This window comes from Burkholderia sp. NLJ2, from assembly GCF_049487195.1.
In the GTDB taxonomy this organism is placed as follows: domain Bacteria; phylum Pseudomonadota; class Gammaproteobacteria; order Burkholderiales; family Burkholderiaceae; genus Burkholderia; species Burkholderia pyrrocinia.
In genome coordinates this window covers 2784535-3009727 of record NZ_CP137808.1, presented here as the reverse complement: position 1 = coordinate 3009727, position 225193 = coordinate 2784535, and the positions used below count along the sequence as shown (strand labels likewise).

At 67.9% G+C, this 225193-nt stretch carries 213 protein-coding genes, 2 tRNA genes, 1 other RNA gene, 1 pseudogene and 1 riboswitch (2 of these 218 running past the window's edge); of the genes and pseudogenes, 118 read left to right on the top strand and 99 right to left on the bottom strand.

The annotated features are described in order from the left end of the window. Positions 1-389: the end of a LysR family transcriptional regulator gene (locus R9B84_RS13875; RefSeq protein WP_423758366.1), read on the top strand. Its footprint begins 586 nt before the window's first position; only the last 389 of its 975 coding nucleotides appear in the window; its start codon lies beyond the left edge, outside the window; its stop codon occupies positions 387-389. A 270-nt stretch (positions 390-659) separates the two neighbouring features. Here R9B84_RS13875 and R9B84_RS13870 read toward each other — a convergent pair. The 4 genes from R9B84_RS13870 to R9B84_RS13855 form a co-directional block, all read right to left on the bottom strand. Further along, positions 660-736: transfer RNA gene (locus R9B84_RS13870), tRNA-Met, on the bottom strand. Positions 737-892: 156 nt separating this feature from the next. Then, a complete protein-coding gene (locus R9B84_RS13865) occupies positions 893-2551 on the bottom strand; it encodes an MFS transporter (RefSeq protein ID WP_423758365.1) in 1659 nt (552 codons plus the stop codon). Positions 2552-2777: 226 nt separating this feature from the next. Next, positions 2778-4325, bottom strand: a complete 1548-nt coding sequence (locus tag R9B84_RS13860; RefSeq protein WP_423758364.1) for a sensor histidine kinase N-terminal domain-containing protein — start codon at positions 4323-4325, stop codon at positions 2778-2780. Positions 4326-4342: 17 nt separating this feature from the next. After that, the gene (locus tag R9B84_RS13855; protein WP_423758363.1) at positions 4343-5071 is read right to left on the bottom strand and encodes a response regulator; all 729 of its coding nucleotides are present in this window, start codon (positions 5069-5071) and stop codon (positions 4343-4345) included. A 190-nt stretch (positions 5072-5261) separates the two neighbouring features. Between R9B84_RS13855 and recA the strand changes: the two genes are divergently transcribed. The 9 genes from recA to R9B84_RS13810 all read left to right on the top strand — a co-directional run bounded on the left by recA (position 5262) and on the right by R9B84_RS13810 (position 14414). After that, on the top strand, positions 5262-6332 hold the full coding sequence (gene recA, locus R9B84_RS13850; RefSeq protein WP_047898939.1) for a recombinase RecA: 1071 nt from the start codon (positions 5262-5264) through the stop codon (positions 6330-6332). Beyond that, a complete protein-coding gene (gene recX / locus R9B84_RS13845; RefSeq protein WP_423758362.1) occupies positions 6332-7201 on the top strand; it encodes a recombination regulator RecX in 870 nt (289 codons plus the stop codon). The genes recA and recX overlap by 1 nt, the downstream gene beginning before the upstream one ends. Before the next feature lie 144 nt (positions 7202-7345). Continuing rightward, complete coding sequence (locus R9B84_RS13840; RefSeq protein WP_423758361.1) at positions 7346-7954, top strand: DUF2889 domain-containing protein; 609 nt, start codon at positions 7346-7348, stop codon at positions 7952-7954. Between the two features lie 68 nt (positions 7955-8022). Further along, the gene (sucC, locus tag R9B84_RS13835) at positions 8023-9189 is read left to right on the top strand and encodes an ADP-forming succinate--CoA ligase subunit beta (protein ID WP_096471695.1); all 1167 of its coding nucleotides are present in this window, start codon (positions 8023-8025) and stop codon (positions 9187-9189) included. Positions 9190-9253: 64 nt separating this feature from the next. Beyond that, complete coding sequence (gene sucD, locus R9B84_RS13830) at positions 9254-10135, top strand: succinate--CoA ligase subunit alpha (protein WP_034178933.1); 882 nt, start codon at positions 9254-9256, stop codon at positions 10133-10135. 157 nt (positions 10136-10292) lie between these two features. After that, positions 10293-10997: a TerC family protein gene (locus tag R9B84_RS13825; RefSeq protein WP_423760003.1), complete on the top strand. Its 705-nt coding sequence runs from the start codon at positions 10293-10295 to the stop codon at positions 10995-10997. A gap of 97 nt (positions 10998-11094) precedes the next feature. Continuing rightward, positions 11095-11691 (top strand): pilin, encoded by a 597-nt coding sequence (locus tag R9B84_RS13820; RefSeq protein ID WP_423758360.1) that lies wholly within the window; start codon positions 11095-11097, stop codon positions 11689-11691. A 153-nt stretch (positions 11692-11844) separates the two neighbouring features. After that, the gene (locus tag R9B84_RS13815; RefSeq protein ID WP_423758359.1) at positions 11845-13623 is read left to right on the top strand and encodes a PglL family O-oligosaccharyltransferase; all 1779 of its coding nucleotides are present in this window, start codon (positions 11845-11847) and stop codon (positions 13621-13623) included. Positions 13624-14063: 440 nt separating this feature from the next. Further along, positions 14064-14414, top strand: coding sequence for a TonB family protein (locus R9B84_RS13810; protein WP_069747142.1), 351 nt, complete (start codon positions 14064-14066; stop codon positions 14412-14414). Positions 14415-14535: 121 nt separating this feature from the next. On the opposite strand, the gene R9B84_RS13805 is transcribed toward R9B84_RS13810, so the two are convergent. Then, entirely contained in the window at positions 14536-15762 is a 1227-nt protein-coding gene (locus R9B84_RS13805; RefSeq protein WP_423758358.1) for a hypothetical protein, read from the bottom strand. Between the two features lie 98 nt (positions 15763-15860). Continuing rightward, positions 15861-16349 carry a cyclic pyranopterin monophosphate synthase MoaC gene (moaC, locus tag R9B84_RS13800; RefSeq protein ID WP_174419830.1) on the bottom strand — a complete coding sequence of 163 codons (489 nt, stop codon included), beginning with the start codon at positions 16347-16349 and terminating at the stop codon, positions 15861-15863. A gap of 178 nt (positions 16350-16527) precedes the next feature. Between moaC and R9B84_RS13795 the strand changes: the two genes are divergently transcribed. Beyond that, positions 16528-18222, top strand: a complete 1695-nt coding sequence (locus R9B84_RS13795; protein ID WP_423758357.1) for a M48 family metalloprotease — start codon at positions 16528-16530, stop codon at positions 18220-18222. A 39-nt stretch (positions 18223-18261) separates the two neighbouring features. On the opposite strand, the gene R9B84_RS13790 is transcribed toward R9B84_RS13795, so the two are convergent. The 6 genes from R9B84_RS13790 to R9B84_RS13765 form a co-directional block, all read right to left on the bottom strand. Next, complete coding sequence (locus R9B84_RS13790) at positions 18262-18849, bottom strand: DUF2946 family protein (RefSeq protein ID WP_423758356.1); 588 nt, start codon at positions 18847-18849, stop codon at positions 18262-18264. Then, entirely contained in the window at positions 18842-19879 is a 1038-nt protein-coding gene (locus R9B84_RS13785) for a hydrolase (protein ID WP_423758355.1), read from the bottom strand. The genes R9B84_RS13790 and R9B84_RS13785 overlap by 8 nt, the downstream gene beginning before the upstream one ends. A 34-nt stretch (positions 19880-19913) precedes the next feature. Beyond that, on the bottom strand, positions 19914-20360 hold the full coding sequence (locus tag R9B84_RS13780; RefSeq protein WP_034178922.1) for a nuclear transport factor 2 family protein: 447 nt from the start codon (positions 20358-20360) through the stop codon (positions 19914-19916). 115 nt (positions 20361-20475) lie between these two features. Then, complete coding sequence (waaF, locus tag R9B84_RS13775) at positions 20476-21513, bottom strand: lipopolysaccharide heptosyltransferase II (RefSeq protein WP_047898928.1); 1038 nt, start codon at positions 21511-21513, stop codon at positions 20476-20478. Between the two features lie 139 nt (positions 21514-21652). Continuing rightward, positions 21653-21847 carry a zinc-finger domain-containing protein gene (locus R9B84_RS13770; RefSeq protein ID WP_006749970.1) on the bottom strand — a complete coding sequence of 65 codons (195 nt, stop codon included), beginning with the start codon at positions 21845-21847 and terminating at the stop codon, positions 21653-21655. Positions 21848-21897: 50 nt separating this feature from the next. After that, the gene (locus R9B84_RS13765) at positions 21898-22821 is read right to left on the bottom strand and encodes a branched-chain amino acid transaminase (RefSeq protein ID WP_423758354.1); all 924 of its coding nucleotides are present in this window, start codon (positions 22819-22821) and stop codon (positions 21898-21900) included. 194 nt (positions 22822-23015) lie between these two features. On the opposite strand from R9B84_RS13765, the gene R9B84_RS13760 reads away from it, so the two are divergent. From R9B84_RS13760 to R9B84_RS13750, 3 genes are all read left to right on the top strand, one after another. After that, positions 23016-23771, top strand: coding sequence for an AzlC family ABC transporter permease (locus R9B84_RS13760; protein WP_423758353.1), 756 nt, complete (start codon positions 23016-23018; stop codon positions 23769-23771). Beyond that, the gene (locus tag R9B84_RS13755; protein ID WP_065499287.1) at positions 23768-24091 is read left to right on the top strand and encodes an AzlD domain-containing protein; all 324 of its coding nucleotides are present in this window, start codon (positions 23768-23770) and stop codon (positions 24089-24091) included. The genes R9B84_RS13760 and R9B84_RS13755 overlap by 4 nt, the downstream gene beginning before the upstream one ends. A 280-nt stretch (positions 24092-24371) precedes the next feature. Next, entirely contained in the window at positions 24372-25568 is a 1197-nt protein-coding gene (locus tag R9B84_RS13750; protein WP_069257480.1) for a phosphoglycerate kinase, read from the top strand. 157 nt (positions 25569-25725) lie between these two features. Here R9B84_RS13750 and R9B84_RS13745 read toward each other — a convergent pair whose 3' ends face one another. Continuing rightward, on the bottom strand, positions 25726-25854 hold the full coding sequence (locus tag R9B84_RS13745) for a hypothetical protein (protein ID WP_261309823.1): 129 nt from the start codon (positions 25852-25854) through the stop codon (positions 25726-25728). Between R9B84_RS13745 and pyk the strand changes: the two genes are divergently transcribed. The 6 genes from pyk (at position 25853) to R9B84_RS13715 (ending at position 32880) form a co-directional block, all read left to right on the top strand. Continuing rightward, entirely contained in the window at positions 25853-27289 is a 1437-nt protein-coding gene (gene pyk / locus R9B84_RS13740; protein ID WP_423758352.1) for a pyruvate kinase, read from the top strand. The two genes, R9B84_RS13745 and pyk, sit on opposite strands and share 2 nt — an antisense overlap. 318 nt (positions 27290-27607) lie before the next feature. Next, positions 27608-28672, top strand: a complete 1065-nt coding sequence (gene fba / locus R9B84_RS13735) for a class II fructose-bisphosphate aldolase (protein WP_047898922.1) — start codon at positions 27608-27610, stop codon at positions 28670-28672. A 229-nt stretch (positions 28673-28901) separates the two neighbouring features. After that, positions 28902-29792, top strand: coding sequence for a phosphoribosylaminoimidazolesuccinocarboxamide synthase (locus R9B84_RS13730; protein WP_423758351.1), 891 nt, complete (start codon positions 28902-28904; stop codon positions 29790-29792). Between the two features lie 249 nt (positions 29793-30041). Continuing rightward, positions 30042-30563: a 5-(carboxyamino)imidazole ribonucleotide mutase gene (gene purE, locus R9B84_RS13725; RefSeq protein WP_006413303.1), complete on the top strand. Its 522-nt coding sequence runs from the start codon at positions 30042-30044 to the stop codon at positions 30561-30563. Positions 30564-30643: 80 nt separating this feature from the next. Then, on the top strand, positions 30644-31840 hold the full coding sequence (locus R9B84_RS13720) for a 5-(carboxyamino)imidazole ribonucleotide synthase (RefSeq protein WP_423758350.1): 1197 nt from the start codon (positions 30644-30646) through the stop codon (positions 31838-31840). Between the two features lie 11 nt (positions 31841-31851). Continuing rightward, the gene (locus R9B84_RS13715) at positions 31852-32880 is read left to right on the top strand and encodes an L-threonylcarbamoyladenylate synthase (protein ID WP_423758349.1); all 1029 of its coding nucleotides are present in this window, start codon (positions 31852-31854) and stop codon (positions 32878-32880) included. A 191-nt stretch (positions 32881-33071) separates the two neighbouring features. On the opposite strand, the gene R9B84_RS13710 is transcribed toward R9B84_RS13715, so the two are convergent. From R9B84_RS13710 to dacB, 3 genes are all read right to left on the bottom strand, one after another. Continuing rightward, complete coding sequence (locus R9B84_RS13710) at positions 33072-34208, bottom strand: SGNH/GDSL hydrolase family protein (RefSeq protein WP_423758348.1); 1137 nt, start codon at positions 34206-34208, stop codon at positions 33072-33074. A gap of 94 nt (positions 34209-34302) precedes the next feature. After that, on the bottom strand, positions 34303-35217 hold the full coding sequence (locus R9B84_RS13705; protein ID WP_423758347.1) for a sterol desaturase family protein: 915 nt from the start codon (positions 35215-35217) through the stop codon (positions 34303-34305). A 389-nt stretch (positions 35218-35606) separates the two neighbouring features. Next, positions 35607-37139 carry a D-alanyl-D-alanine carboxypeptidase/D-alanyl-D-alanine endopeptidase gene (gene dacB, locus R9B84_RS13700; protein ID WP_423758346.1) on the bottom strand — a complete coding sequence of 511 codons (1533 nt, stop codon included), beginning with the start codon at positions 37137-37139 and terminating at the stop codon, positions 35607-35609. Between the two features lie 201 nt (positions 37140-37340). Here dacB and R9B84_RS13695 point away from each other — a divergent pair, with 201 nt between their 5' ends. From R9B84_RS13695 to R9B84_RS13670, 6 genes are all read left to right on the top strand, one after another. Then, positions 37341-38003 (top strand): response regulator, encoded by a 663-nt coding sequence (locus R9B84_RS13695; protein ID WP_047898916.1) that lies wholly within the window; start codon positions 37341-37343, stop codon positions 38001-38003. A gap of 3 nt (positions 38004-38006) precedes the next feature. Next, the gene (locus R9B84_RS13690) at positions 38007-39353 is read left to right on the top strand and encodes an ATP-binding protein (RefSeq protein WP_423758345.1); all 1347 of its coding nucleotides are present in this window, start codon (positions 38007-38009) and stop codon (positions 39351-39353) included. Between the two features lie 111 nt (positions 39354-39464). Further along, positions 39465-40949: a DegQ family serine endoprotease gene (locus tag R9B84_RS13685; protein WP_423758344.1), complete on the top strand. Its 1485-nt coding sequence runs from the start codon at positions 39465-39467 to the stop codon at positions 40947-40949. A gap of 104 nt (positions 40950-41053) precedes the next feature. Continuing rightward, positions 41054-41491 carry a carboxypeptidase-like regulatory domain-containing protein gene (locus tag R9B84_RS13680; protein ID WP_423758343.1) on the top strand — a complete coding sequence of 146 codons (438 nt, stop codon included), beginning with the start codon at positions 41054-41056 and terminating at the stop codon, positions 41489-41491. A 136-nt stretch (positions 41492-41627) separates the two neighbouring features. Further along, entirely contained in the window at positions 41628-41987 is a 360-nt protein-coding gene (locus R9B84_RS13675) for a DUF427 domain-containing protein (protein ID WP_423758342.1), read from the top strand. 28 nt (positions 41988-42015) lie between these two features. Beyond that, the gene (locus R9B84_RS13670) at positions 42016-42723 is read left to right on the top strand and encodes a CoxG family protein (protein WP_423758341.1); all 708 of its coding nucleotides are present in this window, start codon (positions 42016-42018) and stop codon (positions 42721-42723) included. Positions 42724-42787: 64 nt separating this feature from the next. On the opposite strand, the gene R9B84_RS13665 is transcribed toward R9B84_RS13670, so the two are convergent. Beyond that, positions 42788-43795 (bottom strand): helix-turn-helix domain-containing protein, encoded by a 1008-nt coding sequence (locus tag R9B84_RS13665; RefSeq protein ID WP_423758340.1) that lies wholly within the window; start codon positions 43793-43795, stop codon positions 42788-42790. Between the two features lie 151 nt (positions 43796-43946). Between R9B84_RS13665 and R9B84_RS13660 the strand changes: the two genes are divergently transcribed. Next, positions 43947-44612 (top strand): cysteine hydrolase family protein, encoded by a 666-nt coding sequence (locus R9B84_RS13660; protein WP_423758339.1) that lies wholly within the window; start codon positions 43947-43949, stop codon positions 44610-44612. 104 nt (positions 44613-44716) lie between these two features. Here R9B84_RS13660 and R9B84_RS13655 read toward each other — a convergent pair whose 3' ends face one another. Continuing rightward, a complete protein-coding gene (locus R9B84_RS13655) occupies positions 44717-45358 on the bottom strand; it encodes a TetR family transcriptional regulator (protein WP_096471649.1) in 642 nt (213 codons plus the stop codon). Positions 45359-45757: 399 nt separating this feature from the next. On the opposite strand from R9B84_RS13655, the gene R9B84_RS13650 reads away from it, so the two are divergent. Genes R9B84_RS13650 through R9B84_RS13640 form a run of 3 tightly spaced genes read left to right on the top strand, consistent with a single transcriptional unit; the run spans position 45758 to position 51774 of the window. Then, entirely contained in the window at positions 45758-47035 is a 1278-nt protein-coding gene (locus R9B84_RS13650) for an efflux RND transporter periplasmic adaptor subunit (protein ID WP_423758338.1), read from the top strand. Between the two features lie 15 nt (positions 47036-47050). Further along, positions 47051-50251: an efflux RND transporter permease BpeB gene (bpeB, locus tag R9B84_RS13645; RefSeq protein ID WP_423758337.1), complete on the top strand. Its 3201-nt coding sequence runs from the start codon at positions 47051-47053 to the stop codon at positions 50249-50251. Next, positions 50251-51774: an efflux transporter outer membrane subunit gene (locus R9B84_RS13640; protein WP_423758336.1), complete on the top strand. Its 1524-nt coding sequence runs from the start codon at positions 50251-50253 to the stop codon at positions 51772-51774. Before bpeB ends, R9B84_RS13640 begins: the two co-directional genes overlap by 1 nt. A gap of 352 nt (positions 51775-52126) precedes the next feature. On the opposite strand, the gene R9B84_RS13635 is transcribed toward R9B84_RS13640, so the two are convergent. Next, entirely contained in the window at positions 52127-53503 is a 1377-nt protein-coding gene (locus tag R9B84_RS13635; RefSeq protein ID WP_423758335.1) for a nucleobase:cation symporter-2 family protein, read from the bottom strand. Between the two features lie 449 nt (positions 53504-53952). On the opposite strand from R9B84_RS13635, the gene R9B84_RS13630 reads away from it, so the two are divergent. The 3 genes from R9B84_RS13630 to fghA all read left to right on the top strand — a co-directional run bounded on the left by R9B84_RS13630 (position 53953) and on the right by fghA (position 57758). Further along, positions 53953-55464, top strand: coding sequence for a xylulokinase (locus R9B84_RS13630; protein ID WP_423758334.1), 1512 nt, complete (start codon positions 53953-53955; stop codon positions 55462-55464). A 322-nt stretch (positions 55465-55786) separates the two neighbouring features. Further along, complete coding sequence (locus R9B84_RS13625) at positions 55787-56893, top strand: S-(hydroxymethyl)glutathione dehydrogenase/class III alcohol dehydrogenase (protein WP_006483756.1); 1107 nt, start codon at positions 55787-55789, stop codon at positions 56891-56893. Positions 56894-56909: 16 nt separating this feature from the next. Next, on the top strand, positions 56910-57758 hold the full coding sequence (fghA, locus tag R9B84_RS13620; protein ID WP_423758333.1) for an S-formylglutathione hydrolase: 849 nt from the start codon (positions 56910-56912) through the stop codon (positions 57756-57758). 128 nt (positions 57759-57886) lie between these two features. On the opposite strand, the gene R9B84_RS13615 is transcribed toward fghA, so the two are convergent. From R9B84_RS13615 to R9B84_RS13600, 4 genes are read right to left on the bottom strand one after another with little or no spacing between them, the layout of a single operon-like run. Further along, entirely contained in the window at positions 57887-58669 is a 783-nt protein-coding gene (locus tag R9B84_RS13615) for a metal ABC transporter permease (protein ID WP_096471641.1), read from the bottom strand. Continuing rightward, positions 58662-59549: an ABC transporter ATP-binding protein gene (locus R9B84_RS13610; protein WP_047898900.1), complete on the bottom strand. Its 888-nt coding sequence runs from the start codon at positions 59547-59549 to the stop codon at positions 58662-58664. Before R9B84_RS13610 ends, R9B84_RS13615 begins: the two co-directional genes overlap by 8 nt. A gap of 14 nt (positions 59550-59563) precedes the next feature. Next, positions 59564-60478, bottom strand: coding sequence for a metal ABC transporter solute-binding protein (locus R9B84_RS13605; protein ID WP_423758332.1), 915 nt, complete (start codon positions 60476-60478; stop codon positions 59564-59566). Between the two features lie 47 nt (positions 60479-60525). Continuing rightward, positions 60526-60987, bottom strand: a complete 462-nt coding sequence (locus R9B84_RS13600) for a Fur family transcriptional regulator (RefSeq protein ID WP_011546084.1) — start codon at positions 60985-60987, stop codon at positions 60526-60528. A gap of 328 nt (positions 60988-61315) precedes the next feature. Here R9B84_RS13600 and R9B84_RS13595 point away from each other — a divergent pair, with 328 nt between their 5' ends. The 8 genes from R9B84_RS13595 to R9B84_RS13560 all read left to right on the top strand — a co-directional run bounded on the left by R9B84_RS13595 (position 61316) and on the right by R9B84_RS13560 (position 69650). After that, a complete protein-coding gene (locus tag R9B84_RS13595) occupies positions 61316-62092 on the top strand; it encodes an L-iditol 2-dehydrogenase (protein WP_423758331.1) in 777 nt (258 codons plus the stop codon). Between the two features lie 96 nt (positions 62093-62188). Next, complete coding sequence (locus R9B84_RS13590; protein ID WP_423758330.1) at positions 62189-63145, top strand: sugar kinase; 957 nt, start codon at positions 62189-62191, stop codon at positions 63143-63145. Next, entirely contained in the window at positions 63133-64494 is a 1362-nt protein-coding gene (locus tag R9B84_RS13585) for a D-tagatose-bisphosphate aldolase, class II, non-catalytic subunit (RefSeq protein WP_423758329.1), read from the top strand. Before R9B84_RS13590 ends, R9B84_RS13585 begins: the two co-directional genes overlap by 13 nt. 61 nt (positions 64495-64555) lie before the next feature. Beyond that, on the top strand, positions 64556-65881 hold the full coding sequence (locus R9B84_RS13580) for an ABC transporter substrate-binding protein (protein ID WP_423758328.1): 1326 nt from the start codon (positions 64556-64558) through the stop codon (positions 65879-65881). Positions 65882-65995: 114 nt separating this feature from the next. Next, entirely contained in the window at positions 65996-66943 is a 948-nt protein-coding gene (locus R9B84_RS13575) for a carbohydrate ABC transporter permease (RefSeq protein ID WP_047898895.1), read from the top strand. Next, positions 66940-67791 carry a carbohydrate ABC transporter permease gene (locus R9B84_RS13570; RefSeq protein ID WP_423758327.1) on the top strand — a complete coding sequence of 284 codons (852 nt, stop codon included), beginning with the start codon at positions 66940-66942 and terminating at the stop codon, positions 67789-67791. The genes R9B84_RS13575 and R9B84_RS13570 overlap by 4 nt, the downstream gene beginning before the upstream one ends. Next, positions 67788-68486: an HAD family hydrolase gene (locus R9B84_RS13565; protein WP_423758326.1), complete on the top strand. Its 699-nt coding sequence runs from the start codon at positions 67788-67790 to the stop codon at positions 68484-68486. The genes R9B84_RS13570 and R9B84_RS13565 overlap by 4 nt, the downstream gene beginning before the upstream one ends. Before the next feature lie 54 nt (positions 68487-68540). Beyond that, positions 68541-69650, top strand: coding sequence for an ABC transporter ATP-binding protein (locus R9B84_RS13560; RefSeq protein WP_423758325.1), 1110 nt, complete (start codon positions 68541-68543; stop codon positions 69648-69650). A 13-nt stretch (positions 69651-69663) separates the two neighbouring features. Here R9B84_RS13560 and R9B84_RS13555 read toward each other — a convergent pair whose 3' ends face one another. After that, on the bottom strand, positions 69664-70548 hold the full coding sequence (locus tag R9B84_RS13555; protein WP_423758324.1) for a LysR family transcriptional regulator: 885 nt from the start codon (positions 70546-70548) through the stop codon (positions 69664-69666). A gap of 114 nt (positions 70549-70662) precedes the next feature. On the opposite strand from R9B84_RS13555, the gene R9B84_RS13550 reads away from it, so the two are divergent. Next, on the top strand, positions 70663-71859 hold the full coding sequence (locus R9B84_RS13550; RefSeq protein ID WP_423758323.1) for a serine hydrolase domain-containing protein: 1197 nt from the start codon (positions 70663-70665) through the stop codon (positions 71857-71859). Continuing rightward, positions 71856-73067: an MFS transporter gene (locus R9B84_RS13545; RefSeq protein WP_423758322.1), complete on the top strand. Its 1212-nt coding sequence runs from the start codon at positions 71856-71858 to the stop codon at positions 73065-73067. Before R9B84_RS13550 ends, R9B84_RS13545 begins: the two co-directional genes overlap by 4 nt. 75 nt (positions 73068-73142) lie before the next feature. Here the strand turns inward: R9B84_RS13545 and R9B84_RS13540 are convergent, their stop codons facing one another. From R9B84_RS13540 to R9B84_RS13525, 4 genes are all read right to left on the bottom strand, one after another. Next, positions 73143-74099 carry a sugar-binding transcriptional regulator gene (locus R9B84_RS13540; protein ID WP_423758321.1) on the bottom strand — a complete coding sequence of 319 codons (957 nt, stop codon included), beginning with the start codon at positions 74097-74099 and terminating at the stop codon, positions 73143-73145. Positions 74100-74222: 123 nt separating this feature from the next. After that, complete coding sequence (gene xylB / locus R9B84_RS13535; protein ID WP_423758320.1) at positions 74223-75704, bottom strand: xylulokinase; 1482 nt, start codon at positions 75702-75704, stop codon at positions 74223-74225. 104 nt (positions 75705-75808) lie between these two features. Continuing rightward, entirely contained in the window at positions 75809-77203 is a 1395-nt protein-coding gene (gene dalD, locus R9B84_RS13530) for a D-arabinitol 4-dehydrogenase (protein WP_423758319.1), read from the bottom strand. Positions 77204-77396: 193 nt separating this feature from the next. Then, the gene (locus tag R9B84_RS13525) at positions 77397-78308 is read right to left on the bottom strand and encodes a LysR family transcriptional regulator (RefSeq protein WP_423758318.1); all 912 of its coding nucleotides are present in this window, start codon (positions 78306-78308) and stop codon (positions 77397-77399) included. A 99-nt stretch (positions 78309-78407) separates the two neighbouring features. Here R9B84_RS13525 and mdlC point away from each other — a divergent pair, with 99 nt between their 5' ends. From mdlC to R9B84_RS13505, 4 genes are all read left to right on the top strand, one after another. Next, positions 78408-80015 carry a benzoylformate decarboxylase gene (mdlC, locus tag R9B84_RS13520; RefSeq protein WP_423758317.1) on the top strand — a complete coding sequence of 536 codons (1608 nt, stop codon included), beginning with the start codon at positions 78408-78410 and terminating at the stop codon, positions 80013-80015. 29 nt (positions 80016-80044) lie between these two features. Further along, positions 80045-81496 (top strand): aldehyde dehydrogenase, encoded by a 1452-nt coding sequence (locus tag R9B84_RS13515; protein ID WP_423758316.1) that lies wholly within the window; start codon positions 80045-80047, stop codon positions 81494-81496. Between the two features lie 14 nt (positions 81497-81510). Further along, entirely contained in the window at positions 81511-82455 is a 945-nt protein-coding gene (locus R9B84_RS13510) for a ketopantoate reductase family protein (protein ID WP_423758315.1), read from the top strand. 266 nt (positions 82456-82721) lie between these two features. After that, positions 82722-84119 (top strand): MFS transporter, encoded by a 1398-nt coding sequence (locus R9B84_RS13505; protein WP_423758314.1) that lies wholly within the window; start codon positions 82722-82724, stop codon positions 84117-84119. A gap of 21 nt (positions 84120-84140) precedes the next feature. On the opposite strand, the gene kynA is transcribed toward R9B84_RS13505, so the two are convergent. The 3 genes from kynA to kynB all read right to left on the bottom strand — a co-directional run bounded on the left by kynA (position 84141) and on the right by kynB (position 87080). Then, a complete protein-coding gene (gene kynA, locus R9B84_RS13500; RefSeq protein WP_423760002.1) occupies positions 84141-85067 on the bottom strand; it encodes a tryptophan 2,3-dioxygenase in 927 nt (308 codons plus the stop codon). A gap of 92 nt (positions 85068-85159) precedes the next feature. Then, positions 85160-86413, bottom strand: coding sequence for a kynureninase (gene kynU / locus R9B84_RS13495; protein WP_423758313.1), 1254 nt, complete (start codon positions 86411-86413; stop codon positions 85160-85162). Positions 86414-86438: 25 nt separating this feature from the next. Next, positions 86439-87080, bottom strand: coding sequence for an arylformamidase (kynB, locus tag R9B84_RS13490; RefSeq protein ID WP_423758312.1), 642 nt, complete (start codon positions 87078-87080; stop codon positions 86439-86441). A gap of 130 nt (positions 87081-87210) precedes the next feature. Between kynB and R9B84_RS13485 the strand changes: the two genes are divergently transcribed. After that, positions 87211-87711 (top strand): Lrp/AsnC family transcriptional regulator, encoded by a 501-nt coding sequence (locus tag R9B84_RS13485; protein ID WP_006477992.1) that lies wholly within the window; start codon positions 87211-87213, stop codon positions 87709-87711. Here R9B84_RS13485 and R9B84_RS13480 read toward each other — a convergent pair. The 3 genes from R9B84_RS13480 to R9B84_RS13470 form a co-directional block, all read right to left on the bottom strand. Beyond that, positions 87698-88207 carry a flavin reductase family protein gene (locus tag R9B84_RS13480; protein WP_423758311.1) on the bottom strand — a complete coding sequence of 170 codons (510 nt, stop codon included), beginning with the start codon at positions 88205-88207 and terminating at the stop codon, positions 87698-87700. The genes R9B84_RS13485 and R9B84_RS13480 overlap by 14 nt on opposite strands. A 325-nt stretch (positions 88208-88532) precedes the next feature. Further along, complete coding sequence (locus R9B84_RS13475; RefSeq protein ID WP_423758310.1) at positions 88533-89198, bottom strand: hypothetical protein; 666 nt, start codon at positions 89196-89198, stop codon at positions 88533-88535. Beyond that, entirely contained in the window at positions 89195-90601 is a 1407-nt protein-coding gene (locus tag R9B84_RS13470; RefSeq protein WP_423758309.1) for a selenium-binding protein SBP56-related protein, read from the bottom strand. Before R9B84_RS13470 ends, R9B84_RS13475 begins: the two co-directional genes overlap by 4 nt. A 579-nt stretch (positions 90602-91180) precedes the next feature. Here R9B84_RS13470 and msrA point away from each other — a divergent pair. Further along, positions 91181-91741: a peptide-methionine (S)-S-oxide reductase MsrA gene (msrA, locus tag R9B84_RS13465; protein WP_423758308.1), complete on the top strand. Its 561-nt coding sequence runs from the start codon at positions 91181-91183 to the stop codon at positions 91739-91741. Between the two features lie 24 nt (positions 91742-91765). Here the strand turns inward: msrA and R9B84_RS13460 are convergent, their stop codons facing one another. From R9B84_RS13460 to pdxH, 3 genes are all read right to left on the bottom strand, one after another. Then, entirely contained in the window at positions 91766-93064 is a 1299-nt protein-coding gene (locus R9B84_RS13460) for a DUF72 domain-containing protein (RefSeq protein ID WP_423758307.1), read from the bottom strand. Positions 93065-93087: 23 nt separating this feature from the next. Next, positions 93088-94308 carry a class I SAM-dependent methyltransferase gene (locus tag R9B84_RS13455; RefSeq protein ID WP_423758306.1) on the bottom strand — a complete coding sequence of 407 codons (1221 nt, stop codon included), beginning with the start codon at positions 94306-94308 and terminating at the stop codon, positions 93088-93090. Positions 94309-94428: 120 nt separating this feature from the next. Next, on the bottom strand, positions 94429-95073 hold the full coding sequence (gene pdxH, locus R9B84_RS13450) for a pyridoxamine 5'-phosphate oxidase (RefSeq protein WP_047898875.1): 645 nt from the start codon (positions 95071-95073) through the stop codon (positions 94429-94431). A 128-nt stretch (positions 95074-95201) separates the two neighbouring features. Between pdxH and tcdA the strand changes: the two genes are divergently transcribed. Beyond that, positions 95202-96059 carry a tRNA cyclic N6-threonylcarbamoyladenosine(37) synthase TcdA gene (gene tcdA, locus R9B84_RS13445; RefSeq protein WP_065499336.1) on the top strand — a complete coding sequence of 286 codons (858 nt, stop codon included), beginning with the start codon at positions 95202-95204 and terminating at the stop codon, positions 96057-96059. Between the two features lie 98 nt (positions 96060-96157). Here tcdA and trxA read toward each other — a convergent pair whose 3' ends face one another. Together trxA and R9B84_RS13435 are read right to left on the bottom strand one after the other, a co-directional pair. Beyond that, a complete protein-coding gene (trxA, locus tag R9B84_RS13440; RefSeq protein ID WP_423758305.1) occupies positions 96158-97006 on the bottom strand; it encodes a thioredoxin in 849 nt (282 codons plus the stop codon). A 52-nt stretch (positions 97007-97058) separates the two neighbouring features. Next, positions 97059-97940 carry a pirin family protein gene (locus R9B84_RS13435; protein WP_423758304.1) on the bottom strand — a complete coding sequence of 294 codons (882 nt, stop codon included), beginning with the start codon at positions 97938-97940 and terminating at the stop codon, positions 97059-97061. A gap of 248 nt (positions 97941-98188) precedes the next feature. Here R9B84_RS13435 and R9B84_RS13430 point away from each other — a divergent pair, with 248 nt between their 5' ends. Further along, the gene (locus R9B84_RS13430; RefSeq protein ID WP_423760001.1) at positions 98189-99067 is read left to right on the top strand and encodes an EamA family transporter; all 879 of its coding nucleotides are present in this window, start codon (positions 98189-98191) and stop codon (positions 99065-99067) included. A 54-nt stretch (positions 99068-99121) separates the two neighbouring features. Here R9B84_RS13430 and R9B84_RS13425 read toward each other — a convergent pair whose 3' ends face one another. Both R9B84_RS13425 and tsaE read right to left on the bottom strand, forming a co-directional pair. Continuing rightward, complete coding sequence (locus R9B84_RS13425; protein WP_423758303.1) at positions 99122-100648, bottom strand: N-acetylmuramoyl-L-alanine amidase; 1527 nt, start codon at positions 100646-100648, stop codon at positions 99122-99124. Then, the gene (tsaE, locus tag R9B84_RS13420; protein WP_423758302.1) at positions 100630-101181 is read right to left on the bottom strand and encodes a tRNA (adenosine(37)-N6)-threonylcarbamoyltransferase complex ATPase subunit type 1 TsaE; all 552 of its coding nucleotides are present in this window, start codon (positions 101179-101181) and stop codon (positions 100630-100632) included. Before tsaE ends, R9B84_RS13425 begins: the two co-directional genes overlap by 19 nt. 17 nt (positions 101182-101198) lie before the next feature. Between tsaE and queG the strand changes: the two genes are divergently transcribed. The 3 genes from queG (at position 101199) to xerD (ending at position 103916) form a co-directional block, all read left to right on the top strand. Further along, positions 101199-102434 (top strand): tRNA epoxyqueuosine(34) reductase QueG, encoded by a 1236-nt coding sequence (gene queG / locus R9B84_RS13415; protein WP_423758301.1) that lies wholly within the window; start codon positions 101199-101201, stop codon positions 102432-102434. Positions 102435-102498: 64 nt separating this feature from the next. Beyond that, positions 102499-102966 (top strand): methylated-DNA--[protein]-cysteine S-methyltransferase, encoded by a 468-nt coding sequence (locus tag R9B84_RS13410; protein WP_338638465.1) that lies wholly within the window; start codon positions 102499-102501, stop codon positions 102964-102966. Then, positions 102966-103916: a site-specific tyrosine recombinase XerD gene (gene xerD / locus R9B84_RS13405; protein WP_423758300.1), complete on the top strand. Its 951-nt coding sequence runs from the start codon at positions 102966-102968 to the stop codon at positions 103914-103916. Before R9B84_RS13410 ends, xerD begins: the two co-directional genes overlap by 1 nt. A gap of 61 nt (positions 103917-103977) precedes the next feature. Here xerD and R9B84_RS13400 read toward each other — a convergent pair whose 3' ends face one another. Next, positions 103978-105540, bottom strand: coding sequence for a class I adenylate-forming enzyme family protein (locus tag R9B84_RS13400; protein WP_423758299.1), 1563 nt, complete (start codon positions 105538-105540; stop codon positions 103978-103980). A 240-nt stretch (positions 105541-105780) separates the two neighbouring features. Here R9B84_RS13400 and ybaK point away from each other — a divergent pair, with 240 nt between their 5' ends. Both ybaK and plsY read left to right on the top strand, forming a co-directional pair. Beyond that, on the top strand, positions 105781-106272 hold the full coding sequence (gene ybaK, locus R9B84_RS13395) for a Cys-tRNA(Pro) deacylase (protein WP_048245167.1): 492 nt from the start codon (positions 105781-105783) through the stop codon (positions 106270-106272). A gap of 108 nt (positions 106273-106380) precedes the next feature. Continuing rightward, complete coding sequence (gene plsY / locus R9B84_RS13390) at positions 106381-107019, top strand: glycerol-3-phosphate 1-O-acyltransferase PlsY (protein ID WP_048245165.1); 639 nt, start codon at positions 106381-106383, stop codon at positions 107017-107019. A 72-nt stretch (positions 107020-107091) separates the two neighbouring features. On the opposite strand, the gene R9B84_RS13385 is transcribed toward plsY, so the two are convergent. Continuing rightward, positions 107092-107577, bottom strand: a complete 486-nt coding sequence (locus tag R9B84_RS13385; protein WP_423758298.1) for a YajQ family cyclic di-GMP-binding protein — start codon at positions 107575-107577, stop codon at positions 107092-107094. A 137-nt stretch (positions 107578-107714) separates the two neighbouring features. Here R9B84_RS13385 and murB point away from each other — a divergent pair, with 137 nt between their 5' ends. The 3 genes from murB (at position 107715) to R9B84_RS13370 (ending at position 110462) form a co-directional block, all read left to right on the top strand. Further along, on the top strand, positions 107715-108764 hold the full coding sequence (gene murB, locus R9B84_RS13380) for a UDP-N-acetylmuramate dehydrogenase (RefSeq protein ID WP_423758297.1): 1050 nt from the start codon (positions 107715-107717) through the stop codon (positions 108762-108764). Between the two features lie 244 nt (positions 108765-109008). After that, entirely contained in the window at positions 109009-109383 is a 375-nt protein-coding gene (locus R9B84_RS13375; protein WP_423760000.1) for an ArsR/SmtB family transcription factor, read from the top strand. After that, positions 109380-110462: an SRPBCC domain-containing protein gene (locus tag R9B84_RS13370; RefSeq protein WP_423758296.1), complete on the top strand. Its 1083-nt coding sequence runs from the start codon at positions 109380-109382 to the stop codon at positions 110460-110462. The genes R9B84_RS13375 and R9B84_RS13370 overlap by 4 nt, the downstream gene beginning before the upstream one ends. Before the next feature lie 102 nt (positions 110463-110564). Here the strand turns inward: R9B84_RS13370 and argF are convergent, their stop codons facing one another. Then, positions 110565-111494 (bottom strand): ornithine carbamoyltransferase, encoded by a 930-nt coding sequence (argF, locus tag R9B84_RS13365; protein ID WP_047898860.1) that lies wholly within the window; start codon positions 111492-111494, stop codon positions 110565-110567. Positions 111495-111906: 412 nt separating this feature from the next. Here argF and R9B84_RS13360 point away from each other — a divergent pair, with 412 nt between their 5' ends. Next, on the top strand, positions 111907-112227 hold the full coding sequence (locus R9B84_RS13360; RefSeq protein ID WP_423758295.1) for a DUF3579 domain-containing protein: 321 nt from the start codon (positions 111907-111909) through the stop codon (positions 112225-112227). 149 nt (positions 112228-112376) lie between these two features. Here the strand turns inward: R9B84_RS13360 and rpsT are convergent, their stop codons facing one another. Next, entirely contained in the window at positions 112377-112649 is a 273-nt protein-coding gene (gene rpsT, locus R9B84_RS13355) for a 30S ribosomal protein S20 (protein ID WP_047898858.1), read from the bottom strand. A gap of 304 nt (positions 112650-112953) precedes the next feature. Between rpsT and murJ the strand changes: the two genes are divergently transcribed. Both murJ and R9B84_RS13345 read left to right on the top strand, forming a co-directional pair. Then, positions 112954-114504, top strand: coding sequence for a murein biosynthesis integral membrane protein MurJ (murJ, locus tag R9B84_RS13350; protein WP_423758294.1), 1551 nt, complete (start codon positions 112954-112956; stop codon positions 114502-114504). Positions 114505-114512: 8 nt separating this feature from the next. Further along, positions 114513-115355 (top strand): SirB1 family protein, encoded by an 843-nt coding sequence (locus R9B84_RS13345; protein ID WP_423758293.1) that lies wholly within the window; start codon positions 114513-114515, stop codon positions 115353-115355. Positions 115356-115421: 66 nt separating this feature from the next. Here the strand turns inward: R9B84_RS13345 and R9B84_RS13340 are convergent, their stop codons facing one another. The 5 genes from R9B84_RS13340 to lpxK form a co-directional block, all read right to left on the bottom strand. After that, positions 115422-116180 (bottom strand): SDR family NAD(P)-dependent oxidoreductase, encoded by a 759-nt coding sequence (locus tag R9B84_RS13340; protein ID WP_423758292.1) that lies wholly within the window; start codon positions 116178-116180, stop codon positions 115422-115424. Between the two features lie 345 nt (positions 116181-116525). Next, positions 116526-117188 carry an adenylate kinase gene (gene adk / locus R9B84_RS13335; protein ID WP_065499351.1) on the bottom strand — a complete coding sequence of 221 codons (663 nt, stop codon included), beginning with the start codon at positions 117186-117188 and terminating at the stop codon, positions 116526-116528. A gap of 207 nt (positions 117189-117395) precedes the next feature. Next, positions 117396-118187 carry a 3-deoxy-manno-octulosonate cytidylyltransferase gene (gene kdsB, locus R9B84_RS13330; RefSeq protein ID WP_423758291.1) on the bottom strand — a complete coding sequence of 264 codons (792 nt, stop codon included), beginning with the start codon at positions 118185-118187 and terminating at the stop codon, positions 117396-117398. Positions 118188-118312: 125 nt separating this feature from the next. Then, positions 118313-118507 carry a Trm112 family protein gene (locus tag R9B84_RS13325; RefSeq protein ID WP_010090898.1) on the bottom strand — a complete coding sequence of 65 codons (195 nt, stop codon included), beginning with the start codon at positions 118505-118507 and terminating at the stop codon, positions 118313-118315. Continuing rightward, the gene (gene lpxK, locus R9B84_RS13320) at positions 118488-119516 is read right to left on the bottom strand and encodes a tetraacyldisaccharide 4'-kinase (RefSeq protein ID WP_423758290.1); all 1029 of its coding nucleotides are present in this window, start codon (positions 119514-119516) and stop codon (positions 118488-118490) included. The genes R9B84_RS13325 and lpxK overlap by 20 nt, the downstream gene beginning before the upstream one ends. A gap of 450 nt (positions 119517-119966) precedes the next feature. Between lpxK and xseA the strand changes: the two genes are divergently transcribed. Both xseA and sodB read left to right on the top strand, forming a co-directional pair. Further along, complete coding sequence (gene xseA, locus R9B84_RS13315; RefSeq protein WP_423758289.1) at positions 119967-121349, top strand: exodeoxyribonuclease VII large subunit; 1383 nt, start codon at positions 119967-119969, stop codon at positions 121347-121349. Between the two features lie 225 nt (positions 121350-121574). Then, positions 121575-122153 carry a superoxide dismutase gene (gene sodB, locus R9B84_RS13310; RefSeq protein WP_226221126.1) on the top strand — a complete coding sequence of 193 codons (579 nt, stop codon included), beginning with the start codon at positions 121575-121577 and terminating at the stop codon, positions 122151-122153. A gap of 145 nt (positions 122154-122298) precedes the next feature. On the opposite strand, the gene R9B84_RS13305 is transcribed toward sodB, so the two are convergent. After that, a complete protein-coding gene (locus tag R9B84_RS13305; protein ID WP_423758288.1) occupies positions 122299-123006 on the bottom strand; it encodes a Crp/Fnr family transcriptional regulator in 708 nt (235 codons plus the stop codon). A gap of 81 nt (positions 123007-123087) precedes the next feature. Between R9B84_RS13305 and R9B84_RS13300 the strand changes: the two genes are divergently transcribed. The 3 genes from R9B84_RS13300 (at position 123088) to R9B84_RS13290 (ending at position 125359) form a co-directional block, all read left to right on the top strand. Continuing rightward, positions 123088-123612, top strand: coding sequence for a DUF962 domain-containing protein (locus R9B84_RS13300; protein ID WP_423758287.1), 525 nt, complete (start codon positions 123088-123090; stop codon positions 123610-123612). Then, positions 123605-124651 (top strand): 2-dehydropantoate 2-reductase, encoded by a 1047-nt coding sequence (locus tag R9B84_RS13295; RefSeq protein WP_423758286.1) that lies wholly within the window; start codon positions 123605-123607, stop codon positions 124649-124651. The genes R9B84_RS13300 and R9B84_RS13295 overlap by 8 nt, the downstream gene beginning before the upstream one ends. A 105-nt stretch (positions 124652-124756) precedes the next feature. Further along, positions 124757-125359, top strand: coding sequence for a class I SAM-dependent methyltransferase (locus R9B84_RS13290; RefSeq protein ID WP_423758285.1), 603 nt, complete (start codon positions 124757-124759; stop codon positions 125357-125359). Positions 125360-125378: 19 nt separating this feature from the next. On the opposite strand, the gene R9B84_RS13285 is transcribed toward R9B84_RS13290, so the two are convergent. Then, the gene (locus tag R9B84_RS13285) at positions 125379-126653 is read right to left on the bottom strand and encodes an EAL domain-containing protein (RefSeq protein ID WP_423758284.1); all 1275 of its coding nucleotides are present in this window, start codon (positions 126651-126653) and stop codon (positions 125379-125381) included. Positions 126654-126845: 192 nt separating this feature from the next. Then, positions 126846-128282 carry a multidrug transporter subunit MdtD gene (gene mdtD / locus R9B84_RS13280; protein ID WP_423758283.1) on the bottom strand — a complete coding sequence of 479 codons (1437 nt, stop codon included), beginning with the start codon at positions 128280-128282 and terminating at the stop codon, positions 126846-126848. Positions 128283-128500: 218 nt separating this feature from the next. Between mdtD and R9B84_RS13275 the strand changes: the two genes are divergently transcribed. After that, positions 128501-128824, top strand: a complete 324-nt coding sequence (locus R9B84_RS13275) for a DUF2917 domain-containing protein (protein ID WP_423758282.1) — start codon at positions 128501-128503, stop codon at positions 128822-128824. On the opposite strand, the gene R9B84_RS13270 is transcribed toward R9B84_RS13275, so the two are convergent. Next, a complete protein-coding gene (locus R9B84_RS13270; RefSeq protein ID WP_423758281.1) occupies positions 128797-130029 on the bottom strand; it encodes a citrate/2-methylcitrate synthase in 1233 nt (410 codons plus the stop codon). The two genes, R9B84_RS13275 and R9B84_RS13270, sit on opposite strands and share 28 nt — an antisense overlap. Positions 130030-130177: 148 nt before the next feature. On the opposite strand from R9B84_RS13270, the gene R9B84_RS13265 reads away from it, so the two are divergent. Continuing rightward, complete coding sequence (locus R9B84_RS13265) at positions 130178-131569, top strand: CoA transferase (RefSeq protein ID WP_423758280.1); 1392 nt, start codon at positions 130178-130180, stop codon at positions 131567-131569. 21 nt (positions 131570-131590) lie between these two features. Here the strand turns inward: R9B84_RS13265 and R9B84_RS13260 are convergent, their stop codons facing one another. Beyond that, positions 131591-132337, bottom strand: coding sequence for a GntR family transcriptional regulator (locus tag R9B84_RS13260; protein WP_047898842.1), 747 nt, complete (start codon positions 132335-132337; stop codon positions 131591-131593). A 166-nt stretch (positions 132338-132503) separates the two neighbouring features. Between R9B84_RS13260 and R9B84_RS13255 the strand changes: the two genes are divergently transcribed. Continuing rightward, positions 132504-133349, top strand: coding sequence for an aldo/keto reductase (locus tag R9B84_RS13255; protein ID WP_423758279.1), 846 nt, complete (start codon positions 132504-132506; stop codon positions 133347-133349). A 27-nt stretch (positions 133350-133376) separates the two neighbouring features. Here the strand turns inward: R9B84_RS13255 and R9B84_RS13250 are convergent, their stop codons facing one another. The 7 genes from R9B84_RS13250 to R9B84_RS13220 form a co-directional block, all read right to left on the bottom strand. Beyond that, positions 133377-135284: a hypothetical protein gene (locus R9B84_RS13250; protein WP_423759999.1), complete on the bottom strand. Its 1908-nt coding sequence runs from the start codon at positions 135282-135284 to the stop codon at positions 133377-133379. A 289-nt stretch (positions 135285-135573) separates the two neighbouring features. Continuing rightward, positions 135574-136584 carry a HoxN/HupN/NixA family nickel/cobalt transporter gene (locus R9B84_RS13245; protein ID WP_423758278.1) on the bottom strand — a complete coding sequence of 337 codons (1011 nt, stop codon included), beginning with the start codon at positions 136582-136584 and terminating at the stop codon, positions 135574-135576. A gap of 158 nt (positions 136585-136742) precedes the next feature. Next, positions 136743-138854, bottom strand: a complete 2112-nt coding sequence (fusA, locus tag R9B84_RS13240; protein ID WP_423758277.1) for an elongation factor G — start codon at positions 138852-138854, stop codon at positions 136743-136745. 218 nt (positions 138855-139072) lie between these two features. Continuing rightward, positions 139073-139573 (bottom strand): DUF192 domain-containing protein, encoded by a 501-nt coding sequence (locus R9B84_RS13235; RefSeq protein ID WP_423758276.1) that lies wholly within the window; start codon positions 139571-139573, stop codon positions 139073-139075. A 160-nt stretch (positions 139574-139733) separates the two neighbouring features. Beyond that, a complete protein-coding gene (locus R9B84_RS13230) occupies positions 139734-139952 on the bottom strand; it encodes a hypothetical protein (protein ID WP_072444916.1) in 219 nt (72 codons plus the stop codon). Between the two features lie 280 nt (positions 139953-140232). Continuing rightward, positions 140233-140811 carry a pseudouridine synthase gene (locus tag R9B84_RS13225; RefSeq protein ID WP_034178831.1) on the bottom strand — a complete coding sequence of 193 codons (579 nt, stop codon included), beginning with the start codon at positions 140809-140811 and terminating at the stop codon, positions 140233-140235. 65 nt (positions 140812-140876) lie between these two features. Next, positions 140877-141089: a hypothetical protein gene (locus R9B84_RS13220; RefSeq protein WP_034178830.1), complete on the bottom strand. Its 213-nt coding sequence runs from the start codon at positions 141087-141089 to the stop codon at positions 140877-140879. On the opposite strand from R9B84_RS13220, the gene icd reads away from it, so the two are divergent. Both icd and R9B84_RS13210 read left to right on the top strand, forming a co-directional pair. Next, the gene (icd, locus tag R9B84_RS13215) at positions 141088-142344 is read left to right on the top strand and encodes an NADP-dependent isocitrate dehydrogenase (RefSeq protein WP_034178829.1); all 1257 of its coding nucleotides are present in this window, start codon (positions 141088-141090) and stop codon (positions 142342-142344) included. The two genes, R9B84_RS13220 and icd, sit on opposite strands and share 2 nt — an antisense overlap. Before the next feature lie 282 nt (positions 142345-142626). Further along, a complete protein-coding gene (locus R9B84_RS13210; RefSeq protein WP_423758275.1) occupies positions 142627-144855 on the top strand; it encodes an NADP-dependent isocitrate dehydrogenase in 2229 nt (742 codons plus the stop codon). A 123-nt stretch (positions 144856-144978) separates the two neighbouring features. On the opposite strand, the gene R9B84_RS13205 is transcribed toward R9B84_RS13210, so the two are convergent. Beyond that, on the bottom strand, positions 144979-145203 hold the full coding sequence (locus R9B84_RS13205; protein ID WP_047898835.1) for a hypothetical protein: 225 nt from the start codon (positions 145201-145203) through the stop codon (positions 144979-144981). A gap of 671 nt (positions 145204-145874) precedes the next feature. Here R9B84_RS13205 and R9B84_RS13200 point away from each other — a divergent pair. Next, positions 145875-147482, top strand: coding sequence for a multicopper oxidase family protein (locus R9B84_RS13200; protein WP_423758274.1), 1608 nt, complete (start codon positions 145875-145877; stop codon positions 147480-147482). A 181-nt stretch (positions 147483-147663) separates the two neighbouring features. Here the strand turns inward: R9B84_RS13200 and R9B84_RS13195 are convergent, their stop codons facing one another. After that, positions 147664-147867 carry a cold-shock protein gene (locus tag R9B84_RS13195; protein ID WP_006478030.1) on the bottom strand — a complete coding sequence of 68 codons (204 nt, stop codon included), beginning with the start codon at positions 147865-147867 and terminating at the stop codon, positions 147664-147666. 544 nt (positions 147868-148411) lie between these two features. On the opposite strand from R9B84_RS13195, the gene clpS reads away from it, so the two are divergent. The 4 genes from clpS to R9B84_RS13175 all read left to right on the top strand — a co-directional run bounded on the left by clpS (position 148412) and on the right by R9B84_RS13175 (position 153435). Then, positions 148412-148726, top strand: a complete 315-nt coding sequence (gene clpS / locus R9B84_RS13190; RefSeq protein ID WP_006398529.1) for an ATP-dependent Clp protease adapter ClpS — start codon at positions 148412-148414, stop codon at positions 148724-148726. Further along, entirely contained in the window at positions 148723-151023 is a 2301-nt protein-coding gene (clpA, locus tag R9B84_RS13185) for an ATP-dependent Clp protease ATP-binding subunit ClpA (RefSeq protein WP_034178825.1), read from the top strand. The genes clpS and clpA overlap by 4 nt, the downstream gene beginning before the upstream one ends. Before the next feature lie 103 nt (positions 151024-151126). Then, positions 151127-152506, top strand: coding sequence for an amino acid permease (locus tag R9B84_RS13180; protein ID WP_423758273.1), 1380 nt, complete (start codon positions 151127-151129; stop codon positions 152504-152506). Between the two features lie 158 nt (positions 152507-152664). Further along, positions 152665-153435: a hypothetical protein gene (locus tag R9B84_RS13175; protein WP_423758272.1), complete on the top strand. Its 771-nt coding sequence runs from the start codon at positions 152665-152667 to the stop codon at positions 153433-153435. Positions 153436-153489: 54 nt separating this feature from the next. Here the strand turns inward: R9B84_RS13175 and dut are convergent, their stop codons facing one another. From dut to R9B84_RS13150, 5 genes are all read right to left on the bottom strand, one after another. Then, entirely contained in the window at positions 153490-153936 is a 447-nt protein-coding gene (dut, locus tag R9B84_RS13170) for a dUTP diphosphatase (protein WP_065499366.1), read from the bottom strand. Positions 153937-153991: 55 nt separating this feature from the next. Continuing rightward, positions 153992-155203, bottom strand: a complete 1212-nt coding sequence (gene coaBC / locus R9B84_RS13165) for a bifunctional phosphopantothenoylcysteine decarboxylase/phosphopantothenate--cysteine ligase CoaBC (RefSeq protein WP_423758271.1) — start codon at positions 155201-155203, stop codon at positions 153992-153994. Between the two features lie 67 nt (positions 155204-155270). Then, entirely contained in the window at positions 155271-155771 is a 501-nt protein-coding gene (gene lspA / locus R9B84_RS13160; RefSeq protein WP_047898830.1) for a signal peptidase II, read from the bottom strand. Between the two features lie 2 nt (positions 155772-155773). Beyond that, positions 155774-158611 carry an isoleucine--tRNA ligase gene (gene ileS / locus R9B84_RS13155; RefSeq protein WP_423758270.1) on the bottom strand — a complete coding sequence of 946 codons (2838 nt, stop codon included), beginning with the start codon at positions 158609-158611 and terminating at the stop codon, positions 155774-155776. A 101-nt stretch (positions 158612-158712) separates the two neighbouring features. Next, entirely contained in the window at positions 158713-159705 is a 993-nt protein-coding gene (locus tag R9B84_RS13150) for a bifunctional riboflavin kinase/FAD synthetase (protein ID WP_423758269.1), read from the bottom strand. A 122-nt stretch (positions 159706-159827) separates the two neighbouring features. Here R9B84_RS13150 and purN point away from each other — a divergent pair, with 122 nt between their 5' ends. From purN to nadC, 6 genes are all read left to right on the top strand, one after another. Beyond that, on the top strand, positions 159828-160490 hold the full coding sequence (gene purN / locus R9B84_RS13145) for a phosphoribosylglycinamide formyltransferase (protein WP_423758268.1): 663 nt from the start codon (positions 159828-159830) through the stop codon (positions 160488-160490). Next, entirely contained in the window at positions 160487-161749 is a 1263-nt protein-coding gene (locus tag R9B84_RS13140) for an RsmB/NOP family class I SAM-dependent RNA methyltransferase (protein ID WP_343493587.1), read from the top strand. Before purN ends, R9B84_RS13140 begins: the two co-directional genes overlap by 4 nt. An 18-nt stretch (positions 161750-161767) precedes the next feature. After that, positions 161768-163195 carry a mechanosensitive ion channel family protein gene (locus tag R9B84_RS13135; RefSeq protein ID WP_423758267.1) on the top strand — a complete coding sequence of 476 codons (1428 nt, stop codon included), beginning with the start codon at positions 161768-161770 and terminating at the stop codon, positions 163193-163195. A gap of 225 nt (positions 163196-163420) precedes the next feature. Next, positions 163421-164617, top strand: a complete 1197-nt coding sequence (locus R9B84_RS13130) for a DesA family fatty acid desaturase (RefSeq protein WP_423758266.1) — start codon at positions 163421-163423, stop codon at positions 164615-164617. Between the two features lie 307 nt (positions 164618-164924). Then, positions 164925-166061: a quinolinate synthase NadA gene (nadA, locus tag R9B84_RS13125; protein WP_047901043.1), complete on the top strand. Its 1137-nt coding sequence runs from the start codon at positions 164925-164927 to the stop codon at positions 166059-166061. Next, positions 166058-167074, top strand: a complete 1017-nt coding sequence (nadC, locus tag R9B84_RS13120; protein ID WP_423758265.1) for a carboxylating nicotinate-nucleotide diphosphorylase — start codon at positions 166058-166060, stop codon at positions 167072-167074. The genes nadA and nadC overlap by 4 nt, the downstream gene beginning before the upstream one ends. Before the next feature lie 92 nt (positions 167075-167166). Here nadC and nadB read toward each other — a convergent pair whose 3' ends face one another. From nadB to radC, 4 genes are all read right to left on the bottom strand, one after another. Beyond that, positions 167167-168753: an L-aspartate oxidase gene (nadB, locus tag R9B84_RS13115; RefSeq protein WP_047898822.1), complete on the bottom strand. Its 1587-nt coding sequence runs from the start codon at positions 168751-168753 to the stop codon at positions 167167-167169. A gap of 160 nt (positions 168754-168913) precedes the next feature. Beyond that, entirely contained in the window at positions 168914-169081 is a 168-nt protein-coding gene (gene rpmG, locus R9B84_RS13110; RefSeq protein WP_006478046.1) for a 50S ribosomal protein L33, read from the bottom strand. 17 nt (positions 169082-169098) lie between these two features. Next, positions 169099-169332: a 50S ribosomal protein L28 gene (gene rpmB / locus R9B84_RS13105; protein ID WP_004186391.1), complete on the bottom strand. Its 234-nt coding sequence runs from the start codon at positions 169330-169332 to the stop codon at positions 169099-169101. Between the two features lie 237 nt (positions 169333-169569). Continuing rightward, positions 169570-170343, bottom strand: a complete 774-nt coding sequence (gene radC, locus R9B84_RS13100) for a RadC family protein (protein WP_423758264.1) — start codon at positions 170341-170343, stop codon at positions 169570-169572. Here radC and R9B84_RS13095 point away from each other — a divergent pair. The 9 genes from R9B84_RS13095 to R9B84_RS13055 all read left to right on the top strand — a co-directional run bounded on the left by R9B84_RS13095 (position 170342) and on the right by R9B84_RS13055 (position 177728). Further along, positions 170342-170467 carry a hypothetical protein gene (locus R9B84_RS13095; RefSeq protein ID WP_261309824.1) on the top strand — a complete coding sequence of 42 codons (126 nt, stop codon included), beginning with the start codon at positions 170342-170344 and terminating at the stop codon, positions 170465-170467. The two genes, radC and R9B84_RS13095, sit on opposite strands and share 2 nt — an antisense overlap. A gap of 11 nt (positions 170468-170478) precedes the next feature. Further along, positions 170479-170934, top strand: coding sequence for an FKBP-type peptidyl-prolyl cis-trans isomerase (locus tag R9B84_RS13090; RefSeq protein ID WP_047898820.1), 456 nt, complete (start codon positions 170479-170481; stop codon positions 170932-170934). A 2-nt stretch (positions 170935-170936) separates the two neighbouring features. Continuing rightward, entirely contained in the window at positions 170937-171917 is a 981-nt protein-coding gene (gene ispH, locus R9B84_RS13085; RefSeq protein WP_034178810.1) for a 4-hydroxy-3-methylbut-2-enyl diphosphate reductase, read from the top strand. 269 nt (positions 171918-172186) lie between these two features. Then, entirely contained in the window at positions 172187-172873 is a 687-nt protein-coding gene (locus tag R9B84_RS13080; RefSeq protein ID WP_423758263.1) for an amino acid-binding protein, read from the top strand. Between the two features lie 213 nt (positions 172874-173086). Next, complete coding sequence (locus tag R9B84_RS13075; protein WP_423758262.1) at positions 173087-174037, top strand: branched-chain amino acid ABC transporter permease; 951 nt, start codon at positions 173087-173089, stop codon at positions 174035-174037. Positions 174038-174055: 18 nt separating this feature from the next. Further along, on the top strand, positions 174056-175225 hold the full coding sequence (locus R9B84_RS13070) for an ABC transporter permease subunit (protein ID WP_423758261.1): 1170 nt from the start codon (positions 174056-174058) through the stop codon (positions 175223-175225). A gap of 23 nt (positions 175226-175248) precedes the next feature. Next, entirely contained in the window at positions 175249-176025 is a 777-nt protein-coding gene (locus tag R9B84_RS13065; RefSeq protein WP_048250308.1) for an ABC transporter ATP-binding protein, read from the top strand. Further along, the gene (locus R9B84_RS13060; protein ID WP_423758260.1) at positions 176025-176741 is read left to right on the top strand and encodes an ABC transporter ATP-binding protein; all 717 of its coding nucleotides are present in this window, start codon (positions 176025-176027) and stop codon (positions 176739-176741) included. The genes R9B84_RS13065 and R9B84_RS13060 overlap by 1 nt, the downstream gene beginning before the upstream one ends. A 315-nt stretch (positions 176742-177056) precedes the next feature. After that, a complete protein-coding gene (locus R9B84_RS13055; protein ID WP_423758259.1) occupies positions 177057-177728 on the top strand; it encodes a DUF2278 family protein in 672 nt (223 codons plus the stop codon). A gap of 24 nt (positions 177729-177752) precedes the next feature. Here the strand turns inward: R9B84_RS13055 and R9B84_RS13050 are convergent, their stop codons facing one another. From R9B84_RS13050 to R9B84_RS13040, 3 genes are all read right to left on the bottom strand, one after another. Beyond that, entirely contained in the window at positions 177753-178208 is a 456-nt protein-coding gene (locus R9B84_RS13050) for a GNAT family acetyltransferase (protein ID WP_423758258.1), read from the bottom strand. Positions 178209-178221: 13 nt separating this feature from the next. Further along, complete coding sequence (locus tag R9B84_RS13045) at positions 178222-179406, bottom strand: acetylornithine transaminase (RefSeq protein ID WP_423758257.1); 1185 nt, start codon at positions 179404-179406, stop codon at positions 178222-178224. A gap of 292 nt (positions 179407-179698) precedes the next feature. After that, on the bottom strand, positions 179699-180730 hold the full coding sequence (locus tag R9B84_RS13040; RefSeq protein WP_423758256.1) for a CDP-6-deoxy-delta-3,4-glucoseen reductase: 1032 nt from the start codon (positions 180728-180730) through the stop codon (positions 179699-179701). A gap of 107 nt (positions 180731-180837) precedes the next feature. Here R9B84_RS13040 and R9B84_RS13035 point away from each other — a divergent pair, with 107 nt between their 5' ends. Continuing rightward, on the top strand, positions 180838-181875 hold the full coding sequence (locus tag R9B84_RS13035) for an NAD-dependent epimerase/dehydratase family protein (protein WP_423758255.1): 1038 nt from the start codon (positions 180838-180840) through the stop codon (positions 181873-181875). On the opposite strand, the gene R9B84_RS13030 is transcribed toward R9B84_RS13035, so the two are convergent. Further along, complete coding sequence (locus tag R9B84_RS13030; RefSeq protein ID WP_423758254.1) at positions 181858-182046, bottom strand: hypothetical protein; 189 nt, start codon at positions 182044-182046, stop codon at positions 181858-181860. The two genes, R9B84_RS13035 and R9B84_RS13030, sit on opposite strands and share 18 nt — an antisense overlap. A gap of 224 nt (positions 182047-182270) precedes the next feature. Between R9B84_RS13030 and R9B84_RS13025 the strand changes: the two genes are divergently transcribed. Beyond that, entirely contained in the window at positions 182271-183458 is a 1188-nt protein-coding gene (locus tag R9B84_RS13025) for an RNA-guided endonuclease InsQ/TnpB family protein (RefSeq protein ID WP_423758253.1), read from the top strand. A 48-nt stretch (positions 183459-183506) separates the two neighbouring features. Here R9B84_RS13025 and R9B84_RS13020 read toward each other — a convergent pair whose 3' ends face one another. Further along, entirely contained in the window at positions 183507-184229 is a 723-nt protein-coding gene (locus tag R9B84_RS13020) for a 16S rRNA pseudouridine(516) synthase (protein ID WP_423758252.1), read from the bottom strand. A gap of 111 nt (positions 184230-184340) precedes the next feature. Between R9B84_RS13020 and copC the strand changes: the two genes are divergently transcribed. From copC to R9B84_RS13000, 4 genes and pseudogenes are all read left to right on the top strand, one after another. Further along, positions 184341-184715: a copper homeostasis periplasmic binding protein CopC gene (gene copC, locus R9B84_RS13015; RefSeq protein WP_423758251.1), complete on the top strand. Its 375-nt coding sequence runs from the start codon at positions 184341-184343 to the stop codon at positions 184713-184715. 65 nt (positions 184716-184780) lie between these two features. Then, positions 184781-185281: a DinB family protein gene (locus tag R9B84_RS13010; RefSeq protein ID WP_423758250.1), complete on the top strand. Its 501-nt coding sequence runs from the start codon at positions 184781-184783 to the stop codon at positions 185279-185281. A gap of 179 nt (positions 185282-185460) precedes the next feature. Further along, complete coding sequence (locus tag R9B84_RS13005) at positions 185461-186234, top strand: SDR family oxidoreductase (RefSeq protein WP_006478064.1); 774 nt, start codon at positions 185461-185463, stop codon at positions 186232-186234. A gap of 187 nt (positions 186235-186421) precedes the next feature. After that, a pseudogene (locus R9B84_RS13000) lies at positions 186422-187353 on the top strand (LysR family transcriptional regulator). A gap of 40 nt (positions 187354-187393) precedes the next feature. Here R9B84_RS13000 and R9B84_RS12995 read toward each other — a convergent pair. Then, the gene (locus tag R9B84_RS12995) at positions 187394-188290 is read right to left on the bottom strand and encodes a LysR family transcriptional regulator (protein WP_423758249.1); all 897 of its coding nucleotides are present in this window, start codon (positions 188288-188290) and stop codon (positions 187394-187396) included. Positions 188291-188396: 106 nt separating this feature from the next. Between R9B84_RS12995 and R9B84_RS12990 the strand changes: the two genes are divergently transcribed. Beyond that, positions 188397-189287: an alpha/beta fold hydrolase gene (locus tag R9B84_RS12990; RefSeq protein WP_423758248.1), complete on the top strand. Its 891-nt coding sequence runs from the start codon at positions 188397-188399 to the stop codon at positions 189285-189287. A gap of 30 nt (positions 189288-189317) precedes the next feature. Here R9B84_RS12990 and R9B84_RS12985 read toward each other — a convergent pair whose 3' ends face one another. Together R9B84_RS12985 and R9B84_RS12980 are read right to left on the bottom strand one after the other, a co-directional pair. After that, positions 189318-190217 carry an SDR family oxidoreductase gene (locus R9B84_RS12985; RefSeq protein ID WP_423758247.1) on the bottom strand — a complete coding sequence of 300 codons (900 nt, stop codon included), beginning with the start codon at positions 190215-190217 and terminating at the stop codon, positions 189318-189320. Between the two features lie 47 nt (positions 190218-190264). Further along, the gene (locus tag R9B84_RS12980; protein WP_423758246.1) at positions 190265-191002 is read right to left on the bottom strand and encodes an SDR family oxidoreductase; all 738 of its coding nucleotides are present in this window, start codon (positions 191000-191002) and stop codon (positions 190265-190267) included. Between the two features lie 117 nt (positions 191003-191119). Here R9B84_RS12980 and R9B84_RS12975 point away from each other — a divergent pair, with 117 nt between their 5' ends. Then, positions 191120-192022, top strand: a complete 903-nt coding sequence (locus R9B84_RS12975) for a LysR family transcriptional regulator (protein WP_423758245.1) — start codon at positions 191120-191122, stop codon at positions 192020-192022. 28 nt (positions 192023-192050) lie between these two features. On the opposite strand, the gene R9B84_RS12970 is transcribed toward R9B84_RS12975, so the two are convergent. From R9B84_RS12970 to R9B84_RS12955, 4 genes are all read right to left on the bottom strand, one after another. After that, a complete protein-coding gene (locus R9B84_RS12970; protein ID WP_186451691.1) occupies positions 192051-192218 on the bottom strand; it encodes a hypothetical protein in 168 nt (55 codons plus the stop codon). Positions 192219-192369: 151 nt separating this feature from the next. After that, positions 192370-192454 (bottom strand) — tRNA-Leu (locus R9B84_RS12965). Between the two features lie 95 nt (positions 192455-192549). Beyond that, complete coding sequence (locus R9B84_RS12960; protein ID WP_423758244.1) at positions 192550-193707, bottom strand: ABC transporter substrate-binding protein; 1158 nt, start codon at positions 193705-193707, stop codon at positions 192550-192552. 168 nt (positions 193708-193875) lie between these two features. Then, positions 193876-194817: a CysB family HTH-type transcriptional regulator gene (locus R9B84_RS12955; RefSeq protein ID WP_047898798.1), complete on the bottom strand. Its 942-nt coding sequence runs from the start codon at positions 194815-194817 to the stop codon at positions 193876-193878. A 219-nt stretch (positions 194818-195036) separates the two neighbouring features. On the opposite strand from R9B84_RS12955, the gene R9B84_RS12950 reads away from it, so the two are divergent. From R9B84_RS12950 to cobA, 6 genes are all read left to right on the top strand, one after another. Continuing rightward, the gene (locus tag R9B84_RS12950; protein ID WP_423758243.1) at positions 195037-196716 is read left to right on the top strand and encodes a nitrite/sulfite reductase; all 1680 of its coding nucleotides are present in this window, start codon (positions 195037-195039) and stop codon (positions 196714-196716) included. 25 nt (positions 196717-196741) lie between these two features. Further along, positions 196742-197299 (top strand): DUF934 domain-containing protein, encoded by a 558-nt coding sequence (locus tag R9B84_RS12945; protein ID WP_423758242.1) that lies wholly within the window; start codon positions 196742-196744, stop codon positions 197297-197299. Then, the gene (locus R9B84_RS12940) at positions 197296-198045 is read left to right on the top strand and encodes a phosphoadenylyl-sulfate reductase (RefSeq protein WP_423758241.1); all 750 of its coding nucleotides are present in this window, start codon (positions 197296-197298) and stop codon (positions 198043-198045) included. Before R9B84_RS12945 ends, R9B84_RS12940 begins: the two co-directional genes overlap by 4 nt. A gap of 76 nt (positions 198046-198121) precedes the next feature. Continuing rightward, on the top strand, positions 198122-199084 hold the full coding sequence (gene cysD, locus R9B84_RS12935; RefSeq protein WP_423758240.1) for a sulfate adenylyltransferase subunit CysD: 963 nt from the start codon (positions 198122-198124) through the stop codon (positions 199082-199084). A gap of 22 nt (positions 199085-199106) precedes the next feature. After that, positions 199107-200423, top strand: a complete 1317-nt coding sequence (locus tag R9B84_RS12930; RefSeq protein ID WP_423758239.1) for a sulfate adenylyltransferase subunit 1 — start codon at positions 199107-199109, stop codon at positions 200421-200423. Positions 200424-200493: 70 nt separating this feature from the next. Then, on the top strand, positions 200494-201243 hold the full coding sequence (gene cobA / locus R9B84_RS12925; RefSeq protein ID WP_047898792.1) for a uroporphyrinogen-III C-methyltransferase: 750 nt from the start codon (positions 200494-200496) through the stop codon (positions 201241-201243). A 78-nt stretch (positions 201244-201321) separates the two neighbouring features. Here the strand turns inward: cobA and R9B84_RS12920 are convergent, their stop codons facing one another. Genes R9B84_RS12920 through lptF form a run of 3 tightly spaced genes read right to left on the bottom strand, consistent with a single transcriptional unit; the run spans position 201322 to position 203979 of the window. Continuing rightward, entirely contained in the window at positions 201322-201705 is a 384-nt protein-coding gene (locus R9B84_RS12920; RefSeq protein WP_423758238.1) for a sirohydrochlorin chelatase, read from the bottom strand. A gap of 27 nt (positions 201706-201732) precedes the next feature. Next, the gene (gene lptG / locus R9B84_RS12915) at positions 201733-202881 is read right to left on the bottom strand and encodes an LPS export ABC transporter permease LptG (protein ID WP_423758237.1); all 1149 of its coding nucleotides are present in this window, start codon (positions 202879-202881) and stop codon (positions 201733-201735) included. A 3-nt stretch (positions 202882-202884) separates the two neighbouring features. Then, on the bottom strand, positions 202885-203979 hold the full coding sequence (lptF, locus tag R9B84_RS12910) for an LPS export ABC transporter permease LptF (protein WP_423758236.1): 1095 nt from the start codon (positions 203977-203979) through the stop codon (positions 202885-202887). A gap of 122 nt (positions 203980-204101) precedes the next feature. Between lptF and R9B84_RS12905 the strand changes: the two genes are divergently transcribed. The 3 genes from R9B84_RS12905 to R9B84_RS12895 are packed head-to-tail and all read left to right on the top strand — an operon-like array spanning position 204102 to position 206827. Then, positions 204102-205613: a leucyl aminopeptidase gene (locus R9B84_RS12905; RefSeq protein ID WP_423758235.1), complete on the top strand. Its 1512-nt coding sequence runs from the start codon at positions 204102-204104 to the stop codon at positions 205611-205613. 34 nt (positions 205614-205647) lie between these two features. After that, positions 205648-206064, top strand: a complete 417-nt coding sequence (locus tag R9B84_RS12900) for a DNA polymerase III subunit chi (protein ID WP_047898787.1) — start codon at positions 205648-205650, stop codon at positions 206062-206064. 25 nt (positions 206065-206089) lie between these two features. After that, a complete protein-coding gene (locus R9B84_RS12895; RefSeq protein ID WP_423758234.1) occupies positions 206090-206827 on the top strand; it encodes a DUF2486 family protein in 738 nt (245 codons plus the stop codon). A 144-nt stretch (positions 206828-206971) separates the two neighbouring features. Here R9B84_RS12895 and R9B84_RS12890 read toward each other — a convergent pair whose 3' ends face one another. Together R9B84_RS12890 and ilvD are read right to left on the bottom strand one after the other, a co-directional pair. Then, the gene (locus R9B84_RS12890) at positions 206972-207298 is read right to left on the bottom strand and encodes a c-type cytochrome (RefSeq protein WP_423758233.1); all 327 of its coding nucleotides are present in this window, start codon (positions 207296-207298) and stop codon (positions 206972-206974) included. Between the two features lie 127 nt (positions 207299-207425). Next, positions 207426-209099 (bottom strand): dihydroxy-acid dehydratase, encoded by a 1674-nt coding sequence (gene ilvD / locus R9B84_RS12885; RefSeq protein ID WP_338638435.1) that lies wholly within the window; start codon positions 209097-209099, stop codon positions 207426-207428. A gap of 135 nt (positions 209100-209234) precedes the next feature. Between ilvD and R9B84_RS12880 the strand changes: the two genes are divergently transcribed. Then, complete coding sequence (locus tag R9B84_RS12880) at positions 209235-210149, top strand: LysR substrate-binding domain-containing protein (RefSeq protein ID WP_423758232.1); 915 nt, start codon at positions 209235-209237, stop codon at positions 210147-210149. Between the two features lie 89 nt (positions 210150-210238). Beyond that, positions 210239-211129, top strand: coding sequence for a prolipoprotein diacylglyceryl transferase (gene lgt / locus R9B84_RS12875; RefSeq protein WP_423758231.1), 891 nt, complete (start codon positions 210239-210241; stop codon positions 211127-211129). A gap of 111 nt (positions 211130-211240) precedes the next feature. Here lgt and R9B84_RS12870 read toward each other — a convergent pair whose 3' ends face one another. The 5 genes from R9B84_RS12870 to R9B84_RS12850 form a co-directional block, all read right to left on the bottom strand. Next, positions 211241-211981 carry an SIMPL domain-containing protein gene (locus R9B84_RS12870; protein WP_423758230.1) on the bottom strand — a complete coding sequence of 247 codons (741 nt, stop codon included), beginning with the start codon at positions 211979-211981 and terminating at the stop codon, positions 211241-211243. Between the two features lie 192 nt (positions 211982-212173). After that, positions 212174-212635 (bottom strand): EVE domain-containing protein, encoded by a 462-nt coding sequence (locus tag R9B84_RS12865; protein ID WP_423758229.1) that lies wholly within the window; start codon positions 212633-212635, stop codon positions 212174-212176. Between the two features lie 71 nt (positions 212636-212706). After that, a non-coding RNA gene (gene ssrS, locus R9B84_RS12860) (6S RNA) lies at positions 212707-212888 on the bottom strand. A gap of 81 nt (positions 212889-212969) precedes the next feature. After that, complete coding sequence (locus R9B84_RS12855) at positions 212970-213284, bottom strand: cell division protein ZapA (protein WP_011352906.1); 315 nt, start codon at positions 213282-213284, stop codon at positions 212970-212972. Further along, entirely contained in the window at positions 213281-213631 is a 351-nt protein-coding gene (locus tag R9B84_RS12850) for an ATPase (RefSeq protein ID WP_006478092.1), read from the bottom strand. The genes R9B84_RS12855 and R9B84_RS12850 overlap by 4 nt, the downstream gene beginning before the upstream one ends. Before the next feature lie 154 nt (positions 213632-213785). After that, positions 213786-214039: riboswitch (cobalamin riboswitch) on the top strand. 64 nt (positions 214040-214103) lie between these two features. Here R9B84_RS12850 and R9B84_RS12845 point away from each other — a divergent pair. From R9B84_RS12845 to cobC, 6 genes are read left to right on the top strand one after another with little or no spacing between them, the layout of a single operon-like run. Continuing rightward, entirely contained in the window at positions 214104-216020 is a 1917-nt protein-coding gene (locus R9B84_RS12845; protein WP_423758228.1) for a TonB-dependent receptor domain-containing protein, read from the top strand. Between the two features lie 39 nt (positions 216021-216059). Continuing rightward, positions 216060-217058, top strand: coding sequence for a FecCD family ABC transporter permease (locus R9B84_RS12840; protein ID WP_423758227.1), 999 nt, complete (start codon positions 216060-216062; stop codon positions 217056-217058). Then, entirely contained in the window at positions 217055-217876 is an 822-nt protein-coding gene (locus R9B84_RS12835) for an ABC transporter ATP-binding protein (protein WP_423758226.1), read from the top strand. Before R9B84_RS12840 ends, R9B84_RS12835 begins: the two co-directional genes overlap by 4 nt. Positions 217877-217928: 52 nt before the next feature. After that, the gene (cobT, locus tag R9B84_RS12830) at positions 217929-218984 is read left to right on the top strand and encodes a nicotinate-nucleotide--dimethylbenzimidazole phosphoribosyltransferase (protein WP_423758225.1); all 1056 of its coding nucleotides are present in this window, start codon (positions 217929-217931) and stop codon (positions 218982-218984) included. Further along, positions 218974-219747 (top strand): adenosylcobinamide-GDP ribazoletransferase, encoded by a 774-nt coding sequence (locus R9B84_RS12825; RefSeq protein ID WP_423758224.1) that lies wholly within the window; start codon positions 218974-218976, stop codon positions 219745-219747. The genes cobT and R9B84_RS12825 overlap by 11 nt, the downstream gene beginning before the upstream one ends. Next, positions 219732-220316 carry an alpha-ribazole phosphatase gene (gene cobC / locus R9B84_RS12820; protein ID WP_423758223.1) on the top strand — a complete coding sequence of 195 codons (585 nt, stop codon included), beginning with the start codon at positions 219732-219734 and terminating at the stop codon, positions 220314-220316. The genes R9B84_RS12825 and cobC overlap by 16 nt, the downstream gene beginning before the upstream one ends. 104 nt (positions 220317-220420) lie before the next feature. Here the strand turns inward: cobC and R9B84_RS12815 are convergent, their stop codons facing one another. From R9B84_RS12815 to cobU, 4 genes are read right to left on the bottom strand one after another with little or no spacing between them, the layout of a single operon-like run. Then, positions 220421-221338, bottom strand: a complete 918-nt coding sequence (locus R9B84_RS12815) for a cobalamin-binding protein (RefSeq protein ID WP_423758222.1) — start codon at positions 221336-221338, stop codon at positions 220421-220423. After that, entirely contained in the window at positions 221335-222354 is a 1020-nt protein-coding gene (gene cobD / locus R9B84_RS12810; protein ID WP_423758221.1) for a threonine-phosphate decarboxylase CobD, read from the bottom strand. Before cobD ends, R9B84_RS12815 begins: the two co-directional genes overlap by 4 nt. Continuing rightward, positions 222347-223291 (bottom strand): adenosylcobinamide-phosphate synthase CbiB, encoded by a 945-nt coding sequence (gene cbiB, locus R9B84_RS12805; RefSeq protein WP_423758220.1) that lies wholly within the window; start codon positions 223289-223291, stop codon positions 222347-222349. Before cbiB ends, cobD begins: the two co-directional genes overlap by 8 nt. Next, positions 223285-223839, bottom strand: a complete 555-nt coding sequence (gene cobU / locus R9B84_RS12800) for a bifunctional adenosylcobinamide kinase/adenosylcobinamide-phosphate guanylyltransferase (RefSeq protein WP_423758219.1) — start codon at positions 223837-223839, stop codon at positions 223285-223287. The genes cbiB and cobU overlap by 7 nt, the downstream gene beginning before the upstream one ends. Before the next feature lie 74 nt (positions 223840-223913). On the opposite strand from cobU, the gene R9B84_RS12795 reads away from it, so the two are divergent. Next, positions 223914-225193, top strand: partial view of a cobyric acid synthase gene (locus R9B84_RS12795; RefSeq protein ID WP_423758218.1) — the 5' portion only. Its footprint extends 223 nt past the window's final position; only the first 1280 of its 1503 coding nucleotides appear in the window; its start codon is at positions 223914-223916; its stop codon lies off the right edge, out of view.

Genomic DNA, 225193 nt, shown 5'->3' with positions numbered 1-225193 from the left:
ACGGCGCGCGTGCAATTCCGTGGGTGTTCATGATCGACGGCAAGCCGGTCGAGGTACGGATGAGCGGTGACGTCACGGTCAACGATTCGGATGCCTACGTGACGTGCGGGCTCGAAGGGTTCGGGATGATCCAGCCGACGCTGTTCATGGTGCTGCCGAACCTGCTCGACGGGTCGCTGGTCGAGGTGCTGCCCGACTGCAATCCGAAGCCGAAGCCGATCTCGATCGTCTATCCGCACAACCGGCATTTGTCGCAGAAGGTGCGCGTGTTCGCCGACTGGATCGCGGAGGTGTTCGAGTCGACACCGGCGCTGGAGGGCGGCGAGAACTGGCGCGGCAAGGTGCTTGCGCATGCGGCGAAGCTGGAGAGAGGGTCGGTGGCGGCGTGATGGGGCGGTGCGGCCTGGTTGTCGGCTGCGCCGGTTTCATAGGAATCATCAAACGCCGTCGATTGTTTTGCCTTACGGCAGAAGCGCTGTGAATTCCATGCCCGGCATTTCCAGGGTTTCGCTGTCTTCGACTCGCCGCAGGTTTTCGATTCATGGGAATCGCTGAGGGACGTCGTACGATGCCGACCGCGACCGGGAGCGTTTTGCGGAGAGAAGTACTTTGAGGCGCAAAGAAAAAGGGCCCAGCTTGCGCTGGGCCCTTTTTGCATTTGGTGGCGAATCAGGGATTCGAACCCCGGACCTGCGGATTATGATTCCGTCGCTCTAACCGACTGAGCTAATTCGCCGAAGAAATAAATTATGCCGATGAGGCTTCTGGCTGTCAACACCTTTTTTCATCTTCCGTGAAAAAAGTTGCCGGCAGCCCGAGCCGGCCTCGTCGCGGAGCCGGTTGCCAGTCACCGGGGCAAGCCCGGTGACCGCCGCCAGCCCGCGCCTTGACCTCAATCCTGCGCGTAGATGTTCGAGTCCTTCGTCTCCTTGACGAACAGCAGGCCGATCACGAACGTGGCCAGCGCGATGATGATCGGATACCAGAGCCCCGAATAGATGTTGCCCTTCGCCGCGACGATCGCGAACGCGGTTGCCGGCAGGAAGCCGCCGAACCAGCCGTTGCCGATGTGATACGGCAGCGACATCGACGTATAGCGGATCCGCGTCGGGAACATCTCGACCAGCATCGCGGCGATCGGCCCGTAGACCATCGTCACGTAGATCACGAGGATCGTCAGGATCACGATCGTCATCGGCCAGTTGAGCTGCGCGGGGTCGGCCTTCGCCGGATAGCCCGCCGACTTCAGCGTGGTCGCGAGCGTCTTGTCGAACGCCGCCCCCTTCGCCTTTGCGTCAGCCCCCTTGGCGTCGTACGCGTCGATCACGGTGTCGCCCACCTTGATCTGCGCGGTCGTGCCGGCCGGCGCCGCGACGTTCTCGTAGTTCAGGCCGGCCTTCGCGAGCGCGCTCTTCGCGATGTCGCACGAGTCGGTGAACTTCGACGTGCCGACCGGGTTGAACTGGAACGAGCAGGTGGCCGGATCGGCGACGACGGTGATCGGCGCCTTCTGCGTGGCGATCTCGAGCTGCGGGTTCGCGTAGTGCGTGAGCGCCTTGAACAGCGGGAAGTAGGTCAGCGCCGCGATCAGGCAGCCCGCGAGGATGATCGGCTTGCGGCCGATCTTGTCCGACAGCGAACCGAAGAACAGGAAGAACGGCGTGCCGATCAGGAGCGCGATCGCGATCAGGATGTTCGCGCTTGCACCGTCGACCTTCAGCGTCTGCGTGAGGAAGAACAGCGCGTAGAACTGGCCCGTGTACCACACGACGGCCTGGCCGGCCGTCAGGCCGACGAGCGCGATGATCACGATCTTCAGGTTCTTCCACTGGCCGAACGCTTCGGTCAGCGGTGCCTTCGACGTCTTGCCTTCCGCCTTGATGCGCAGGAACACCGGCGATTCGTTCAACTGCAGCCGGATCCACACCGACACCGCGAGCAGTGCGATCGATGCGACGAACGGAATGCGCCAGCCCCAGCTGCCGAACGCTTCCTCGCCGATGAACGTGCGCACGCCGAGGATCACGAGCAGCGACAGGAACAGCCCGAGCGTCGCGGTCGTCTGGATCCACGCGGTGTAGAAGCCGCGACGGTTCGCCGGCGCATGCTCGGCGACGTAGGTCGCCGCACCGCCGTACTCGCCGCCGAGCGCGAGGCCCTGCAACAGCCGCATCGCGATGAAGATCACGGGCGCGGCGATGCCGATCGACGCGTAGCCGGGCAGGAACCCGACCACGAACGTCGAGATGCCCATGATCACGATCGTCACGAGGAACGTGTGCTTGCGTCCCACCATGTCGCCGAGCCGGCCGAACACGATCGCGCCGAACGGTCGAACCGCGAAGCCGGCCGCGAAGCCGAGCAGCGTGAAGATGAATGCGGCGGTCGGATTGACGCCGGAGAAGAAGCTCTTGCTGATGTAGGCCGCGAGTGACCCGGCCAGGTAAAAGTCGTACCACTCGAACACGGTCCCGAGCGACGACGCGAAGATCACCTTCTTTTCTTCGCCCGTCATCGGCGCGTGCGAAATTTGCCCGCCTAACGTTGCCATGAATCGTCTCCAAGTCCCTTGATATAGATATGCGGCCGCCTTGGGTGGGCGGGCCTGTCGACGATTATTGGCACGGAAACTTACGGCGCACTGACTTGCGCGGATAAAACGACTGCGTGTTAACCCGCGACGAATCGGGAGCTTCGCGCGTCGATTGTGGCGCGAACGTCCGGCAAACCGCCGGTTTCGGCGCGATTGCGGCGCGTTGCTGCGGTGCGCGTCAGGGTTAATCCGGGGCGGCTTCCGCCAGCGGCAGGCTGATGCGCACGAGCGTGCCGGCGAGGCGGGGCGCCTGCTGGTAGACGTGATCGTCGAGCGTCAGCGTGCCGCCGTGCTGCGTGGCGATTTCGCGCACGATCGCGAGCCCGAGGCCGCTGCCGTCGCCTTCGCGGCCGAGGATCCGGTAGAAGCGCTCGACGACGCGCTCGCGCTCGGCGGTCGGGATGCCGGGGCCCGTGTCCTCGACTTCGAGATGCACGAGCCGCGCCGCGGGCTCGGCATGCACGCGCACGGTGATGCGGCCGCCTGCCGGCGTGTAGCGGATCGCGTTGTCGATCAGGTTGCCGAGCATCTCGCGCAGCATCACCGGATTGCCGTCGACGTCGAGCGGCGCGTCGTCCGGCGGGCCTTCGTAACCGAGATCCATCCGCTTCGCGAGCGCGGCCTGCACCCAGTCGCGCACCGCGCGCCGCGCGAGCGCGGCGATCTCGACCGGCTCGAACGTGAGCCCGCTCGCGCGGTTCTCGGCGCGCGCGAGCGCAAGCAGTTGCGTGACGAGCCGCGCGGCCTGCTCGGAGCTCGTCGCGATCTGCTCGAGCGAGCGCTGCACGTCGGGCGGGACGGGGTGGCGCAGCGCGAACTCGGCCTGCGTGCGCAGGCCCGCGAGCGGCGTCTTCATCTGGTGCGCGGCGTCGGCGATGAAGCGCTTTTGCAGCGCCATGTTCTGTTCGAGACGCGCGAGCAGGTCGTTGAACGACGTGACGAGCGGTTCGATCTCGGGCGGCGCGCGCTGCGCCTCGACGGGCGACAGGTCGTCGGGCCGCCGCGCGCGGATGTGCGCCTGCAGCGCGTTGAGCGGCGCGAGCCCGCGCGACAGCCCGAACCAGACGAGCAGGATCGCGAGCGGCAGGATCACGAACTGCGGCAGGATCACGCCCTTGATGATGTCGTTCGCGAGCGCGTTGCGCTTGTCGAGCGTCTCGCCGACCTGCACGAGCACGGGCTGCACGCCGCTCGCTTGCGGCAGCGCGACCGTCGTATACGCGACGCGCACGTCGTTGCCGCGCAGCAGGTCGTCGCGAAACACGACGACGCCCGGCGGCGGGCGGTCCTCGTCGCGCGGCAGCGGCATGTCGGCTTCGCCCGCGACCAGCTCGCCGCGCGTGCCGAGCACCTGGAAGTAAACGCTGTCGACGTTGTCCGCGCGCAGGAAGTCGCGCGCCTGCTCCGGCAGCGTCAGCTCGGCGACACCGTTGACCGGGTGGATCTGCCGTGCGAGCACGTATGCGTTGGTTTCAAGCGTGCGGTCGAACGGGCTGTTCGCGATCGTTTTCGCGACGAGATAGGTGACGGCGATGCTCATCGGCCACAGCAGCAGCAGCGGCGCGAGCATCCAGTCGAGGATTTCGCCGAACAGCGAGCGCGGGCGCGGGGCCTCGGCCGCATCGGTTTCGTCGGGCGGTGCGAACGGGTTCTCGTAGCGCGCGTCGCGCGCCTCGTCGGCGGCCGACGACGGCGCGCCGGTCGGGTGGCGGGAATGGGCCGGCGTGGCCATCGCGGCGACGCCCGGCTTCAGCGCAGCGGCGTGCCGGCCACCGCGGGCTGGGGCGCTGTCGTGTCGGCCGGCGCGGCGGGCGCGACCTTTTCCAGGCAATAGCCGAGGCCGCGCACGGTCGAGATCCGCACGCCGCTCGGTTCGATCTTCTTGCGCAGCCGGTGCACGTAGACTTCGATCGCGTTGTTGCTGACTTCCTCGCCCCATTCGCACAGATGGTCGACGAGCTGCTCCTTCGACACGAGCCGGCCGATCCGCTGCAGCAGCACCTCGAGCAGGCCGAGCTCGCGCGCGGAGAGATCGAGCACGCGTTCGTTCGCATACGCGATGCGGCCGACCTGGTCGAACGCGAGCGAGCCGTGCCGCACGACGGTCGGGCCGCCGCCCGCGCCGCGCCGGGTCAGCGCACGCACGCGCGCCTCGAGCTCGTTGAGCGCGAACGGCTTGGCCATGTAATCGTCCGCACCGAGGTCGAGCCCCTTCACGCGCTCGTCGACGCTGTCGGCGGCGGTCAGGATCAGCACGGGGAGGTTGGAATTGCGGGCGCGCAGGCGCTTGAGCACGTCGAGCCCGGACATTTTCGGCAGCCCGAGATCGAGGATCAGCAGGTCGAATGACTGCATCGACAGTGCGGTATCGGCGTCGACGCCGCTCTTCACGTGGTCGGCCGCATAGCCCGATTGGCGGAGTGACCGGGTGAGGCCGTCCGCGAGTATGCTGTCGTCTTCGGCGATGAGAATTCGCATGTTGCTGACCGATGGCCGGCAGGGCGTTCACGCCGGCGCGGCTGTCTCCGAAGTTATTTGTGTATAACGCAGCCCGCATTGCGGGCTTGCATAAAACACTGTTTTTTTATACAGTGTCTGCATTCGTGGGCGGCGCTTGAAAGCGGGCGCGCCTTTAACAGACGCTGCTCATCATAGCAAAGGACGATTCATGGAAGAAAGCAAGAAGGGCTCCGGGATGACCGCCGAGAAGAGCAAGGCGCTGGCGGCCGCACTCGCGCAGATCGAGAAGCAGTTCGGCAAAGGGTCGATCATGCGGATGGGCGACGGCGAGGCGGCCGAGGACATCCAGGTCGTCTCCACGGGTTCGCTGGGGCTCGACATCGCGCTCGGCGTCGGCGGCCTGCCGCGCGGCCGGGTGGTCGAGATCTACGGTCCGGAATCGTCCGGTAAAACCACGCTCACGCTGCAGGTGATCGCCGAGCTGCAGAAGATCGGCGGCACGGCCGCGTTCATCGATGCCGAGCACGCGCTCGACGTCCAGTACGCGTCGAAGCTCGGCGTGAACGTGCCGGAGCTGCTGATCTCGCAGCCGGACACCGGCGAGCAGGCGCTGGAAATCACCGATGCGCTGGTGCGCTCGGGCTCGGTCGACATGATCGTCATCGACTCGGTCGCGGCGCTCGTGCCGAAGGCCGAAATCGAAGGCGAGATGGGCGATTCGCTGCCGGGTCTGCAGGCCCGCCTGATGTCGCAGGCGCTGCGCAAGCTCACCGGCACGATCAAGCGCACGAACTGCCTGGTGATCTTCATCAACCAGATTCGTATGAAGATTGGTGTGATGTTCGGCAACCCGGAAACCACGACGGGCGGCAACGCGCTGAAGTTCTATGCGTCGGTGCGTCTCGACATCCGCCGGATCGGCTCGATCAAGAAGAACGACGAGGTGATCGGCAACGAAACCCGCGTGAAGGTCGTCAAGAACAAGGTATCGCCGCCGTTCCGCGAAGCGATCTTCGACATCCTGTATGGCGAGGGCATTTCGCGTCAGGGCGAGATCATCGATCTCGGCGTGCAGGCGAAGATCGTCGACAAGGCGGGCGCCTGGTACAGCTACAACGGCGAGAAGATCGGCCAAGGCAAGGACAACGCGCGTGAATTCCTGCGCGAGAATCCGGAAATCGCGCGCGAGATCGAGAACCGCATCCGCGAATCGCTCGGCGTCGTCGCAATGCCCGATGGTGCAGGCAACGAAGCCGAGGCGGTGGACGAAGAAGAGTGATGGTCGGGCGCCGAGGTCAGGCTGGCGAGCCGGAGGAGAGCGACGCGCCGGAAACGGCGGATCGCTCCGGCCGGCGAGCCGGATCCTCGGGCGCCGATCGGCGGGTCGCCGGCAGCAACGCCGCGAACCGCACCGCGACGAGGGCATCCGACGATGCCCTCGTTTCGTTTGAGATTGCCGCGCCGGACGATCCGTTCGACGACGATGAATCGTTCGACGCGCACGACCGGTCCCGCCGTCGCGTGTCCGGTGTCAGCTTCCCGGGCGATCGCGCATCCGATGCGTCGGCGCCTGCGACGGAAGATGTCTATACGCGCAGCAGCCAGCATCCGCGCCGCACGCGCCGTGCGGCGGGCGGTGCTTCAAGCGCTGCTTCCGGCAACGATCCGGGCGCCGGCGAACGCAAGTCGTCGAAGCCGCCGCGTTCGTTGAAAGGCCGCGCGCTCGGTTATCTGTCGAGGCGTGAATACAGCCGCACGGAACTCGCGCGCAAGCTCGCGCCGTATGTCGGCGAAGACGAGTCCGTCGAACCGGTGCTCGATGCGCTGGAGAAGGATGGCTGGCTGTCCGACGCGCGCTTTGCCGAGAGCCTCGTGCATCGTCGTGCGTCGCGCGTCGGTGTCGCACGCATCGTCAGCGAGCTGAAGCGCCATGCGGTCGGCGACGTCCTCGTCGAGGAAGTGAACGCGCAGTTGCACGAGACCGAATGGGTGCGCGCGCAGGCTGTCTGGCGCAAGAAGTTCGGTGCACTGCCGCAAACACCGGCCGAGCGTGCGAAGCAGGCGCGCTTTCTCGCCGCGCGCGGCTTCTCGAGCGCGACCATCGTGAAGTTGCTGAAGGTCGGCGACGATTTCCCGATCGACGATTGATCGCTCCGAGCGCGCGTGGCGCGCGATTTTGCTGCAACGCAACCGCTTCCGGACAGGCGGGAATACCCGCCGTCGCGTCAAACTGTCTCAAATACCCAATATGCTAAAATCCTTTGGTTTTCCTCTTCGGCCTCAACCTCCAGCATGCCGCTATCCGAGCCCGTGCCCCGTCAGTTGCGACATCGACGCGCAATCCGAGCGGAAGCTTACGAGCGCGGCGACGGCTTGTGGGACATCGAAGCCTGCCTGACCGACCACAAGCCGCGCGATGTCGCGCTTGCGTCGGGCATCCGGCCCCAAGGCCTGCCGATCCACGAACTCTGGCTGCGCGTGACTATCGATCGTGAACTCAATGTCGTCGACGCCGAAGCGTCTTCGGAATGGGTGCCCTATCCCGGTCAGTGTCAATCCGCCCCTCCCGCCTATCGGGCCCTCATCGGGCTCAATCTCTTCCGCCACTTCCGCCGCGATGCGAACCGACTTTTGTCCGGTGTCGCAGGCTGCTCCCATCTCACCGAACTGTGCGCCGTGCTGCCGACGGCAGCGATCCAGGCGTTCGCCGGTGACGTGTGGAACGTGCGCGAGGAGGGGGGCGAAGGGCCGGATCAGGACGGCGTGCACGACGAACCGCCTTTCCAGCTCGGCCGCTGCCGTGCGCTGCGGTTCGACGGCGAGGTCGTGCGGCAGTACTACCCGCGCTGGTATGGCGCGGAGCGGCCGAACGTGCCCGGTGAAGGCAGCACGAAGGAATGAACGGAAATCATTCGAAGAAGCGTCTTAAGCGACTTTTCATCCAACTCTCAGACTGAAGGGAATCACGCATGAAGATTCACGAGTACCAGGGTAAGGAAATCCTGCGGAAATTCGGAGTCGCGGTACCGCGCGGCAAGCCGGCGTTCTCGGTTGACGAGGCCGTCAAGGTGGCGGAAGAGCTGGGCGGCCCGGTGTGGGTCGTGAAGGCTCAGATTCACGCGGGTGGCCGTGGCAAGGGCGGCGGCGTGAAGGTGGCGAAGTCGATCGAGCAAGTTCGCGAATACGCGAACCAGATCCTCGGCATGCAGCTCGTCACGCACCAGACCGGTCCGGAAGGCCAGAAGGTCAACCGTCTGATGGTCGAAGAAGGCGCCGACATCAAGCAGGAACTGTATGTCAGCCTCGTCGTTGATCGCGTGACGCAAAAGATCGTTCTGATGGGTTCGAGCGAAGGCGGCATGGACATCGAAGAAGTTGCCGAAAAGCACCCGGAACTGATCCACAAGGTCATCGTCGAGCCGTCGACCGGCCTGCTCGACGCCCAGGCCGACGACCTCGCCGCGAAGATCGGCGTGCCGGCTGCTTCGATTCCGCAAGCGCGTGCCATCCTGCAAGGCCTGTACAAGGCATTCTGGGAAACCGACGCGTCGCTGGCTGAAATCAACCCGCTGAACGTCTCCGGCGACGGCAAGGTCATCGCACTCGACGCGAAGTTCAACTTCGACTCGAACGCGCTGTTCCGTCATCCGGAAATCGTCGCGTACCGCGATCTGGACGAAGAAGATCCGGCTGAAATCGAAGCGTCGAAGTTCGACCTCGCGTACATCTCGCTCGACGGCAACATCGGCTGTCTCGTGAACGGCGCAGGCCTGGCGATGGCGACGATGGACACCATCAAGCTGTTCGGCGGCGAACCGGCGAACTTCCTGGACGTCGGCGGAGGAGCTACGACCGAGAAGGTCACGGAAGCGTTCAAGCTGATGCTGAAGAACCCGGATCTGAAGGCGATCCTCGTGAACATCTTCGGCGGCATCATGCGCTGCGACGTGATCGCGGAAGGCGTGATCGCCGGTTCGAAGGCCGTGAACCTGAAGGTGCCGCTCGTCGTGCGCATGAAGGGCACGAACGAGGACCTCGGCAAGAAGATGCTGGCCGACTCGGGCCTGCCGATCATCTCGGCGGACAGCATGGAAGAAGCCGCGCAGAAGGTCGTCACGGCTGCCGAAGGCAAGTAACGCTATCGAATACGCATGGCGGCGCGGCAGATACGCGACGCCAATCGAACAGAGGTCAAAATACATGTCGATTCTGATCAACAAGGACACGAAGGTCATCACGCAGGGCATCACCGGCAAAACCGGTCAGTTCCATACGCGCGCCTGCCGTGAATATGCAAACGGCCGCGAAGCATTCGTCGCGGGCGTGAACCCGAAGAAGGCCGGCGAAGATTTCGAAGGCATTCCGATCTACGCGAGCGTCAAGGAAGCGAAGGAAGAAACCGGCGCGACCGTGTCGGTCATCTACGTTCCGCCGGCAGGCGCTGCCGCTGCGATCTGGGAAGCGGTCGAAGCCGATCTGGATCTCGCGATCTGCATCACGGAAGGCATCCCCGTCCGCGACATGATCGAAGTGAAGGACCGCATGCGCCGCGAAGGCCGCAAGACGCTGCTGCTCGGGCCGAACTGCCCGGGCACGATCACGCCGGACGAACTGAAGATCGGCATCATGCCGGGTCACATCCACCGCAAGGGCCGCATCGGCGTCGTGTCGCGTTCGGGCACGCTGACGTATGAAGCCGTTGCGCAGCTGACGGCACTCGGCCTCGGCCAGTCGTCGGCAGTCGGTATTGGCGGCGACCCGATCAACGGTCTGAAGCACATCGACGTGATGAAGATGTTCAACGACGATCCGGATACGGATGCGGTCGTGATGATCGGCGAAATCGGCGGTCCGGACGAAGCCAATGCGGCCGAGTGGATCAAGGCCAACATGAAGAAGCCGGTCGTCGGCTTCATCGCGGGTGTCACGGCGCCTCCGGGCAAGCGCATGGGCCACGCCGGCGCGCTGATCTCGGGCGGTGCGGATACGGCCGAAGCGAAGCTGGAAATCATGGAAGCGTGCGGCATCACCGTCACGCGCAACCCGTCGGAAATGGGCCGCCTGCTGAAGGCAGCGCTGTAATATTTCCGCCTGGGTTCGTCCTGCAGAAAACGCCGGCTTTGCCGGCGTTTTTTGTTATGCTCGCGCAATGAATTCGTAAGCACCGGGCATGCGCTACGCATGTGCCGGCGACGAACCGGGCCGCCCGCCGGGTGGCCATATCCTGCACCTCACCCCCATGCTCGAATTCCTGACGTCGCTGCACTGGGGCGCCGTTCTCCAGATCGTCATCATCGATATCCTGCTCGGCGGCGACAATGCGGTCGTGATCGCGCTCGCCTGCCGCAACCTGCCGGCGAACCAGCGGCTGCGCGGCGTCGTCTGGGGCACCGCGGGGGCGATCCTGCTGCGCGTCGCGCTGATCACGTTCGCGGTCGCGCTGCTCGACGTGCCATTCCTGAAGATCGGCGGCGGGCTGCTGCTGCTGTGGATCGGCGTCAAGCTGATGGCGCCGGCCGCCGACGCGCACGACCACATCAAGCCGGCCGACCGGCTGTGGGACGCCGTGAAGACGATCGTGATCGCCGATGCGGTGATGAGCCTCGACAACGTGATCGCGATCGCCGGCGCGGCCGAGCAGGCCGACCCGTCGCACCGGATGGCGCTCGTGATCTTCGGGCTCGTCGTCAGCGTGCCGATCATCGTGTGGGGCAGCACGCTGGTGCTGAAGCTGCTCGACCGCTTCCCCATCGTCGTCACGCTCGGCGCCGCGCTGCTCGGCTGGATCGCGGGCGGGTTGATCGTGAACGACCCGGTCGGCGATCGCTGGCCGGTGCTCGATACGCCACCCGCGATCTACGGCGCGAGCATGGCCGGCGCACTGTTCGTCGTGGCGGCCGGTTACGCGCTCAGACGGCGCCACGGCGCACCGCGCGCGCACTGACGTTGGCCGTCCGGCCGACTGCCGGAATCGCGACCCGCTGGCTACGATCGAGACGCCTGCCTTTACCGGCAGGCGTTTTTCGTTTCCGGAGCCTGCCATGTTCGAAGCCTTTTCCGTTTCCCTGTTCCGTCGCGTTGCCGCCGATCTGCGGCGCGCGAACCGGCCGTCGCCGCGCTGGCGGCCGGCCGGCTTCACGCTGATCGAGCTGATGATCGTCCTGGCGATCGTCGGCGTCGTCGCTGCCTATGCGATTCCCGCGTACCAGGATTACCTCGCGCGTTCGCGCGTCGGCGAGGGGCTCGCGCTCGCGTCGTCCGCGCGGCTCGCGGTTGCCGACAACGCGGCGAGCGGCGCGAGCCTCGACGGCGGCTACAGCCCGCCGGCCGCGACCCGCAACGTCGAATCGGTTGCCATCGACGGCGAGACCGGCCAGATTTCGGTTGCGTTCACGACCCGCGTCGCCGCGGCCGGCACGAATACGCTGGTGCTCGTGCCATCCGCGCCCGACAAGGCCGACGCACCCACCGCGCGCGTGGCGCTCAAAAAAGGCGCGATGCAAGCCGGCGCGATCGCATGGGAGTGCTTTGCCGCCGGCAAGGATGCGTCGTCGCTGCCGGCGCCGGGGGCCGGGCCGCTGCCGGGCACCGCCGCGACGCTGCCCGCGAAATATGCGCCAGCGGAGTGCCGCGCATAGCGCCGGCGGAGGAGGAGGGCGGCGCGCGCGGCACGCCGGCCGCCGCTTTGGCCGGCCGGGCCGGTCCCGCGGCGCCGGGTGGCCGCGCGACGGCCCCGCACAGAGGGGGGAAAGTTTTGTATAGTGCGCCGGTTGCTGACATCCGGTTCGCTCATGCCTTCTACTTTTTCCCGTTCGTTGTCGCTCGTTGCGCTGGCTGTCGCCCTGATCGTGCCGTATGCGATCACGAATCACACGTATCCGATCCCGACCTTCTATTCCGAGTTTTCCGCGCTGGTGCTGTATCTGCTGGTGGGGCTGTCGGTCGTCCTGCTCGCGCGGACGGGCCGTGCGGCCGAGCCGTTTGCCGCGCCGGCCGCGTTCGTCGTGCCGCTGGGGTTCGCCGTGGTGCTGATCGCGCAGGTTGCGCTGATGCAGCTCAAGGTACCGTCGATGAACTGGCTGGCGGTCGGTTATCTTGCCGCTGCGCTGGTCGCGATGCAGGCCGGCTACGCGCTCGCGCGCGACGGGTTGGCCGAAATCGTCTCGCGGATGATGGCCGGTGCGCTGCTCGTCGGCGGCGTGTTCGCGGTCGGAACGCAGATCGTGCAGTTGTTCCACCTCGAGTCGGCGGTATCGCCGTTCGTCGTGATGTACAACGTTGCGGCCGATCGCCGCCCGTACGGCAACATGGCGCAGGCGAACCATCTGGCCACCTACATCGCGTTCGCGCTCGCCGGCGCGCTGTATCTCGTGCAGACGCGCAGGCTCGCGGTATGGGCGTGGTTCGTGCTGTCGATCGTGCTGTCGGTCGGTCTCGCGCTGACGGTGTCGCGCGGGCCGTGGCTGCAGGTTGCGGTGATGGTCGTCGCGGGCTTCTGGATGGCGTGGCTCGAATCGCGCCGCGCGCCGGGCAATACGCGTGCGTGGCTGATGCCGGTCGTGCTCGCGGTCGCGTTCATCGCGGTGAACGTCGCGGTGCGCTGGGCCAACGTGCACTATCACCTGAATCTCGCGGAATCGGCGGCCGACCGGATGCGCGACGCGGGGCAGATCGCGCCGCGCCTCGCCCTGTGGAAGTACGGGCTCGCGATGTTCCGCGAACATCCGCTGCTCGGCGTCGGCTGGGGCGAATTCCCGTCGCACCAGTTTGCGCTCGTGCGCACGATGGGTGGCGTCGAGATCGCGAACAACTCGCACGACATCTTCATCGACCTGCTCGCGAAGTCCGGTCTCGCCGGCCTTGGCGTGCTCGTCGTCACGCTCGTGATGTGGTTCGTGCGTGCGCTGCGCGCGCCGCAGTCGAGCACGCGCGTGTTCGGCTTCGCGCTGATCGGCATCCTGCTGATGCATGCGCTCGTCGAGTATCCGCAGCAGTACATGTTCTTCCTGCTGCCGGCGATGTTCGTGATCGGGTTGCTCGACGTGAAGCCGCTGCGCATCCTGCCGGGTCGCGCGGCGTTCGGGCTGTTCGCGGTGCTGTCGTTCGGCGGCGTGCTGGCGGCGGTGCCCGTGCTGCGCGACTACCAGCGCGCGGAAGTGCTGTATTACGGCAACGACCCGGCCGCGCAGTATCGCGACGCGCCGTCGCTGCTGTTCGGCGCGTGGGGCGATTACGGCGCGGCGACGCTGCTGACGATTTCGCCGGAAGACCTGCCGGCCAAGCTCGTCGCCCATGAGCGCGCGATCGCGCTGCTGCCCGGCGAGACGGTGCTGCGCCGCTATGCGGCGCTGCAGGCGCTGGCGGGCCGCGAAGCCGACGCGCTCGATACCGTCGCGCGCCTGCATGTGTTCGCGAAGGAGCTGAAGGACTGGCCGCAGCAACTGGCCCTGCTGTACAAGCTGTGCGACCAGCAGCCGGCGCTGAAGGCGTTCAAGGCGGCCGTCGTCGCGAAGTACGGCGAAGTGCCGGCCGATGCGGCCGACGACTCGGACGACGACGACTCGGATTAAGACGCGCAGCGGCCGCCGGAACGCGGAATTCCGGCGTTTGCCGCGCGACGGGGTTAGCCGTCGCGCAGATCGGCCCTGCGTGAACCGCGTGAATTCGGCCGGGCGTCGATTACCTCATGAATCGAGCGGATTCCGGCCAAAGGCGCGTCGATTCGCGTCAATCATTGTCAAATCGGCGCCGCTGGCCGGGTGGCGCGTGCACAATGCGCGCAAGCGCTCGTCTGCCGGCCCGCGCCGGGCTCGGGACCGACGCTTGCCGCACCCCGGCTCGCCGGGAAGCCCGCCAGGCAGGATCGCGGCCGAGCATCGATCGGCCGTGCGGCCGTAACGGGGCGCCGGTCCGATGGCCGCGGCGCAGTGCGACGCGCGTGATGCGGAGGCGAGGTCTTCCGGTGCACGGCGCGTTGGTCCAGAACCGTGCTGAAGAACGATATTCGACCATGGCTATTCGCTCGACCTACCTGATCCTGCCCGCCGTCGCGATGCTGTTTTCCGGCTGCGCGATGCTGTCGTCGTCGCAGGAAAGCAAGCTGACCTGCCACATTCCGCGTGCCGTCTATCCGGACACCGCGAAGCCGCTCACGCGTCCGGCGACCGTGCTCGTGCGCGCGCTGATGACGACGTCCGGCGAAGCGCAGAACGTCACCGTGACGACGAGCAGCCGCAATGCGGCGGCCGATCGCGCGGCCGTCGACGCGATGACGCACGCGACCTGCGTGCAGACGGGCGCGACCGCGAATCCATTCCTGCTGACCCAACCGTTCGTGTTCGAGCCGCGACGCGGCGAGTGATGCGCGGATGGCGCGCCCTGCGCGCCGTTTTCCGGCCGGTTTTGTCTCCGTCGGGCCGCACCGTTTAGCGCGGCCGTCGAAAGTCGATACGCGCGGTCATTGCGCCGCGCGTGCCCGACGTTCAGTGCTGCGGCATCAGGTTCGCGCCGCGGCAGGCCTGTTCGGCCGAATTGCGCAGCCCGAGCATCGTGAATCCGTTGCGCTCCTGGCGAATCAGCGCATAGCGCCGCGCGACGGTTTCCCCGCTCTTGCCCGTCAGATCCAGTTCGACCTGAAAGCGGTCCTTGCTGTCCGAGCAGCCGCGCACGGGGCCGTACGCGAAGCCGGTGTCGGGCGCCTTGCTTTCCGCGTTGTAAGCCTGCCGGGCTTTCAGCGCGGCAGCGGCGGCGGCGGGCTCGCTCCATTCGCGCGCAAGCGCATCGTCCACCTTCAGCCATTCGTCGACGAAATCGCGGCCGTTGAGCGCCGCGGGCTGCACGCGTTGCACGGTGTCGCCGTCGACGCGGTAGCGAAAGATGCCCGGCCGAGTCATGACTTCGCTGTCGAGCGAGCCGACCGTCGCGCGCAGTTCGAAGCCGTCGGGGCGCACCTTGAAGCGGATCGCGTCGTCGTCGATCACGTAGCCGTGTTCGGTATGGAACAGCGTGCGTTGCGCGGTCGGGCCGTTTGCCGGTGCGAGGACGTCCGCGCCGAACCGGCTCCAGCGCGACGAGCACCACGGCGTGCCGTGCACGACCGCGACCTGCCCGCCGGGCAGCGCCGAGAACCAGAAGCCGCCGCCGTAGGCGCCGCCGATGTCCTTGTAATCGTCGGCCTGCCAGCGCAGCACGCGCCGCCAGCCGCCGTTTTCCCATGCATACGCGGTGAGCAGGTTGTCGTCGCCGCACGCGATGTCGAAGCCGGCGCGCACGAAGAGAAGCGGGCGGGACGTGCCGCCGCGTTCGACGTCGACGTCCGGATTGCGGCCGAACGCCGATTCGCCGGTTTTCAGCGAGGCCGATCGGGTCGATTGGGCAGATTGAGCCGGCACGCCGAGCGCGGCCGCGAGCGTGCGTTTCAGAGCAGCCGGTTCGACGTGTTCGTCGCTGCACGCGAGCCGCGCGTCGATCGCGCCGACGAGCGCCTGCTTGTACGCACGAAGCGCGTCGCGCAGCGGCGGCGAGATATCGACGTTGCCGCCACCGTCGCCTTGCGGATTGCGGACCTGTTGCACGCGGTGCTGTGCGTCGATTGCAGCGCGTGCGGCGGTGTCGGCGGCGGGGCACGCGCCGGCGGCCGATGCGACGGCCGGCAGCAGGGAAAGCGCGCACAGCAGCGGCGCGGCGTACTTCAGCGTGGTGTTCGTCATCGATGACTTGTTGTTCTGATTCTCTATCGTTCGAACGGGGAATCGTTACGGCCGACGATTCTCCGTGATCTGCGCGCCAGGGCACAGCGGCGGGCGTTTCAACCCGCGACGTCTTCCGCCTTCCAGTCCCCCGACTTCCCGCCGCGCTTTTCCCGCACGCTCACGTCGGTGATCACCATCCCGCGATCGACGGCCTTGCACATGTCGTAGACGGTCAGCAGCCCGACCTGCACGGCGGTCAGTGCTTCCATCTCGACGCCGGTCCGGCCGAACGTCTCGACCTGCACGACGCAGTGCACGCCCGGCAGCGCATCGTCGAGTTCGAAGTCGACGGCCACGCGCGTCAGCGCAAGCGGGTGGCACAGCGGAATGAGGTCGGCGGTGCGCTTCGCGCCCTGGATGGCCGCGATGCGCGCGACGCCGAGCACGTCGCCTTTCTTTGCCTTGCCGTCGCGGATCAGCGCGAACGTGGCCGGCAGCATCCGGATCGTGCCGCGCGCGATCGCGATGCGCCGGGTTTCCTGCTTGCCGCCGACGTCGACCATGTGCGCATGGCCGGCGGCATCGAAATGGGTGAGTCCTGACATGTCATGCTCCGTCTCAACGGGCGCTTATCATAGCAGTGGCATTCGCGTCGCCGGGGGCGCAGATGACGCATGCGCGGCACGAGACAGTCGCGCCGCCGCCGGTACAATGACCCGAATATTCAGACCAAACGCCGCGATGCGCGCCCGGCGCGCGGGACGGCGTCGTTTTCATCCTGCCATGCGTGTCAAACAGTTGCTTGCCGTGTCGCTGTCGGTCGCGCTCGCGTTGCCGCCGAGCGGCCATGCGCAGAGCGCGTCCGCGCCACCGCTCGAGCCGGCGGCCGGCGATTCCCCGTCGATTTCCACCGTGCCGTCCGGCATCGCGACCGGCGTGTTCGGTACGTACGGCGGCGCGGAGAGCCGGTTTGCGGGCACGGGCGGCGTGTCGGCGCCGGCCGCGAGCCTGCGCGCGCCGTTGCGCGCACTCGAGCTGCCCGACCTCGGCGACGGCTCCGGCGGTTCGTTGACGCCGCGGGCCGAGCGCCGGCTCGGCGAGCGCGTGATGCGCGAAGTGCGGCGCGACCCCGGCTATCTCGACGACTGGCTCGTGCGCGACTACCTGAACGCGATGGCGGCGCGCCTCGCGGCCGCGGCGGCCGCGCGCTATATCGGCGGCTACATGCCGGACTTCGACCTGTTCCCGGTGCGCGATTCGCAGATCAACGCATTCTCGATGCCGGGCGGTTTCATCGGGATCAACAGCGGGCTCGTCGTGACGACGCAGACGGAATCGGAGCTCGCGTCGGTGGTCGGCCACGAGATGGGCCACGTGCTGCAGCGGCACATCGCGCGGATGATCGGCGCGAGCGAGAAGACCGGCTACACGGCGCTCGCGACGATGCTGCTCGGCGTGCTGGCCGGCGTGCTCGCGAGAAGCGGCGATCTCGGCAGCGCGATCGCGGTGGGCGGGCAGGCGTATGCGGTCGACAACCAGCTGCGCTTCTCGCGTTCGGCCGAGCGCGAGGCCGATCGCGTCGGCTTCCAGTTGCTCGCCGGCGCGGGCTACGACCCGTACGGGATGCCGGGCTTCTTCGAGCGGCTCGACCGCGCGTCGATGGGCGATGCGGGCGTGCCGGCCTATGCGCGCACGCACCCACTGACCGGCGAGCGGATCGCCGACATGGAGGATCGCGCGCGTCGCGCGCCGTACCGGCAGCCGCGCCAGTCGGCGGAATACGGATTCGTGCGCGCGCGGCTGCGCGTCCTGCAGAACCGTGCGCCCACCGACATCTCGGCCGAGGCGCGCAGGATGCAGCTCGAGATCGACGATCGCACGGCGCCGAACGTCGCGGCGAACTGGTACGGCATCGCGCTCGCGAACACGCTGCTCGGCCAGTACGACGCGGCGGACAAGGCGCTCGCATCGGCGCACGGCGCGTTCGATGCGCGCGAGCGGCGCGAGGGCGACCCGGCGACCAGTTCGCCGAGCCTCGACGTGCTGGCCGCCGACATCGCGCGGCGTGCGGGCCGGACCGACGATGCGGTGCGGCTCGCGGCGCTCGCGCAGCGGCGCTGGCCGGCGTCGCACGCGGCGATCGTCGCGCACCTGCAGGCGCTGATCGCCGCGGGCCGCTTCACCGATGCGCAGGCGCTCGCACGCGCGCAGGCGAAGGCGGATCCCGAGCAGCCGGACTGGTGGGACTACCTCGCGAAGGCGAGCGACGGCAAAGGCGACGTGCTCGCGCGGCGCCGCGCGCTCGCCGAGAAATTCGCACTCGACGGCGCGTGGCCGTCGGCGATCCGTCAGCTGAAGGAAGCGCGCGACGCGAAGGACGTGTCGTTCTACGAGCAGTCGATCATCGGCGCGCGGTTGCTGGAATTCGAGGCGCGTTACAAGGAAGAGCGCGAGGACGACAAGAACGGCCGCGGTTAGCGGCCGGCGCCCGGCGAACGCGGGAAGGGCGGCTGTGGGTCAGTTGCCGCTGCCGGCCACGTCGCGTGCCTGTCGTGCCGGACTCACGACGTAGCCGAACCGCGCGGGCACGTCCGCGCACACGATGTGGCCGAGCGGCAGCGCGCGGCCGTCGCGCCAGCGCAGCACGGGCGGCGCGGCGTCGAAGTCCGCGTGATCGGCGAACAGCCCGAGGTCGTGATCGTGCAGCGCCGCGATGCGCGGCGGCGTGCCCGCATCGCGAAACAGCACGCCGCCTCCATCGTCGAGCCAGGCTTCGTCCGGTTCGAACGCCGAGCCTGTCTGGTCGGCGAGCGTGAGCTGCCCGTCACGCTCGGCGAGCCGGACGACCCACGGCGTATAGGCGAGCTCGACGTACACGCGCTGCGGCCCGTTCTGGAAGAACCACTGGCCCTGCGCGTCGCATGCGTAGTTGCGGCCGATGAACGCGTTCAGCGCCTCATGCCGGACCGGCGAACCGAGCTCGCCGGCCGCCTGCGCCGCGTCGTCGCGCAGCCGCCATTCGCCGCGCCGGTCGAGCAGCAGCCAGCCGGTGCAGTGCGGCACGTTCGGCCATTTGGCGAGCGCCTGCCTGACGATGTCATCCATGGTCGACGAATTTCGAGCAATAGCCGAACACCCGCGCCGACAGCCAGTCGAGGCGGCCGGGGAACGGCCCGGTCATGAATCCCGCGTGCCCGCCGGCCGCGGGCTGGTCGAGCTCGACGGCCGGCGATACGTCGGCCGGGCCCGGTAGCGCCGATTCGGGCAGGAACGGGTCGTTGCGGGCGTTGAGGATCAACGTGGGCACGTCGATCGCGGGCAGCAGCGGCCGCGTCGTCGCCTTCGTCCAGTAGTCGTCGGCGTCCGCGAAACCGTGCAGCGGCGCGGTCACGGCCTCGTCGAAGTCGCGCATCGTCACGGCCTCCAGCATCGCGTCGCGGTCGAACAACCCCGGATACTGGTCGAGCTTCGCGAGCGCCTTGCGCTTGAGCGTCTTCAGGAAGCTGCGCGTATAGATCATCGCGAACCCCTGCGACAGCGCGCGGCCGCCCGCATGCACGTCGATCGGCGTCGAGATCGCGGCGGCCGCCCGCAGGATCGACGTGTCGCTGCGATGCTCGCCGAGCCAGCGCAGCAGCACGTTGCCGCCGAGCGACACGCCGGCCGCGACCAGCGGCCCGCGATGCTGCGCGGCGAGCCGGCGCAGGATCCAGTCGACCTCGGCGCTGTCGGCGAGATGGTAGAAACGCGGCTGGCGGTTGATCTCGCCGCTGCAACTGCGAAAGTGCGGCACGACGGCGTGCCAGCCCTTCGCGCGTGCGGCGGCCATCATCGCGAGCGCATAGTGCGAGCCGGAGCTGCCTTCAAGGCCATGGAACAGCACGAACAGCGGCGCATCGGGCGGCGGCGCGGCGCTGTCGAGATACGCGACCCAGTCGAGATCGATGAAGTCGTGATCGGGGGTTTCCCATCGCTCGCGCCGGTATGCGACGGCCGGTCGTCGCGCGAACAGCGCGGGCACGATGGTTTGCGCATGGCTGTTCGGCAGCCAGCGTGGCGCGTGATAGCGCAGTGTGTCGTCGTCCGGGGCCGGAGCCCCGGCGAGCGGCGAGGTGGGCGGAGAAGCCGTACTCATGATCGCCCCGCGTATGCGTTGCTTCGTCTTTTCGTCAGTGCAGCGGGCCCTGCCCGTGACGGATCTTCGCGGCGAACTGCCCGGCCGCTTGTTCGGGAATCGGGCTCGCGTGGATGTGCGCGATGCGCCACTCGCCGCGTTCGTGAATCATCACGTACGTCGCGAAAACCATGTCGGGTTCGGCCGTCAGGTCGGCCTGCTGATGCGCTTCGGCGATCGTGTAGACGACCGTGCCGAGGCTGTCGTAGACGCGGATGTCGAGCGGTTCGATCGTTACCGGGCGCGTCGCGAGCCGGTTGGCGAGCCCGCTGCGGATCTGGTCGAGGCCGTGCAGATGCTCGCCGTCCGCCCATACGCAGCTGGCGAAATCCTCGTCGATCCACAACGCCAGCAGCGCGTCGAGATTGGCATCGGCGACGGCCTGGTAGTAGGCGTTCAGCGTATCGGCAGCGGCTTCGAAGAGGCGGGCAAAACGTGGCATCGGGGTTGTCTCTCGCGCGCGTCGCGCGCCGTATTCAGCACGGCGGCCCGGAGGGGGCCGCCGCACACCGGTGAATCGGATTGCCCGGCGCGTCGTGCGACGCTGCCGGCCAGGGTCAGCGTTGCCCGACGAGCATGCCGCGCAAATCGCCGAATACCTGCTCGGGACCGAGTTCGCGCAGGCACTTCAGGTGGCCGAGCGGGCACTCGCGCTCGAAGCAGGGACTGCATTCGAGATGCAGCCATTGTACCTTCGCCAGGTCCGACAGCGGAGGGGTGTGGCGCGGATCGGTCGATCCGTACAGCGCGACGAGCGGCCGGCGCAGCGCGGCGGCGACGTGCATCAGCCCCGAATCGTTGGTGACGACCGCGTTCGCGCGCGCGATCAGCGCGCACGCCTCGGACAGCGACGTCTGCCCGCACAGGTTGCGCACGTTCGGCGCGTGGTCGGCGATCGCCTGCGCGGCCGCGGCGTCCTTCTGCGAGCCGAGCGCGACGATCTGCGTGTACGGGAACGACTGGTGCACGATCGTCGCGAGCGTCGCGAAGTGCTCGGGCGGCCAGCGCTTGGCCGGGCCGTATTCGGCGCCCGGGCAGAACACGACGAGCGGCTTGCGCGTATCGAGATTGAAGCGCGCGGACACGCGCGCCGTCTCGTTCAGGTCGGCGTCGAGGCGCGGTGCGGGCAGCGTCTTCATCGATTCGGGCAGCTTCGCGCCCGGCGCGTACGCGAGCGCCGCGTAGTGCGTCGTCATCGGCGGCCGCTCGCCCGACTTGGTCGGATTCGCGTGCCGCACGTTCAACAGCCCGTAGCGGTGCTCGCCCGTGTAGCCGATCCGCAGCGGGATGTTCGCGAGCCACGGGATCACCGCGGACTTCAGCGAATTCGGCAGCACGTACGCCGCGTCGTAGCCGACGTCGCGCAGGTCGCTCGCGAGCTGCCAGCGGCGCAGCAACTGCAGCTTGCCGTGCGCGAGATCGGTCGCGTAGACATCGTGGATCTCGGGCATCCGCTCGAGCACCGGCGCGACCCACGAGGGTGCGACGGCATCGATCGCGATGCGGGGATGGAGCTTCTTCAGCAGCGCAAAAAGCGGCTGCGCCATCAATGCGTCACCGATCCAGTTCGGTGCGATAACCAGCGCTCGACGCATCAGGTGGACTTCCGATGTCGTAATGAAGCACGGCGCGCGGGCGCCGCGTTCGGGTTGCCAGAATGGGGAAGGGCGGCGCGCCGGGCATCCGGCTGCGCCGCCTCGCGAGTGGCGGGCCCGCGGGCCCGGCCGCCCGGGCTCAGTGGCCCTTGACGACCTCGCCGTCGCGCAGCTTGTAGCGCGTGCCGCAGTACGGGCAGCGTGCCTCGCCGTGCGAGACGTCGATGAAGACGCGCGGGTGCGCGCTCCAGCGCGCCATGGCCGGGTTCGGGCAGTAGGCGGGAAGATCCTTGGCCGTCAGCTCGACCAGCGGCATTTCCTTGATTTCACTCATGAGACTTTCTCTTATCACTCTTTTGTGGGGCGGTCGGTGGCGCGGCGCGCTCAGACCTTCGTCAGCCAGTGCGCGTACTTCGCGTTCTTGCCGGACACGATATCGAAAAACGCCGACTGGAGCTGTTCCGTAACGGGGCCGCGCGCGCCGCTGCCGATCGTGCGGTTGTCGAGCTCGCGGATCGGCGTGACTTCGGCGGCCGTGCCGGTGAAGAACGCTTCGTCGGCCGTATAGACCTCGTCGCGCGTGATGCGCTTCTCGATCACCTCGATGCCGGCGTCCTTCGCGAGCGTGATGACGGTGTCGCGCGTGATGCCGTCGAGGCACGACGCCAGGTCGGGCGTGTACAGCTTGCCGTTGTTCACGAGGAAGAAGTTCTCGCCGGAGCCTTCCGACACGTAGCCGTCGACGTCCAGCAGCAGCGCTTCGTCGTAGCCGTCGGCCGTCGCTTCCTGGTTCGCCAGGATCGAGTTCACGTACCAGCCCGACGCCTTCGCACGCACCATCGACACGTTCACGTGGTGGCGCGTGAACGACGACGTCTTCACGCGGATGCCCTTCGCGAGGCCTTCCTCGCCGAGGTACGCGCCCCACGGCCATGCGGCGATCGCGACGTGGATCGTGTTGCCCTTCGCCGACACGCCGAGCTTTTCCGAGCCGACCCAGATGATCGGGCGCAGGTAGCACGACTCGAGCTTGTTCTCGCGCACGACTTCGAGTTGCGCGGCTTCGAGCGTTTCCCGGTCGAACGGCACGTCCATCTGGAAGATCTTCGCCGAATTCAGCAGACGTTTCGTGTGCTCGCGCAGGCGGAAGATCGCGGTGCTGCCATCGGCCGTCTTGTACGCGCGCACGCCCTCGAAGACGCCCATGCCGTAGTGCAGCGTATGGGTCAGGACGTGGATCTTGGCGTCGCGCCAGTCGATCAGCTTGCCGTCCATCCAGATCTTGCCGTCGCGGTCGGCCATTGACATAGGATTCTCCTGGGATGCGGTTGTGTGCAGCGTTGAGCCGGAAAGACGGTTATTTTAGCGTCATTTGGCGACGATCCGGTCGGCCGGCACAGGGGCGGCGCTATAATCGCCCGGTACCGATTCCAATAACGATGGGGCGTACCGGCAGGAGGCGCCGGCGTCCCGACGAACCGCCCGCTGCGGCCCGCTTTCCCATGCTCGCTCGATTGTCCGCCACCGACCGCTTCGCGCTGATCCAGGGCGCGCGCGACTATTCCCCGACACTGATGGCGATCCTGTCCTGGGGGCTCGTCACCGGCATCGCGATGAGCAAGTCGGTCATGACGCTCGGGCAGGCGAGCGCGATGTCGCTGCTCGTCTACGCGGGCTCGTCGCAGCTCGCGGTACTGCCGCTCCTCGCCGCGAAGCTGCCGATCTGGACCGTGCTGCTCACGGCCGCGATGGTCAACACGCGCTTCGTGATCTTCAGTGCCGGGCTGGCTCCCCATTTTTCCTACCTGCCGCTGTGGCGGCGCCTCGCGATCGGCTATTTCAACGGCGACGTGATCTACCTGCTGTTCCAGAAACAGGGCTTCGCGAACGGCCACGTGCCGGGCAAGGAAGCGTATTTCTGGGGGATGGCGCTCGCGAGCTGGCTGTCGTGGCAGGTGTCGTCGCTCGCCGGCATCCTGCTCGCGAGCTTCTTTCCCGCGAGCTGGGGGCTGGAACTGGCCGGCACGCTCGCGCTGATCCCGATCATGGTGTCGGCGGTCGCGAACCGCTCGACGCTCGCGGCCGTCGCGGTCGCGGGCATCGTGTCGCTCGTCGCGTTCGACCTGCCGTACCGGCTCGCGCTGCCGCTCGCGGTGCTCGCCGCGCTCGCGGCCGGCAGCATGGCCGATTTCTTCGTCGAACGGGCCGACTGGCGGCGCATCCGCACCGAAACCGTGCACGAAAAGGAAATCGAATGAGCGCGACGGAGATCTGGATCGTCATCATCGGGATGACGATCGTCACGGCCGTCACGCGCGCGCTGTTCCTGATCGGCGGCGAGCGCACCGTGCTGCCCGAACGCGTGCAGCGCGCGCTGCGCTACGCGCCGGCGGCCGCGCTCGTCGCCGTCGTGCTGCCCGACGTGCTCGAAACGCCGGCCGGGCTGTCGTTCGCGCTGTCCAACCATCCGTTCTACGCGGCGCTCGCCGGCCTCGGCTGGTTTTTGTGGCGGCGCAGCATGCTCGGCACGATCGTCGTCGGGATGCTCGTGTTCACCGCGCTGCGCGTGATCTTCTGATGGGCCGCCGTTCCGGCCCGCCGGGCGCCGGCCGCGCGCGCGCGTGCATTGCTGCGTTGCGGCAATGTGTCCGTTGCCGCGCGCGATCCCAAATAGGCGGAATTCGCCGCCGCACGGGTCAGTCTGCCGGGTGGATCGGCTAGAATGCCCGTTCGAGATTTTTTACCCGTGCGCGTCATGCGAACCGCCAGCCACGGCCGCATCCGGCGCCCTTTCGCGGCAGCCCGCGCACGTCCAGCGTGAACCCCCTTTCCCCATCCACTACTTCAATCTGTTCAACATGAGCCAAGTCAAGCGTCTTACCGACCTGATCGCCGCCGGCCAGCTCGCCGGCAAGCGGGTGTTCATCCGCGCCGACCTGAACGTCCCGCAGGACGACCAGGGCAACATCACCGAAGACACGCGCGTGCGCGCGTCCGTGCCGGCCATCCAGGCCGCGCTCGACGCCGGCGCGGCCGTGATGGTCACGTCGCACCTCGGCCGTCCGACTGAAGGCGAATTCAAGCCGGAAGACTCGCTCGCGCCGGTCGCGAAGCGTCTCGCCGAGCTGCTCGGCCGCGACGTGCCGCTCGTGTCGAACTGGGTCGAGAACGGCGTGAACGTCGCGCCGGGCCAGGTCGTGCTGCTCGAGAACTGCCGCGTGAACAAGGGCGAGAAGAAGAATTCGGACGAGCTCGCGCAGAAGATGGCGAAGCTCTGCGACGTGTACGTGAACGACGCATTCGGCACCGCGCACCGCGCGGAAGCGACCACGCACGGGATCGCGAAGTACGCGCCGGTCGCGTGCGCGGGCCCGCTGCTGGCGGCCGAACTCGACGCGCTCGGCAAGGCGCTCGGCAACCCGGCGCGCCCGCTGGTGGCGATCGTCGCCGGCTCGAAGGTGTCGACCAAGCTGACGATCCTGAAGTCGCTGGCCGGCAAGGTCGACCAGCTGATCGTCGGCGGCGGCATCGCGAACACGTTCATGCTCGCGGCCGGTCTGTCGATCGGCAAGTCGCTCGCGGAAGCCGACCTCGTCAACGAGGCGAAGGCGATCATCGACGAAGCGCGCGAGCGCGGCGCGTCGGTGCCGATCCCGACCGACGTCGTGACGGCCAAGGAATTCTCGCCGACGGCCGCGGCCACGGTGAAGCAGGTCGCCGACATCGAAGCGGACGACATGATCCTCGACATCGGCCCCGATACGGCCAAGGCGCTCGCGAGCCAGCTCGAGAAGGCCGGCACGATCGTGTGGAACGGCCCGGTCGGCGTGTTCGAGTTCGACCAGTTCGGCAACGGCACCAAGACGCTCGCCGAAGCGATCGCCAAATCGTCCGCGTTCTCGATCGCTGGCGGCGGCGACACGCTCGCGGCCATCGCGAAGTACGGCATCCACGACCAGGTCAGCTACATCTCGACGGGCGGCGGCGCCTTCCTCGAGTTCCTCGAGGGGAAGAAGCTGCCGGCGGTGGAAGTGCTCGAAACGCGGGCGGCCTGAGCGTGGCGGCGCGCGCAGGGGTGACGAAGGCCGCGCGCTCCGCGAAAGCGGAGCAGCCGGCCGGCGCGGGCAAGCGCAAACGCGCGCCCGCGCGGGCGAACTCCACCCCGCGCGCACCGGCGGCCGCCGGCGACGCGGCCGTGCAGCACCACGAGATTCAGAACAAAGCGATGCCGGGCGCAAGCACCGGCACGCCCCCCGGAACGGCCGCCGCTGGGCCCGCCGTGTCCGGCTCTCGCAGCGTTTCACCCAGCGCATCCACCTTGATCCAGATGAGGAGTTTCATGCAGCGCGCCACCAAGATAGTCGCCACGATCGGCCCGGCTTCCAGTTCGCCGGAGATTCTGCTGCAGATGATGCAGGCGGGCCTCGACGTCGTGCGGCTCAATTTTTCGCACGGCACGGCCGACGATCACCGCCAGCGCGCCGAGATGGTGCGCGAGGCCGCCCGCAAGGTTGGCCGCGAGATCGCGATCATGGCCGACCTCCAGGGCCCGAAGATCCGCGTCGGCAAGTTCGAGAACGGCAAGACCTCGCTCGAGCCGGGCCAGGCCTTCATCCTCGACGCGGGCTGCGAACTGGGTAACGACGAACGCGTCGGCCTCGACTATAAGGAGCTGCCGCGCGACCTGAAGCCGGGCGACCTGCTGCTGCTGAACGACGGCCTGATCGTGCTGACCGTCGAGCGCGTGCTCGGCGACGAGATCCACACGATCGTCAAGGTGGGCGGCGAGCTGTCGAACAACAAGGGGATCAACCGCCAGGGCGGCGGCCTGTCGGCGCCCGCACTGACCGCGAAGGACATGGAAGACATCCGCACCGCGATGTCGCTCGGCGCGGATCTGGTGGCGGTGTCGTTCCCGAAGAACGCGACCGACATGGAAATGGCGCGCCAGCTCGCGAACATCGCGGGCGCGCCGTACGGCATCAAGCCGAAGATGATCGCGAAGATCGAGCGCGCGGAAGCGATTCCGGCGCTGCAGAGCATTCTCGATGCGTCCGACGGCATCATGGTCGCGCGCGGCGACCTCGCGGTGGAAGTGGGCAACGCGGCCGTGCCGGCGCTGCAGAAGCGGATGATCCGGATGGCGCGCGAGTCGAACAAGCTCGTGATCACCGCGACGCAGATGATGGAATCGATGATCCATGCGCCCGTGCCGACCCGCGCGGAAGTGTCGGACGTCGCGAACGCCGTGCTGGACGGCACCGACGCGGTGATGCTGTCGGCCGAGACGGCCGCCGGCAAGTACCCGGTCGTCACGATCGAGACGATGGCGGCCGTGTGCGTCGAAGCGGAAAAATCGGAACACGTCGAGCTGGACAAGGATTTCCTCGACCGCACGTTCACGCGGATCGACCAGTCGATCGCGATGGGCGCGCTGTTCACCGCGTACCACCTGGGCGCGAAGGCGATCGTCGCGCTGACCGAATCGGGCGCGACCGCGCTGTGGATGTCGCGCCACTACACGCACGTGCCGATCTTCGCGCTGACGCCGCGCGTCGGCAGCGAGCGCACGATGGCGCTTTACCGCAACGTGACGCCGCTGCACGTCGACTTCAACAGCGACCGCGACAGCGCGCTGCAGGTGGCGCTCGAGACGATCGTCAAGCGCGGCTACGTCGCGCACGGCGACATGGTCGTGCTGACCGTCGGCGAACCGATGGGGCAGGCGGGCGGCACCAACACGCTGAAGATCGTGCGGGTCGGCGAGCACTACTGAGTCGGGCGTTCGCCGAGCGCCAGGCCGGCCCGCGGGCCGGCGGTCCGGGTCGATCGAATTCGATCCGTCACCGTTTCTCACGCGAAAGCCGCGCGGGGTCGAAGCCCCGCGCGGCTTTTTTTCTCTTTTTTGCCCGCATTGTGCCGTGCGAACGTAACAAATTGCGAGTGGGCGCCACCGGGCGGTCGGAATCGGAGGCGCTTCGCGATAAAATGCCGCTATTCGACGCTCAGCCGTGCCGCGCCACCCCGGTTCGAACGGGGGCGAGTGCCGCGCCGGCGTCAGGGCGCACCGGTTTTCATTCCAAGGAGTTCCACAATGCCTCTCGTATCAATGCGTCAATTGCTGGACCACGCGGCAGAGCACGGTTACGGCCTGCCGGCCTTCAACGTGAACAACCTGGAGCAGGTCCAGGCGATCATGGCGGCAGCGGACCAGGTCGGCGCGCCCGTGATCATGCAGGCATCGGCCGGCGCGCGTAAGTACGCGGGCGAGCCGTTCCTGCGCCACCTGATCGAAGCGGCAGTCGAGTCGTACCCGCACATCCCGGTCGTGATGCATCAGGATCACGGCCAGTCGCCGGCGGTCTGCATGGGCGCGATCCGCAGCGGCTTCACGAGCGTGATGATGGACGGTTCGCTCGAAGCCGACGGCAAGACGGTCGCGTCGTACGAGTACAACGTCGACGTGTCGCGCAAGGTCGTCGAGATGGCGCACTCGATCGGCGTGACGGTCGAAGCCGAACTCGGTGTGCTCGGCTCGCTCGAGACGATGAAGGGCGACAAGGAAGACGGCCACGGCGCGGAAGGCACGATGACCCGCGAGCAGCTGCTGACGGATCCGGAGCAGGCGGCCGACTTCGTGAAGCTCACGCAGTGCGATGCGCTCGCGATCGCGATCGGCACGTCGCACGGCGCGTACAAGTTCTCGAAGAAGCCGACGGGCGACATCCTGTCGATCCAGCGCATCAAGGAAATCCACGCGCGCATCCCGAACACGCACCTCGTGATGCACGGTTCGTCGTCGGTGCCGCAGGAACTGCTGGCCGAGATCCGCGAATTCGGCGGCGACATGAAGGAAACCTACGGCGTGCCGGTCGAGGAAATCCAGGAAGGCATCAAGCACGGCGTGCGCAAGATCAACATCGACACCGACCTGCGTCTCGCGATCACCGGCGCGATCCGTCGTTACCTGTTCGAGAACCCGGGCAAGTTCGATCCGCGCGACTACCTGAAGCCCGCGCGCGAAGCCGCGAAGCAGGTCTGCGTCGACCGCTACCTCGCGTTCGGCTGCGAAGGCCAGGCCGGCAAGATCAAGCCGGTGTCGCTCGACAAGATCGCCGAACAGTACAAGTCTGGCGCGCTCGCGCAGGTCGTGCGCTGAGACTGTAGTACGATTGCCCCGCCCGATTCTGTCGTTTGGCAGGGGCGGGCCGCCAGGCCGGACCTGATCCGGCCCCAGGCAGCCGTTCCGTCCGGCCGAACAAGGGCCGGCCGGCAACCGCCCGGGCGTTGTCCGGCCGGTTCGCCGACGTATTGCAAGACCGCCGTTCCCGCCTGCCGCGGGGAACGGCGTTTCCCTTTTTGTTTGGCTCCTTATCTGCGAAAAGACGATGTCTACCCTTTACGAATCCACGCTCCGCTCGCTGCCGCTCCTCGGTCGCGGCAAGGTCCGCGATAACTACGCGGTCGGCAACGACAAGCTCCTGATCGTCACGACCGACCGTCTGTCGGCATTCGACGTGGTGATGGGCGAGCCGATTCCGAACAAGGGCCGCGTGCTGAACCAGATGGCGAACTTCTGGTTCGACAAGCTCGCGCACATCGTGCCGAACCACCTGACGGGCGACGCGCCGGAAGCGGTCGTCGCGGCCGACGAGGTCGAGCAGGTGACGGGCCGCGGCGTGGTCGTCAAGCGCCTCGAGCCGATCATGATCGAAGCGGTCGTGCGCGGCTACCTGGCCGGCAGCGGCTGGAAGGAATACCAGGCGTCGGGCGCCGTGTGCGGCGTGCAGCTGCCGGAAGGCCTGCAGAACGCGCAGAAGCTGCCCGAGCCGATCTTCACGCCGGCCGCGAAGGCCGAGATGGGCGAGCACGACGAGAACATCACGTTCGAGGAAACCGAGCGCCGCATCGGCACCGAGCTGGCCGCGACGATCCGCGACATCTCGATCAAGCTGTACAAGGAAGCGGCCGACTACGCGGCGACGCGCGGCATCATCATCGCCGATACGAAGTTCGAATTCGGCCTCGACAACCACGGCAAGCTGTACCTGATGGACGAAGTGCTGACGGCCGATTCGTCGCGCTTCTGGCCGGCCGACCAGTACGAAGTCGGCACGAACCCGCCGTCGTTCGACAAGCAGTTCGTGCGCGACTGGCTCGAGGCGCAGCCGTGGGGCAAGACGGCGCCGGCGCCGGCGCTGCCGGCCGATGTCGTCGAAAAGACGGCCGCGAAGTACCAGGAAGCGCTCGAGCGCATTACGGGCCAGTCGCTCGCCTGAGCGAGCTTTGCATGGGACCGGAGTAAGTGCTGAAGCGCCAACTCCGGTCGACCGCCGTGGGCTGGAGTAAGCGCTGAAGCGCCAACTCCAGCCAGCCACGGCATGGGACCGGAGTAAGTGCTAAAGCACTAACTCCGGTCGACCGCCGTGGGGCTGGAGTAAGCGCTGAAGCGCCAACTCCAGCCAGCCACGGCATGGGACCGGAGTAAGTGCTAAAGCACTAACTCCGGTCGACAGGAAACTGACGAAATGAGTGAAGTCCAGACTGCCCACACGCACAGCGCGCCGCTCGTCGGCGTGCTGATGGGTTCGAGTTCCGACTGGGACGTGATGAAGCACGCGGTAGCGATCCTGCAGGAATTCGGCGTGCCGTACGAAGCGAAGGTCGTGTCCGCGCACCGGATGCCCGACGAGATGTTCGACTACGCGGAGAAGGCGCGCGAGCGCGGGCTGCGCGCGATCATCGCGGGCGCCGGCGGCGCCGCGCACCTGCCCGGCATGCTGGCCGCGAAAACCACGGTGCCGGTGCTCGGCGTGCCGGTCGCGAGCAAGTACCTGAAGGGCGTCGATTCGCTGCACTCGATCGTGCAGATGCCGAAGGGCGTGCCCGTCGCGACGTTCGCGATCGGCGAGGCCGGTGCCGCGAATGCCGCGCTGTTCGCGGTGTCGATCCTGTCCGGCACGTCGGTCGACTACGCGAACCGGCTCGCCGCGTTCCGCGTGCGCCAGAACGAAGCCGCGCACGCGATGGTGCTGCCGCCGCTGGAATGACGGCGCACCGGCGGCCGCGCGTCGCGGCTGCCTGACCTCCCCACTGCGACGGGCAGCGCCCGCCGCGACCGACCACTGACATGACCGCAACTCCTGATTCCGTTTCCCCGATCCTGCCCGGCGCGTGGCTGGGCATGGTCGGCGGTGGCCAGCTCGGCCGCATGTTCTGCTTTGCCGCCCAGGCGATGGGCTATCGCGTCGCCGTGCTCGATCCCGATCCGACGAGCCCCGCCGGCGCGGTCGCCGACCGCCACCTGCGCGCGGCCTATGACGACGAAGCCGCGCTCGCCGAGCTGGCCGACCTGTGCGACGCGGTGTCGACGGAGTTCGAGAACGTGCCGGCCGCGAGCCTCGATTTCCTCGCGCGCACGACGTTCGTCGCGCCGGCCGGCCGCTGCGTCGCGGTCGCGCAGGACCGGATCGCGGAGAAGCGCTTCATCGAGGCGTCGGGCGTGCCCGTCGCGCCGCACGTCGTGATCGAATCGTCGGGCGCGCTCGCCGCACTCGACGATGCCGCGCTCGACGCGGTGCTGCCGGGCATCCTGAAGACGGCACGCCTCGGCTACGACGGCAAGGGCCAGGTGCGCGTGCGCACCGCGCAGGAAGCGCGCGACGCGCATGCGGCGCTCGGCGGCGTGCCGTGCGTGCTCGAGAAGCGCCTGCCGCTGAAATACGAAGTGTCGGCGCTGATCGCGCGCGGCGCGGACGGCCGCTCGGCCGCATTCCCGCTCGCGCAGAACGCGCACCACAACGGCATCCTTGCGCTGACGGTCGTGCCCGCGCCGGCCGCCGATGCCGCGCGCGTCGAAGAGGCGCAGCAGGCGGCCGTGCGGATCGCCGATACGCTCGGCTACGTCGGCGTGCTGTGCGTCGAATTCTTCGTGCTGGAAGACGGCTCGTTCGTCGCGAACGAGATGGCGCCGCGCCCGCACAACTCCGGCCACTACACGGTCGATGCGTGCGCAACGAGCCAGTTCGAGCAGCAGGTGCGCGCGATGACGCGCATGCCGCTCGGCAACCCGCGCCAGCATTCGCCGGCCGCGATGCTGAACATCCTCGGCGACGTGTGGTTCCCGAACGGCGCGGCGGCCGATGCCGTCACGCCGCCGTGGGACACGGTCGCGGCGATGCCGACTGCGCACCTGCATCTGTACGGCAAGGAAGACGCGCGTGTCGGCCGCAAGATGGGCCACGTGAACTTCACGGCCCAGACGCGCGACGAAGCCGTCGCCGCGGCCACCGCGTGCGCGCAGCTGCTGCGCGTGCCGCTCGACTGAGGCGCCAGCCGATGTCGATCGATCTCCCGAACTCCGTGACGCCCGCGCAGATCGACGCGGCCGCCACGCTGCTCGACGCGGGGCAACTGGTCGCGTTCCCGACCGAAACCGTCTACGGGCTCGGCGGCGACGCGGCGAATCCCGAGGCCGTCGCGCGCATCTACGCGGCGAAGGGGCGGCCCGCGAACCATCCGGTGATCGTGCACCTGCCGCCGGGCGGCGATCCCGGCTACTGGGCCGACGTGCTGCCCGCCGATGCGCAGGCGCTGATCGATGCGTTCTGGCCGGGCCCGCTGACGCTGATCCTGAAGCGCCACGCGCGCATTCCGGACGCCGTGAGCGGCGGGCAGGATTCGGTCGGGCTGCGCTGCCCGTCGCATCCGGTCGCGCAGGCGCTGCTGGCCGCGTTCAGCACGCGGCGCGGCGGGCACGGCGGCGTTGCCGCGCCGTCCGCGAACCGGTTCGGCCATGTGAGCCCGACGACCGCACAGCACGTGCGCGACGAATTCGGCGACACCGTGCACGTGCTCGACGGCGGCGCATCGGAAGTCGGTATCGAATCGACGATCCTCGACCTGTCGCGCGGTTTCCCCGCGCTGCTGCGCCCGGGCCACGTGACGCCGCAGCAGATCGCCGACGTGCTCGGTCGTGCGCCGCGGCTGCCGGACGGCAGCGACGCGACCGCGCCACGCGCGTCGGGCACGCTGAAGGCGCATTACGCGCCGCGCACGCCGCTCGCGCTGCTGCCGTTCGATGCACTCGAGCTGTTGCTCGCGGCCGCGCAAACCGACGGCGAGCGCGTCGCGCTCGTCGCACGCGCGTCGCGCGCGGGACGCTGGGCGCAGGCCGACGGCGTTCATTTCATCGCGGCGCCGGAAGATCCGCAGGCCTACGCACGCGACCTGTACGGGATGCTGCGTGCGCTCGACCGCGCGCAGGTCGCGCGCATTCTCGTCGAGAAGCTGCCCGAGACCGTCGAATGGATTGCCGTCAACGATCGCCTCGGCCGTGCGGCGGCCGCGTTCGAAGCGCAGGGGTGAGCGCGGCAGCGACGCACGTGCCGACGCCGTAGGTCGCTCGCCGACGAGCATGCATTGTGCGACGCGTCGGGATCGGAAAAACAAACGCCCGACCGGTGAACCCGGTCGGGCGTTTTCGCTTGTGTTCGCGTTCGCAGGCGCGAAGCATCCGCGGTCCGGTCCGCGGCAGCTGCGCGGACCGGACGCGGTGCTTACTTGCCGACGCCGGTCGCCGCGATCTGCTTCTCGACGAACTGTGCGGTCAGCTGGCCCATGTGCGTCGACGGGTGGACCGTGTCGGCGAACATGTAGGTCTGGTCCGCGTTCGCGGCCGTGTAGGTCTGCGGCGAGCAGAACAGCGACGAGCCGAATGCGCTCGGCATCGGCGCGCCGAACGCCTTCGCCGCGTTGACCATCGCCTGCAGGTTGCACGCGGTGCCGGTGTTCGACACCGTGAAGCCGTTCGCCTGGAAATTGGCCGTGATGCCGTCCTGCCACGTGAAAACGTCCATCAGCACGTACTTGGTCGTGTCGACCTTGAGCGCCTGCAGCGTCCCGACGAGTGTCTGGTTGAACAGCCCCGACAGCTGCGTGAACGCCGCCTGCGTGCCGCCTGCCACTGCCAGCGGCGTGCCGCCGATGTCCGGCATGTTCGACACGAACACGTGCGTGCCGCCTGCCGCGACGATCTGCTGGACGATGCCTGCGTACTGCTGCGCGGCGAGCCCGATCGCCTGGGCCGCCGCGAGCTGCGCGGCGGGCGTGTTGCCTTGCGCCTGCGCGACCGCCGCCTGATAGAAGATGTCGTTCGCACCGCCGTTGAGCAGCACGATCTGGCCCGCGTTGAAGCTGCCGTGCTGTGTCAGGTACTGCTTGACCTGGTCGGCGATCGGCGTCGTCGTCGCCTGCGCGTAGTCGGAATTCGGCACGCTCGCGTCCGCGTGGCCGATACCCGGCTGCAGCGTGACGCGCGCGCCGCCCTGCGCGTAGCCGAGGCCGCCCGTCGCCTGCAGCGGGATGCCGAAGCCGCCCTGGTTCGCGGGCTGCAGCGTGTCGCCGTAGTAGGTCGCGACGAGCTGCGGCCAGACCTGCCCCGGGTTGGTCGTGAAGCGGCCGCCGCCGAAGCCGAGCTTGATCTGCGAATAGGTGCCGGCGTCGGACAGGCTGTCGCCGAACGATACGATCTGCATCTTCACGCCCGACGGCGGCGTGTTCGACGCGCTGTTGTTGTTGTCGTCGCCGCCGCCGCACGCGGCGAGCAGCGCGAGCGCGGCGCCCGCGATCGCGACCTGCGCGGTGCGCAGCAGGCGTTGCCGGGTATGCGACGGGAATTGTTGTTGTGACTGCATCGTTCGATCTCCTCGTAGATATGGCCTGATGTGTTTCTCATCTGCCGCGTGCCTGCTCGGAACCGGGCTGCGCGGCGGCCGTTGGCTGAAACGGTTATTGGTCACGCGCAGCCGCAAGCGGCACGGTGCGCGGATCCTGGTTCGCGGCCTCGTCGATCTGCGCATGATAAGCGCTCGCCCACTCGGGCGGGCCGAAAATCGCGCGCAGCTTGTTGCGCCATCCGTCGACGCGCAACGCGTCGGCCGCCATCGACACCCACTCGTGGAACGTCGCGACGAGCGGGTTGTTCGAGCCGAGCCGCTCGACGATCCCGTACTGCGGCGGGTCGTCCGGCGTTTCCTCGACATAGCTGCCGAACAGGCGATCCCAGATCACCAGGACGCCTGCGTAATTGCGGTCGATGTAGCGCGGGTTGCGTGCATGGTGCGCACGGTGGATCGACGGTGTGTTGAGCACGTACTCGAGCCAGCCGAGCTTGCCGATCGCCTGCGTGTGCACGAAGAACTGGAACGCGAGGTTGATCAGCACGATGCCGACGACCTGTTGCGGCGGAAAGCCGGCGAACGCGAGCGGCAGCCAGAACACCCACATGCCCGCGACGGGGTACATCAGGCTCTGGCGGAACGCGGTCGAGAAATTCATCCGCTCGGACGAGTGGTGCACGACGTGCGCGGCCCACAGCCAGCGCACGCGGTGGCTCGCGCGATGGAACACGTAGTAGAGGAAGTCCTGCGCGACGAACAGCACTGCGAACGACAGCCAGCCGTCGTGCCACGTGAACAGGCGATAGTGTTGGTAGCAGTAAGCGTAGACGGGGATCACGAAGAGCCACGCGACCTTGTCCGCGCCCTGGTGCATCAGCGCGAGCGCCGCATTGCACAGCGTGTCGCGCCACGCATAGACGTGGTCCTGCGCACGTGCGCGGGCGAGGTGCCAGGCCTCCCACGCGATGCAGAGCAGGAAGACGGGCGCCAGCGCGAGCAGAAGCAATTCGACGTCGAATCGCATGGGCGTGTCTCCTCCTTTCCCCTGCAGGCCGTGAGGCCGGGCGTGCAGCCCGTTGTAGATATCGATCAGGCCAACAGCCTACGCAATCGCCACGCGCTAGGCGAGGGGGCAGCGTAGAGGGTTCCCTCTGAGGACAGGGTTTCTACGGAAACCGTGCGGCGCGGGGCCGGGCGGTGCGGCCCCGTTTTACGGACATGGCTGGCGTGCGGTGCGTCGCGTGCCGGTGGCGGCCGTTTCAAACCGCGAAGGGCGGGATTCCGTGTGCGGGGCGGCGGCAGGCCGCACGGGCCGCCCGCCAGGGCTGCCCGATGCGCGGTGCCGCCGCGTGGCCGGCGCATGCCGACGCCGGCCGAGGGGCGGGGATGCGCCGCATCGCGGCGCGCGAGCCGTCAGTGTGCGCCCGCGTAGATCCATTCGAGCAGCGAGTCGTGCGCGGCGCGCGCGCCTTCCGCGTGATCGTTGTTGATGAAGCTGACGACGATGTAGCTCTGGCCGTCGGCGCCGGCGACGTAGCCGGCGATTGCGCGCACGTCGCGCAGCGTGCCGGTCTTGATGTGCGCGTTGCCCAGCACGCCGGCGTTGGTGAGGCGGTTCTTCATCGTGCCGTCGATGCCGGCGATCGGCAGCGAATCGACGAACGCCTGCGCGACGGGGCTCGCGTTCGCAGCTTGCAGCAGCGCGGCGAGCGACAGCGCGCTCACGTGTTCTTCGCGCGACAGCCCCGAGCCGTTTTCGAGCACGAGGTCCGGCATCGCGATCCCGTTCTTCTGCAGGAACGCCTGGATCGCGCGGCTCGACTGCTCGGGCGTCGCGGGCGGCTTGCCGCTGACCGCGCCGATCGTCAGGAACAGGTTGCGCGCCATCACGTTGTTGCTGAACTTGTTGATGTCGTAGACGATGCTGCCGAGCACCGGGCTGTGATGCACGGCGAGCGGCCGTGCGGTGGTCGGCACCTTGCCTTCGCTCACCGGCCCCGCGATCGTGCCGCCATCCTGCCGCCACAGCGCAAGGAAGCCGCGTGCGAAGAACGTCGTGTGATCGAGGATCGCGAGGTTGGTCGTGTGCGCGCCGCAACGCAGCGGATAGTCGCCGGCGAACGACGCGGTCATCATCCCGCTGCCGGCCGTCAGCGTCGGGCGCGCGGCCGCGGCGGCCGCGCTGCACGAGCCCGTGCCTTCGACCAGCTGGTTGTCGATCGACAGGTCCGCGAGCGGCGGCAGCACGTCGACGGCCACCTTGCCGTCGTCGCCCGGCGTGACCGTGAACGACACGGCCTTGAACGCGTACAGCAGCGGATCGGGGCCGACGTTGTACGGGGCGCTCGCGTCGTCGTCGAACGACGGCAGGTCGCGCGTCGATGCCGCGAAATAGCTCTTGTCGAGCACGAGGCCGCCGGCCACGCGCTTGATGCCGGCCTTGCGGATCTTGTCGACGAGATCGATGAGTTCTTCCGGCACAAGCTTCGGATCGCCGGTGCCCTTGATGTACAGGTTGCCCTGCAGCGTGCCGTCGGGGTCGACCGTGCCGTCCGTGTAGGCGGTCGTGCGCCAGCGGAAGTCGGGGCCGAGGATCGACAGGCCCGAGAAGGTCGTGACGAGCTTCATCGTCGACGCCGGCATCATCGGCCGGCTCGCATTCCACGCGATCAGCGGTTCCGGGTCGCCGACGCGCTCGACGACGACGCTCATCGCCGACGCCGGCACCTTCGCACGCTGCAGCGAGACGAGCACCGATGCCGGCAGGCCGGCTGCACGCGCGGCGGGCGACACGACGGCCGTCTTGTGCGCTTCCTTGTGGGATTTCTTGCGGGCTTGCGCGGGCGGCGCGAAGGCCAGGGCCGTGCAGGTGGCGATGACGGCGGCTGCGCGCAGGCAGGCGCGGGTGCTCGGGGCGAACCGGGCGGACAGGGTGGAAATCGGCATGGACGAATACGGGTAAGCAGGGGCTCGGGCGGCGCGTGCGTCGCGCGCAAGCGCACATTGTAGAGACAAGTGGGCAAATGCCCGCTGAAATCGCGTGTTGTGCCGCATGGCGGCATCACTTTGCCGCGGGCATGCCGCGTATGCGATTCGCGGCGCTACAATGATCGGCGTGTTTCACCCGACCCATGGATGCCTGTCCCGATGCGGATTCTGCTTGTCGAAGACGACCGAATGATTGCCGAGGGCGTGCGCAAGGCGCTGCGCTCGGACGGCTTTGCGGTCGACTGGGTGCAGGACGGCGACGCGGCGCTCACGGCGCTCGGCGGCGAGACGTACGACCTGCTGCTGCTCGACCTCGGCCTGCCGAAGCGCGACGGCATCGACGTGCTGCGCACGCTGCGCGCGCGGGGGCTGGCGCTGCCGGTGCTGATCGTCACCGCGCGCGATGCCATCGCCGATCGCGTGAAGGGCCTCGACGCGGGCGCCGACGACTACCTCGTCAAGCCGTTCGACCTCGACGAGCTGGGCGCTCGGATGCGCGCGCTGATCCGCCGCCAGGCCGGGCGCAGCGAGTCGCTGATCCGCCATGGCGCGCTGACGCTCGATCCCGCTTCGCACCAGGTGACGCTCGACGGTGCGCCCGTCGCGCTGTCCGCGCGCGAGTTCGCGCTGCTCGAGGCGCTGCTCGCGCGGCCCGGCGCGGTGCTGTCGAAGAGCCAGCTCGAGGAAAAGATGTACGGCTGGGGCGAGGAGATCGGCAGCAACACGGTCGAGGTCTACATCCACGCGCTGCGCAAGAAGCTCGGCTCGGACCTGATCCGCAACGTGCGCGGGCTCGGCTACATGGTCGTCAAGGAAAGCTGACGCGTGAGGTCGATTCGTCATCAATTGCTGATCTGGCTGCTCGCGATCGTCGTCGCGGGCGTGGGCGCTGCGGGCTGGCTCATCTATCGGCAGGCGCTCGCCGAGGCGAACGAGCTGTTCGACTACCAGCTGCAGGAAATCGCCGCGGCGCTGCCGTCCGAGCCGTTCTCGCAGGTATTCGGCTCGCGCACCAACGGCGATGAAGGCATCGTGATCCAGATCTGGAACCGCAACGGCGTGCTGATGTACTTCTCGCATCCGCGCGCGCCGATCGCGCCGCGCGCGGAGCTCGGCTTCTCGACCGAGCGCACCGATCGCGGCGAATGGCGCGTGTACGGCGCGATCGTCGGCGACAACGTCGTGCAGCTCGCGCAGCCGCTGTCGGTGCGCAACCGGCTCGCGGCGAACGTCGCGCTGCGCACGCTGTGGCCGCTGATCGTGCTGCTGCCGTTCCTCGGCGCGGCCGTGTGGGTGATCGTCGGGCGCGGGCTGGCGCCGCTCGGCCGCGTGACGCGCGCGGTCGAGGCACGCCGGCCGGAAGCGCTCGATCCGCTGCCCGACGAGCGCCTGCCGCTCGAGGTGCAGCCGCTCGTGCGGGCGCTGAACGGGCTGCTCGCGCGGCTGTCGGCCGCGCTCGACACGCAGAAGGCGTTCGTGGCCGATGCCGCGCACGAACTGCGCACGCCGCTCGCGGCCGTGCAGATCCAGGCGCAGCTCGTCGCCCGCGCGAAGGACGACGCGTCGCGCCGCGAGGCGGTCGCGGATCTCCAGGACGGCGTCACGCGCGCGACGCGCCTCGCGGAGCAGTTGCTTGCGCTCGCACGCGCCGAGCCGGACGGCGCGACGATGCGCGAACCGGTCGACCTGCAGGCGCTGCTGGCGGAATGCGTGGCCGCGCATGCGCCGCTCGCGCAGCGGCGCGACATCGATCTCGGCTTCGAGGAGACGCGTGCGGCGAGCGTCGTCGCGGACGTCGGCGCGCTGCGCGTGATGTTCGGCAACCTGCTCGACAACGCGGTGAAGTACACGCCGGACGGCGGCCGCATCGACGTGTCGCTGACCTCCGACGCGGCCGGCCGCGCGTGCGTCCAGATCGGCGACAGCGGGCCCGGCATCCCGGCCGATGAGCGCGAGCGCGTGTTCGACCGCTTCTACCGCGACAGCTCCGCGCGGGCGCGCGCCGACTTGTCGGGCAGCGGGCTCGGGCTCGCGATCGTCAAGCGCGTGGCGGCGCAGCAGGGTGCGACGGTGTCGCTCGGCGACGCGGCCGCGGGCGGCCTGCTCGTCAGCGTCGTGTTCCGCGACGCCGAGATGCCGACCGAGGCGCCGCGGCAGTCCGAATCCGTGTGAAGATCGGCGCCGGACGGGCCCTGGCAGCCGCTTAAGCCCCGATTAAGGCTGATTAAGCCTCCTTTAAGTCAGGGTCGTTACGCTGCGTCCTAACAAAGAGGAGGTCCTACGATGAACACCCGATTCCTTGCGCGCGGCGCCGTCGCGGTCGCCGTGGCGGCCGCCCTGTCGGCCGGTTACTTTGCCGGCACCCGCCGCGCCGATCCGCAGATCATCACGCCCGCACAGGCGGCCGCGCTGATGCCGGCCGAAGCGGCCGCGAAGACCGGCATCCCCGATTTCTCCGGGCTCGTCGAGACCTACGGCCCCGCGGTCGTGAACATCAGCGCGAAGCACGTCGTGAAGCAGGTGTCGCGGCGCGTGCCGCAGCCGCAACTGCCGATCGACCCGAGCGACCCGTTCTACCAGTTCTTCAAGCACTTCTACGGCCAGGTGCCGGGGATGGGCGGCGATGCGCAGCCGGACGACCAGCCGAGCGCGAGCCTCGGTTCCGGGTTCGTCGTCAGTTCCGACGGGTACATCCTCACCAATGCGCACGTGATCGACGGCGCGAACGTCGTCACGGTCAGGCTGACCGACAAGCGCGAATACAAGGCGAAGGTCGTCGGCTCGGACAAGCAGTCCGACGTCGCGGTGCTGAAGATCGACGCGAGCGGCCTGCCGACCGTGAAGATCGGCGATCCGGCGCAGAGCAAGGTCGGCCAGTGGGTCGTCGCGATCGGCTCGCCGTACGGCTTCGACAACACGGTCACGTCGGGCATCATCAGCGCGAAGTCGCGCGCGCTGCCGGACGAGAACTACACGCCGTTCATCCAGACCGACGTGCCGGTGAACCCCGGCAACTCGGGCGGCCCGCTGTTCAACCTGCGGGGCGAGGTGATCGGCATCAACTCGATGATCTATTCGCAGACGGGCGGCTTCCAGGGCCTGTCGTTCGCGATCCCGATCAACGAGGCGATCAAGGTGAAGGACGAACTCGTGAAGACGGGCCACGTGAGCCGCGGCCGCCTCGGCGTCGCCGTGCAGGGGCTGAACCAGACCCTCGCGAGCTCGTTCGGGCTGCAAAAGCCGGACGGTGCGCTCGTGAGCTCGGTCGACCCGAACGGCCCGGCCGCGAAGGCGGGCTTGCAGCCGGGCGACGTGATCCTGTCGGTCAACGGCTCGCCGGTCGCCGATTCGACGTCGCTGCCCGCGCAGATCGCGAACCTGAAGCCGGGTTCGAAGGCCGACCTGCAGATCTGGCGCGACAAGTCGAAGAAGTCGATCAGCGTGACGCTCGGCGCGATGGCCGATGCGAAACTCGCGTCGAACGACAACGGGCCGGTCGAGCAGGGCCGCCTGGGCGTCGCGGTGCGTCCGCTGTCGCCGCAGGAGCGCAGTGCCGACAACCTGTCGCACGGGCTGATCGTGCAGCAGGCCGGCGGGCCGGCCGCCAACGCGGGCATCCAGCCCGGCGACGTGATCCTCGCGGTCAACGGCCGCCCGGTCACGAGCCCCGAGCAGTTGCGCGACGCGGTGAAGGGCGCGGGCACCAGTCTTGCTCTGCTGATCCAGCGCGATAATGCACAGATCTTCGTGCCGGTCGACCTGAGCTGACCGGCGACGGCCGACGGCCGGCCAGGCCGGCCGCGGCGGGCGCCGCCGCCGTCCGATCCCGTGGTGTGGCGCCCCGTATGTGTTCCGACCCAAAGGAGAGAGCCATGCAATATCTACGCAACGTGTCCCGATTTGCCGTCGCCGTGGCGTTGGCCGCCGGCTTCGCAGCCGGCGCGACCGGCGCGTATGCGCAGTCGGACGGCTTGCCCGCCGCGGGCCAGCAGGGCGACGTCAGCTTCGTGTCCGGGGGCGTCGGGCAGGACGAATCGACGGCGTTCCAGCGCAACGAGGCGAAGTGGCCGCTGGCGCTGCGCTTCACCGGCAAGGGCGGCGAATTCCTGGCCGACGTCCATGTGCGGATCGTCGACGACAAGGGTGCCGACATGCTGAAAACCGACGCGCGCGGGCCGTACATGCTCGTGCAGGTGCGACCGGGGCGCTATACGGTGCATGCGACGTACCAGGGCAACGAAGAATCCCGCGCCGTCACGGTCGGCGCGAAGGGCGGCGCGAAAACCGCGTTCCAGTGGAGCGCACAGTGAGCCGCTGAGAGCGGCCCCGGCCCGGGGCGCGCAATCGGACGAAGTTTCGCCCATAATGAAAGCCACGGCATGCGTGCCGTGGCTTTTTTCGTTTCCTGCCACCGGCCTGCCTGCCGGGCCGCCCGAAGGAGAAACGATGTCCGATGCCGCCGATCCTCAACTTGAAATCGTGCCGAACCGCCATCGCGTGCGCGTGATCCATCACGGCATCACGTATGCCGATTCGCATGGCGTGCTGACCGTGCGCGAAACGGGGCGGCCGGACGTCCATTACCTGCCGCGCCGCGACGTCAACATGCGCAGGCTCTTGAAATCGGGCGTGACGACAGCCTGTCCGTTCAGGGGGCAGGCCGTGCATTTCGACTTGCAGACGGAAGACGGCGTGATCGAGAACGCCGCATGGAGTTACGAAGAACCGAAGGAGGCGGCGGCCGCGCTCGCGCACTACGTTGCCTTCGATGTCGCACGGATCGACAGTCTCGTCGAGACGTCCTGATGCGGCGCGCGTTCATCGGGGAGGCACCATGGAACTGAACGACACGTTACGCGTTCCGCTTGCGCTGCCTGTCGTGCGGGAAGCCTTCGAGGATCCCGCATTGCTGCGGGCGAGCTTCGACCATTGCGAATCGTTCGAGAAGCTCGCGCACGGCGAGTTCGCGCTGACGATCACGGTGCCGCTCGGCCCGCTGCGTGCGCACTACGACGTGCGAGCGCACGCGGCCGGCGAGCAGGGCGACGCGGAAGGGCAGCCGCGCCGCGTGATCAATTTCAAGGCGCGGGCCGACGGCCTCGGCGCGCTGCGCGGCCAGGTCGAACTCGTGCTGCTGCCCGATCACGATGCGAACGCCACGTGCCTCGAGTACGTGGTCTGGGCGACGGCAAGCGGGCCGCTCGCCGAATTGCCGGCGCGACAGATCGAGAATGCGTTGCGCGAGTGGACCGACGATTTCTTCCGCGAGTTCTGCGCGGTCGTGCAGGCGAAGCACGGTCTCGCGCCGAATCGCGCGAACCCGGCCGCGCAGCGGCGCCAGCATGTATTCCTGCGGCCGGCGTCGTTGATGGCCGCGACGAAGCGTCCGCTGCCGCCGCACGTTGGCGGCGCGCTGACCGGGCGTGCTGCCAGCGCGCTGCATCATCGCGGTTCCGGCACGGTGCCCGTCTGGGCATGGGTGGCGATGATCGTATTCGTCGCGCTGCTGCTTTATGCGGCACGCTGGATCAACGGCGGCTGAGCGGCAGAGCGGCTTTACACCGCCGGTTTCGCTTCACATCCGCCCGCTGCGCACGCGTCGCACATTACTGCCCCGTATCGGCACCGGCTCCGGCGCCGCGAAATTCCCTTCGATACGCAGACGGCGACGTGCCGAGCGCGCCCGCGAAATGCTGGCGCAGCGACACGCTCGACCCGTAGCCGGCCGCCTGCGCGATCGCGTCGATCGATTGTCCGGTGGTTTCCAGCAGATGCTGCGCGCGCGCGAGCCGCTCGGCCTGCAGCCACGCGGTGACGGTCGTACCGGTCGCCTGGCGGAAGTGGCGCGTGAACGTGCGCCGGCTCGTCAGCACGCGTTCGGCGAGCGAATCGACGCTGTGCGCGGCGTCGAGGTGTGCGCGCACCCAGTCGAGCAGGCCCGCGAGCCGCGCATCGCGCGGGTGCGCGGCGACGGGCTGCGGCACGTACTGGGCCTGCCCGCCCTGGCGGTGCGGCGGGATCACGAGGCGGCGCGCGATCTGGTTCGCGGCGTCCGAGCCGAAGCGCCGCCGCACGACGTGCAGGCAGCAGTCGAGCCCCGCGGCCGTGCCGGCCGACGTCATCAGGTTGCCGTCGTCGACGTACAGCACGTCGGGATCGAGTTTCACGCGCGGAAAGCGTTGCGCGAAGTCGTCGGCCCACGCCCAGTGCGTGGTGGCCGGGCGGCCGTCGAGCAGGCCGGCCGCGGCGAGCACGTATGCGCCGAGGCACAGCCCGACGAGCTGCGCGCCGCGTGCGGCGACCGCGCGCACGGCGTCGAGCAGTTCGTCGGGCGGCGCTTCGTCCGGATCGCGCCACGCCGGCACGATGACGATGTCCGCGTCGTCGAGTGCGTCGAGCCCGTACGGCGCGGTGATCGTGAAGCCGCCCGTCGTCGCGAGCGGGCCGCGCTCGGCCGAGCAGACGCGGAACTCGAACGCGGGCGACGCGGCCGCGTCGCGTTCCTTGCCGAACACGACGGACGGCACCGACAGGTGGAACGGGCTGATGCCGTCGTATGCAATCACGGCGACGACGGTCGGGACGGGTGACGCGGGTGACGCGGCAGCGGTCATGGCGGGCTCCGGAATGGCGATGGCCCGATTCTATCGAAGAATGGCTATCGGGCCACTATCTGCGGGGGCGATGCGGCCCGACAATGCATCGCATCGCGCTGCTGGCCGTCCTGTTCCGGGGCGGGGCCGCGCTTCAGGACAGGAGCCTGTCATGTCGAACACCGCCACGCATTCCACTTCCCGTTCCGCTTCCCGTCGCGCGCTGATCGTGATCGACGTCCAGAACGAATACGTGACGGGCAACCTGCCGATCGAGTATCCGCCGATCGACGTGTCGCTCGCGAACATCGGCCGCGCCATCGACGCCGCGCATGCAGCCGGCGTGCCCGTGATCATCGTCCAGCACGTCGCGCCGGCCGGCGCGCCGATCTTCGCGCCCGGCACCGACGGCGTTGCGCTGCACGCGGTCGTCGCCGGCCGGCCATACGCGCACCGGATCGAGAAGGCGCAGGCGAGTTCGTTCGCCGGGACCGATCTTGCCGCATGGCTCGACGCGCACGGGATCGACACGCTCGCGGTGGCGGGCTACATGACGCACAACTGCAATGCGTCGACGGTCTATCACGCGGCGCATGCGGGGCTGAATGTCGAGTACCTGAACGATGCGACCGGCGCGTTGCCGTACGAGAACGAAGCGGGCACGGCGAGCGCCGAAGAGATTCACCGCGCGTACACGGTGGTGTTCCAGTCGAATTTCGCGGCCGTGATGTCGACCGACGCGTGGATCGCGGGACTGGCCGGCGCGCCGATGCCCAAGCGCGATTCGGTGGCCGCGTCGAACCGGCGGGCCCGCGCGCATCGCGCGAAGGCGGCCTGAGCCGGTCGGGGAGACGGGGGCGGGCAGCGCGTTGCCGCGGCCGCTGTGCGGCCCGGCTCGACAATCGATGAAAATGAAACGGCGCGCGGGCACCCGCCGCGCCGTCAGTCGTCTTCCTTCAGCATCGCCGGGCTGTAGCGCAGCATGTCGAAGCAGCCGTCGACGAGCTTTTCCGCATGCCGCTCGGCGTCGATCTCGTCGGGCAGCATCAGCATGTCGCGCACGAAGCCGCTGACGAGCGTGTGCAGCATCAGGGTCGCGCGCCAAGTGTCGAGCCGATCGGGCAGCAGCTTCTGCCGGACGGCCACCGCGAGATCGGCGTCGATCGCATGCAGTGCCTCGCTCATTCCCGCGCGGTTGCGCTGCAGCAGCGGCTCCATGTCCGCGACGTACTCGCACTTCATGAACAGGATGCTGAACACGCGCCGCAACTGCGAGTCGCGCTGCACGCCGAGCAGGCACCAGATCAGGATCTTGCGGATCTTCTCGAGCGGATTGCCGCCCGGCGCGTCGAGCGGCATCCGCTTCAGCTCGTCGATCGGCAGAAACACGCGGTCGAACATCGCGTCGAACAGCTCGCTCTTGTTCGCGAAATGCCAGTAGATCGCGCCGCGCGTGACACCGGCGTGCTGGGCGATGTCCGCGAGCGACGTGTGCGACACGCCCTTCTCGAAGAACACGTGTTCGGCGGCATCGAGAATGCGATTGCGCGTCTCGAGCGCCTCCTCCTTGGTACGTCTGACCATGTACAGGCCTGATTGGAATCGGTCGTAGGTGAATATAGGGTCTGTAACCCTCGTCGTCGCCATGGGGACGGGCTATGCTTGCGATTGGTAATAATTCGTAAGACTGGATAGCCGCGGCGACACAAACGGGCTTTTTACATACATTCGTGAATGTATATACAATACCACCCTACGATCGAATGACCCAAGTGGCAATCAGTTAATATCCCACTCTGCTGATTCCCGCCCTAGTACCAGTCCGCAGTGCGCTGCATCCCGTCGGCATGGAGGTTTCGTGCCGACGTGCTGTATCCGGCAGTCCAGTAATTCAGGTGTTCGATCTGCGCCGCGAGGCGCATCCGTGTTGCGCTCCCGTCGGGTGCTGCACTTATTCCATTGGTTACACACAGAGGTCGCTCCATGCGCGTCGAACGGGTTCCATACCGCTTGATCACTGTCGCGGCAGCCGCGGTTTTCCTGGCTGCATGCGGAAAAAAAGAATCGGCACCGCCGCCGCAAACGCCGGAAGTCGGCGTCGTCACCGTCCAGCCGCAAGCCGTACCGATCTTCAGCGAGCTGCCGGGCCGGACCAGCGCGTTCCTCGTCGCACAGGTCCGCGCGCGGGTCGACGGCATCGTGCTGCGCCGTGAATTCACCGAAGGCACCGACGTCAAGGCCGGCCAGCGTCTCTACAAGATCGATCCGGCGCCGTATCTCGCCGCGCTGAACAGCGCGAAGGCGACGCTCGCGAAGGCGCAGGCGAACCTCGTCACGCAGAATGCGCTGGTCGCACGCTACAAGGTGCTGGTGGCCGCGAACGCGGTCAGCAAGCAGGACTACGACAACGCAGTGGCCACGCAAGGGCAGGCCGCGGCGGACGTCGCGGCCGGCAAGGCGGCGGTCGACACCGCGCAGATCAACCTCGGCTACACCGACGTGGTCTCGCCGATCACCGGCCGCGTCGGCATTTCGCAGGTGACGCCGGGCGCGTACGTGCAGGCGAGCCAGGCGACGCTGATGTCGACGGTGCAGCAGCTCGATCCGGTGTACGTGGACCTCACGCAATCGAGCCTCGAAGGCCTGAAGCTGCGCCAGGACGTGCAGAGCGGCCGCCTGAAGACGAGCGGCCCGGGCGCGGCGAAGGTGTCGCTGATCCTCGAGGACGGCAAGACCTATGCGGAGCCGGGCAAGCTGCAGTTCTCGGACGTGACGGTCGACCAGGCCACCGGCTCGGTGACGATCCGTGCGGTCTTCCCGAACCCGGGCCGCGTGCTGCTGCCGGGGATGTTCGTGCGCGCGCGCATCGAGGAAGGCGTGAACGAGAACGCATTCCTGGTGCCGCAGATCGGCGTGACGCATGACCAGAAGGGCCAGGCGATCGCGATGGTGGTGAACGCCGGCAGCAAGGTCGAGCCGCGTCCGCTGAAGACGACGGGCATGCAGGGCCAGAACTGGATCGTCGAAGGCGGTCTGGCAGCGGGCGATCAAGTGATCGTGCAGGGCGGCGCGAAGGTACGCCCGGGTGCGACCGTAAAGTCGGTGCCGGCCCAGCTCGCATCGGCGGCCGATGCCGCATCGGGCGCCGCCGCCGCAACTGCCGCACCGGCCGCCGCCGGTTCCGGTGCCGCTGCTGCTTCCGGTGCCGCCGCATCGGGCGCCGCGCCGGCGAGCGCTGCCGCTGCTTCGAGCGCGCAATAACAGGGAGCCTGTTTCATGGCAAAGTTTTTTATCGATCGCCCGATCTTTGCGTGGGTGATCGCCATCATCCTGATGCTGGCCGGGGTCGCGGCGATCTTCACGCTGCCGATCTCGCAGTATCCGACGATCGCGCCGCCATCGATCCAGATCACCGCGAACTACCCGGGCGCTTCCGCGAAGACGGTGGAAGACACGGTGACGCAGGTGATCGAGCAGCAGATGAGCGGTCTCGACAACTTCCTGTACATGTCGTCGACGAGTGACGACTCGGGCAACGCGACGATCACGCTGACCTTCGCGCCGGGCACCAACGCCGACATCGCGCAGGTCCAGGTCCAGAACAAGCTGTCGCTCGCGACGCCGGTTCTGCCGCAGGTCGTGCAGCAGCTCGGCCTGTCGGTGACGAAGTCGAGCAGCAGCTTCCTGCTGGTGCTCGCCTTCAACTCCGAAGACGGCAGCATGAACAAGTACGACCTCGCGAACTTCGTGGCGTCGCACGTGAAGGATCCGATCAGCCGGTTGAACGGCGTCGGTACCGTCACGCTGTTCGGCTCGCAGTACGCGATGCGGATCTGGCTCGACCCGACCCGCCTGACGAACTATGGCCTCACGCCGGTCGACGTCAGCTCGGCGATCACCGCGCAGAACGTGCAGATCGCGGGCGGCCAGATCGGCGGCACGCCGGCCACGCCGGGCACCGTGCTGCAGGCGACGATCACCGAATCGACGCTGCTGCAGACGCCCGAGCAGTTCGGCAACATCCTGCTGAAGGTCAACCAGGACGGCTCGCAGGTGCGCCTGAAGGACGTCGCGCAGATCGGCCTCGGCGGCGAAAACTACAACTTCGACACGAAGTACAACGGTCAGCCGACCGCGGCACTCGGTATCCAGCTCGCGACCAACGCGAACGCGCTCGCGACCGCGAAGGCCGTGCGCGCGAAGATCGACGAGCTGGCACCGTTCTTCCCGCACGGCCTCGTCGTGAAGTATCCGTACGACACGACGCCGTTCGTGAAGCTGTCGATCGAGGAAGTGGTCAAGACGCTGCTCGAAGGTATCGTGCTCGTGTTCCTCGTGATGTATCTGTTCCTGCAGAACCTGCGGGCGACGATCATCCCGACGATCGCGGTGCCGGTCGTGCTGCTCGGCACGTTCGCGATCATGTCGCTGGTGGGCTTCTCGATCAACACGCTGTCGATGTTCGGCCTCGTGCTCGCGATCGGCCTGCTGGTCGACGATGCGATCGTGGTGGTCGAGAACGTCGAGCGCGTGATGGCGGAAGAGGGCCTGTCTCCGAAGGAGGCGACCCGCAAGGCGATGGGCCAGATCACCGGCGCACTCGTCGGCGTGGCGCTCGTGCTGTCGGCGGTGTTCGTGCCGGTCGCGTTCTCCGGCGGGTCGGTCGGCGCGATCTATCGCCAGTTCTCGCTGACGATCGTGTCGGCGATGGTGCTGTCGGTGCTCGTCGCGTTGATTCTGACGCCGGCACTGTGCGCGACGATCCTGAAGCCGATCCCGCAAGGGCATCACGAAGAGAAGAAGGGCTTCTTCGGCTGGTTCAACCGCACGTTCAACAACAGCCGCGACAAGTACCACGTCGGCGTGCACCACGTGATCAAGCGTTCGGGCCGCTGGCTCATCATCTACCTGGTCGTGATCGTCGCGGTCGGCCTGCTGTTCGTGCGCCTGCCGAAGTCGTTCCTGCCCGATGAAGACCAGGGCCTGATGTTCGTGATCGTGCAGACGCCGTCGGGTTCGACGCAGGAAACGACCGCGAAGACGCTCGCGAACATTTCCGACTACCTGCTGAAGGACGAGAAGGAAATCGTCGAATCGGCGTTCACGGTCAACGGCTTCAGCTTCGCGGGTCGCGGCCAGAACTCGGGTCTCGTGTTCGTGCGCCTGAAGGACTACTCGCAGCGTCAGCATGCGAACCAGAAGGTGCAGGCGCTGATCGGCCGGATGTTCGGGCGCTACGCGGCCTACAAGGACGCGGTCGTGATCCCGTTCAACCCGCCGTCGATTCCTGAACTCGGTACGGCCGCCGGCTTCGACTTCGAGCTGACGGACAACGCCGGTCTCGGCCACGACGCGCTGATGGCCGCGCGTAACCAGCTGCTCGGGATGGCTTCGAAGGATCCGACGCTGCAGGGCGTGCGCCCGAACGGCCTGAACGACACGCCGCAGTACAAGGTCGACATCGATCGCGAGAAGGCGAATGCGCTCGGCGTGACGGCGGATGCGATCGACCAGACGTTCTCGATCGCGTGGGCGTCGAAGTACGTGAACAACTTCCTCGACACCGACGGCCGGATCAAGAAGGTCTACGTGCAGGCCGACGCACCGTTCCGGATGACGCCGGAGGACATGAACATCTGGTACGTGCGCAACGGGTCGGGCGGGATGGTGCCGTTCAGCGCGTTCGCGACCGGTCACTGGACCTACGGTTCGCCGAAGCTCGAGCGCTACAACGGCGTCTCGGCGATGGAAATCCAGGGTCAGGCCGCACCGGGCAAGTCGACGGGCCAGGCGATGACCGCGATGGAAGGGCTCGCGAAGAAGCTGCCGGTCGGTATCGGCTATTCGTGGACCGGCCTGTCGTTCCAGGAAATCCAGTCCGGTTCGCAGGCGCCGATCCTGTACGCGATCTCGATCCTCGTCGTGTTCCTGTGTCTCGCGGCGCTGTATGAAAGCTGGTCGATTCCGTTCTCGGTGATCATGGTCGTGCCGCTCGGCGTGATCGGTGCACTGCTCGCGGCGACGATGCGCGGCCTCGAGAACGACGTGTTCTTCCAGGTCGGCCTGCTGACCACCGTGGGCTTGTCCGCGAAGAACGCGATCCTGATCGTCGAGTTTGCGCGCGAGCTGCAGGAGTCGGAGAAGATGGGGCCGATCGAGGCCGCGCTGGAAGCGGCGCGCCTGCGGCTGCGTCCGATCCTGATGACGTCGCTCGCGTTCATTCTCGGCGTGATGCCGCTCGCGATCAGCAACGGCGCGGGTTCGGCGAGCCAGCACGCGATCGGTACGGGCGTGATCGGCGGGATGATCACGGCAACGTTCCTCGCGATCTTCATGATCCCGATGTTCTTCGTGAAGATCCGCGCGATCTTCAGCGGCGAGAAGGAAGACGTCGACGAGGCGCTGCGCCTGGCTCAGGAGCACTCGCACCACGAAGAGAAGCCGGGCAACGGCGACGAAGGCAACAAGGGACAGTGATGATGCAAAAACACGCTTTGACTGCAATCGCGGTCGCGCTCTTTGCCACCGGCTGCACGATGGCGCCGCATTACACGCGGCCCGACGCACCCGTCGCACAGGCGTACCCGGCCGGCGGCGTCTATGCGACGCAGCCGGGCGCTGCCGGCGCGCGCAGCGCGAACGGCCAGGCGGCGACCGCCATCGGCTGGCGCGAATTCTTCGTCGATCCGCGCCTGCAGCGGCTGATCGAGATCGCGCTGAAGAACAACCGCGACCTGCGCGTGTCGGTGCTGAACATCGAGGCGGCGCGCGCGCAGTACCAGATCACGCGCGCGGGCCTGTTCCCGACGCTCGACGGCACGGGTACGGGCAGCATCCAGCGTGTCCCGGCCGGCGTGTCGACGACGCGGCAGCCGTTGATCTCGCGCACCTACAACGTCGGGCTTTCCGCGTCGTGGGAACTCGACCTGTTCGGCCGCGTGCAGAGCCTGAAGGACCAGGCGCTCGCGCAGTACCTGTCGACCGCGTACGCGCGGCAGGCGTCGGAAATCTCGCTGGTGTCGCAGGTGGCTGACCAGTACCTGACGCTGCTGTCGACCGACGACTTGCTGAAGGTCACGGAGAACACGCTGAAGTCCGCTCAGGCGCAGTACGACCTGACGAAGCTGCAGTTCGACAACGGCACGGGCTCCGAGCTCGAGCTGCGTCAGGCGCAGACCGTCGTCGAGACGGCGCTCGCGAACCAGCAGGCGCAGGCGCGTGCGCGTGCGCAGGCGCTGAACGCGCTGGTGCTGCTGATCGGCGAGCCGCTGCCGGACGACCTGCCGCCGGGCATGCCGCTCGACGCGCAGAACCTGCTGACGGACGTGCCGGCCGGGTTGCCGTCGGACCTGCTGACGCGTCGTCCGGACGTGATGCAGGCCGAGCAGACGCTGCTGGCCGCGAACGCGAACATCGGCGCGGCACGCGCGGCGTTCTTCCCGAAGATCTCGCTGACGGCGGCGTTCGGCACCGCGAGCCCGACGCTCGGCGGCCTGTTCAAGGCCGGCACGGCAGCGTGGTCGTTTGCGCCGAGTATTGCGGTGCCGATCTTCGAGGGCGGTTCGAACATCGCCAATCTCGATCTCGCGCACGTGCAAAAGCGCATCGAGATCGCGAACTACGAGAAGGCGATCCAGTCGGCATTCCGCGAAGTGTCGGACGGGCTGGCTGCACGCGGCACGTACGACCAGCAGATCGCCGCGCTCGAGCGCAACGAGCACGCGCAGCAGCGACGCTTCGACCTGTCGGACCTGCGTTACAAGAACGGCGTCGACAGCTACCTGTCGGTGCTGACCGCGCAGACGGACCTGTACTCGGCGCAGCAGACGCTCATCAGCGCGCGCCTGGCGCGCTGGACGAGCCTGGTCGACCTGTACCGCGCACTGGGCGGCGGCTGGGTCCAGCGGGCCGGCGAGACGCCGCGCGCGCCGGACGCGCCGGTCGACTACGACAAGGCGGCTGCACCGGCGCCCGCGTCGGCAGCGGCAACCAACGGGTAAGCGCGAAGCAGGGCGGGAGCGGGCGACCGCTCCTGTCCGTCGAACCGGCGGTATGCGGAAGCGACAACGCCACGGACGAAAGTCCGTGGCTTTTTTTTTGTGCTGTCGTATCGCGTGGAATGGGGCCGCTGGCGTGGCGATGCCTGCACCGGACTTCGTCGCTCCGGTTATTCCGGTCACGCCTATCCGCGTGGCCAATCGGCCTCATGCGCCGCACTGCCGGCGGCCAGCGTTCCCGATCCAGGCACGGTCGCCCGACCCCCGCGTCATCCGACACCCGCCAAGCAAAAACGCCACGGTATGCCGTGGCGTTTTTCGTTACCGCGTTGCGCCGTCGTCCGGCGCGGCGCGATCAGTGGTGCACGTCGGCGGGACGCCCGTCGAAGTCGTGTCCGGCGCGGCGGATGTCGCAGCGCGCATCCTTTTCGCCTTTCACGCCGTTGAACACGATGTTCAGGACCACGGACGTTACCGATGCCAGCAGGATGCCGCTGTGCAGGATCGGTGCGAGTGCGGGCGGCAGCTTCGAGAAGAAGTGCGGCGACACGACCGGCACGAGGCCCATGCCGATGCTCACGGCGACGATGAACAGGTTGTGGCTGTTGTTCACGAAGTCGACCTTCGACAGCACCTTGATGCCGTTCGCGGCCACCATCCCGAACATCACGATGCCTGCGCCGCCGAGCACGAACGGCGGCACCGACGCGACGACCTGCGCCATCTTCGGGAACAGGCCGAGCATCACGAGGATCACGCCGCCCGTCGCGCACACGAACCGGCTCTTCACGCCCGTCACGCCGATCAGGCCGACGTTCTGCGAGAACGACGTATGCGGGAACGAGTTGAAGATGCCGCCGATCAGCGTGCCGAGGCCGTCGACGCGCAGGCCGCGCACCAGGCGCTCCTGGTCGACCGGACGATCGACCATGTCGCCGACCGCGAGGAACATGCCGGTCGATTCGATGAACGTGACGAACATCACGGTGACCATCGTCGCGATCGACAGCGGGTCGAAGTGCGGCCAGCCGAAGTGGAACGGCATCACGAAGCCGACCCACGGCGCGAGCGACACGCCTTCCGTGTTCACGCGGCCGATGGCGAACGCGATCGCGAAGCCGGCGACGATGCCGAGCAGCACCGAGATGTTCGCGATGAAGCCGCGGCCGAACTTGTTGATCAGCAGGATCAGCATGAGCACGAGCAGCGACAGGCCGAGATAGACGGGGCTGCCGTATTCGGGGTTGCCGACGCCGCCGGCGGCCCAGTTGATGCCGACTTCCATCAGCGACAGCCCGATCACGGCAATCACGGTGCCGACGACCACCGGCGGGAAGAACCGCAACAGCTTGCCGATCATCGGCGCCAGCACGATGCCGATGATGCCGGCGGCGATGGTCGAGCCGAAGATGTCGAGAATGCCGAGGCCGGGGTTCGTGCCGATCGCGATCATCGGGCCGACTGCCGCGAACGTGCAGCCCATGATGACGGGCAGGCGGATCCCGAAGATCCACAGGCCCAGCGTCTGGATCAGCGTGGCGATGCCGCACGAAAACAGATCGGCGCTGATCAGGAACGCGATCTGGTCTTTCGGCAGCTTGAGCGCGCCGCCAACGATAAGCGGCACGGCGACAGCGCCGGCGTACATGACGAGGACGTGTTGCAGGCCAAGCGTTACCAGCTTGCCGGTCGGCAGCACCTCATCGCACGGATGGACCGTGTTCGATTGCATCTGTCTCACTCCATGATCTTGTTTTCAGGGTGATACGAAGTTATGCGGAATGAATCCGCGCAACAAGAGCGCTGGGTACTATTCCGTTCTTTGCTGGTTCGATATGCCAATTCGGCATGAAACAGGGTGTCGATCATCGGGAAACTGCCGCAGGAGTGAGGTTCCCCGGTTTTATAGCCCTTCAAAATAGCGCCGGCCCCCGTGCCAAATATCGGCTGGTTTATGGTGTGTATCGGGAAGGGCGCATAGTGGCAAAAAGGGGTGTCGAAAAATCGCGCCGGGTTAACCCGCGAACGGCCGCTTTTGCATGCAAGGTGCAGCCCGGTGAAACCCGGCCGCCGACCGCGGCTTTCCTGCATCGCATGACGCTGCGCCGACCGCAAAAGCCGGGGCGCGCATCGCGATCCCGTTATCATCGGCATCCGTCCATACGAATTCATTCTCCCGTCATGCGCCTGCTCGGAATCGACCTCGGCACCGGCTCCGTCAAACTCGTCACGCTCGATGCCGATGGCGTCGAACGCGCGGTCGCGAGCGAACCCTATGCGTTGTCGTCGCCGCAGCCCGGCTGGGCCGAGATCGCGCCCGACGCGTGGTGGCAGGCACTCGTGCGCGCGGCCGCGCGGCTGCCGGCCGGCGAGCGCGCGCAGGTCGCGGCGATCGGCTTCTCCGGCCAGATGCATGGCGTCGTGCTGATCGACGCGGACGGGCAGCCGGTGCGGCCCGCGCTGCTGTGGCCCGACACGCGCGCGGTGCGCGAAGCGGACGCGGCCGGCTGGCCCGTCGCCGGAATGCCCGTCGCGGGAGCGCTCGCCGCCGGAGCGCCCGCCGCGGGAGTGCCCGCCACGGGAGCGCCCGCCGCTCCGAACCCGGTCGCGCCGGGCATGGCGGGCCCGCTGTTGCGCTGGCTGGCCACGCACGAACCCGACGCGCTGCGCGCCGCGCGCTGGGCCGTGCAGCCGAAGGACTGGTTGCGCATCGCGCTCGGCGGCGACGTCGCGGCCGATCCGAGCGATGCGTGCGCGACCGCGCTCGCGACGCCCGACGGTGCCTGGGATACGGCATTGATCGACGCGCTCGGCCTGCCGGCCGACCGGTTCGCGCCGGTCCTTGCGTCGACTGCGCGCTGCGGCGTGCTCGGCGCGCAGGCGGCCGCGGCGCTCGGCCTGCCTGCCGGCGTGCCGCTGGCGACGGGCGCGGCCGACACCGCATGCGCGGCGCTCGGCAGCGGGCTGGCCGCGGCCGGCGACGCGCTGCTGACGACGGGCAGCGGCGGGCAGATCGTCGTGCTCGCGGATGCGCTGCCGCCCGCGCGGCGCGGGCTGCATCGCTATCGCGCGGCGGCCGGCGGCGGTTATTACACGATGGCCGCGATGCAGAACGTCGGGCTCGCGCTCGAAGCCGTGCGCGGCTGGCTCGGCTATTCGGAATGGGCTCACGCGTATGACGATGCGTTCGCGCAGCCGGCGTCGGAACGGCTGTGCTTCCTGCCGTACCTGACCGGCGAGCGTTCGCCGTGGATGAACCCCGATGCGCGCGGCGGCTGGCTCGGCCTCGGGCTCGGCGACACGCGCGGCGCGATGATGCGTGCCGCGTTCGAAGGCGTCGCGTTCGCGTTGCGCGCGGGGCTCGATGCGATCCGCGATGCGGATCGTCGCGACCCGGTGACGACGCTGCATCTCGCGGGCGGCGGCTCGGTCGATCCGCGCTGGCGCCAGTTGCTTGCCGATGCGCTCGGTGCGTCGCTGCACGCGATCGATTGCCCGAATGCCGCGACGCGCGGCGCCGCGCTGCTCGCGGGCGTCGCGATCGGACACTGGCGCGAAGATGCGTTGCACGCGCTCGCGCCGGCTGCGTCGCCGGTCGCTGCGCCGCGCGACGATCGCCTGCTGGCCGCACGCCACGCACGCTTCGTCGATCTGTACGCGCGCACGGATGCATGGTTCACGACGGGCGTTTAAACTCGGACACTTGTTCTTTTGCGTCAGCGATGACGCATCGTGGCAAGCCGGCGACCGTTTCCCGCACGCGGTGCGCGGCGGGACCGGCCATCATGGCGAGCACGAGATGCTTTTGCCGTGTCGCGCGCGATGTCGCGCGCATGGTTTCGACCGCTTTGAACGGGGCCCGGTGCGGAGCATGGGACCGGATGCAAGGCGTGGGGCCGGAGTCGGTGCCGAAGCACCGGCTCCGGCCGACACCAGTGTTGAACACTGACCCCGGGCGACACCGGCGCTGCAGCGCCACCGCGGGGCGACCCAATTGACAGACAGGAGTGACACGATGAAAACGAAAGCCGCGATTGCATGGAAGGCGGGCGCACCGCTGACGATCGAGGAAGTCGATCTCGAAGGGCCGCGCGCCGGCGAAGTGCTGATCGAAGTGAAGGCGACGGGCATCTGCCACACCGACTACTACACGCTGTCGGGTGCCGATCCGGAAGGGATTTTCCCGGCGATCCTCGGCCATGAGGGCGCGGGCGTGGTGGTCGACGTCGGCCCCGGCGTCGGCACCGTGAGGAAGGGCGACCACGTGATTCCGCTCTACACGCCGGAATGCCGCGAGTGCAAGTTCTGCCTGTCGCGCAAGACCAACCTGTGCCAGAAGATCCGCGCGACGCAAGGCAAGGGCCTGATGCCCGACGCGACGTCGCGCTTCTCGCTCGACGGCAAGCCGCTGTTCCACTACATGGGTACGTCGACGTTCTCGAACTACATCGTCGTGCCGGAGATCGCGGTCGCGAAGGTGCGCGAGGACGCGCCGTTCGACAAGATCTGCTACATCGGCTGCGGCGTGACGACCGGCGTCGGCGCGGTCGTCTACTCGGCGAAGGTCGAGGCCGGTGCGAACGTCGTCGTGTTCGGCCTCGGCGGGATCGGCCTGAACGTGATCCAGGGCGCGAAGATGGTCGGCGCGGACAAGATCATCGGCGTCGACATCAACCCGAAGCGCGTCGAACTCGCGAAGAAGTTCGGGATGACGCACTTCATCAACCCGAACGAAGTCGAGAACGTCGTCGACCACATCGTGCAGCTGACCGACGGCGGCGCCGACTACTCGTTCGAATGCGTCGGCAACGTGAAGCTGATGCGCCAGGCGCTCGAGTGCACGCACAAGGGCTGGGGCCAGTCGTTCATCATCGGCGTTGCCGCGGCCGGCGAGGAAATCAGCACGCGTCCGTTCCAGCTCGTGACGGGCCGCGAGTGGAAGGGTTCGGCGTTCGGCGGCGCGCGCGGCCGCACCGACGTGCCGAAGATCGTCGACTGGTACATGGAAGGCAAGATCAACATCGACGACCTGATCACGCACACGCTGCCGCTCGAGCGGATCAACGAAGGTTTCGACCTGATGAAGGCCGGCGAGTCGATCCGTTCGGTCGTGTTGTACTGACCGGGAGCGCACCGTCATGCTCGAACTCGTCTCTTCGCACGCGTGCCACGGCGGCGAGCAGCGCTTCTACCGTCACGATTCGGCGGCGATCGGGCTGCCGATGAAGTTCTCGGTGTACCTGCCGCCGCAGGCCGCGCATGGCCGCGTGCCGGCGCTGTTCTACCTCGCGGGCCTCACCTGCACCGACGAGACGTTCGCGATCAAGGCCGGCGCGCAACAATACGCGGCGCAGCACGGCGTCGCGCTCGTGATGCCCGACACGAGCCCGCGCGGTGCGGGCGTGCCGGGCGAGACCGAGGCGTGGGACTTCGGGGTCGGCGCGGGCTTCTACGTCGATGCGACCGAGGCGCCGTGGTCCGCGCATTACCGGATGGAGTCCTACGTGACGGGCGAGCTGCGCGAATTCGTCGCGGCCGAGCTGCCGATCGACGGCGCGCGGCTCGGGATCTTCGGTCACTCGATGGGCGGCCACGGCGCGCTGACGCTCGCGTTGCGCCATCCCGGCCTGTACCGGTCGGTGTCGGCGTTCGCGCCGATCGCCGCGCCGACGCGCTGCCCGTGGGGCGAGAAGGCGTTCTCGGGTTATCTCGGTGACGATCGCGACACGTGGAAGGCGCACGACGCGAGCGAACTCGTCGCGCGCGCCGATGCGCCGAAGTTCGCGGACGGCATCCTGGTCGACCAGGGCCTCGCCGATCAATTCCTCGCGAACCAGCTGAATCCCGACGTGTTCGAAGCCGCGTGCGCGAAGGCCGGCCAGCCGCTGACGCTGCGCCGCCATCCTGGCTACGACCACGGGTACTACTTCATCTCGACGTTCATCGCCGATCACATCGCGCATCACGCGCGCGCGCTCGCACGATGAGCGGGAAGGGAAGCAGGTAACGCACACGGCGCTCCGCACGATCGCGGGCGCATGAAAAAAACGCCGGCGCTGCCCTCGGGCACGCCGGCGTTTTCATTGGCATCGGGCGGCGATCCGTCGAGCGGCGATCAGTGGCGCCGCAACAGGCTCGCGCCGTACACGAGCGCCGACAGCGCGGTGATCCAGAAGCTCGTCGGCCAGTCGGTGTGATAGGCGAGCGTGATACCGGCCCACGCCTCGAACAGCGCGAACAGCGCGGCGAGCAGCACGCCCGTCGACAGCCGCGTCGACACGTTCTGCGCGGCCGCGGCCGGCCCGACCAGCAGCGTGAACACGAGCAGCACGCCGACGATCTGCGTCGCCGCGGCCACGGCGAGCGCGCACACCGCGAGGAACAGCATCGACACCGTGCGCAGCGACACGCCCTTGGCTTCGGCCAGTTCGGGCTGCAGCGACGCGAACAGCAGCGGCCGCGCGATCAGCGCGAGCGCGACGAGGCTCACCGCGCCGATGCCGGCCAGCACCGCAAGCGTGTCGTGGTTGACCGCGAGCACGTTGCCGAACAGCAGTGCAGTCACCTGCGTCGCGAACGACGTGTAGAAATGCAGGAACAGCAGGCCGAAGCCGAGCGCGCCCGACAGGATCACGCCGATCGCGACGTCGCGGCCCGCGAGCCGTTCGCCGAGCGCGCCCATCCCGATCCCGGCCGCGAGCGTGAAGCCGACCATTCCCCAGATCGGCGAGATGCCGAGCAGCACCGCGCCCGTCGCGCCGGTGAAGCCGACGTGCGACAGCGCATGGCCGGCGAAGGTCTGCCCGCGCAGCACCAGGAAGTAGCCGACGATGCCCGCGAGCACCGCGACGATTCCCGACGCCGCGAAGGCGTTGATCATGAAGTCGTATTCAAACATCGTGCGAATGCCCGGGATGAGCGTGTCCGTGGTGGTGATGGCCGTGTCCGCCGCCGCCGTGCGAGTGGCCGTCGTCGTCCTCGTGTTCGTGGTCGTGCTTCTCGATCTCGACGTCGCCCGACATCACGAAGATCTTGCCGTTCACACGCATCACGTCGATCGGTGACCCGTAGAGCCGCGACAGCACGGGTTTCGTGATCACTTCGTCGACGGTGCCGAGCGCCGCGACGCCGTTGCCGAGATACAGCACGCGGTCGAGCGCGTTCAGCAGCGGGTTCAGTTCGTGCGCGGAGAACAGCACGGTGATGCCGAGCTCGCGCTGCACGTTGCGCACGAGTTCGACCACGCCGCGCTGATGGTTCGGGTCGAGGCTGATCAGCGGTTCGTCGAGCAGCAGCAGCTTCGGGCTGCCGAGCAGGCACTGCGCGAGCAGCAGGCGCTGCCGCTCGCCGCCCGACAGCTCCGACAGCGGCCGGCGCGCGAGCGACGGGCCGCCGACGAGGTCGAGCACGCGGTCGACGTCGCGGCGCGTCGCCGCGTTCGTGTGCGGCAGCCCCCAGCGGTGGCCGTCGGCGGCCATCGCGACGAAGTCGTAACCGCGCATCCGGCGGTTCGCGAGGCCGCTCCTGATCTGCGGCATGTAGCCGATCGACGCGTTGCCGCGCACGACCGGCACGCCGCCGACCGACAGCGTGCCGGCCGAGACGGGTACGAGGCCGAGCACGGCGCGCATCAGTGTCGTCTTGCCCGCACCGTTCGGCCCGAGCACGCCGACGAATTCGCCGGGTTCGATCGAGAAGCTGACGTCGCGCAGGATCGTGCGTCCGCCCAGTTCGAGCGTGACGCGATCGACTGCGAGTGCGTGGGGAGTGGCGGTCATGTCGTTACGGTCGTTTATTTCTTGCCGGCGGAAAGCGCCGTGGAGAGCGCATCGAGCTGGCCGGCCATCCATTGCTGGAAGGTCTTGCCGGCCGGCTGCGTCTCGGTGACGCTGACGCTCGGCACGCCGCCGTCGCGCGCGATCTTCAGCATGCGCTTGGTCATCGGCGCTTCGGCCTGGCTGTTGTAGATCAGCACGCGCACCTGCTTCTTGCGCAGGTCGTTCTCGAACGCGGCGACGTCCTGCGCGCTCGCCTCGGTGTCGTTCATCGTCGCGAGCTGGAAGCGCTGGTTGCGCATGTCGAGCCCGATCGCGTCGGACATGTAGCCGAACACGGGCTCGGTGGCCGTCACCGGCACGCCCTTGTACTGCGCGCGCAGTGCGGCGACCTTGTCGTCGACGGGCTTCAGCGACGCGACGAACTTCTGCAGGTTCGCGTCGTAGTCGGCCTTGTTCGCCGGGTCGGCGCGGCCGAGTTCGGCGGCGATCGCGCGCGCGGCGGCCGGCATCGTCGCCGGGTCGTACCACAGGTGCGGGTTGTCGCCGGCCTTCTTGCCGACCAGATCGGCGACGACGATCGTCGCGCGCCTGGCTTGCTTCGATGCGCCGAGCAGCTTGCCCATCCACGGATCGTAGTCGGCGCCGTTGTAGATCACGACCTGCGCGTGCTGGAGCGCGCGGGCGGTCTTCGGGCTCGCTTCGAACAGGTGCGGATCCTGGTCGGGACTGCTGAGGATGCTGGTTACCGCGACGTGGCGGCCGCCGATCTGCGACGCGACATCGCCGTAGAAATTCTCGGCGGCGACGACGTTGACGGTCGCGGCCTGCGCGAACGCGGGCGCCGCGAGCGACAGCGCGGCGGCAGCGGCGGCAAGCCAGCGGACAGGCGACAGGGCGCGCCGCGGCGCGCGCTTCAAGGCAATGGACATGGAACTCCTCGTTGAAGGGGGCGATGCATGCGCCGCGCGATGCGGCGTCAGCGCTGCGCGGGCTTGCGCTTGCAATGCCCGCACAGGCCGCTCAGCTCGACGACCTGGTGGTGGACTTCGAAACCGTGCGCGGGCTCGCTCGCGGACAACTGCTTCGCGAGGTCGCCGCCGGGAATCTCGACGGTGTCGCCGCACGAATCGCAGATCAGGAACTGGCCTTCGTGCGGTACGCCGATCTCGCAGCACGCGAAGAACGCGTTCTTCGATTCGATCCGGTGGATGAAACCGTGTTCGACAAGGAAATCCAGCGCGCGATAGACGGTCGTGGGCGGCACGCGGCCGCGCTGCGGCTCGAGTTCGGCGAGCAGGTCGTACGCGCCGATCGGGCGCTGCGCGGCCAGCACGCGTTCGTAGACCTGGCGGCGCAGCGGCGTCCACGCGAGCCCGTGCTCGGCGGCGAATGCGTCGGCCCGGGACAGCCGGGCGTCAATGGACGATGAGGTAGCCATGGCGTGAGGCAGGCAGGGAAACAGAGTATGGCGATGATATAACGTATCGTCGCGCCGTGCAGCGCGAATTCCCCTTTCCGTCCACGCTCCGTCCCCTTCACCGCCGATCCGGCCGCACCGCACCGCGCGCGCCGCGCCTTGCCGGGCGTGCGCCGCGGGCGGTCGCCATGCGCCGTTGTGCCGCAGCGCGTCATAGAAAGCCGTCACGTTGCCTTGACAGCGCGAATCGCGTATCCGATCATTCGATCAACAACAGAGCAATTGATCGGTTGGCGAGCGTTCGCTCACCTCGCGACCGTCGTACAGCAGAATGAACCGGAGACAGCCAGTGAGACTGGAACACAAGGTCGCGATCCTGACGGGCGCCGCAAGCGGCATCGGCGAGGCGGTCGCGCAACGCTATCTGGACGAGGGCGCGCGCTGCGTGCTCGTCGACGTGAAGCCGGCAGGCGGCTCGCTTGCGCGGCTCATCGAGGCGAACCCCGGCCGCGCGGTGGCCGTCACCGCGGACGTCACGCGCCGCGACGACATCGAGCGGATCGTCGCCACCGCCGTCGAGCGTTTCGGCGGCGTCGACATCCTGTTCAACAACGCGGCGCTGTTCGACATGCGCCCGATCCTCGACGAATCGTGGGATGTGTTCGACCGGCTGTTCGCGGTCAACGTGAAAGGGCTGTTCTTCCTGATGCAGGCCGTCGCGCAGCGGATGGTCGAGCAGGGGCGCGGCGGCAAGATCGTCAACATGTCGTCGCAGGCCGGCCGTCGTGGCGAGGCGCTCGTTTCGCACTACTGCGCGTCCAAGGCCGCGGTGATCAGCTACACGCAGTCGGCCGCGCTTGCGCTCGCGCCGCACCGGATCAACGTGAACGGCATTGCGCCGGGCGTCGTCGACACGCCGATGTGGGAGCAGGTCGATGCGCTGTTCGCGCGCTACGAGAACCGGCCGCTCGGCGAGAAGAAACGGCTCGTCGGTGAAGCCGTGCCGCTCGGCCGCATGGGCGTGCCGGGTGACCTGACGGGCGCCGCGCTGTTCCTCGCGTCGGCCGACGCCGATTACATCACCGCCCAGACGCTGAACGTCGACGGCGGCAACTGGATGAGCTGACGTGGCGCCGCTCGCACGCGCAACCTGCCTGACGGCCTTCGACGACGTGGCATCACTGCACGCCGTGGCCGCCGCCGAACGAGGAGGGCACGCCTGATGGCCGAGATCGTCGTCGCCGGCGAACTGCTCGCCGAATTCGTCGCCGCCGAGCGCGGCCAGGGTTTCGACACGCCGGGCCTGTTCGCCGGCCCGTTCCCGAGCGGCGCGCCCGCGATCTTTGCCGATCAGGCCGCCCGGCTCGGCGTGCGCGTCGCGTATGCGGGCTGCGTTGGCCGCGACGCGTTCGGCGACGCGATCGTCGCGCGGCTCGAACAGGACGGCGTCGATGTCGCGCGCATCCGCCGCATCGCGCGCCCGACCGGCACCGCGTTCGTCGCGTATCGCGACGACGGTTCGCGCAGCTTCGTCTTCAATCTTTCCACCAGCGCGGCCGCATGCGTCGATGCGTCCGACGTCGATACGGCGATGTTCGACGGCTGCCGTTACTTCCATGTAATGGGTTCGTCGCTGACGAGCGAATCGGCGATCGCGGCGGTCCAGCGCGGCGTGATCGAGGCCGCGCGCGCCGGTGCGAAGGTGTCGTTCGATCCGAACGTGCGCCCCGAGATGCTGAGCTTCCGCCCGATGCGCGCGGCGCTCGACCAGATGCTCGCCGCCTGCCACCTGTTCCTGCCGAGCGAAGCCGACCTGCCGTTCTTCTGCGGGCCGCAGCCGGCCGAGCGCGCGATTGCGGGCTTGCTCGCGACGCATCCGCTGCTCGAACGCGTCGTGCTGAAGCGCGGCGCGGCAGGCAGCGTCGCGTTCGACCGCGCGAGCCGTGTCGAGGCCGGCGCTTACGCGGTGGACGAAATCGACCCGACCGGCGCCGGCGACTGCTTCGGCGGCACGCTGGTCGCGAGCCTCGTCGCGGGCATGCCGATCGATGTCGCGCTGCGCCGCGCGAATGCGGCCGGCGCGATCGCGGTCACGCGGCGCGGCCCGATGGAAGGCAACAGCAGCGCGGCCGAGATCGACCGTTTCCTGACCGAACGAGGTATTGCATGTCCGGCCTGACGACCCTCGCAGAACGCCCGCGCACCGCGCACGCGGATGCCGTGCTGCGGATGATCTTCGACGCGAACCGCGCGGACGCGCAGCGCGGCATCTATTCGGTCTGCAGCGCGCACCGGCTGGTGCTGGAGGCCGCGTGCGAAGCCGCGCGCGCGGATGGCTCGCCGCTGTTGATCGAGGCGACCTGCAACCAGGTGAACCATCTCGGCGGCTATACGGGCATGACGCCCGCCGATTTCCGCCGCGACGTCGATGCGATCGCCGCGCGCTGCGGGCTCGCGCAATCGGCGCTCGTGCTCGGCGGCGATCATCTCGGCCCGAACCCGTGGCGGCATCGCCGCGCGGCCGACGCGATGCGCGAGGCCGGCGCGATGGTCGCCGCCTATGTCGACGCCGGCTTCGAAAAGATCCACCTCGATGCGAGCATGGCGTGCGCGGACGATCCGGCGCGGCTCGACGACCGCACGATCGCCGCGCGCGCGGCCGAACTGTGCGGCGTGGCGGAAGACGCGGCGTCGCGCGCCGGTGTCGCGCCTGTCTACGTGATCGGCACCGAGGTGCCGACCCCGGGCGGCGAAGTCAGCGGCAATACGGGCGATGCGAACGGCGCGGCGATCGCGCAGATCGCGGTCACGCGCAGCGACAGCATCGCGGCGACGCTCGACGCGCACCGCAGCGCATTCGCGGCGGCCGGGCTCGACGACGCGTGGACGCGCGTCGTCGCGGTCGTCGCGCAGCCGGGCGTCGACTTCGACGATCGCCATGTGCTCGACTACGACAGCGCGAAGGCGGCCTCGCTCGGCGCGAGTATCCTGCATACACCGCGCCTCGTGTTCGAGGCGCATTCGACCGATTACCAGACCGAGGGTGCGCTCGCCGCGCTCGTGCGCGACCACTTCGCGGTGCTGAAGGTCGGCCCCGCGCTGACGTTCGCGCTGCGCGAGGCGCTGTTCGCGCTGACGTTCATCGAGGATGCGCTGATCGACGACGTCGCGCAGCGCTCGCGGTTGCGCGACGTCGTCGACGCCGCGATGCGCGCGCAGCCCGAGCACTGGGCGCCGTATTACCGCGGCGACGAAACCGAGCAGCGGCTCGCGCGCCAGTTCAGCTACAGCGACCGCATTCGCTACTACTGGCTGCAGCCGGCCGTCGCGGCCGCGGTCGAGCAACTGTTCGGCAACCTCGCGCGGCAGCCGGTGCCCGAGACGCTCGTCGCGCAGTGGCTGCCGGATGTCTACGCGGCGTGCCGCGCGGGCGGGCTCGCGAAGGAGCCGCGCGCATGGGTGCGCCACCGGATACGCGACGTGATCGCGCACTATGCGCGCGCGTGCGGAATGCAGCGGCCGGCATGACGGGCCGCGAAGGAAACGACGCAAGACCGACGACACTTCGAACAATCACAGGAGACATGCCATGCAACGAAAGATGCTCGACGCCGCCACACGCTGCTTCGCCGGAGCCGCGCTCGCGACGGCCGCCTGCGCCGCGTCCGCGGGCACGCTGACGATCGCGACGCTGAACAACCCCGACATGATCGAGCTGAAGAAGCTGTCGCCGGCGTTCGAGAAGGCGAACCCCGACATCAAGCTGAACTGGGTGATCCTCGAGGAAAACGTGCTGCGCCAGCGCGCGACGACCGACATCACGACCGGCAGCGGCCAGTTCGACGTGATGGCGATCGGCACCTACGAGACGCCGCAGTGGGGCAAGCGCGGCTGGCTCGCGCCGATGACGGGCCTGCCCGCCGACTACGACCTGAACGACATCGTGAAGACCGCGCGCGACAGCCTGTCGTACAACGGCCAGCTCTATGCGCTGCCGTTCTACGTCGAAAGCTCGATGACGTTCTACCGCAAGGACCTGTTCGCGGCGAAGGGGCTGAAGATGCCCGACCAGCCGACCTACGACCAGATCGCCGAGTTCGCCGACAAGCTCACCGACAAGTCGAAGGGCACCTACGGGATCTGCCTGCGCGGCAAGGCCGGCTGGGGCGAGAACATGGCGTTCGTGTCGACGGTCGTGAACACGTTCGGCGGGCGCTGGTTCGACGAGAACTGGAACGCGCAGCTCACGTCGCCCGAATGGAAGAAGGCGATCACGTTCTACGTGAACCTGCTGAAAAAGGACGGCCCGCCGGGAGCGAGCTCGAACGGCTTCAACGAGAACCTGACGCTGACCGCGTCGGGCAAGTGCGCGATGTGGATCGACGCGACGGTCGCGGCCGGGATGCTCTATAACAAGCAGCAGTCGCAGGTCGCCGACAAGATCGGCTTCGCGCCCGCACCGGTCGCCGTCACGCCGAAGGGCTCGCACTGGCTGTGGGCGTGGGCGCTGGCCGTGCCGAAGACGTCGAAGCAGCAGGATGCCGCGCGCAAGTTCATCGCGTGGGCGACGTCGAAGCAGTACATCGAGATGGCCGGCAAGGACGAAGGCTGGGCGTCGGTGCCGCCGGGCACGCGCACGTCGACCTATCAGCGCCCCGAGTACAAGGCCGCCGCGCCGTTCTCGGACTTCGTGCTGAAGGCGATCGAGACGGCCGACCCGAACGATCCGTCGCTGAAGAAGGTGCCGTACACGGGCGTGCAGTACGTCGGGATTCCTGAATTCCAGTCGTTCGGCACGGTGGTCGGCCAGTCGATCGCGGGTGCGGTTGCGGGCCAGATGACGGTCGACCAGGCGCTCGCCGCCGGGCAGGCCGCCGCCGACCGCGCGGTGCGGCAGGCCGGCTACAAGAAGTAACGCGCCAGCAGTCGCGCGGCCCGCGCCGTGCGCCGTCGCGCACGGTGCGGGTCGACGAAGCTGAAAGGCGGGCAGGCCGTTCGCGCCCGCGCATCAACCGGAGGGACTCCGATCATGCGTCACCTGCGTCTTCCCCTGAGTCACGCGCCGTCGGTCGGCGACGCGTCGTCGCCGCCGGGCGCGCCGCGCCGCGCGCGCGGCGGCGCGAGCTGGCTCGTCTCGCCGTCCGTCGCGGTGCTGCTGCTGTGGATGTCGATCCCGCTCGCGATGACGATCTGGTATTCGTTCTCGCGCTACAACCTGCTGAACCCGGACGTGAAGGGTTTCGCGGGGCTCGACAACTACCGCTTCCTCGCGACCGATCCGTCGTTCCTGCCCGCGATCTGGCACACGCTCGTGCTGATCGGCGCGGTCCTCGCGATCACGGTGATCGGCGGCGTGCTGATGTCCGTGCTGTTCGACCGCAAGTTCTACGGGCAGGGCATCGCGCGCCTGCTCGCGATCGCGCCGTTCTTCGTGATGCCGACGGTATCCGCGCTGATCTGGAAGAACATGATCCTGCACCCGGTCTACGGGCTCGTCGCGAACGCGATGCGCGCGCTCGGGATGACGCCGATCGACTGGTTCGCCGATTACCCGCTCACCGCGGTGATCATCATCGTCGCGTGGCAGTGGCTGCCGTTCGCTTTCCTGATCCTGTTCACCGCGATCCAGTCGCTCGACCAGGAACAGAAGGAAGCCGCGCGCATCGACGGCGCGGGCCCGATCGCGATGTTCTTCTACATCACGCTGCCGCACCTGAAGCGCGCGATCGCCGTGGTCGTGATGATGGAGACGATTTTCCTGCTGTCGATCTTCGCGGAGATCTACACGACGACCGGCGGCGGCCCGGGCAACGCGACGACCAACCTGTCGTACCTGATCTACGCGCTCGGCCTGCAGCAGTTCGACGTCGGCCTCGCGTCCGCGGGCGGCATCATCGCCGTCGTGGTCGCGAACGTCGTGTCGTTCTTCCTCGTGCGGATGCTCGCGCGCAACCTGAAAGGGGAATACGAGAAATGAGCGACCTGACCTTCGAAGGCCGGCGCGTGCCGGCCGTGTTCGACCTCGTGCGGCGCGCGCTGCCCGGCGCGCTCGCGTGGCTGATCGCGTTGCTGCTGTTCTTCCCGATCTTCTGGATGGCGATCACCGCGTTCAAGACCGAGCAGCAGGCATACGCGTCGACGCTGTTGTTCATGCCGACGCTCGACAGCTTCCGCGAGGTGTTCGCGCGCAGCAACTACTTCTCGTTCGCGTGGAATTCGGTGCTGATCTCGGCGGGCGTCACGGTGATCTCGCTGCTGTTCGCGGTGCCGGCCGCGTATGCGATGGCATTCTTCCCGAACCATCGCACGCAGAAGGTGCTGCTGTGGATGCTGTCGACGAAGATGATGCCGTCGGTCGGCGTGCTCGTGCCGATCTACCTGCTGTGGAAGAACGCGGGGCTGCTCGACACGGTGTCGGGCCTCGTGATCGTCTACACGCTGATCAACCTGCCGATCGCGGTGTGGATGACCTTCACGTACTTCAACGAGATCCCGAAGGACATTCTCGAAGCCGGGCGCATCGACGGCGCATCGACGTGGCAGGAGATCGTCTACCTGCTGATGCCGATGGCGTTGCCGGGGCTTGCGTCCACCGCGCTGCTGCTCGTGATCCTGTCGTGGAACGAGGCGTTCTGGAGCATCAACCTGTCGAGCTCGAACGCGGCGCCGCTGACCGTGTTCATCGCGTCGTACTCGAGCCCCGAAGGATTGTTCTGGGCGAAGCTGTCCGCCGCTTCGCTGCTCGCGGTCGCGCCGATCCTGATCGTCGGCTGGCTGTCGCAGAAGCAGCTCGTGCGCGGGCTCACGTTCGGGGCGGTCAAGTGAGCGCGGCCGGCCAAGGTGCGAACGTGCTGATCTGCGATTGCGACGGTGTGCTGATCGACAGCGAGGCCGTCGCCGCCGACGTGATCGTGCGCGAACTCGATGCGCGCTGGCCGGGCGTCGATGCGCGGCCGGCCGTGATGCCGCTGCTCGGGCTGCGCATCGAGCGCGTGCTGGCGGGGGCGGGCGACGCTGTCGGCCGCACGCTGTCGGCCGACGACGTCGATGCGATCCGCCGTGCGGTCGAGGCGGCGGCCGTCAATGCGCCGATGGTCGACGGCATCGACGCGGCGCTCGGCGCGATTCGATTGACGACGGCCTGCGCGAGCAACAGCTACCGCGCATACGTCGAAGCGGCGCTCGCGCGCACGGGCCTCGCGCGGTTCTTCGGCGAACGGCTGTTCTGCGCGGATTCCGTCGCGCGGCCGAAGCCGGCGCCGGACGTGTATCTCGCGGCCGCGCGCACGCTCGGCGTCGCGCCCGCGCAGTGCCTCGTGGTCGAGGACAGCGTGACCGGCATCACCGCGGCGGCCGCGGCCGGCATGACCGTGCTCGGCTTCGTCGGCGGCGGGCATGCGTCGGCCGCGCAAATCGACGCGCTGCGCGGGATCGGCGCGCGTCACGTATTCGACGACATGCACGAGCTGCCCGGTTACGTCGCGCGCTGGCAGGCGACGGGCGCGGTGCTGCCGAACTAGCAACGATTGCGCGCCGCCCGAAGGCGGCGCATCACGAACGAACGGAGACAGATCATGGCAAGCGTGCTCCTGCGCAACATCGCGAAGCGCTACGACGAAACCGAAGTGCTGCGCAACGTGAACCTCGACATCGCCGACGGCGAATTCGTCGTGTTCGTCGGCCCGAGCGGCTGCGGCAAATCCACGCTGATGCGGATGATCGCGGGCCTCGAGGATATTTCGAGCGGCGACCTGCTGATCGACGGCGCGAAGGTCAACGACGTGCCGAGCGCGAAGCGCGGCATCGCGATGGTGTTCCAGTCGTATGCGCTGTACCCGCACATGACGCTGTACGACAACATGGCGTTCGGCCTCAAGCTCGCGGGCGCGAAGAAGCCCGAGATCGACCAGGCGGTGAAGAACGCGGCGAAGATCCTGCACATCGATCACCTGCTCGACCGCAAGCCGAAGCAGCTGTCGGGCGGCCAGCGGCAGCGCGTCGCGATCGGCCGCGCGATCACGCGCAAGCCGAAGGTGTTCCTGTTCGACGAGCCGTTGTCGAACCTCGACGCCGCGCTGCGCGTGAAGATGCGGCTGGAGTTCGCGCGGCTGCACGACGAGCTGAAGACGACGATGATCTACGTGACGCACGACCAGGTCGAGGCGATGACGCTCGCGGACAAGATCGTCGTGCTGTCGGGCGGCGCGGTGCAGCAGGTCGGCACGCCGAACGAGCTGTATCACGCGCCGGCGAACCAGTTCGTCGCGGGCTTCATCGGTTCGCCGAAGATGAACTTCCTGACGGGCACGGTCGAGTCGGTCGATGCGGGCGGCGTGCTCGTGCGTTTCGACAGCGGTGAGACGCAGCGCGTCGCGGTCGAAGCGGCCGGGTTGCAGCGCGGTGCCGCGGTGACCGTCGGCGTGCGGCCCGAGCACCTGCTGGTGGGCACGGCGGCTGCGGGCGTTGCCGCGCGGACGATGGCCGTCGAGTCGCTCGGCGATGCTGCATATCTGTATGCGGAGTCGGCGCTCGCGCCGGACGGGCTGATCGCGCGGATTCCGCCGCTCGATACGTATCGCACGGGCGAGGCGCTGCACGTGCACGCGCAGGCCGAGCACTGCCATCTGTTCGACGAGCACGGGCAGGCGTTCCGGCGGCTCAGCGCGCACGCGAAGGCTGCGTGACGGCCGGGATCGGTCAGAAGCGCAGGTTTGCCGCCATGAAGTCGACGAACGCGCGCAGCTTCGGCGTCGGATGGCGGCCTGACGGCCACAGCACGTAGATCGGCGTGCAACTCGCGACGTGTTCGTCGAGCACCGCGCACAGCGTGCCGTCGTCGAGCGCGTCGCGCACGAAGAACTCGGGCAGGCACGCGATGCCGAGCCCGCGCAGCGTGAAGCACAGGCGCGCTTCCGCGCTGTTGCTGACCATCGATACGGGCACCTCGGGCAGCGTGCCCGAGCGCGGCGCGCGCAGCGGCCAGGTTTCGAGCTTGCCGCTGCTCGGAAAGCGGTAGTGCAGGCAGCGGTGCAGCGCGAGATCGGCCGGTGTGCGCGGCGTGCCGTGCCGGGCGAGGTAGTCGGGCGATGCGACGAGGTGCTGGCGGAAATGGCGGAGCAGCCGCGACGACAGCCGTGAATCCGTCGGCTGGCCGGTGCGCAGCACCGCGTCGAATCCTTCCTCGACGACGTCGACGAGCCGGTCGCTGAAATCGATATCGAGTTCGATTTCCGGATACGCGGCCATGAAGTCGGCGAGCACCGGCAGCAGCAGCGTGCCGATCGTCGGCAGGCTCACGCGCAAACGCCCGCGCGGCGCTTCGGCACTGTGTGTCAGTTCCTGCTCGGCCGCGTCGATCTCGGCGATCACGCGCCGGCACCGCTCGAGAAAACGCGTGCCCTCGGCCGTCAGCGTGATGCTGCGCGTGCTGCGGTGAAACAGCCGCACGTTCAGGCGCGCCTCGAGCCGCGCGATGCGCTTGCCGATCGCCGATGCCGACAGCCCGAGCGCGCGGCCGGCCGCGACGAAACTGCGCGTTTCCGCGACCTGAACGAACACGACGAACCCGCCGAGATTTTCCATGCAAGTTTCCGATTGCGGACACCAGCGTCCGGAGTGTCCGGAACTCTAACCCGGTTTTTCTTCTCGCGTCGGCTCCCTACGATGGACGCTCGTTCATTGTCGAGAGGTCACGCCATGTCATCCCTGCCTGTCACCGCGCCCCGCGCCGAACCGGACGCCGCGCTGCGCCGCCGTCTCGACGACGCGCTCGATCGCGCACTCGCCGACGAGCGCATGGTCGGCGCGGTCGTGCTGGTCGCGCGCGACGGCGAGTTGCGCTATGCGCGCGCCGCCGGGCTCGCCGATCGCGAAGCCGGTACGCCGATGCGGGAAGACGCGCTGTTCCGGCTCGCGTCGGTCACGAAGCCGGTCGTGACGGCCGCCGCGATGCGGCTGGCCGCGGCGGGGCGCATCGCGCTCGACGAACCCGTCGCGCGCTGGTTGCCCGAATTCCGCCCGGCGCTGCCCGATGGCGCGCCCGCCGCGATCACGTTGCGTCATCTGCTGTCGCATACGGCCGGCCTCGGCTACCGCTTCCTCGAAACCGGCGGCGACGGCCCGTATGCGCGCGCCGGCGTGTCCGACGGGATGGATCGCGCGGGCATCACGCTCGCCGAGAATGTGCGGCGCATCGCCAGCGTGCCGCTGCAGTTCGCGCCCGGCACGGCGTGGGGCTATTCGCTCGCGACCGACGTGGTCGGCGCGCTGATCGAGGCGGTCGACGGCCGGCCGCTCGCCGACGCGGTGGCCGCGCTCGTCACGACACCGCTCGGGATGACCGACACGACGTTTGTCGCGCACGATGCCGCGCGCTTCGCGACGCCTTACGTGAGCACGCCGGGCGTACCGCGCCGGATGGTGGACATCGATCTCGTGCCGGTATTCGACGGCACGATCGGCATCCGCTTCGAACCGGCGCGCGCGTTCGACGGCGATGCGTGGCCGTCGGGCGGCGCGGGGATGGTCGGCACCGCGCGCGATTGCGTGACGCTGCTCGACGCGCTGCGCACCGGCCGCGATGGCTGGCTCGAACCCGCGTGGATCGACGAGATGGCGCGCATCCAGCCGGGCGCGCACGAACTGCAGGATGCGCCCGGTTTCGGCTTCGGGCTCGGCTTTTCGGTGCTGCGCGATCCGGCGGCCGCGCAGTCGCCGGAATCGGTCGGCACCTGGCGCTGGGGCGGCGCGTACGGGCATGCATGGTTCGTCGACCGCGCGGCCGGGCTGACGGTCGTCGCACTGACCAACACGCTGTACGAGGGCATGCACGGGCGGATCGTGACCGATGTGCGCGATGCGGTCTACGGCGTCGAGGTCGGGAGCGCGGCATGAGCGACTGCACATCGATTGACGACGAGGTTTCCGTCGGACCGGCGCAGGCGCGCGAGCGCCTGCCGGTCGCGAACCTGCTGGCGTTCGCGACGGCCGCCTTCATCACGATCCTCACCGAGGCATTGCCGGCCGGCCTGTTGCCGCTGATGAGCGTCGACCTGCGCGTGCCCGACGCGCTGATCGGCCAGCTCGTAACCGTCTATGCGCTCGGCTCGATCGTCGCGGCGATTCCGCTCGTCGCCGCGACGCGCGCGATGCGCCGGCGCCGCCTGCTGCTCGCGGCGCTGGCCGGCTTCGTCGTGTCGAATGCGCTGACCGCCGCGTCGCCGTACTACGCGCTCACGCTTGCCGCGCGCTTCGTCTCGGGCATGTCGGCCGGGCTGCTGTGGGCGTTGCTGGCCGGCTATGCGAGCCGGATGGTCGACGCGTCGCTGCGCGGCCGTGCGATCGCGGTCGCGATGCTCGGCGCGCCGGTCGCGATGTCGATCGGCATTCCGGCCGGCACCGCGCTGGGGGCGGTGCTCGGCTGGCGCGTCGCGTTCGCGTTGATCACGCTCGCGGCGCTCGCGCTGATCGGCTGGATCCGCTTGCGCGTGCCCGATTACCCGGGGCAGCAGGCCGGCGCGCGCGAACCGGTGCTCGGCGTGATGACGCTGCCCGGCGTGCGGCCGGTGCTGACTGTGATGTTCGCGTACGTGCTCGCGCACAACATGTTGTACACGTACGTCGCGCCGTTCCTCGCGGGCGTGCGGATGGGTGCGCAGGTCGACGTGGTGCTGTTGGTGTTCGGCATCGCATCGCTGGTCGGCATCGCGCTGACGGGCGCGTGGATCGGTGCCGCGCAACGGCGCCTGACGCTCGCCAGCATCGCGCTGTTCGCGCTCGCGGCGGCGATGCTCGGCGCCGGATCGGGGATGACGATCGTCTATGCGGGCGTCGCGCTGTGGGGGCTCGCGTTCGGCGGCGCGCCGACGCTGTTCCAGACTGCTGCCGCGAACGCGGCGGGGGAGTCGGCCGACGTCGCGCAATCGATGCTCGTGACGGTGTGGAATCTCGCGATCGCCGGTGGCGGCATCGCGGGCGGGATGCTGCTCGGCGCGACGGGCGCCGGCGCGATTCCGTGGGTGCTCGTGGCGCTGCTGGCGGCCGCGTGGATCGGCGCGTGGCGCGCGCGCCGGCATGCGTTTCCGGCGCCGCGCACGGCCTGAAGGTTCGACTGCTGCGTGGGGTATGCGGCTAGGGCCGGCGCAAGCCGGTGATTAACGTGAACAGGCCCTGAGGCGTCAGTCCGCTTTCGCGTCGAGCGCGGCGCGCGCGCAGGTCTCGTCGGTGACGAGCCCCGACAGCCAGCCGCCGCGCAGCGCGGCGATCACCGCGTCGCGTTTTTTCGGGCCGCCCGCGAACGCGATCGTCGGGCGTTTCGGCGGCGTGGCAAGCGACACGCTCGTCACGCGCGCACTGGTCGACACGTCGATCAGCTTGCCCTGCGCGTCGATCGGCACGCCGAGCAGTTCGGCCACCGCGCCGAGCGCGGTCATCTCGTCGCGTTCCTGTTCGGTAATGAAGCCGTCTTCGTACAGCGGGCAGTGCGGGCCGATGTTGCCGATCCCGACGAACGCGACGTCTGCCTTGCCCGACAGCGCGTCGACGATCCGGTACAGCCGGTGGTTGCACCACTGCGCGCGCTCGGTCGCGCTGTCCGCGAACAGCGGCGCGGGCAGCAGGAAGTGCTTGCTGCCGGTTTTCTCGGAGATGTACTGCGCGACGTCGTAGCGGTTCGACGAACCGTCGGCCGCGATCGCGCCGACCATCGACACGAGCCGGTGCTGCGGGCGGTCGATCTGCGCGATCTGCGCGACGGCGGCCTTCAGCGTCCGGCCGCTGCTGACCGCGATCACCATCGGCCGCGTCTCGCCCAGGTAGCGCTCCATCACCTGCGCGCCGGCAACCGCGAGCTTGCGGTCGATCGCGTCGGGCGCGTCGGCGTCGACGGGCACGACTTCGCACATCGCGAGGCCGTAGCGCTTCGACAGTTGCGCGCCGAGATCGAGACAGTCGGCGAGCTGGTGGTCGACGCGCACGCGGATCAGGTTCTTCTCGACCGCGAACGCGACGAGGCGCTGCGCGACCGGGCGCGACACCTGCAGCTTTTCGGCGATTTCGTTCTGCGTGTCGCCCGCGACGTAGTAGAGCCACGCGGCACGCGTGGCGAGATCGAGTTTTTCTGAGGACTTGGACACGATAGCGATTCGGTTCGGAGCTGGGGGGCCGCCCGCGGACCGGCCGGCGGGCCGCACGACGGCATCCACTGTACCGCATGTCTGGCGCGCGGCCGACGGCCGGCTGGCGCACCGCGGCGGCGCTTACGCGAGCCGCGCGCGCGACGGTTCGTACAGCGGGCGCACGTGGCGATACAGCGCGCGGAACGCGTCGAGGCGTTCGCGCAGCAGCGCATGGCGGGTGGCGTCCGGCGCGTATTCGGCGCGCACCGGCGGCTTGGTCAGCACCGTCTGCGGATCGCCGCCGACGGCCAGCCAGCCGAGCCGGGCCGCGCCGAGCGCCGCGCCCGTTTCGCCGCCGCCGATCTGGCGCGTGCGCACGTTCAGCGCATCGGCGATCAGTTGCGCCCAGAATGCGCTGCGCGCGCCGCCGCCGATCAGCGAAAGCTGGTCGGTTTCGACGCCGGCCGCATGCAGCGCGTCGAGACCGTCGGCGAGGCCGAGCGTCACGCCTTCGAGCACCGCATAGCCGAGATGCGCGCGTTCGGTCGCGTGCGTCATCCCGAAGAACACGCCTTGCGCATACGGATCGTTGTGCGGCGTGCGCTCGCCGGACAGGTAGGGCAGGAACAGCGGCGCCGTCGCGAGCGCGTCGGCGTCGAGCGCCTCGACTTCGGCGAGCAGCGCGGGCTCGTCGGTGCCTGTCAGCTTGCAGACCCAGCGCAGGCAGCTCGCGGCCGACAGCACGACGCTCATCAATTGCCAGCGATCGGGAATCGCATGGCAGAACGCATGCACGGCCGATGCGGGATTCGGCATGAAACGGTCGCCGACCACGCTCAGCACGCCCGACGTGCCGAGCGACACGAAGCCGTCGCCCGCGTGGATCGCGCCGATGCCGAGCGCGCTCGTCGCGTTGTCGCCGCCGCCGCCGGCCACCACGACGGCCTCCGACAGCCCGAGCTCGCGCGCGACATCGGCGCGCAGCGTGCCGGACGGCGCGTTGCCCTCGACGATGCGCGGCATCTGGTCGCGCGTCATCCCGCATGCGGCGAGCAGCGCGTCGGACCAGTCGCGGCGCGCGACGTCGAGCCACAGCGTGCCGGCCGCGTCCGACGGATCGGACACCTTCGCGCCGGTCAGCCGGAACCGCAGGTAGTCCTTCGGCATCAGCACGCACGCGGTCGCCGCGAACACGTCGGGTTCGTGCTTCGCGACCCACAGCAGTTTCGGCGCGGTGAAGCCCGGCATCGCGAGATTGCCGGCGAGGGCGTGGAGATCGGGCGCGCGTTCGGTGAGCAGCGCGCATTCGTCGGCGCTGCGCATGTCGTTCCACAGGATCGCGGGGCGCAGCACGCGGTCGTCGCGGCCGAGCAGCACGGCGCCGTGCATCTGGCCCGACAGGCCGATGCCGCGCACCGCCGCGAACGCTTGCGGATGCCGTTCGCGCAGCGCCGCGAGCGCGGCGAGCGTGCCTTGCCACCAGTCTTCCGGATGCTGTTCGGCCCAGCGCGGATGCGGCCGCGACACGGTAAACGGCGAGCCGGCGGTGCCGACGACCGCGCCGTCCGGGGCGAGCAGCAGCACCTTCACTTCCGAAGTGCCGAGGTCGATGCCGAGATACATGAACGATCCGTTCCGTCAGGGAGGAGCCGCTACTTTAGCCGTGCCGCATGGCATGTGCCAAGCGGGTTTGCCCGGCTGCGCGGCCGGGCGCCGGCCCGCGCGCGTCAGCGCTGCGCGAGCCATGCGTCGACGCGCGCGAGCGCGGCGCGCAGCGCCTCGAACAGCGCTGCGTTGCCGGCGAGCGAGCCCCACAGCGGGCGGCTCGCGCACAGCGCGACGACGGGGTCGTCGGCCCCGATGATCGCGCGCGCAGCGGCTTCGTCCATTACGCCGTCCTGGTACGCATACGGGAGCGTGCCGTGCGCCCAGCGTTCGAGAAAGCGCAGGAACAAGGCGGGCAGCACGGCGGTCGCGACCGGCGCGGCGCCGCGCGCGAACGATTCGACCAGCGTCGGCGCGATGAAGCCGGGGATCTTCGAGAAGCCGTCGGCCGCGACGCGCTGGTTCGTGTCGAGCACGTACGGATTGCCGAAGCGCTCGAGCACGACGTCGCGGTAGCGCGCGAGATCGAGCGGGCTCGGCGCGAGGCACGGGATCACGTCCTGCGTCACGTAATCATGCGCGAAGCGGCGGATCGCCGCGTCGTGCGTGCCTTCGTGAATGTAGGTGTAGCCCGCGAGCGTACCGGCCCACGCGATGCAGCTGTGCGTCGCGTTGAGGATGCGGATCTTCGCTTCCTCGTACGGGTGCACGTCGTCGACGAGTTCCGCGCCGGCCAGCTCCCAGCGCGGCCGGCCCGCCGCGAAGCGGTCCTCGATCACCCACTGGATGAACGATTCGCCCATCACCGGGCATGCGTCGTCGATACCGGTCGCCGCCAGCACGCGTTCGCGCACGTCGGCGGTCGGGCGCGGCGTGATGCGGTCGACCATTGCGCTCGGCGTGGCGGCGTTCGTGTCGAACCACGCGAGCAGGCCGGCTTCGCCGCGCCGTTCGAGGAATTCGCGCATCCCGGCGCGAAAGCGCGCGCCGTTGTTGCGCAGGTTGTCGCAGCTCTGCAGCGTGAGCGGGCCCGCGCCGCGTTGCATGCGTTCGGCGAGCAATGCAGCGAGCGCGCCGTACAGCGTCGTGCGCGCGCCCTGCAGGTCGGCCGCGAGATCGGCATTCGCGATGTCGAGCCGATTGTGTTCGTCGAGGTAGTAGCCGCCTTCGGTCACGGTGAACGACACGATCCGGCAGGCCGGGTCGGCGCCGGCGTCGATCAGCGCGGCGAGGTCGATCGACCAGGGCAGCACGCGCGTGATCGCGCGGATCGTCTCGTATGCGCGCTCGCCTTGCGGCGTGACGGTTTCGAGCGTGTATTCGCCGCGCTGCGCGGCGAGCGCGTCCATCGTCGCGCGCATGTCGTCGCGGATGTTGCCGACGGTCAGCGACCAGCGTTCGTCGGCCGGCACGGCCGCGTTCACGCGATGCAGATACCACGCCTGGTGCGCGCGGTGAAACGAGCCCGCGCCGATGTGCAGCAGCACGGGCGCGCGGGCGGAGGACGATTCGCTCATCCGGTGTCTCCTGTTCGTGCCAGTCTTTCCTGTCGATTAGATCATTTGCTCGTCATGTGAGCGAATGATCGTATTCGGGCGGACGAAAGTCAAGGCGGGGAGACGGCATTTCGATGGTGCGCTGCGGCGGCGTGCGGGCAGCGCGGGAAGGGCGGCGAAGGGGCGCGAACCGGCGGCCGGTCGGGAAAGGGCGTCAGCGCCCTTCGCGCGTGAGCGCGACGAGTTCGTCGAGCAGCTTGCCGGCCGGCCCCGGCAGGATGCCGTGGCGGCGCCGGAACGCGGTGAGCGTGCGCACCGCGACGACCTCCCGCACCGGCAGCGTGTCGATCGTGCCGGCGGCCTGCTCGGCGCCGTACATCGGCTCGGCCATCCAGCTCAGGAAACCGGCATGCGCGACGAGACTCTTCAACGTCGTGACCGAGCGCGTTTCGACCGCGATGTCGGGTAACGCGAGCCCGTGTGCGTCGAAGGTCGCGCGCATGTGGTCGAACGGCGCGGTGCCGCGCGGCGGGATCGCCCAGCGCGCGTGCAGCGTATCGGCAAGCGTCGGCACGTGGCCGAGCGCGCGCAGCGGATGGTGCGGCGCCGCAACGATATGGCTGCGATCCTCCCAGCGGCACTCGGGAATCGCGACGATCTCGTCGGTGTCGGGCCCGTGCGCGGACAGCGCGAGATCGATCTCGTGCTTGTTCAGCCCGTCGGCGAGGCGGTCCCACACGCCTTCGAGGATCTCGACGCGCAGGTTCGGCCAGCGGTCGAGCACGCGGCCGACCGCGACCGGCAGCACGAGGCTCGCGATGCTGCCCACGGTGCCGACCTTGATCGTGCCCTTCGCGAACCCGCGCATCGCGTCGAGCTCCTCGCGCGCATGCTCGGCCTCGTGCTGCAGCAGCGTCGCATGCGGCAGCAGCGCGTCGCCGAACGCGGTGAGCTGCACGCCCTTCGAATGGCGCTCGAACAGCGGCGCGCCGACCTGGTCCTCAAGCCGCTTCAGGATCCGGCTCAGCGCCGGTTGCGTCACATGCAGCGCGTCGGCCGCGCGGCCGAGGCTGCCGCACGCGACGATCGTCGTGAAGGCGCGCAATTGTCGGAGATCGAAAGTCATGCCGGAATGTAATGGCTTATCGCAAAAAATACAGTATCCGAGAATGGCTTGCACTTCGATACTGTGGAAACCGCCAAGCCATCGAGGAGATACCCGAGCATGTCCGGCCATCCGCCCCCATCCGCCGCATCGATCACCGTTCGCGATGCGGTCATCGACCTGCTTCGCCAGTTCGGCATCGACCGCGTGTTCGGCAATCCCGGCTCGACCGAGCTGCCGATGTTCCGCGACTTCCCGGCCGACTTCCGCTACGTGCTCGGCCTGCACGAGGCCGTCGTGGTCGGGATGGCCGACGGCCATGCGCAGGCCACCGGCAATGCGGCGGTCGTCAACCTGCATTCGGCGGCGGGCGTCGGCAACGCGATGGGCAATCTCTTTACCGCGTTCAAGAACCGCACGCCGCTGATCGTCACCGCAGGCCAGCAGGCGCGCGCGATCTTGCCGTTCGACCCGTTCCTCGGCGCGACCCAGGCCGCCGAGCTGCCGAAACCGTACGTGAAATGGAGCATCGAGCCCGCGCGTGCGCAGGACGTGCCGGCCGCGATCGCGCGTGCGTACCGCATCGCGATGCAGGAGCCGCGCGGGCCCGTGTTCGTGTCGATTCCGGTCGACGACTGGGATCAGCCGGCCGAGCTGCTGCCGCGGCGCGACGTCAGCAGCGTCGTGCGGCCCGATCCCGACGCGCTCGCGCGGCTCGGCGACGCGCTCGACGCCGCGCGGCGCCCCGCGTTCGTGGTCGGCGCGGCCGTCGATCGCGCGGGTGCGTGGGACGACGTCGTGCGGCTCGCCGAGCGGCACCGTGCGCGCGTGTACGTCGCGCCGATGTCGGGGCGCTGCAGCTTCCCCGAGGACCATCCGCTGTTCGCCGGCTTCCTGCCCGCGATCCGCGAGAAGATCGTCGCGCGGCTCGACGGGCACGACCTCGTGTTCGCGTTCGGCGCGCCCGCGTTCACCTATCACATCGAAGGCTTCGGCCCGCACGTGCCGCCCGGTGCGACGCTCGTGCAGCTCGTCGACGATCCTGGCGTTGCCGCGTGGACGCCGTCGGGCGATGCGGTCGTCGGCAACCTGCGGCTCGCGGCGCGCGACCTGCTGGCGCGGCCGGCGCCGCCCGAGCGGCCGATGCCTGCGCCGCGCCCGCCGCGCACACGCGTCGACGCGCCGGCCGGCGGCGAGCGCATGTCGGTCGCGTTCGCGCTGCAGACGCTCGCCGACGTGCGCGACGCGCAGGACATCGTCGTCGAGGAAGCGCCGAGCGCGCGGCCCGTGATGCAGGAGCACCTGCCGTTCACGCGCAGCGGCACGTTCTACACGATGGACAGCGGCGGGCTCGGCTACGGGATGCCGGCCGCCGTCGGCGTCGCGCTCGCGCAGCCGGGCCGGCGCGTGATCGGGCTGATCGGCGACGGGTCGAGCCTGTATTCGATCCAGGCACTGTGGAGCGCCGCGCAGTTGAAGTTGCCGATCACGTTCGTGATCCTGAACAACCGGCGCTACGCGGCACTGCAGGATTTCGCGCCGGTGTTCGGCTTCGGCCCCGGCGACCCCGTGCAGGGCACCGATCTGCCCGACCTGGATTTCGTCGCGCTCGGCGAAGGGATGGGCTGCCGCGGCGTGCGTGTCGCCGATGCGGCGCGCCTGCGCGACACGCTGACCGACGCGCTGCATGCCGCGACGCCGGTCGTCGTCGAAGTCGAGATTGCCTGACGCGCCACGCGCGTCTTTCCGGAGATTCCATGCAAACCGTATCGATGCTGATCGGCGGCGAACGCCGCCATTCGTCCAGCGGCGCGACCTTCGTGCGCCGCAACCCGCTCGACGGCGAAATCGCGTCCGTGGCGCCCGCGTGCACCGTCGACGATGCGCGTGCGGCGGCCGATGCGGCCGCGCGCGCGTTTCCCGAATGGGCCGCGCTCGGCCCCGGCGCACGTCGTGCGCTATTGCTGAAGGCGGCTGCCGCGCTCGAAGCGAAGCATGAGCAGTTCGTCGCCGCGATGGCGGCCGAGACGGGCGCATCCGCGCTGTGGGCCGGTTTCAACGTGCACCTTGCCGCGAGCGGGCTCGTCGAGGCCGCGTCGCTGACCACGCAGGTCGGCGGCGAACTGATTCCGTCCGACGTGCCCGGTTCGCTCGCGATGGGCGTGCGGCAGCCGGCCGGCGTCGTGCTCGGCATCGCGCCGTGGAACGCGCCGGTGATTCTCGCAACTCGCGCGCTCGCGCTGCCGCTCGCATGCGGCAACACGGTCGTGCTGAAGGGCTCGGAGCTGTGTCCCGTCACGCACGGGCTGATCGTCGAGGCGCTGCAGGAGGCCGGGTTGCCGCCGGGCGTCGTCAACTTCGTGACGAATGCGCCCGACGATGCGGGTGCCGTCGTCGATGCATTGATCGCGCATCCGGCCGTGCGCCGCGTGAATTTCACCGGCTCGACGCGCGTCGGCAGGATCGTCGCCGAAGCATGCGCGCGCCACCTGAAGCCGTCGGTGCTGGAGCTCGGCGGCAAGGCGCCGTTCGTCGTGCTCGACGATGCCGATCTCGACGCAGCGGTCGCGGCGGCCGCGTTCGGCGCGTTCGCGAATTCCGGGCAGATCTGCATGTCGACCGAGCGGATCATCGTCGACGCATCGATCGCCGATGCATTCGTCGCGAAGCTCGCCGACAAGGCCGCGTCGCTGCCGCTCGGCGATCCGCGCAAGGGCCCCGTCGTACTCGGCTCGCTGATCGACATGAAGGCCGTCGAGCGCTGCAACGCGCTGATCGACGATGCGCTCGCGCACGGCGCGACGCTGCTGTGCGGCGGCAAGGCCGACAGCACGCTGTTCCCGGCCACGCTGCTCGATCGCGTGACGCCGGCGATGCGCATCTATGCGGAGGAATCGTTCGGCCCGGTGAAGGGCATCGTGCGCGTCGACGGCGAGGCGGCTGCGATCCGCTGCGCGAACGACAACGCGTTCGGGTTGTCGTCGGCCGTGTTCAGCCGCGATGTCGCGCGTGCGCTGCGCGTCGCGGCACGCATCGAATCGGGCATTTGTCACGTGAACGGCCCGACCGTGCACGACGAGGCGCAGATGCCGTTCGGCGGCGTGAAGGACAGCGGCTTCGGCCACTTTGGCGGCAAGGCCGGCATCGCGGCGTTCACCGATCTGCGCTGGATCACCGTGCAGACCGCGCCGCGCCACTATCCGTTCTGACGAGGCCACCGACGATGAGGATCGCAATTCTGGGCGCGGGCGCGATGGGCTCGCTGTTCGGCGGGCTGCTGGCCGAAAGCGGCGAGGCCGTCACGCTGATCGACGTGAACGATGCGCATCTTGATGCGATCCGTCGCGACGGGCTGCGCATCGACGACGATCGCGGCGAACGCCGCATCCGCGTTTTGCAGGCGGTGCGGCCGGAAGCCGCGAATGCGGGCGCGGCTGCAGCGCCCGACGCATCGTTCGACCTGCTGATCGTTTTCACGAAATCGCTGCATACGCGCGCCGCGCTCGACGGCGTGCGCGCGCTGCTGACGCTGCGCACGCACGTGCTGACGCTGCAGAACGGGCTCGGCAACGTCGAGACGCTGAATGCGTTCGTGCCGCTCGACCGCATCCTGGTCGGCGTGACGACGTGGCCGGCCGATGCGGCAGGGCCCGCGCACGTTCGCTCGCACGGTGCGGGCACGATCCGCATGATGACGGCCGACGGCGCGGCACGCCCGTTCGCGACGGCCGTGGCAGACGCGCTGTCGCGCGCGGGGCTCGCATGCACGCTCGACGCCGACGTGTGGGCCGCGATCTGGGAGAAGGTCGCGTTCAACGCGGCGCTCAACACGCTGTGCGCGGCGACGGGCTGTACCGTCGACCAACTCGGCAACCATCACGACGGGCCGCGGCTCGCGCTTGCGATCGCGGCCGAGACGGCTGCCGTTGCCCGCGCGAAGGGGATCGCCGTCGACGGCGAACGCATTGCGCGCAACGTCGAACACGCCATCAGCGAGCATCGCGGCCATCGCCCGTCGATGCTGCAGGACGTGCTCGCGGGCCGCCGCACGGAAATCGACGCGATCAGCGGCAAGGTCGTCGCGGCCGCGCGCGAAGCGGGCGTCGCGGTGCCGCATACCGAGACGCTGCTCGCGCTCGTCCGGCTGATCGACGCACGGATGAACTGAGCATCAGACTGGCGGCGCTGCGTGCGCCGCGTAACGATACGAGCGCGTCGCACGCAGACGATGGCGCCGGATCGAGACGGGTTGGACAAGACACCGGAGCCGGCGCCGATGCGCTGACGCCGGCCGACCGCGCAGTACGAGATCCGGGCACGCGCCCACGCGCCAGCCCGGGCAACTGGAGACACCATGAAAGCCATCGAATGCCGTTGTCTTGCCGCGCGCCGTTCGCGCATGTTGCCGCCGACGCGCGGCGCACGGGAGGTCGCATGAGCACGCGCGACGGCGTGCCGCCGCCGTCGGTCGACATCGGCACGACGCTCGACGACGGGCCGTTCACGACGATGCAGCGCTGCGTGGTGCTGCTCGCCGCGCTCGCGATCGTGCTCGATGGTTTCGACGGCCAGTTGATCGGTTTCGCGATTCCCGTGCTGATCCGCGAATGGGGCATCACGCGCGGCGCGTTCGCGCCGGCCGTCGCGGCCGGGCTGATCGGGATGGGCATCGGCAGCGCGTGCGCGGGGATCGTCGCGGACCGCTTCGGCCGCCGCCAGGCCGTGATCGGCAGCGTGTTCCTGTTCGGCGTCGCGACCTGCGCGATCGGCTTCGCGCCCGACGTCGCGGCAATCGCGATGCTGCGCTTCTGCGCGGGGCTCGGGATCGGCGGCGCGCTGCCGACGGCCACGACGATGACGGCCGAATACACGCCCGCGCGGCGCCGCACGATGATGGTGACCGCGACGATCGTCTGCGTGCCGCTCGGCGGGATGCTGGCCGGGCTGTTCGCGCATGAGATGCTGCCGCGCTTCGGCTGGCGCGGGCTGTTCTTTGCTGGCGGCGCGCTGCCGCTCGTGCTCGGTTTCGTGCTCGTGCGCGCGCTGCCCGAATCGCCGCGTTATCTCGCGCGACGCCCCGCGCGCTGGCCGGAACTCGGCGCACTGCTCGCGCGGATGCAGCGGCCGGTCGCGCCGGGCACCGTGTTCACCGATACGAAGGACGCACGCGCACCCGGCGGCCGTGGCGGCTTCGGCACGCTGTTCGCGCGTGGCCAGGCGCGCGACACGATCGCGCTGTGGTGTGCGTTCTTCATGTGTCTGCTGGCTGTCTACGCGGCGTTCAGCTGGTTGCCGACGATGCTGTCCGCGAGCGGGCTGAGCGTGTCGGTCGCGGGTGCGGGGCTCACCGCGTACAACCTCGGCGGCGTGATCGGCGCGCTGCTGTGCGCATGGGCGATCGCGCATGCCGGGTCGCGCTGGCCGCTCGCGCTGTGCAGCATCGGCGGCGCGGCGAGCGCGGTGTGGCTGATGGGCGTCGATGCGAGCCGCCACACGAACTGGCTGATCGTCGGGCTCGGCCTGCACGGGCTGTTCGTCAACGCGGTGCAGTCGACGATGTATGCGCTTTGTGCGTACATCTACCCGACCGCAGTGCGCGCGACGGGTACCGCGAGCGCACTCGCGTTCGGCCGGCTCGGCGCGATCCTCAGCGCGTTCGCGGGCGCGATCGTGATCACGGTGGGCGGCGCGAGCGCGTACCTGACGATGCTGGCTGCGGCGATGGGCGTCGTGTGCATCGCGCTGCTCGCGGTGCGGCGGCACATTCCGCGGCTGTCGCGCGCGCAGTCGCTGCCACGTGAAGGGGAGGAGCTGGCCCGCACGTCGGGGTGACGGGCGGGCGCATCGCGTGCGTTACAGCGTGGTGCGCACGTGCCAGAGCTCGGGGAACAGCACGACGTCGAGCATCTTGCGCAGATACGGCGCGCCGCTGGTGCCGCCGGTGCCCTGCTTGAAGCCGATGATGCGTTCGACGGTCGTCACGTGACGGAAGCGCCACTGGCGGAACGCATCCTCGAGATCGACCAGTTCCTCGGCCATCTCGTACAGTTCCCAGTGCTGCTGCGGGTGACGGTACACCTCGAGCCACGCGGCTTCGACCGTTTCGTCGTGCCGCGTCGGCTGCGTCCAGTCGCGCTCGAGCCGCTCCGGTGCGATCGGGAACCCGCGCCGTGCGAGCAGGCGCACGACCTCGTCGTAGAGCGACGGCGCCTCGAGCGTCGCGCGCACCTGTTCGAGGATGTCGGGCCGGTGCGCATGCGGCTGCAGCATCTGCACGTTCTTGTTGCCGAGCAGGAATTCGAGCTGGCGATACTGGTAAGACTGGAAGCCCGACGACTGCCCGAGATACGGCCGCATCGCCGAATACTCGGACGGCGTCATCGTCGACAGCACGCTCCACGCCTGCACGAGCTGCTCGAGGATGCGCGACACGCGCGCGAGCATCTTGAATGCCGGCGGCAGCGCGTCGGCGCGCACCGCGTCGAGCGCGCCGCGCAGCTCGAACAGCGCGAGCTTCATCCACAGCTCGCTCGTCTGATGCTGGATGATGAACAGCATCTCGTTGTGATCGGGCGACAGCGGGTGCTGCGCGTCGAGGATCGAATTCAGCGACAGGTAGTCGCCGTAGCTCATCGACTTCGAGAAATCGAGCTGCGCGTTGTGCCAGCCGGCTTCACCGGCGGCATCGCCCGGCACGTGCGGCGCTTCGTGTGCCGCTTGCGCGGCGTGTGCGCCCGAGAACGGGCAGCCCGTCGGCGCGTCGTTGCCGGGTGGCTGCATATGACCAGAATTCACGACTTTCTCCAGGATTGAATGACGGGGGCGCGGCGCGTTATCCGCACGTCACTGCGGCGCGCGCCGGGCAAAGCCGGTCAGGTCACCGCGCCGCGTTCGGCGAACTCGAGCGCCTTCCACGCGTCGGTGGCCAGGATGTCGCGCAGCGTCTCGACGGCATCCCACACGTCGACGAAGCGCACATAAAGCGGCGTGAAGCCGAAGCGCAACACGTACGGCTCGCGGTAGTCGCCGATCACGCCGCGCGCGATCAGCGCCTGCATCACTTCATAGCCGTGCGGATGCTCGAAGCTCGCCTGCGAGCCGCGCTGGTGATGCGAGCGCGGCGTGACGAGCTTCAGCGACAGGCCCGCGCAGCGCGCTTCGACGAGCGCGATGAACGCGTCGGTCAGCGCGAGCGATTTGCGGCGGATCGCCTGCATGTCGGTCTGCAGGAAGATGTCGAGCCCGCATTCGACCATCGACATCGACACCATCGGCTGCGTGCCGCACAGGAAGCGCGCGATGCCCGGATCGGGCGCGAAGCCCGGCTGCATCGCGAACGGCGCGCGGTGGCCCCACCAGCCGGACAGCGGCTGCGAGAAATGCGCGTGATGGCGCTGCGGCACCCACACGAACGCGGGCGAACCGGGGCCGCCGTTCAGGTACTTGTACGTGCAGCCGACCGCGCCGTCCGCACGCGCGCCGTTCAGGTCGACCGGCACCGCGCCGGCCGAGTGCGCGAGATCCCACAGCATCAGCGCGCCTGCGTCGTGCACGAGTTGCGTGACGGCCGGCATGTCGTGCATGTAGCCGGTGCGGTAGTTCACGTGCGTGATCATCGCGACGGCCGTGTCCGCGCCGAGCGCGTCGGGCAGGTCGGCCGGATCGTCGATCAGGCGCAGTTCGTAGCCACCGCCGAGCTGCTCGATCAGCCCCTGCGCGATATACAGGTCGGTCGGGAAGTTCGAGCGTTCCGACACGATCACGCGGCGCTCGGGCGCGCGCTCGACCTGGTGGCGCAGCATCGCCGACAGCAGCTTGAACAGGTTGATCGAGATGGTGTCGGTCACGACCGTTTCGCAGGGCGCGCCGCCGATCAGCGTGGCGAGCTTGTCGCCGAGACGGCGCGGCAGCGCGAACCAGCCGGCCGTGTTCCAGCTCCGGATCAGTCCTTCGCCCCATTCGGCGCCGATCACCTGCTGCGCGCGGGCGGCCGATGCGCGCGGCTGCGCGCCGAGCGAGTTGCCGTCGAGGTAGATCACGCCGTCGGGCAGTGCGAACTGGTCGCGCAGCGGGGCGAGCGGGTCGTCGCGGTCGAGCGCGAGTGCGTCTTCACGGGTCTTGATCATGATGTGGGGTCGTAGGTCGGGGTAATCAGGAAGCACGCGTAGGCAGCGCGCGCAGCACCGCGCGCACGGGGCTCGCGTCGAGCGTCGCAAACTTCAGCGGCAGTGCGATCAGTTCGTAGTCGCCGGGCGGCACGTCGTCGAGCACGATGCCTTCGAGGATCGCCATCCGGTGCGCACGCACGCGGTGATGCGCATCCATCGTCTTCGATTCCTGCGGGTCGAGCGACGGCGTGTCGATGCCGATCAGCTTCACGCCATGCGCGGCGAGCAGGTCGATCGTTTCAGGCGCGACTGCGCAGAAATCGGGGTCCCATTGCGCGACCGGCGCTTGCGCACAGGTGCGCAGCAGCACGCGCGCCGGCACGCCGTCGAGCGCGGCCGCAACGTCGGCCGGCTGCACGACGGGCGATGCGCCGATGCAATGGATCACGCGGCACGGGCCGAGATAGGTGTCGAGCGGCACGGCGCCGATCGGCGCGCCGTCGGCGTCGTAGTGCAGCGGCGCGTCGCAGTGCGCGCCCGTATGCGGCGACAGCGTCAGGCGCGCGACGTTGACCGGCGAGCCGGCCTCCATCCGCCACACGCGTTCGACGGAAACCGGCGTATCGCCCGGCCACACGGGAGTGGCGGGGCTGACAGGCGGCGAGATGTCCCAGAGAGTGTCCATGGCATGACGAATCGGTGAATCGATGCTTCGAATGATAGGTGGACGCTCGCAGAAAGTGCTTGCGAAATAAACATGGACAATCCGCCGGATTGGCAGATAATTCGACTCAGAGGGAAAACGGGGACCATAAATGCACGCGATCACGCTCGATGCCACCGACTGCCGGATTCTGGCGGTACTGCAGGAAGAGGGCAGAATCAGCAATCTCGACCTGGCGGAACGGATTTCGCTTTCGCCATCCGCCTGCCTGCGCCGCATGCGCCTGCTCGAGGAGCAGGGCGTGATCGAGCACTATCGCGCGTGCCTGAGCCGCGAGAAGCTCGGCTTCGAGCTCGAGGCGTTCGTGCAGGTATCGATGCGCAACGAAGAGAATCAATGGCACGAGCGCTTCGCGGAAGCGCTGCGCGAATGGCCGGAGGTGGTCGGCGCGTTCGTCGTGACGGGCGAGAGCCACTATCTGCTGCGCGTGCTCGCGCACAACCTCAAGCACTATTCGGATTTCGTGCTGAACCGGCTCTACAAGGCGCCGGGCGTGATGGACATCCGTTCGAACATCGTGCTGCAGACGTTGAAGGACGAAGCCGGCGCGCCGGTCGGGCTGGCGCGCACGGGCGCGATCAAAGCGGTGTAAGGCCGTGGAAGCCGCCGCCGTGGAACACGAGCGGCGGCGTTTCGTCCGAAGCGGCGCGCACGCCGCAGCGTTCCACTTCGCCGACGAAGATCACGTGGTCGCCTTCGTCATAGCGGCTGCGGTTGTGGCATTCGAACCACGCGAGCGCGCCGTCGAGCACGGGCATCCCCGAGTTGCCGGCCATGTGCGCGATCCCTTCGAAGCGGTCGCCCTTGTAGGTCGAGAAGCGCTTGCACAGGTCGAGCTGCGACGCCGCAAGCACGTTCACCACGTAATGACTGTTGCCGCGAAACACCGGCGTCGACGCCGATTTGTGCGCGAGGCTCCACAGCACGAGCGGCGGATCGAGCGATACCGAGTTGAACGAACTGGCGGTGATGCCGATCAGTTGCCCGGACGGCGCGCGCGTCGTGATCACCGTCACGCCCGTCGCGAACTGGCCGAGCGCCTGGCGGAAGGCGGCCGCGTCGAAATCCGGCGGGTTGGCGCGGCTCATCGGGCGGCCTTCCGGAACGAAACGGGCGGGCGCGGCGCGACGCGGGTGTGACGGGCGCGGCGGACGAAAGGCGACAAGGCGGTCGGTTGGGAAGTGGTGCGCATGGCCCGATTTTAGCGGAATCGGGGCCGTCGGGCCCGGCCGGACGGTGCATTGCGGGGATAGCGTGACGTAGCGAACACTGCGGCGCGATGCCGGGATCACGATGGCACGCGGTCGGCGTGGCCGTTCTGTCGCGTTGTTGTGCGGTGCCGCAGATCCGCCAAGCTGTCGATCCGCCAACCCGCCAACCCGCCAACCCGCCGCCGACTCCCGCGCTATCGCACTAACGCGTCGCCGCCAGTCCGAGCGACAGCGCACCCGTCACGATCAGGCTGGACGCCCACACCGCATCGAGATTGAACCAGCTCCGCGACACGAACTTCAGCCCGAGATAGCGGTACACGAGCCACGCGAGCCCGCCGCCGGCGGCGATCATCGCGGCCGCATGCACGGCCGCGACGACGAGTGCCATCCCGAGATGCGCATCGACGAGCGTGGCCGCCGCGCGGTGGCCGGTATCCATGTCGAGCCCGCAAAGCCCGAGGTAGATCGGCACCAGCATCAGCCCCGCGCCGTGCGCGATCGCGACCGCGAACGACCACAGGCCGAGCCGCGCCGGCGGGATCCGCGCGAGCGAGCGCGGATGCCGGCGCCGGATCAGCAGCACGGCGCCGAAGCCGATCACGAGCGCGCTCGCGCCGATCCGGATCGCCGACTGCCACGCGAGCAGCGCGGCGAGCAGCCCGAACGGCAGCATCACCGCGAATACCGCGAGCGCATGGCCGAGCGCGAGATAGCCGAGCGCCGCGACGAGCGCGCCGCCGCGGCGCGTCATCAGCGCGTTCGACACCGCGAGCGGCCAGCCCATCGCGGGGTTGAGCCCGTGATACACGCCGCTCGCGAGCACGGCCGCCCACAGCGCGAACTGCGCGTGAAGTCCGGTGTTCAACGCTTGACCGACGGATAGCAGAACGAGTCGGTCGAGCAGTCGCCGCCTTCGAGCCGGATCTGGTGCGCGCGATAGCCGTCGGGGAACTCGACCCAGTAATCGTCGGCGAGCGTCAGCCCGCCGTCCGGCCCCGCGTGCGCGAGCACCTGCGCGGCCGGCACGCCGTCCGGATAGAACTGGTCGTCCCACGTCGAATAGAGCGAGTTGGTCCAGTACACGCGCCGGCCGTCGCGGCTGATCTCGACCATCTGCGGGCCGCCCGCGAATGCGCGGCCGTTGGTGTGCGGCGCGCGGCGCACGATGCCGCCGATCCGCACCGACCCCGCGAGCACCGGGTTATGCGGATCCGACACGTCGTACTGGCGCATCTCGCCGGTGCCCCAGCACGACACGTAGAGGAAGCGGTCGTCGAGCGACAGGTCGATGTCGGTCACGAGCGGCGGCACCGCGCCGAACGCTTTCAGCAGCGGCGGCAGTTCGTCGGCCGCGGCCGGTTCGGGCGGGATCGTCGCGGTCTTCTTCACATGGAACTTGCCGTCCTCGCGCCACCAGGTCCAGATCGAGCCTTCGAGATTCGTCGTATCGACCACGACGCCGACGAATCCGTATTCGCGCACCGGGTCGTGCGCGGGCCGCACTTCGAGCGCCATCTGGTGCTGCGCGCCGAGATCGATCGTCTGCACGTTGCGCCGTGCGCGCAGGTCCCAGAAATGCAGCCGGTGCCCGTATTTGTTCGCGAGCAGGTCCTCGGGCACGATGCCGTTCTCGAATTGCGGCGGCAGCGCCCATTCGCTCGACACCATGTAGTCGCGCGGCAGGTTCCACCAGAAATCGTAGTGCTTGTCCTGCGGGCCGCGATCGATTTCCCAGCGGCCGAGCACGTCGAAGCTTTCGCAATCCATGATGAAGATGCCGGGCGCGCCGTCGGTGCCGTCCTTGCCCGCGCCACCGAGCGTGCTCACGTAGATGCCCTCGGGGCCGCAGTGAACGGTGTGCGGCCGCGAATAACCGGTCTTCGCGAAGATCTCGTCGGGTTCGATGATCTTGTGGATGCGCGCCTGCGTCGGATGCGGCTTCGTGTCGATCACGTAGATGCGCGACGAGCGCAGGCCGGGGATGATCAGGAAGCGGCGTTCGAGGAACGCATGGCCGGTCAGCGGCGACAGCGCCGACGAACACGCATTCCAGCCGAAGTGGTGAAACTCGTCGCCGGTGTTCGGCATCGTCACCGTGTGCACGATCTTTCCGTAGGTCGACGAGCCGGGCTTCACGTCGATCACGGCAAGCGCGTCGGGTCTGGAAAAATCGGGGCTCAGCAACAACGTATAGGCAAATTCTTCCGCCGGCGCCTGCATCGCAAGCTCCGGCGAAGCGTGAAACGTCGGGTCAGGCCGCATGCTCATGGTATTGCCCTCTCGGTGGTATCGGATCACGGACGCACGGCCGTGCGATGCGGGCGTGCGGGTCGGGGTTGCCGCGCGGCGCGAATCACGCCGGCGGGAGCGATCGGCAGGCGGACGCACGCGTTGGCGACACGCGCGGCGCCGTGCATCAGATCGTGAAAGCGGGTGAAGACGATGTACCGGATCGCCGCGCCCGGAGTGACACGGGCGCGCGACATCGCGATGGTGAAGGGGAAGCGTCGGCTCGCGACGTGGCGGCGACCGGGCCCGCGACGCGGGCGATGTCTGTCAAGACGTGCATATCGATGTTCCGGCAGATGATGGGTACATCAGGGGCGGGCGTGCATCGGACGCTTTGCGTGGCCGGACGGTTTGCCGTCGCGTCACGCGTGCCTAAGTGTAGTCGAGAAACGAGCGGCCGGACGCGCGCGGCACCTGTGCGATCTGCCAGGTTCGCGCGCGAGTGAGATACTTGCCGAAGTGCCGCTGCGTCCCGTACCACGGACGCGCAGCGGCGAGACGGAACGGTGGCGCCGGCACCTGCGTGCCGGCCGCTGTCATCAACGAGGGTCTGATTTCATGGTGAACGAAATGCTTGAAACCGCGACGTTGGGAGGCGGGTGTTTCTGGTGCACGGAGGCCGTGTTTCTCGACGTCGACGGCGTGATGGCCGTCCAGTCGGGCTACGCGGGCGGGCACACGCGCAATCCCGGCTATCGCGACATATGCGAAGGCGACACGGGCCACGCGGAAGTCGTCAACGTGACGTTCGATCCCGCGCGCATCGGCTATCGCGAGATCCTCGAGATCTTCTTCGCGACGCACGATCCGACCCAGTTGAACCGGCAGGGCAACGACGCCGGCACGCAGTACCGGTCGGTCGTGTTCACGCATTCGGATGCGCAGCGCGACACTGCGCTGGACGTGATCCGCGAGCTGAAGCGCGAGCAGGTGTTCGGGCAGCCGATCGTCACGCAGGTCGTGCCGCTCGACGGCAACTACTGGCCGGCCGAGGACTATCACCAGAACTATTACGCGCGTAACCCGGGGCAGGGCTACTGCTCGGTCGTGATCGGGCCGAAGCTCGCGAAATTCCGGCAGAAATTCTCGCACCGGCTGAAGTCGCTGCGCGGCGCGTAAGCGCGTGACCGGCGGGAACCGGCCCTAAGCTGCCTCGTTGCGCCACTGCGCGCACGCGGCGGCGATCTCGCGCGCGAGCGCGATGCACGACAGCGGCGCGGAGCCTTCCGCCTTGTTGTTGATCGTGATGATCACCGGCTGCCCGGCCAGCGCATAGCGCGCGGCCAGTTCGGCGAGCGCCGAGCGGGTGGCCGGATCCTCGTCGACGAGCTTGTCGAACGGTTCGTACTTCGCTTTCGCCTGTTCGTACTTGAAGCCGCCGTGCAGGCTCCAGCGCACGATCAGCGGGCCCGGCGCGTCGCCGTCGAGCAGCGCGAGCGCGGCGGCCTGGCGCAGCGGGTCGGGCATTCGCGCGTGCAGGCCGACGCAGTAGCGCACGCCGAGCGCGGCGAGCGCGCGGATGAAGCGCGGCGTGAGCAGGCTCGCGTCGCGGATCTCGATCGCGTAGCGCGGGCCGTCGGCTTCCGGCGGCAGCGGCGGCAGCGCCGCGAAGAACGCGGCGAGCCGGTCGATCAGCGCGGCCGGTTCGGCGAGCAGATGATCGGGCAGCGGCGAGAACTGGAACACGAGCACGCCGGCCTTCCGGCCGAGCCCTTCGACGCATGGCTGCACGAATTCCCGGGTGGCGAGCTGCGCGTCGAGGAAGGTCGGGTTCGGTCCCGACGGTTCGCCGCGCCGGCCGCGCACGACCGCGTCGGTCACGGAGGCCGGCGCCTTCACGACGAAGCGGAAATCGTCGGGCACCTGCTGCGCGTAGCGCAGGTAGTCGGCGACGGACAGCGGGCCGTAGAACGACCGGTCGAGACTCACGCTCTTCAATAGCGGATGCGCGCCGTATGCCTCGAGCCCTTCGCGCGACAGTTTCGTCTGCGCGAAATCGCCGTCGTAGACGATGCCGTTCCAGCCGGGGAAGTACCACGACGACGTGCCGAGCCGGACATTCGGCGGCAGGCCGGCCGCGGCGTCGGCGACGTCCGCCGCGATCGGCGCGGGCAGCACGCCGCGCCGGCGCCGGCCTTGCTTCGGCGGCGCGGCCGGCGGAGACGGTTCGTCCCACAGCTGGCCGGACGCGGGCGGCGGTGCGTCGTCGGAAGAGCGGGAGGCTGCGCGGGCGGGCGGCGCCTGCCGCGCATCGTCATGCGGGTTCGACGTCACGCGTTCATCGGCGTTTGCAGCGGGTGTGTCGTCCGCGGGCGGCGACGCGCGTGCGGCGTCCGCCGGCACGCCGAACAGGTCGAATTGTCCGTCGGCGTGCGACCCGTCCGTGTCGTCGTGCCGCTGTCGTTCCGGCGGCGCCTTGCGCCGCGTCCTGCCGTCACCCATGCATGCCCAGCGTGAAGCGCCGCCTAGCGCGGCAGCGCGTGTTCGTACATATAGCGCCGCGACCACGGCAGCGTTTTCGCGCTGCGTCCGGCCTTGCGGCACACGATCTGGAAGATCGACACGTCGTCGTGCTCGAATGCATACGCGCAGCCGGCGAGATACACGCGCCAGATGCGGAATTTTTCATCGTCGACGAGTTTTCGCGCTTCCTCGGCCTTCGCCTCGAAGTTTTCCGCCCAGATATCGAGCGTGCGCGCATAGTGCCGCCGCAGGCTTTCGACGTCAACCGCTTCCAGCCCGCCGCGCTGCGCCGCTTCGATCGCGAGGCTGATGTGCGGCAGCTCGCCGTCCGGGAACACGTAGCGATCGATGAACTCGCCGCCGCCGAGCGCCGTTTCGCCGCTTTCCGCGTCGGTCGACGTGATCCCGTGGTTCATCGCGATGCCGTCGTCGGCGAGCAGTTCGCGCAGCCGCGAGAAGTACAGCGGCAGGTTCTTGCGGCCGACGTGCTCGAACATCCCGACGCTCGTGATGCGATCGAACTGGCCGTCGATCTCGCGGTAGTCCTGCAGGCGGATCTCGATCTTGTCTTCCAATCCCGCGGCCTTCACGCGCGCGGTTGCGAGGTCGAACTGGTTCTGCGACAGCGTTACGCCGAGACACGTCGCGCCGAACTTTTGCGCGGCGCGCAGCACGAGCGCACCCCAGCCGCAGCCGATGTCGAGCAGGCGCTGGCCCGGCTGCAACTGGATCTTCGTCAGGATATGGTCGATCTTCTTGATCTGCGCGGTGGCAAGATCTTCGTCGCCGTTCTCGAAGTACGCGCACGAGTACACCATGTTCTCGTCGAGCCACAGCTTGTAGAACTCGTTCGAGACGTCGTAGTGATACTGGATCGCCTTCCTGTCGGTGTTCTTCGTGTGGCTGAAGTAGCGCTTCACGCGCGCGAGCTTGCTCGCGCTCGTCACCGTGCTGCGCGCGAGCGAGTAGCTGATGTTGATGATGTCCGACACCTTGCCCTCGATGTCGATCTTGCCCTTCACGTACGCCTCGCCGAGATTGTCGAGGCTCGGTTCGAGCAGCAGCGGCAATGCCGACGCGCTGTTCACCTTCAGCGTGACCTGCGGCGCGCTGAAGGTGCCGAAATCGAGTTGGTCGCCGTTCCACAGCACCAGGCGTGCCGGTATGTTCGCTTTCGCCCGTACTTCGTCCGCCCACTGTGCCAGCTTCTTTTCCCAGAACATTTGGATTCTCCGTTTGTTCGTTGAATCGAATACAGCCAAGTATCTTGACGGCGCTCGCCGCTTGCGACGCGGGCGCCCGGATGCAATACGAGACACGACCGGCGTGTGCCGGCGCCGCGCTTACGGTGACAGGCGCGAGATCGTCCAGTCCGGCGACGTGTCGGCGTCGCGCGTATAGAGCAGGCGGTCGTGCAGCCGCGACGGGCGGCCCTGCCAGAACTCGATCGAGTCGGGCACGAGGCGGTAGCCGCCCCAGTGCGGCGGGCGCGGCGGATTGTCGCCGTAGCGTTCGCTGACGGCCTGTTCGCGCGCTTCGAGTGTCGCGCGGCTGTCGATCACGGCGCTCTGCTCGGACGCCCATGCGCCGATGCGCGAGCCGAGCGGGCGCGACGCGAAATAGCGGTCGCTTTCCTCGGCGCTGGTTTTCTCGATCCGGCCTTCGATGCGCACCTGGCGCTCGAGCTCGATCCAGTAGAACAGCAGCGCCGCTTGCGGATGCTCGGCGAGGTCGCGCCCCTTGCGGCTTTCGTAATTGGTAAAGAAGACGAACCCACGTTCGTCGACGCCCTTGATGAGCACGATCCGGGCCGACGGCCGGCCGTCGGCGCCGACGGTCGCGAGCGTCATCGTGTTCGGCTCGGGCAGTTGGGCGGCGAGCGCCTCCTTGAACCAGCGGTCGAACTGGACAAAGGGGTCGTGGGCGGCATCGGCTTCGTCGAGCGAAGCACGTGAATAGTTGATGCGGAGATCGGCGAGAGTCGTCATGTTATGCAAACGCTTCAATCTGGAACCATTGTAGCCAACGCGCGAGAAACGTGCGTGCACAGTGGCGCGTGCGAGCGGGGAGTTCAGGCAAAATAGAGGGCTGCTCGACTTACGTTTTCCTTGCTGCCATGTCCACCGCCGACGCTGCCCCGCCCAGTTCTTCTGATCTTACCCCGAGCCCGAAAATCCAGCTTGACGTGGATCGAGAGCGGCGTTTCGGTGGCGTCGCGCGGCTGTACGGCGCGCCGGCGGCGGCTGCTTTCGAGCGTGCGCATGTCGCGGTGATCGGGATCGGCGGCGTCGGGTCGTGGACGGCCGAGGCGCTCGCGCGCAGCGCGATCGGCACGCTGACGCTGATCGATCTCGACAACGTCGCGGAAAGCAATACGAACCGGCAGATCCATGCGCTCGACGGCAATTACGGCAAGCCGAAGGTCGACGCGATGGCCGAGCGGATCGCGCTGATCGATCCCGCGTGCCGCGTGAACCGGGTCGAGGATTTCGCCGAGCCCGACAACTTCGACGCGCTGCTCGGCGGCGGTTTCGACTACGTGATCGACGCGATCGACAGCGTGCGCACGAAAGTTGCGCTGATCGCATGGTGCGTCGCGAAGCGGCAGCCGCTCGTCACGGTCGGCGGCGCGGGCGGGCAGCTCGACCCGACGCGCATCCGCATCGACGATCTCGCGCTGACGATCCAGGATCCATTGCTGTCGAAGGTGCGCGCGCAGTTGCGCAAGCAGCACGGCTTTCCGCGCGGGCCGAAGGCACGTTTCAAGGTCAGCGCCGTGTATTCGGACGAGCCGCTGATCTATCCGGAAGCGGCCGCATGCGACATCGAGGACGGCGCGGAGCCGTCCACGGCCGCGCATGTGGCGGGGCTCAACTGTGCGGGATTCGGTTCGAGCGTGTGCGTGACCGCGAGCTTCGGTTTCGCGGCTGCCGCGCATGCGCTGCGCGCGATTGCGGCGCAGGCCGCCGGCTGAGCGGCGAAGCGCGGGCGTTGCTTCATGCTGCGGCGCGGGACACGCGCTGCCAGCAATACGGCGACCCAGCCGGGCCGTTGGGCCCGGCCGGTCGTTCGTCAGTTGAGCGCCATGCTCAGCTTGCGCCGCCATCCGGCGACGATATCGGGGCGGTCGCCCGCCAGCTCGAACACCGAGATCATCGTCTTGCGGCCCAGGTCGTCGCCGTACGCGCGGTCGCGCAGCACGATTTCCAGCAACTGCTCCAGCGCACCTTCATACGCGCGCCGCGCGATCAGGCTCTGCGCGAGGTCGAAGCGCGCGTCGAGATCGCCGGGGTTCGCTGCGATGCGTGCTTCGAGCGCGTCGGTCGGCGGCAGGTCGGCCGTTGCGTCGAGCGCATCGAAACGGGTCTTGATCGCCTGGTAGCGCGGATCGCCGCCTTCCACGATCTGCGGCGACAGCCGCTCGGCCTCGGCGCGCGCGACTTCGACCTGGTTGTTCGCGAGCAGCAGGTCGATCAGGTCGAGCCGCGCGTCGTCGAAACCGGGGTTCAGCGCGAGCGCCGCTTCGAGGTGCGTGAGCGCGTCGTCGTAGCGCGATTCGGCCATCGCGTACTGCGCGGCGCGGCGTTCGGCTTCCTCGGGCGCCGGCAGCAGCCGGTCGAGGAACGCGCGCAACTGGCCTTCGGGCAGCACGCCGACGAACTGGTCGACCGGGCGCCCGTCCGCGAACGCGATCACGTGCGGAATGCTGCGCGTCTGGAAGTGCGCGGCGAGTTCCTGGTTCTCGTCGACGTTGACCTTCACGAGCTTCCAGCGGCCTTCGTAATCGGCTTCGAGTTTTTCGAGCAGCGGGCCGAGCGTCTTGCAGGGGCCGCACCACGGCGCCCAGAAGTCGACCAGCACGGGCGTGTCCAGCGACGCCTCGATGACGTCTTTCTCGAATGTGGCAAGCGTGGTGTCCATGTCGTTCTCTTCGGTTCGAATATCGTCAGGATGGGGCCGGCGCGCCCCTTTTTCAACGCGGCTTCGACTCGGGCAGCGGAATCCACTCGGTCTCGCCCGGCACCTTGCCCATTTCCTGGCGCGTCCAGGCTTCCTTTGCGCGCGCGATCGCGTCGCGGCTGCTCGCGACGAAATTCCATTCGATGAAGCGTTCGCCGTCGATCTTGTCGCCGCCGAGCAGCATCGCGCGCGCGCCGCTGCCGCTCGTCAGCGTGACCGTCGCGCCCGGCGCGAGCACGGCCATCTGCTCGGCCGGAACCGGCGTGCCGTCGATCGCGAGATCGCCGTCGACCATGTAGACCGCGCGCTCCTCGTGCGACGCGTCGAGTTCGATGCGGCCGCCGGCCGCGAATTCGGCCGCGACATACAGCGTGCGCGAGAACGTCGTGACCGGCGAACGCAGCCCGAACGCATCGCCGGCGATCACCGTCAGCGACACGCCGTGTTCGTCGCGTTTCGGCAGCGTATCGGCCGCATGGTGCTCGAACGACGGCTCGGTGGTTTCGTGCGCGCGCGGCAGCGCGACCCAGGTCTGGATGCCGTGCACGGTGTGGCCGGTTGCGCGCTGCGCGTCGGGCGTGCGTTCGGAATGGACGATCCCGCGGCCGGCCGTCATCCAGTTCACGTCGCCCGGCACGATTTCCTGCCGCGAGCCGAGGCTGTCGCGGTGCAGGATCGCGCCATCGAACAGGTAGGTGACGGTCGCAAGCCCGATATGCGGATGCGGGCGCACGTCGAGCCCCGTGCCGGCTGGCAGCGTGGCGGGCCCCATGTGATCGAAGAAGATGAACGGGCCGACGAGGCGCGCGGCGAGCGCGGGCAGCGTGCGGCGCACCTGCAGGTTGCCGATGTCGCGCACATGCGGCTTCAGCAGGGCTTTGATCGAGGCGGTCATGGCGGGTCCTGTGGGGCGGCGGGGGATGCGGGTCATTGTACTGGCCGCACGCGATCGACGCGCATGGCCGATTCCATGCGCCCCGCACGGGTATCCGGCCCCGCGACGAATCCCCGGTAGACTGACCGGCTTCTCAAGAAAACGCCGGACTGCCCCAGGTTTTCTTGACCCCCCTCGAGGGCACTGGCGCGAAGCGACAGGGCTGGGGGCACTTGGACAACGATTCGACAATCGAGGAGACGCCGATGATGGCCCCGAAGGACTTGCTGCTCGCGCTGGTCGTGATCCTGGCGTGGGGCGTGAACTTCGTCGTGATCAAGGTCGGCCTGCACGGGATGCCGCCGATGCTGCTCGGCGCGCTGCGCTTTACGCTCGCGGCCGTGCCCGCGGTGTTCTTCGTGCGCCGGCCGCAGATTCCGTGGCGCCTGCTGGTGCTGTACGGCGCGACGATCCAGCTCGGCCAGTTCGTGTTCCTGTTTACCGGCATGTACGTCGGCATGCCGGCCGGCCTCGCATCGCTCGTGCTGCAGTCGCAGGCGTTCTTCACGCTCGTGTTCGCGATGCTGTTCCTCGGCGAGCGGCTGCGCGTGCAGAACCTGGTCGGGCTCGCGATCGCCGCGGGCGGGCTCGTCGTGATCGCGGCGCAGGGCGGCCGCGCGATGACGCTCGCGGGCTTCCTGCTGACGATCTGCTCGGCCGCGATGTGGGCGGTCGGCAACATCGTCACGAAGAAGGTCGGGAAAGCGAACCTCGTGTCGCTCGTCGTGTGGGCGAGCCTCGTGCCGCCCGTGCCGTTTTTCCTGCTGTCGCTGTGGTTCGAAGGGCCGCAGCGGATCGCGACCGCGCTCGCCGGGCTGAACGGCGCGTCGATCTTCGCGGTCGTTTATCTCGCGTTCGTCGCGACGCTGCTCGGCTACGGGCTATGGAGCCGCCTGCTGTCGCGTTACCCGGCCGCGCAGGTCGCGCAGTTCTCGCTGCTGGTGCCGATCGTCGGCCTCGCGTCGTCGGCGCTGCTGCTCGACGAGCACCTGACGCACGCGCAGTTGATCGGCACGGCGCTCGTGATGGGCGGGCTCGCGGTGAACGTGTTCGGCGGGAAACTGATGCGCCGCGTCGCGGTGTCGTGACGCGCCGGCACGCGCTGCGTGCCGGCGGCGGGGTGGGGTGGCCGGGTACGGCCGTCAGGCCATCCGGTTCTTCGCGAGCGGCGGATTCGCGGCGAAATAACGCTTGATGCCGCGGAAGATCGCGTCGGCCATCTGGTCGCGATAGCTGTCGTCGTTGAGCCGGCTCTCTTCTTCCGGGTTACTGATGAACGCGGTCTCGACGAGGATCGATGGAATGTCGGGCGCCTTCAGCACCGCGAACCCGGCCTGCTCGACCGAGCCCTTGTGCAGCTTGTTGATGCCGCCGACTTCCTTCAGCACGTAGTTGCCGTAGCGCAGCGAGTCGCGGATCTGCGCGGTCGTCGACATGTCGAACAGCGCGCGGTTCACGGCCGCGTCCGCCGTCTTGATGTTGATGCCGCCGATCAGGTCGGACGAATTTTCCTTGTTGGCCATCCAGCGCGCCGCGGCGCTCGTCGCGCCGTGGTCGGACAGCGCGAACACCGACGAGCCGCGCGCGGACGGCGTCGTGAACGCATCCGCGTGGATCGACACGAAGAGATCGGCGCCGACGCGGCGCGCCTTCTGCACGCGCACGTTCAGCGGCACGAAGAAATCGGCGTCGCGCGTCATCATCGCGCGCATGTTCGGTGCGCCGTCGATCTTCGCGCGCAGCTTCTTCGCGATGTCGAGCGCGATGTGCTTCTCGTACGTGCCGCCGCCGCCGATCGCGCCCGGATCCTCGCCGCCGTGGCCCGGATCGATCGCGACCGTCAGCAGGCGCACGGTGCCGCCCTTGCCGGATTTCGGCGCGGTGAATTTGTAGGTGTCGCCGTCGTCGTCGCTGTCGTCGCGGCGCGCGATGACGGGCGGCGGCTTGACCGCCGGCTTCGCGGGCGTCGAAGGCGTGGCCGCGGCGGGCGGCGTGTGCGGTGTGGCCGGCGTGTTCTGCGCGAAGCGCTGGAAGAACGCGTCGCTGTTGTCGTGGCCCGCGACGGGCGGCGTCGCCGGCCCGTTCAGGGCGCTCGGCGGCTGCATCTGCTGCGCGCGCGCCGTGTCGTTGAGCGCCTGTTCCTTGCGCTCAGTCTGCGCGATCAGGTCGGTCAGCGGATCGGGCGCGACGGCCGGATACAGGTCGAACACGAGCCGGTACTTGTAGGTGCCGACCGGCGGCAGCGTGAACACCTGCGGCTTCACCGAGCCTTTCAGGTCGAACACCATCCGCACGACGTGCGGCTGATACTGGCCGACGCGCACCGACTGGATCTGTGGATCGTTCGGCGCGATCTTCGATACGAGGTCGCGCAGCGCCTGGTCGAGATCGAGGCCGTTCAGGTCGACGACGAGACGGTCGGGCCCCTGCAGCAGTTGTTGGCTATTCTGCAGCGGCTGGTCGGATTCGATCGTGACGCGCGTGTAATCGCGTGCGGGCCATACGCGCACGCCGAGCACCGACGATGCGTGCGCGAGCCGCGGCGCGACGAGACCGAGCACCAGCGTCGACGCGCCCGCGCACAGGATCTGGCGGCGCCGCCAGTTATGCGTCGCGGTGGCCGCCGATTCGATCGAGCGGAACGGTTTGATCAACATCTTTCGAGACATGCCTTTCCTGAAGCGCTGTACGCCCGGACGGTGAGGGCACGGCCTTCGCCATCCACGTCGAGCGAGAAAACCAGATCGGGCACGCCGAGCAGCGCGCCCGCCTGTTGCGGCCATTCGACGAGGCAGATCGCGCTGGAATTGAAATATTCGCGAAAGCCTGCATCGGACCATTCGGCCGGATCGTTGAATCGATACAGATCGAAGTGATAGACCTCGAGTTCCCCATCGCTGCGTTCGAGCGCGTACGGCTCGACGAGCGTATAGGTCGGGCTGCGCACGCGTCCCTGGTGGCCGAGGCCGCGCAGGATCGCGCGCACGAGGCTCGTCTTGCCCGCGCCGAGATCGCCGACCAGCTGGATCTGCAGCCCGTCGAACGCGTGTGCGCGGGCGAGATCGAGGCGCGCCGCGTCGAGCGCGTGCGCGAAGCGGGTGCCGAAGGCCTCGGTCGCCGCTTCGTCGGCGAGTGCGATCACGCGCTCCGCGAACGGGGCTGGCAGCGTGATGGCATGAGGCGTATGGGACGTGGCTGGCATTCTCGTAAAATAGTGCGATGAACCGATTACCGGAACTCGCCGCATCCGACAGGCCTTCGACTCGTGCCGAAGGCGCGGCGCCGTGCGCGCTCGACGATGCGGCCTTGACTGCGCTCGCCGCTCGCATCAGGGCGTGGGGGCGCGAATTGGGTTTCGGGGCGATCGGCATCAGCGATACCGATCTCTCGGATGCCGAAGCAGGCCTTGCCGCCTGGCTGGAAGCCGGATACCACGGCGAAATGGATTATATGGCGAAACATGGGATGAAACGCGCGCGTCCGGCCGAACTTGTGGCCGGTACGCGACGCGTGATTTCCGTGCGGCTCGCCTACCTGCCGGCCGAAACGCTCGCCGCCGGCGCGCCCGACGGCGAGCCTGGCGCGCGCGCGCCGCACGACTGGCGCGCACGCGAACGGGCGCGGCTCGACGATCCGCAGGCGGCCGTCGTGTCGATCTATGCGCGCGGCCGCGACTATCACAAGGTGCTGCGCAACCGGCTGCAGACGCTCGCGGAGCGCATCGAGCACGAGATCGGCGCGTTCGGCTATCGCGTGTTCACCGATTCGGCGCCCGTGCTCGAGGTCGAGCTCGCGCAGAAAGCCGGCGTGGGCTGGCGCGGCAAGCACACGCTGCTGCTGCAGCGCGATGCCGGCTCGCTGTTCTTCCTCGGCGAGATCTACGTCGACATTCCGCTGCCGACCGATGCGCGCACTTCGCCCGACACCGCGCCCGAGACGCCTGGCGCGCATTGCGGCAGCTGCACGCGCTGCATCGACGCATGCCCGACCGGCGCGATCGTCGAGCCGTACCGCGTCGACGCGCGCCGCTGCATCTCGTACCTGACGATCGAACTGAAAGGCAGCATCCCCGAGCCGCTGCGGCCGATGATCGGCAATCGCGTGTACGGCTGCGACGACTGCCAGCTCGTGTGCCCGTGGAACAAGTTCGCGCAGGCTGCGCCCGTGGCCGATTTCGACGTGCGGCACGGCCTCGACCGCGCGACGCTCGTCGAGCTGTTTGGGTGGGATGCGGAAACGTTCGAGACGCGGATGCAGGGCAGCGCGATCCGGCGCATCGGCTACGAAAGCTGGCTGCGCAATCTCGCGGTCGGGCTCGGCAATGCGCTGCGCGCGAGCGCGGACCGGCTTGCGCCGCAGGCGCGCGATGCGATCGTCGCCGCGTTGCGCGCGCGGGCCGACGATCCGTCGCCGGTCGTGCGCGAGCATGTCGAATGGGCGCTGCGTGCCGCGTGAAGGCGGCGTAAAGTATCGTCGGCGCGCGGCGGTGCCGCGCGCATCCATCGCTCAGGAGAGGGCAATGTTCAATGCAGTCATCGACGCGCCGTTCGGCAAGGTCGGCATCCGCACGGATGCCGCGGTGGTGCGCGAGATCGTCTATCTGCCCGAATCGGTGAAGTCGGTCGATCCGGATTCGCCGCTCGCGGAGCGCGCGGTCAAGCAGATCGAACGTTATTTCGAGCGCGCGTCGGCGCGCTTCGACCTGCCGCTCGCCGAAGTCGGCAGCGCGTTCCAGCACCGCGTGTGGGACGTGATCAGCGATATCCCGCCCGGCACGGTGCTGACCTACGGCCAGGTCGCGAAGCGGATCGGCAGCGCGCCGCGCGCGGTCGGCCAGGCGTGCGGCGCGAACTACTTCCCGCTCGTGATCCCATGCCATCGCGTCGTCGCGGCCGGCGGCCTCGGCGGCTTCGCGAACCACGACGACAACGGTTATTACCAGAAGGTGAAGCGCTGGCTGCTGGCGCATGAGGGCGTGCCGTACTGATGAGCGAACCGCTGATTTCCCCCGAAGCCGACGGCGATGCCGCCGCGGCATCGCCCGCGCTGCTCGCGAGCAGCGCGTCGATCGACGTGTTCTGCGATGCGCTGTGGCTCGAGCACGGGCTCGCGCGCAACACGCTCGACGCGTACCGGCGCGATCTGGTGCTGTTTTCCCAATGGCTGGCCGCGACGCACGACGCACCGCTCGATTTGGCCGACGAGGCGATGGTGACGGGCTACATCGCCGCGCGCAGCGACGGCAAGGCGACGTCGTCGAACCGGCGGCTGTCGGTGTTCCGTCGCTATTACGGCTGGGCCGTGCGCGAGCATCGCGCGAGCGCGGACCCGACGCTGCGGATCACGTCCGCGAAACAGGCGGCCCGGTTTCCGTCGACGCTGTCCGAGGCGCAGGTCGAGGCGCTGCTCGGCGCGCCCGACATCGGTACGCCGCTCGGCCTGCGCGATCGCACGATGCTCGAACTGATGTATGCGAGCGGGCTGCGCGTGAGCGAGCTCGTGACGCTGAAGACCGTCGAGGTCGGCCTCAACGAGGGCGTCGTGCGCGTGATGGGCAAGGGTTCGAAGGAGCGGCTCGTGCCGTTCGGCGAAGTCGCGCACGGGTGGATCGAGCGTTACCTGCGCGACGCGCGGCCGGCGCTGCTCGGCGCACGCGCGGCCGACGCGCTGTTCGTGACCGCGCGCGGCGACGGGATGACGCGCCAGCAGTTCTGGAACATCATCAAGCGCCACGCGCAGCAGGCCGACGTGCGCGCGCACCTGTCGCCGCACACGCTGCGGCATGCATTCGCGACGCACCTGCTGAACCACGGCGCCGACCTGCGCGTCGTCCAACTGCTGCTCGGCCACAGCGACATCTCGACCACGCAGATCTATACGCACGTCGCGCGCGAGCGGCTGAAGACGCTGCACGCGCAGCACCATCCGCGCGGCTAACGCACGGCGGCGCGCAAATCCGGCACGGCGCGGGCTCCGCAGCGCGCGCCGGCCAGCCGGGTCAGACCAGGTCGCGCAGCTTGTGCTTCAGCACCTTGCCCGTCGATGCGGCCGGCAGTGCTTCGAGCACGCGGATGCGAGCAGGGCGTTTGTAGGGCGCCAACCGCTCCGCGCACCATGCGTGCAACGCCGCTTCGTTCGCTGCCGCGCCGGGCACCAGCTCGACGAACGCGAGCACTTCCTCGTTGCCTTCGATCGCGCGGCCGATGACGGCGGCCTGAACGACGTCCGGATGTGCGTTCAGCACCTGCTCGACTTCGACCGGATACACGTTGAAGCCGGAACGGATGATCAGTTCCTTGCTGCGGCCCGCGATCGTCACCGCACCATCCGCTTCCTGCCGCGCGAGATCGCCGGTGCTCAGCCAGCCGTCCGGCGACACGGCCGCACGCGTCGCATCCGCGTTGCGGTAGTAGCCGAGCATCACGTTCGGCCCGCGCACGCGGATCTCGCCGACTTCGCCTTGCGGCACGTCGGTGCCGTCCGGCGCGACGATCCGCATGTCGACGCCCGGAATCGGCACGCCGACCGAACTGTCGGCGCGCGGCGCGTCGAGCGGCGTTTGCGTGATCGTCGGGCTGCTTTCGGTCATCCCGTAGCCGTTGTGCAGCGGCACGCCGTACGTGCGCTCGACGCGCGCCTTCAGGTTCGCGTCGAGCGGCGAGCCGCCCGAATACGCGAAGCGCAGGCGCGGCGCGTGCCATGCGTGGCCGTGCGTGTGCAGGTGTTCGAGCAGCTTCGCGTGCATCGCGGGCACGCCCTGGAAGATTGTCACGCCTTCGTCGGCGAGCGCGACGCGCACGGCCTCCGGCGCAAAGCGCGGCGCGAGCCGCAGCGTCGCGCCCGCATACAGGCTGCCGAGGCAGACCGACGCGAGCCCGTACACGTGCGACACCGGCAGCACCGTGTAGACGACGTCGTCCGGCGACACGCGGCGCAGCGTGCTCGACGTCGCCGCGATGAACAGCAGGTTGCGGTGCGACAGCATCACGCCCTTCGGCGCGCCGGTCGTGCCGGTCGTGTAGATCAGCGCCGCGCATTGCTCGGCGCCGTCGGTGGCCACCGGTTCGGCAAGCGCGCTCGCATCGACGCGATACGACCACGCGCCGATGTCGACCGGCAGCGCGCCGGCGAGCGTTGCGCCGCGCCGCGCCGCGTGGGCACGTGCGTCGGGCGATGCATCCGTCGCGAACGCGATCAGCTTCGGACGCGCGTGTGTGGCGATCGCATCGAGTTCGCCGGCCGACAGCCGTGCGTTCGACACGAGCGCCCATGCGTCGAGGCGGGCGACCGCGAACAGCAGCACGATCTGCGCGACGCAGTTTTCCGCGACGATCATCACGCGGTCGCCGCCTTGCACGCCGAGGCTCGCGAGCCGCGCGGCGGCCGCATCGACGGCCTGCGACAACGCGCCGTACGACAGGCGCCGCGCGTCTTCGATCAGCGCCGGATGCTCGGGTGCCTGCGCGGCCCAGCGCGCGGGCACGTCGGCGATGCGGCCGGGCAGCGCGGCCAGCAGTGCTTTGACGTCGAGCGGCTCGGATGAACGGATGGTCGAGGGCATGGCGTCTCCAGAAAAGGGGCGGGCGGCGGCGTGACGATGTTTGCGAACGATCGTGCCATGACGGCGCGCGCGCCACAATCGGCCAATCGGGCAATAGCGCTTCGCGATGTCCGCAATGATGATGAGCGGAATCGTTGCGGCGATGCCGCGGGCCGCCCGGCGGAAAACGGGCCGCGAGTATACCGCCGGCGCGGCCACGCGATTGCGCGAGCGCTGGTCGTTCGCCATTAGAATGCCGCCATGAGCAAATCCAGACACGTGTCCGAAACCCCCGCGACCCAGCTGTTGCGCCGCCATGGCGTCGCGTTCGGCGAGCATCCGTACGAATACGTCGAGCACGGCGGCACCGGCGAATCGGCGCGCCAGCTCGGCGTCGACGAGCACAGCGTCGTGAAGACGCTCGTGATGGAGGACGAACACGCGAAGCCGCTGATCGTGCTGATGCACGGCGACCGCACCGTGTCGACGAAGAACCTCGCGCGGCAGATCGGCGCGAAGCGCGTCGAGCCATGCAAGCCCGACGTCGCGAACCGTCACTCGGGTTATCTCGTCGGCGGCACGTCGCCGTTCGGCACGCGCAAGACGATGCCCGTCTACGTCGAGGCGACGATCCTCGAATTGCCGACGATCTACCTGAACGGCGGCCGTCGCGGTTATCTCGTCAGCCTCGAGCCAGCGGTGCTCACGTCGCTGCTCGGCGCGCAGCCCGTGCAGTGCGCGAGCGTCGACTGAGGGTTTCACCTTCGTGGCAGGCCGTGCTCGTTCGGTAGAATGGGCGCCGTTTCGGCTTGCCGCACATAGCCTTCCCTTTACCGATACGTTGAAAGAAGAGTCCTCCGCATGCAGATCCTGCTCGCCGCCCTCGTTGCCTACCTGATCGGTTCGGTGTCGTTCGCCGTCGTCGTCAGCGGGGCGATGGGCCTGGCCGACCCGCGTTCGTACGGGTCGAAGAATCCCGGCGCGACCAACGTGCTGCGCAGCGGCAACAAGAAAGCCGCGATCCTGACGCTCGTCGGCGACGCGTTCAAGGGCTGGATCGCCGTCTGGCTCGCGCGGCACTTCGGCCTGCCCGACGTCGCGGTCGCGTGGGTGGCGATCGCCGTGTTCCTCGGCCACCTGTATCCGGTGTTCTTCCGCTTCCAGGGCGGCAAGGGCGTCGCGACCGCGGCCGGCGTGCTGCTCGCCGTGCACCCGGTGCTCGGGCTCGCGACCGCGCTGACCTGGCTGATCGTCGCGTTCTTCTCCCGCTATTCGTCGCTCGCGGCGCTGGCGGCGGCCGTGTTCGCGCCGGTGTTCGACGTGTTCCTGTTCGGCACGGGCCACAACCCGGTCGCGTGGGCCGTGCTCGCGATGAGCGTGCTGCTCATCTGGCGTCACCGCGGCAATATATCGAAGCTGCTCGCGGGGCAGGAGAGCCGGATCGGCGACAAGAAGAAGGCGGCCGCGGACGGCGGCGCGCAGGACGGCGGGAAAGCCTGACGCAGCGGCGCTTGCCGCGCGCCGGGCGCGCAGCGTGTGCGGGGCCCGGCGGGATGACGGATCGGCGGCCGATCAGTCGCGGAAGTTGTTGAAGTCGAGCGGCGTATCGGTCACGTCCTTGCGCAGCATCGCGATCACGCCCTGCAGGTCGTCGCGCTTCGTGCCCGCCACGCGCACCGCGTCGCCCTGGATGCTCGCCTGCACCTTGATCTTGCTGTCCTTCACGAGCCGCACGATCTTCTTCGCGAGGTCGCCCGTCACGCCTTTCTTCACGGTGACGATCTGCTTGACCTTGTCGCCGCCGATCTTCTCGACCTTGCCGTAGTCGAGAAAGCGCACGTCGACGTTGCGCTTGGCCAGCTTGCCGATCAGCACGTCCTTGACCTGGCCGAGCTTGAAATCGTCGTCGGCGAACAGCGTCAGCTCGCGTTCCTTCTGCTCGACGCGTGCGTCGGAGCCCTTGAAGTCGAAGCGCGTCGAAATTTCCTTGTTCGACTGCTCGATGGCGTTCTTCACTTCGATCATGTTCGCTTCGGAAACGACGTCGAACGATGGCATGGTTTTCTCCCTTGAGATGCGGGCACCCGGCTCGCGCGCGGGCACTCGCTATAATTGCGGACTGTTTGCCATTTTACCGATGCCCCTCCGTTTGCCCAAGGCCGGCCATTCGCCGCCCCGGGCCGACGTGACCGCGAATGCCGATGCCTCCTGACGATTCCGCCCTGTCGCTGCTTCCCGACCATCCGCTCGCCGCGCACAACACGTTCGGCATCGCCGCGAACGCACGCTTCGCCGCGCGCATCACGCGCGCGTCGCAGTTCGAGGCGCTGCATCGCGACCCGCGCGTCGCGAACCTGCCGCAGCTCGTGCTTGGCGGCGGCAGCAATGTCGTGTTCACGCGCGATTTCGACGGCGTCGTGCTGCTCGACGAGATCGCGGGCCGCCGCGTCGTGCGCGAGGACGACGACGCGTGGTACGTCGAGGCCGGCGGCGGCGAGAACTGGCACGCGTTCGTCGCGTGGACGCTCGAGCACGGGATGCCGGGCCTCGAGAACCTCGCGCTGATCCCGGGCACCGTCGGCGCCGCGCCGATCCAGAACATCGGCGCGTACGGCCTCGAGATGAAGGTGTATTTCGACTCGCTGGTCGCGGTCGAGCTCGCGACGGGGCGCAGCGAGCGCTTCGACGCCGCGCGCTGCGCGTTCGGTTATCGCGACAGCTTCTTCAAGCGGGAAGGGCGCGGCCGGTTCGCGATCGTGTCGGTGACGTTCCGGCTGCCGAAGCGCTGGACGCCGCGGCTCGGCTATGCGGACGTCGCGCGCGAACTCGATGCGTGCGGCATCGCGCAGGCCGCGGCGACCGCGCGCGACGTGTTCGACGCGGTCGTCACGATCCGCCGCGCGAAGCTGCCCGATCCGCTCGCGCTCGGCAACGCGGGCAGTTTCTTCAAGAATCCGGTGATCGATGCCGCGCAGTTCGACGCGCTGCGCGCCCGCGCGCCCGATGTCGTGTCGTATCCGCAGCCGGACGGGCAGGTGAAGCTCGCGGCCGGCTGGCTGATTGACCGCTGCGGCTGGAAGGGGCGTGCGATGGGCGCGGCGGCCGTGCACGACCGCCAGGCGCTCGTGCTCGTCAATCGCGGCGGCGCGACGGGTGTCGAGGTGCTCGCGCTGGCGCGGGCGATCCAGCACGACGTGTTCGCGAAATTTGGCGTCGAGCTGGCGCCGGAGCCGGTTTGCCTGTGAGCCGGGCGACGACGTCCGCGTGACGGAACCGCGGCGGCTTTCGCCGATTCCACACGACAAGCCGTCCTTTTTTCTCGAAGCGTGCCGCTCGCGCGCCGTCGTCTCCCACATTGCGCCGCACCGCTCGGCGGCGATGCGCGCGTCGTGCCGTTCTGCCGCCCGTCCATCCACGCCGTCGCGTCATCCCGGTCGCCGCACCCGTCATCCCCTTGACTCTCATTTAACCGTGAAGTTAAATGAAGTCATGCGTTCCACATCCGATTCCCTGTCTGCGGTGTTCTCTGCGCTGGCCGACCCTACCCGGCGCGCGATCCTGGTGCGGCTGGCCGAGGGCGCGGCGCCCGTCAGCGAGCTGGCCCGGCCGTTCGACATGTCGGCGCCGGCGATTTCGAAGCACCTTCGCGTGCTGTCGGAGGCGGGGCTGATCGAGAGGGAAGTCAATGCGCGCTGGCGAATCTGCCGGTTGCGCGCGGACGGGATGCGCGATGCGCACGGATGGCTCGAAGCCTATCGGCAATATTGGGAAGAGAGCCTCGATCGACTGACGGCGTTCGTCGAGCAATCGTGCGCGGGCGGCACGGCCGGCGACGACGCCCCACCTCGGCGGGAGAAGTCATGAGTCAGGCAGCGACATTTCATCTCGAATTGAGCCGGTTCATCCGCGCGCCGCGCGAACGTGTTTTCGACGCGTTCACGAACGAAACTGCGCTGGCGACCTGGCATTGTCCGCGCGGGATGAGCGTGATGGAAGCAAGCGCCGACGCGCGGGTCGGCGGCAAGTACCGCATCGTGATGGGCGGGCGCGACGGTTCGCGGCACATCGCGGGCGGCGAATACCAGAAGGTCGATCGCGTCGACTTTCTGGCGTACACGTGGGTGTGGGAGGCCGGGTCGATGCCGGCCGACCTGAAGACGCTGATCGAGGTCACGTTCACCGACAAGGACGGCGGCACGCATCTGCACATGCGCCACAGCGGCTTTCCGGGCGAGCAGGAGCGCGATTCGCACATGGGCGGGTGGCAATCGGTGTTCAACCGGCTCAACGATCTGCTGGACCCGGAAGGCAGCGCGGGTACTGTCGTCGTGATCGGCGATCCGCGCAGCAGCTATTGCCGGACCGTGCGCATGGCGCTCGTTGAAAAGGGCGTCGCGTACACGTTGCAGCCACTGCCGCCGCATTCGCCGGAAGTGCTCGCACACAATCCGTTCGGACGCATCCCGGCATTCTGCGACGGGCCGATCGAGTTCTATGAAACGCGTGCAATCCTCGGCTATATCGACGAAGCGTTCGACGGCCCGAGCCTGCTGGCCCAGTGGGGCGTCACCGCGCACGCGCGCGGCGAGCAATGGATCAGCCTGATCAATTGCCACGCGTACGACGCGATGGTGCGCCGCTACGTGCTGCAGTACGTGTTCCCGAAAGGCGAGAACGGCCAGCCCGATCGCGCGGTGATCGACGCGGCGCTGCCTGAAATCGACAAGCATCTGCAGGTGTTCGAGGCCGCGTACGGCGGTCGCGACTACCTGGTCGGCAGCGAGTTGTCGATGGCGGATCTGTTCCTGACGCCGATTCTGGCTTACGTGGGCATGTTCCCCGAAGGGGCGGAATTGCTGCGGAAATACCCGAACGTCACGCGTGCGCAGGCGGTGATGCGCGAGCGGCCAAGCTTTGCCGCGACGCAGCCGGCGCCGGGTTGAAGGGGAGGGGCATCGGCATGAGCGTGCATGCCGCGCGGGTGGCGGGAAAATAAAAAGCGCCGGCTGTGCCGGCGCTTGTCGCTTGCGACGAGGCCGCGCGCGTCAGTGCTTCAGCCGGCCGAGCAGCAGGAACTCCATCAGCGCCTTCTGCACGTGCAGGCGGTTTTCCGCCTCGTCCCACACGACGCTCTGCGGGCCGTCGATCACGCCGGCCGTCACTTCCTCGCCGCGGTGCGCGGGCAGGCAGTGCATGAACAGCGCGTCCGGGTTCGCGTGGCCCATCATTTCCTCGTCGACGCACCAGTCGGCGAACGCCTTCATCCGCGCTTCGTTCTCGGCTTCGAAACCCATGCTCGTCCAGACGTCGGTCGTCACGAGATCGGCGCCCTTGCACGCTTCGTTCGGATCGTCGAACACCTCGTAGAACGGCGCGCTGTCGGGCGACACGAGCTTCATGTCGAGCGCATAGCCCGGCGGCGTCGACAGGCGCAGCTTGAAGCCGAGGATCTGCGCGGCTTCGATCCACGTGTAGAGCATGTTGTTCGCATCGCCGACCCACGCGACGGTCTTGCCGGCGATCGGGCCGCGGTGCTCGTAGTACGTGAAGATGTCGGCGAGCACCTGGCACGGGTGGTATTCGTTGGTCAGGCCGTTGATCACCGGCACGCGGGAGTTTTCCGCGAAGCGCTTGATGACCTCCTGCTCGAACGTGCGGATCATGATGATGTCGACCATCCGCGAGATGACCTGCGCGGAATCCTCGACGGGCTCGCCGCGGCCGAGCTGCGTGTCGCGCGTGCTCATGAAGACGGCGTGGCCGCCGAGCTGGAAGATCCCGGCCTCGAACGACAGGCGCGTGCGCGTCGAGCTCTTCTCGAAGATCATCGCGAGCGTGCGGTCGTGCAGCGGGTGATAGGTCTCGTAGTTCTTGAACTTGCGCTTCAGGATACCCGTGCGTTCGAGCACGTACTCGTAGTCTTCCAGCGAGAAATCCTTGAACTGCAGGTAGTGACGAATGGTTTTGGCGGTCATGAAGCGAAATACGGCGGGTTTCACCCGGCAGCGAGGCCGGACGGCGCCGCCGTCGGGTGTGGATAACTCAAAGCAGCATAAAGGATTTTCTGTGCTTTGACGAGCCACGGAGAGAAGCGGGGCACGATCGCCGCGCGCGGCCGGCGGGACGGGAAGGGGGCGTCGGGACGGCGCGCGATGGCGCGCTGCGGTATAATCGAAAAGTTTTCTCCAGCCCGGCAGGCAAGCCTTTTCGCGCTCTGCCGGACACAAGCCGTGCGCTGCACAAATCCGGTGCAGCACACCGGCGGCGCACATCGACGTCCTGTTTTCGGGATATCCGAATGCTTGTGCCGCCGTCCATTCCAGCTTTGTGTTCGCGTATCCAGGCGCCGTCGCCTGGGCATCGCCGGGCCGTCACTTGGGTAACCACATGGCTGAAATCCCTCCGACCGAATTCTTCATCCAGGGCATCACGAAAGACGGGAAAAAGTTTCGCCCGAGCGACTGGTCGGAACGTCTGGCCGGTGTGATGGCCTGCTTCGGGCCGGGGGCGAGCGGGCCGAATGCGCGTCTCAAGTATTCGCTGTACGTACGTCCGACGATGCTCGGCGACCTGAAATGCGTGATCCTCGATTCGCGGCTGCGCGACATCGAGCCGATGGCTTTCGATTTCGTGCTGAATTTCGCGAAGGACAACCACCTCGTCGTCACCGAGGCGTGCGAGTTGCCGGACTACAGCGCGAAGAAGTGATGCCGACGGGCGAGGGCGCCTGCTGCGCCCGCCCTGGCTGTCGTCGGCCGGTGTGATGTCCGGACGACAGACGACAAAAAAGCCCGCCTAGGCGGGCTTTTTTGCGATCGCAGGAAACAGGAACGCCCGCGTGAGCGGACGTACCGGATTTACGCTGCTGCCTGCAGACCCTTGACGGCTGCGGCGAGGCGGCTCTTGCTGCGAGCAGCCTTGTTCTTGTGAACGATCTTCTTGTCGGCGATCGTGTCGATCGTCTTCACGGCAGCCTTGAACAGATCGGCAGCCTTTGCGTGGTCGCCGGCTTCAACAGCCTTGCGGACCGACTTGATCGCGGTACGGAATTTCGAGCGCAGCGCCGAGTTGTGCGAGTTTGCCTTCGCGGCCTGGCGGGCGCGCTTGCGTGCTTGTGCGGAGTTAGCCATGACGGTTCCTTATCCTGTCCTGTTTCCAGAGCTTGGAGCCTGACGGCCAAGCGCTGCTTTTCGATCCGTCCCCTGAGAACGATTGCCCAGGGGCGCATAAAAAAACGGTGATTTTAACCGAGGCAGGGACATGAAAACGGCAGTTGCCGTGCATGTACGAGCCCAGAAACCGGCGATTATAGCAACAAAATCAAGCGAGTGGCAAGTTCGACGTGATACCCGCCGGGCGGGGCGCCAGCGGCGTGCGCGCTTTTCGGCATCGGCCGGTGTCCGGGCCATGCAACGTCCGTATAATAAGCGCCCCATGAATCTATTCCGAGCCCTGCTGACGGTCAGCGGCTTCACGCTGCTGTCGCGCGTGACCGGACTGGCCCGCGAGACGCTGATCGCCCGTGCGTTCGGCGCCAGTCAATACACCGACGCGTTCTACGTCGCCTTCCGCATCCCGAACCTGTTGCGCCGCCTTTCTGCGGAAGGCGCGTTCTCGCAGGCGTTCGTGCCGATCCTCGCCGAGTTCAAGAACCAGCAGGGGCACGATGCGACGAAGGCGCTCGTCGACGCGATGTCGACCGTGCTTGCGTGGGCGCTTGCCGTGCTGTCGGTCGTCGGGATCGCCGGCGCGTCGTGGGTCGTGTTCGCGGTCGCGTCCGGCCTGCACACCGACGGCCAGGCGTTCCCGCTCGCGGTCACGATGACGCAGATCATGTTCCCGTACATCGTGTTCATCTCGCTGACGACGCTCGCGTCCGGCGTGCTGAACACGTACAAGAGCTTCTCGCTGCCCGCGTTCGCGCCGGTGCTGCTCAACGTCGCGTTCATCGCCGCGGCCGTGTTCGTCGCACCGCACCTGAAGGTGCCGGTGTTCGCGCTCGCGTGGGCCGTCATCGTGGGCGGCGTGCTGCAGTTCCTCGTGCAACTGCCGGGCCTGAGGAAGATCGACATGGTGCCGCTGATCGGCCTCAACCCGCTGCGCGCGCTGCGCCATCCCGGCGTGAAGCGCGTGCTCGCGAAGATGGTGCCTGCGACGTTCGCGGTGTCGGTCGCGCAGCTTTCGCTGATCATCAACACCAACATCGCGTCGCGGCTCGGGCAGGGCGCCGTGTCGTGGATCAACTACGCCGACCGCCTGATGGAATTCCCGACGGCGCTGCTCGGCGTCGCGCTCGGCACGATCCTGCTGCCGAGCCTGTCGAAGGCGCACGTCGACGCCGATTCGACCGAATATTCGGCGCTGCTCGACTGGGGGCTGCGCGTCACGTTCCTGCTCGCGGCGCCGAGCGCGCTCGCGCTGTTCTTCTTCGCGACGCCGCTCACCGCGACGCTCTTCAACTACGGCAAGTTCGATGCGCATACCGTCACGATGGTTGCGCGCGCGCTGGCGACCTACGGGATCGGCCTGGTCGGCATCATCCTGATCAAGATCCTCGCGCCGGGCTTCTATGCGAAGCAGGACATCAAGACGCCCGTGAAGATCGCGATCGTCGTATTGATCGTCACGCAGATCTCGAACTACGTGTTCGTGCCGCTGATCAGCCATGCGGGCCTTACGCTGAGCATCGGCGTCGGTGCATGCCTGAACTCGCTGCTGCTGTTCCTCGGGCTGCGCAAGCGCGGCATCTACCAGCCGTCGCCGGGCTGGCTGCGCTTCTTCATGCAGCTCGTCGGCGCAACGCTCGTGCTCGCGGGCGTGATGCACTGGTTCTCGATCAGTTTCGACTGGACCGGGATGCGCACGCAGCCGCTCGATCGCATCGCGTTGATGGCCGCGTGCCTCGTGCTGTTCGCTGCACTATATTTCGGTATGTTGTGGGTGATGGGCTTCAAATACGCTTACTTCAGAAGGCGCGCCAAGTGACGACCGCAATGACCCGCGTCCTCGACTACTTCAGCACGCTCGTGGCGGACGACGACAGCCTGCCCGTCACGGAGACCGCGCTGTCGCTGGCGCAGGACGCGTATCCCGACCTCGACCTGCAGGGCACGCTGGCCGAACTCGACATGCTGGCGGCGCGGCTGCGCCGGCGGCTCGCCGACGATGCGGACCTGAAAGGCCGCGTCGCCGCGCTGAACGATTTCTTCTTCCGCGAGCTCGGCTTCGCGTGCAATCACAACGATTACTACGACCCCGATAACAGCCATCTGAATGCCGTGCTGAAACGGCGGCGCGGGATCCCGATCTCGCTGTCGGTGCTGTACCTGGAGCTTGCCGAGCAGGTCGGCGTGCCGGCGCGCGGCGTATCGTTCCCCGGTCATTTCCTGCTGCGCGTCACGCTGCCGGACGGCGACCTGATCATCGATCCGACCAATGGCCATTCGCTGTCCGAAGCCGAGATGGTCGAGATGCTCGAGCCGTACGTCGCGCGTGCGGCCGGCGCGGTCGACAGCGCATTGCGCGCGCTGCTGCAGCCCGCGACGAGCCGCGAGATCATCGCGCGGATGCTGCGCAACCTGAAGACGATCTATCTGCAGACGGAACGCTGGCAGCGGTTGCTCGCGGTGCAGCAGCGGCTCGTGATCCTGTTGCCCGCGCACCTCGACGAGGTGCGCGACCGCGGTTTCGCGTATGCGCGGCTCGACTACCTGCGCCCCGCGCTCGAGGATCTCGAGCAGTATCTCGGCGAGCGGCCGGAGGCGGACGACGCGACCGTCGTCGAGTCGCAGGTGACCGAATTGCGGCAGCGGATGCAGCGCGACGGCGAGGACTGAGCCACCGCGCGACTGCCGGAACCCGGAATGAAAAATGCCCGCAATCGCGGGCGTTTTTTTGCGCGCTTACTTCGGCTGCATCCGGATCGCGCCGTCGAGGCGGATCACTTCGCCGTTAAGCATCGGATTCTCGACGATCTGGCGCACCAGCATCGCGTATTCGGCCGGTTTGCCGAGCCGCGGCGGGAACGGCACCATCGCGCCGAGCGCGTCCTGCACGTCCTGCGGCATGCCGAGCAGCATCGGCGTCTCGAACAGGCCGGGCGCGATCGTCATCACGCGGATGCCGCTGCGCGACAGATCGCGCGCGATCGGCAGCGTCATGCCGGCGACGCCGGCCTTCGAGGCCGCATACGCGGCCTGGCCGATCTGTCCGTCGAACGCGGCGACCGACGCGGTGCTGACGATCACGCCGCGCTCGCCGTCGGCCGTCGGCACGGTTGCGGCCATCGCGGCGGCCGCGAGCCGGATCATGTTGAACGTGCCGACGAGGTTCACGTTGATCGTCTTCGCGAACACGTCGAGCGGATGCGCGCCGTCCTTGCCGACGGTCTTCGCGGCGGGCGCGATGCCCGCGCAGTTCACGAGGCCGCGCAGCGTGCCTGCGCGCGTTGCCGCGTCGACGGCCGCCTGCGCGTCGGCTTCGCTCGACACGTCGCATCGTACGAATACGCCGCCCAGTTCGGTTGCGAGCGCGCTGCCCGCCGCCTCGTTCAGGTCGGCGAGTACGACCTTGCCGCCTGCTTGCGCGAGCATCCGCGCCGTTCCGGCGCCGAGGCCCGATGCGCCGCCCGTGATCAGAAAGACGTTGCCGCGAATCTCCATGACTGTCTCCTTTGTCGACCGCCCTTGGCGCTTTAGCGCTTAGGGAGGTCCCATGCAAAGCGGTCGACCGCCCTTGGCGCTTTAGCGCTTAGGGAGGTCCCATGCAAAGCGGTCGACCGCCCTTGGCGCTTTAGCGCTCAGGGAGGTCCCATGCAAAGCGGTTGTGCTGTCCGATGCGAAGCGATCGGCTGAAACGTCATGCGCCGGTTGACGGGGCGCATGCATCCGACCGATTGTACGAGGCGCCATCGCACGGCGGCGAGACAAGAACGATCGTGCGAATCTCGGCCGGGCGAAAAAAAAGCCGCCCGGACAGGGCGGCTCGCGGTGCGCGACGCAGTGCTTTTACTTCAGTGCGTCGAACGCGCGCTCGCGGATTTCCTCGACGCTGCCGAGGCCCGAGATCTTGCGATACTGCGGCGCCTTCAGGCCGTTTTCCTCGCCGCGCTGCGCCCAGTCGCCGTAGTACTTGATCAGCGGCTTGGTCTGCGCTTCGTACACTTCCAGACGTTTCTTGACGGTTTCTTCCTTGTCGTCGTCGCGCTGGATCAGCGGTTCGCCCGTCACGTCGTCCTGGCCTTCGACCTTCGGCGGGTTGAACTTGACGTGGTACGTGCGGCCCGATGCCGGGTGCGTGCGGCGGCCGCTCATGCGCTCGATGATTTCCGAGAACGGCACGTCGATTTCGAGCACGTAGTCGATCGCGACACCGGCGTCCTTCATCGCATCGGCCTGCGCGATCGTGCGCGGGAAGCCGTCGAACAGATAGCCGTTCGCGCAATCGGATTCCTTCAGGCGCTCCTTGACGAGGCCGATGATCAGGTCGTCCGTCACGAGCTTGCCTTCATCCATGAAGCGCTTCGCTTCGATGCCGAGCGGCGTGCCGGCCTTCACGGCCGCGCGCAGCATGTCGCCCGTCGAGATTTGCGGGATGCCGAACTTTTCCTTGATGAAGTTTGCCTGGGTGCCCTTTCCCGCGCCGGGCGCGCCCAACAGGATCAAACGCATGGTGATATCTCCAGAATGTAGATTCGTGTGGCGAGACGCAAAGGTGCCGGCGACTGCGTGCGCGGGGCTTGCCTGGCGCGCGACGGACCGGTCTGATGCGGCGCGTCGGCTTTGGCGACGCGCGGCTGCCGGCAAGGCCGCGGGCGGGGTCAAGCGAGGACGCGCTGGTCGCGGACGGCTCGCACAATCGCCTGATTATGCCACGGGTTATTTTGAACCCGGCTGAAAAAGGGCCTGCACGCGCGCCAGATCGGCCGGCGTGTCGATTCCGGCTTCGGGCGCGGACTCGGTGATCAGCACTGCGATGCGCTCGCCGTGCCAGAGCGCGCGCAGTTGTTCGAGCTGCTCGGCCTGTTCGATCGGCGCCTGCGCGAGCGACGGATACGTGCGCAGGAAACGCGCGCGATATGCATAGAGGCCGATGTGCCGGTACACCGGAAATGCAGGGGCCGGCATCGTCGCGACGTCGGGCCAGTGCGGCTGGTACGCGTCGCGGCTCCACGGAATCGGCGCGCGCGAGAAGTACAGCGCGACGCTGTGCGCGTCGAGCGCGACCTTCACGACGTTCGGGTTGAACACGTCGGCCGCGTCGTGGATCGGGTGGGCCGCGGTCGCGATCGCGCAGGCCGGATGCGCGGCCAGGTGCGACGCTACGTCGCGCACGAGCACGGGGTCGATCAGCGGCTCGTCGCCTTGCACGTTGACGACGACGGTGTCGTCGCTCCACCCGAACGTCGCCGCGACTTCCGCGAGCCGGTCGGTGCCGGACGGATGATCGGCACGCGTCAGCACCGCTTCGAAGCCGTGATCGCGCGCCGCATCGAGCACGCTCTGCGCGTCTGATGCGACGAGCACCTGCTGCGCGCCCGCTTCGCGCGCGCGCTCGGCGACGCGCACGACCATCGGCTTGCCGCCGAGATCGGCGAGCGGCTTGTTCGGGAGGCGCGTCGACGCGAGCCGGGCGGGAATGACGGCGATGAAGGGTTGCGGGTGAGTCATCGGGGGGAACGGTGAGAAGGACGGGACGGGTGGCGCGTCCGGAGCCGGTCGCCCGGCGGCGTTCGGCGACCCGGCCGGGGCCGGGCCGCCTTCGAATCGTTGCGCCGCTCGAGCGGCCTGGCGGCTTAGCGGCCGGCCGGGTCGACCGGCGTGCCTTCGACGGTCTGGCGCGCTTCGTCGACGAGCATCACGGGGATGCCGTCGCGGATCGGGTAGGCGAGCTTGTCCGCGTTGCAGATCAGCTCCTGCGCGGCACGGTCATAGTGGAGCGGGCCTTTGCAGATAGGGCACACAAGGATTTCAAGCAGGCGAGCGTCCACGGAGTTTCTCCACAACGAGGGCAATGAGGCGAGGGTCGAGCGCGGCTTCGACAGGGACGACCCAGAGTCGAGCGTCGCGCCAGGAAGCGCCCAATTTTACTGCATCCTTCTCGGTGATCAGGATCGCATCGACGGCGTCGTCGACGAACGGATTGTCGGCGAACGCGTAGTGGTCGGGCAGCGCGCGCGTCGCCGGCGCGAGACCGGCCGCGCGCAGCGTTGCAAAGAAGCGCTCCGGCGCACCGATGCCGGCCGCGGCGAGCACGCGCTCGTGTGCGAACTGCGACAGCGGGCGGCGCAGCGTGGGCTGGTCGAGGTGCCACGCGGCGCCCGGCGTGAGCGCGAGCGCGTAGGTGTCGGGCCACGGCGGCAGCGCGCCGCTGTATGGGTCGTTGACGAGCGTGGCGTCGCGGTGCCGCGACAGCGGCTCGCGCAGCGGGCCGGCCGGCAGCAGGAAGCCGTTGCCGCCGAGCCGGTGGTCGAACACGACGAGCTCGACGGTGCGCGCGAGGCGGTAGTGCTGCAGGCCGTCGTCGCTGACGATCACGTCGACGTCCGGATGCGCGGCGCGCAGCGCCTGCGCGGCCGCGACGCGGTCGGGGCACACCCAGACGGGCGCGCCGGTGCGGCGCGCGATCAGCAGCGGCTCGTCGCCGCCCACGCTTGCGCGCGATGCGGGGGTGACCGCGGTCGGCGCTTTCACGTTCGCGCCGTAGCCGCGCGACACGATGCCGGGCGTGAAGCCGGCCGCGCGCAACGCGTCGACGAGCGCGATCACGGTCGGTGTCTTGCCGGTGCCGCCGACGGTCACGTTGCCGACTACGACGACGGGCACGCCGACGTCGACCGGCTTCTTCCAGCCCTGTGCGTAAGCGGTACGCCGCAGCGCCGCGCACAGGCCGAACACGCATGCAAACGGCGTGAGCGCCCACGCGAGTGCGCCGCGCCGCTGCCATTCGCGTGTCAGGCGCGCTTCGAGCCGGCCGAGCGGGCCGCCGGGCGCGCTCATCGGGCCGGGCGCGGCGCGTCGTGCGTCGCGGCGTGGGACGGATTCGTCAAGGCGGATTCTCCGTTGGGCGGCGCATGCCGCGGGGTCTGCGGAAGGCGGCACTCTAGCGCGCCGCATGCGGACGCGGCAAGCGCGACGGGCCGACGCAGCCCGCGGGGCCGGATCGCGACAGACTGTGGATAACTCTGTGAAAAACTCCCCGGTCGATGGCCTCAAACGCCCGCCGGGTGGGCCTCGAATCGGATGAGAATCGTTCCGAAAGGTTTAAAAATCTATAAAAATCAAGGCGTTATTGCGAATCGTCTGGTTTTTCCCGCGGTTTTAAAGCGTTTTACGTGGACGATTGCCAAAGTGTGGACACCTTCCGCGCGTCGCGACACATGCGACCGGTGCTGGACGCCGTGCGCGTGTCGGACTATCGTGTCGCCGCCAGCATTCATCCGACCGTCCATGCCTTCCGACTCCCCTTTTGCCGCACCCGGCGCGACCCGCAGCGGCGATGAAGTGATTCCCGTTTCGGCGCTCAATCGCGCGATTTCGACGATGCTCGAGCGCTCGTTTCCGCTGCTGTGGATTTCGGGCGAAGTATCGAATTTCACGCGCGCCGCGAGCGGCCACTGGTATTTCTCGATCAAGGACCAGCAGGCGCAGATGCGCTGCGTGATGTTCCGCGGCCGTGCGCAATACGCTGAATTCACGCCGCGCGAAGGCGACCGGATCGAGGTGCGCGCGGTCGTCACGATGTACGAGCCGCGCGGCGAAGTGCAGCTCAACGTCGAGGCCGTGCGGCGCACCGGGCAGGGGCGCCTGTACGAGGCGTTCCTGCGGCTGAAGGCGCAGCTCGAGAGCGAGGGCCTCTTCGCACCCGAGCGCAAGCGGCCGCTGCCGGCCCACCCGCGCGCGATCGGCATCGTCACGTCGCTGCAGGCCGCCGCGCTGCGCGACGTGCTGACCACGCTTGCGCGCCGCGCGCCGCACATTCCGGTGATCGTCTATCCGGCGCCGGTGCAGGGTGCCGGTTCCGCCGAAAAGCTCGTCGCGGCCGTCGAGGCCGCGAATGCGCGGCGCGAGGTCGACGTGCTGCTGGTCTGCCGCGGCGGCGGCTCGATCGAGGATCTGTGGTCGTTCAACGACGAAGCGCTGGCGCGCGCGATCGCGGCGAGCGAGCTGCCGGTCGTCAGCGGCGTCGGGCACGAAACCGATTTCACGATCGCGGACTTCGCGGCCGACCTGCGCGCGCCGACGCCGACCGGCGCGGCCGAACTCGCGAGCCCGCAGCGCGCGCTGCTGCTGCGCGAGGTCGGCGACCGCCAGCGTGCGCTCGCGCGCGGCATGGAACGCAGGCTCGAACAGCGCGCGCAGCAGCTCGACTGGCTTGCGCGCCGGCTAGTGAGCCCGGCCGAGCGGCTGCAGCGGCAGCGCACGCACGTCGAGCAGCTCGCGGTGCGGCTCGCGTCGGCGGCGTCGCGGCCGGTGCGCGACGCCCGCGCGCGGTTCGCGCTCGCGCAGTTGCGCTGGCAGCGCGCGAGGCCCGATCCGTTACAGGCGCGCCAGGCGCTCGCGGGGCTGTCGCAGCGTCTCGCGGTTGCATTGCAGCGCCGTCACGAACGCGACACGGCACGTGTGTCAGCCTGTGCGGCGCGGCTCGAGGTGCTGAGCCCGCAGCGTACGCTCGAGCGCGGCTATGCGGCGCTCATCGATGCGCAGACGGGCCGCGCGGTGCGCGCGCTGAACGCGCTGAAGCCGCAGCGGCGCCTGACCGTGCATCTCGCCGAAGGCTCGGCCGACGTCACGCTCGCCGATGTGCAGCCGCGCCTGACCGATACGATCTGACGTTACCGGCGCACGCGAAGCGACGGGTCGAAACGGGCGTCCCGCGCACGGGAACGAATGCTGCGCATCGCCGGCTCGTCCTGCCGGACGATGCGCCAACATCGCTTTTCCGCATACCGCGGATAAATGGCCCGTGAGTTTGCGGGGTTATTCGTCCTCGCCTACAATCGGACGCTCGGCAGCATTCAACACAAGCCCCCCTACATACTCAACGAAGGAATCGCCATGGCTCATACGCTCCCGCCGCTCCCGTACGCTGAAGACGCACTCGCGCCGACCATCTCGCTCGAGACGATCCAGTACCACTACGGCAAGCACCATCAGGCTTATGTGACGAACCTGAACAATCTGATCCCGGGCACGGAATTCGAAAACCTGTCGCTGGAAGAGATCGTGAAGAAGTCGTCGGGCGGCATCTTCAACAACGCCGCGCAAATCTGGAACCACACGTTCTTCTGGAACAGCCTGTCGCCGAACGGCGGCGGCGCACCGACGGGCGCGCTGGGCGATGCGATCAACGCGAAGTGGGGTTCGTACGACGCCTTCAAGGAAGCGTTCACGAAGGCTGCCGTCGGCACGTTCGGTTCGGGCTGGGCATGGCTGGTGAAGAAGGCTGACGGTTCGCTCGACATCGTGTCGACGAGCAACGCAGCGACGCCGCTGACGACCGCCGACAAGGCACTGCTGACGATCGACGTGTGGGAACACGCGTACTACATCGACTACCGCAACGCACGTCCGAAGTTCGTCGAAGCGTTCTGGAACATTGTGAACTGGGACTTCGCAGCGCAGAACTTCGCGTAAGGTCCGGCGCCTGTGCGCCGCCACGGCGCGCGGCATCCACGAAAAAGCCCTCGAAACGAGGGCTTTTTTGTTTTTTGTCCGGCAGGCTCGTACCGAGCTCGCGAACGCGACGGCGCGGTGCCGCGTGTCAGCCGTTGCGCGGCGTTCAGTGCGTACCGTCACCCAGCCCGCTCGCGCGGCGCAGCGCGTCGATGTCGACGAGTTCGATCTCGCCGACATGCAGCCGTACGACGCCGTCGGCCTGCAGCGCTTTCAGCAACTGGTTGGTGGTCTGCCGCGTCAGCGACAGCATCGACGCGAGCGTTTCCTGCGACAGCCGCACGCGCGTGCGTCCGGCGCTGATGCCGCCATAACCTTCGGCGATCATCAGCAAGCGCGCGGCGAGCCGCTGCGCGGCCGGCATCACGCTCATCGATTCGACGGTCAGGAAGCTCAGGCGCAGCTTTTGCGCCATCAGCAGCGCGAACTGCCGCCAGTATTGCGGCGTCGCGTCGAGAATCGCGAGCAGCGCGGCCTGGGGGACGTGCAGCAGCAGTGCGTCGTCGAGCGCGATCGCGTCGTGCGTGCGCGGCTGGCCGTCGAACAGCGCGATTTCGCCGAACCACGTGACGGGCTCGGCGACCGTCAGCAGCGCTTCCTTGCCCTGCGGGTCGACCGCACCTATCGTGAGTGAACCGGCCAGTACCGCGTACAGCCCGCACGGCGGGTCGCCGCGCCGGAACAGCGCGTGGCCGGCCGGCAGGCGGCGCAGCGCTGCATGGCCGAGCAGGTCCGCGCGCAACGCGGACGGCAGCGCGGCGAACCACGGGTTCGCTTCGATCCGCGGCAGGTAGGGGGCGAGCGACGAAGGCATGGGCACGCGATGTCGGGTAGCTGACAGAGGTTCTCGGGCGTGACGCGCATCATAGCGCTCAACGACCGACCAGGAGACGCGATGAAGACGCTCGAAGACCATCTTTCCCAGTATGCGGCCTACCATCGCGACGCGCGCAACATCGCGACGCATCTGGTCGGCATCCCGATGATCGTGTTTGCGGTCGAGGTGCTGCTGTCGCGGCCGGCCATCGCGATGCTGGCCGGCATCGCGCTGTCGCCGGCACTGCTGCTCGCCGTCGCGTTCGCGGCGTTCTACCTGCGTCTCGACCTGCGGTTCGGGATCGTGATGACCGCGCTGTTCGCGCTCGGCCTGTGGGCCGCGCAGGCGCTCGCGCTGCTGCCGACCGCGCAATGGCTCGCGATCGGCATCGGCGCGTTCGTCGTCGGCTGGATCGTGCAGTTCGTCGGGCACTGGTTCGAAGGGCGCAAGCCCGCGTTCGTCGACGACCTGGTCGGCCTGATGGTCGGGCCGCTGTTCGTCGTCGCCGAGGTCGCGTTCTTCGCGGGGCTGCGCGGCGACGTGCGGCGCGAAGTCGAGCGGCGGGCCGGGCCCGTGCACGGCGGCGCGCACTCGCATGTCTGACGCGCCGGTCTGCGTGGTGGGCGCGGGCGCCGTCGGCTGCTATCTCGGCGGCCGGCTCGCGGCAGCCGGCGCGCCAGTGACGCTCGTCGGCCGCGCGCGGATCGGCGACGCGATTCGCCTGCACGGGCTCACGCTGACCGACCAGCACGGCTATCGCGCGGCGCTCGCGCCGGCCGATGTCGCGTTCGCGACCGATCCGGCCGCCGCGGCCACCGCGCGGCTCGTGCTCGTCGCGGTGAAGTCGGCTGCGACGCGCGCCGCCGCGGCGCAGCTCGCCGGCGTGCTGCGGCCCGGCACGGTCGTGATCAGTTTCCAGAACGGCCTGCACAATGCCGACGTGCTGCGCGACGCGCTGCCGCAAGCGACCGTGCTGGCCGGGATGGTGCCGTTCAACGTGATCGAGCGCGGGCCCGGCGCGTTTCACCAGGGTTCGGCCGGCGCGCTCGCGGCCGATGCGTCGCCCGCGCTGGAGCCTTTCACCGGCGTATTCGCGCGTGCCGGGCTGCCGCTCGCGCTGCATCGCGACATGCCGGCCGTGCAATGGGCGAAGCTGCTGCTCAACCTGAACAACGCGGTCAATGCGCTGGCGAACCTGCCGCTGCGCGACGAACTCGCGCAACGCGCCTATCGCCGCTGCGTCGCACTGGCCCAGCGCGAAGCGCTGCACTGGCTCGTGCGTGCCGCGATCCGCCCCGCGCGGCTGACGCCGTTGCCGGCCGCGTGGATCCCCGCCGTGCTCGATCTGCCCGATGCGGCTTTCCGCGTGCTCGGCGGCCGGATGCTCGCGATCGATCCGCTCGCGCGTTCGTCGATGTCCGACGATCTCGCGGCGCGCCGTGCGACGGAAGTCGAGTGGATCAACGGCGAGATCGTGCGGCTGGCCGCACGCTTCGGCGCGCAGGCGCCTGTCAACGCGCGACTGTGCGCGCTCGTCCATGACGCGGAAAGCGCTGCGGCCCGTCCGGCGTGGCGCGGCGACGCGCTGTGGGCCGAGCTGACCGCGCAGGCGCCGCGCACGGGTGCCGCGCGGGCCGCGTAGGCCGGCTTTGCGCGATCGTTGCACGGGTTGTACGCGATGCCACAGGCGGGGCGCAACGGCTAAGATGCGGAGTGCGTCACACGACGCCTATGCGGAGCAATCACCATGGTCGATCGCCCGACTCTCGACGCCTACGATGCCCATGCCGCGCAATATGCGCAGGACTGGCTCGACCAGGCCGCGCCCGACGACATGTATGCGCTGCTCGAACAGCATTTCTCGCCGGGGCCGACCGCCGACGTCGGCTGCGGAGCAGGGCGCGATACGGCCTGGCTCGCTGCGCGCGGCTTCGACGTGCGCGGCTACGACGCAAGCGCCGCGCTGCTCGACGAAGCGCGGCGGCGCCATCCCGACCTGAGCTTCGAACTGGCTGCGCTGCCGGCGCTGGCCGGCGTGCCGTCCGGCGCGTTTCGCAACGTGCTGTGCGAGACGGTCGTCATGCACCTCGAACAGGCGGACGCGGCCGCCGCCGCCGCGCGACTGGCCGATCTCCTGATGCCGGGCGGCACGTTGTACCTGAGCTGGCGGGTGGCCGGAAACGGCGCGCTGCGCGACGAGCGCGGCCGCCTCTATACGCCGCTCGACTCCGCGCGGATGCATGCGGCGCTCGGCGCCGGCATGAACGTGATCGACGAGCATGAAGTCGTCAGCGCGTCGTCCGGCAAGCGCGTGCACCGGCTGATCGTGCGCAAGGCCGCCGCCGCGTGAAGGCGGCGCGCCGTCGCGTTCATTCGCGGTTGAGCGCCGCTTCCCAGTTGATGTCGACGCACAGCACCTGCATGCCCGCCGCGGCGGGCGCGGCGACCGACGCGGTCACGCACAGGTGCGCCTCGTTGATCGACAGGTAGGGCGGCGTCAGATGCACGCGGCCCGGCGCGCGCATCGCGTCGATGAAGTACGGGCGGCGCTCCCAGCTCGCACCCTCGGAATGCAGCAGCGGCCGGAAGCGCTTGGCGCGCTGCGACACGCTGCCGCGCGCGAGCACGTTGTCGCCGATCTGGCGCCCCGATGCGTCGAGCAGGAAGCAGCGCGCGGTCTCGGGCAGCCCGAGCACGGCGGCGGCCGCGTCGGTGAGCGATGCGCCCGCGCCGAGCTTCTGGCTCGCTTCCTCGAGCGCTGCGACATACGGCGCGAGCCGTTCCGCCTGCTTGCGCTCGCGTTGCGCGACGCGCAGCCGCAGCGCGGCCGACAGCGTATCCATGCAGCCCGCGGCGGCCTGCGGTTGCACCGGGTCGACGCTTGGCCCCGCGAAATACTGGCCCTGCACGAAATCGACGTTGCACTCGAGCGCGATCATTGCGTCGCGCTCGGTCGACAGCCCGCCCATCAGCACGAGCTGGCCGGATTCGTGCAGCAGCGACACGAGCCCCGGCAGCACGCGTTCGAGATGCGAGTGCTCGCTCGCCTGCGCAAGGATGCCGCGGTCGAGCGTGACGATGTCCGGATGCAGGTGCCACACGCGGTCGATGTTCGAATGCTTTGCGCCGAACCCGCCGAGCGCGATCAGGAAGCCGGCCTTGCGCAGCCCGTCGACGATCGCCGCGTAGCGCGGCGTCTCGCCGCCCGCCTGCTCGGGCACCTCGAGCACCACGCGGTGCGGCGGCAGTCCGAGCGCCTTCAGGTTCGCGAGCAGCGCGTCGCCGTAGATGGTGTCCATCAGCGCGGCCGGATGCAGGCTCAGGAAGAGCCATTCGTCGTGACTGTCGAACGCGTGGAAGTTGCCCAGATGCAGCGATTCGGCGAGCCGGCCGAGTTCGAGCAGGTCGCCGCGCCGTGCCGCCTGCGTGAACACCTCGTGCGACGCCACCTGGCGGCTTTCCTCGTCGTGCGCGCGCAGCGAGGCGTGATAGCCGATCGCGCGGCGGTGCGACACCGAGAAAACGGGCTGGAACACGCTGAACACGGTGTAGCCGCCGTACAGCACGGTGCGCCGGTTCCCGTCGTCGCCGGCGACGGGGCGGGGCGGCTGAAAGCCGGGGGGATCGATTTCGATCATGCTCATGATGTCGGCCGAAGGAGGACTGCCAGTTTACCTAGAGAATAGGCGAGCAAGAAGCATGCACGGCATCGCGCCCCGTGCGGCGGCCCGTCGCGGCCGGAGAATGGGGCATCGCGGCGCATTTCGCAGGGGCCGGCTGCACCGCAATGGTGCGCGCGATGGCGGTGCGGCGCCCGAAACGGCGCGCGCCGCGCGTCACGCGCGCTCGGATGGGTCGGTCTTGCGCGCGGTGCTGCGGATCTCGGGTGCGAGCTGCGCGAAGATCCATGCGGACGCCGCCGTGATGATCCCGACGCAGATGAACGTCGCATGGAACGCGGGCAGCGTGTTGCTCGGCGTGACGGTGCGCAGCATGCCGGTGAACGTCGCGAGCAACGCGCCGGCGACCGTGACGCCGAGGCTCATCGACAGCATCTGCACGAGCGAGAACAGGCTGTTGCCGCTGCTCGCGCCGCCGGTGCCGAGATCCTTCAGCGTCAGCGTGTTCATCGCGGTGAACTGCATCGAGTTGAAGCCGCCGAACAGCGCGAGGTGCACGACCTTCACCCAGACGGGCACCGTGTCGCGCATCAGCGCGAAGCTCGCCATCATCACGCCGACCATGATCGTGTTCGCGAGCAGCACCTTGCGATAGCCGTGCTGCGTGATCAGGCGCGTGATGATCCGCTTCGAGAACATCCCGGCCGCCGCGACCGGCAGCATCATCAGCCCGGCCTCGAACGCCGAGTAGCCGAGGCTCACCTGCAGCAGCAGCGGGATCAGGTACGGCATCGCGCCGCTGCCGATCCGCGCGAACAGGTTGCCGAGCAGCCCGACGCTGAACGTGTGGATCCTGAACAGTTCGAGCGAGAAGATCGGCTGCGGCGCGCGCACTGCGTACAGCCCGTACGCGACGAAGCACGCAAGGCTCAGGATCAGCAGCACGAGCACGGCTGCGTGCTGCATGCCGAGATCGGCGAGCCCGTCGAGCGACAGCGAAATCGCGACCATGCCGATCGTCAGCAGCAGATAGCCCTTCATGTCGAAGCGGCCGACGGCCGGGTTGCGCGAATCGGGCATCGAATAGAAGGTCGCGATGCAGCCCGCGACGCCGACCGGCACGTTGATCAGGAAGATCCAGTGCCACGACGCGATCTTCACGAGCCAGCCGCCGAGCGTCGGCCCGATCAGCGGGCCGATCAGGCCGGGAATCGCGACGAACGACAGCGCGGACAGGTAGCGTTCGGCCGGAAACGTGCGCAGCACCGCGAGCCGCCCGACCGGCAGCAGCATCGCGCCGCCGACCCCCTGCACGACGCGGAACGCGACGAGCTGCGTCAGCGTATGCGCGTTCGCGCACAGCAGCGAACCGAGCGAGAACACCAGGATCGCGCTGAAGAACACGCGCCGCGTGCCGAACGTATCGGCGAGCCAGCCCGACACGGGGATCATCACCGCCATCGTCAGCGAGTATGCGATCACGACCGACTGCATCCGCAGTGGCGACTCGCCGAGGCTCGCGGCCATCGACGGCAGCGCCGTGTTGACGATCGTCGCATCGAGCGTCTGCATGAAGAAGCCCGTCGCAACGAGCCAGAGCATCACGGTGAGGTTCTTTTCGCCGGGAGCGGCGGCGGGCGGGCGTTGGAACATGAAGGCGGGGCGGTGGCGCGGGACAGCCGACATTGTAGGGAAAGCCGCTGCGCAGTGCAGGTTCGGTGCAGGCGCAATGCGAAGTCCGGCCGGCGGATGCCCGTCCCCGTCGGCGGACCAGTACAGTTCAGCCGAAAGTGTCTGTCGCCGTATCTGTCCGTGTGCTGCCACTGTCCGAAATACTGGAGCCATCGAACCCGTGCGACCAGGAGGCTGCCATGCGCGAACTGCGACTCTACGTGATGGACGGTGACGAGCCGGCCGGACGGTGGCGGATCGTCGATCGCACCGTGCTCGAGGTGGCCGAAGGCGACGCCTGGGTGACTGTCGAGGGCCGGCCCGACGACCACTGGCTCGGCGCCGGCGATTCGCTGACGTTGATGCCCGGCATGCGCGTGTGGGTCAGCGCGGGGCCGCACGGCGCGACCTTCGCGTTCGGTCCGCTCGCGGTGCCGGCCGTGCGCGCCGTGCACGCGTGGTGGCGGCCGCTCGTCGCGTGGCGCGACGGCCGGCGTCACGCGGTTGCGTCGTTGCCGACGTAGCGCGCCCGGGGCCGGATCAGCTTGCCGTCCGCGTATTGCTCGAGCGCGTGCGCGATCCAGCCGGCCGTGCGGCCGGCTGCGAACAGCGTGAACGCCGCGCCGTCCGGTAGCGCGAGCGTGCGCTCCAGCACCGCGAGCGCGAAATCGATCGCCGGCCGCAGGCCCGTTGCCGCTTCGACGCGGGCGGCGAGCGCGCGCGCCATCTGCAGCGCCGGGCGGTCGGGCACGGCCGCGTGCAGTGCGTCGAGCAGCGCCAGCGCGCGCGGGTCGCCGTCGGGATAGAGCGGGTGCGCGAAGCCGGACAGGGCAGTGCGGCCGCCGTCCGCGCGTTCGTCGTGCGCCAGCCGCAGCGCGAGGAAGCGATCGAGGTCGGCGGCGCGGGCCGCTTCGTCGAGCAGCGTGCCCGCGCGGAACGTCTCGCCGCCGTGGCGCGGCCCGGACAGCGCCGCGAGCCCGCCGGCGATCGCGCCGAACAGGTGGGTGCCGGTCGACGCGATGCAGCGCACCGCAAAGGTCGACGGATTCAGTTCGTGATCGGCGCACAGCACGAGTGCGCGGCGCAGCAGGTCGGCTTCGTCGCGCCGTCGCACGCGCCACGCGGCAGCGAGCTGCCGGTGCACGGGCGCGTCGCCCGGCGCGACGCCGGCGAGCGCGGCCGTCGCGACGCGCAGCAGCAGCGCGGCCGAATCGAGCTGCGCGTCGCGCCCCAGCGCCCACAGGCGCGGCAGCGACGCGGCCGCGGCCGGCAGCAGTACCAGCGTGCGTTCGAGCGGCGCGAGATGCGCCCAGCGACGCGCCCAGTCGTCCCACTGCGCGGCGTCGAAACCGGACGACGCGAGCGATGCGGCAGCAAGCCGCGCGGGCGGGCAGTCCCAGAGCCTCGCGGCCGCCTGCTCCAGCGTCGCCTCGTCGGCAAGCGCGATCGCATCGGCGCCGCGGTAGCGCAGGCTGCCGTCGGCGATCTGCGTGATCCGCGATTCCAGCACCGGCACGCCCCAGTCGAGCGACCGCTCGGCGACGCCGCCCGCGCGTTTCGCGTCGGCGCGGCGGCGCGCGAGCAGGCGCACCTCGTCCGCGTCGTAGCGGCGGCGCTTGGTTGCGCCATCGGGCAGCGAGCGCAGCAGCCCGCGGCTCACATACGCATAGAGCGTGCTCACGCTGACACCGAGGGTGCCGGCGGCTTCCTGCGCGCTGAGGGATGTCATGCCGGTCGCTCCTGGCGGGACGCATGAAGCGCGGCCCCGCTACAACTATTCGTTATGTATTGATTCGTGCAATCAAGATTGATCGCGCCCGTCGCGAATTCTAGACTCGATTTCGTCTCCCCTACGACGCTGAGGCGCTCACTTCACCATGACACCCGAACTCGCATTGACGCATCTGTGGCAACTCGCTCACGGTGACCGCGGCGCGCTGGCCCGCGCGACCGTGACGGGGCAGGACCCGACGCTGCCGTCGACGTTTCCTATCGGCACGCTCGCCGCGGCAACGATCGCGGCCGCCGGGCTCGCGGCGGCCGAATGCTACCGGCTTCGCACGGGCGTCGCGCAATCCGTCGACGTGTCGGTGCGCGACGCGCTCGTCGCGTTCCGCAGCGAACGCTACCTGCGCGTGGACGACGGTCCGCCGCCGGAGTTGCGTCATCCGGTGACGGGCTTCTTCGAGACGCGCGACGGGCGCTGGATCCAGTTGCACGCGAACTTCCCGCATCACCTGCACGGGATCCTCGACGTGCTCGGTTGCGGCGCGCAGCCGGCCGACGTCGCCGCGGCGATCCGCACGTGGGACGGTGCGGCACTCGATACCGCGCTGGCCGAGGCTGGCCTGTGCGCGGCATTGATCAGAACACCTGATGAATGGGCGGCACACGAGCAGGCGCATGCGATTGCGTCGCTGCCGCTGTTCGAGATCGAGCGGATCGGCGACGCGCCGGTCGAGCCGATCGGCCGCGGCGAGGCCGGCCAGCCGCTCGCGGGCGTGCGCGTGCTCGATCTCACGCGCATCATCGCGGGGCCGGTCGCGGGCCGCACGCTGGCGTCGCACGGTGCGCAGACGCTGCTCGTCAACGGCCCGCACCTGCCTAACATCGCACCGCTCGTGATCGACAACGGGCGCGGCAAGCGTTCGACATGGATCGACCTGCGCGACGACGCAGGCGTCGATATGCTGCACGCGCTCGCGCGCGACGCGGATGTGTTCGTGCAGTCGTACCGGCCCGGCGCGCTTGCGGCACGCGGCTTCGCGCCGCAAGCGCTGGCGGAACTGCGGCCCGGCATCGTCTGCGTGTCGGTGTCCGCGTACGGGCACGCGGGGCCGTGGGCGACGCGGCGCGGCTTCGATAGTCTCGTGCAGTCGGCGAGCGGGATCGCTTGGCAGGAGCAGCAGGCCGCGCACGCGGACAAGCCGCGCCATTTGCCATGCCAGGCGCTCGATCATGCGACGGGTTATCTGGCGGCGTTCGGCGCGATGATCGCGCTCGCGCGGCGGGCGCGCGAAGGAGGGAGCTGGCACGTGCGGCTGTCGCTCGCGCAGACGGGGCGCTGGCTGCAGTCGTTCGGCGCCGTGCCGGACGGCCTGCAGGCGCCCGATCTCGCGGCTGCCGACGTGCGCGACCGGATCGACCGCATCGCGTCGCCGTTCGGCACGATCGACGCTGTGCGGCCGGCCGAGCGGTTGTCGGCGACGCCGCCGTCGTTCGCGCGGCCGCCCGTGCCGCTCGGCACCGACGACGCGCGCTGGTTGTGAGCGCCGGCGGCGCGGCTTGCGTTACTTGCGCAGCTCGACGACGAAGTCGTAGTAGTCGTTGCGGCAGTAGGTATCGGTCAGCTCGATCGCACGCTGGTCCGACGTATAGCCGATCCGCGTGATCAGCAGCAGCGCGTCGTGCGGAGCGATGCCCATCTGCTCGGCGATCTCGTCGGTCGCGTTGACCGCGCGGAAATGCTGCAGCGCGCGCACGATCGGCGTGCCGCGCGCTTCGAGATAGCTGTACAGCGAACCGCCGATCGCCTGCGGATCGGGAATCAGCGTCGCGGGGAACGTCGAGTTCTCGACGGCCATCACGATGCCGTCGGCGAGGCGCAGACGTTTCAGGCGCGTAACCGATGCGGCGGGCGACAGCCCGAGCTGGATCACCTCGTCGCGGTTCGCGGGCTGGATCTCGCGTGCGATCCATTGCGAGCTCGGCTTGAAGCCGCGGCGCTCGAGCATTTCGCTGAAGCTCGACAGCCGCGACAGCGGATCCTCGTAGCGCGGCTGGATGAAGTTGCCCGCGCCCTGCGTGCGGCGGATCAAACCCTGCTCGACGAGCAGCGCGATTGCCTTGCGCGCGGTGATGCGCGACACGCCGAGCGCATCGGACAGTACGCGCTCGGACGGCAGCGCCTCGCCGGCCGTCCAGCGATTGTCGTGGATTGCGTCGCCGAGCTTGCGGGCGAGTTGCAGGTAGAGCGGCGTGTCGTTGTCGGGGTCGGGGCGCAGGTCCTGCCAGCGGTCGTCCGTGGGTGACTTCATGGAATGGGTATCGATCAGGTTGCGGCCATTCTAAGTCATCATGCGGCGCCGTTATAGCCGGTTTTTGCCGTGCAATAGGCCGGTGTTGCGCCGATTGACTACACTGATGCGTCGTATTCCATGCTTCGGCCGCGGTGCGCGGCCACGAATCCGCAACGAGGAGCGCATGACAGACACGATCGCCACGGTCGTCCTGCCGGACGGCGAGACGATTCCGAAGCTCGGCCAGGGCACGTGGGAAATGGGCGAGCGGCCGGCCCGCCGCGCGGACGAGATCGCCGCGCTGCGCGAAGGCGTCGAACTCGGGATGACGCTGGTCGACACGGCCGAGATGTACGGCGAAGGCGCGACCGAGTCGCTCGTCGGCGAGGCGCTCACCGGCCTGCGCGACGACGTGTTCCTGGTCAGCAAGGTCTACCCGCATCATGCGAGCCGGCGCGGCGTCGTCGCCGCGTGCGATGCGAGCCTCAAGCGCCTGCGTACCGATCGGCTCGATCTGTACCTGCTGCACTGGCGCGGCTCGGTGCCGCTCGAGGAGACGGTCGAGGGCTTCGAGGTGTTGCGACGCGCGGGCAAGATCCGTCACTGGGGCGTGAGCAACTTCGATACGGCCGACATGGCCGAACTCGTCGACGAGGCGGGCGGCGGCGCGTGCGCGACCAACCAGATCCTCTACAACATCGCGCGGCGCGGCCCGGAATTCGACCTGCTGCCGTGGCTCGCCGAACACCGGATGCCGGTGATGGCGTACAGCCCGGTCGATCACGGGCGGCTGCCGAAGCGCTCGCCGCTCGACGAGGTTGCACGGCAGCGCGGCGTATCGGTGATGCGCGTCGCGCTGGCATGGGTGCTCGCGCAGCCGGGTGTATTCGCGATCCCGAAGGCGTCGCGGATCGAACATGTGCGCGACAACCGTGCCGCGCTCGATTTCGTGTTGAGCGATGACGAGCGCGCGCAGCTTGACGCGTACTTCCGTGCGCCGCGCAGCAAGCGCGCGCTCGAGATGCTCTGACGATACCCGGCCGGGCAACGCTTCCGGTCAGTGGTTGCCTCCGGACGATCCGCCGTTGCCGTGACCGCCGCCATTGCCGTTGCCAGTGCCGACACCGTTGGCACCGCCATTGCCGGCGCCACCACTGCCGTTGCCATTGCCGTTGCCGCCGCCATTGCCGTGGCCACCGTTGCCGCCGTTGCCGCCGGCGCCACTGCCGTTACCGCCGCCGTTGCCCGCGCCTCCGTTGCCGTTGCCGCCGCCATTGCCGTTGCCGCCGTTGCCGCCGGCGCCACTGCCGTTACCGCCGCCGTTGCCCGCGCCTCCATTGCCGTTGCCGCCGCCGTTGCCGTGACCACCGTTGCCGCCGCCATTGCCGTGGCCACCGCTGCCGCCGGCACCACTGCCGTTCCCGCCGCCGTTGCCCGAGCCGCCGTTGCCGCTGCCGCCGCCATTGCCGTGGCCACCGTTGCCGCCGGCGCCACTGCCGTTACCACCGCCGTTCCCCGCGCCGCCATTGCCGTTGCCGCCACCGTTGCCTTGGCCACCATTGCCGCCGGCACCACTGCCGTTACCGCCGCCGTTACCCGCGCCGCCATTGCCGCTGCCACCGCCATTGCCGTGGCCACCATTGCCGCCGGCACCACTGCCATTACCGCCGCCGTTACCCGAGCCACCATTGCCGCTGCCACCGCCATTGCCGTGGCCACCGTTGCCGCCGGCACCACTGCCGTTACCGCCGCCGTTGCCCGAGCCGCCATTGCCGCTGCCACCGCCATTGCCGTGACCACCGTTGCCGTGGCCGCCGCCGTCATTGCCGCCATGGCCACCACCACCGTTGCCGTGGCCGCCGCCGTCATCGCCGCCATTGCCGTGACCACCGTTGCCGTGGCCGCCGCCGTCATTGCCGCCATGGCCACCACCACCGTTGCCGTGGCCGCCGCCGTCATTGCCGCCATGGCCGCCACCACCGTTGCCGTGGCCGCTGCCGTCATCGCCGCCATGGCCACCACCACCGTTGCCGTGGCCGCCGCCGTCATTGCCGCCATGGCCACCACCGCCGTTGCCGTGGCCGCCGCCGTCATCGCCGCCATGGCCACTACCACCGTTGCCGTGACCACCGCCGTCATCGCCGCCGTCACCGCCGCCATGGCCACCATGGCCTCCGCCACCCGAGGTACCGCCACCCGAGGTACCGCCACCCGAGGTACCGCCACCCGAGGTACCGCCACCCGAGGTACCGCCACCCGAAGTACCGCCACCCGAGGTACCGCCACCCGAGGTACCGCCACCCGAGGTACCGCCACCCGAGGTACCGCCACCCGAGGTACCGCCACCCGAAGTGCCGCCACCCGAAGTGCCGCCACCCGAAGTGCCGCCACCCGAAGTACCGCCACCCGAAGTGCCGCCACCCGAAGTGCCGCCACCCGAAGTACCGCCACCCGAAGTACCGCCACCCGAAGTACCGCCGCCCGAGGTACCGCCACCCGAAGTGCCGCCGCCCGAGGTACCGCCACCCGAAGTGCCATCACCGGAGCCGCCGTTGCCGGACGAATTACCTCCTCGGCCCGTGCCGCTCGTACCGCCGGACGTTGCGCCTGTTGCTCCGCCGACACCAGCAGGCCCGACAGCGCCGCTCCCGTTATTTCCGCCGCTACCGCTGCCACTCCCGCTGCCGGGGTTGCCGCCACTGCCGCTCGCGCCGGCACCTTTACCGCCAACTCCACCGCCGGCATAGACATGCACCGCGCACGCAGCCGGATTGGCTGCGCAGGACGAAGCGTCCTCGACCAGCGTCATGACGGTGTCCGCGTTGGCAATCGCGTCGGGCGGGGAATCAGGTGTTGCGTTCTGCGCGACGGCATACGAGCAGCAGCACGCAAACGCGGCCGCGGCCATCAAGGTCGCGCGATAGCACCGTCCCGCCGCGCGGAACGGCTGTTTTTTCTTAAGCATCATGGCCTCCCCATGCGCGCGATGCCTCGCCGCCGCGCGACTATTCACGTGTGGAGCAGGGGGCCAGAAAAGATTCGTTGTCCTATCGACGGCCGATCGCCTTCGGGCCGGCGCTTGAAGCCAGCCGCGAACGCGGATCGGCACGCGGGCCCGCCGTGCGAAGCCCTATCAGCGAGATTCGTGCCACCGGCCGCTTACGCCCGTGGCACAAGGCGCGCGCATGCATGCGACGGCGCGTGAAGCGTTGTTGGGGGAGTTTTGTTTCCGAATTGAAACGTCTGAGCGATGCTCAGCGCGCCGGCGCGTCGGCCGCGCGCTGCCAGCGGTGGAACAGGATCGATGCGATCCAGCAGACGAGGAACAGCGCGACGATGCCGTAGCCGATCGAGCCGAAGCGTTCGCCGAGCGCATCGAGCGCGTCGCGCACGGGGCCCGTCAGCGCCAGCTTGTCGGCGAGCAGGCCCGCCGCCTCGATCCCGCCGATCGCAAGCGCGACGGCCGCCGACACGAACGTGATGCTCGCGTTGTAGAGCAGCTTGCGCTGAGGATCGTCCATGGCCCAGCCGTACGCATGAATCATCAGCACGTTGTCGGTCGAGTCGATCAGCGTCATGCCGGCGGTGAACAACGCGGGAAACAGCATGACCGTATAGACCGGCAACCCCTGGCTCGCCTGTGCGGCGGCAATCGCGAGCAGGCCGATTTCGGTTGCAGTATCGAAACCTAGCCCGAACAGCACGCCGACCGGATACATGTGCCAGCTCTTCGACACGAACCGGAACAGCGGGCGCAGCAGCCGCGACACGAGTCCGGCCGGGCGGTGCACATGCGCGGTGCCGTGCGCGTGCTCCGGCGTGCCGCGATAGCGACGCCACACGTCGCGCAGGATCATCAGGTTCACGCACGCGAGCACGAGCAGGAAGGTCGCCGACACCGCCGTGCCGATCGTGCCGCCGATCTCGCGGAACGCATCGAACCGGTCGCGCAGCGCGAACGCGGTCAGCGCGATGCCGAGCGTCGCGGCGATCACGATCGTCGAATGGCCGAGCGAGAAGAACAGCCCGACGCTCACCGGGCGCTGGCCGTCCTGCATCAGCTTGCGCGTCGCGACGTCGATCGCCGCGATGTGATCGGCGTCGACCGCATGACGCAGCCCGAGCCCGTACGCGATCGCCGCGGTGCCGAGCAGCAGCGGATGGTCGCGCAGCACTGCGAGCGCCCACAGCCAGACGGCGACGTTCGCGGCGATCAGGCCGGCGTAGAGGGTCAGCAGGCGGCGCAGGGCAGGGGTGGGCGGCATCGGGACGGTTCCATCTGACGAATCGCGATGCATTGTGGCATGCGAAAAAAGCGCGTGGCGTGCCGATCGAAAAGCCGCGAGCGGTCCGCATCGGACGAAAAAAAGCCCGTCCGGAACCGGACGGGCCTGGCATGCGGCAGGGCGCAAGCGCCCGGCGCTTACTTGGTCTTCGCGCTGATCACGCCTTCCGATACGTTGGCCGGCGTTTCCGCGTAGTGCTTGAACTCCATCGAGTAAGTCGCGCGGCCCTGCGTGGCCGAACGCAGCGACGTCGAATAGCCGAACATCTCCGCGAGCGGCACTTCGGCGCGCACGAGCTTGCCGCCGCCGCCCGCGATGTCCTCCATCCCCTGCACGATGCCGCGCCGGCTCGACAGGTCGCCCATCACGTTGCCCATGAAGTCCTCGGGCGTTTCGACCTCGACCGCCATCATCGGCTCGAGCAGCACCGGCTTCGCGCGGCGCATCGCTTCCTTGAACGCCATCGAGCCGGCCATCCGGAACGCGTTTTCGTTCGAGTCGACGTCGTGGTACGAACCGAACGTCAGGTGCACCTTCACGTCGACGACCGGGTAACCTGCGAGCACGCCGCTCTTCAGCGTTTCGGTGATGCCCTTGTCGACGGCCGGGATGAATTCGCGCGGAATCACGCCGCCCTTGATCTCGTCGAGGAACTCGTAGCCCTTGCCCGGGTTCGGCTCGAGCGTGATCACCGCATGGCCGTACTGGCCGCGGCCACCCGACTGCTTGACGAACTTGCCCTCGACGTCGGACGCCGTCGTGCGCACCGTCTCGCGATACGCGACCTGCGGCTTGCCGACGGTCGCTTCGACGCCGAACTCGCGCTTCATCCGGTCGACCAGGATTTCGAGGTGCAGCTCGCCCATCCCCGAAATGATCGTCTGGCCGGACTCCTCGTCGGTCTGCACGCGGAACGACGGGTCTTCCTGTGCAAGGCGGTTCAGCGCGAGGCCCATCTTTTCCTGGTCGGCCTTCGTCTTCGGCTCGACGGCCTGCGAGATCACCGGCTCCGGGAATTCCATCTTCTCGAGGATGATCGGCTTGGTCGGATCGCACAGCGTGTCGCCGGTGGTCGCTTCCTTCAGGCCGACGGCCGCCGCGATGTCGCCCGCGCGCACTTCCTTGATTTCCTTGCGCTCGTTCGCGTGCATCTGCAGGATCCGGCCGAGCCGTTCCTTCTTGTCCTTCGTCGCGTTGAGCACCGTATCGCCGGATTCGACGACACCCGAATACACGCGGAAGAAGATCAACTGGCCGACGAACGGGTCGGTCATGATCTTGAACGCGAGCGACGAGAACGGCTCGTCGTCGCTCGGGTGACGTTCCGCCGGCTTCTCCGGATCGTGGAAGTCGTGGCCGAGGATGGCCGGCACGTCGACCGGCGACGGCAGGTAGTCGATCACCGCGTCGAGCATCGCCTGCACGCCCTTGTTCTTGAACGCGCTGCCGCACAGCATAGGCACGATCTCGTTCGCGATCGTGCGCTTGCGCAGCGCGCCCTTGATCTCGTCCTCGGTCAGCGATTCATGGTCGTGCAGATACTTCTCGAGCAGTTCCTCGCTCGCTTCCGCCGCGGCCTCGACCATCTTCTCGCGCCATTCGTGCGCAAGCTCGACGAGATTCGCGGGGATCTCCTCGTACGAGAACTTCACGCCCTGGCTTTCGTCGTCCCAGACGATCGCCTTCATCTTGACGAGATCGACGACGCCCTGGAAATGATCTTCCGCGCCGACCGGAATCTGGATCGGCACGGCGACGCCCTTCAGGCGCTCGCCGATCTGCCGCTGCACGCGGAAGAAGTCGGCGCCGACGCGGTCCATCTTGTTGACGAACGCGATGCGCGGCACCTTGTACTTGTTCGCTTGGCGCCAGACGGTTTCGGACTGCGGCTGCACGCCGCCGACCGAGTCGTAGACCATGCACGCGCCGTCGAGCACGCGCATCGAGCGTTCGACCTCGATCGTGAAGTCGACGTGGCCCGGGGTGTCGATGATGTTGATCCGGTGTTCCGGATAGTTGCCGGCCATGCCTTTCCAGAAGGCCGTGGTCGCCGCCGACGTGATCGTGATGCCGCGTTCCTGCTCCTGCTCCATCCAGTCCATCGTGGCCGCGCCGTCGTGCACTTCACCGATCTTGTGGCTCACGCCGGTGTAAAACAGGATGCGCTCGGTCGTCGTGGTCTTGCCGGCATCGATGTGAGCGCTGATCCCGATATTGCGATAGCGCTCGATGGGGGTTTTGCGGGGCACGTGAACCTCCTGGTGGTTCGGATCGTAAGCGGGCAGGCTGGGCCGGCCCGGGTTTGGCACAAGCGAGACTTAAAGCATAGCGCTTGCGCGTGGCTTTTGCAGATGCGGCCAGCACCGGCGGAATCAAGCCGGGCGGCGCCGCCGGCTGGCGAAAAAAAAGCCGGCGCGCACGGGCGGCCGGCTTCGATCGGGGCGCGGCGCGAGGCCGCGGATCGCCGTTACTGGGCCTTCGGCAGGCCGTCGAGCTTCATGCCGGGCTTGATGCCCTTCGCCGCGAACCAGCCCTTGCTCATTTCGAGCGCATAGACGCCGTTGTTGCGCGGGCAGTGGTTGTCGGTCGTCTCCGCCCGCATCTCGTCGATGTCGGTGATCGTGCCGTCCGCGCGGATGAACGCGATCGACAGCGGGATCAGCGTGTTCTTCATCCAGAAGCAGTGCACGGCATTCTCGTTGAATGCGAACAGCATGCCTTCGTTCGGCGCGAGCTGCGAACGGTACATCAGCCCCTGTTCGCGGTCGGCGTCGTTCGCGGCGACGGCCGCGTCGATCACGTACATGCCGGCGCGCAGCTTCACGCGCGGGAACTCGCTCGGCTGCTTGGCGCCGGGCGGCATCTGCGCGCTGGCGGCCTGCATGCCGAGGGCGAGGACGGCGAGCGCGGCGGGAAACACGGCGGCGCGCGCAAGGCGGCCGAGCGACGAGCGCAGGGAGAATTGCACAGCAAGGCTCCTATCTGGAAAACGAGACCCGCATGGTACGCGATGCGCGCCGGCGGGCACAAAAAAGAAAAAGGCAGATCGCCTTGCGGTGATCTGCCTTTCAACGCCGTAAGAACGGCAAGACTGCGTGTTCTTGACTGCGTTATTACAACCAGCTTGCTTAGTTCGAAGCAGCTGCCGGGGCTTCGGCTTCGCTTGCAGCCTTCTTCGCAGCGTGGTGCTTCTTCGCTGCGTGGTGCTTCTTGTGCGTTGCCTTCTTAGCCGGTGCCGAAGCAGCTTCTGCCGGAGCAGCAGCAGCCGGAGCGGCCGGAGCCGAAGCTTGTGCGAAAGCAGCCGTTGCGAAGAGGCCAGCGACCAGAGCGGCGATCAGTTTGTTCATGTTGTGTTCCTCAGCTTTAGTTAATTAACCAAATGACCCGGCATAGGAGTCATGACGTCTAACGGTGCCATCCACCTTTCGGTTGACAGACGCTTCGAGAAATTTCTCATTGCGCTGCGGGCGCCGAATCGTATTCGAAGAAAACGTCGCTTTCGTGACGCAAACACGGGTTCGGCTGCCAATGCCGGATAGCTCAGGGTGGCATCTGCGTGATTTAACGCGCGATCTTCGCAGGCGGTTGACGAAAAAGATGACGAAAAATTCGCGTGTCCGGAATCCGTCATCCGGCGGGCGCGAAACCGTCCCACGGCGCGCGTGGCGGCAGCGCAATTGTTTCGCCTGGCGCAATGCCGAGCGCGAATATGTCCAGCGCACCGATGCCGACGCGCACCAGACGCAACGTCGGGAAGCCGACGGCCGCCGTCATCCGGCGCACCTGCCGATTCTTGCCTTCGGTGATCGCGAGCTCGATCCACGTGGTCGGGATCGCGGCGCGGTAGCGGATCGGCGGGTTGCGCGGCCACAGCGCGTCGGGCGGCTCGATGAACTCGGCGCGGCACGGGCGCGTCACGTAGTCGCCCAGATCGACGCCGCGCGCGAGCGCCTTCAGGTCGGCCGGGCCCGGCGCGCCCTCGACTTGCGCCCAGTAGCGCTTGACGAGCTTGTGGCGCGGCTCCGCGATGCGCGCCTGCAGCGCGCCGTCGTCGGTGAGCAGCAGCAGGCCCTCGCTGTCGGCGTCGAGCCGGCCGGCCGCATAGACGCCGGGCGTTTTTACCCAGTCGCCGAGCGATGGCCGCGTCTCGTGCGCGGAAAACTGGCAAATCGTGCCGAACGGCTTGTTGAGGGCAATCAGGTTCATGGCAGGGCGCCCGCCCGGCGCGCCGCGAGAAGCGGGGGGGGCAGTCTATGGCAAATGGCGGAATCTTAATGCATAATACGGAACGGCAAGTCCTCTGTCTTATATAAGACATAAGTGAGGTCTTGATACGCAGTGCCGCGCTTCATGCCGAAGTGCCCGGTTGGGGCGCTAGAATAGCGGCTCGCTGTTGCCGTCACGGGGTGGCCATGCCGCGCCCCCGCCGCGCGCGCAGCTTCGACCAGCATCACCTGCTCAGCCACGTCACTGGAGTCGATCATGCCGTATCAGCACATCAAGGTTCCGGAAGGCGGTGACAAGATCACCGTCAACAAGGACTTCTCGCTCAACGTTTCCGATCAGCCGATCATTCCCTATATCGAAGGCGACGGTACGGGCTTCGATATCACGCCGGTCATGATCAAGGTCGTCGACGCGGCGGTCGCGCATGCCTACAAGGGCAAGCGCAAGATCCACTGGATGGAGATTTTCGCGGGCGAGAAGGCGACGAAAGTGTACGGTCCGGACGTATGGCTCCCGGACGAAACGCTGCAGGTGCTGAAGGAATACGTGGTGTCGATCAAGGGGCCGCTCACGACCCCGGTCGGCGGCGGCATCCGTTCGCTGAACGTCGCGCTGCGCCAGGAACTCGACCTGTACGTGTGCCTGCGCCCGGTCCAGTACTTCAAGGGCGTGCCGTCGCCGGTGCGCGAGCCGCAAAAGATCGACATGGTGATCTTCCGCGAGAACTCGGAAGACATCTACGCGGGCATCGAATGGGCCGCGGGCTCCGAGCAGGCGAAGAAGGTGATCAAGTTCCTGCAGGACGAGATGGGCGTGAAGAAGATCCGCTTCCCGGAAACCTCGGGGATCGGCGTCAAGCCGGTGTCGACCGAAGGCACCGAGCGTCTCGTGCGCAAGGCGATCCAGTATGCGATCGACAACGATCGCAAGTCGGTCACGCTGGTGCACAAGGGCAACATCATGAAGTTCACGGAAGGCTTGTTCCGTGACGCCGGCTACGCGCTGGCCCAGAAGGAATTCGGCGGCGAGCTGATCGACGGCGGCCCGTGGATGCGCGTGAAGAACCCGAAGACGGGCAACGAGATCGTGATCAAGGATTCGATCGCCGACGCGTTCCTGCAGCAGATCCTGCTGCGCCCGGCCGAATACGACGTGATCGCGACGCTGAACCTGAACGGCGACTACATCTCCGACGCGCTGGCCGCGCAGGTCGGCGGCATCGGGATCGCGCCCGGCGCGAACCTGTCGGATTCGGTCGCGATGTTCGAGGCGACGCACGGCACCGCGCCGAAGTACGCGGGCAAGGATTACGTGAACCCCGGTTCCGAGATCCTGTCGGCGGAAATGATGCTGCGCCACCTCGGCTGGACGGAAGCGGCCGACACGATCATCGCGTCGATGGAGAAGTCGATCCTGCAGAAGCGCGTCACGTACGACTTCGCGCGCCTGATGGAAGGCGCGACGCAGGTGTCGTGCTCGGGCTTCGGCGAAGTGCTGATCGAGAACATGTAAGTCCCCTTCCGGGGTGGGCCGGAGCGTTTCCGGCCGCCCCGGCGCCTACTGCCGGCGCCGGGGCGTTTCGTGGATGGCAGGTTTGTTGGCAGGGCGGTCCGGCATGCGGGCCGCGGCGCCGCGATGCGGCCCGGATGCCCTGCAAGGTAGAACATGACGGCCCTCGCAATACCACCGCCCGGCTGAGCCGGCGCGCTCCTTTCGCGACCGACCCGGTCGCTCCCCGCCGGTTACCGCCGGTGCTCCTCAGTCCCACAATCTCGTAGCAATGCTTTGACCACCATGTCCACTTCGCCCAAGATCATCTACACCCTCACCGACGAAGCGCCCGCGCTCGCGACCTATTCGCTGCTGCCGATCGTCAAGGCCTTCACGCGCTCGTCCGGCGTCGCCGTCGAAACGCGCGACATCTCGCTCGCCGGCCGCATCGTCGCGGCATTCGCAGACATCCTGCCGCCGGAGCAGAAGGGTTCCGACGATCTGGCCGAGCTGGGCCAGCTCACGCTGAAGCCGGAAGCGAACATCGTCAAGCTGCCGAACATCAGCGCGTCGGTGCCGCAGCTCAAGGCCGCGATCGCCGAACTGCAGGCGCAGGGCTACACGCTGCCGGCCTATCCGGAAGATCCGTCGACGGACGAAGAGAAGGCCGTCAAGGCCCGCTACGACAAGATCAAGGGCAGCGCGGTGAACCCGGTGCTGCGCGAAGGCAACTCCGACCGCCGCGCGCCGCTGTCGGTCAAGAACTACGCACGCAAGCATCCGCACAAGATGGGCGCATGGCAGGCCACGTCGAAGGCGCACGTCGCGCACATGAGCGAAGGCGACTTCTACGGCAGCGAGAAGTCGGCGCTGATCGCCGATGCCGGCAGCGTGAAGATCGAGCTCACGACGGCCGACGGCGCGAAGAAGGTCCTGAAGGAAAAGACGGCCGTGAAGGCCGGTGAAGTCATCGACGCATCGGTGATGAGCCGCAACGCGCTGCGCAGCTTCATCGAAGCGCAGATCGCCGACGCGAAGGCGCAGGGCGTGCTGTTCTCGGTGCACCTGAAGGCGACCATGATGAAGGTCTCCGATCCGATCCTGTTCGGCCATTTCGTGTCGGTGTTCTACCGCGACGCGCTCGCGAAGCACGCGGACGTGCTGGCACAGGCCGGTTTCAACCCGAACAACGGGATCGGCGACCTGTACGCGCGCCTGAAGGACCTGCCGGCCGACACGCGCGAAGCGATCGAAGCCGACATCAAGGCCGAATACGCAGTGCGCCCGCGCCTCGCGATGGTCAACTCGGACAAGGGCATCACGAACCTGCACGTGCCGAGCGACGTGATCGTCGACGCGTCGATGCCGGCGATGATCCGCGAGTCGGGCTGCATGTGGGGCCCGGACGGCGAACTGTACGACGCGAAGGCCGTGATTCCGGACCGCTGCTACGCGGGCGTCTACCAGGCCGTGATCGAGGACTGCAAGCAGCACGGCGCATTCGATCCGGTCACGATGGGCAGCGTGCCGAACGTCGGCCTGATGGCGCAGGCGGCCGAAGAATACGGTTCGCACGACAAGACGTTCCAGATCCCGGCCGACGGCGTCGTGCGCGTCACCGATGAAGCCGGCAACGTGCTGCTCGAGCACGCGGTTGAGTCGGGCGACATCTGGCGCATGTGCCAGACGAAGGACGCGCCGGTGCAGGACTGGGTCAAGCTCGCGGTGAACCGCGCCCGCGCGACCGGCGCACCGGCCGTGTTCTGGCTCGATCCGGCGCGCGCGCACGATGCGCAGATCATCGCGAAGGTCGAACGCTACCTGAAGGATCACGACACGAACGGTCTCGACATCCGCATCATGACGCCGGAAGACGCGACCCGCTTCTCGCTCGAGCGCATCCGCGCGGGCAAGGACACGATTTCGGTCACCGGCAACGTGCTGCGCGACTACCTGACCGACCTGTTCCCGATCATGGAACTCGGCACCAGCGCGAAGATGCTGTCGATCGTGCCGCTGATGGCCGGCGGCGGGATGTTCGAAACGGGTGCGGGCGGTTCCGCGCCGAAGCACGTGCAGCAGTTCGTCGAGGAAGGCTTCCTGCGCTGGGATTCGCTCGGCGAATTCCTCGCGCTGGCCGCGTCGCTCGAACACCTCGGCCACGCGTACCAGAACCCGAAGGCGGTCGTGCTCGCGAAGACGCTCGACCAGGCAACCGGCAAGTTCCTGGACGAGAACAAGTCGCCGGCGCGCAAGGTCGGTGGCCTCGACAACCGCGGCAGCCACTTCTACCTGTGCCTGTACTGGGCACAGGCGCTCGCCGAGCAGACCGAGGACGCCGCGCTGAAGGCGCAGTTCGAAGGCGTGGCGAAGGCGCTGTCCGACAGCGAAGCGCGCATCCTGGAAGAACTGGCGGCCGCGCAGGGCAAGCCGCAGGCCATCGGCGGCTACTACCGTCCGAACGTCGACCTGACGAGCCAGGCGATGCGCCCGAGCGCGACGCTGAACGGCATCGTCGACGCGGTCGCCTGACGCCGGTCGCGCAATCGCGCGAGCCAATGCGTGTGCCGGCGCGGCGGGTTTTGCCGTCCGCCGCCCGACGCAAATGAAAAACGCCCCGGACGCCCGGGGCGTTTTTCGTTGCAGGCTTGCCATTCAGACGTGAACGATTTCCCACTCGGCGATTTCGTGCGGCACCTCGAGCGTCGCCGTGTCCATTTCGGACAGTTGCGGGCAGTCGCCGCGGGAGATGTGGTCGGCTGCCACTTCGGGGCACGAGAACGCGCCGAGGAGGGCGTTGCCGAACGTCGCTTCCCAGCCGCCGTTACCCGGCAGGATATAGAACGACCCGAGCGCTGAACCAAAGCGAAATCCCTTCATTTCCGTTCTCCCTTTCTGATCACAAGCGATTCTGTTGTGCCGCCCGCCGGCTCGGCCGGCTGTGGCCCGACTGGCTGCTCGCGCCGGGTTCCGTATCGAACGTCGTGGCGAAGCGTCAGTGCATGGAACAAAGTCTACGTCCGCGACCCGGTCGGATGGTGCGCGTAGAACAGCTTCTCGAAACAAAAATTCGCATTTAAAAACAACGCGTTATTTTCTTCGTTTTGTATTGCGGAACGATTTTCGGCATCGCGAAACAGGAAATTTGTGCCCTGCACCACGAATTTTTATAAGGCAGAGACTTGTTCCGCATCGTGAAATATTCGCGGTTTCGCGAAGGGATGATGCGACGAGCGCCTATGCAGGGACGGACGACAGGCGTCAAGCGGTCGCCCGGAGGCCGTCAAGGGAGCGGATAAGTGGCGGCGGCGGTCGCCGGCGAGGGGCAGCGCATCGCGGATCGGCGCTTCCGTCGACGCGTGCCGAATCCGGCGCGACAGCGCCGCGCACTGCGGCGTATCGCCGCCCGACCGGCGGCGGCACGCTTCGACAGGGGCCTGCGGTTATGATGACGCGGGCATCAGGTTTCGCGTCGCGCATCGGCATTCGAGCCGGCCGGCGCGGGCGTCGCGGCTGTCGCGCGACGCAGCATGGATAACGAGGAACGATTGATGATACGGAGAACCTTCCTGTCGCGCGCCATCGGTGTCGCGGCCGCGTCGCTGTTCGCGCGCACCGCGTGGGCGCAGCATGCCGGTCATGCTGGAATGGCCGGCATGGATTCGATGGACGACATGCCCGGCATGTCGGGCATGTCAGGGATGTCGGCTCACGCGCAGCACGGCAAGCCCGCGCCGACCGCGCTCGCGGCCGCCGACGCGTTGCCGGCCGGCGCGCCGCTCGCGGCGTTGCGCACGCTCGCAAACGAAAGCCGCGAGCCCGGCACGTTCCGGGCCACGCTGGTGGCGCAGCCCGTTGCGCGGCCGATGCTGCGCGGTGTGCGGCCGACCACGTTCTGGCAGTTCGGTGCGGGCACGCAAGGCCCCGTCGTCGGCCCGCTGATCGACGTGCGCGAGGGCGATACGGTCGAGATCAGGTTCGTGAACAAGCTGCCGCAGCCGTCGACGATCCACTGGCACGGCCTGCCCGTGCCGCCCGACCAGGACGGCAACCCGTCCGATCCCGTCGCACCCGGCGCGTCGCGCGTGTACCGCTTCACGCTGCCGAAGGGCAGCGCCGGCACCTACTGGTACCACCCGCATCCGCACATGATGACGGCCGAGCAGGTGTTTCGCGGGCTGGCCGGCCCGTTCGTCGTGCGCGCCGCGGACGATCCGCTCGCCGGCTGGCCCGAGCGCAACCTGTTCGTGTCGGACCTGAAGCTTGCGCGCGACGGCACGATTGCACCGAACGACATGATGGACTGGATGAACGGCCGTGAAGGTCAGTTCGTGCTGGTCAACGGCGCACGCCGGCCGCGGATCGACGTAGCCGGCGACGAACGCTGGCGCGTATGGAATGCGTGCAGCGCGCGCTACCTGCGCGTCGCGTTCGACGACGGCCGCGCGTTCGAGTACGCGGGCACCGACGGCGGACTGTTCGACGCGCCGCGCCGTGTGACTTCGCTGCTGATCGCGCCGGGTGAGCGCGCGGAGCTACTGGTGCGTGCCGGCGATCGCGCGTCGCGCGCGGTGCTGCAGGCGGCCGAATACGATCGCCGCAAGATGGCGATGTCGCACGACGACGGCCACGGCAGCCTGCCGCCCGATCCGGCGCTGGCGCTTGCCGATGTCGCGTTTGCGCCTGCCGAGGCGCGCGCGCTGCCCGCGACGCTGCGCGCGGTGCGGCCGTTGGGCGAACCGGTTGCGCACAAGACGGTCGCATTCGGCGAAGAAATGGACATGGACGCGATGATGAAGGGCGCGGCACACGGCCGCCCGGCGGGCATGCGCTTCACGATCAACGGTGAGACCTACGCGCCGCACCGCGCGACGCTGACGAGCCGCCGCGGCGACGTCGAGCGTTGGGAGATCCGCAATGCCACCGACATGGATCATCCGTTCCACCTGCACGGCACGCAGTTCCAGGTGATCGAGCGCGCGTCGGGCGGCTCGCGCACGGCCGAACCGTTCCGCGCATGGCGCGATACCGTGAACGTGCGCAGCGGCGAAACCGTGACGATTCTCGTCACACAAGACATGCCCGGCGAACGCATGTTTCATTGCCACATTCTCGAACACGAGGATCTCGGCATGATGGGCACGCTGAAGGTCGTGTAACGAAGGCGCTAATGTGTTTCACATGTCGGATCAGTTTCCGATCTGCATGCGTGACAAGACAATGCGTGTTCAATTATCGGGATTGAACGAAAAGGCCGGCCAATCGATTATCGATTGGCCGGCCTCAAAAAAAGAAACCCGGCGCAATGCGCCGGGTTTCTTCGTCCGATATCCGATGCCTTTATGCGGCCTGGATGTTCGACGCTTGCTTGCCCTTCGGTCCTTGAACGACGTCAAAGCTCACCTTCTGGCCTTCCTTCAGCGTCTTGAAGCCATTCATGGTGATAGCCGAGAAGTGCGCAAACAGATCCTCACCGCCCTCGTCGGGAGTGATGAAACCGAAGCCCTTCGCGTCGTTGAACCACTTAACGATACCAGTTGCCATACCTACTTCCCCTGTCACACAGTCGCTGCTACTTACCACGAGCACGCTCGAAAAGCTAAACGACCGGAAAATGCAGCCGTTCCCCCCTCACAAGCTCACCTCGGCCTCTTTCATTTCGCCAACTGGCAATTTGAAAAAAGTGCCAGCTTGATTGTTGGCGCTCTTTATTAGAGTGTCAAGAGGAATTTTTAGACGTATAGAGGGCCGTTGTAAAGAACCCATTTTCAGGGTTTCTCCGGCTTTGCTTGGCAGCATGCGGCCAAGCGCAGGGACTTGAAAAGCCGCATAATCGGCTCATATACCAGGCTCGAGTGACACGCGTTCGAGTCGTCCCGGCTTGTGGGATACTGGATGCGGATACGACGTTCCGGTGCGGTTCCCCCTGACGGTTCGTGTTCCGCGCCACGCGTGAAAGCCGGCACCGCAGCCGGCTTTCGTATGGCGCGAAGACGATCGCGTGTTCCGGGATACCGGGGAGGGCGCCGGCCGGTCGGTCGGGTAATGGCAGGATTGCGGGCCTGTCCGAGTTGTTTAGAATGGGTGTATGGCGATTATCCCGGACAAGCAGGACAGTACCGTCCTGGAACGCAAGCAGCAGAAGCTCAAGCCGCCTTCGATGTACAAGGTGGTGCTGCTGAACGACGACTTCACGCCGATGGAGTTCGTCGTGATGGTGGTCCAGGAGTATTTCAAGAAGGATCGCGAGACGGCCACGCAGATCATGCTGAAGGTCCATCGCGAAGGGCGAGGGGTATGTGGGGTCTATACGCGGGACATCGCGTCGACCAAGGTTGAGCAAGTCGTTACCCATGCGCGGCAGGCCGGGCATCCGCTGCAGTGCGTGATGGAGGAAGCATGATTGCCCAGGAATTGGAAGTCAGCCTGCACATGGCGTTCATGGAAGCACGCCAGGCGCGCCATGAGTTCATTACGGTCGAGCATCTGCTGCTGGCCCTGCTGGATAATCCGACGGCAGCCGAGGTGTTGCGCGCGTGCGCGGCAAACATCGAGGACCTGCGTCAGAACCTGCGCAATTTCATCCACGACAACACACCTACCGTCCCGGGCACCGACGATGTCGATACCCAGCCGACGCTCGGTTTCCAGCGCGTGATCCAGCGCGCGATCATGCACGTCCAGTCGACGTCGAACGGCAAGAAGGAAGTGACTGGCGCGAACGTGCTGGTCGCGATCTTCGGCGAGAAGGATTCGCACGCGGTGTACTACCTGCAGCAGCAGGGCGTCACGCGCCTCGACGTCGTGAACTTCATTTCGCACGGCATCGCGAAGACGAACAGCGGCGAAGCCGCGAAGTCGACCGACGCGAACGCGGAAAGCGAAGACGCGAATGCGCAGAAGGAAACGCCGCTCGCGCAGTTCACGCAGAACCTGAACCAGATGGCGAAGGACGGCCGCATCGATCCGCTGATCGGTCGCGAGCCCGAGGTCGAGCGCGTCGTGCAGGTCCTTTGCCGCCGCCGCAAGAACAATCCGTTGCTCGTCGGCGAGGCCGGTGTCGGCAAGACCGCGATCGCGGAAGGGCTCGCTTATCGCATCACGCGCGGCGAAGTGCCCGATATCCTCGCGAACGCGCAGGTCTACTCGCTCGACATGGGCGCGCTGCTCGCCGGCACCAAGTATCGCGGTGATTTCGAGCAGCGTCTGAAGACGGTGCTGAAGGAGCTCAAGGAGCGCCCGCACGCGATCCTGTTCATCGACGAAATCCATACGCTGATCGGCGCGGGCGCCGCGTCGGGCGGCACGCTGGATGCGTCGAACCTGCTGAAGCCGGCGCTGTCGTCGGGCACGCTCAAGTGCATCGGCGCGACCACGTTCACCGAGTATCGCGGCATCTTCGAGAAAGACGCGGCGCTGTCGCGGCGCTTCCAGAAGGTCGACGTGAGCGAGCCGACTGTCGAGCAGACGGTCGCGATCCTGCGCGGCCTGAAGTCGCGCTTCGAGGAACACCACGGCGTCAAGTATTCGTCGGGCGCGCTGTCGGCCGCGGCCGAACTGTCGGCGCGCTTCATCACCGACCGTCACCTGCCGGACAAGGCGATCGACGTGATCGACGAGGCGGGCGCCGCGCAGCGCATCCTGCCGAAGTCGAAGCAGAAGAAGACGATCGGCAAGAGCGAGATCGAGGAAATCATCTCGAAGATCGCGCGTGTGCCGCCGCAGAGTGTGTCGCAGGACGATCGCAGCAAGCTGCAGACGCTCGACCGCGACCTGAAGAGCGTCGTGTTCGGCCAGGATCCGGCGATCGACGCGCTGGCGGCATCGATCAAGATGGCACGCGCGGGCCTCGGCAAGATGGACAAGCCGATCGGCGCGTTCCTGTTCTCCGGCCCGACGGGTGTCGGCAAGACCGAAGTGGCGCGCCAGCTCGCGTTCACGCTCGGCATCGAGCTGATCCGCTTCGACATGTCGGAGTACATGGAGCGTCATGCGGTGAGCCGCCTGATCGGCGCGCCGCCGGGCTATGTCGGGTTCGACCAGGGCGGGCTGCTGACCGAAGCCGTCACGAAGAAGCCGCATTGCGTGCTGCTGCTCGACGAAATCGAGAAGGCGCATCCGGACATCTACAACGTGCTGCTGCAGGTGATGGACCACGGCACGCTGACGGACAACAACGGCCGCAAGGCGGATTTCCGCAACGTCATCATCATCATGACGACGAACGCGGGCGCCGAGTCGATGCAGAAGGCGACGATCGGCTTCACGACGCGCCGCGAAACGGGCGACGAGATGACCGACATCAAGCGCCTGTTCACGCCGGAGTTCCGCAACCGCCTGGATTCGATCATCAGCTTCCGCTCGCTCGATGAGGAAATCATCATGCGCGTGGTCGACAAGTTCCTGATCCAGCTCGAGGAACAGTTGCACGAGAAGAAGGTCGACGCGCTGTTCACCGACGCGTTGCGCAAGCATCTCGCGAAGCACGGCTTCGACCCGCTGATGGGCGCGCGGCCGATGCAGCGGCTGATCCAGGACACGATCCGTCGTGCGCTGGCCGACGAGCTGCTGTTCGGCAAGCTCGTCAACGGCGGTCACGTGACGGTCGACGTCGACGAAAACGACAAGGTGCAGTTGTCGTTCGACAAGCTGGCGAATCCGCCGCACAAGCCGAACGAAGAGACGGTCGAAGTCGAGTAAGCGATAATTCGTTGTTCATGCGAACGGCGCGGGAAGTTCTCCGCGCCGTTTCGTTTTATCCGGCGCCGGCGGCGCAATGGTGGTGCAGGGGAGTGGTAACGCAGTGACACAACAACAACGGTCGTTCGACAACATCGTCGCGCGCGAACAAGGGTTGCGCCACGCGCTGACGTCGGGGCAGATGGCGATGATCGCGATCGGCGGCGCGATCGGCACGGGGTTGTTCCTCGGCAGCGGGTTCGCGATCGGGCTGGCCGGCCCGAGCGTGCTGGTCTCGTATGCGATCGGTGCGCTGATCGCGCTGCTGCTGATGGGCGCGCTCGCGGAAATGACCGTCGCGCATCCGACGGCCGGCTCGTTCGGCGCGTATGCCGAACACTACGTCGGCCCGCTCGCGGGCTTTCTGGTGCGTTATGCGTACTGGTTCGCGGTCGTGTTCGCGATCGGCACCGAGATCAGCGCGATCGCCGTATTCATGAAGTACTGGTTCCCGGCCGTGCCCGGCTGGTACTGGGTGATCGGCTTCTCCGCGCTGCTGATCGCCGTGAACCTCGCGAGCGTCACGCTGTACGGCTCGGTCGAATACGCGTTCTCGCTGCTGAAGATCGCCGCGATCGTCGTGTTCATCGTGCTCGGCGCGTATTTCGTGTGGTCGGCACCGGCCGCATCGGGCGTCGGCTTCGCGAACTACACCGCGCACGGCGGTTTCATGCCGAAGGGGCCGTGGGGCACCTGGGTCGCGGTGATCGTCGCGATCTTCAGCTACATGAGCATCGAGGCCGTCGCAATTGCGGCCGGCGAAGCGCGCGATCCGCAGCACGCGGTCACGCGCGCGTTCCGCTCGACGGTGTTCCGGCTCGTGCTGTTCTACCTGCTGACGTTGTCGCTGATGCTCGCGATCGTGCCGTGGACCCAGGCCGGCACCGACGAAAGCCCGTTCGTGAAGGTGATGGCCGCGACGCACGTGCCGTACGCGGCGGGCGTGATCAACTTCGTGCTGCTGATCGCGGCGCTGTCGGCGATGAACAGCCAGCTCTACGTGACGACGCGGATGATGTTCAGCCTGTCGCGTGCACGGCTCGCGCCGGCGATGTTCGGCCGGCTCGGCACGAACGGCGTGCCGCGTGCGGCGCTGTGGATCTCGACGAGCGGCGTCGCGGTGGCGGCCGTGCTGGTTGCGCTGGCGCCCGACACGGCGTTCACCGTGATGATGGCGATCGCGATGTTCGGCGCACTGCTCACCTGGCTGATGATCTTCGTCACGCACCTGCGCTTCCGTTCGCAGTATCGCGGCCCCGCGCTTGCGTTCCGGATGTGGGGGCACCCGTTCGGCAGCCTGCTCGGCGCGGGGCTCGTCGCGGCGATCCTGTTCACGACCGCGTTCACGCGCGAATTCCGGATGACGATGGTGGTCGGTATCGTGTTCGTCGTGCTGCTGACGCTCGCGTATGCGCTGCACTACCGGCACCAGCACGCACGCTGACGGTGCCAGCGCGGCCGCCCACGGCCGCGCGCGCCGGCCCTCCCGTTCTTCACGTCCGCTAAGGTTCCGTTAAGCCGGCGGCGACTAACATTCGATCCTGTCTGCGATGCGGTCCGGCACGCGCCGGCTCGCCGCTTTCCTGTAAAAAAGGGGTTCGAATGAACAAACTTCCTGAAATCACGCTTGCGTTCTGGATCATGAAGATCTGCGCGACGACGCTCGGCGAAACCGGTGGCGACCTGCTGTCGATGACGCTGAACGTCGGCTACGCGGTGAGCTCGATCCTGCTGTTCGGCTTCTTCCTCGTGACGCTCGGCGCGCAGCTCAAGACGACGCGCTATCGCCCGGCGATCTACTGGGCCGTGATCGTCGCGACGAGCACGGCCGGCACGACGATGTCCGACTTCATGGACCGCACGCTCGGCCTCGGTTATGCGGCCGGCTCGTCGATCCTCGTCGCGATCCTGCTGGCGATCTTCGCGGTCTGGCGGCTCAGCGGCGAATCGCTGTCGGTCGACCTGATCCGCACGCGCAAGGTCGAGCTGCTTTACTGGATCGCGATCCTGTTCTCGAACACGCTCGGCACCGCGCTCGGCGATTTTCTCGCGGACAGCTCGGGGCTCGGTTTCGGCGGGGGCGCGTTGCTGATCGGCGGGCTGCTTGCGGTGATCGTGCTCGCGCACTATTTCACGCGGATTTCGGGCGTGTTGCTGTTCTGGGCCGCGTTCGTGCTCACGCGTCCGTTCGGCGCGACGGTCGGCGACCTGCTGACGAAGCCGGTCGCGAAGGGCGGGCTCGCGCTCGGTACGGTCGGCTCGTCAGCCGTGCTGCTCGGCGTGCTGGTCGCGTTGGTGATCTTTGCGAGCATCGCGCAGGCACGGCGACGCGAACCGGTACCCGCGCGGATCGCGCAGCCGGTCAGCGAATGACGGTGAACGGAAAAAGAAAAGGGGCCGCGAGGCCCCTTTTTTGCGTTGCGTCGTTCAGTGACGGCCAGTGCTGCCGAAGCCGCCTGCGCCGCGATCGCTTTCCGCGAAGTCGTCGACGATGTTGAACTGCGCCTGCACGACCGGCACGATCACGAGCTGTGCGAGACGCTCGAACGGGTTCAGCACGAACTCGGTCTGGCCGCGGTTCCACGTCGAGACCATCAACTGGCCCTGGTAGTCGGAGTCGATCAGGCCGACGAGGTTGCCGAGCACGATCCCGTGCTTGTGGCCGAGGCCCGAGCGCGGCAGGATCAGCGCCGCATAACCGGGGTCGGCGAGGTGGATCGCGAGGCCGGTCGGCACGAGCGTCGTTTCGCCCGGCTGCAGCGTGACCGGCGCGTCGAGGCACGCGCGCAGGTCGAGGCCGGCGCTGCCGGTGGTCGCGTAGGCAGGCAGGTAGTCGCGCATGCGCGCGTCGAGAATCTTCAGGTCGAGTTTCATGCGGTCGTCGAATCGGTCGGGAAGGGCGCGGCGGCGATGGCCACCGCACGGGAGATCAGATCAGGCGGTTGTCGGGCAGGCGCTTCGCGATTTCCGCGACGAGCGCATGCGCGAGTTCGTCCTTCGGCGCGCGCGGCAGGCGCGTGAGGCCGGCGGCCTCGAACAGCACGACTTCGTTGTCGTCGCGGCCGAACGTCAGCGGCCCGAGATTGCCGACGAGCAGCGGCACGTTCTTGCGCTTGCGCTTCTCGTCGCCGTGCACGTCGAGATCGCCGCTTTCGGCCGCGAACCCGACGCAGAACGGCGGATCGGGCAGCGCCGCGACCGACGCGAGGATGTCGGGGTTCTCGACGAACGCGAGCGCCGGCATCTTGCGGTCGGCCGTCTTCTTCATCTTGTGTTCGGCAGGCTGGTCGACGCGCCAGTCGGCGACCGCGGCCACCGCGATGAAGATGTCGGCATCGGCAACGGCATGCATCACCGCGTCGTACATCTGCTGCGCGGTCTGCACGTCCTGACGGTAGACGCCCCACGGCGTGTCGAGCGCGACCGGCCCGGCGACGAGATGCACGTCGGCGCCGGCCTGCTGCGCGGCGCGCGCGAGCGCGAAGCCCATCTTGCCGCTCGAGCGGTTCGTGAGGCCGCGCACGGGGTCGAGCGGCTCGAACGTCGGGCCCGCCGTGATCAGCACGCGCCGGTGCGCGAGCACCTTCGGCGCGAAGTGCGCGACGATCGCTTCATAGATCGCCTCGGGCTCGAGCATGCGGCCGTCGCCGACTTCGCCGCACGCCTGCGCGCCCGAATCCGGGCCGAGCACCGACACGCCGTCCGCGCGCAGTTGCGCGACGTTGCGCTGCGTGGCCGGGTTTTGCCACATCTGGCGGTTCATTGCGGGGACGACGAGCAACGGACAGTCGCGCGCGACGCACAGCGTCGACAGCAGGTCGTCCGCGAACCCGTGCGCGAGCTTCGCGATGAAGTCCGTCGACGCGGGCGCGATCACGATCGCGTCGGCTTCGCGCGACAGGTCGATGTGCGCCATGTTGTTGTCGACGCGCGCGTCCCACTGGCTCGTATAGACGGGCCGGCCCGACAGCGCCTGCATCGTGACGGGTGTGATGAACTGCGTGGCGGCTTCGGTCATCGCGACCTGGACGGTCGCGCCGGCCTTCGTGAGCAGCCGCGTGAGCTCGGCGATCTTGTAGCAGGCGATGCCGCCCGTCAGGCCGAGAACGAGGTGTTTTCCTGCGAGTTCTGCGTGTGCCAACTCAGGCCTCCAAGGGTCAAACGGGACGGCCGGCGCGAGGCCGGCCGTCGACGCCGAGTATGCGCGCTTAGCGCGAGCCGCGCACGCGACGCAGTTCGTCGTAGATCAGCAGCACCGCGCCGACCGTGATCGCGGAATCGGCGAGGTTGAACGCCGGGAAGTGCCAGGCGCCGAGGTGGAAATCGAGGAAGTCGATCACGTGACCGTAGACGAGCCGGTCGATCACGTTGCCGAGCGCGCCGCCGAGGATCAGCGCGAGCGACACGCTGAACAGCCGCTGGTGGCCGTGGCGCTTCAGCAGGAAGCAGATCACGAGCGTCGCGCCGATGCCGAGCGCGGTGAACGCCCAGCGCTGCCAGCCGCTCGCGGTCGACAGGAAGCCGAACGCGGCGCCGCGGTTGTACACCAGCACGAGGTTGAAGAACGACGTCAGCGCATGCTGCGCGCCATACGCGAACGTTTTCAGGATCGCGATCTTCGACAGTTGATCGAACAGGATCACGATCAGCGAAATGCCGAGCCAGGGCGCAAGCGCGCCGCTGGCCGGTTTCGACAGGGTTTTCGCCATATTTAAGCAGCGCTCCGGATTTCGCCGTTTTCAAACAGGTTCGAGAAGCAGCGGCCGCACAGCGTCGGATGATCGGCGTGCGCGCCGACATCGTCGCGGTAGTGCCAGCAGCGTTCGCACTTCTGGTACTTCGATGCGGCCACGTCGACGCTTTCCTGCGCTTCGTCGTCGACCTTGACGACCGTTGCGGCCGACGTGATCAGCACGAACTTCAGGTCTTCGCCGAGGCTCGTGAGCGCGTCGTAACGCGCGCCGCTCGCGTGCACGGTCACTTCGGCCTGCAGCGACGAACCGATGCGGTTCGCGGTGCGCGCTTCCTCGAGCGCCTTCGTCACGTTGCCGCGGACGTCGCGCAGCAGCGCCCACTTCTCGATCAGCGCGGCCGAGCCGGCGACTTCCGGATACGCGTAGTAGGTTTCCGTGAAGATCGTTTCGCTGGCCGGCTGGAACACCTTCCACGCTTCTTCGGCCGTGAACGACAGGAACGGCGCGAGCACGCGCAGCAGGCCGTGCGTCAGGTGGTACAGCGCCGTCTGTGCGGAGCGGCGTGCGCGCGAATCGGCCGCGCTCGTGTACAGGCGATCCTTCAGCACGTCGAGGTAGAAGCCGCCGAGATCTTCCGAGCAGTACGTCTGCAGCTTCGCGACGACCGGGTGGAATTCATACTTCTCGTAGTGGCCGAGCAGTTCCGTCTGCAGTTGCTCCGAGAACGCGACCGCATAATGGTCGATCTCGAGCCATTCGCCGACCGGCACCGCGTGCTGCGCGTAGTCGAAGTCCGACAGGTTCGCGAGCAGGAAGCGCAGCGTGTTGCGGATACGGCGATAGCCTTCGGTCACGCGCTTCAGGATTTCCTCGGAGATCGCGAGCTCGCCCGAATAGTCGGTCGACGCGATCCACAGGCGGATGATTTCCGCGCCGAGGCGGTTCGCGACTTCATGCGGGTCGACACCGTTGCCGAGCGACTTGCTCATCTTGCGGCCTTCGCCGTCGACCGTGAAGCCGTGCGTGAGCAGGCCCTTGTACGGTGCGCGGCCGTCGATCATCGACGCGGTCAGCAGCGACGAGTGGAACCAGCCGCGGTGCTGGTCCGAGCCTTCGAGGTACAGGTCGGCCGGGAACTGCAGCTGATCCTTGTGCGAGCCGCGCAGCACGTGCCAGTGCGTCGTGCCCGAGTCGAACCACACGTCGAGCGTGTCGCGGTTCTTTTCGTACAGGTTCGCGTCGTCGCCGATCAGCTCGCGCGGGTCGAGCGTCTGCCATGCCTCGATGCCCGACTGCTCGACGCGTTTCGCGACTGCCTCGAGCAGCTCGAGCGTGCGCGGGTGCAGCTCGCCGGTTTCCTTGTGCACGAAGAACGCCATCGGCACGCCCCACTGGCGCTGGCGCGACAGCGTCCAGTCGGGACGGTTCGCGATCATGCTGAACAGGCGCTGCTTGCCCCACGACGGGTAGAACGCGGTCGCGTCGACGCCTTCGAGCGCCGTTTCGCGCAGCGTCTTGCTGCCGTCGCGCGGCGTCACGTCCATGCCGGCGAACCACTGCGACGTCGCGCGGTAGATGATCGGCGTCTTGTGGCGCCAGCAGTGCATGTAGCTGTGCGTGTACTTCTCGCTGCGCAGCAGCGAGCCGGCTGCGTTCAGCGCCTCGACGATCTTCGGGTTCGCATCCCAGATCGACAGGCCGCCGAATAGCGGCAGCGATTCGATGTAGCGGCCGTCGCCCATCACCGGGTTGATGAAGTCCGAATCGGTCATCCCGTGCGCCTTGCAGGACTGGAAGTCCTCGATGCCGTACGCGGGCGACGAGTGCACGACGCCGGTACCGGTGTCGGTCGTCACGTAGTCGCCGAGGTAGACGGGCGCGGTGCGCTTGTAGCCGGGGTGGGCCGATGCGAGCGGGTGGTGGAAGCGCAGGTTCGCGAGCTTCACGCCGGGCGTGGTCGCGACGACGCGGCCCGTCAGCTTGAACTCTTCCATGCACGCGGCCACGCGCTCTTCCGCGATGATCAGCAGCCCGCGCTCGGTGTCGACCAGCGCGTAGACGATTTCCGGATGGAGGTTCAGCGCCTGGTTCGCCGGAATCGTCCACGGCGTGGTGGTCCAGATCACGATGCCGCCCTCGGCACGCGGCAGTGCCGGCAGGCCGAACGCCTGCGCGGTCTTTTCCGGTTCCGCGAATGCGAACATCACGTCGATCGTCGGATCGGTGCGGTCCTTGTACTCGACTTCCGCTTCCGCGAGCGCCGAGCCGCAGTCGAAGCACCAGTTCACCGGCTTCAGCCCGCGATACACATAACCCTTCTCGATGATCTTGCCGAGCGCGCGGAGCTCTTCCGCCTCGTTGACGAAGTTCATCGTCTTGTACGGGTTGGCCCAGTCGCCGAGCACGCCGAGGCGCTTGAAGCCGACCTTCTGCTTTTCGATCTGCTCGGTCGCGTACGCGCGCGCCTTGCTCATCACTTCGGCCGCCGGCAGCGACTTGCCGAACTGCTTCTCGATCTGGATCTCGATCGGCATCCCGTGGCAATCCCAGCCCGGCACGTACGGCGCGTCGAAGCCGGCCATGTTGCGCGACTTGACGACGATGTCCTTCAGGATCTTGTTGACGGCGTGGCCGAGGTGGATGTCGCCGTTCGCATACGGCGGGCCGTCGTGCAGGATGAACTTCGGCCGGCCCTGGCTGGCCGCGCGGATCTTGTCGTAGATGCCGCGCTCTTCCCATTCCTTGACCCACTGCGGCTCGCGCTTGGGCAGATCGCCGCGCATCGGGAACGGCGTGTCGAGCAGGTTGACCGGATACTTGGCCTGCGGTTTCGAATCGGCTTTCTTGTTGCTCATGATGGGATCGCTATCAAATCGGGGGACGCTCGTGCGTCGTGAATCGGGTATGCGCGCGAGTGTGCGGCGCGTGGGTGCGGCGCGGGGCGCCGCCGTCCGGATCAGCTAATTCGGTCGGTTGCCGACGTCGAGAAGCCCGTTGCGCGGCTGCCCGGCGCACGGTCGCGCTCGATGAAGTACGCGCGTGCATTCGCGACGTCCAGTGCGATCGCGCGCGACAGCGCCTCGAGATCGTCGAATTTCGCTTCGTCGCGCAGCTTCTTCAGGAATTCGACGCGGATGAGCTTGCCGTACGCGTCGCCATGCCAGTCGAGCAGGTGGACTTCGAGCAGCACGCGGCCCGAATCGTCGACGGTCGGGCGCAGGCCGAGGCTTGCGACGCCCGGCAGCGGGGCGGGGCCGAGGCCGTGCACCTGCACGACGAAGATGCCCGCGAGCGCCGGCCGCTTGTGCGCGATCGGCAGGTTCAGGGTCGGGAAGCCGAGGTCGCGGCCGAGCTTCAGCCCGTGCGCGACGTGGCCGCTGATCGCATAGCCGTGGCCGAGCGCTTGTGCAGCCGCGTCGAGATCGCCGGCCGCGAGCGAGGCGCGCACGCCCGAGCTGGAGATGCGCGTGCCGTCGCTGCCGGCCACCGTGCCCATCTGCTCGACTTCGAAGCCGTATTGCTCACCGGCCGCCTTCAGCGTGTCGAAGGTGCCCGCTCGCTTCGCGCCGTAGCAGAAATCGTCGCCGACCATCATCCAGCGCGTGTGCAGCCCGTTCACCAGCGTACGCTCGACGAACGCCTGCGGCGACTGGCTGGCAAACGTGTGGTTGAAGTGCTCGACGACCACGCGGTCGACGCCGTGCTCGCGCAGTGCCTCGAGCTTGTCGCGCAGCATCGCGATGCGCGGCGGCGCGCCGGCCGGGTTGAAGAATTCGCGCGGGTGCGGCTCGAAAGTCATCACGCACACGGGCAGGCCGCGCGCGTCCGCTGCCGCGCGCACGCGCGCGAGCAGGGCCTGGTGGCCGCGATGGACACCGTCGAAGTTGCCGATCGTCAGCGCGCACGGGGCGCGGCTCTCGGCGTTGGGCAGGCCGCGGAAGACTTTCACGATAGCGGATGCAGCGTCGGGGAATGGGCGGTGGGATGCCGCAAAGCAGAAGATTATAAACGTTCGGGCGGGCCGGCGGCCGAGAAGGCGGGAAACGCGGGGGCGAATGGTAAAATTCGCGGATGAAAAAACTCGTGATCCTGATTTCCGGTCGCGGCAGCAACATGGAGGCCATCGTCCGCGCGTGCGCGCAGGAGCGCTGGCCGGCCGAGGTCGCTGCCGTGATCGCCAACCGGCCCGATGCGGCCGGCCTGGCTTTTGCCGCGTCGCACGGGGTGGCGACCGCGGTGGTCGACCACCGGTCGTTCGACGGCCGCGACAGCTTCGATGCGGCGCTCGCCGCCGAAATTGACCGCTTTGCCCCCGATCTCGTGATCCTCGCGGGCTTCATGCGCATCCTCACGCCGGCATTCGTCAGACGATATGAAGGCCGGCTGCTGAATGTCCATCCGTCGCTGCTGCCGAGCTTCAAGGGCATTCACACGCACCAGCAGGCGCTCGATGCGGGCGTCGCGCTGCACGGCGTGACCGTTCACTTCGTGATTCCCGAACTCGACAGCGGCGCGATCGTCGCGCAGGGCGCGGTGCCCGTGCGCGCGGGCGACGACGCGGCCGCGCTCGCGCAGCGCGTACTGACGGTCGAGCACGTGTTGTATCCGCGCGCGGTGCGCTGGTTCGTCGAGGGGCGCTTGCGCCTCGAGAACGGCCGAGCCGTCGTGGCGCCGGAAGAAGCACGCTGGATTTTCGCGGATCAACCGCATACCGAAACGAGTGAGGGCGTATGAAGCTGCACGGATTCCTGATTGGCCAGACCGAGACCTTGCTGGCCGAGGTGCTGAAGTTCGCCGGCCCCGCCGACGCGACGACGAGCCGGTTCTTCCGCGCGCACCCGAAGCTCGGGCATGCCGAGCGCGGCGTGATCGCCGAGGCCGTGTTCGCGGTGCTGCGCCGCAAGATGGAGTTTTCGCACCTGGCCGAGAGCGGCACGGGCACGCCCGCGCGGCGTCTCACGCTGCTCGGCCTGATGCAGACGGCTGGCCGTAACGCGCTGAGGCCGTTTTTGTCCGACACCGAGTCCGCGTGGCTCGAGCACGTGTCGAAGATCGATCCGGCGAGCCTGCCGGTGCGCGTACGCACGAACCTGCCCGACTGGATCCACCAGGCGCTGTCGGCCCGTTTCGACGCCGAGGAACTCGCGCAGCTCGCCGCCGCGCTGAACTACCCGGCGCCGCTCGACCTGCGCGCCAACGCGCAGAAGGCGACCCGCGACCAGGTGATCGACGCGCTGCGCGCGAACGGTATCGACGCGGGCGCGATGCCGTTCGCGCCGTTCGGCGTGCGCGTCGTCGGCAAGCCGGCGCTGACGCGCCTGAAGCTGTTCGAGGAAGGCCAGATCGAGGTGCAGGACGAAGGCAGCCAGCTGCTGTGTTCGCTCGTCGCGCCGCGCCGTGGCGAGATGGTCGTCGATTTCTGCGCGGGCGCGGGCGGCAAGACGCTCGCGCTGGGCGCGATGATGCGCTCGACCGGGCGCCTCTACGCGTTCGACGTGTCGGAAAAGCGCCTCGCGAAGCTGAAGCCGCGCCTCGCGCGCAGCGGGCTGTCGAACGTGAACCCGGTGCTGATCGACAGCGAGCATGACGCGAAGATCAAGCGGCTCGCCGGCAAGATCGACCGCGTGCTGGTCGACGCGCCGTGCAGCGGCCTCGGCACGCTGCGCCGCAATCCGGACCTGAAGTGGCGCCAGTCGCGCACCGCGATCGACGAGCTGACGCCGAAGCAGGCGTCGATCCTCGCGAGCGCCGCGCGCCTCGTGAAGAAGGGCGGCCGGCTCGTCTACGCGACCTGCAGCGTGCTCGACGCCGAGAACGAGCGCATCGTCGAACAGTTCCTGGCCGACCATCCCGAGTTCGTGCTGGTGCCCGCGCAGAAGGTGCTGGCGGACCAGCGCATCGAGCTCGAGACGGGTGACTACCTGTCGTTGTGGCCGCATCGTCACGCGACCGACGGCTTCTTCGCCGCGGTGCTCGAGCGCCGCGCGCAGTAACGACAGGCCGGACGGACGATGGAGAATCTGCAAAGCCGCCTGCTGTCGCACCGGCTGGCATCGGTGATTCGCGATTTCCACCAGCCGGTGATGATCTGGCAGGCGGCGATCCTCGTCGGCGCGCTGTGTTTCGCGTGGGTGGCCGCGCGTTTCGTGCACGGCCGCATCGATGCGCGCCGCCGGGCGGCCGGACGCGCGCCCGGTGCGGGCGCGCATAGCCTGAAACGCGCGTTGTTTCCGTTGTTCGGCGGCGTTTTCGTGGGCGTCGCGCAGCTCGCGTTCGACCCGTTCATGTCGACGTCGCTGCTGTCGCTCGCGCTCGTGCCGTTGTTCGGCATCGGGCTGATCTACGTGCTGTTCTTCTTCGCGCGGCGCGTGTTCGCGCGCGACGGCCACACGCATGCGTGGCTGTCGATCGTCGAGAAGATCGTGTCGACCATCGTGTGGGCCGCGATGGTGCTGACTGTGCTCGGCATCCAGCGCGACGTGCTCGGCTGGCTCGACAGCGTGCAGTTCCGCGTCGCCAATGCGCACCTCACGCTGCTGTCGCTGATCTCCGGCGCGCTGTGGGTCTGCGTGACGCTGATGGTCGCAATGTGGCTCGGCTCGGTGCTCGAGGATCGCCTCACGCGCGCGACCACGCTCGACGCAAACTTGAAGGTCGTGCTGTCGCGGGTCGGCCGCGCGTTGCTCGTGTTCGCGGCGATCCTGATCGGGCTGTCGCTCGTCGGCATCGACGTGACAGTGCTCGGTGTGTTCGGCGGCGCGGTCGGCGTCGGCCTCGGCTTCGGGCTGCAGAAGATCGCAAGCAACTACGTGTCGGGCTTCATCATCCTGCTCGACCGGTCGCTGCGGCTCGGCGACGCAATCAGCGTCGGCGGGCTGCAGGGCATCGTCACGCAGATCCGCACGCGCTACACGGTCGTGCGCGGCCTCGACGGCAACGAGACGCTGATCCCGAACGAGAAGCTGATCACCGACGTCGTGCAGAACCAGTCGTCGTACCTGACGCGTGGTTATGCGAAGGTCGCGGTGCAGGTCGCGTATACGAGCGATGTCGAGCATGCGCTGGTGTTGCTCGCGGATGCCGCGAAGGACGTGCCGCGCGTGCTGGCGGAGCCCGCGCCGACCCCGTATCTGGTGAGCTTCGGCGCGGACGGGATCGACCTGGAACTCGGCTTCTGGATCGAGGATTCGGCGAAAGGCACGTCGGGCGTGCGTTCGACCGTGAACCGCAACATCTGGCGGCTGTTCAGCGAGCACGGGATTTCGATTCCGTTTCCGCAGCGCGAAGTGCGCGTCGTCGGGTTGCCGGACGGTTTTGCCGGCGCGGGCGCTGCGGCCGGGCACGATCCGGCGGCCGGCGATCCGGCGGCCGGCGATCCGGCGGCCGGCGATCCGGTGGCCGGCAGCGGCGCGGTGGACGGGCGCGCGCCGGCTGCGTAGCGCGCGTCGGGCGTCACTCGTATCGACCCCGCGGTCGGAACCGGAGCGCGGGCCTTTCCAAGTCCGCCCGTGGACTCTTCCGGTTGCGCCAGGGCAAGAAAATATTCATTTTTTACAAAGACTTGGAACGGTTGAAGTAAAATCCAAGTCTATTCGCGGTATGCTTTCATTTTTCTGACGCTTGCGCGAGCCGGTGTCGCTCTCATCTCATCACAGGTAACTGCCTTGTTGAATTCCCTGCTCGATTTTCTTTCCCACGGGCTCCTGCATTTTTCGTGGTGGCAGGTCGCGCTGTTCGTGCTCGCCGTCACGCACGTCACGATCATCGGCGTGACGGTCTACCTGCATCGCTGCCAGGCGCACCGCGCACTGGAACTGCATCCGATCGCGAGCCATTTCTTCCGCGTCTGGCTGTGGATGACGACCGGCATGCTGACCGGCCAGTGGGCCGCGATTCACCGCAAGCACCATGCGAAGTGCGAGACCGAGGAAGATCCGCACAGCCCGCAGACGCGCGGCATCTGGAAGGTGTTCCTCGAGGGCGCCGAGCTGTATCGCGCGGAAGCGAAGAATGAAGAGACGATGCGCAAGTTCGGCCACGGCACGCCGAACGACTGGATCGAACGCAATCTCTATTCGAAGTACCCGATCCTCGGCATCAGCCTGATGATGGTGATCGACGTCGCGCTGTTCGGCGTGCTCGGCCTGACCGTGTGGGCCGTGCAGATGGTCTGGATTCCGTTCTGGGCGGCAGGCGTTGTCAACGGCTTCGGCCACTTCTGGGGCTACCGCAACTTCAACTCGGCCGACGCGAGCACGAACCTGTTCCCGTGGGGCATCGTGATCGGTGGCGAAGAACTGCACAACAACCACCACACGTTCGCGACGTCGGCGAAGCTGTCGAACAAGTGGTACGAGTTCGACATCGGCTGGATGTACATCCGCATCATGTCGGCGTTCGGTCTCGCGAAGGTGAAGAAGGTCGCGCCGACGCCGCGCCTGAACAAGCCGAAGATGGTGCTCGACCAGGAAACGCTGCAGGCCGTGCTGTCGAATCGCTACGAAGTGATGGCGCGCTACGGCAAGGCCGTGAAGCGTGCGTATCGCCAGGAGCTCGCGCATCTGAAGGAGCTCGGTTCGAGCGAGAAGTACCAGTTGATGCGCGGCGCGCGCAAGTGGTTCCACAAGGACGCCGACGGCCTCGACGAGCCGCAGAAGAAGCTGCTGCCGGAAATCTTCGCGAACAGCCAGAAGCTGCATACGTACTTCCAGTTGCGCCAGGATCTCGCCGCGATCTGGGATCGTTCGACCGCGTCGCGCGAACAGCTTCTCGCGCAATTGCAGGATTGGTGCCATCGCGCGGAACAAAGCGGCATCAAGGCGCTGCAGGAATTCGCGACGCGCCTGCGTCGCTACGCCTGATTCGAAATCGATTAGAATCTCAGGACGTCAAAAACCCCGCGTTGGCGGGGTTTTTTCATTTGGGCCGCCGGTTTTTGACGGAAGCGATCGGCACGGCTCGAATTTGTATGAGGCTTGGGGCAGCGGCGCAATGGTGCCCCGGGGCGAGCGTAGAGGATGGGATCGGAGTAGTGTTGAAGCGCTGATTCTGGTTGACCGTGAGGCAAGGCACCGGAGCAAGCGCTAAAGCGCCAACTCTGGTCGACCGCGAAGCATGGGACCAGAGTAAGCGCTAAAGCGCTAACTCTGGTCGACAGGAGATATGGAGATGCAATCGACGATCAAACCCGTCGAGTACGACCGGCCCGTCGCAGCAGGGACCGTGTGCGGCGTGGGACAGGCATGGGCCAAGGTGCCCGATGCACCGTCTCCCGAGGAGCGCGCTGCGCTGAAGGCGCGCATCAAGGCGCTGCTCGTGCGTGAAAAGGCCGTGCTGGTTGCGCACTACTACGTGGATGCGGAACTGCAGGAACTCGCCGACGAAACCGGCGGCTGCGTTGCCGACTCGCTCGAAATGGCCCGCTTCGGCCGCGATCACGACGCGCAGACGCTGGTTGTCGCCGGCGTACGCTTCATGGGCGAAACCGCGAAGATCCTGAGCCCGAACAAACGAATCCTGATGCCCGATCTCGACGCGACCTGTTCGCTCGACCTCGGCTGTCCGGTCGATGAATTCTCGGCGTTCTGCGACGCGCATCCCGACCGCACCGTCGTCGTCTACGCGAATACCAGCGCGGCCGTGAAGGCACGCGCGGACTGGATGGTCACGTCGTCGATCGGCCTCGAGATCGTGGCCGACCTGCACGCGCGCGGCGAGAAGATCATCTGGGCGCCCGATCGCCATCTCGGCAGTTATATCCAGAAGAAAACCGGCGCGGACATGCTGCTGTGGCAGGGTTCGTGCCTCGTCCACGACGAGTTCAAGGGGATCGAGCTCGACCTGCTGCGCGCCGAATATCCGGACGCGAAGGTGCTCGTCCATCCCGAATCGCCGGAAAACGTCGTTGCGCAGGCCGATGTCGTCGGTTCGACCACGCAGCTGATCGACGCGGCCGTCAAGTTCGACGCGACGCGCTTCATCGTCGCGACCGATCTCGGCATCCTGCACAAGATGCAGCTCGCGGCACCCGGCAAGACCTTCATCGCAGCGCCGACGGCCGGCAACAGCGCGACCTGCAAGAGCTGCGCGCACTGCCCGTGGATGGCGATGAACGGCCTTGCGAACCTCGCCGACGTGCTCGAACGCGGTCACAACGAGATCTTCGTCGATCCCGCGATCGGCGAGCGTGCGCGCCTGCCGATCGACCGGATGCTCGATTTCGCGGCCGCGCACAAGAAGCGCGTGCAGGCGAGTGGCGATCTGCAGCGCGACCAGCAACTGTTTGCCAACGTGGGGGCTGCATGACGAATGGCCCGCACGCTCACGTTCGTTCGCTGTTGAATGGAGTTGACGCTTCAGCGCTTACTCCGGTCCCATGCACGGCTCCCCCCGAGGAGGCGGCCGCCGTCCTTGGGGGCGGCCCGGCGGAAGGCGGCACGACGAGCGCCGTATCTCCGCTTTACGACATCGTTCGCGAGCAATACGGCGCGGCATTCGACGACGCGATCGCGCGCAACGTTGCCGATGCGATTGCGGAAGACGTTGGCACCGGCGACCAGACCGGGCGGCTCGTGCCGGCCGGCGGGCGTCGCCGTGCGCGCATCATCGTGCGCGAGGAAGCCGTGCTGTGCGGCGTGCCGTGGTTCGAGGCCGTGATCGACCGGATCGATCCGGCGATCACCGTGCAATGGCGCTACCGCGAAGGCGACCGGATGACGCCCGATTCGACCGTTTGCGAGCTCGAAGGGCCGGCGCGCGCGCTGTTGACGGCCGAGCGCAACGGGCTGAACTTCCTGCAGCTGCTGTCGGGTGTCGCAACCGCGACGCGCCGTTATGTCGATCGTGTCGAAGGCACGCGCGCGAAGATCCTCGATACGCGCAAGACGCTGCCGGGCCTGCGGCTCGCGCAGAAATACGCGGTGCGCGTCGGCGGCGGCGAGAACCAGCGTCTCGCGCTGTATGACGGCATCCTGATCAAGGAGAACCACATCGCCGCGGCGGGCGGTGTCGGCGAGGCGCTCGACGCGGCGTTCGCGCTGGATTCGGGCGTGCCCGTGCAGGTTGAAGTCGAGACGCTCGCGCAGCTCGACACGGCGCTCGCGCATCGCGCGCAGTCGGTGCTGCTCGACAACTTCACGCTCGACATGATGCGTGAAGCGGTGCGCGTGGCGGCCGGCAAGGCCGTGCTCGAAGTGTCGGGCGGTGTCAATTTCGACACGGTGCGCGCATTCGCGGAGACGGGCGTCGATCGCATCTCGATCGGTGCGCTGACGAAGGATGTGCGCGCGACGGACTATTCGATGCGGATCGTCGACTGACCGAGCGTCATGCGATCAGACAAAAAAGCCGTTGGCGCGCAAACGCCAACGGCTTTTTTCCTGTGCGGCCGCAGCCGGGAAGGGTGCGTCGTTCAGCGACGAGCGCGCGGCGTGAGTACGCTCGGCAGCGCCTTCGGCAGCGTGTGCGGCCAGTCGCGGCTGTAGTGCAGCCCGCGGCTTTCGCGGCGCGAGTGCGCGCTCTTCACGATCAGCGTCGCCACGTCGACGAGGTTGCGCAGTTCGAGCAGGTCGCGCGTCACGCGGAAATTTGCGTAGTACTCGTGGATCTCGTCACGCAGCAGCGACAGCCGGTGCTTCGCGCGTTCGAGGCGCTTGTCGGTGCGCACGATGCCGACGTAGTTCCACATCAGGCGGCGCAACTCGTCCCAGTTGTGCGCGACGACGACTTCCTCGTCCGCATCCGATACGCGGCTTTCGTCCCATGCGGGCAGCGTGGCCGGCGTTTCGGCGTCGAAGCCGGCTGCCTCGATCGCCTCGGCCGCCGCACGGCCGATCACGAGGCATTCGAGCAGCGAGTTGCTGGCGAGCCGGTTCGCGCCGTGCAGCCCTGTGTACGACGTTTCGCCGACCGCGTACAGGCCCGCGAGATCGGTGCGCCCGGCGAGATCGGTCACGACGCCGCCGCACGTGTAGTGCGCGGCCGGCACGACGGGGATCGGCTGTTTCGCGATGTCGATGCCGAATTCGAGGCAGCGCGCATGGATCGTCGGGAAGTGTTCGCGCAGGAACGCTTCCGGCTGATGGCTGATGTCGAGATACACGCAGTCGATCCCGCGCTTCTTGATCTCGAAGTCGATCGCGCGCGCGACGATGTCGCGCGGCGCGAGCTCGGCGCGCGGATCGTGCGCGGGCATGAAACGCGTGCCGTCGGGCAGTTTCAGCAGGCCGCCTTCGCCGCGCACGGCCTCCGAAATCAGGAACGATTTCGCATACGGATGGAACAGGCAGGTCGGGTGGAACTGGATGAATTCCATGTTCGACACGCGGCAGCCCGCGCGCCACGCCATCGCGATGCCGTCGCCGGTCGCCGTGTCGGGGTTCGTCGTGTACAGGTAGACCTTGCCGGCGCCGCCCGTTGCGAGCACCGTATGCGGCGCCTCGATCGTGATCGTGCGGTCGTTGTCGACGTCGAGCGCATACAGGCCGTGACAGCGGCGGCCGGGCAGGCCGAGCCGGTCCGACGTGATCAGGTCGATCGCATGGTGGTTTTCGAAGAACGTGATGTTCGGATGCTGGCGCGCGCGTTCCGACAGCGTCGCGAGCACCGCATGGCCGGTCGCGTCGGCCGCGTGGATGATCCGGCGGTGGCTGTGGCCGCCTTCGCGCGTCAGGTGGAAGCCGAGTTCGGCTGCGTCGTCCTTTGTGAACGGCACGCCTTGCGAGATCAGCCATTCGATCGCTTCGCGGCCGTGCTCGACGATATAGCGCGTCGCGCCTTCGTCGCACAGGCCGCCGCCGGCGACCAGCGTGTCGTCGACGTGGTTCTCGATGCTGTCTGCCGAATCGAGGACTGCCGCGATGCCGCCCTGCGCGTTATCGCTTGCGCCCTCCATCATCGAACGTTTCGCGATCAGCGCGACACGTCGCGTGCTGGCCAGATTGAGTGCGACCGACAGCCCTGCCAGGCCGCTGCCGACGATCGCCACGTCGAATTTCATGCTGCATCTCCATCGTTGCGCTTTTGATCTTGTGCGTTCCGGCGGCCATGGCCGCGGAAAGGGGAGAGCATACCGCGTCGGGCCCGAGCGTGCGCGCAAAACAAAAAGCCCCGCATGTGCGGGGCTTTTCGGTCGCCGTCAGGCTGGCAGAAACCGGAGATTACTTGATCTTGGTTTCTTTGTATTCCACATGCTTGCGGACGACGGGATCAAACTTCTTGATCGCCATCTTTTCCGGCATGTTGCGCTTGTTCTTCGTGGTCGTGTAGAAGTGACCCGTACCAGCGGTCGACTCCAGCTTGATCTTGTCGCGGGCGCCTTTTGCCATGATTGTGCTCCTTGGGCTTAGGCTTCGCCGCGTGCGCGCAGGTCAGCGAGCACGGAATCGATGCCGTTCTTGTCGATCAGGCGCAGGCCGGCGTTCGAAACGCGCAGGCGCACCCAGCGGTTTTCGCTCTCTACCCAGAACCGGCGGTTTTGCAGGTTCGGCAGGAAGCGGCGCTTCGTCTTGTTGTTGGCGTGGGAAACGTTGTTGCCGCTCATCGGCGCTTTCCCAGTTACTTGGCATACGCGTGCCATGAGAGCACTCCTAATACGCTAAATTCGGGGTTCGATCGCCGGTGAAGGTTCCATCGCACCGCCACGTGATCCATGGCTGCACTCAGAACGCCGTAGCCCTTACAGACAAGGCCCTTCGATGGCTAGAACTGGTTGGAAAAAATACAGACGGCGATTCTAGCAGAAAAAGTTCAGGAAAATCAAACCTAATTTCGCTTCGTCGTTGCGGCGCCCTGGGGCGGGCCGCCGCGCCACAGTCTACAGCCAACCGGCACGTGCGAACGAAAAAGTGTCGCTGGTGCCGACGACGACGTGATCGAGCAGCCGCACGTCGACAAGTTCGAGCGCGTCGCGCAGCACGCGGGTCAGGCGGCGATCCTCCGCGCTCGGCTGTACCGCACCCGACGGATGGTTGTGCGCGACGATCAGCGCCGCGGCGTTCTGCATCATCGCGCGGCGCACGATCTCGCGCGGGTAGACGGCCATGCGCGTCAGCGAGCCGCGCGTGATTTCCTCCGTGTCGATCAAACAGTTGCGGGCGTCGAGGTACACCGCGACGAACACTTCGCACGGGTGCGTGCCGATCTTCAGTCGCAGATAATCCTCGACCGCGGCGGGCGAATCGATTTGCGTCCGCTCGCGTGCTTTCTCCTTCAGCATGCGTCGCGCGATCTCGGTGACCGCGGCCAGCCGCGTGGAGCGCGCCGGGCCGATACCGGGGTGCGCCTCGAAATCGTCGGTCGTCGCCTCGAGCAGCCCGCGCAACGTTCCGAACTGCTTGACCAGGGCGCGGGCGCTGACGAATACGTCGTGCCCGGGCTTGCCGGTGCCAAGCAGCAACGCGATCAGTTCGTCGTCGGTCAGCGCGGCCGGTCCGCGCTCCAGCAATCGCTCGCGCGGCCGCTCGGGCCGCCAGTCGCCCGGGCGTCGCCGGCGCTTGCGGATCGGGAGGACGCGGGCGGGCGGATCGGCCGGCGCATCGGCGGTGTCGCGGCATTCGACCGGCCGCAGGGCGAGGCAGGGTGACAGCATGCTCGAAACTCCATTGGCGGCGGGCTGGCTGCGCGACGTCGTCGCACTTTCCGCCTTGCGCGCTCAGGTGACTTACAATATTGGCTTTGCGCCGGGCCTTTCGGCCGTATCGGGCGCCGACTGAACGAGTAATTCATGAGCCTCATCGATCTATCCGAAGTGAAGCCCGGTTCCCACGTCACGTTGCATTACCGGCTGGCACTGGCCGACGGCGCCGACATCGTCAACACCTTCACCGACAAGCCCGCCACGCTGCTGCTCGGCGCGGGGCAGCTGGCGCCGTCGCTGGAACAGATTCTGCTCGGGCTCAGGGTTGGAGACCACTCGACTTTTCAGCTAACCCCCGAACAGGGGTTCGGCCCCCGGAATCCCGACATGCTCCAGCGCGTGACGCTGTCGACGCTGCGCGAGAACGGGATGGTCGGCGACGATTTCACGCCGGGCGAGCTGATCGAGTTCAACGCGCCGGACGGCGGCCGGTATGCGGGGGTGCTGAAGGAAGTCAGCGAAACCTCGGCGCTGTTCGACTTCAATCATCCGCTCGCGGGCCAAGCGCTCACGTTCGAAGTGAAAATCATCGGAATCCTGTAATCATGAGCACCACCGATACGCTGTCCGGGCAGACCGTCGCCGCCGATGCCGAAATCCTGCTGGCCCAGCCGCGCGGCTTCTGCGCAGGCGTCGACCGCGCGATCGAGATCGTCGAGCGCGCGATCGCGATGCACGGTGCGCCGATCTACGTCCGCCACGAAATCGTCCACAACAAGTACGTGGTCGAGGACCTGAAGAAGAAAGGCGCGATCTTCGTCGAGGAGCTCGAGGAAGTGCCGGCCGGCAATACCGTGATCTTCAGCGCGCACGGCGTGTCGAAGGCCGTGCGCGACGAGGCCGACGTGCGCGGGCTGCGCATTTACGACGCAACCTGCCCGCTCGTCACGAAGGTGCACGTCGAGGTGGCGAAGATGCGCCAGGACGGCGTCGATATCGTGATGATCGGGCACAAGGGCCACCCGGAAGTCGAAGGCACGATGGGGCAGGTCGAGCGCGGCATGCATCTCGTCGAGAGCGTCGAGGACGTGCAGAAGCTCGAGCTCGCCGATCCCGAGCGCATTGCGCTCGTCACGCAGACGACATTGTCCGTCGACGATGCGGCCGAGATCATCGCGGCGCTGAAGGCGAAGTATCCGAAGATCCGCGAGCCGAAGAAGCAGGACATCTGCTACGCGACGCAGAACCGCCAGGATGCAGTGAAGTTCATGGCGCCGCAGTGCGATGTCGTGATCGTTGTCGGCAGCCCGAACAGCTCGAATTCGAGCCGCCTGCGCGAAGTGGCCGAGAAGCGCGGTGTGGACGCGTACATGGTCGATGCGCCCGACCAGATCGATCCGGCGTGGGTCGCAGGCAAGCGCCGCATCGGCGTGACGGCCGGCGCGTCGGCCCCCGAAGTGCTCGCCCAGGCCGTGATCGCGCGGCTGCGCGAGCTCGGCGTGCGCAACGTCCGCGCGCTCGACGGCATCGAGGAAAACGTGTCGTTTCCGCTGCCGCGCGGGTTGAACCTGCCGCCCGCTGCCTGATTGCCGCATCGCACCTGCGGAACACCGAAGCGCGCCTCCCGGCGCGCTTTTTTTTGTGCGTCGAAGCTGCAATCGCAACCATAATTCGCGGTCTCGGTGCAACCCGGTTGCTCTGCGCGTTCCTGAGCGTCTCTCAAAATTGGTTGCAATGCAGGAAAACCCCATCGAATCAGGATTATTGGCGTCCTATAAATGGAGTTACAATGCGCCCGTTTTCAGGCCGGAATGGCTTTGAAATCGGGTTTTGGCAAGGCGCGGGAGACCATTCAATGCATGTGAAGTTGGCTTACGCCGTGTCCGTCGCCGCACCGGTTGCAATGCTTGCCGGTTGCAGCAAAAAGAGCGACGACGGGGCGGGCAGGGAAGCTGCGGTGTTCGCGGCACCGCCGGCCAGCGGCGTGCGCGTCGCCGGAACCGGTCGTGCGGCGCCATCGGCGTGCCGCATCGCACAATTGGGCAAGGACAAGGAAAACGGGGCACGTTTGGCGATCGAGGAAATCAACGCGCTAGGCCTGACGAACGATCAGGCAACGGACACGCAGGTTGTATCGCAACAAGCCACCGGTCGTGGTGTGACAACGACCGTGCGCGCCGACCGACGGATGCCGGCTACGGCGCCGCATGCATGCGGCGATGCGGGCAGCGTGGAGATCTCGCCGACCCCCTTTCATTTCGATTCGACGAATCAGCGTGTCGCCGCGAGCGATGATGTCGTGGCGCGCGGCCTGATTCGTACGATGGATTCCGACGCAGTCCTGACGAATGTCGGGCGCGGCCTTCGCGATGCCTTGCCAGGCGACGCGGCACGGAATCCGATCTGCCCGGATGCGGGGCTTGCCTCGCGCCGGACGGGAAAAGGCACGGATGCCGGGCAACCGGACGATGGCCGTCTCGGCATGCTGCCCTACGACTTCAAGGAGGCCACGAACACCGTCCTCGACGTCGTGACGATTTAGCGACGGGACTCATGACGGCACCGGAACAGTGCGGTGCCGTTTTTGTATCCGCTCCGGCGGCAGGTCCGGCCGTACAGGCCGGGCGGCGCGCGCCGGGACGATCCACACCCTTACCGGTATCGACTAGTACCCGCAGTGTCGCCGAGAAGGCGCGATTCCTCGCTTACCCGCGGGGCGCAACGTCCTCCGGCAGCACGGGCCAAGGAGCTTTAAATGGATATTTTCGTCCAGCAGGTTCTCAACGGGCTGGTGCTCGGCAGTGTGTACGCCATCATCGCGTTGGGTTACACGATGGTGTACGGCATTCTCGGCATCATCAACTTCGCGCACGGCGACGTGCTGATGATTGGCGCGATGGTCGCCCTGTCGGCCATCACCGTGCTGCAGAACCATTTCCCCGGACTCGGCAACGTCGCGACGCTGGCGATCGGCCTGGGCATCGCCGCCATCGTCTGTGCGTTCGTCGGCTTCACGATCGAGCGGATCGCGTACCGGCCGCTGCGCCGCGCGCCGCGCCTCGCGCCGCTGATCACCGCGATCGGCGTGTCGATCCTGCTGCAGACGGCCGCGATGATCATCTGGTCGCGCAACCCGCTGCCGTTCCCGCAATTGCTGCCGACCGACCCGATCAACGTGATCAAGGCGACCGACACGACGCCCGGCGCCGTGATCTCGGTGACTGAAATCGTGATCATCGCAGTCGCGTTCATCGTGATGGGCGGCCTGCTGCTGCTCGTGCACAAGACCAAGCTCGGCCGCGCGATGCGTGCGATCGCCGAAAGCCCGAACACCGCGAGCCTGATGGGCGTGAACCCGAACTTCGTGATTTCCGCGACGTTCATGATCGGCTCGGCGCTTGCCGCGCTGGCCGGCGTGATGATCGCGTCCGAATACGGCAACGTGCACTTCTACATGGGCTTCATCCCCGGCATGAAGGCGTTCACGGCAGCGGTGCTCGGCGGTATCGGCAACCTCGGCGGTGCGATGGTCGGCGGCGTGCTGCTCGGCCTGATCGAGCAGCTCGGTGCGGGCTACATCGGCAACCTCACGGGCGGCGTATTCGGCAGTAACTACCAGGACGTGTTCGCCTTCATCGTGCTGATCATCGTGCTGGTGTTCCGTCCGTCGGGCCTGCTGGGCGAACGTGTCGCGGATCGCGCGTAACGGAAGGGAGCAAACAACATGACATCCATTCAACCGATCGAATCCTCGACGTCGCTCGTCGAAGAGCGCAACACCACCAAGACCGTCGTCATCGGCATCCTGACCGCTGCGTTCGTGATCGCGGCGCCGATCATCATCGGCGCGGCCGGCGGCAACTACTGGGTCCGCGTGCTCGACTTCGCGATGCTGTACGTGATGCTCGCGCTCGGCCTGAACGTGGTGGTCGGCTTCGCCGGCCTGCTCGACCTCGGCTACATCGCGTTCTACGCGGTGGGCGCGTACACCGCGGCGCTGCTGTCTTCGCCGCACCTGAGCTCGCAGTTCGAGTGGATCGCGGCCCTCGCGCCCGGCGGATTGCACATCCCGTTCCTGATCATCGTGCCGATCGCGATGGCGCTGGCGGCCACTTTCGGGATCCTGCTCGGCGCACCGACGCTGCGCCTGCGCGGCGACTACCTGGCGATCGTCACGCTCGGCTTCGGTGAAATCGTCCGGATCTTCATGAACAACCTCGACCGTCCGGTGAACATCACCAACGGCCCGAAGGGGATCACGGGCATCGATCCGGTACATGTCGGCGGCTTCAACCTGTCGCAGACGCACTCGCTGTTCGGCCTGCAGCTGCCGTCGGTGTACATGTACTACTACCTGTTCGTGCTGTGCTCGCTGCTGGTGATCTGGACGTGTACGCGCCTGCAGCATTCGCGCATCGGCCGCGCATGGGCGGCGATCCGCGAGGACGAGATCGCGGCAAAGGCGATGGGCATCAACACCCGTAACGTGAAGCTGCTCGCGTTCGCGATGGGCGCGTCGTTCGGCGGCCTGTCGGGCGCGATGTTCGGTTCGTTCCAGGGCTTCGTGTCGCCGGAATCGTTCACGTTCTGGGAATCGATCGTCGTGCTGGCGTGCGTGGTGCTCGGCGGCATGGGCCACATCCCGGGCGTGATCCTGGGTGCGGTGCTGCTCGCGATCTTCCCGGAATTCCTGCGCTCGACGATGAGCCCGCTGCAGCATGCGCTGTTCGGTCATGACATCGTCGATACGGAAGTGATCCGCCAGGCGCTGTACGGCCTCGCGATGGTGATCATCATGCTGTACCGCTCGGAAGGCCTGTGGCCCGCGCCGAAGCATGAGGACAAGATCGCGAAACTGGCGAAGCGCGCCAGCAAGAAGCCGGTGCGCGCGTAACGAACGGACAAGGGGATATCCACATGAGCGACAAGCAAATCCGACTGTCCGTGCAGGGCGTGAACAAACGTTTCGGCGGCCTGCAGGCACTGTCCGACGTCGGCCTGCAGATCAAGGAAGGCGAGATCTACGGCCTGATCGGCCCGAACGGCGCCGGCAAGACGACGTTCTTCAACGTGATCACGGGCCTCTACACACCGGACTCCGGCGACTTCAAGCTGGACGGCCAGAACTACACGCCGACCGCCGTGCACCAGGTGGCGAAGGCCGGCATCGCGCGCACGTTCCAGAACATCCGCCTGTTCGGCGGGATGACGGCCCTCGAGAACGTGATGGTGGGCCGCCACGTGCGGACCAAGCACGGTCTGCTCGGCGCGGTGTTCCAGACGCCGGCCGAACGCCAGGAAGAGCGCGAGATCAAGGAACGCGCGATCGAGCTGCTCGAATACGTGGGCGTGCTGCAGTACGCCGATTACACGTCGCGCAACCTGTCGTACGGCCACCAGCGCCGTCTCGAGATCGCGCGCGCACTGGCCACCGACCCGAAGCTGCTCGCGCTCGACGAGCCGGCGGCCGGGATGAACGCGACCGAGAAGGTCGAACTCACGCGCCTGCTCGACAAGATCCGTTCGGACGGCCGCACGATCCTGCTGATCGAGCACGACGTGAAGCTCGTGATGCACTTGTGCAACCGGATGACGGTGCTCGATTACGGCAAGGTGATCGCCGAGGGTCTGCCGCAGGACGTGCAGAAGAATCCGAAGGTGATTGAGGCATATCTCGGCGCAGGGGTGCACTGATGGCAGCGACAATGTTGAAAATCAAGGGCTTGCAGGTCAACTACGGCGGTATCCAGGCCGTCAAGGGCGTTGACATGGAAGTCCGTCAGGGCGAGCTCGTGACGCTGATCGGCGCGAACGGCGCAGGCAAGACCACGACGATGAAGGCGATCACGGGTCTCAAGCCGTATTCGGCGGGCGACATCGAGTACGACGGCAAGTCGATCAAGGGCGTGCCGTCGCACGAACTGCTCAAGCGCGGCCTCGCGATGGTGCCGGAAGGCCGCGGGATCTTCGCGCGGATGTCGATCGTCGAGAACATGCAGATGGGCGCGTACCTGCGCAACGACACCGAGCAGATCAAGAAGGACGTCGACCGGATGTTCGGCTTCTTCCCGCGCCTGAAGGAGCGGGCATCGCAGCTCGCGGGCACGCTGTCGGGCGGCGAGCAGCAGATGCTGGCGATGTCGCGTGCGATTCTCTCCAAGCCGAAGCTGCTGCTGCTCGACGAGCCGTCGATGGGGCTGTCGCCGATCATGGTCGAGAAGATCTTCGAAGTGGTGCGCACGATCTCGAGCGAGGGCATCACGGTGCTGCTCGTCGAACAGAACGCGCGCCTCGCGCTGCAGGCGGCCGACCGTGGCTACGTGATGGACTCGGGCATGGTCACGATGGAAGGCGATGCGAAGCAGATGCTCGACGATCCGAAGGTGCGGGCCGCGTATCTGGGTGAGTAAGCGGATGAATGAGCGGGCCCGGTGACGTGCGGCGACAGATGCCGCGTGCGTCGTGCAAGGGCTTTCGAAAAGCTGTCACGGGATGCCGTGACAGCTTTTTTTTCGTGTCGTGCGATTCGGGTCGAACTGTGTGCGCGGAGGCGACTCCATTCGACTGTTGCGCTGCGCGTAGGGCGCGGGTAACGACAGGGGCGGTCGCCCGCCGCCGGTCGCCCGCAGCCGGTCGCCCGATGCCGGTCGCCCGCAGCCGGTCGCCCGCAAACCGACACACGGGCCGCGTAGCATCGATGGCCCATCGGGACACGGAGAATACGCATGAGTCTGGACTACGGTTTCGTGAAGGCGAAGGTGACATCGGTGGCGAAGCTGAAGGGCTCGCCGCACGGCAGCGAGATCCAGTATCACATCCACCTGACGCTGGCGCTGCCGGGAGGCGACTGGGATGTCGCGATCAACGTCGGCACCAGCGATGCGGACGACTTGCTGAACTACAAGCTCGTCTACGATTTCCACCATCCCGTCACGCTGACGCTCGCGGCCGCGGCGGAAGGCTACACCGACCTCACGGGGCAGGCCGCGCTGCCCGCGCTCGACTACCTGCGCAGCGACATCCTGAACGAGACCGGCGCGTGGCGCGCGAGCGCGGTGATGGACGGCACCGAGAACCCGGAGCCGATCCCGTCGCTGCTGCGGCTCGTCAGTGCCGCACAGTCGCAGGGCCTCGACGTCGTCGTGTTCGGCCGGACGTATGCGGAAGGCAACGGCATTCACGACACGCACATGAACCAGGGCTCGACGGGCCCGAACTACCTGCATCGCGCGGGCGACGACCACAACGACCACAACGACGTCTGGCAGGACGGCGCGCTGATCGTGCGCGTGAGCGAGTCGCAGTGGGCCGCGTATTTCGCGGCGTTCGAACAGCAGGCCGTGCCGACCGACGCGCTCGGCAATCCGCTGCCGCGCGCGGGGCCGATCACGCGCTGATACGGGCTGCCGCCGCCGGCTGCATCACGCGGCCGGCAGCGTCTTGCCGAACGAGACGCGCTCCTCGACGCGATAGCCGAGCGCCGCATAGAAGCGGCACGCGTCGTCGTTGCCGGGCAGCACCTGCAGGTTGATCTTCAGGCAGCCGCGCGCGGCGAGCGCGCTTTCCGCGTGTGCGATCAGCGCGCGGCCGACGCCGAGCCGTCGCGCGTCGTTCGCGACGCCGAACGAGTAGAGCCAGCCGCGATGTCCGTCGAAACCCGCCATCAGCGTGCCGACGACGCGCGCACCGCTGGTCGCGACGAAGAACAGTTCCGGCTGCGTCGCGAGCTTCAGCTCGATCGATCGCAGCGGATCGCGGTGCGGCGGCGCGCCGGCTTCGTCGTACTGCGGGAACGCGTCGCGCCATACCGCGAGCACGGCATCGGTGTCGGCGCGTTCGAACGGGCGGATAGCGACAGCATCGGCGGCGGCATCCATCTCGGCGGTTTCCTTAGAGCGTGTCGAGGATCGACCGCAGCATCGCCATCATCTGGTCGATCTCTTCGGTCGTGACGTTCAGCGCGGGCATGAAGCGCAGCAGGTTCGGCCGCGCGGCGTTCAGCAGAAGGCCGTCGGGCTGCATGTCGCGCGCTTTCTCGACGATCTGCGGGCCGATGTCCTTGCCGAGCAGCAGCGCGCGCAACAGGCCTTCGCCGCGTTCGCCTTCGAAGCCGCGTTCCTCCGACAGCTCGAGCAGCTTGCGCTTCAGGTATTCGCCGCTTGCGCGCACGCCTTCGAGGAAGCCGGGCGCGACGAGCTGCGAGATCACCGAATAGCCGGCCGCCGTCATCAGCGGGTTGCCGTTGTACGTGCCGCCCTGGTCGCCGGCCTCGAACACCGCGACGTCGGCCTTCGACAGCAGCGCGGCGAGCGGCACGCCGCTGCCGATGCCCTTGCCGAGCGTCATGATGTCCGGCTCGATGTCGGCGAGCTCGTACGCGAACAGCGTACCCGCGCGGCCGCAGCCGCTCTGCACTTCGTCGACGATCAGCAGCAGGTTGTGCTGCTTCGTCAGCGCGCGCAGTTCGCGCATGAACTCGCGCGTTGCCGGGATCACGCCGCCTTCGCCCTGGATCGGTTCGAGCATCACGGCGACGGTCTTGTCGGTGATCAGCTTCTCGACCGAGTTGATGTTGTTCAGTTCGGCCTTCGGGAAGCCCGGCACCTGCGGCGCGTAGATCGTGTCCCAGCCCGGCTTGCCGCTGGCCGACATCGTCGCGAGCGTGCGGCCGTGGAAGCTGTGGTCGAACGTGATGATCTCGTACGCGCCGTTGCGGAACTTGCGGCCCCACTTGCGCGCGAGCTTGATCGCGCCTTCGTTCGCCTCGGCGCCGCTGTTCGTGAAGAACACCTTGTCGAACACGCTGTGCTGCGTGAGCAGGGCCGCGAGCTTCGCCATCGGTTCGTTGTAGAACGCCGGCGACGGGTTCAGCAGCGTTTCCGCCTGCTTCTTCAGCGCTTCGACGACGCCGTCGTTGCAGTGGCCGAGGCTGTTGACGGCCCAGCCCTGGATGAAGTCCAGATAGCGCTTGCCCGTGTGATCGTAGAGCCACGAACCCTTGCCGTGCGTAAACACGATGTCGGGGCGGTTCGTGATGTACATCAGCGAGTCGATCGGGTAATCGTTCAAGGGCATGGCAGCAGACTCCAGCGGACGTTGAAAGGGAAACGGGCAATAAAAAAGCCACGGAAGGCCGTGGCTGGTGAGTTCGAACAGCTTGTGCGTAACCGGTGAAGCGGAGTGGTGTTACGCGCGAGTCCGTGACGAGCCTGCGGCATCCGGGCGGAGCGGCGAGCGGCGACGTCGAAGAGCGGACAGGAAGCGGTTCATGTGCGCAAGCATAAGGCATCCCGCGCCCCACTGTAAACCGCCGCGATGCCACGAATGTGACATCGCGGCGTGCAGCGCGGGGCGCGGGCGGCGGGTCTCAGACCGGATGCGCGAGATCGGCGGCGCTCGTGAACGAGTCCGCGTAGAACTCGTCGGCCGGCAGTGCGTGGTGCTGCGTGAAGTCGCGCTGCGCGGATTCGACCATCACCGGCGCGCCGCACGCGTACACCTGATGGCCCGACAGATCGGGCAGGTCCTCGATCACCGCGCGATGGACGAAGCCCGTGCGGCCCGTCCACTGGTCGGCGGCGTCGGGCTCGGAGAGCACCGGCACGTACTTGAAGTTCGTGATCTCGCGCGCCCACTGCTCGGCGAGCTCGCCGAGGTAGATGTCCTTCTTGCGGCGTGCGCCCCAGTAGAGCGTCATCGGGCGCGTGATGCCGCGGTGCTTCACGTGCTCGATGATCGCCTTGATCGGCGCGAAGCCCGTGCCCGATGCAAGCAGCACGATCGGCTTGTCGGAATCCTCGCGCAGGAAGAACGTGCCGAGCGGGCCTTCGAAGCGCAGGATGTCGCGTTCCTTCATCGCGCCGAACACGTGGTCGGTGAACTTGCCGCCCGGCATGTGGCGGATGTGCAGCTCGATCGGGCCTTCCTCGTGCGGCGCGTTCGCCATCGAGTAGCTGCGGCGCGAGCCGTCCTTCAGGATGAACTCGACATACTGGCCTGCGAGGTACTGCAGGCGTTCGTTGGCGGGCAACTGCAGCTTCACGACCATCACGTCGTCGGCCTTGCGTTCGAGCGCGGCGATCCGGCACGGCAGCTTCTTGACCTGCACGCCGTCGACGCCGGCGATCTCGCGCACGTCGATCTCGAGATCGCACTGCGCCTTCGAGCAGCACAGCAGCGCGAGGCCGCGCGTACGCTCGTCATTGGACAGTGCGGACGCCGCATGCGGGCCCTGCTCGATCTGGCCCGACACGATCTGGCCCTTGCAGGAGCCGCACGCGCCGTTCTTGCAGCCGTACGGCAGATGGACGTTCTGGCGCAGCGCGGCCGCCAGCACGGTTTCGTCCGACTCGACCTGGAATTGCCGGCCGCTTTGCTTGAGAGTGACGTTGAATGCCATAGAACCAAACTAGAACAAAATGTGGGGACCGTGCATGTCGCGCACGGCAGCTACAATGCAAACCCGTTGCGCGTCGCGCAACGGTGGCTACTGATTTCGCAACCATCATGATCGCGACACGAATCCTGCGCCGGCCGCGCGCACTGATCGTCGGCTGCGGCGACGTCGGCATGCGCTGCGTCGCGCAATGGCGCGACACGCGCCGCAACCTGCGGATCTTCGCGCTGACGAGCCACCCGGCCCGCCGCGACGAACTGCGTGCCGCGGGTGCGACGCCGATCGTCGGCGACCTCGATCGCCCGGCGACGCTCCGCCGCCTCGCGGGTCTGGCCCGCACGATCCTGCATCTCGCGCCGCCGCAGTCCGACGGCCGCGACGACCGGCGCACGCGTGCGCTGATCGCCGCAACGACCGTGCCCGCGCGACGGCCAGCAGGGCCGCCGGCACCGGCAGTCGGCCGGCTCCGAACGCTGCGCACCGCTGCCCGACAGGCCGTCGCGCCCGTTCGGGCAGCGCGTATTGTACCCGACGGTCTTCGTGCGCCGAGGCTCGTCTACGCGAGCACGACGGGCGTATACGGCGATTGTGGCGGGGCGCGTATCGACGAAACACACCCGCTGCGTCCCGCGAATCCGCGCGCGTTCCGGCGCGTGTCGGCCGAGCGGCAACTGCGCGCGGCGACCGTGCGCGGCGTGCTGTCCGCGCGCATCGTGCGCATTCCCGGCATCTACGCGGCGAACCGTTTGCCGGTCGCGCGGCTCGAGCGTGGCACGCCCGCGCTCGAGCCGGCCGACGATGTCTATACGAACCACATTCACGCGGACGATCTCGCGGCGATCCTGCGCCGCGCGGCCGAGCGCGGCAGGCCGGCGCGCGCCGTGCATGCGTCGGACGACAGCGAACTGCGGATGGGGGAGTATTTCGACCGGGTCGCGCAGGCGCTCGGCCTGCCGTTGCCGCCGCGCGTCAGCCGCGCGGACGCCGAGCGTCAGCTCGAACCGACGCTGCTGTCGTTCATGCGCGAGTCGCGGCGCCTGTCCAACGCACGGCTCAAGGCCGAATTGTGCGTGACGTTGCGTTATCCGACCGTAGACGATTTCCTTCAAACGCTCGCGCCGGGCAGTGCGTCAGGTCAGCGCCGGTAACGCCTCGATCAGCAGGAAGCACAGCAGCGCGCCGATCAGTGCACCAATCAGGTTCGGATGATATTTGTGCTTCAGGTGCATCGCGGCCAGCAGCCCGCCGATCACGATGACACCGATGATCGCGAACGCGATCATCACGTACGACAGTTCGAAAGAATGGTTGATGTTCATGATGTCTCCCCTGCATCGCTGCTCGTACAGCTTGTGATTCGAGTATAGCGGGGGATGGTGCGGCCGAGACGCGGCCGGGCATCGAACGGTCGTGCGGATTTTCCCTTACAGGGTTTTGACCCGGTGCGTGGCAAGCCTCGACCTTCAGGGCTGGGGCAGGGCGGATAGCGCGGCATCGCACGGGTACTTGACAGCGTGTTTTCGCTGGCTGATATGCTCGAATCATGCAACGCCACCAAGCCTTCAAGTACGAACTGATGCCGACCGGCGAACAGCAGCGCCAGATGCGCCGCTTCGCCGGGGCGTGCCGGTTCGTCTTCAACAAGGCGCTGGCGTTGCAGAAGGAGCGCTACGAACGCGGCGAGAAGAAACTCGGCTATGCCGCGCTGTGCAGGCTGATCACCGATTGGCGCAACAGTCAGCAGACACCGTGGCTCAAGGATGCGCCGACACATCCCCTGCAGCAAACGCTTAAGGATCTGGAGCGTGCGTACGCCAACTTCTTCGCCAAACGTGCGGGCTTCCCGCGCTTCAGAAAGAAGGGCCAGTCAGACAGTTTCCACTATCCCGACCCGAAGCAGATCAAGCTCGATCAGCGAACCAGCCGACTCTTCCTACCCAAGCTCGGCTGGCTGCGCTACCGCAATAGCCGAAACGTATTGGGCGAGGTGAAGCGGGTCACTGTGTCGGCCAGCGGCGGCAAGTGGTATGCGAGCATCCAGACCGAACGCGTGGTCGAACGACCTGTTCCAAAAGGCGGCGTGATCGGTATCGACTTGGGCATCGTTCGCTTTGCCACCCTCTCGGATGGCACGTTCTACGTGCCGCTGAACAGCTTCAGGCGGCATGAGACAGCATTGCGCCGCGCACAGCAGGCCGTGAGCCGCAAGGTGAAATTCAGCAACAACTGGAAGAAGGCGAAAACCCGCGTCCAGCGTATCTATGCCCGGATCGGCAACGCCCGCCGTGACTACTTGCACAAAGCCACGACCACGATCAGCCAAAACCACGCGATGGTGTGCATCGAGGATTTGCAGGTTCGGAACATGTCCAAATCGGCGGCGGGTAGTACCGTGCAACCGGGAAAGAACGTTCGAGCCAAGTCCGGCATGAACAAATCCATCCTCGATCAGGGCTGGTTCGAATTCAGACGCCAACTGGATTACAAGCTGGCATGGAACGGCGGGCATCTCGTCGCCGTGCCGCCGCAGAACACGAGCCGCACCTGCCCGAGGTGCGGACACGTGTCGGCGGACAATCGGCGGAGCCAAGCCCGATTCGAGTGCATGGATTGTGGCTTCGAGGAAAACGCAGATCTGGTTGGCGCGATCAATGTGCTCAGGGCGGGACACGCCCGTTGCGCCTGTGAAGTGAGCGATGCAGCAAGATCGCCAGCAGCAGGAACCCACTGAAGCGAGCTGTCTGCATAGGCAGGCAGACGCCGTAGGAATCGCCCGACTTTAGGCGGGCGAGGATGTCAAGGGATTGCGCAGCGCTGAAAGGTCGGCGTCATCAAGCCACCGCCACGCGCCGGGTTCGAGGTCGTCCGGCAGCGCGAAGCCGCCGATGCTTTCGCGGTGCAGCAACTCGACGCGGTTGCTCGCCGCCGCGACCATGCGTTTCACCTGGTGATACTTGCCTTCGAGGACGGTCAGCGCGAGCGCGTGCGTGTCGCGCGCGTCGGCGGCGACCGCCGCGATCGGCTTCGGCTCGCCGTGGAGCTGCACGCCGGTGCGCAGCGCATGCAGTTGCGCGTCGTCGAGCGGATGGCGCACGGTCGCTACGTAGGTCTTCGGCACCTTGCGCTTCGGCGACGTGTACGCGTGCACGAACTGGCCGTCGTCGGACAGCAGCAGCAGGCCCGTCGTGTCCTGGTCGAGCCGTCCGACGCACTGCACGCCGCGCGCGACGAGCGGCGCGGGCAGCAGGCTGAACACGCTTGAATGGTGTTGCGGATCGCGCGAACACTCGTAGCCGGCCGGCTTGTTGAGCGCGAGATACGCACGCGCGTGGAACGGCCACGCCGTATCGTCGACCGAGAACACGAGGCCATCGGTGTCGAACGTCGTGTCGGGGTCGGTCGCGCTGGCGCCGGCGACGGCGACGCGGCCTGCTTCGATCAGGCCGCGGCACTGGCGGCGCGAGCCGAAGCCCTGGGAGTAGAGAATGCTTTCGAGATCCATAGCGCGCGCATTCTATCAAGCGGCGCGCGACCGGCGTGAACACGCCTGCGCTGGTAAGCTGCCGGAACGCTGCGCAGCGCGCGGCGCCCGTTCATTCTTCACGGAAAGTCCATGGATTTCGATTCGCTCCCGTTCGGCCGCAAGGCTGCCGCCGTCATCCTTGCGGCGACCGTTTCGTCGGCCGCGTTCGCGCATGCGCATCTCGCGAAGAGCGATCCGGCGGCGGGCGCGGTGCTGACCGCCGCACCGGCCGCCGTCACGATCGACTTCACCGAGCCGCTGGAGCCGGCGTTCAGCTCGATCGTCGTCGTCGACGGCGACGGCAAGACGGTGTCGGACGGCAAGGCGCGCATCGATGCGTCGAACCGCAAGCGGACGACGGTGCCGCTCACTGCGGTCGGCACGGGCGCCTATACGGTGAAATGGGTGGCCGTCGCGACCGACGGGCACCGCACGCAGGGCGCGTACGGCTTCAGCGTGAAGTGACGCAACGGCGGCGGCAGGCCCGTGCCAGGGCTGCCGCCGCCCTTATCCGACAGGGAGTTTCCCGCATGAATCCGACGACGCTCGACGCACTCGCCGATTTTCCCCGTCTGCTCGAAGCCCATTTCGCGGCCGTGCCCGACGGCTATGCGCGCTGGACGCCCGACGACTGGGCCGGGATCCCGAGCGAGCACTTCTCGCCGCTCGGGCAGCTCTGTCATGTGCGCGACATCGAAATCGACGGCTATCACGTGCGGCTGCGGCGGATGCTCGACGAAGATCGGCCGCTGCTCGTGTCGATCGACGGCGATGCGCTCGCGATCGAGCGCCGCTACAACGATGCGTATGCGTCCGACGTGCTCGCGGCGATTCGCGAAGCGCGACGCGAGACGCTGGATCTCGTGTCGCGCCTCACGCCCGAACAGTTCGAGCGCGTCGGCGAGTTCGACGGCTACGGTTCGCTGACCGTGCGCGGGCTCGTCCATTACCTGTGCAGCCACGACCAGCAGCATCTGGCCGGCATGCAGTGGTTGCTCGGCAAGATCGACGCGGCACTGTACGCGCGCTGAGCCGGCCGGCGGACGCGCCGCCGCGAGCGGATTTCGGCTCCGTTGTCGGTGCGGCAGATCACGCTGCGATGTTCCGATTAGATCGATTTTCTGGATAATCCATCCAGCGGCGACCGGCTGACCTGCGTGTCGCGCGTGCCTACACTCCAAGCTTCGCTCAACGAAAAAAGGAGTCACTCGTGGCAACTCACACGCTCGCAGACAAGGTCGTCCTGATCGCAGGCGGCGCAAAGAATCTCGGCGGCCTGATCGCGCGGGACCTGGCGGGCCACGGCGCGAAGGCGGTGGCGATTCACTACAACAGCGCGGCGTCGCAGGCACAGGCCGAGGAGACGGCCGCCGCGGTGCGCGCGGCCGGTGCCGAGGCCGCAACATTCCAGGCCGACCTGACGACGGCCGCCGCGGTCGAGAAGCTGTTCGACGACGCGAAGCAGCGCTTCGGCAAGATCGACATCGCGATCAACACGGTCGGCAAGGTGCTGAAGAAGCCGTTCACCGAGATCAGCGAAGCCGAGTACGACGAGATGTTCGCGGTCAACAGCAAGTCGGCGTTCTTCTTCATCAAGGAAGCGGGGCGGCACCTCGAGGATCACGGCAAGCTCGTCACGCTCGTGACGTCGCTGCTCGGCGCGTTCACGCCGTTCTATGCGGCGTACGAAGGATCGAAGGCGCCGGTCGAGCACTTCACGCGTGCGGCGTCGAAGGAGTACGGCGCACGCGGAATCTCGGTGACGGCCGTCGGGCCGGGCCCGATGGACACGCCGTTCTTCTATCCGGCCGAAGGCGCCGATGCGGTCGCGTATCACAAGACGGCGGCCGCGCTGTCGCCGTTCAGCAAGACGGGCCTGACCGACATCGAGGACGTCGTGCCGTTCATCCGCCATCTCGTGACCGACGGCTGGTGGATCACGGGCCAGACGATCCTGATCAACGGCGGCTATACGACCAAGTAACCGACCGCATCACGGGCCGCGCCGGCCGCCGCCGCGGGCGCACGGCGCACCGCAATGGGCCGATTGCGTGGACAATGGACGGGCGCGCAGCCGCGAGGCCGCGCGCCCGTTTTCTCAGTGCCGCCGGGTGCTGCCGCGATGCGAGACGGCTGGCGGCGACAGTCGTCCGAACCTACGTTCCCCGCCGATGGACAAGCTGGATCAGGTCAGAATCGTCCTGCAGGTTGCCGAGATGGGCAGCTTCATCAAGGCCGCGCATGCGCTCGACGTGCCGCGCGCGACCGTGTCGGCGGCCGTCCAGCAACTCGAGGCCGGGCTCGGCACGCGCCTCCTGCACCGCACGACACGCCAGGTGCAGTTGACCGCCGACGGCGTGCTGCTGCTCGAACGCGGCCGGCGCCTGCTCGCGGAGGCCGACGAGCTCGACCGCCTGTTCCGCCGTCGCGACCGCGACGTGATCGGGCGGCTGAACGTCGACGTGCCGAGCCGGATCGCGCGCCGCGTGGTCGCGCCCGCGCTGCCGTCGCTGTTTCGTCGCTACCCGAAGCTGCAACTGTCGCTCGGCTCGACGGACCGCTCGATCGACCTCGTGCAGGAGGGTGTCGACTGCGCGATCCGCGTCGGGCGGCTCGCGGACAGCAGCCTCGTCGTGCGGCCGCTCGGGCAGTTCACGCTGATCAACTGCGCGACGACTACCTGCGCGAATGCGGCGTGCCCGAGCATCCGGATGCGCTCGCGCACGGGCACTGGGCGATCGGCTATGCGTCGCCGACGACCGGGCGCGAGCTCGGGTGGGAATACTGCGTGGACGGCGAGCGGCACACGCTGACGCTGCCGAGCCGCGTGATCGTCAATAACGCCGAAACCTACATCGCCGGCTGCATCGTCGGGATGGGGCTGATCCAGATTCCGCGGTTCGACGTCGAGCATCTGCTCGACAGCGGCGCGCTCGTCGATGTGATGCCCGGCCACCGCGCCGCGCCGATGGACGTATCGGCCGTGTATCCGCACCGGCGGCACCGGTCGCGCCGGCTCAATGCGTTCGTCGATTGGTTCGGGGAACTGATGGCGGACGCGTTGACCGGGGCAGCGGCCGGGAAGGGCGCGGAAGGCGATTGACCGGGGCGGCTGGTGTGCGTCGCACACCGACGCGCCTGTTTCAGTCGGCCAGCGCCGCGAACCGCCGGTTGCGACCGGTTTCCCGCACCGCTTCGATCAAAGCCGCGCCGGCGCCGTCCGGCTTCGACGCGAACGCATAAAAACGCGCGGCCGGCAGCGCGGGCAGGCCGTCTTGCGGCCCGCATGCGCGCAGCCCGTCGCGCAACTGGCTGCGTGCCAGCGCGGTGACCGCGAAGCCCGCGAGTGCAGCCGACACGCAGCCGGCCATGCTGTTGCTCTCGAACAGCACGCGGAACGGCCGCAGCGCGGCGGCGAGCGCCGATACGGCGGCTTCACGATAGACGCACGGTTCCGGAAACAGCGCGAGCGGCACTTCGCCGTCGGCGTCGAGCGTGCGGTCCGACGCAAATGCCCATACGAGCGGCTCTTCCCACAGCAGTTCGCCCGGCGCGTCGACCTGCCGGCACTGCTTGCCGAACACGACATCGAGCCGGCCGAGCGCCTGCTCGCGCAGCAGCGACGCGGTGATCCCGACCTTCAGCTCGATCGACGTGCGCGGGTGGCGGTCGCGGAACGTGCGCAGCACCTGCGGCAGCCACGCACCCGCGAAATCCTCCGATGCGCCGACGCGCAGCCGACCCTGCGCCGGCGCGCCGCGCAGCCTCGCGCGCACTTCGCGCTCCATGTCGACGATGTTGCGCGCGTATGCGTACAGCGTGTCGCCGGCCGGCGTGAGCGCGATACGGCGCGTCGTACGCGCGAGCAGCACGGTGCCGGCCGCCTGTTCGAGCCGCTTGATATGGCCGCTGACGGCCGAAGGCGTCAGCGCGAGGCGTTCCGCTGCCGGCGCGAATCCGCAGCTGTCGACGACTTCGAGGAAGGTGCGCAGCAGCGCGATGTCGAGCGAGGTCGACGCGGGGTCGGTCAGGGGTTCCATCGGTCAATTCAACGCGATATTCGAAGAATGAATCATGATACTCCGTGAATCATGATGAAACGCGAGCCTACCATCGTCTGCTCAAGTTGACCCGACGGAGAACACGATGACTGCCTATGCGCATGCGACGACCGCGTCGCTCGATATCGCCTATCTCGAATGGAACCCACGCGGCGAACGCGTGGCCGTGCTGCTGCATGGCTGGCCGGACAGTCCGGTCGGCTGGGAGGCCGTGGCGGCGGCGCTTGCCGCGCGCGGTTACCGCGTACTCGCACCCGCGCTGCGCGGTTTTGCGCCGACGCGCTTTCGCGACGCATCCGTGCCGCGCAGCGGCCAGCTCGCGGCGCTCGGGCGCGACCTGCTCGAATTCGTCGATGTGCTCGGCGTCGAGCGGCCCGTGCTGGTCGGGCACGACTGGGGCGCCCGCGCGGTGGCGAACGCGTGCGGGCTGCGCGACGGCGTCGCGTCGCATCTCGTGATGCTGTCGGTGGGGTACGGCACCAACGATCCCGGTCAGCCGCTGTCGCTGCAGCAGGCGCGCAACTACTGGTATCACTGGTTCATGGCGACGCCGCGCGGCGAGCAGGCGCTGCGCGACGATCGCCGCGCGTTTGCCCGCGTGATGTGGGACACGTGGTCGCCGCCCGGCTGGTATCGCGACAGCGATTTCGATGCGGCCGCTGCCGCGTTCGACGGGCCCGACTGGGCCGACGTCGTGCTGCATTCGTACCGGCATCGCTGGGGTTTCGCACCGGGTGCGCCGGCCTATGCCGACGACGACGCGCGGCTCAATCCGTCGCCCGTGCTGTCGGTGCCGACGCTCGTGCTGCACGGCGGCGCGGATACCGTCAACCACCCGGACAGCTCGGCCGGGCGCGAACGGTTCTTTACGGGGCGCTACGCGCGGCAGATGCTGGACGGCGTGGGGCATTTTCCGCAGCGCGAGGCGCCGGCGGCGGTCGCGGACGCGATCCTCGGGTTCTGCGAGCGCGACTGACGCGCGCCGGCCGGCCCGGCGCGCAGGGGATCAACCGCCGACGCGGGGCGCGAGCAGGTCGTCGAGGCCGATGTTCCGGAACATCTCGCGGCGGATGCGATCGCCGACGCGGAACACTTCCTCCGCGCCGTCCTGCGACGGGTCGACGAACACGCGATACGGGCGCTTGCCGGCCGGCGCGGCGACGAGATCGGCAATCGCCGTCGCGACGGCGCCGGCATCGGCGTCCGCGGGTTCGAGCGCGGCGAGGCCCCGCAGCGCCTGCTCGGCGACGCCCGCGTACGGCCCGTTGTCGTAGGCGGCCTGCACGACGGCATCGGCCGGCTTGCCCGCGTGGGCGAAGTGATTCGTGCCCCGGGTGAACGCGCCCGGCACGACGATCGACGTTTCGATGCCCCAGCGGGCGAGTTCGGCCGCATAGGACACCGCGAGCGAGTCCATCGCGGCCTTCGCGGCGAAGTAGGGCGCGAGGAACGGCGGGGTGCCGCCGCGCGCCGACGAGGACGATACCCAGACGAGCAGGCCGCGGCCCTGGCGGCGCAGGTGCGGCAGCGCCGCCCGGTTCACGCGCTGGGTCGACACGACGTTGATGTCGTAGAGCTGCGCCAGCTGTTCGGGCGTGAACGCTTCGGCCGGGCCGAACACCATGTGGCCGGCGTTGTGGACGATGATGTCGAGGCGGCCGTGGTCCGCGATCACGCGGTCGATCGCGGCGTCGACGGATGCGTCGTCGCCGACGTCGAGCTCGACGGTGCGCAGGTCGACGTCGTGTTCCTGCGCGTAGGCCGCGATCGCGGCGGCGCGCGGCGCGTTGCGGCCGGCGCTTTCGCGCATCGACGCGTAGACGGTATGGCCGGCGTGGGCGAGTGCCTGGGCCGTCAGCAGGCCGAAGCCGCTGGACGCGCCCGTGACGAGAATGACTTCCTTCATGATCGATCTCCAGCAAGTGTGGGGGAGCGGGCGCGGCGTGCGGTCCGTCAGCACATGCCGCCGTTGGCGCGCAGGATCTGGCCGTTGACCCACGCGCCGTCGGGGCCGGCGAGGAACGCGACGACGCCGGCGATATCCCCGGGCTGGCCGAGCCGCTCCAGCGGGTTCATCTTCGCCATCCGGTCGACGAGCTCGGGGCTCTTGCCCTGCAGGAACAGCTCGGTCGCGACCGGCCCCGGCGCGACCGCGTTCACGCGGATGCCGCGGCCGCGCATCTCCTGGGCGAGGACCTGCGTCAGGCCTTCGACGGCCGCCTTGGTCGCGATGTACACGCCGTAGGTCGGCAGGCGCATGCCGATCACGCTCGACGACAGGTTGACGATGCGGCCACCGTCGCGCAGGCGCTTCGCGGCCTCGCGGCTGACGTTGAACGTGCCCTTCAGGTTGATGGCGACGGTCTGGTCGAAGGCCGCGTCGTCGACGTCGGCGATGGCGGCGAGCTTCATGACGCCCGCGCTGTTGACGACCACGTCGATGCGACCGAACGCGCGCTCGGCCGCGTCGAACAGCGCGGCGGTCGCCGCCGGGTCTGCGACGTCCGCCTGCACCGCGACGGCTTCGCCGCCGCCGGCGACGATTGCGTCGACCACTTCCCGCGCGGGGCCGGCGCTGCCGGCATAGTTCACGACGACCCTGAAACCGTCCCGGGCGAGACGGCGGGCGATTTCCGCGCCGATGCCGCGCGATGAACCCGTGACGAGGGCGACCTTTTCCGATGTGCTCATGTCCTGCTCCTTGGTTCGTGAGTGCCGTGCGAGCCGGCGACAGGACTAATGTAGGCTTCCTCGATCAATAAAAATAATGAATAATGATCAGATCAAGAATGACTGAAAGTATGTCTCATGGCGTTCGACAGCAGGCTTCTGAGCGGTATCGGCGTGCTCTCGGCGGTGATCGAGGCCGGCACCTTCGCGCGCGCGGGCGAGGCGATGGGATTGACCCAGCCGGCCGTGAGCCGCGCCGTTGCGCGGCTGGAAGAGCGTGTCGGCATCCGGATCTTCAACCGGACGGCGCGCGCGATCACGTTGACCGACGAAGGGCGGCGCTTTTACGAGGCGGTTGCGCCGCTGCTGGCCGGCATCGAGGAGGCGGCGGTTGACGCCGGCCATTCCAGGGCGCGCGTCAGGGGGCGGCTGCGGGTCAACGTGGACGGCACCTTCGGCCACTACGTGCTGGCGCCGCGGCTGGCGGAATTCCTCGACCGCTTCCCCGAACTGTCCGTCGAAATCAGCGTGCGCGACCGGATGGGCGATCTCGTCGCCGACGGTTTCGACGTGGCGGTCCGCTTCGGCATTCCGGAGCCGTCGTCATACCGCGCGCGGCTGCTGCTCGAGACGCGCGTGCTCACCTGCGCATCGGCGGCTTATGTCGCGCGTCACGGCGAACCGCGGCATCCGCACGATCTCGCGGACGGGCATCGTTGCGTGCTGATCCGCGATCCGGTGACGGGGCGGCCGTTCGAATGGGTTTTCCATCGCGGCAAGGAGGTGGTGCCGTTCGATGCCGGCGGCCGGCTGATGGTCAACGACACGGGCGCGCTGCTCGGCGCCTGCCTCGGCGGCGCGGGCGTCGCGCAGCTGCTGGAACTCTACGCGCGGGACATCCTCGCCGACGGGCGGCTGGTCCTGCTGCTGCCGGAGTGGGCGGACGAGACGTTCCCGCTTTATGCGTATCACCACGCGTCGAACCTCGTCTCCGCGAAGGTGCGGGTGTTTCTCGACTTCGTCCGCGAGCTGATGGGCTGAGCCTGCTCGGCGAAGGGCGGCAGTCGGGTCATTCGGTGCGATGGGGGATGTTGTCCGGGAACGGATAGGGCGCATGCGGCCCCGGCCAGTCGGGCACGGGCGGCGCGCTCAGCACGTCGCATCCACCCAGCATGAGCGACAGGACGGCGGCGAGCACGCCGTGGCAAATCGGGCTTGAAATGGCGCGCGTGGACATGGCCTGCCTCCGTGCTGCGTTCCCAGATGCTTGGACTGCCGGGTGAGGGCACGCGTTGCGGTGCACGTTGCACGCGGCAAAAACAAAAAACCCGCGAAGCGGTGAGCTTGCGCGGGTTTCGACAGGTGCAGCGCATGACGCTGCGAAATGCTGGTGCCCAGGGCCGGAATCGAACCGGCACGCCTTGCGGCGGGGGATTTTGAGTCCCCTGCGTCTACCAATTTCACCACCTGGGCTTGTTCCTGACCGCGCATGCGATTGTGTGCGGCGAAACGCGGATTATGGCGGAAATCCGGATGCCGGGCAAGCTACCCGGTCGCCGGCGCGCAAGTTACTGGCTCAGGTAGACGAACCGGCCCTGCTTCACGATCCCCATCACGCTCGCGCGTTGGTCGAGCCCCACATGATCCTTGTCGCTGGAATTGACGACGCCGTTCGGCACGACGAGTTCGTGCGCGCCTTCGAGCTCGCGGCGCAGCGCCGCGCGAAACGCCGGCGTGCCGGGCTGCGCGGTCTTCAGTGCGCGGCCGACCGCGTCGGCGAGGCGCGGGTAGACACCCGCGGCGTCGCCTGCGAACTGCGTGACGGTGCCGGCGCCATACTTCGCCTCGTACGCGTCGACGAACGCGAGCGCGGCCTTGCGGGCCGGATGGTCGGCCGGCAGCGTGCGTGCGACGACGACGGGCTGGGTCGGGAACAGCGTTCCGTCGACGTCCTTGCCGCCGAGCTTGATGAATTCCGGTGTCGCGATCCCGTGCGTCTGGTAGATCGCGCCCTTGTAGCCGCGCTCGATCAGCGTGCGCTGTGGCAGCACGGCCGGCGTGCCCGAGCTCGCGATCAGGATCGCGTCGGGCTTCGCGGCGATCAGCTTCAGCGCCTGGCCCGTGACGCTCGCATCGGTGCGGTTGAAGCGCTCGGTCGCGACGACGCGGATCTTGCGCAGGTCCGCGAAGCGGGTGAACTCGTTCAGCCAGCTGTCGCCGTAGCTGTCCGCGAAGCCGATGAAGCCGACCGTCTTGACGCCGCGATTCGACATGGTGCGCGTCATCACGTCGGCCATCGCACGGTCGCTCTGCGCCATCTTGAATGCCCAGGTCCGCGCGCCTTCCTGCGGCTCGACGATCGCGCCGGAGCCGACCAGCGTGATCATCGGCGTCTGCCCGGCGGCCACCGCGTCGAGCGCGGCGAGCGCGGCCGGCGTGATGTTCGGCCCGACCACGACGTCGACGTGATCCTCGTCGACCAGCTTGCGGATGTTGCGCACGGCCGTACCCGGGTCGGACGCGTCGTCGAGCACGGTCACCTGCACGGGCTGCCCGGCGATCGTCTTCGGCCACATCAGGATCGCGTTCTTGCTCGTGATGCCGATCGCGGCGGCCGGGCCGGTCGACGACAGGTCGACGCCGACCTTCAGGTCGGCATGCGCGGTCGCGCAGGTCAGCACGAGGGCGGCGCCGGCGGCGCGGCGCAACAGGGCGGGAAGCGTCATGCGGGAATCTCCGTCGGGCAGCAAAAAAGGGGCGCGATATGCGCCCCATTGTTTATACACGGGGGCTCAAGAAAACGCCGGGCCGCCTCAGGTTTTCCGCCCCGGAGGAAGTCCCCTTGGGGGATGACCCATCGGGGGACTGGCGCGAAGCGACAGGCCTGGGGGCGCTTACAGCTCGTACGATTCGGCTTCGCCCTTGAGCGCCTGCTCGATCAGCTTGCGGTTCAGCGTCGGCGACAGCAGTTCGACGAGCGTATACACATAGCTGCGCAGATAGGCGCCCTGCTTGAGCGCGACGCGCGTCACGTTGCTGCCGAACAGGTGGCCGACCGGGATCAGACGCAGGTTGCGGTCGCGCTCGGGATTGAACGCGATGTCGGCCATGATCCCGACGCCGAGGCCGAGCTCCACATAGGTCTTGATCACGTCGGCGTCGATCGCCTCGAGCACGATGTCCGGCGACAGCCCGCGCAGCGCGAACGCCTGGTTGATCTTCTTGCGGCCCGCAAATGCGTCGTCGTACGTGATCAGCGGGTATTGCGCGAGATCGTCGAGCGACGGCGGCTTGCGTTCGAGCAGCGGATGATCGGCCGGCACGACGGCGGCGTGATGCCACTGGAAGCAGGGCAGCGACACGAGTTCCTTGTAATCGGCGATCGCCTCGGTCGCGATCGCGAGATCGGCCTGGTCGTGGATCACCATCTCGGCCACCTGCGTCGGGCTGCCCTGCAGGATCGACAGGTGCACCTTCGGGAAGCGCTTCTTGAATTCGGCGATCGCGGCCGGCAGCGAGTAGCGGGCCTGCGTGTGGGTCGCCGCGATGGTCAGGTTGCCCTGGTCCTGCGCAGCGTAATCTTTCCCGACCCTTTTAAGGCTTTCAACCTCCTGCAGGATCCGCTCGACCGACGCGAGGATGATCCTGCCCGGCTCGGTGAGCGAGCGCACGCGCTTGCCGTGCCGCGTGAAGATCTCCACGCCGAGCTCGTCCTCGAGCTCGATGATCGCCTTCGATACCCCCGGTTGCGACGTGTAGAGCGCCTTGGCGGCCTCGGTGAGGTTGAAATTCTGCCGGACGGCCTCGCGCACGAAGCGAAATTGGTGCAGGTTCATTTATAACCCTTCCGCATATCAACAGAATTTTTTAGTCGTTTGAAATATAAGGCGAGTTTATTACGATTCACCGGAGTTTTTCAAATATGGATATCTGTTTTCGTCATTAGCAATCCACCCGGCAGCGGATGGCCGGCGGCAGTGACGGTGGAACGGAGATTCGGGCGCGACGTGGCTAGGACGTCGCGCGGTCACCACGAAAACCCCTGGGGTCCCCGAATGTATCAGTACGACCAATACGACCAGACGATCGTCGACGAGCGTGTCGCGCAGTACCGCGATCAGGTGCGCCGCCGCCTGTCGGGCGAGTTGAGCGAAGAGGAGTTCCGTCCGCTGCGTCTGCAGAACGGCCTGTACATGCAGCGCCACGCGTACATGCACCGCATCGCGATTCCGTACGGCAACCTGCGCAGCGACCAGCTGCGGATGCTGGCGCGCATCGCCCGCGAGCACGACCGCGGCTACGGCCACTTCTCGACCCGCTCGAACATCCAGTTCAACTGGATCCAGCTGGAAGACACGCCCGAGATCCTCGCGAAGCTCGCGTCGGTGCAGATGCACGGCATCCAGACGTCGGGCAACTGCATCCGCAACATCACGGCCGACCAGTTCGCTGGCGTCGCTCAGGACGAGGAGATCGATCCGCGCCCGTGGTCGGAAATCCTGCGCCAGTGGTCGACGTTCCATCCAGAATTCGCATGGCTGCCGCGCAAGTTCAAGATCGCGGTGTCGGGCTCGAAGGCCGACCGCGCGGCCGTGCAGATCCACGACCTCGGCGTGTACCTGAAGAAGAACGCGCAGGGCGAGGTGGTCGCGAGCATCCTCGCGGGCGGCGGCCTCGGCCGCACGCCGATCGTCGGCGCGGTGATCAAGGAAGACCTGCCGTGGCAGCACCTGCTCACGTACTGCGAAGCCGTGCTGCGCGTGTACAACCGCTATGGCCGCCGCGACAACCTGTACAAGGCCCGCATCAAGATCCTCGTGAAGGCGCTGTCGCCCGCGAAGTTCGCGCAGCAGGTCGAGGAAGAGTGGCAGCACCTGAAGGACGGCCCGTCGACGCTCACGCAGGCCGAACTCGACCGCGTGTCGCAGTATTTCCAGCCGCCCGTCTACGAAAAGCTGGCCGACACCGATGCATCGTTCGAACAGCACCTGCTCGAGAACAAGGCGTTCGCGCGCTGGGTCGAGCGTAACGTCGCGCCGCACAAGGTGCCGGGCTACGCGGCCGTCACGCTGTCGCTGAAGGATCATCGCGTGGCCCCGGGCGACGCGACCGACCAGCAGATGGAACTGGTCGCCGACTGGGCCGACGCGTACTCGCTCGGCGAGCTGCGCGTGTCGCACGAGCAGAACCTGATCCTCGCGAACGTGAAGAAGCGCGACCTGTTCGCAGTGTGGGAAAAGGCGAAGGCAGCCAGTTTCGCGACACCGAACATCGGCCTGCTGACCGACATCATCGCGTGCCCGGGCGGCGATTTCTGCTCGCTCGCGAACGCGAAGTCGATCCCGATCGCGCTGGCGATCCAGCAGCGTTTCGACGATCTCGACTACGTGTACGACCTCGGCGACCTGTCGCTGAACATTTCCGGTTGCATGAACTCGTGCGGCCATCACCACGTCGGCAACATCGGCATCCTCGGCGTCGACAAGGACGGTTCCGAGTGGTATCAGGTGTCGCTCGGCGGCGAGCAGGGCACGGGCCGCGACGGCGCGCGCCTCGGCCGCGTGATCGGGCCGTCGTTCTCCGCGGACGAAGTGCCGGGCGTGATCGCGAAGCTGATCGACACGTTCGTCGAATCGCGCGTCGACGGCGAGCGTTTCATCGACACGTACGATCGCATCGGCATCGCGCCGTTCAAGGAGCGCGTGTATGCGGCGCGCCAGGCGGTGAACGCGTAACCAACCGGGTAGAAGGAATTAGCAGATGGCTTCGATTATCAAGAACCGCGCAGTGATCGACGATGCATGGCAGGTCGTGCGCGCGGCGGAAGACGGTGCACTGCCCGCGGTCGACGCATTGCCGGCCGGCAAGGTGCTGGTGCCGTTCGCGTTGTGGCAGGCCGAGCGTACGGCGCTCGTTGCCGCGAAGACGAAGGACGAACTCGGCGTGTGGCTCGCGCCGGACAGCGAGCCGGCCGATCTCGCGGCCGATTTCGGCGCGATCGCGCTGATCGCCGTCGACTTCCCGCGCTTCGCGGACGGTCGCGGTTACAGCATCGCGCGCCTGCTGCGCGAGCGTTACGGCTGGACCGGCGAGCTGCGCGCGATCGGCGACGTGCTGCGCGATCAGTTGCTGTACATGTCGCGTTGCGGCTTCGACGCATTCGCGGTGCGCGCCGACAAGGACATCCACGACGCGCTGAATGCGTTCACGGAATTCACGCAGCGCTATCAGGGCGCGTTCGACGAACCGGCGCCGCTGTTCCGCCGCCGCGCCGCCGCGACCGACGTAGCGACGCCCGACGCCAAGGTGAGCGCATGAGCAACGCGACCGCCACCGCGCTGACGCCGGAACTCGCCGCGAAGGTCGAGCGCCTCGATGCGCTGCTTGCGCAGATCGGCGCACGTCACGAGAAGGTGAAGTTCGCGAGCAGCCTCGCTGCGGAAGACATGCTGCTCACGCATGCGATCCTGTCGAAGGGCGTGTCGATCGGCATCTTCTCGCTGAATACGGGCCGCCTGCACGCGGAGACGCTCGGCATGATCGACCGCGTGCGCGAGCGCTACGGCTACGAAATCGAGCAGTTTCATCCGCAGCAGGATGCGGTCGACCAGTACGTCGCCGAGCACGGCCTGAACGCGTTCTACGAGAGCGTCGAGCTGCGCAAGTCGTGCTGCCACATTCGCAAGGTCGAGCCGCTGAACCGCGCGCTGGCGGACGTCGGCGCGTGGGTCACGGGACAGCGCCGCGAGCAGTCGGTCACGCGTGCGGAGCTGCACGAGGAAGAACAGGACGAAGCGCGCGGGATCGCGAAGTACAACCCGCTCGCCGACTGGACCGAGGCCGACGTGTGGGCGTATCTTGGTGCGTTTGACGTGCCGGTCAACCCGCTGCATGCGCGAGGTTACCCGAGCATCGGCTGCGAGCCCTGTACGCGCGCGATCCGCCCCGGCGAGGACAGCCGCGCGGGCCGCTGGTGGTGGGAGTCGCGCGATACGAAGGAATGCGGGCTGCACATCACGATCACGCCGATTCCCGCGACCGCCGAAGCCGGCGCCGCGCACTGAAAGCCCGACAAGAAACTGAATATTGCGCCGCCTGCGACAGCGGGCGGCACGAACCCAGAAGAGAAGGACTGAAATCATGAGCACGACGCTCGAGCAATCCGCCTTTGCCCCGGCCACCGGCGGCGACAACCGCATGGGCCACCTCGACTGGCTCGAAGCCGAGTCGATCCACATCCTGCGCGAACTGGTCGCCGAATGCAGCAAGCCGGCGCTGTTGTTCTCGGGCGGCAAGGATTCGGTCGTCGTGCTGCATCTGGCGCTGAAGGCGTTCGGCCTCGGCGCGAACCGCAAGACGACGCTGCCGTTCCCGCTCGTGCACATCGACACGGGCCACAACTACGACGAAGTGATCGATTTCCGCGACCGCCGCGCGCAGGAGCTCGGCGCCGAGCTGGTCGTCGGCCACGTCGAGGATTCGATCAAGCGCGGCACGGTCGTGCTGCGCCGCGAAACCGATTCGCGCAACGCCGCGCAGGCCGTCACGCTGCTCGAGACGATCGAGCAGCACGGCTACACCGCGCTGATCGGCGGTGCGCGCCGCGACGAAGAGAAGGCACGTGCGAAGGAGCGCATCTTCTCGTTCCGCGACGAATTCGGCCAGTGGGATCCGAAGGCGCAGCGCCCCGAGCTGTGGAGCCTCTTCAACGCGCGACTGCATAAAGGCGAGCACCTGCGCGTGTTCCCGATCTCGAACTGGACGGAGCTCGACGTGTGGCAGTACATCGCGCGCGAGAACCTCGAACTGCCGTCGATCTACTACGCGCACCAGCGCGAGATCGTGCGCCGCAACGGGCTGCTCGTGCCGGTCACGCCGCTCACGCCGATGCGTGACGGCGAGACGAGCGAAGTCGCCCAGGTGCGCTTCCGCACGGTCGGCGACATCAGCTGCACGTGCCCGGTCGAGAGCGACGCGGACGACGTCGAGAAGATCATCGCCGAGACGGCGGTGACCGAGATCACCGAGCGCGGCGCGACCCGGATGGACGACCAGGCGTCCGAAGCCGCGATGGAAACGCGCAAGAAGCAAGGTTATTTCTGAAGCACACGAGGACATTCACATCATGAGCATCATCGAAAATCACGAAGACCTCGGCGTGCTGCGCTTCATCACCGCAGGCAGCGTCGACGACGGCAAGAGCACGCTGATCGGTCGCCTGCTGTACGACAGCAAGGCCGTGCTGTCCGACCAGCTGTCCGCGCTGTCGCGTGCGAAGAACAAGCGCACGGTCGGCGACGAGCTCGACCTCGCGCTGCTGACCGACGGCCTCGAGGCCGAGCGCGAGCAGGGCATCACGATCGACGTCGCATACCGCTACTTCGCGACCGCGAAGCGCAAGTTCATCATCGCCGATACGCCGGGCCACGAGCAGTACACGCGCAACATGGTGACGGGCGCGTCGACCGCGCACGCGGCGATCGTCCTGATCGATGCGACGCGCATCACGGTCGAGAACGGTGTCGTGCAACTGCTGCCGCAAACCAAGCGCCACAGCGCGATCGTCAAGCTGCTCGGCCTGCAGCACGTGATCGTCGCGATCAACAAGATGGACCTCGTCGACTACAGCGAGGCACGCTTCAACGAGATCCGCGACGCGTACGTCGCGCTCGCGAAGCAGCTCAACCTCACCGAGGTGCGCTTCGTGCCGGTGTCGGCGCTGAAGGGCGACAACATCGTCGGCGCGAGCGAGCGCATGCCGTGGTACGCGGGCGAGCCGCTCCTCGACGTGCTCGAGTCGCTGCCGGTCGAGACGCAGGCGCATGACGCGCTGCGCTTCCCGGTGCAGTGGGTCGCGCGCCAGGACGGCAGCTCGGCCGACGATTTCCGCGGCTACATGGGCCGTATCGAGTCGGGTGAAGTGAAGGTCGGCGACGAGATCGTCGTGCTGCCGTCGAACCGCACCGCGACGGTTGCCGAGATCGTCGCGCCGGTGCCGGGCGGCACCGCGTCCGTCCCGCACGCATTCGCAGGCCAGACGGTGACGATCCGCCTCGAACAGGATGTCGATGTGTCGCGCGGCGACATGTTCGTCACGACCGCCGAGCCGGTTGAGCCGGCCAAGAAGCTCGAGGCCGACCTGTGCTGGTTCGACGAAGCGCCGCTGTCGCCGCAGCGCAAGTACCTGCTGAAGCAGACCACGAGCACGGTGTTCGCCAAGATCGGCGCGGTCAAGCAGGTGCTCGACGTGCATACGCTGTCGCACGCGACCGACCGTCACGAGCTGAAGATGAACGACATCGGCCGCGTCGCACTGACGCTGCAGAAGCCGATCGTCTGCGACACGTACGATGCGCATCCGGGCACGGGCGCGTTCGTGCTGATCGACGAGGCGACGCACCACACGGTCGCCGCCGGCATGATCCGGGCGTTCTCGGCGTAATCGGCAAACCGCGCGGCGAGCCGCGCCGCCACACGGCGGCGCGGGCCGCAGGACTAGCGAAGCGACAAACATGGGCAAGGTGTATCTGATCGGAGCAGGGCCGGGCGCGGCGGACCTCATCACGGTGCGCGGCGCGCGGCTGCTGGCGCAGGCCGACGTCGTGCTGCACGACGCGCTCGTCGAGCCCGCGATGCTCGACTACGCGCCGAACGCGCGCAAGATCGCGGTCGGCAAGCGCTGCGGGCAGCGCTCGACCGCGCAGCACTTCATCAACAAGCAGATCGTCGACGCGGCGCGCGAGCATGCGTGCGTCGTGCGGCTGAAGGGTGGCGACCCGATGCTGTTCGGTCGCGCGGAAGAGGAAATGCGCGCGCTCGATGAGGCGGGCATCGACTACGAGGTCGTGCCGGGCATCACCGCGGCGCTGGCCGGCGCGGCGACGCTGAAGCGTTCGCTGACGCTGCGCGGCGTGTCGCGCAGCGTCGCGTTCGCGACGCACAGCCGTGCGCCGGGCAGCGACGAGATCCGCGAAGCCGCGCGCGCCGATTCGATCGTCTACTACATGGGCCGCGACAGCGCGCCCGGCATCGCGCAGGAACTGATCGACGCAGGCCGTGCACCGGCGACGCCCGTGGCGATCGTCGAGGCGTGCAGCACCGCGCGCGAACGTTCGCTGACGCTGACGCTCGCGCAGATGGCGGCGGGCGATGCGCAGGCGTGGCTCGATCCCGCGGAACCGAGCCTGCTGATGATCGGCGACGCGTTCGCCGAGCGCGCACGGCACGCGAAAACGGGCGATCCGCTGCGGGATGCAGCCTGAGCGGAATCCGGCCGCAGTCCGAAACGAAAAAAGCGCTGGCAGAAGCCAGCGCTTTTTCATTTGGGGCCGCCGTTTTGCTTACGCGTCGTCGCCGATCTGGTCGATGCAATAGCGTGCGATCGCGTCGAGCACGCCGTCGTCTTCGCCGACAGCCGTCGCGCAGCGAATCTCGACGCCCGGATGCGCGGCGCGGCATGCATCGACGAGCTGCGGCAGATCGCGGCGGATATGGCCGCCCTGGCCGAAGAACACAGGTATCACGGTGATGCGCGCGCAGCCGGCTGCGACTTGCGCGGCGACGGCTTCACCGAGCGACGGTGTCATCAATTCGAGGAACGCGAGCGACACCTGCGACGCAGGGGAGCCGGCGCCGCGCAGCCGCGCGGCGAGCCGCTCGAACGGCTCGGCCCAGCGCGGATCGCGGGCGCCGTGGCCGAACAGGACGATGCCGTGCGAGCTCATGTCTAAATCTCCGTCGTGACGCGGCGCTCAGTGCCGGTCGACCCACTTGAGTGCGAACAGGCCGAGCGCGAGATAGATCAGGCCCGGTGTCGCAGCGGTGAGCGGCGCGGGCCACGTGTTCAGCGTGCCGATGTGCGAGAACAGCGTATTGAGCAACTGGAAGCTCATGCCGAGCATGATGCCGCCGAACACCTTCACGCCGACCACGCCCGCACGCGTGTGCAGGTATGCGAACGGCAGCGACAGCACGAGCATCACGAACACGGCGAACGGATACAGCAGCTTGCGCCACAGCGCGATGTCGTAGCGCTGCGTGTCCTGCTGGTTTTCGCGCAAGTGCTGGATGTAGCGGAACAGGTTGAAGATCGACATGCGCTCCGGCGATACCAGCAGCACCGACAGGATCTGCGGCGTCAGGTCCGAACGCAGCCGGTATTCGGGCAGCGAGACCTGCTGCGACCGGTAGACGGGGTTCAGCGCGTCGGCCGGCTGGCCGCTGAGCGGCTTGATCGGCGTGAGCTCCGTTTCGGTGACGCCCGTCAGCAGCCAGTGACCGGGCGGCTCGTAGCGGCCCGTCTGCGCGATCCGCAGGTTCTGCAGCTGGAACTTCGAATCGAATTCGTAGATGCGCACATTGCTGATCGTCGAGTCGGGCGACAGGCTGCCGACGTTGACGAAACGCGTGACCTGTTCGCCGTTTTCGCGGGCCGCGAGCGTGTCCTTCACCCACACGCCCGACTGGAAGTTCGACGACACCGACGCGCCGAGCGCCTGCAGCCGCACGCGCTCCGACAACTGGTCGGCGTACGGGCCGACGAATTCGCCGATCAGGTAGGTGACGATCACGAGCGGCACGCCGATCTTCAGCAGCGAGCGCAGCGCCTGGTTGGTCGCGAGGCCCGACACGCGGAAGATCGTGAATTCCGAATTCGCGGCCATTTGCGCGAACACGTAGATCGCGCTGATCAGCGCGGCGACCGGGATGATCTCGTAGAAGCGCGACGGCGTCTGCAGCGCGACGCGCAGCACCGCGTAGCCGAACTTGTAGTTGCCGTGCCCCACCGAGTTCAGTTCGCTGATCAGGTCGAAGAAGAAGAACAGGCCCGAGAACGCGAACAGGATGAAGACGAACGTGACGTAGATCTGTCGCGCGAAGTACTTTTCATAGAGCCGCATCGATCATGCTCCCGAGCGGCCGAACAGCGCGCGTGTAAACAGCGGACGATTGCGCACGCGCAACCAGAAGATGACGGCGACGATCGCCGCGACGAGCGCGTGCAGGCCGACGAGGCCGACGCCGAACGACATCTTGCCCTGCTCGATCTGCGCCTGCACGACGTTCAGCAGGTTCGAGTACGTGAGGTAGATCAGCACGGCCATCACGAGGTTGATCGTGCGGCTGCGACGCGGGTTCTGGTACGCGAGCGGGATGCCGAGCACCATCAGGTTGAGCGCGATCAGCGGCAGCCCCGCGCGCCACGCGAATTCCGCGAGGTTGTCGCGTGTCGGGTTGCTCAGCAGCTCGGGTGTCGGCGTGCTGTTGGTGGTCTGCACGTTCACGACCGGCTTGCTCGTGATCTTCACGCCGTAGCGCTCGAACTCCATGATCTTGAAGTTCGGCTGGCCCGGCGTGCCGTCGTAGCGACGACCGTCTTCCAGGACGACGAAACGGTCGCCGTCCTTCGTGGTTTCCGTATGACCCGTCTGCGACACGACGACGTTGACCTTGCCGTTCTCGGTCGACGTCACGAACACGTTCTGCACCTTGCTCTGGTCGGACGTCATCTTCTCGATGAAGAACACGCGATGGTTCGCGGCCGACTCGCGGAACTGGCCCGGCGCGAGCAGCGAGATCTCGTCGCGCTGCTGGAAGCGCGCCTTGATCAGCTTGCTCTGCTGGTTCGACCACGGCCAGCCGACGAATGCGAAGAACGCGATCAGCAGGATGATCGGCGCGGCGAACACGCCGATCGGCTTGATGAGGCGCGTGAGGCTCACGCCCGACGCGAGCCACACCACCATTTCGGAGTCCCGGTACCACCGGGTCAGCACGAACAGGATCGACACGAACAGTGTGACGACGAGCATCACGGCGAGGTAGCCGATCACGGTCAGGCCGATCAGCACGAGCACGTCCCGCGGATCGATTTCACCGGACGCGGCGTAGCCGACGATGCGGATCATCATCGTCGTGAGCATGATCGTGAGCAGCACCATGAACACGGCGCCAGCCGTATACGCAAGCTCGCGCTGGAGGGAGCGTTCGAAGATCATTCTTGATGAGAAGAGGGCGGGAGGCTGCGCACGCGTGGTGGAGCGCTCGCGCCGCCACGGGAAAAATAGCGGATAATTGCGGCTTTCATCCTTAGCCCAGATTTTATCCGAGGACAAGCGCGATGGACTTTAGCATAAAAGGCTGTGATTGGAGCAAAGGCGAGGCCAAGGGGTTCCTGACGGGGAAGTCCGACTGCATCGTGCTCGGCATCTTCGAGGCGCAGACGCTTTCGGGCGCGGCGCTCGACATCGACACGGCCACCAAGGGACTGATTTCGCGCGTGGTGAAAGCCGGCGACATGGACGGCAAGCGCGGCAAGACGCTGTTCCTGCACGAAGTATCGGGCATCGGCGCGTCGCGCGTGCTGCTCATCGGCCTCGGCAAGCAGGATGCTTTCAACCAGAAAGCCTATAACGACGCGGTCACGGCCGCCTGGCGCGCACTGCTGGCGACCAAGGTCGTCCAGGTCACGTTCACGCTCGCGCAACTGCCGGTCGACGAGCGCAGCTCCGACTGGGGCGTGCGCGCGGCAATCCTCGCGCTGCGCAACGAGACCTACCGCTTCACGCAGATGAAGAGCAAGCCGGAACCGGCGTCGCACACGCTCAAGCGCGTCGTGTTCAGCGTCGATCCGTCGGATGAAAAGGCCGCGAAGGTCGCAGTCAAGCAGGCCGTCGCGCTCGCGAACGGGATGGATCTCACCCGCGACCTCGGCAACCTGCCCGGCAACGTCTGCACGCCGACCTATCTCGGCAACACCGCGAAGAAGATCGCGAAGGATTGGGGCCTGAAGGTGGAAGTCCTTGGGCTCAAGCAGATCCAGGCGCTGAAGATGGGCTCGTTCCTGTCGGTCGCGCGCGCGTCGATCGAGCCGCCGCAGTTCATCGTGCTGCACTACCAGGGCGCCGCCGCGAAGGCCGCGCCGGTCGTGCTGGTCGGCAAGGGCATCACGTTCGACACGGGCGGCATCTCGCTGAAGCCGGGCGAGGGCATGGACGAGATGAAGTACGACATGTGCGGCGCCGGCTCCGTGCTCGGCACGATCCGCGCGGTCGCCGAGATGGGCCTGAAGATCAACGTCGTCGCGATCGTGCCGACCTGCGAGAACATGCCGGGCGGCAACGCGACGAAGCCGGGCGACGTCGTCACCAGCATGAAGGGCCTGACGATCGAGGTGCTGAACACCGACGCCGAAGGCCGCCTGATCCTGTGCGACGCGCTGACCTATGCGGAGCGCTTCAAGCCGGCCGCGGTGATCGACGTCGCGACGCTGACGGGCGCGTGCGTGATCGCGCTCGGGGGCCACAACAGCGGCCTGTTCTCGAAGGACGACGCGCTCGCGGGCGAACTGCTCGACGCGTCGCGCGAGGCGAACGACCCGGCGTGGCGCATGCCGCTCGACGACGAGTACCAGGACCAACTGAAGTCGAACTTCGCGGACATCGCGAACATCGGCGGGCGCCCGGCCGGCGCCGTGACGGCCGCGTGCTTCCTGTCGCGCTTCACCGACAGCTATCCGTGGGCCCACCTCGACATCGCAGGCACCGCATGGAAGGGCGGTGCCGCGAAGGGCGCGACGGGCCGTCCGGTGCCGTTGCTCGCGCAGTTCCTGATCGACCGCGCCGGCCAGTGATGGCGGTGCTGACGACGATGCGGGTGAGCGGGCAATGACGCGAATCGACTTCCATTCGAACGTCGGCGATTCGCTCGCGTACGCGTGCCGGCTGCTGCGCAAGGCCTACCAGGCCGGGCAGCCGGTCGTCGTGCTCGCCGAGCCCGCGCGCCTGCGCGCGCTCGACGAGCGGCTCTGGACGTTCTCGCCGCTCGATTTCATTCCGCATTGCGGCGTCGACAGCGAGCACGCAGCCGGCACGCCGATCGTGCTGGCCGCCGATCTCGACCAGGCGCCGCATCATCACGTGCTGCTGAACCTCGGCGCAACCGTGCCCGCGCAGTTCGCCCGCTTCGAGCGCCTGCTCGAAGTGGTCGGCAATGCGCCGGACGAGCTGGCCGCGGGCCGCGACCGCTACCGCTTCTACCGCGATCGCGGATACGCGCTGAACAACTACAAGCAGGGCAGCTAGCCGCAACCGTCGACGGAGTGTTCCCGTGACACAAGCCGATTCATCCACGATCCCGACGCTGACCGACGTGCTGGTGCCGGGCAAGCCGGTGCCGGCGAGCTCGCCCGCGCCCGACGCGCCGCAGGCGCACGCCGGCGCGGCGATTCCCGTGCTGACCGACGTGATCGCGCCGGTCGACGCCACGAAAACCGAGGCCGACCCCGAATTCGTCGTGATCGAACCCGTGCCGACGCTGCACGTGCCGGCGGTCGAGCTGCCGGGCGACGTCGCGACGGCTGCTGCGGCGGCGATGGGCGAGACCGATGCGCCGGCCGAACCCGGTGCTGCGGAGCATGTGGTCGCCGAGGACGCAGCGGCGATGAATGCGCCGCTCCTGTCGTCGCTGGGCGACGACGATATGTCGCATGCGTTCGCCGCGGTGGCACGTGATGCGGTCGGGCACGCATCTGAAGCGGTCATGCCGGAGGCAGTCGTATCGGCCGCGGCGCCGCAGCCGGATGTGCAGGCAGCCGTCGGGCTGACGCCGGAAGATGCGCAGCATATCGCCGAGCGCCTGCGCAATCGGCTGACGAGCTATCTGACCGGAGCAGGGCGCGAGGCCATCGAGGCCCGCTGCCGCGACGCGCTGCATGAGCATTCGGCCTGGCTGGTCGGCCAGGTCACGCGCGAGGTGGCGCTGACGCTGGAAACCGAGGTCATGGACTGGGTCCGCGACGCGGTCGACGAAGAGATCGCGCGGCGCCGCGCCGGTCATTCGAGCTGAACGTCCGGCCGTTTCGGCGACAGAAAAGAGGGTGCGGTTCCAGTAAGTGCCGGCAAAGCTGCCGGCGAGGGGCCGGTCAGCCGGTGCAAGCCCGCCTGTCGGCGGCGCCCGGCACAACGGTGTGCCCCGTCCGGGGCATCCGGTTCAACGCAGCGACAGCACCCATTGCGCGAGCGCATGGGCTTCGCCGCTCGTCAGTTGCGTATTGGCGGGCATCGGCACACTGCCCCACACGCCGACGCTCCCTTTCACGATCGATTGGGCAAGGTAATCGGCGGCGTCGCCGCGCGCCGCATACTTGCCGGCGATGTCGCGGAACGACGGGCCCATCAACGGCTTGCTGATCGCGTGGCAGGCCATGCAGTTCTTGCGCTGTGCAAGCGCGAGCCCGTCCGCCTGTTCGGCACGCGCCGCCGCTGAGCCGCCGGTCAGCAGCGTCACGAGCAGGGTGCGCAATATCGTCTGTTTCATGCGGTTCTCCGCCGGCGGGGACGGCCGGCTTCATCGTCCGCGCATTATAAAAGCAAAGGGAACGCACGTTTTGCGCGTTCCCCCAGCGGCCCTTTCCATTGGGGGCGCATGTTGCGGCGAACTCGCGTCAACCCGTGACGGCGCCCTTGTTCGCCGGCCGCGCGAGGGCCGCGAATTTCGCAAGCACGCCGCGTGTATAGCGCGGCGCCGGCTGTTTCCACGCGGCGCGACGGCGTGCGAGTTCGGCATCGTCGACGTTCAACTGCAGCAGCAGCCGGTGCGCGTCGATCGTGATCGAGTCGCCTTCCTGCACGAGCGCGATCGTGCCGCCGACGAACGCTTCGGGCGCGACGTGGCCGACCACCATGCCCCACGTGCCGCCCGAGAAGCGGCCGTCCGTGATGAAGCCGACCGATTCGCCGAGCCCCTTGCCGATGATCGCGGACGTCGGCGCGAGCATTTCCGGCATGCCGGGGCCGCCCTGCGGGCCCAGGTAGCGCAGCACGAGGATGTCGCCTGCGCGGATCCGGTCGCCGAGGATCGCATCCATCGCGCTCTGCTCGTCGTCGAACACGCGGGCGGGGCCCGTGATCACCGGGTTCTTCAGGCCGGTGATCTTCGCGACCGCGCCGTCTTCCGCGAGATTGCCTTTCAGGATCGCAAGATGGCCTTCCTTGTACAGCGCGCGATCGATCGGGAAGATCACGTCCTGGTCCGCGCGCGGCACACTCGGCACGTCCTTCAGTTCGTCGGCGATCGTGCGGCCGGTGATCGTCATGCAGTCGCCGTGCAGCAGCCCCGCATCGAGCAGGATCTTCAGCACCTGCGGAATCCCGCCGGCCCGGTGCAGGTCGGTCGCGACGTACCGGCCCGACGGCTTCAGGTCGCAGATCACGGGCACGCGCTTGCGGATGCGCTCGAAGTCGTCGATCGTCCAGTCGACCTCGGCCGCATGCGCGATCGCGAGATAGTGCAGCACCGCGTTGGTCGAACCGCCGGTCGCCATGATCACCGACACCGCGTTTTCGATCGACGCCTTCGTGATGATGTCGCGCGGCTTCAGGTCGCGCTTCACGGCCTCGACGAGCACGCGCGCCGATTCGGCGGCCGAATCGACCTTCTCCTGGTCGGGGTTCGCCATCGTCGACGAGTACAGCAGCGACATCCCGAGCGCCTCGAACGACGAACTCATCGTGTTCGCGGTGTACATGCCGCCGCACGAACCCGACGTCGGGCACGCGTTCTGCTCGACGCCTTCGAAATCCTCCTGCGACATCCGGCCCGCGGTGAATTCGCCGACGGCCTCGAACGACGACACGATCGTCAGGTCGCGGCCTTTCCAGTGGCCGGGGCGGATCGTGCCGCCGTACACGTAGATGCCCGGCACGTTCAGGCGCGCGAGCGCGATCATGCCGCCCGGCATGTTCTTGTCGCAGCCGCCGACGACGACCACGCCGTCCATCCATTGCCCCTGGACGCAGGTTTCGATGCAGTCGGCGATCACCTCGCGCGACACGAGCGAGTACTTCATACCTTCGGTGCCCATCGACATGCCGTCCGAAATCGTCGGCGTGCCGAAGATCTGCGGGTTCGCGCCGGATGCCTTCACGGCCTCGACGGCCGCGTCCGACAGGCGCTGCAGGCCGGAATTGCACGGCGTGATCGTCGAATGGCCGTTCGCGATGCCGACCATCGGCTTGTCGAAATCGTCCTTCTGGTAGCCGAGTGCGTAATACATCGAGCGATTCGGCGAACGGGCCACGCCTTGCGTGATGTGCTTCGAGCGACGGTTGTACGACATGGGGGACTCCATCGTTGTCTGGGCGACGCCCGCGAGCGGCGTGCCGGTTCGGATGAAACAAGAATGGAGTTTCCGGATTGGGATGTCCAATATATTATTTGTCGCTTATTAAGTCGTTTTACGAATGAGTGACATATGGCCGATCCGACGCCCGACCTGCGCCAGTGGCGCTATTTCATGACCGTTGCCGACGAGCGCCATTTCGGCCGCGCGGCCGAGCGCCTGGCGATGACGCAACCACCGCTGTCGCAGGCGATCCGGGCGCTCGAGGACGCGCTCGGCGTCGCGCTGTTCGTCCGCACGAAGCGGTCGGTGGCGCCGACGGCGGTCGGCGCGGCGCTGCTGCCCGACGTGCGCCGGCTGCTGGCGTCGGCCGATGCGCTGCCGCCGCTCGCGCGGCGGCTCGCGCGCGGCGAGGCCGGCTCGCTGTCGCTCGCGTTCGTGTCGACTGCCGATTACGGGCTGCTGCCGTCGCTGTTGCGCGCGTTCGGCGCGCGCTATCCGCAGGTGCGCCTGCAACTCTCGGAGGCGACGAGCGACGTGCAGATCGACGAGCTCGTCGCCGGCCGCATCGACGCGGGGCTCGTCATTCCGCCGGTGCCGCCGCGTCACGCGGCCGGGCTGTCGTACCTGCCCGTCGTGCGCGAGCCGCTGGTGGTTGCGATGCCGGCGGCAGCGTCCGACGCGCCCGACGACGAACCCGTGCATCTCGCCGATGTCGCCGCATTGCCGCTCGTGATCTTTCCGCGTCGTTTGGCGCCCGGCTTTTATGACATCATTACGGGCTGCTACGGCGCGGCGGGGGAAACTCCGCGCATCGGCCAGGAGGCGATCCAGATGCAGACGATCGTCAGCCTCGTGTCGGCCGGCATGGGCGTCGCACTGGTGCCGCAATCGCTGCGTAACCTGCGGCGCACCGGCGTGGTCTACCGGCCGCTCGCCGGTCACGCGCCGGTCGTCGAGACAGGCCTCGTGTGGCGCACGGGCGACGTGAGTCCGGTGCTCGCCGGCTTCATCGACGTCGTGCGTGCGCAGGGCCTCGCCGCGTGACGTGAACGATGGTGCATCGGTGCCGTCCAATGCGCGGTGCTGCGCGTTCGCGATCGCCGTACCGCATTCGAAAACTTCTTCGCTAACCCATGATCATTCACCCGAATTTCGACCCCGTTGCGATCCATCTCGGGCCGCTGGCCGTGCGCTGGTACGGCCTCATGTATCTCGTCGGCTTCATCGCGGCGATCGTCGTCGGCCGGATCCGCCTGAAGCTGCCGCACGTCGCGGCACAGGGCTGGACCGCGAAGGACATCGACGACATGATGTTCTACGGCGTGCTCGGCACCGTGCTCGGCGGCCGGCTCGGCTATGTGCTGTTCTACAAGGCCGATTTCTACTTCTCGCATCCGCTCGACGTGTTCAAGGTGTGGGAAGGCGGCATGTCGTTTCACGGCGGCTTCCTCGGCGTGACGCTCGCGATGATGCTGTTCGCGTGGCAGCGCAAGCGCAACTGGCTGCAGGTCACCGATTTCGTCGCGCCGATGGTGCCGACGGGGCTCGCGGCCGGGCGGCTCGGCAACTTCATCAACGGCGAGCTGTGGGGCCGCGTGACCGACCCGACGGCGCCGTGGGCGATGCTGTTCCCGGGCGCGATGCGCGACGATGCGGCATGGCTGCCGAAACATCCGGCGCTCGTCGAGAAGTGGCATCTCGCCGACGTGTTCATGCAGTACCAGATGTTGCCGCGCCATCCTTCGCAGCTCTATGAAATCGCGCTCGAAGGCATCGCGCTGTTTTTCGCGCTGTTCTTCTTCTCGCGCAAGTCGCGGCCGATGGGCGCCGTGTCCGCGCTGTTCCTGATCGGCTACGGCCTCGCGCGCTTCACGGTCGAGTTCGCACGCGAGCCCGACGACTTCCTCGGCCTGCTTGCGCTCGGCCTGTCGATGGGGCAGTGGCTGTCGTTGCCGATGATCATCGCGGGCATCGCGCTGATGGTCTGGGCGTATCGCCGTCGCGCGGCGAATGCGGCTGCGTGATGCAATACCGATGCGCGCGCAACTGGCGCGTGCATCGGCAACACGCATGCAAATAAAAAACGCCGGCCTTCGGGCCGGCGTTTCGCGTTTCTGACAGCCGCGCGTTGCGCGTTACTTCATCTGCACCGAGCCGTTGACGGTGACCGACACGGTCGCCTTGCCGCCTTCGACCGCGATCGGTGCGCTCATCTTCGCGCTGTCCATCGGCGCCGCGGCCATCGCCATCATGCGCGGGTACGGCTGCACGTTGCGGCCGCTGCCGACGTTGACATCGCGGATCGTATAGCTGCTGTAGCCGAACGCCTTCGCGGCTTCGTCCGCGCGGGCGCGGAACGACTTGATCGCGTCGGTTGTGAGCTTCTGCTCGGCCGTGCGCTGCGCTTCAGGCGACAGCGAGAACTCGACGTTCGCGACCTGCATCAGGTTCGACAGCTGGCCTGCAAGCTTCGACGCCGCGGCGAAATCGCGCGATTCGAGCGCGACCTCGGTACGGCCGCGCCATGCGGAGATCTTCCCGTCGCGATCGGTGCTCGGATACACGGAGAATGCGCCCGTGTGTGCGGAGACGCCCGAGACGCCCTTCGCCTGCGACAGCGCGGCATCGGCGCGCTGGTTCAGTGCGGACGTGAGGCTGCCCGGATCCTTGGCCTGCTGTTCGTAGAACAGCGTGATGTGGATGATGTCCTGCGGCACGTCGGCGCTGGCCTGCGACGAAAGCGACAGCACGCCCGCCGGTTCCGGAAAGTGCGGATTCGCGGTCTGCGCGTGTGCGGCGGGCGACGCGAGCGTCAGCGCGACGGGAACGGCGGCGGCGAGGGCGAGCGACAGCGCGAGTGCGGATTTCTTGGTCATTGTTGGGCTCCTTGTGCGAGGGCGCGCACGCGGATCACGCGTGCACGACGCGGGCGTACCGCGCAACGAAAAAAAACAGCCGGCCCGATAGGCCGACAGCGGTTGCTTAGGCTGCGCGAAAGACCCGCGAGTTCCGTGGCGGCCGCGCGTGCTGACGAGATTTGACCTTTGGCGCGCGCCTGCTGCGTGCGCCTACTTCATCAGCTTTTCGGTGATGAACCGCCATTCGGCGCGCGTGACTGGCGTGATCGACAGCCGGTTGCCGCGTGCGAGCACGCGCATGTCGGTGAGTTCGTCGTGTTCGCGCAGTGCGGCGAGCGGCACGAGCGGCGCCTTTTTCACATAGCGCACGTCGACGAGCAGCCAGCGCGGCGCGTCCTGCGTCGACTTCGGGTCGTAATAAGGGCTTTTCGGATCGAACTGCGTGGGATCGGGGTAGGGCGTCGACGACACTTCGGCGAGGCCTGCGATGCCCGGCTCGGGGCAGCTCGAGTGGTAGAACAGCACGCCATCGCCGATCTTCATCGTGTCGCGCATGAAATTGCGCGCCTGATAGTTGCGCACGCCGGTCCACGGCAGCGAGCGCTGCGGTGCGTTGGCGAGATCGTCGATGCTTGCTTCGTCCGGTTCGGACTTCATCAGCCAGTATTGCATGGATCGTGATCGACGCAGAAAGAGGCTGCTACAAAAGAAAACGGCACCGGGCTTTGCCCGATGCCGTTGGATAGGTCCCCGCCTTGGCCGCTAGGCCGGCATCCTGAACCTGAGGTTCAGAATTGGTCGCAGTTAGCAGCACTTCGGGTACATCAGACAGAGTGACGCGCGCGCCCGTGCTACAAATTTCCGCAACCGTGCACATGGCATTGGTTCAAGGAATATATGACCTTGGCGAACCAGGCAGGGAAGCTGACTGAACTGTGTTTCGATGCGCCAATTTGACCACCGTTGATCGCCGAGATCAAGGAGAATCGACGCATCGATTAAAACGTTACTGCGTCTCGTGCTGTGCGAGCACCGCGCCGAGCTGTTCGTTCATCTGGTGCATTGTACGACGGATTTCCTCCGCCGGAAATGCTTCACCGTGCCGCACGCTCGTTTGCAGCCGCAGCAATTCCGATGCGAGCGACAACGCCGCCATCACCGCGATGCGATCGGTGCCGCGTACCGAGCTGTTCGAGCGGATTTTCGACATTTCGGCGTCGACGCGCGCGACCGCCTCGAGCAGCGCCGCTTCGGTCTCGGCCGAACAGGCGAGACGATAGGCCTGACCGAGAATCGAGACTTCGATCTGCTTGGTGCTCATGCATGTTCTCCGTGGCTGGCCGCGTCATCGCCATCCGTACGCGCCTGCGCATCCAGCAGGTCGAGCTGGTTGTCGGCTTGTTCCGCGCTTTTCGAGCGCGGCAGCTTTTCGAGAATCGCGTTCAGTTTCACCTGCGCGTCGTCGATCTTTGCCGACAGCGTGTCGCGCTCGGCTGCGAGCGCATTGCGTTCGTCGCGCAGTTGCGCGAGTTCCGCACGGACCGTGTCCGCTTCCGCGCGCAATTGCGCGACCTGCTCCTCGAGCGCGAGCCGTTCCGAGTGATAGCGCTTGTTCAGCGAAATCAGACGGCCAATATTTTGAGATAAAGTTTCGAGTTCGTTGAGCATTTGCTGCGTCCTCTAAAGACCCAGCATTTTAGCGCGGAATAACGCGCAATCCGACATCTGTAACGTTTCCAGTCGTAACACCCCCGCTTCTTGCCGCGAATAGGCGCGTCCCGTGCGTGCCCGGACGCTTCCTTGACGCTCGCGCGAGCGGCTCCTAAACTGGCGCCGCCTCGGTGCTCGCGCGTGGAACGCGCGGTTAAACGGGAAGCAGGGCGCGGGCTCCGCCAGGAGACCGCCAACCTGCGCTGCCCCCGCAACGGTAAGCGGCCGCGTCCAGTGACGCAGGCCGGCTCGGGCGCGTTCCGCGTGCAGGTTTCGCACGCGGGCGCGGGCCACTGCGCGTCATCGCGCGGGAAGGCGAGCCGGTACGCCGCCAGCCCGGATACCGGCCGAGGCGGGGAGCCCTCACGGGCTTCGTGACGCGTGGCCTGCGGGGAGGCGGGGCGCGCAGTGCTTCACGGGATTTATCTTCATGCTGACCCCAATCGTCCGCACGGCGCTCGGCGCGCTCTGCGGATTGCCGCTGGCCGCCGCCGCGCAGACCGCGGCGAATGCCGATTCCGCGGCGTCCGCCGTACCCGCGGCAACGTCCACAGTGCCCGCGGCCCAGCCGGCCGCTGCAACCATGCTCGAACCGGTCGTCGTCACGGCGCAGCGCGCGCCGCAGGCGCTGGCCGACACGATTCCGCAAACCACCGTATTCGACGCGCAGGATATCGCCGCGCACCCGGGCGCCGACCTGCCGACGCTGCTCGCGCTCGCGCCCGGCGCGCAGATCGTGCGCAACGGCGGCCCGGGCGCGAGCGCGACGATGTTCCTGCGCGGCGCGGAGTCGACGCAGTCGCTCGTGCTGATCGACGGTGTGCGGGTCGATTCCGCGAGTCTCGGTGCCGCGCAACTGAGCCAGTTGCCGCTCGACCAGATCGAGCGCGTCGAGATCGTCAACGGCAACGTGTCGTCGCTGTACGGCTCGGGCGCGATCGGCGGCGTCGTGCAGGTGTTCACGAAGGACGGCGGCAATCATCCGCCGCGCTTCAACTTCGCGGTCGGCGTCGGCAGCTACGGCACACAGACACAGCAGGTCGGCGTATCGGGCCGGCTCGACAGCGACGGGAAGACGACGTTCAGCGTGTCGATCGCACGCGACAAGGACAACGGTTTTTCCGCGCTCGACCCGGCGAAGAAGCCGAACGCGAATCCGAATGCGAACGGCTACCTGAACGAGAGCATCACCGCGGCGCTGCGCCACCGCTTCAACGACCGCTGGGATGCGGGCGTCAGCTACTTCCAGTCGAACGGCAACAACAGCTACGACAATGCGTGGGGCGTGCCGACCGACCTGAACAACCTCTATTCGCGCGTGCAGCAGGTGCGTGCGTTCGCGAACGGCAAGCTGACCGACTGGTGGACCGCTCACCTGAGCGTCTCGACCGGCAACGATCGCAGCCAGTCGGCGTTGAACGGCGTCTACACCGATCACTTCAATACCGACAACCGCCAGTACACGTGGCAAAACGACTTCCGCATCGCGCCAGAACACCTGATCCAGGCCGGCTACGAGCGGCTCGACCAGCAGTTCATGTCGAATGCGTATGCCGCGCCGCAGCGTCACGTGAATTCCGGCTGGATCGGTTACTCGGGGCGCTTCGGCCGCCAGCAGTTCCAGGCGAACCTGCGCCGCGACCAGTACTCGGACTTCGGCGGCGCCAATTCCTACTATCTCGGCTACGGCCTCGAACTGACCGATCGCTGGAAGGTGACCGCGAGCTATTCGGACGCGTTCCGCGCGCCGAGCTTCAACGACCTCTATTACCCGATGGCCGGCAACCCGTCGATCCAGCCGGAGCGCAGCCATTCGATCGAGGCCGCGCTGCAGTACGCGTCCGATGCAGTGGGCGTGATGCGGCTCACCGCGTTCCAGACGCGCTATGCAAACCTGATCAACTATCGGCCCGACGGGAGCGGTTTCTACTATATTGCGCAGAACGTCGGCAGCGCGAAGGTGCAGGGGCTCGAAGGGTCGTGGCAGGGGCATGTCGGCGCGACCGACGTACGGGTTGCCGCCACGTTGCAGAACCCGGTCAACGAAACGCAGAATCAGGATCTCGACCGCCGCGCGCGACGTTTCGCGTCGATGGCCGTGAACCGCGCGTTCGGCGCGTGGCGCGTCGGCGGCGAATGGCTCGTGAGCGGCGCGCGTAACGATTCGGGCGGCGGGCGGCTCGGCGGCTACGGGATCGTCAACCTGTCCGCGCGCTACAACATCACGAAGTCGTGGTACGTCAGCGCGCGCATCGACAACCTGCTCGACAAGGACTACGAGCTTGCATATGCCTACAACACGCCGAAGCGCGGTGCCTATGTCACGCTCGGCTGGCAGCAGCAGTAAGCGGATGCGCCGCGCGTCGTGCGCGGGGCCGTGCGCGGCATGAGCGCCGCGCGCGCCGCCGCGATCTGGGCCGCGCTGGCCGCTGCGGTCGCGTTGCTGTTCGTCGCGTCGCTGTCGATCGGCAGCGTGCCGATGTCGCCGTGGCAGGCGCTCGCGTCGCTCGTGCCGCATGGCGGCGACGCGCTGTTCGCCGACATCGTCCGCACGCTGCGCCTGCCGCGCGCGCTCGCGGGTTTCGCATGCGGTGCGCTGCTCGCGCTTGCCGGTGCGCTGCTGCAGGTGCTGCTGCGCAACCCGCTCGCGGAACCGTACGTGCTCGGCGTGTCCGGCGGCGCGGCCGGGTTCGCGCTCGTCGCGATGATCGCGGGCGGTGCGTGGTGGCTCGTCGATGCGTCGGCGTTCGCGGGCTCGCTCGTGTCGGTCGCGCTCGTGCTCGGCCTCGCGCGCCGCGAGCTGTGGCGCGGCGATTCGCGCGACGCGTCGCCGCGGCTGCTGCTCACCGGTGTCGTGATCGCGGCAGGGTGGGGCGCGCTCGTCACGCTGCTGCTGTCGCTCGCGCCCGATGCGCGGCTGCGCGGGATCATCTTCTGGCTGACGGGCGACCTGAACGGCGTGACCGCGCCGTGGTTCGCATGGGGTGCGCTGCTGTTGGCCGCATGTGTTGCGCTGCCGGCTGCGCCGCAATTGAACGTGCTGCTGCGCGGCGACACGACCGCGCTCGCGCTCGGCGTGCCCGTCGCGCGCCTGCGTGTGCGGATCTATCTCGTCGCGTCGCTGGCCGCCGCGGCCGCGGTGACGACGGCCGGCACGATCGGCTTCGTCGGCCTCGTCGTGCCGCACGCGCTGCGGCTCGCGTTCGGCAACGACCAGCGCATGCTGCTGCCGGCCGCGATGCTTGCGGGCGGCGGCGGCGTGATGGCGGCCGACCTGCTCGCGCGCACCGCGATCGCGCCCGCGCAACTGCCGGTCGGCGTGATGACCGCGTTGATCGGCGTGCCGGTGTTCCTGTGGATGTTGCTGAGGAGACCGATGCGATGACGGGCACTGCACAGCACGCCGCTGCCGCCGGCAACGACATGGCCTGCGTGACCGTCGACCTGACGCTGAAGGCCGGCGCGCGCACACTGCTCGACGGTCTCACGCAGGCCTTCCGTCCCGGCGAAATCTGGTGCGTCGCGGGGCCGAACGGTGCGGGCAAGACGACGCTGCTCGCGACGCTCGCGGGGCTGCAGCCGCCAGCCGGCGGGCGCGTCGAGATCGACGGCCGGCCGCTCGTCGCATGGAAGCCTGCGCAGCTCGCGCAGCGCCGTGCGCTGATGCCGCAGCAACTGCACGATGCATTCAGCGCGACCGTGTTCGACACGGTGCTGCTCAATCGCTTTCCGTATCTCGGCGGCTGGGGCTGGGAGCGCGACGGCGACCGCGCGGCCGCGCGTGATGCGCTCGCGACGTTCGACCTTGCCGCACTTGAGTCGCGCGACGTGCTGTCGCTGTCGGGCGGCGAGCGGCAGCGGGTCGCGCTGGCCGCGACGCTGTGCCAGGATGCGCCGCTGATGCTGCTCGACGAGCCGCTCGCGCATCTCGACCTGCATCACCAGATCGACTGCCTGACCGCGCTGGCCGCGTGGCTCGACGCGGGCCCGCGCACGGTGCTGTTCTCGTGCCACGACCTGAATCTCGCGCGGCGTTTCGCGACGCATGCGCTGTTGCTCGACGGCCGCGGTCATGCATGGGCCGGCCCCGTGCACGACGTGCTGACGCCCGAGCGCGCCAGCGACGCGTTCGGCTATCCGCTCGTGCTGATTCGCGAGCATGGCCGCGACGCGCTGCTGCCTGCGTGGCCCGAGCGACAATGACCTTTTCCTTTACGATGCGCGGCGCAGGCCGCGCCAACGACAGGGTTCTTCGATGACGACTCCGACCCAATTCCCGCCCGCGATCGCGCCGCTCGACGATGCGCTGCGCAAGCGCCTGCAGCATGTGATCGACCACAAGACCAAGCCGCCCGGCAGCCTCGGCCAGCTCGAGGCGATCGCGCTGCAGATCGGCCTGATCCAGCGCACCGAGCGGCCGGTCGTGCAGCGCCCCGTGATGATCGTGTTCGCAGGCGATCACGGGATCGCGGCCGAGGGCGTGAGTCCCTATCCGCAGGCGGTGACCGCGCAGATGGTCGCGAACTTCCTGGCCGGCGGCGCGGCGATCAACGCGTTCTCGGGCGTCGCGCAGAGCGCGCTCGAGATCGTCGATGCGGGCGTGGCGTCGCCGCTGCCGTTGTCCGACCGGCTGGTGTCGCTGCCGGTCGCGCGCGGCACGCGCAACTTCGCGGCGGAGCCGGCGATGACGCACGACGAGGCGATGACGGCGCTTGCGGCCGGTGCGGCACGCGTGCGCCTGCACGCATCCCTCGGCACGAACGTGATCGGCTTCGGCGAGATGGGGATCGCGAACACGTCGTCGGCCGCGTGCCTGATGAGCCGCCTGCTCGGCGTGCCGATCGACGCATGTGTCGGGCGCGGCACGGGCCTCGACGACCAGGGCCTCGCGCACAAGCGCGCGGTGCTCGGCCGCGCGCTCGTCAAGCACTCGCACGCGATCGCGCCGCTCGACGTGCTCGCGACGTTCGGCGGTTTCGAGATCGCGATGATGACGGGCGCGTATCTCGCGGCCGCGAGCGAGCGAATGACGATCCTCGTCGACGGTTTCATCGCGACGGCCGCGCTGCTCGTCGCCGAGCGCATCGTGCCCGGCGTGCGCGACTACTGCGTGTTTTCGCATACGTCGCACGAGGCCGGGCACCGGCGCATGCTCGAGCACTTCGGCGCGAAGCCGCTGCTCGCGCTCGACCTGCGGCTCGGCGAAGGTACGGGCGCGGCGCTCGCGCTGCCGCTCGTGCGCGCGGCGGCTGCGTTCCTCAGCGAGATGGCGAGCTTCGAGTCCGCTGGCGTCGACAATCGTGACGCCTGACCGCGCGTGCGTGCGTGCCGAACTGCGCTACTTCTTCGTCGCGCTCGGGTACTTCACGCGCGTGCCCGTGCCGCGCGCGATCGGCTACGCGGCCGGCGATCTCGACCAGGCCGCGCGCTATTTCCCGCTCGTCGGCGCATGCGTCGGCGCGTGGGGCGCGCTTGTCTATCTCGCCGCGCTGCGCGTGCTGCCCGCGTCGATCGCGGTCGGGCTGTCGATGGCCGCGACGCTGCTCGCGACCGGCGCCTTCCACGAGGATGGCCTGGCCGACAGTTGCGACGCGTTCGGCGGCGGCTATACGCGCGACGACGTGCTGCGCATCATGCACGACTCGCGGATCGGCACGTTCGGCGCGGTCGCGCTCGTGATCGCGCTCGGCCTGAAATGGCAGGCGCTCGCGGCGATGCCGCCGCTGCGCGCCGCATGGACGATGATCGCCGCGCATGCGGCGAGCCGCGCGGCGGCCGTCAGCCTGCTGATGTCGCTCGACTATGTGCGCCCCGAAGGCAAGGCGAAACCGGTCGCGCAACGGATGGGCGCGCGCGCGGCGTGCGTCGCGGCGGGTTTCGGATTGCCGTGGCTGTTCTGGCCGGATTGGCGCACGGGTGTCGCCGCAGGCGTCGCGCTCGTGCTGGTGCGCGCGTGGGCAGCCCGTTATTTCGTGAAGCGGATCGGCGGTTATACGGGCGACTGCCTCGGCTTCGCGCAGCAACTGAACGAACTGGCGATCTATCTCGTGGTGCTCGGATGGACGTCGTCCTGATCCGCCATCCGGCCGTTGCCGTCGAACCGGGCGTCTGCTACGGGCGCAGCGACGTGCCGCTCGCCGCGCCGGCCGATGCCGGCGCGCATGCCGTGCGCGCGCATCTGTCGGCTCTCGGTGCGCCGCGGCCCGAACGGATCTGGACGAGCCCGCTGACGCGATGCGCGTCGGTTGCCGAACGGCTCGCGCAGGCATTCGATGTGCCGCTGCAACGCGATGCCGGCTGGCAGGAAATGGATTTCGGCGCATGGGAAATGCAGCGCTGGGACGATATCGACCGTGCGGCGCTCGATGCGTGGGCGGCCGACCTGATGCATGCGTGCGCGCATGGCGGCGAAAGCGTCGAGCGGTTCGCCGCGCGGGTTGCACGGCGGGCCGATGCGGTTGTGCAGGTCAATCGGCCGCAGTGGGCGGTCACGCATGCGGGCGTGATCCGCGCGTTTGCGTCGCATGTGTTGCGTGTGCCGCTCGATACGCTGCTGTCGCGGCCGGTGCCGACAGCTGGTGTCGTCTGGCTGCGTGCGGACGATGCGGCGCGAACATGGGAAGTCATGCACTGGGATCAATAAGCTCGCCCGCGTCTGCATGTGAATGACACGACGCGCGGTCAAACCATCTCAAGCACCGGATGCATCACGGACAGGTGCGCGACACATGCGCGAGTCGCCGGAAATCAGCGCGCCGTCCGCCGCGCTCGTGCGGCATCGAGATCCTCGCACAGCGCGGCCGCGCCTTGCGCGATCCGCGGGGACGGCCGTGTCAGCAGGTCGCCGTCGATCGCGAACAGGTTGTTGCGCGCAACGGCCGTCAGCGCGGGCCACGCACGCCAGCGTGCCAGGCTCGGCAACGGTTCGTCCGAGCGCGTCGCGCCGGCGCTCGTCGTCACGATCGCTTCCGGATTCGCCGCGAGCACGGCCTCGTCGGTGACGGTCGGCGCGAGCGGCTTGAGCGATGCGAACACGTTGCGGCCGCCGCACAGCGCGATCACGTCGTTGATCAGGTGCGCGCCGTTGAGCGTCATCAGCGGGTGGTCCCAGACCTGGAAGAACATCGTGACGGGCGCGCGAGCGGCGTAACGTGCACGCAGCGTCGCGATATCGCGCGCAAAGGACGCCGCGGCCGCATCGGCTGCCGGCTGCGTGCCGAGCAGCGTGCCGAGCCGGCGCAGCGACGACGATACGTCGTCGAGATGTTTCGGTTCACTGAGGAACAGCGGGATGTGCAGTGCGCGCAACGCGTCGGTCTGCCGCTCGGCGTTACCGTGCCGCCAGACCACGATCAGGTCGGGCTTCAGCGCGGCGATCCGCTCGAGGTCGAGCGCCTTGTTGTCGCCGACGCGCGGCACCGCTTGCGCGGCCGGCGGGTAGTCGCTGTACGTGACGGTACCGACGAGCTTCGCGCCGCCGCCGGCCGCGTAGACCAGCTCGGTCGCGTGCGGCGCGAGGCTGATCACGCGCTGCGCGGGCGCAGGCAGCGTGACGGTATTGCCGGCGTCGTCACGCGTTGTGACATCCGCGTGGACGAGCGATGCATGAGCGAGCGCGACCAGGGTCGCGGCCGGCGCCAGCCGGCGGAACTTGCGCGCGGTCATGCGGATTCCTGTTGCAGCGTCGGCACGCAGTGCGCGAGCGCGTCGCCGAGGCGCTGCCATTCGGCTTCGCTGCCCGGCAGGCCGATGCGCACGCTCGACGGCTTCGCGAAGTGTCGCGTCCAGATGCCGCGTGCCGCAAGCGCCGCGTGCAGCGCCGCGGCGCGCGGGTCGTCGGTCCAGCTGAAGAGCGGTGTCGCGCGAACCGCGAAGCCGTGCGTGCGCAGCAGTGCGGCCAGCCGCTCGCCGTCGGTCGCGAGCCGATCGCGCGCGGCGGCCTGCCATGCGCGATCGGCGAACGCCGCGGCGACCGCGTGACGCGCGGGGCCGCCGACCGTCCATGCGCCGAGCATGTCGCGCAGCGCGACGAGCCGTTCGGGGCAGGCGAGCACGAAGCCCGCGCGGATGCCGGCGAGACCGAAGAACTTGCCGACCGAGCGCAGCACGACGAGCCCCGGGCGATCGACCTGCGGCGCGAGCGATTGCGTCGCGCCCGTATCGGCGAACGCTTCGTCGACGATCAGCGTGCCGCCGCGTGCCGACAACTGCGCATGCCAGCCGAGCAGGCGCTCGGCCGGTACGAATTCGGCGGTCGGATTGTTCGGATTCCCGACGATGATGTGACGCAGCGTCGCCGGCAGCGTATCCGTGCCGATGTCGAGCGGAACGACGCGGTGGCCGTGACGCGCGAACGCGGGTGCGTATTCGCCATAGGCGAGCGACGCGACGCCGGCGTCGCCGGTCGGCAGCAACGCAGGCAATGCGCGGATCGCGGCCTGGCTGCCGGCGACCGGCAGCACGTGCGCGGGATCGGGCGCGCGGTAGTACTGCGCGGCGCAGGCCGCGAGGCCGTCGCCGTCGTCGGGCAGGCGGCGCCACGCATCGGCCGGGACGGGCGGCACCGGATAGCCGACCGGATTGATGCCGGTCGACAGGTCGAGCCACGCGTCGTACGGAATGCCGTGGCGGCGTGCGGCTTCATGCAGGTTGCCGCCGTGCGCGATGCGTGTGTCAGACATGATGGGTGGCCATGACGAGTGCGCCACTCGCGACCAGCAGCGCGAGCCATAGCGCGAGCGTGCGTGTGACGAGCGACAGCGCGGCGACGATGTGGACGGCGGTCGCCGTTGCGCCGGTGCCGAGTGCCGGACGATCCTCGATCTCGCCGTGATAGACGGCCGGGCCGCCGAGCTGCACGTTCAGGCTGCCGGCGCCCGCGGCCATCACGGGGCCCGCGTTCGGGCTGTCCCAGTGGCGTGCCTGCGTGCGCCAGCAGCGCCATGCGGCGGCCGTATCGCCGAGCAGCGCGTAGCTCGCGGCCGTGAGGCGCGCGGGAATCCAGTTCAGCGCGTCGTCGAGCCGCGCGGCAGCCCAGCCGAAGGTCAGGAAGCGCGGCGTGCGGTAGCCCCACATCGCGTCGAGCGTGTTCGCGAGGCGGAACAGCAGTGCGCCGGGGCCGCCCGCGACGACGAACCAGAAGAGTGCGCCGAAGATCGCGTCGTTGCCGTTCTCGAGCGCCGATTCGACGGCCGCGCGCGACAACGCGCCTTCGTCGGCGTCGCTCGTATCGCGCGACACGATACGCGCGGTCAGCGTGCGCGCGGCGTCGAGGTCGCGCCGCAGCAGCGCCGCGGCGATCGGTGCGACATGGTCGGCGAGGCTTTTCGCACCGAGCGCGAACCACAGCAGCGCGACGTGCAGCGCGGCCGCGAGCGGCCACGGCAGCGCGGCTACGAGCCATGCGGCGACGGCCACCGGCGGCACGACGGCTGCGGCCCACGCGGCGACGCCGACCACGCGGCCGTGCCGGCCGGTGTTCAATGCGCCTTCGATGCGCGCGGCGAGCCGGCCGAACGCGACGAGCGGATGCCAGCCGGCAGGCTCGCCGATCGCACGGTCGACGATCGCGGCCGCGACCGCGAGCATCGCGACGACGGGCAGCGACAGCATCAGCATGACGGCGCTCCCGTCTTGAGGTCGAGCGGCAGCCCGGCGACGAGCAGCGTCACGCGCGTCGCGAGCGCGGCGACGCGCTGGTTCAGGCGCCCGAGTTCGTCGACGTAGCGGCGCGTGACCGACCCGAGCGGCACGACGCCGAGCCCGATCTCGTTGCTGACGACGATCACCTTCGCGCGCGCGCCGCGCAATGCGTGCTCGAGTCGCTCGACCTGCACCGCGTACTGCGCATCGTCGAGCGGTTTGCCGTCGGCCGGGCACAGCAGGTTCGTGAGCCACAGCGTCAGGCAGTCGACCAGCAGGCATGCGTGCGGATCGTCGAGCCGCGCGAGCGTGCCGGCGAGGTCGACGGGCGCATCGGCGAACCCCCATTCGGCCGGCCGGCGCGCGCGATGATGCGCGATGCGCTGCGCGAATTCGGCATCCGCGGCGATCGCGGTCGCGATGTAGGTGACGGGGCGGCCGCTGTCGGCCGCGAGCTGCTCGGCATGCGCGCTCTTGCCCGAGCGCGCGCCGCCGAGGACGAAGGTGAGGTCGTGCGGAATCATCGCGTGATTGTAACGGCGCGGGCGTACCGGCGCGGGCGATAATGCGGCCTTTGATTCGCGACGACCTTTACACGATGAATGCACCCGAGTTGCGGCCGCGCGGCACGCTGATGATCCAGGGCACGACCTCCGACGCGGGCAAGAGCACGCTCGTCGCGGGCCTGTGCCGCCTGGCGCGCCGTGCCGGCGCGCGCGTTGCGCCATTCAAGCCGCAGAACATGGCGCTCAACAGCGCGGTGACGGCCGACGGCGGCGAGATCGGCCGCGCGCAGGCGCTGCAGGCGCTGGCCGCGGGCGTCGCGCCGCATACGGATTTCAACCCCGTGCTGCTGAAGCCGACGAGCGACCGCGGCGCGCAGGTGATCATTCACGGCAAGGCGCGTATGAACCTCAACGCGCGGGCGTATCACGACTACAAGCCGGTCGCGTTCGACGCGGTGCTCGAGTCGTATGCACGCCTGCGCGCCGGTTACGACACGGTGATCGTCGAGGGCGCCGGCAGCCCGGCCGAGATCAACCTGCGCGACGGCGACATCGCGAACATGGGTTTTGCCGAGCGCGTCGACTGCCCGGTCGTGCTCGTCGCCGACATCGACCGCGGCGGCGTGTTCGCGCACCTGGTCGGCACGCTCGCGTGCCTGTCGGACAGCGAGCGCGCACGCGTGCGTGGCTTCGTGATCAACCGCTTCCGCGGCGACTTCAAGCTGCTCGAACCGGGGCTCGACTGGCTGCGCGCGCAGACCGGCAAGCCGGTATTCGGCGTGCTGCCGTACCTGCACGGGCTGATGCTCGATGCGGAGGACATGCTGCCCGCGCAGGCACGTAGCGCCGCCGCACGCGGCGACGCCGGCGTGCTGCGCGTCGTCGTGCCCGCGCTGCCGCGCATCAGCAACCACACCGATTTCGATCCGCTGCGCGCGCATCCGCAGGTCGAGTTCTCTTACTGGAAGAGCGGCCCGGTGCCGGATGCCGACCTGCTGATCCTGCCCGGCTCGAAGAGCGTGCAGCGCGACCTCGCATGGCTGCGCGACGCGCGCTGGGACGCGCTGATCCGTCGCCACCTGCGCTACGGCGGCAAGGTGATCGGCATCTGCGGCGGGATGCAGATGCTCGGCCGCACGCTCGACGATCCGCTCGGCCTCGAAGGCGCGCCCGGCAGCGTGCCGGGGCTCGGGCTACTCGATTTCGACACGACGCTGCAGCCCGACAAGACGCTGAAGAACGTGACCGGACATCTCGCGCTGCCGGGTGGGGCCGCCGTGCGCGGCTACGAAATCCACATGGGCGACACGCGCGGGCCCGCGCTCTCGGCGCCCGCGCTGACGCTGGCAGCCGACTCCGCGCAGGGCGGCGC

Coding starts and splice junctions, on each gene's coding strand:
- clpA (WP_034178825.1), top strand. CDS start 148,723: ATGATTGCCCAGGAATTGGAAGTCAGCCTGCACATGGCGTTCATGGAA.
- tsaE (WP_423758302.1), bottom strand. CDS start 101,181: ATGCCAGCCACGTCCCATACGCCTCATGCCATCACGCTGCCAGCCCCG.
- R9B84_RS13695 (WP_047898916.1), top strand. CDS start 37,341: ATGCGGATTCTGCTTGTCGAAGACGACCGAATGATTGCCGAGGGCGTG.
- mdtD (WP_423758283.1), bottom strand. CDS start 128,282: ATGTTCCAACGCCCGCCCGCCGCCGCTCCCGGCGAAAAGAACCTCACC.
- R9B84_RS13025 (WP_423758253.1), top strand. CDS start 182,271: ATGCAACGCCACCAAGCCTTCAAGTACGAACTGATGCCGACCGGCGAA.
- R9B84_RS12995 (WP_423758249.1), bottom strand. CDS start 188,290: ATGGAACCCCTGACCGACCCCGCGTCGACCTCGCTCGACATCGCGCTG.
- R9B84_RS13550 (WP_423758323.1), top strand. CDS start 70,663: ATGTCATCCCTGCCTGTCACCGCGCCCCGCGCCGAACCGGACGCCGCG.
- R9B84_RS13230 (WP_072444916.1), bottom strand. CDS start 139,952: ATGAACAAACTGATCGCCGCTCTGGTCGCTGGCCTCTTCGCAACGGCT.
- moaC (WP_174419830.1), bottom strand. CDS start 16,349: ATGTCAGGACTCACCCATTTCGATGCCGCCGGCCATGCGCACATGGTC.
- R9B84_RS13020 (WP_423758252.1), bottom strand. CDS start 184,229: ATGGATCTCGAAAGCATTCTCTACTCCCAGGGCTTCGGCTCGCGCCGC.
- R9B84_RS13195 (WP_006478030.1), bottom strand. CDS start 147,867: ATGGCAACTGGTATCGTTAAGTGGTTCAACGACGCGAAGGGCTTCGGT.
- purN (WP_423758268.1), top strand. CDS start 159,828: ATGAAAAAACTCGTGATCCTGATTTCCGGTCGCGGCAGCAACATGGAG.
- ybaK (WP_048245167.1), top strand. CDS start 105,781: ATGAGCAAATCCAGACACGTGTCCGAAACCCCCGCGACCCAGCTGTTG.
- R9B84_RS12840 (WP_423758227.1), top strand. CDS start 216,060: ATGAGCGCCGCGCGCGCCGCCGCGATCTGGGCCGCGCTGGCCGCTGCG.
- R9B84_RS13305 (WP_423758288.1), bottom strand. CDS start 123,006: ATGCCTTCGTCGCTCGCCCCCTACCTGCCGCGGATCGAAGCGAACCCG.
- ispH (WP_034178810.1), top strand. CDS start 170,937: ATGAGCACCACCGATACGCTGTCCGGGCAGACCGTCGCCGCCGATGCC.
- rpmB (WP_004186391.1), bottom strand. CDS start 169,332: ATGGCACGCGTATGCCAAGTAACTGGGAAAGCGCCGATGAGCGGCAAC.
- pdxH (WP_047898875.1), bottom strand. CDS start 95,073: ATGACGACTCTCGCCGATCTCCGCATCAACTATTCACGTGCTTCGCTC.
- R9B84_RS12880 (WP_423758232.1), top strand. CDS start 209,235: ATGGCCGATCCGACGCCCGACCTGCGCCAGTGGCGCTATTTCATGACC.
- R9B84_RS13510 (WP_423758315.1), top strand. CDS start 81,511: ATGAGGATCGCAATTCTGGGCGCGGGCGCGATGGGCTCGCTGTTCGGC.
- R9B84_RS13075 (WP_423758262.1), top strand. CDS start 173,087: ATGGATATTTTCGTCCAGCAGGTTCTCAACGGGCTGGTGCTCGGCAGT.
- R9B84_RS13040 (WP_423758256.1), bottom strand. CDS start 180,730: ATGGCATTCAACGTCACTCTCAAGCAAAGCGGCCGGCAATTCCAGGTC.
- ilvD (WP_338638435.1), bottom strand. CDS start 209,099: ATGTCGTACAACCGTCGCTCGAAGCACATCACGCAAGGCGTGGCCCGT.
- R9B84_RS13840 (WP_423758361.1), top strand. CDS start 7,346: ATGCCGCTATCCGAGCCCGTGCCCCGTCAGTTGCGACATCGACGCGCA.
- R9B84_RS13680 (WP_423758343.1), top strand. CDS start 41,054: ATGCAATATCTACGCAACGTGTCCCGATTTGCCGTCGCCGTGGCGTTG.
- R9B84_RS12920 (WP_423758238.1), bottom strand. CDS start 201,705: ATGAGCTCGCACGGCATCGTCCTGTTCGGCCACGGCGCCCGCGATCCG.
- rpmG (WP_006478046.1), bottom strand. CDS start 169,081: ATGGCAAAAGGCGCCCGCGACAAGATCAAGCTGGAGTCGACCGCTGGT.
- dut (WP_065499366.1), bottom strand. CDS start 153,936: ATGAAACTCGACCTGAAGATTCTCGACGCGCGCATGCGCGACTACCTG.
- cobU (WP_423758219.1), bottom strand. CDS start 223,839: ATGATTCCGCACGACCTCACCTTCGTCCTCGGCGGCGCGCGCTCGGGC.
- R9B84_RS12930 (WP_423758239.1), top strand. CDS start 199,107: ATGAGCATCATCGAAAATCACGAAGACCTCGGCGTGCTGCGCTTCATC.
- R9B84_RS13265 (WP_423758280.1), top strand. CDS start 130,178: ATGACACCCGAACTCGCATTGACGCATCTGTGGCAACTCGCTCACGGT.
- kdsB (WP_423758291.1), bottom strand. CDS start 118,187: ATGACTCACCCGCAACCCTTCATCGCCGTCATTCCCGCCCGGCTCGCG.
- waaF (WP_047898928.1), bottom strand. CDS start 21,513: ATGCGTCGAGCGCTGGTTATCGCACCGAACTGGATCGGTGACGCATTG.
- R9B84_RS13205 (WP_047898835.1), bottom strand. CDS start 145,203: ATGAAGGGATTTCGCTTTGGTTCAGCGCTCGGGTCGTTCTATATCCTG.
- R9B84_RS13360 (WP_423758295.1), top strand. CDS start 111,907: ATGGCTGAAATCCCTCCGACCGAATTCTTCATCCAGGGCATCACGAAA.
- R9B84_RS13770 (WP_006749970.1), bottom strand. CDS start 21,847: ATGAGTGAAATCAAGGAAATGCCGCTGGTCGAGCTGACGGCCAAGGAT.
- R9B84_RS13300 (WP_423758287.1), top strand. CDS start 123,088: ATGAAGACGCTCGAAGACCATCTTTCCCAGTATGCGGCCTACCATCGC.
- cbiB (WP_423758220.1), bottom strand. CDS start 223,291: ATGCTGATGCTGTCGCTGCCCGTCGTCGCGATGCTCGCGGTCGCGGCC.
- cysD (WP_423758240.1), top strand. CDS start 198,122: ATGAGCACGACGCTCGAGCAATCCGCCTTTGCCCCGGCCACCGGCGGC.
- R9B84_RS13625 (WP_006483756.1), top strand. CDS start 55,787: ATGAAAACGAAAGCCGCGATTGCATGGAAGGCGGGCGCACCGCTGACG.
- R9B84_RS12985 (WP_423758247.1), bottom strand. CDS start 190,217: ATGAAGGAAGTCATTCTCGTCACGGGCGCGTCCAGCGGCTTCGGCCTG.
- R9B84_RS13470 (WP_423758309.1), bottom strand. CDS start 90,601: ATGAGCATGCGGCCTGACCCGACGTTTCACGCTTCGCCGGAGCTTGCG.
- R9B84_RS13660 (WP_423758339.1), top strand. CDS start 43,947: ATGTCGAACACCGCCACGCATTCCACTTCCCGTTCCGCTTCCCGTCGC.
- R9B84_RS13755 (WP_065499287.1), top strand. CDS start 23,768: ATGAGCGCGACGGAGATCTGGATCGTCATCATCGGGATGACGATCGTC.
- lgt (WP_423758231.1), top strand. CDS start 210,239: ATGATCATTCACCCGAATTTCGACCCCGTTGCGATCCATCTCGGGCCG.
- R9B84_RS13655 (WP_096471649.1), bottom strand. CDS start 45,358: ATGGTCAGACGTACCAAGGAGGAGGCGCTCGAGACGCGCAATCGCATT.
- R9B84_RS13685 (WP_423758344.1), top strand. CDS start 39,465: ATGAACACCCGATTCCTTGCGCGCGGCGCCGTCGCGGTCGCCGTGGCG.
- R9B84_RS13090 (WP_047898820.1), top strand. CDS start 170,479: ATGAGCCTCATCGATCTATCCGAAGTGAAGCCCGGTTCCCACGTCACG.
- R9B84_RS12865 (WP_423758229.1), bottom strand. CDS start 212,635: ATGCAATACTGGCTGATGAAGTCCGAACCGGACGAAGCAAGCATCGAC.
- R9B84_RS13270 (WP_423758281.1), bottom strand. CDS start 130,029: ATGACATCCCTCAGCGCGCAGGAAGCCGCCGGCACCCTCGGTGTCAGC.
- R9B84_RS13425 (WP_423758303.1), bottom strand. CDS start 100,648: ATGTCTCGAAAGATGTTGATCAAACCGTTCCGCTCGATCGAATCGGCG.
- R9B84_RS13435 (WP_423758304.1), bottom strand. CDS start 97,940: ATGACCGCCTCGATCAAAGCCCTGCTGAAGCCGCATGTGCGCGACATC.
- R9B84_RS12960 (WP_423758244.1), bottom strand. CDS start 193,707: ATGACGCTTCCCGCCCTGTTGCGCCGCGCCGCCGGCGCCGCCCTCGTG.
- xseA (WP_423758289.1), top strand. CDS start 119,967: ATGCCTTCCGACTCCCCTTTTGCCGCACCCGGCGCGACCCGCAGCGGC.
- R9B84_RS13640 (WP_423758336.1), top strand. CDS start 50,251: ATGATGCAAAAACACGCTTTGACTGCAATCGCGGTCGCGCTCTTTGCC.
- fghA (WP_423758333.1), top strand. CDS start 56,910: ATGCTCGAACTCGTCTCTTCGCACGCGTGCCACGGCGGCGAGCAGCGC.
- R9B84_RS12835 (WP_423758226.1), top strand. CDS start 217,055: ATGACGGGCACTGCACAGCACGCCGCTGCCGCCGGCAACGACATGGCC.
- R9B84_RS13515 (WP_423758316.1), top strand. CDS start 80,045: ATGCAAACCGTATCGATGCTGATCGGCGGCGAACGCCGCCATTCGTCC.
- R9B84_RS13430 (WP_423760001.1), top strand. CDS start 98,189: ATGGCCCCGAAGGACTTGCTGCTCGCGCTGGTCGTGATCCTGGCGTGG.
- R9B84_RS13615 (WP_096471641.1), bottom strand. CDS start 58,669: ATGTTTGAATACGACTTCATGATCAACGCCTTCGCGGCGTCGGGAATC.
- R9B84_RS13715 (WP_423758349.1), top strand. CDS start 31,852: ATGTCGATCGATCTCCCGAACTCCGTGACGCCCGCGCAGATCGACGCG.
- nadC (WP_423758265.1), top strand. CDS start 166,058: ATGACGAATGGCCCGCACGCTCACGTTCGTTCGCTGTTGAATGGAGTT.
- R9B84_RS13810 (WP_069747142.1), top strand. CDS start 14,064: ATGGCTATTCGCTCGACCTACCTGATCCTGCCCGCCGTCGCGATGCTG.
- recX (WP_423758362.1), top strand. CDS start 6,332: ATGGTCGGGCGCCGAGGTCAGGCTGGCGAGCCGGAGGAGAGCGACGCG.
- R9B84_RS13805 (WP_423758358.1), bottom strand. CDS start 15,762: ATGACGAACACCACGCTGAAGTACGCCGCGCCGCTGCTGTGCGCGCTT.
- R9B84_RS13860 (WP_423758364.1), bottom strand. CDS start 4,325: ATGGCCACGCCGGCCCATTCCCGCCACCCGACCGGCGCGCCGTCGTCG.
- R9B84_RS13710 (WP_423758348.1), bottom strand. CDS start 34,208: ATGCAGTCACAACAACAATTCCCGTCGCATACCCGGCAACGCCTGCTG.
- R9B84_RS13480 (WP_423758311.1), bottom strand. CDS start 88,207: ATGAGCCGCGCCAACCCGCCGGATTTCGACGCGGCCGCCTTCCGCCAG.
- queG (WP_423758301.1), top strand. CDS start 101,199: ATGAACCGATTACCGGAACTCGCCGCATCCGACAGGCCTTCGACTCGT.
- radC (WP_423758264.1), bottom strand. CDS start 170,343: ATGCTGTCACCCTGCCTCGCCCTGCGGCCGGTCGAATGCCGCGACACC.
- cobA (WP_047898792.1), top strand. CDS start 200,494: ATGGGCAAGGTGTATCTGATCGGAGCAGGGCCGGGCGCGGCGGACCTC.
- bpeB (WP_423758337.1), top strand. CDS start 47,051: ATGGCAAAGTTTTTTATCGATCGCCCGATCTTTGCGTGGGTGATCGCC.
- R9B84_RS13410 (WP_338638465.1), top strand. CDS start 102,499: ATGTTCAATGCAGTCATCGACGCGCCGTTCGGCAAGGTCGGCATCCGC.
- dalD (WP_423758319.1), bottom strand. CDS start 77,203: ATGAGCGAATCGTCCTCCGCCCGCGCGCCCGTGCTGCTGCACATCGGC.
- R9B84_RS13200 (WP_423758274.1), top strand. CDS start 145,875: ATGATACGGAGAACCTTCCTGTCGCGCGCCATCGGTGTCGCGGCCGCG.
- R9B84_RS13275 (WP_423758282.1), top strand. CDS start 128,501: ATGCGCGAACTGCGACTCTACGTGATGGACGGTGACGAGCCGGCCGGA.
- R9B84_RS13545 (WP_423758322.1), top strand. CDS start 71,856: ATGAGCGACTGCACATCGATTGACGACGAGGTTTCCGTCGGACCGGCG.
- R9B84_RS13030 (WP_423758254.1), bottom strand. CDS start 182,046: ATGAACATCAACCATTCTTTCGAACTGTCGTACGTGATGATCGCGTTC.
- R9B84_RS13745 (WP_261309823.1), bottom strand. CDS start 25,854: ATGAAACTCCTCATCTGGATCAAGGTGGATGCGCTGGGTGAAACGCTG.
- R9B84_RS13820 (WP_423758360.1), top strand. CDS start 11,095: ATGTTCGAAGCCTTTTCCGTTTCCCTGTTCCGTCGCGTTGCCGCCGAT.
- R9B84_RS13255 (WP_423758279.1), top strand. CDS start 132,504: ATGACAGACACGATCGCCACGGTCGTCCTGCCGGACGGCGAGACGATT.
- R9B84_RS13225 (WP_034178831.1), bottom strand. CDS start 140,811: ATGAACCTGATTGCCCTCAACAAGCCGTTCGGCACGATTTGCCAGTTT.
- R9B84_RS13065 (WP_048250308.1), top strand. CDS start 175,249: ATGAGCGACAAGCAAATCCGACTGTCCGTGCAGGGCGTGAACAAACGT.
- R9B84_RS13135 (WP_423758267.1), top strand. CDS start 161,768: ATGGAGAATCTGCAAAGCCGCCTGCTGTCGCACCGGCTGGCATCGGTG.
- R9B84_RS13525 (WP_423758318.1), bottom strand. CDS start 78,308: ATGACTTTCGATCTCCGACAATTGCGCGCCTTCACGACGATCGTCGCG.
- ileS (WP_423758270.1), bottom strand. CDS start 158,611: ATGAGCAACAAGAAAGCCGATTCGAAACCGCAGGCCAAGTATCCGGTC.
- R9B84_RS13605 (WP_423758332.1), bottom strand. CDS start 60,478: ATGTCCATTGCCTTGAAGCGCGCGCCGCGGCGCGCCCTGTCGCCTGTC.
- sucD (WP_034178933.1), top strand. CDS start 9,254: ATGTCGATTCTGATCAACAAGGACACGAAGGTCATCACGCAGGGCATC.
- R9B84_RS13600 (WP_011546084.1), bottom strand. CDS start 60,987: ATGGCTACCTCATCGTCCATTGACGCCCGGCTGTCCCGGGCCGACGCA.
- R9B84_RS13250 (WP_423759999.1), bottom strand. CDS start 135,284: ATGCTTAAGAAAAAACAGCCGTTCCGCGCGGCGGGACGGTGCTATCGC.
- kynA (WP_423760002.1), bottom strand. CDS start 85,067: ATGCAGCCACCCGGCAACGACGCGCCGACGGGCTGCCCGTTCTCGGGC.
- R9B84_RS12990 (WP_423758248.1), top strand. CDS start 188,397: ATGACTGCCTATGCGCATGCGACGACCGCGTCGCTCGATATCGCCTAT.
- R9B84_RS13555 (WP_423758324.1), bottom strand. CDS start 70,548: ATGGAAAATCTCGGCGGGTTCGTCGTGTTCGTTCAGGTCGCGGAAACG.
- R9B84_RS13865 (WP_423758365.1), bottom strand. CDS start 2,551: ATGGCAACGTTAGGCGGGCAAATTTCGCACGCGCCGATGACGGGCGAA.
- R9B84_RS13570 (WP_423758327.1), top strand. CDS start 66,940: ATGAGCGACCTGACCTTCGAAGGCCGGCGCGTGCCGGCCGTGTTCGAC.
- R9B84_RS13785 (WP_423758355.1), bottom strand. CDS start 19,879: ATGAGTACGGCTTCTCCGCCCACCTCGCCGCTCGCCGGGGCTCCGGCC.
- R9B84_RS12845 (WP_423758228.1), top strand. CDS start 214,104: ATGCTGACCCCAATCGTCCGCACGGCGCTCGGCGCGCTCTGCGGATTG.
- clpS (WP_006398529.1), top strand. CDS start 148,412: ATGGCGATTATCCCGGACAAGCAGGACAGTACCGTCCTGGAACGCAAG.
- R9B84_RS13055 (WP_423758259.1), top strand. CDS start 177,057: ATGAGTCTGGACTACGGTTTCGTGAAGGCGAAGGTGACATCGGTGGCG.
- R9B84_RS12850 (WP_006478092.1), bottom strand. CDS start 213,631: ATGCTCAACGAACTCGAAACTTTATCTCAAAATATTGGCCGTCTGATT.
- R9B84_RS13590 (WP_423758330.1), top strand. CDS start 62,189: ATGGCCGAGATCGTCGTCGCCGGCGAACTGCTCGCCGAATTCGTCGCC.
- purE (WP_006413303.1), top strand. CDS start 30,042: ATGAGTGAAGTCCAGACTGCCCACACGCACAGCGCGCCGCTCGTCGGC.
- fba (WP_047898922.1), top strand. CDS start 27,608: ATGCCTCTCGTATCAATGCGTCAATTGCTGGACCACGCGGCAGAGCAC.
- R9B84_RS13375 (WP_423760000.1), top strand. CDS start 109,009: ATGCGTTCCACATCCGATTCCCTGTCTGCGGTGTTCTCTGCGCTGGCC.
- R9B84_RS12950 (WP_423758243.1), top strand. CDS start 195,037: ATGTATCAGTACGACCAATACGACCAGACGATCGTCGACGAGCGTGTC.
- R9B84_RS13650 (WP_423758338.1), top strand. CDS start 45,758: ATGCGCGTCGAACGGGTTCCATACCGCTTGATCACTGTCGCGGCAGCC.
- R9B84_RS12955 (WP_047898798.1), bottom strand. CDS start 194,817: ATGAACCTGCACCAATTTCGCTTCGTGCGCGAGGCCGTCCGGCAGAAT.
- R9B84_RS13070 (WP_423758261.1), top strand. CDS start 174,056: ATGACATCCATTCAACCGATCGAATCCTCGACGTCGCTCGTCGAAGAG.
- R9B84_RS13080 (WP_423758263.1), top strand. CDS start 172,187: ATGCATGTGAAGTTGGCTTACGCCGTGTCCGTCGCCGCACCGGTTGCA.
- R9B84_RS13035 (WP_423758255.1), top strand. CDS start 180,838: ATGATCGCGACACGAATCCTGCGCCGGCCGCGCGCACTGATCGTCGGC.
- msrA (WP_423758308.1), top strand. CDS start 91,181: ATGGTGAACGAAATGCTTGAAACCGCGACGTTGGGAGGCGGGTGTTTC.
- R9B84_RS13635 (WP_423758335.1), bottom strand. CDS start 53,503: ATGCAATCGAACACGGTCCATCCGTGCGATGAGGTGCTGCCGACCGGC.
- R9B84_RS13750 (WP_069257480.1), top strand. CDS start 24,372: ATGAGCCAAGTCAAGCGTCTTACCGACCTGATCGCCGCCGGCCAGCTC.
- mdlC (WP_423758317.1), top strand. CDS start 78,408: ATGTCCGGCCATCCGCCCCCATCCGCCGCATCGATCACCGTTCGCGAT.
- plsY (WP_048245165.1), top strand. CDS start 106,381: ATGCAGATCCTGCTCGCCGCCCTCGTTGCCTACCTGATCGGTTCGGTG.
- R9B84_RS13580 (WP_423758328.1), top strand. CDS start 64,556: ATGCAACGAAAGATGCTCGACGCCGCCACACGCTGCTTCGCCGGAGCC.
- R9B84_RS13175 (WP_423758272.1), top strand. CDS start 152,665: ATGAACAAACTTCCTGAAATCACGCTTGCGTTCTGGATCATGAAGATC.
- copC (WP_423758251.1), top strand. CDS start 184,341: ATGGATTTCGATTCGCTCCCGTTCGGCCGCAAGGCTGCCGCCGTCATC.
- lspA (WP_047898830.1), bottom strand. CDS start 155,771: ATGGCGAAAACCCTGTCGAAACCGGCCAGCGGCGCGCTTGCGCCCTGG.
- xerD (WP_423758300.1), top strand. CDS start 102,966: ATGAGCGAACCGCTGATTTCCCCCGAAGCCGACGGCGATGCCGCCGCG.
- R9B84_RS13095 (WP_261309824.1), top strand. CDS start 170,342: ATGCTCGAAACTCCATTGGCGGCGGGCTGGCTGCGCGACGTCGTCGCA.
- R9B84_RS13825 (WP_423760003.1), top strand. CDS start 10,293: ATGCTCGAATTCCTGACGTCGCTGCACTGGGGCGCCGTTCTCCAGATC.
- R9B84_RS12940 (WP_423758241.1), top strand. CDS start 197,296: ATGAGCAACGCGACCGCCACCGCGCTGACGCCGGAACTCGCCGCGAAG.
- cobC (WP_423758223.1), top strand. CDS start 219,732: ATGGACGTCGTCCTGATCCGCCATCCGGCCGTTGCCGTCGAACCGGGC.
- R9B84_RS13455 (WP_423758306.1), bottom strand. CDS start 94,308: ATGTTCTGGGAAAAGAAGCTGGCACAGTGGGCGGACGAAGTACGGGCG.
- R9B84_RS13675 (WP_423758342.1), top strand. CDS start 41,628: ATGTCCGATGCCGCCGATCCTCAACTTGAAATCGTGCCGAACCGCCAT.
- R9B84_RS13670 (WP_423758341.1), top strand. CDS start 42,016: ATGGAACTGAACGACACGTTACGCGTTCCGCTTGCGCTGCCTGTCGTG.
- lpxK (WP_423758290.1), bottom strand. CDS start 119,516: ATGAGCGCGCCCGGCGGCCCGCTCGGCCGGCTCGAAGCGCGCCTGACA.
- R9B84_RS13790 (WP_423758356.1), bottom strand. CDS start 18,849: ATGGATGACATCGTCAGGCAGGCGCTCGCCAAATGGCCGAACGTGCCG.
- R9B84_RS12975 (WP_423758245.1), top strand. CDS start 191,120: ATGGCGTTCGACAGCAGGCTTCTGAGCGGTATCGGCGTGCTCTCGGCG.
- lptG (WP_423758237.1), bottom strand. CDS start 202,881: ATGCGGCTCTATGAAAAGTACTTCGCGCGACAGATCTACGTCACGTTC.
- R9B84_RS13815 (WP_423758359.1), top strand. CDS start 11,845: ATGCCTTCTACTTTTTCCCGTTCGTTGTCGCTCGTTGCGCTGGCTGTC.
- lptF (WP_423758236.1), bottom strand. CDS start 203,979: ATGATCTTCGAACGCTCCCTCCAGCGCGAGCTTGCGTATACGGCTGGC.
- R9B84_RS13610 (WP_047898900.1), bottom strand. CDS start 59,549: ATGACCGCCACTCCCCACGCACTCGCAGTCGATCGCGTCACGCTCGAA.
- sodB (WP_226221126.1), top strand. CDS start 121,575: ATGGCTCATACGCTCCCGCCGCTCCCGTACGCTGAAGACGCACTCGCG.
- R9B84_RS13760 (WP_423758353.1), top strand. CDS start 23,016: ATGCTCGCTCGATTGTCCGCCACCGACCGCTTCGCGCTGATCCAGGGC.
- R9B84_RS12870 (WP_423758230.1), bottom strand. CDS start 211,981: ATGACCAAGAAATCCGCACTCGCGCTGTCGCTCGCCCTCGCCGCCGCC.
- recA (WP_047898939.1), top strand. CDS start 5,262: ATGGAAGAAAGCAAGAAGGGCTCCGGGATGACCGCCGAGAAGAGCAAG.
- R9B84_RS13730 (WP_423758351.1), top strand. CDS start 28,902: ATGTCTACCCTTTACGAATCCACGCTCCGCTCGCTGCCGCTCCTCGGT.
- R9B84_RS13705 (WP_423758347.1), bottom strand. CDS start 35,217: ATGCGATTCGACGTCGAATTGCTTCTGCTCGCGCTGGCGCCCGTCTTC.
- R9B84_RS13485 (WP_006477992.1), top strand. CDS start 87,211: ATGCACGCGATCACGCTCGATGCCACCGACTGCCGGATTCTGGCGGTA.
- R9B84_RS13245 (WP_423758278.1), bottom strand. CDS start 136,584: ATGCCGCCCACCCCTGCCCTGCGCCGCCTGCTGACCCTCTACGCCGGC.
- R9B84_RS13855 (WP_423758363.1), bottom strand. CDS start 5,071: ATGCGAATTCTCATCGCCGAAGACGACAGCATACTCGCGGACGGCCTC.
- R9B84_RS13385 (WP_423758298.1), bottom strand. CDS start 107,577: ATGCCATCGTTCGACGTCGTTTCCGAAGCGAACATGATCGAAGTGAAG.
- R9B84_RS13630 (WP_423758334.1), top strand. CDS start 53,953: ATGCGCCTGCTCGGAATCGACCTCGGCACCGGCTCCGTCAAACTCGTC.
- nadA (WP_047901043.1), top strand. CDS start 164,925: ATGCAATCGACGATCAAACCCGTCGAGTACGACCGGCCCGTCGCAGCA.
- xylB (WP_423758320.1), bottom strand. CDS start 75,704: ATGTATCTCGGCATCGACCTCGGCACTTCGGAAGTGAAGGTGCTGCTG.
- R9B84_RS13340 (WP_423758292.1), bottom strand. CDS start 116,180: ATGGAGATTCGCGGCAACGTCTTTCTGATCACGGGCGGCGCATCGGGC.
- R9B84_RS13720 (WP_423758350.1), top strand. CDS start 30,644: ATGACCGCAACTCCTGATTCCGTTTCCCCGATCCTGCCCGGCGCGTGG.
- rpsT (WP_047898858.1), bottom strand. CDS start 112,649: ATGGCTAACTCCGCACAAGCACGCAAGCGCGCCCGCCAGGCCGCGAAG.
- R9B84_RS13780 (WP_034178922.1), bottom strand. CDS start 20,360: ATGCCACGTTTTGCCCGCCTCTTCGAAGCCGCTGCCGATACGCTGAAC.
- R9B84_RS12980 (WP_423758246.1), bottom strand. CDS start 191,002: ATGAGCACATCGGAAAAGGTCGCCCTCGTCACGGGTTCATCGCGCGGC.
- R9B84_RS13665 (WP_423758340.1), bottom strand. CDS start 43,795: ATGACCGCTGCCGCGTCACCCGCGTCACCCGTCCCGACCGTCGTCGCC.
- sucC (WP_096471695.1), top strand. CDS start 8,023: ATGAAGATTCACGAGTACCAGGGTAAGGAAATCCTGCGGAAATTCGGA.
- R9B84_RS12900 (WP_047898787.1), top strand. CDS start 205,648: ATGACGCGAATCGACTTCCATTCGAACGTCGGCGATTCGCTCGCGTAC.
- murB (WP_423758297.1), top strand. CDS start 107,715: ATGCCGATGCCTCCTGACGATTCCGCCCTGTCGCTGCTTCCCGACCAT.
- R9B84_RS13460 (WP_423758307.1), bottom strand. CDS start 93,064: ATGGGTGACGGCAGGACGCGGCGCAAGGCGCCGCCGGAACGACAGCGG.
- argF (WP_047898860.1), bottom strand. CDS start 111,494: ATGACCGCCAAAACCATTCGTCACTACCTGCAGTTCAAGGATTTCTCG.
- R9B84_RS13290 (WP_423758285.1), top strand. CDS start 124,757: ATGGTCGATCGCCCGACTCTCGACGCCTACGATGCCCATGCCGCGCAA.
- kynB (WP_423758312.1), bottom strand. CDS start 87,080: ATGGACACTCTCTGGGACATCTCGCCGCCTGTCAGCCCCGCCACTCCC.
- cobT (WP_423758225.1), top strand. CDS start 217,929: ATGACGACTCCGACCCAATTCCCGCCCGCGATCGCGCCGCTCGACGAT.
- R9B84_RS13575 (WP_047898895.1), top strand. CDS start 65,996: ATGCGTCACCTGCGTCTTCCCCTGAGTCACGCGCCGTCGGTCGGCGAC.
- R9B84_RS13345 (WP_423758293.1), top strand. CDS start 114,513: ATGACCCGCGTCCTCGACTACTTCAGCACGCTCGTGGCGGACGACGAC.
- nadB (WP_047898822.1), bottom strand. CDS start 168,753: ATGAAATTCGACGTGGCGATCGTCGGCAGCGGCCTGGCAGGGCTGTCG.
- R9B84_RS13285 (WP_423758284.1), bottom strand. CDS start 126,653: ATGAGCATGATCGAAATCGATCCCCCCGGCTTTCAGCCGCCCCGCCCC.
- R9B84_RS13370 (WP_423758296.1), top strand. CDS start 109,380: ATGAGTCAGGCAGCGACATTTCATCTCGAATTGAGCCGGTTCATCCGC.
- R9B84_RS13585 (WP_423758329.1), top strand. CDS start 63,133: ATGTCCGGCCTGACGACCCTCGCAGAACGCCCGCGCACCGCGCACGCG.
- icd (WP_034178829.1), top strand. CDS start 141,088: ATGCCGTATCAGCACATCAAGGTTCCGGAAGGCGGTGACAAGATCACC.
- pyk (WP_423758352.1), top strand. CDS start 25,853: ATGCAGCGCGCCACCAAGATAGTCGCCACGATCGGCCCGGCTTCCAGT.
- R9B84_RS13765 (WP_423758354.1), bottom strand. CDS start 22,821: ATGTCAATGGCCGACCGCGACGGCAAGATCTGGATGGACGGCAAGCTG.
- R9B84_RS13505 (WP_423758314.1), top strand. CDS start 82,722: ATGAGCACGCGCGACGGCGTGCCGCCGCCGTCGGTCGACATCGGCACG.
- murJ (WP_423758294.1), top strand. CDS start 112,954: ATGAATCTATTCCGAGCCCTGCTGACGGTCAGCGGCTTCACGCTGCTG.
- R9B84_RS12890 (WP_423758233.1), bottom strand. CDS start 207,298: ATGAAACAGACGATATTGCGCACCCTGCTCGTGACGCTGCTGACCGGC.
- R9B84_RS13060 (WP_423758260.1), top strand. CDS start 176,025: ATGGCAGCGACAATGTTGAAAATCAAGGGCTTGCAGGTCAACTACGGC.
- R9B84_RS12970 (WP_186451691.1), bottom strand. CDS start 192,218: ATGTCCACGCGCGCCATTTCAAGCCCGATTTGCCACGGCGTGCTCGCC.
- R9B84_RS13050 (WP_423758258.1), bottom strand. CDS start 178,208: ATGGATGCCGCCGCCGATGCTGTCGCTATCCGCCCGTTCGAACGCGCC.
- dacB (WP_423758346.1), bottom strand. CDS start 37,139: ATGCCGATTTCCACCCTGTCCGCCCGGTTCGCCCCGAGCACCCGCGCC.
- R9B84_RS13210 (WP_423758275.1), top strand. CDS start 142,627: ATGTCCACTTCGCCCAAGATCATCTACACCCTCACCGACGAAGCGCCC.
- R9B84_RS13295 (WP_423758286.1), top strand. CDS start 123,605: ATGTCTGACGCGCCGGTCTGCGTGGTGGGCGCGGGCGCCGTCGGCTGC.
- R9B84_RS13560 (WP_423758325.1), top strand. CDS start 68,541: ATGGCAAGCGTGCTCCTGCGCAACATCGCGAAGCGCTACGACGAAACC.
- R9B84_RS12855 (WP_011352906.1), bottom strand. CDS start 213,284: ATGAGCACCAAGCAGATCGAAGTCTCGATTCTCGGTCAGGCCTATCGT.
- R9B84_RS12905 (WP_423758235.1), top strand. CDS start 204,102: ATGGACTTTAGCATAAAAGGCTGTGATTGGAGCAAAGGCGAGGCCAAG.
- R9B84_RS13795 (WP_423758357.1), top strand. CDS start 16,528: ATGCGTGTCAAACAGTTGCTTGCCGTGTCGCTGTCGGTCGCGCTCGCG.
- trxA (WP_423758305.1), bottom strand. CDS start 97,006: ATGGACACCACGCTTGCCACATTCGAGAAAGACGTCATCGAGGCGTCG.
- R9B84_RS13400 (WP_423758299.1), bottom strand. CDS start 105,540: ATGCCCTCGACCATCCGTTCATCCGAGCCGCTCGACGTCAAAGCACTG.
- R9B84_RS12815 (WP_423758222.1), bottom strand. CDS start 221,338: ATGACCGCGCGCAAGTTCCGCCGGCTGGCGCCGGCCGCGACCCTGGTC.
- tcdA (WP_065499336.1), top strand. CDS start 95,202: ATGTCCACCGCCGACGCTGCCCCGCCCAGTTCTTCTGATCTTACCCCG.
- R9B84_RS12945 (WP_423758242.1), top strand. CDS start 196,742: ATGGCTTCGATTATCAAGAACCGCGCAGTGATCGACGATGCATGGCAG.
- kynU (WP_423758313.1), bottom strand. CDS start 86,413: ATGATCAAGACCCGTGAAGACGCACTCGCGCTCGACCGCGACGACCCG.
- R9B84_RS13045 (WP_423758257.1), bottom strand. CDS start 179,406: ATGCCCTTGAACGATTACCCGATCGACTCGCTGATGTACATCACGAAC.
- R9B84_RS13220 (WP_034178830.1), bottom strand. CDS start 141,089: ATGATCGACTCCAGTGACGTGGCTGAGCAGGTGATGCTGGTCGAAGCT.
- adk (WP_065499351.1), bottom strand. CDS start 117,188: ATGCGTTTGATCCTGTTGGGCGCGCCCGGCGCGGGAAAGGGCACCCAG.
- cobD (WP_423758221.1), bottom strand. CDS start 222,354: ATGTCTGACACACGCATCGCGCACGGCGGCAACCTGCATGAAGCCGCA.
- R9B84_RS13140 (WP_343493587.1), top strand. CDS start 160,487: ATGAAGCTGCACGGATTCCTGATTGGCCAGACCGAGACCTTGCTGGCC.
- R9B84_RS13010 (WP_423758250.1), top strand. CDS start 184,781: ATGAATCCGACGACGCTCGACGCACTCGCCGATTTTCCCCGTCTGCTC.
- R9B84_RS13260 (WP_047898842.1), bottom strand. CDS start 132,337: ATGAAGTCACCCACGGACGACCGCTGGCAGGACCTGCGCCCCGACCCC.